The sequence below is a fragment of the Rhodococcus sp. DT1 genome (assembly GCF_049844875.1).
Classification (GTDB): Bacteria; Actinomycetota; Actinomycetes; order Mycobacteriales; family Mycobacteriaceae; genus Rhodococcus.
In genome coordinates this window covers 56596-280467 of sequence record NZ_JBNCLW010000006.1, presented here as the reverse complement: position 1 = coordinate 280467, position 223872 = coordinate 56596, and the positions used below count along the sequence as shown (strand labels likewise).

215 protein-coding genes, 3 pseudogenes and 1 riboswitch (1 of these 219 only partly in view) are annotated in these 223872 nt (G+C 68.0%); of the genes and pseudogenes, 129 read left to right on the top strand and 89 right to left on the bottom strand.

Translation table 11 applies throughout. From position 1 onward, the window contains the following. Nucleotides 1-6: 6 nt before the first annotated feature. The 3 genes from glmM (at nucleotide 7) to ACLQ3J_RS17310 (ending at nucleotide 3165) form a co-directional block, all read left to right on the top strand. Nucleotides 7-1293 (top strand): phosphoglucosamine mutase, encoded by a 1287-nt coding sequence (gene glmM, locus ACLQ3J_RS17320; protein ID WP_425904031.1) that lies wholly within the window; start codon nucleotides 7-9, stop codon nucleotides 1291-1293. A 139-nt stretch (nucleotides 1294-1432) separates the two neighbouring features. After that, nucleotides 1433-1792, top strand: coding sequence for a hypothetical protein (locus ACLQ3J_RS17315; RefSeq protein ID WP_425903996.1), 360 nt, complete (start codon nucleotides 1433-1435; stop codon nucleotides 1790-1792). Then, a complete protein-coding gene (locus tag ACLQ3J_RS17310; RefSeq protein WP_425903994.1) occupies nucleotides 1789-3165 on the top strand; it encodes a hypothetical protein in 1377 nt (458 codons plus the stop codon). The genes ACLQ3J_RS17315 and ACLQ3J_RS17310 overlap by 4 nt, the downstream gene beginning before the upstream one ends. A gap of 49 nt (nucleotides 3166-3214) precedes the next feature. Here the strand turns inward: ACLQ3J_RS17310 and ACLQ3J_RS17305 are convergent, their stop codons facing one another. Further along, complete coding sequence (locus ACLQ3J_RS17305; RefSeq protein WP_169619937.1) at nucleotides 3215-4060, bottom strand: dienelactone hydrolase family protein; 846 nt, start codon at nucleotides 4058-4060, stop codon at nucleotides 3215-3217. Nucleotides 4061-4221: 161 nt separating this feature from the next. On the opposite strand from ACLQ3J_RS17305, the gene glmS reads away from it, so the two are divergent. The 8 genes from glmS to tsaD are packed head-to-tail and all read left to right on the top strand — an operon-like array spanning nucleotide 4222 to nucleotide 12611. Beyond that, nucleotides 4222-6087: a glutamine--fructose-6-phosphate transaminase (isomerizing) gene (gene glmS, locus ACLQ3J_RS17300; RefSeq protein WP_169619936.1), complete on the top strand. Its 1866-nt coding sequence runs from the start codon at nucleotides 4222-4224 to the stop codon at nucleotides 6085-6087. A 44-nt stretch (nucleotides 6088-6131) separates the two neighbouring features. After that, the gene (locus tag ACLQ3J_RS17295) at nucleotides 6132-7601 is read left to right on the top strand and encodes a bifunctional ADP-dependent NAD(P)H-hydrate dehydratase/NAD(P)H-hydrate epimerase (RefSeq protein WP_169619935.1); all 1470 of its coding nucleotides are present in this window, start codon (nucleotides 6132-6134) and stop codon (nucleotides 7599-7601) included. 58 nt (nucleotides 7602-7659) lie between these two features. Beyond that, entirely contained in the window at nucleotides 7660-8841 is a 1182-nt protein-coding gene (alr, locus tag ACLQ3J_RS17290; protein WP_169619934.1) for an alanine racemase, read from the top strand. Next, a complete protein-coding gene (locus ACLQ3J_RS17285) occupies nucleotides 8838-9896 on the top strand; it encodes an alpha/beta fold hydrolase (RefSeq protein WP_422424849.1) in 1059 nt (352 codons plus the stop codon). The genes alr and ACLQ3J_RS17285 overlap by 4 nt, the downstream gene beginning before the upstream one ends. Then, nucleotides 9889-10371: a tRNA (adenosine(37)-N6)-threonylcarbamoyltransferase complex ATPase subunit type 1 TsaE gene (gene tsaE / locus ACLQ3J_RS17280; protein ID WP_169619932.1), complete on the top strand. Its 483-nt coding sequence runs from the start codon at nucleotides 9889-9891 to the stop codon at nucleotides 10369-10371. Before ACLQ3J_RS17285 ends, tsaE begins: the two co-directional genes overlap by 8 nt. Nucleotides 10372-10402: 31 nt before the next feature. Then, nucleotides 10403-11068 carry a tRNA (adenosine(37)-N6)-threonylcarbamoyltransferase complex dimerization subunit type 1 TsaB gene (tsaB, locus tag ACLQ3J_RS17275; protein ID WP_378529046.1) on the top strand — a complete coding sequence of 222 codons (666 nt, stop codon included), beginning with the start codon at nucleotides 10403-10405 and terminating at the stop codon, nucleotides 11066-11068. Beyond that, on the top strand, nucleotides 11065-11547 hold the full coding sequence (gene rimI, locus ACLQ3J_RS17270) for a ribosomal protein S18-alanine N-acetyltransferase (protein ID WP_169619930.1): 483 nt from the start codon (nucleotides 11065-11067) through the stop codon (nucleotides 11545-11547). The genes tsaB and rimI overlap by 4 nt, the downstream gene beginning before the upstream one ends. Before the next feature lie 35 nt (nucleotides 11548-11582). Next, entirely contained in the window at nucleotides 11583-12611 is a 1029-nt protein-coding gene (gene tsaD / locus ACLQ3J_RS17265) for a tRNA (adenosine(37)-N6)-threonylcarbamoyltransferase complex transferase subunit TsaD (protein WP_169620011.1), read from the top strand. A 16-nt stretch (nucleotides 12612-12627) separates the two neighbouring features. Here tsaD and ACLQ3J_RS17260 read toward each other — a convergent pair whose 3' ends face one another. Next, nucleotides 12628-14217, bottom strand: coding sequence for an Hsp70 family protein (locus ACLQ3J_RS17260; protein WP_425903992.1), 1590 nt, complete (start codon nucleotides 14215-14217; stop codon nucleotides 12628-12630). A 317-nt stretch (nucleotides 14218-14534) separates the two neighbouring features. Between ACLQ3J_RS17260 and groES the strand changes: the two genes are divergently transcribed. Further along, complete coding sequence (groES, locus tag ACLQ3J_RS17255) at nucleotides 14535-14837, top strand: co-chaperone GroES (protein WP_006550071.1); 303 nt, start codon at nucleotides 14535-14537, stop codon at nucleotides 14835-14837. An 87-nt stretch (nucleotides 14838-14924) separates the two neighbouring features. Continuing rightward, on the top strand, nucleotides 14925-16541 hold the full coding sequence (gene groL / locus ACLQ3J_RS17250; protein ID WP_169619928.1) for a chaperonin GroEL: 1617 nt from the start codon (nucleotides 14925-14927) through the stop codon (nucleotides 16539-16541). Between the two features lie 157 nt (nucleotides 16542-16698). On the opposite strand, the gene ACLQ3J_RS17245 is transcribed toward groL, so the two are convergent. Then, nucleotides 16699-16992: a WhiB family transcriptional regulator gene (locus tag ACLQ3J_RS17245; RefSeq protein ID WP_072699558.1), complete on the bottom strand. Its 294-nt coding sequence runs from the start codon at nucleotides 16990-16992 to the stop codon at nucleotides 16699-16701. Between the two features lie 534 nt (nucleotides 16993-17526). Here ACLQ3J_RS17245 and ACLQ3J_RS17240 point away from each other — a divergent pair. The 3 genes from ACLQ3J_RS17240 to ACLQ3J_RS17230 all read left to right on the top strand — a co-directional run bounded on the left by ACLQ3J_RS17240 (nucleotide 17527) and on the right by ACLQ3J_RS17230 (nucleotide 20146). Beyond that, nucleotides 17527-18444 carry a hypothetical protein gene (locus tag ACLQ3J_RS17240; RefSeq protein ID WP_378529048.1) on the top strand — a complete coding sequence of 306 codons (918 nt, stop codon included), beginning with the start codon at nucleotides 17527-17529 and terminating at the stop codon, nucleotides 18442-18444. Nucleotides 18445-18564: 120 nt separating this feature from the next. Further along, nucleotides 18565-19143, top strand: coding sequence for a sigma-70 family RNA polymerase sigma factor (locus tag ACLQ3J_RS17235; RefSeq protein ID WP_169651632.1), 579 nt, complete (start codon nucleotides 18565-18567; stop codon nucleotides 19141-19143). Continuing rightward, entirely contained in the window at nucleotides 19136-20146 is a 1011-nt protein-coding gene (locus ACLQ3J_RS17230) for an anti-sigma-D factor RsdA (RefSeq protein ID WP_169651633.1), read from the top strand. Before ACLQ3J_RS17235 ends, ACLQ3J_RS17230 begins: the two co-directional genes overlap by 8 nt. Nucleotides 20147-20228: 82 nt before the next feature. On the opposite strand, the gene ACLQ3J_RS17225 is transcribed toward ACLQ3J_RS17230, so the two are convergent. Next, nucleotides 20229-20639 carry a DUF5319 domain-containing protein gene (locus ACLQ3J_RS17225; RefSeq protein WP_169619925.1) on the bottom strand — a complete coding sequence of 137 codons (411 nt, stop codon included), beginning with the start codon at nucleotides 20637-20639 and terminating at the stop codon, nucleotides 20229-20231. A 297-nt stretch (nucleotides 20640-20936) separates the two neighbouring features. Here ACLQ3J_RS17225 and guaB point away from each other — a divergent pair, with 297 nt between their 5' ends. The 5 genes from guaB to ACLQ3J_RS17200 all read left to right on the top strand — a co-directional run bounded on the left by guaB (nucleotide 20937) and on the right by ACLQ3J_RS17200 (nucleotide 28723). Next, a complete protein-coding gene (gene guaB, locus ACLQ3J_RS17220) occupies nucleotides 20937-22460 on the top strand; it encodes an IMP dehydrogenase (protein ID WP_169619924.1) in 1524 nt (507 codons plus the stop codon). Between the two features lie 72 nt (nucleotides 22461-22532). Continuing rightward, on the top strand, nucleotides 22533-23672 hold the full coding sequence (locus tag ACLQ3J_RS17215) for a GuaB3 family IMP dehydrogenase-related protein (RefSeq protein WP_425903989.1): 1140 nt from the start codon (nucleotides 22533-22535) through the stop codon (nucleotides 23670-23672). 204 nt (nucleotides 23673-23876) lie between these two features. Further along, a complete protein-coding gene (locus tag ACLQ3J_RS17210; RefSeq protein ID WP_422423335.1) occupies nucleotides 23877-25604 on the top strand; it encodes a GMC oxidoreductase in 1728 nt (575 codons plus the stop codon). A 57-nt stretch (nucleotides 25605-25661) separates the two neighbouring features. Beyond that, on the top strand, nucleotides 25662-27233 hold the full coding sequence (guaA, locus tag ACLQ3J_RS17205; protein ID WP_169619921.1) for a glutamine-hydrolyzing GMP synthase: 1572 nt from the start codon (nucleotides 25662-25664) through the stop codon (nucleotides 27231-27233). A 161-nt stretch (nucleotides 27234-27394) separates the two neighbouring features. After that, complete coding sequence (locus tag ACLQ3J_RS17200) at nucleotides 27395-28723, top strand: hemolysin family protein (RefSeq protein WP_169651637.1); 1329 nt, start codon at nucleotides 27395-27397, stop codon at nucleotides 28721-28723. A 30-nt stretch (nucleotides 28724-28753) separates the two neighbouring features. Here the strand turns inward: ACLQ3J_RS17200 and ACLQ3J_RS17195 are convergent, their stop codons facing one another. After that, a complete protein-coding gene (locus ACLQ3J_RS17195; RefSeq protein WP_169619919.1) occupies nucleotides 28754-28993 on the bottom strand; it encodes a hypothetical protein in 240 nt (79 codons plus the stop codon). After that, nucleotides 28986-30407, bottom strand: a complete 1422-nt coding sequence (locus ACLQ3J_RS17190; RefSeq protein WP_169619918.1) for a PspC domain-containing protein — start codon at nucleotides 30405-30407, stop codon at nucleotides 28986-28988. The genes ACLQ3J_RS17195 and ACLQ3J_RS17190 overlap by 8 nt, the downstream gene beginning before the upstream one ends. Nucleotides 30408-30537: 130 nt before the next feature. Here ACLQ3J_RS17190 and ACLQ3J_RS17185 point away from each other — a divergent pair, with 130 nt between their 5' ends. Both ACLQ3J_RS17185 and ACLQ3J_RS17180 read left to right on the top strand, forming a co-directional pair. Further along, nucleotides 30538-31806: an ATP-binding protein gene (locus tag ACLQ3J_RS17185; RefSeq protein WP_296551772.1), complete on the top strand. Its 1269-nt coding sequence runs from the start codon at nucleotides 30538-30540 to the stop codon at nucleotides 31804-31806. After that, a complete protein-coding gene (locus ACLQ3J_RS17180; protein WP_169619916.1) occupies nucleotides 31803-32489 on the top strand; it encodes a response regulator in 687 nt (228 codons plus the stop codon). Before ACLQ3J_RS17185 ends, ACLQ3J_RS17180 begins: the two co-directional genes overlap by 4 nt. Before the next feature lie 7 nt (nucleotides 32490-32496). Here the strand turns inward: ACLQ3J_RS17180 and ACLQ3J_RS17175 are convergent, their stop codons facing one another. Next, nucleotides 32497-32985, bottom strand: a complete 489-nt coding sequence (locus ACLQ3J_RS17175; protein ID WP_296551773.1) for a hypothetical protein — start codon at nucleotides 32983-32985, stop codon at nucleotides 32497-32499. A 100-nt stretch (nucleotides 32986-33085) separates the two neighbouring features. Beyond that, on the bottom strand, nucleotides 33086-34291 hold the full coding sequence (locus ACLQ3J_RS17170) for a serine/threonine-protein kinase (RefSeq protein WP_169619915.1): 1206 nt from the start codon (nucleotides 34289-34291) through the stop codon (nucleotides 33086-33088). Between the two features lie 204 nt (nucleotides 34292-34495). Between ACLQ3J_RS17170 and ACLQ3J_RS17165 the strand changes: the two genes are divergently transcribed. The 5 genes from ACLQ3J_RS17165 to ACLQ3J_RS17145 all read left to right on the top strand — a co-directional run bounded on the left by ACLQ3J_RS17165 (nucleotide 34496) and on the right by ACLQ3J_RS17145 (nucleotide 39558). Beyond that, nucleotides 34496-35266 carry a hypothetical protein gene (locus tag ACLQ3J_RS17165; RefSeq protein ID WP_169651638.1) on the top strand — a complete coding sequence of 257 codons (771 nt, stop codon included), beginning with the start codon at nucleotides 34496-34498 and terminating at the stop codon, nucleotides 35264-35266. Continuing rightward, nucleotides 35263-36837, top strand: a complete 1575-nt coding sequence (locus ACLQ3J_RS17160; RefSeq protein WP_425903987.1) for a DNA polymerase Y family protein — start codon at nucleotides 35263-35265, stop codon at nucleotides 36835-36837. Before ACLQ3J_RS17165 ends, ACLQ3J_RS17160 begins: the two co-directional genes overlap by 4 nt. Before the next feature lie 15 nt (nucleotides 36838-36852). Continuing rightward, entirely contained in the window at nucleotides 36853-37614 is a 762-nt protein-coding gene (locus ACLQ3J_RS17155; protein WP_296551775.1) for an alpha/beta fold hydrolase, read from the top strand. Nucleotides 37615-37639: 25 nt separating this feature from the next. Beyond that, nucleotides 37640-38554 carry an exodeoxyribonuclease III gene (locus ACLQ3J_RS17150; RefSeq protein WP_422423329.1) on the top strand — a complete coding sequence of 305 codons (915 nt, stop codon included), beginning with the start codon at nucleotides 37640-37642 and terminating at the stop codon, nucleotides 38552-38554. 455 nt (nucleotides 38555-39009) lie between these two features. After that, nucleotides 39010-39558 carry an Imm21 family immunity protein gene (locus tag ACLQ3J_RS17145; RefSeq protein ID WP_169619910.1) on the top strand — a complete coding sequence of 183 codons (549 nt, stop codon included), beginning with the start codon at nucleotides 39010-39012 and terminating at the stop codon, nucleotides 39556-39558. 60 nt (nucleotides 39559-39618) lie between these two features. On the opposite strand, the gene ACLQ3J_RS17140 is transcribed toward ACLQ3J_RS17145, so the two are convergent. From ACLQ3J_RS17140 to ACLQ3J_RS17130, 3 genes are read right to left on the bottom strand one after another with little or no spacing between them, the layout of a single operon-like run. Then, nucleotides 39619-40359, bottom strand: a complete 741-nt coding sequence (locus tag ACLQ3J_RS17140) for a hypothetical protein (RefSeq protein ID WP_378527681.1) — start codon at nucleotides 40357-40359, stop codon at nucleotides 39619-39621. A 37-nt stretch (nucleotides 40360-40396) separates the two neighbouring features. Further along, nucleotides 40397-42841 carry a WXG100 family type VII secretion target gene (locus ACLQ3J_RS17135; protein WP_169619908.1) on the bottom strand — a complete coding sequence of 815 codons (2445 nt, stop codon included), beginning with the start codon at nucleotides 42839-42841 and terminating at the stop codon, nucleotides 40397-40399. Further along, nucleotides 42838-43101 (bottom strand): hypothetical protein, encoded by a 264-nt coding sequence (locus ACLQ3J_RS17130; RefSeq protein WP_425903985.1) that lies wholly within the window; start codon nucleotides 43099-43101, stop codon nucleotides 42838-42840. The genes ACLQ3J_RS17135 and ACLQ3J_RS17130 overlap by 4 nt, the downstream gene beginning before the upstream one ends. Nucleotides 43102-43223: 122 nt before the next feature. On the opposite strand from ACLQ3J_RS17130, the gene ACLQ3J_RS17125 reads away from it, so the two are divergent. The 4 genes from ACLQ3J_RS17125 to ACLQ3J_RS17110 all read left to right on the top strand — a co-directional run bounded on the left by ACLQ3J_RS17125 (nucleotide 43224) and on the right by ACLQ3J_RS17110 (nucleotide 45655). Then, entirely contained in the window at nucleotides 43224-43754 is a 531-nt protein-coding gene (locus ACLQ3J_RS17125) for a hypothetical protein (protein WP_422423324.1), read from the top strand. A 59-nt stretch (nucleotides 43755-43813) separates the two neighbouring features. Continuing rightward, nucleotides 43814-44710, top strand: coding sequence for a sucrase ferredoxin (locus tag ACLQ3J_RS17120; protein ID WP_425903983.1), 897 nt, complete (start codon nucleotides 43814-43816; stop codon nucleotides 44708-44710). An 88-nt stretch (nucleotides 44711-44798) separates the two neighbouring features. Next, nucleotides 44799-45161, top strand: a complete 363-nt coding sequence (locus ACLQ3J_RS17115; protein WP_296551385.1) for an ArsR/SmtB family transcription factor — start codon at nucleotides 44799-44801, stop codon at nucleotides 45159-45161. After that, nucleotides 45158-45655, top strand: coding sequence for an SRPBCC family protein (locus tag ACLQ3J_RS17110; protein ID WP_169619903.1), 498 nt, complete (start codon nucleotides 45158-45160; stop codon nucleotides 45653-45655). Before ACLQ3J_RS17115 ends, ACLQ3J_RS17110 begins: the two co-directional genes overlap by 4 nt. Nucleotides 45656-45709: 54 nt before the next feature. Here ACLQ3J_RS17110 and ACLQ3J_RS17105 read toward each other — a convergent pair whose 3' ends face one another. The 3 genes from ACLQ3J_RS17105 to ACLQ3J_RS17095 all read right to left on the bottom strand — a co-directional run bounded on the left by ACLQ3J_RS17105 (nucleotide 45710) and on the right by ACLQ3J_RS17095 (nucleotide 51739). Beyond that, nucleotides 45710-47698, bottom strand: coding sequence for an SDR family oxidoreductase (locus ACLQ3J_RS17105; protein ID WP_425903981.1), 1989 nt, complete (start codon nucleotides 47696-47698; stop codon nucleotides 45710-45712). 54 nt (nucleotides 47699-47752) lie between these two features. Then, nucleotides 47753-49876 carry an MMPL family transporter gene (locus ACLQ3J_RS17100; RefSeq protein ID WP_169619901.1) on the bottom strand — a complete coding sequence of 708 codons (2124 nt, stop codon included), beginning with the start codon at nucleotides 49874-49876 and terminating at the stop codon, nucleotides 47753-47755. Nucleotides 49877-50185: 309 nt separating this feature from the next. Then, nucleotides 50186-51739 carry a multicopper oxidase family protein gene (locus ACLQ3J_RS17095; RefSeq protein WP_425904029.1) on the bottom strand — a complete coding sequence of 518 codons (1554 nt, stop codon included), beginning with the start codon at nucleotides 51737-51739 and terminating at the stop codon, nucleotides 50186-50188. A 128-nt stretch (nucleotides 51740-51867) separates the two neighbouring features. Here ACLQ3J_RS17095 and ACLQ3J_RS17090 point away from each other — a divergent pair, with 128 nt between their 5' ends. Continuing rightward, nucleotides 51868-52773: a D-isomer specific 2-hydroxyacid dehydrogenase family protein gene (locus ACLQ3J_RS17090; protein ID WP_169619900.1), complete on the top strand. Its 906-nt coding sequence runs from the start codon at nucleotides 51868-51870 to the stop codon at nucleotides 52771-52773. Nucleotides 52774-52819: 46 nt separating this feature from the next. Here the strand turns inward: ACLQ3J_RS17090 and ACLQ3J_RS17085 are convergent, their stop codons facing one another. The 3 genes from ACLQ3J_RS17085 to ACLQ3J_RS17075 all read right to left on the bottom strand — a co-directional run bounded on the left by ACLQ3J_RS17085 (nucleotide 52820) and on the right by ACLQ3J_RS17075 (nucleotide 54266). Next, nucleotides 52820-53188 carry an ArsR/SmtB family transcription factor gene (locus ACLQ3J_RS17085; RefSeq protein ID WP_169651646.1) on the bottom strand — a complete coding sequence of 123 codons (369 nt, stop codon included), beginning with the start codon at nucleotides 53186-53188 and terminating at the stop codon, nucleotides 52820-52822. Beyond that, nucleotides 53175-53633 (bottom strand): ATPase, encoded by a 459-nt coding sequence (locus ACLQ3J_RS17080; protein ID WP_169619898.1) that lies wholly within the window; start codon nucleotides 53631-53633, stop codon nucleotides 53175-53177. The genes ACLQ3J_RS17085 and ACLQ3J_RS17080 overlap by 14 nt, the downstream gene beginning before the upstream one ends. Nucleotides 53634-53732: 99 nt before the next feature. Further along, the gene (locus ACLQ3J_RS17075; RefSeq protein ID WP_422423319.1) at nucleotides 53733-54266 is read right to left on the bottom strand and encodes a hypothetical protein; all 534 of its coding nucleotides are present in this window, start codon (nucleotides 54264-54266) and stop codon (nucleotides 53733-53735) included. 340 nt (nucleotides 54267-54606) lie between these two features. On the opposite strand from ACLQ3J_RS17075, the gene ACLQ3J_RS17070 reads away from it, so the two are divergent. From ACLQ3J_RS17070 to ACLQ3J_RS17055, 4 genes are all read left to right on the top strand, one after another. Next, nucleotides 54607-55074 carry a tetratricopeptide repeat protein gene (locus ACLQ3J_RS17070; RefSeq protein ID WP_425903979.1) on the top strand — a complete coding sequence of 156 codons (468 nt, stop codon included), beginning with the start codon at nucleotides 54607-54609 and terminating at the stop codon, nucleotides 55072-55074. A 121-nt stretch (nucleotides 55075-55195) separates the two neighbouring features. Next, a complete protein-coding gene (locus ACLQ3J_RS17065; RefSeq protein WP_425903978.1) occupies nucleotides 55196-55840 on the top strand; it encodes a hypothetical protein in 645 nt (214 codons plus the stop codon). Between the two features lie 163 nt (nucleotides 55841-56003). Continuing rightward, nucleotides 56004-59264, top strand: a complete 3261-nt coding sequence (locus tag ACLQ3J_RS17060; RefSeq protein WP_425903977.1) for an error-prone DNA polymerase — start codon at nucleotides 56004-56006, stop codon at nucleotides 59262-59264. Nucleotides 59265-59447: 183 nt separating this feature from the next. Next, the gene (locus ACLQ3J_RS17055; RefSeq protein ID WP_169619890.1) at nucleotides 59448-59756 is read left to right on the top strand and encodes a rhodanese-like domain-containing protein; all 309 of its coding nucleotides are present in this window, start codon (nucleotides 59448-59450) and stop codon (nucleotides 59754-59756) included. A gap of 27 nt (nucleotides 59757-59783) precedes the next feature. On the opposite strand, the gene ACLQ3J_RS17050 is transcribed toward ACLQ3J_RS17055, so the two are convergent. From ACLQ3J_RS17050 to ACLQ3J_RS17040, 3 genes are all read right to left on the bottom strand, one after another. Then, nucleotides 59784-59921 (bottom strand): hypothetical protein, encoded by a 138-nt coding sequence (locus ACLQ3J_RS17050; RefSeq protein ID WP_425903976.1) that lies wholly within the window; start codon nucleotides 59919-59921, stop codon nucleotides 59784-59786. A gap of 22 nt (nucleotides 59922-59943) precedes the next feature. Beyond that, on the bottom strand, nucleotides 59944-60408 hold the full coding sequence (locus tag ACLQ3J_RS17045; RefSeq protein WP_378527669.1) for a tRNA (cytidine(34)-2'-O)-methyltransferase: 465 nt from the start codon (nucleotides 60406-60408) through the stop codon (nucleotides 59944-59946). A 136-nt stretch (nucleotides 60409-60544) separates the two neighbouring features. Next, nucleotides 60545-60685: a hypothetical protein gene (locus ACLQ3J_RS17040; protein WP_169619887.1), complete on the bottom strand. Its 141-nt coding sequence runs from the start codon at nucleotides 60683-60685 to the stop codon at nucleotides 60545-60547. A 570-nt stretch (nucleotides 60686-61255) separates the two neighbouring features. On the opposite strand from ACLQ3J_RS17040, the gene ACLQ3J_RS17035 reads away from it, so the two are divergent. Beyond that, on the top strand, nucleotides 61256-62110 hold the full coding sequence (locus tag ACLQ3J_RS17035; RefSeq protein ID WP_169619886.1) for a bifunctional methylenetetrahydrofolate dehydrogenase/methenyltetrahydrofolate cyclohydrolase: 855 nt from the start codon (nucleotides 61256-61258) through the stop codon (nucleotides 62108-62110). 20 nt (nucleotides 62111-62130) lie between these two features. Further along, the gene (locus tag ACLQ3J_RS17030) at nucleotides 62131-62415 is read left to right on the top strand and encodes a DUF3017 domain-containing protein (RefSeq protein ID WP_169619885.1); all 285 of its coding nucleotides are present in this window, start codon (nucleotides 62131-62133) and stop codon (nucleotides 62413-62415) included. A gap of 45 nt (nucleotides 62416-62460) precedes the next feature. Here the strand turns inward: ACLQ3J_RS17030 and ACLQ3J_RS17025 are convergent, their stop codons facing one another. Next, nucleotides 62461-63786, bottom strand: a complete 1326-nt coding sequence (locus ACLQ3J_RS17025; RefSeq protein ID WP_169619884.1) for an MFS transporter — start codon at nucleotides 63784-63786, stop codon at nucleotides 62461-62463. 163 nt (nucleotides 63787-63949) lie between these two features. Between ACLQ3J_RS17025 and ACLQ3J_RS17020 the strand changes: the two genes are divergently transcribed. Next, nucleotides 63950-65119, top strand: a complete 1170-nt coding sequence (locus ACLQ3J_RS17020; protein ID WP_169651654.1) for an LLM class flavin-dependent oxidoreductase — start codon at nucleotides 63950-63952, stop codon at nucleotides 65117-65119. Nucleotides 65120-65127: 8 nt separating this feature from the next. On the opposite strand, the gene metX is transcribed toward ACLQ3J_RS17020, so the two are convergent. After that, nucleotides 65128-66261, bottom strand: a complete 1134-nt coding sequence (metX, locus tag ACLQ3J_RS17015; RefSeq protein ID WP_240951970.1) for a homoserine O-acetyltransferase MetX — start codon at nucleotides 66259-66261, stop codon at nucleotides 65128-65130. Continuing rightward, nucleotides 66258-66419, bottom strand: coding sequence for a hypothetical protein (locus ACLQ3J_RS17010; protein ID WP_169619882.1), 162 nt, complete (start codon nucleotides 66417-66419; stop codon nucleotides 66258-66260). The genes metX and ACLQ3J_RS17010 overlap by 4 nt, the downstream gene beginning before the upstream one ends. Nucleotides 66420-66430: 11 nt before the next feature. Beyond that, nucleotides 66431-66542: riboswitch (SAM riboswitch) on the bottom strand. Nucleotides 66543-66809: 267 nt separating this feature from the next. Between ACLQ3J_RS17010 and ACLQ3J_RS17005 the strand changes: the two genes are divergently transcribed. The 4 genes from ACLQ3J_RS17005 to yhjD all read left to right on the top strand — a co-directional run bounded on the left by ACLQ3J_RS17005 (nucleotide 66810) and on the right by yhjD (nucleotide 71212). Beyond that, nucleotides 66810-68027 (top strand): NADP-dependent isocitrate dehydrogenase, encoded by a 1218-nt coding sequence (locus ACLQ3J_RS17005; protein ID WP_169619881.1) that lies wholly within the window; start codon nucleotides 66810-66812, stop codon nucleotides 68025-68027. Between the two features lie 161 nt (nucleotides 68028-68188). Beyond that, nucleotides 68189-69010, top strand: coding sequence for an exodeoxyribonuclease III (locus ACLQ3J_RS17000; protein WP_378527666.1), 822 nt, complete (start codon nucleotides 68189-68191; stop codon nucleotides 69008-69010). A 110-nt stretch (nucleotides 69011-69120) separates the two neighbouring features. After that, a complete protein-coding gene (gene trpS / locus ACLQ3J_RS16995; protein WP_296548979.1) occupies nucleotides 69121-70161 on the top strand; it encodes a tryptophan--tRNA ligase in 1041 nt (346 codons plus the stop codon). Between the two features lie 16 nt (nucleotides 70162-70177). After that, a complete protein-coding gene (yhjD, locus tag ACLQ3J_RS16990; RefSeq protein WP_378527665.1) occupies nucleotides 70178-71212 on the top strand; it encodes an inner membrane protein YhjD in 1035 nt (344 codons plus the stop codon). Nucleotides 71213-71329: 117 nt separating this feature from the next. On the opposite strand, the gene ACLQ3J_RS16985 is transcribed toward yhjD, so the two are convergent. The 4 genes from ACLQ3J_RS16985 to sdhC are packed head-to-tail and all read right to left on the bottom strand — an operon-like array spanning nucleotide 71330 to nucleotide 74725. Further along, nucleotides 71330-72109 (bottom strand): succinate dehydrogenase iron-sulfur subunit, encoded by a 780-nt coding sequence (locus tag ACLQ3J_RS16985; RefSeq protein ID WP_169619877.1) that lies wholly within the window; start codon nucleotides 72107-72109, stop codon nucleotides 71330-71332. Further along, complete coding sequence (gene sdhA, locus ACLQ3J_RS16980; RefSeq protein WP_169619876.1) at nucleotides 72109-73860, bottom strand: succinate dehydrogenase flavoprotein subunit; 1752 nt, start codon at nucleotides 73858-73860, stop codon at nucleotides 72109-72111. Before sdhA ends, ACLQ3J_RS16985 begins: the two co-directional genes overlap by 1 nt. A gap of 15 nt (nucleotides 73861-73875) precedes the next feature. Beyond that, nucleotides 73876-74316 (bottom strand): succinate dehydrogenase hydrophobic membrane anchor subunit, encoded by a 441-nt coding sequence (locus tag ACLQ3J_RS16975; protein WP_169619875.1) that lies wholly within the window; start codon nucleotides 74314-74316, stop codon nucleotides 73876-73878. 1 nt (nucleotide 74317) lies between these two features. Continuing rightward, the gene (gene sdhC / locus ACLQ3J_RS16970) at nucleotides 74318-74725 is read right to left on the bottom strand and encodes a succinate dehydrogenase, cytochrome b556 subunit (RefSeq protein ID WP_169619874.1); all 408 of its coding nucleotides are present in this window, start codon (nucleotides 74723-74725) and stop codon (nucleotides 74318-74320) included. A 252-nt stretch (nucleotides 74726-74977) separates the two neighbouring features. On the opposite strand from sdhC, the gene ACLQ3J_RS16965 reads away from it, so the two are divergent. Genes ACLQ3J_RS16965 through ACLQ3J_RS16955 form a run of 3 tightly spaced genes read left to right on the top strand, consistent with a single transcriptional unit; the run spans nucleotide 74978 to nucleotide 77802 of the window. Further along, nucleotides 74978-75397 (top strand): cytidine deaminase, encoded by a 420-nt coding sequence (locus ACLQ3J_RS16965; RefSeq protein ID WP_425903969.1) that lies wholly within the window; start codon nucleotides 74978-74980, stop codon nucleotides 75395-75397. Continuing rightward, a complete protein-coding gene (locus tag ACLQ3J_RS16960; protein WP_296548985.1) occupies nucleotides 75390-76673 on the top strand; it encodes a thymidine phosphorylase in 1284 nt (427 codons plus the stop codon). Before ACLQ3J_RS16965 ends, ACLQ3J_RS16960 begins: the two co-directional genes overlap by 8 nt. 46 nt (nucleotides 76674-76719) lie before the next feature. After that, on the top strand, nucleotides 76720-77802 hold the full coding sequence (locus ACLQ3J_RS16955) for an adenosine deaminase (RefSeq protein WP_169620005.1): 1083 nt from the start codon (nucleotides 76720-76722) through the stop codon (nucleotides 77800-77802). Nucleotides 77803-77826: 24 nt separating this feature from the next. Here ACLQ3J_RS16955 and ACLQ3J_RS16950 read toward each other — a convergent pair whose 3' ends face one another. The 5 genes from ACLQ3J_RS16950 to ACLQ3J_RS16930 all read right to left on the bottom strand — a co-directional run bounded on the left by ACLQ3J_RS16950 (nucleotide 77827) and on the right by ACLQ3J_RS16930 (nucleotide 81188). Continuing rightward, nucleotides 77827-79053, bottom strand: a complete 1227-nt coding sequence (locus ACLQ3J_RS16950; protein WP_425903967.1) for a primosomal protein — start codon at nucleotides 79051-79053, stop codon at nucleotides 77827-77829. A gap of 57 nt (nucleotides 79054-79110) precedes the next feature. Continuing rightward, entirely contained in the window at nucleotides 79111-79410 is a 300-nt protein-coding gene (locus ACLQ3J_RS16945) for a YbaB/EbfC family nucleoid-associated protein (RefSeq protein WP_169619870.1), read from the bottom strand. A gap of 52 nt (nucleotides 79411-79462) precedes the next feature. Continuing rightward, the gene (locus tag ACLQ3J_RS16940) at nucleotides 79463-79768 is read right to left on the bottom strand and encodes a hypothetical protein (RefSeq protein WP_296548986.1); all 306 of its coding nucleotides are present in this window, start codon (nucleotides 79766-79768) and stop codon (nucleotides 79463-79465) included. A gap of 71 nt (nucleotides 79769-79839) precedes the next feature. Next, a complete protein-coding gene (locus ACLQ3J_RS16935) occupies nucleotides 79840-80817 on the bottom strand; it encodes a C40 family peptidase (protein WP_425903964.1) in 978 nt (325 codons plus the stop codon). Next, nucleotides 80814-81188, bottom strand: a complete 375-nt coding sequence (locus ACLQ3J_RS16930) for a type VII secretion target (protein WP_425903962.1) — start codon at nucleotides 81186-81188, stop codon at nucleotides 80814-80816. The genes ACLQ3J_RS16935 and ACLQ3J_RS16930 overlap by 4 nt, the downstream gene beginning before the upstream one ends. A gap of 144 nt (nucleotides 81189-81332) precedes the next feature. On the opposite strand from ACLQ3J_RS16930, the gene upp reads away from it, so the two are divergent. Continuing rightward, nucleotides 81333-81956 carry a uracil phosphoribosyltransferase gene (gene upp / locus ACLQ3J_RS16925; protein WP_169619867.1) on the top strand — a complete coding sequence of 208 codons (624 nt, stop codon included), beginning with the start codon at nucleotides 81333-81335 and terminating at the stop codon, nucleotides 81954-81956. A 30-nt stretch (nucleotides 81957-81986) separates the two neighbouring features. Here the strand turns inward: upp and ACLQ3J_RS16920 are convergent, their stop codons facing one another. Beyond that, nucleotides 81987-83465, bottom strand: coding sequence for a phospho-sugar mutase (locus tag ACLQ3J_RS16920; RefSeq protein ID WP_425903961.1), 1479 nt, complete (start codon nucleotides 83463-83465; stop codon nucleotides 81987-81989). Next, nucleotides 83462-84274 (bottom strand): purine-nucleoside phosphorylase, encoded by an 813-nt coding sequence (locus tag ACLQ3J_RS16915; protein WP_169619865.1) that lies wholly within the window; start codon nucleotides 84272-84274, stop codon nucleotides 83462-83464. Before ACLQ3J_RS16915 ends, ACLQ3J_RS16920 begins: the two co-directional genes overlap by 4 nt. 65 nt (nucleotides 84275-84339) lie before the next feature. Here ACLQ3J_RS16915 and ACLQ3J_RS16910 point away from each other — a divergent pair, with 65 nt between their 5' ends. From ACLQ3J_RS16910 to ACLQ3J_RS16900, 3 genes are read left to right on the top strand one after another with little or no spacing between them, the layout of a single operon-like run. Continuing rightward, nucleotides 84340-85038, top strand: coding sequence for an enoyl-CoA hydratase/isomerase family protein (locus ACLQ3J_RS16910; RefSeq protein ID WP_425903959.1), 699 nt, complete (start codon nucleotides 84340-84342; stop codon nucleotides 85036-85038). Between the two features lie 49 nt (nucleotides 85039-85087). Then, on the top strand, nucleotides 85088-86248 hold the full coding sequence (locus tag ACLQ3J_RS16905) for a M20 family metallopeptidase (RefSeq protein WP_296548990.1): 1161 nt from the start codon (nucleotides 85088-85090) through the stop codon (nucleotides 86246-86248). Continuing rightward, a complete protein-coding gene (locus ACLQ3J_RS16900) occupies nucleotides 86245-87402 on the top strand; it encodes a M20 family metallopeptidase (RefSeq protein ID WP_169651661.1) in 1158 nt (385 codons plus the stop codon). Before ACLQ3J_RS16905 ends, ACLQ3J_RS16900 begins: the two co-directional genes overlap by 4 nt. Nucleotides 87403-87420: 18 nt before the next feature. Here the strand turns inward: ACLQ3J_RS16900 and ACLQ3J_RS16895 are convergent, their stop codons facing one another. Further along, a complete protein-coding gene (locus tag ACLQ3J_RS16895; RefSeq protein ID WP_169619861.1) occupies nucleotides 87421-87891 on the bottom strand; it encodes a gamma-glutamylcyclotransferase in 471 nt (156 codons plus the stop codon). Between the two features lie 177 nt (nucleotides 87892-88068). On the opposite strand from ACLQ3J_RS16895, the gene ACLQ3J_RS16890 reads away from it, so the two are divergent. From ACLQ3J_RS16890 to ACLQ3J_RS16875, 4 genes are all read left to right on the top strand, one after another. Then, on the top strand, nucleotides 88069-89466 hold the full coding sequence (locus tag ACLQ3J_RS16890) for an NAD(P)H-quinone dehydrogenase (RefSeq protein WP_169619860.1): 1398 nt from the start codon (nucleotides 88069-88071) through the stop codon (nucleotides 89464-89466). A 76-nt stretch (nucleotides 89467-89542) separates the two neighbouring features. Beyond that, the gene (locus ACLQ3J_RS16885) at nucleotides 89543-89968 is read left to right on the top strand and encodes a VOC family protein (protein WP_425903956.1); all 426 of its coding nucleotides are present in this window, start codon (nucleotides 89543-89545) and stop codon (nucleotides 89966-89968) included. Then, entirely contained in the window at nucleotides 89965-90798 is an 834-nt protein-coding gene (locus tag ACLQ3J_RS16880) for a MerR family transcriptional regulator (protein ID WP_425903955.1), read from the top strand. The genes ACLQ3J_RS16885 and ACLQ3J_RS16880 overlap by 4 nt, the downstream gene beginning before the upstream one ends. 92 nt (nucleotides 90799-90890) lie before the next feature. Further along, a complete protein-coding gene (locus ACLQ3J_RS16875) occupies nucleotides 90891-91928 on the top strand; it encodes an alpha/beta fold hydrolase (RefSeq protein ID WP_425903953.1) in 1038 nt (345 codons plus the stop codon). A gap of 23 nt (nucleotides 91929-91951) precedes the next feature. On the opposite strand, the gene glpK is transcribed toward ACLQ3J_RS16875, so the two are convergent. Next, the gene (gene glpK, locus ACLQ3J_RS16870; protein ID WP_425903952.1) at nucleotides 91952-93466 is read right to left on the bottom strand and encodes a glycerol kinase GlpK; all 1515 of its coding nucleotides are present in this window, start codon (nucleotides 93464-93466) and stop codon (nucleotides 91952-91954) included. Nucleotides 93467-93595: 129 nt separating this feature from the next. On the opposite strand from glpK, the gene glpD reads away from it, so the two are divergent. Next, the gene (glpD, locus tag ACLQ3J_RS16865; protein WP_425904027.1) at nucleotides 93596-95311 is read left to right on the top strand and encodes a glycerol-3-phosphate dehydrogenase; all 1716 of its coding nucleotides are present in this window, start codon (nucleotides 93596-93598) and stop codon (nucleotides 95309-95311) included. 37 nt (nucleotides 95312-95348) lie between these two features. On the opposite strand, the gene ACLQ3J_RS16860 is transcribed toward glpD, so the two are convergent. Both ACLQ3J_RS16860 and ACLQ3J_RS16855 read right to left on the bottom strand, forming a co-directional pair. Then, nucleotides 95349-95888 (bottom strand): hypothetical protein, encoded by a 540-nt coding sequence (locus tag ACLQ3J_RS16860; RefSeq protein ID WP_296548998.1) that lies wholly within the window; start codon nucleotides 95886-95888, stop codon nucleotides 95349-95351. Between the two features lie 4 nt (nucleotides 95889-95892). Then, nucleotides 95893-96915: an oxygenase MpaB family protein gene (locus ACLQ3J_RS16855; RefSeq protein WP_425903951.1), complete on the bottom strand. Its 1023-nt coding sequence runs from the start codon at nucleotides 96913-96915 to the stop codon at nucleotides 95893-95895. Nucleotides 96916-96965: 50 nt separating this feature from the next. On the opposite strand from ACLQ3J_RS16855, the gene ACLQ3J_RS16850 reads away from it, so the two are divergent. After that, a complete protein-coding gene (locus tag ACLQ3J_RS16850; protein WP_422423741.1) occupies nucleotides 96966-97583 on the top strand; it encodes a TetR/AcrR family transcriptional regulator in 618 nt (205 codons plus the stop codon). On the opposite strand, the gene ACLQ3J_RS16845 is transcribed toward ACLQ3J_RS16850, so the two are convergent. From ACLQ3J_RS16845 to ACLQ3J_RS16815, 7 genes are all read right to left on the bottom strand, one after another. Continuing rightward, the gene (locus ACLQ3J_RS16845; RefSeq protein WP_425903950.1) at nucleotides 97559-98353 is read right to left on the bottom strand and encodes a DNA-formamidopyrimidine glycosylase family protein; all 795 of its coding nucleotides are present in this window, start codon (nucleotides 98351-98353) and stop codon (nucleotides 97559-97561) included. The genes ACLQ3J_RS16850 and ACLQ3J_RS16845 overlap by 25 nt on opposite strands. Before the next feature lie 2 nt (nucleotides 98354-98355). Continuing rightward, on the bottom strand, nucleotides 98356-102915 hold the full coding sequence (locus ACLQ3J_RS16840; RefSeq protein WP_425903949.1) for an ATP-dependent helicase: 4560 nt from the start codon (nucleotides 102913-102915) through the stop codon (nucleotides 98356-98358). 31 nt (nucleotides 102916-102946) lie between these two features. After that, nucleotides 102947-103504 carry a hypothetical protein gene (locus tag ACLQ3J_RS16835; RefSeq protein ID WP_206036604.1) on the bottom strand — a complete coding sequence of 186 codons (558 nt, stop codon included), beginning with the start codon at nucleotides 103502-103504 and terminating at the stop codon, nucleotides 102947-102949. A gap of 89 nt (nucleotides 103505-103593) precedes the next feature. Further along, the gene (locus ACLQ3J_RS16830) at nucleotides 103594-104985 is read right to left on the bottom strand and encodes an FAD-binding oxidoreductase (protein ID WP_425903948.1); all 1392 of its coding nucleotides are present in this window, start codon (nucleotides 104983-104985) and stop codon (nucleotides 103594-103596) included. 4 nt (nucleotides 104986-104989) lie between these two features. After that, the gene (locus ACLQ3J_RS16825) at nucleotides 104990-106534 is read right to left on the bottom strand and encodes an AMP-binding protein (protein ID WP_425903947.1); all 1545 of its coding nucleotides are present in this window, start codon (nucleotides 106532-106534) and stop codon (nucleotides 104990-104992) included. A 106-nt stretch (nucleotides 106535-106640) separates the two neighbouring features. Further along, nucleotides 106641-107309 carry an aspartate/glutamate racemase family protein gene (locus ACLQ3J_RS16820; RefSeq protein ID WP_425903946.1) on the bottom strand — a complete coding sequence of 223 codons (669 nt, stop codon included), beginning with the start codon at nucleotides 107307-107309 and terminating at the stop codon, nucleotides 106641-106643. A 1-nt stretch (nucleotide 107310) separates the two neighbouring features. Next, on the bottom strand, nucleotides 107311-108729 hold the full coding sequence (locus ACLQ3J_RS16815) for an MFS transporter (protein ID WP_169619847.1): 1419 nt from the start codon (nucleotides 108727-108729) through the stop codon (nucleotides 107311-107313). 238 nt (nucleotides 108730-108967) lie between these two features. Here ACLQ3J_RS16815 and ACLQ3J_RS16810 point away from each other — a divergent pair, with 238 nt between their 5' ends. The 3 genes from ACLQ3J_RS16810 (at nucleotide 108968) to ACLQ3J_RS16800 (ending at nucleotide 111020) form a co-directional block, all read left to right on the top strand. After that, nucleotides 108968-109642: a GntR family transcriptional regulator gene (locus tag ACLQ3J_RS16810; protein WP_169619846.1), complete on the top strand. Its 675-nt coding sequence runs from the start codon at nucleotides 108968-108970 to the stop codon at nucleotides 109640-109642. Between the two features lie 133 nt (nucleotides 109643-109775). Continuing rightward, nucleotides 109776-110033, top strand: a complete 258-nt coding sequence (locus ACLQ3J_RS16805) for a DUF7218 family protein (protein WP_169619845.1) — start codon at nucleotides 109776-109778, stop codon at nucleotides 110031-110033. Between the two features lie 54 nt (nucleotides 110034-110087). Continuing rightward, the gene (locus tag ACLQ3J_RS16800) at nucleotides 110088-111020 is read left to right on the top strand and encodes a hypothetical protein (RefSeq protein WP_169619844.1); all 933 of its coding nucleotides are present in this window, start codon (nucleotides 110088-110090) and stop codon (nucleotides 111018-111020) included. A 16-nt stretch (nucleotides 111021-111036) separates the two neighbouring features. Here ACLQ3J_RS16800 and ACLQ3J_RS16795 read toward each other — a convergent pair whose 3' ends face one another. Next, nucleotides 111037-112539 (bottom strand): aldehyde dehydrogenase family protein, encoded by a 1503-nt coding sequence (locus tag ACLQ3J_RS16795; protein WP_425903944.1) that lies wholly within the window; start codon nucleotides 112537-112539, stop codon nucleotides 111037-111039. A 36-nt stretch (nucleotides 112540-112575) separates the two neighbouring features. Between ACLQ3J_RS16795 and ACLQ3J_RS16790 the strand changes: the two genes are divergently transcribed. The 3 genes and pseudogenes from ACLQ3J_RS16790 to ACLQ3J_RS16780 all read left to right on the top strand — a co-directional run bounded on the left by ACLQ3J_RS16790 (nucleotide 112576) and on the right by ACLQ3J_RS16780 (nucleotide 115304). After that, nucleotides 112576-113025 carry an Lrp/AsnC family transcriptional regulator gene (locus tag ACLQ3J_RS16790; protein WP_169619842.1) on the top strand — a complete coding sequence of 150 codons (450 nt, stop codon included), beginning with the start codon at nucleotides 112576-112578 and terminating at the stop codon, nucleotides 113023-113025. Between the two features lie 68 nt (nucleotides 113026-113093). After that, a pseudogene (gene lat, locus ACLQ3J_RS16785) lies at nucleotides 113094-114431 on the top strand (L-lysine 6-transaminase). A gap of 48 nt (nucleotides 114432-114479) precedes the next feature. After that, nucleotides 114480-115304 carry a tyrosine-protein phosphatase gene (locus ACLQ3J_RS16780; RefSeq protein ID WP_425903943.1) on the top strand — a complete coding sequence of 275 codons (825 nt, stop codon included), beginning with the start codon at nucleotides 114480-114482 and terminating at the stop codon, nucleotides 115302-115304. 52 nt (nucleotides 115305-115356) lie between these two features. On the opposite strand, the gene ACLQ3J_RS16775 is transcribed toward ACLQ3J_RS16780, so the two are convergent. From ACLQ3J_RS16775 to ACLQ3J_RS16745, 7 genes are all read right to left on the bottom strand, one after another. After that, nucleotides 115357-115716: a VanZ family protein gene (locus tag ACLQ3J_RS16775; RefSeq protein ID WP_296549015.1), complete on the bottom strand. Its 360-nt coding sequence runs from the start codon at nucleotides 115714-115716 to the stop codon at nucleotides 115357-115359. 10 nt (nucleotides 115717-115726) lie between these two features. Then, nucleotides 115727-116128: a DUF1707 SHOCT-like domain-containing protein gene (locus ACLQ3J_RS16770; protein WP_169619838.1), complete on the bottom strand. Its 402-nt coding sequence runs from the start codon at nucleotides 116126-116128 to the stop codon at nucleotides 115727-115729. A 9-nt stretch (nucleotides 116129-116137) separates the two neighbouring features. Continuing rightward, complete coding sequence (locus ACLQ3J_RS16765; protein ID WP_169619837.1) at nucleotides 116138-116947, bottom strand: MHYT domain-containing protein; 810 nt, start codon at nucleotides 116945-116947, stop codon at nucleotides 116138-116140. 233 nt (nucleotides 116948-117180) lie between these two features. Beyond that, nucleotides 117181-118971: an acetyl/propionyl/methylcrotonyl-CoA carboxylase subunit alpha gene (locus ACLQ3J_RS16760; protein ID WP_169619836.1), complete on the bottom strand. Its 1791-nt coding sequence runs from the start codon at nucleotides 118969-118971 to the stop codon at nucleotides 117181-117183. A 120-nt stretch (nucleotides 118972-119091) separates the two neighbouring features. Then, nucleotides 119092-120543: a condensation domain-containing protein gene (locus tag ACLQ3J_RS16755; protein ID WP_425903940.1), complete on the bottom strand. Its 1452-nt coding sequence runs from the start codon at nucleotides 120541-120543 to the stop codon at nucleotides 119092-119094. A 22-nt stretch (nucleotides 120544-120565) separates the two neighbouring features. Further along, nucleotides 120566-120979: a SufE family protein gene (locus tag ACLQ3J_RS16750; protein ID WP_169619834.1), complete on the bottom strand. Its 414-nt coding sequence runs from the start codon at nucleotides 120977-120979 to the stop codon at nucleotides 120566-120568. Continuing rightward, the gene (locus ACLQ3J_RS16745) at nucleotides 120976-121869 is read right to left on the bottom strand and encodes a sulfurtransferase (RefSeq protein ID WP_169619833.1); all 894 of its coding nucleotides are present in this window, start codon (nucleotides 121867-121869) and stop codon (nucleotides 120976-120978) included. The genes ACLQ3J_RS16750 and ACLQ3J_RS16745 overlap by 4 nt, the downstream gene beginning before the upstream one ends. Before the next feature lie 63 nt (nucleotides 121870-121932). On the opposite strand from ACLQ3J_RS16745, the gene ACLQ3J_RS16740 reads away from it, so the two are divergent. Together ACLQ3J_RS16740 and ACLQ3J_RS16735 are read left to right on the top strand one after the other, a co-directional pair. Next, nucleotides 121933-122331 (top strand): group III truncated hemoglobin, encoded by a 399-nt coding sequence (locus ACLQ3J_RS16740; RefSeq protein ID WP_169619832.1) that lies wholly within the window; start codon nucleotides 121933-121935, stop codon nucleotides 122329-122331. Between the two features lie 113 nt (nucleotides 122332-122444). Beyond that, the gene (locus ACLQ3J_RS16735; RefSeq protein ID WP_169619831.1) at nucleotides 122445-122813 is read left to right on the top strand and encodes a PLD nuclease N-terminal domain-containing protein; all 369 of its coding nucleotides are present in this window, start codon (nucleotides 122445-122447) and stop codon (nucleotides 122811-122813) included. A gap of 7 nt (nucleotides 122814-122820) precedes the next feature. Here ACLQ3J_RS16735 and ACLQ3J_RS16730 read toward each other — a convergent pair whose 3' ends face one another. The 5 genes from ACLQ3J_RS16730 to ACLQ3J_RS16710 all read right to left on the bottom strand — a co-directional run bounded on the left by ACLQ3J_RS16730 (nucleotide 122821) and on the right by ACLQ3J_RS16710 (nucleotide 126916). Continuing rightward, nucleotides 122821-123462 carry a DUF6308 family protein gene (locus ACLQ3J_RS16730; protein ID WP_425903938.1) on the bottom strand — a complete coding sequence of 214 codons (642 nt, stop codon included), beginning with the start codon at nucleotides 123460-123462 and terminating at the stop codon, nucleotides 122821-122823. A gap of 1 nt (nucleotide 123463) precedes the next feature. Further along, nucleotides 123464-124048 carry a hypothetical protein gene (locus tag ACLQ3J_RS16725; protein ID WP_296549027.1) on the bottom strand — a complete coding sequence of 195 codons (585 nt, stop codon included), beginning with the start codon at nucleotides 124046-124048 and terminating at the stop codon, nucleotides 123464-123466. A 43-nt stretch (nucleotides 124049-124091) separates the two neighbouring features. Next, nucleotides 124092-124754, bottom strand: a complete 663-nt coding sequence (locus ACLQ3J_RS16720) for a Maf family protein (RefSeq protein WP_378527640.1) — start codon at nucleotides 124752-124754, stop codon at nucleotides 124092-124094. 1 nt (nucleotide 124755) lies between these two features. After that, a complete protein-coding gene (locus tag ACLQ3J_RS16715) occupies nucleotides 124756-125100 on the bottom strand; it encodes an acyl-CoA carboxylase epsilon subunit (protein ID WP_425903936.1) in 345 nt (114 codons plus the stop codon). 175 nt (nucleotides 125101-125275) lie between these two features. Beyond that, nucleotides 125276-126916, bottom strand: coding sequence for an acyl-CoA carboxylase subunit beta (locus tag ACLQ3J_RS16710; protein WP_296549032.1), 1641 nt, complete (start codon nucleotides 126914-126916; stop codon nucleotides 125276-125278). Between the two features lie 116 nt (nucleotides 126917-127032). On the opposite strand from ACLQ3J_RS16710, the gene ACLQ3J_RS16705 reads away from it, so the two are divergent. Genes ACLQ3J_RS16705 through ACLQ3J_RS16690 form a run of 4 tightly spaced genes read left to right on the top strand, consistent with a single transcriptional unit; the run spans nucleotide 127033 to nucleotide 130531 of the window. Continuing rightward, a complete protein-coding gene (locus ACLQ3J_RS16705) occupies nucleotides 127033-127878 on the top strand; it encodes a biotin--[acetyl-CoA-carboxylase] ligase (protein ID WP_296549034.1) in 846 nt (281 codons plus the stop codon). Nucleotides 127879-127929: 51 nt separating this feature from the next. Beyond that, nucleotides 127930-128493, top strand: coding sequence for a PH domain-containing protein (locus ACLQ3J_RS16700; protein ID WP_296549035.1), 564 nt, complete (start codon nucleotides 127930-127932; stop codon nucleotides 128491-128493). A gap of 37 nt (nucleotides 128494-128530) precedes the next feature. Continuing rightward, the gene (locus ACLQ3J_RS16695; protein ID WP_296549036.1) at nucleotides 128531-129214 is read left to right on the top strand and encodes a response regulator transcription factor; all 684 of its coding nucleotides are present in this window, start codon (nucleotides 128531-128533) and stop codon (nucleotides 129212-129214) included. A gap of 12 nt (nucleotides 129215-129226) precedes the next feature. Then, nucleotides 129227-130531, top strand: coding sequence for an ATP-binding protein (locus ACLQ3J_RS16690; protein ID WP_169619822.1), 1305 nt, complete (start codon nucleotides 129227-129229; stop codon nucleotides 130529-130531). A 30-nt stretch (nucleotides 130532-130561) separates the two neighbouring features. On the opposite strand, the gene ACLQ3J_RS16685 is transcribed toward ACLQ3J_RS16690, so the two are convergent. Further along, entirely contained in the window at nucleotides 130562-131092 is a 531-nt protein-coding gene (locus tag ACLQ3J_RS16685) for a GtrA family protein (RefSeq protein WP_169619821.1), read from the bottom strand. A 189-nt stretch (nucleotides 131093-131281) separates the two neighbouring features. On the opposite strand from ACLQ3J_RS16685, the gene ACLQ3J_RS16680 reads away from it, so the two are divergent. The 7 genes from ACLQ3J_RS16680 (at nucleotide 131282) to ACLQ3J_RS16650 (ending at nucleotide 138762) form a co-directional block, all read left to right on the top strand. Then, on the top strand, nucleotides 131282-132556 hold the full coding sequence (locus tag ACLQ3J_RS16680; protein ID WP_169619820.1) for a 5-(carboxyamino)imidazole ribonucleotide synthase: 1275 nt from the start codon (nucleotides 131282-131284) through the stop codon (nucleotides 132554-132556). Beyond that, nucleotides 132519-133061 carry a 5-(carboxyamino)imidazole ribonucleotide mutase gene (purE, locus tag ACLQ3J_RS16675; protein WP_072699464.1) on the top strand — a complete coding sequence of 181 codons (543 nt, stop codon included), beginning with the start codon at nucleotides 132519-132521 and terminating at the stop codon, nucleotides 133059-133061. The genes ACLQ3J_RS16680 and purE overlap by 38 nt, the downstream gene beginning before the upstream one ends. Nucleotides 133062-133073: 12 nt before the next feature. Next, entirely contained in the window at nucleotides 133074-134258 is a 1185-nt protein-coding gene (locus tag ACLQ3J_RS16670; protein WP_169619819.1) for a sensor histidine kinase, read from the top strand. 1 nt (nucleotide 134259) lies between these two features. Continuing rightward, entirely contained in the window at nucleotides 134260-134973 is a 714-nt protein-coding gene (locus ACLQ3J_RS16665; protein ID WP_378527693.1) for a response regulator, read from the top strand. 113 nt (nucleotides 134974-135086) lie between these two features. Continuing rightward, nucleotides 135087-135866 carry an ABC transporter ATP-binding protein gene (locus ACLQ3J_RS16660; protein WP_425903933.1) on the top strand — a complete coding sequence of 260 codons (780 nt, stop codon included), beginning with the start codon at nucleotides 135087-135089 and terminating at the stop codon, nucleotides 135864-135866. Continuing rightward, entirely contained in the window at nucleotides 135863-138295 is a 2433-nt protein-coding gene (locus ACLQ3J_RS16655) for an FtsX-like permease family protein (protein ID WP_425903932.1), read from the top strand. Before ACLQ3J_RS16660 ends, ACLQ3J_RS16655 begins: the two co-directional genes overlap by 4 nt. Nucleotides 138296-138357: 62 nt before the next feature. Then, nucleotides 138358-138762, top strand: a complete 405-nt coding sequence (locus ACLQ3J_RS16650; RefSeq protein ID WP_169619815.1) for a hypothetical protein — start codon at nucleotides 138358-138360, stop codon at nucleotides 138760-138762. Here the strand turns inward: ACLQ3J_RS16650 and ACLQ3J_RS16645 are convergent. After that, nucleotides 138740-139450: a TIGR03089 family protein gene (locus ACLQ3J_RS16645; protein ID WP_169619814.1), complete on the bottom strand. Its 711-nt coding sequence runs from the start codon at nucleotides 139448-139450 to the stop codon at nucleotides 138740-138742. The genes ACLQ3J_RS16650 and ACLQ3J_RS16645 overlap by 23 nt on opposite strands. A 70-nt stretch (nucleotides 139451-139520) precedes the next feature. Further along, nucleotides 139521-140996 (bottom strand): LCP family protein, encoded by a 1476-nt coding sequence (locus ACLQ3J_RS16640; protein WP_169651820.1) that lies wholly within the window; start codon nucleotides 140994-140996, stop codon nucleotides 139521-139523. A 386-nt stretch (nucleotides 140997-141382) separates the two neighbouring features. Between ACLQ3J_RS16640 and rfbD the strand changes: the two genes are divergently transcribed. Genes rfbD through ACLQ3J_RS16620 form a run of 4 tightly spaced genes read left to right on the top strand, consistent with a single transcriptional unit; the run spans nucleotide 141383 to nucleotide 145077 of the window. Further along, a complete protein-coding gene (rfbD, locus tag ACLQ3J_RS16635; protein ID WP_169619813.1) occupies nucleotides 141383-142240 on the top strand; it encodes a dTDP-4-dehydrorhamnose reductase in 858 nt (285 codons plus the stop codon). 59 nt (nucleotides 142241-142299) lie between these two features. Then, nucleotides 142300-143220 (top strand): glycosyltransferase family 2 protein, encoded by a 921-nt coding sequence (locus tag ACLQ3J_RS16630; RefSeq protein ID WP_169619812.1) that lies wholly within the window; start codon nucleotides 142300-142302, stop codon nucleotides 143218-143220. After that, the gene (locus ACLQ3J_RS16625) at nucleotides 143217-144302 is read left to right on the top strand and encodes a sugar phosphate nucleotidyltransferase (RefSeq protein ID WP_169619811.1); all 1086 of its coding nucleotides are present in this window, start codon (nucleotides 143217-143219) and stop codon (nucleotides 144300-144302) included. Before ACLQ3J_RS16630 ends, ACLQ3J_RS16625 begins: the two co-directional genes overlap by 4 nt. 10 nt (nucleotides 144303-144312) lie before the next feature. Further along, entirely contained in the window at nucleotides 144313-145077 is a 765-nt protein-coding gene (locus ACLQ3J_RS16620) for an SGNH/GDSL hydrolase family protein (RefSeq protein ID WP_296550432.1), read from the top strand. Between the two features lie 12 nt (nucleotides 145078-145089). On the opposite strand, the gene ACLQ3J_RS16615 is transcribed toward ACLQ3J_RS16620, so the two are convergent. From ACLQ3J_RS16615 to cofD, 3 genes are read right to left on the bottom strand one after another with little or no spacing between them, the layout of a single operon-like run. Then, nucleotides 145090-145641: an NUDIX hydrolase gene (locus ACLQ3J_RS16615; RefSeq protein ID WP_296550431.1), complete on the bottom strand. Its 552-nt coding sequence runs from the start codon at nucleotides 145639-145641 to the stop codon at nucleotides 145090-145092. A gap of 2 nt (nucleotides 145642-145643) precedes the next feature. Further along, nucleotides 145644-147014, bottom strand: coding sequence for a coenzyme F420-0:L-glutamate ligase (locus ACLQ3J_RS16610; protein ID WP_169651821.1), 1371 nt, complete (start codon nucleotides 147012-147014; stop codon nucleotides 145644-145646). Further along, nucleotides 147014-148003, bottom strand: coding sequence for a 2-phospho-L-lactate transferase (gene cofD, locus ACLQ3J_RS16605; RefSeq protein ID WP_169651679.1), 990 nt, complete (start codon nucleotides 148001-148003; stop codon nucleotides 147014-147016). Before cofD ends, ACLQ3J_RS16610 begins: the two co-directional genes overlap by 1 nt. Before the next feature lie 377 nt (nucleotides 148004-148380). Here cofD and ACLQ3J_RS16600 point away from each other — a divergent pair, with 377 nt between their 5' ends. Then, nucleotides 148381-148608: a WhiB family transcriptional regulator gene (locus ACLQ3J_RS16600; protein ID WP_169619998.1), complete on the top strand. Its 228-nt coding sequence runs from the start codon at nucleotides 148381-148383 to the stop codon at nucleotides 148606-148608. A gap of 173 nt (nucleotides 148609-148781) precedes the next feature. Here ACLQ3J_RS16600 and ACLQ3J_RS16595 read toward each other — a convergent pair whose 3' ends face one another. Further along, a complete protein-coding gene (locus tag ACLQ3J_RS16595) occupies nucleotides 148782-149279 on the bottom strand; it encodes a metallopeptidase family protein (RefSeq protein WP_169619807.1) in 498 nt (165 codons plus the stop codon). An 89-nt stretch (nucleotides 149280-149368) separates the two neighbouring features. Between ACLQ3J_RS16595 and ACLQ3J_RS16590 the strand changes: the two genes are divergently transcribed. The 16 genes and pseudogenes from ACLQ3J_RS16590 (at nucleotide 149369) to secA (ending at nucleotide 167214) form a co-directional block, all read left to right on the top strand. Then, entirely contained in the window at nucleotides 149369-149764 is a 396-nt protein-coding gene (locus ACLQ3J_RS16590) for a DUF3499 domain-containing protein (protein WP_169619806.1), read from the top strand. Between the two features lie 77 nt (nucleotides 149765-149841). Beyond that, entirely contained in the window at nucleotides 149842-151212 is a 1371-nt protein-coding gene (locus ACLQ3J_RS16585) for a phosphomannomutase/phosphoglucomutase (RefSeq protein ID WP_296550429.1), read from the top strand. An 84-nt stretch (nucleotides 151213-151296) separates the two neighbouring features. Beyond that, nucleotides 151297-152385: a tobH protein gene (locus ACLQ3J_RS16580; protein WP_425903929.1), complete on the top strand. Its 1089-nt coding sequence runs from the start codon at nucleotides 151297-151299 to the stop codon at nucleotides 152383-152385. Continuing rightward, nucleotides 152385-153626 (top strand): mannose-6-phosphate isomerase, class I, encoded by a 1242-nt coding sequence (gene manA / locus ACLQ3J_RS16575; protein ID WP_425903927.1) that lies wholly within the window; start codon nucleotides 152385-152387, stop codon nucleotides 153624-153626. Before ACLQ3J_RS16580 ends, manA begins: the two co-directional genes overlap by 1 nt. A gap of 219 nt (nucleotides 153627-153845) precedes the next feature. Next, a complete protein-coding gene (locus tag ACLQ3J_RS16570) occupies nucleotides 153846-155084 on the top strand; it encodes an alkane 1-monooxygenase (protein WP_169651681.1) in 1239 nt (412 codons plus the stop codon). Nucleotides 155085-155091: 7 nt separating this feature from the next. Then, complete coding sequence (locus tag ACLQ3J_RS16565; RefSeq protein WP_169619801.1) at nucleotides 155092-155259, top strand: rubredoxin; 168 nt, start codon at nucleotides 155092-155094, stop codon at nucleotides 155257-155259. Beyond that, entirely contained in the window at nucleotides 155256-155441 is a 186-nt protein-coding gene (locus ACLQ3J_RS16560) for a rubredoxin (RefSeq protein ID WP_169619800.1), read from the top strand. Before ACLQ3J_RS16565 ends, ACLQ3J_RS16560 begins: the two co-directional genes overlap by 4 nt. 66 nt (nucleotides 155442-155507) lie before the next feature. After that, nucleotides 155508-156209: a TetR family transcriptional regulator gene (locus ACLQ3J_RS16555; RefSeq protein WP_169619799.1), complete on the top strand. Its 702-nt coding sequence runs from the start codon at nucleotides 155508-155510 to the stop codon at nucleotides 156207-156209. Between the two features lie 110 nt (nucleotides 156210-156319). After that, nucleotides 156320-157789 (top strand): adenosylhomocysteinase, encoded by a 1470-nt coding sequence (gene ahcY / locus ACLQ3J_RS16550; protein ID WP_169619798.1) that lies wholly within the window; start codon nucleotides 156320-156322, stop codon nucleotides 157787-157789. Nucleotides 157790-157820: 31 nt separating this feature from the next. Then, nucleotides 157821-158486 (top strand): dTMP kinase, encoded by a 666-nt coding sequence (locus ACLQ3J_RS16545; RefSeq protein WP_169651682.1) that lies wholly within the window; start codon nucleotides 157821-157823, stop codon nucleotides 158484-158486. 5 nt (nucleotides 158487-158491) lie between these two features. Continuing rightward, a pseudogene (gene mtrA / locus ACLQ3J_RS16540) lies at nucleotides 158492-159168 on the top strand (MtrAB system response regulator MtrA). Between the two features lie 68 nt (nucleotides 159169-159236). Continuing rightward, nucleotides 159237-160910: an MtrAB system histidine kinase MtrB gene (mtrB, locus tag ACLQ3J_RS16535; RefSeq protein WP_240951962.1), complete on the top strand. Its 1674-nt coding sequence runs from the start codon at nucleotides 159237-159239 to the stop codon at nucleotides 160908-160910. Continuing rightward, nucleotides 160907-162688: an MtrAB system accessory lipoprotein LpqB gene (gene lpqB / locus ACLQ3J_RS16530; protein WP_169619795.1), complete on the top strand. Its 1782-nt coding sequence runs from the start codon at nucleotides 160907-160909 to the stop codon at nucleotides 162686-162688. The genes mtrB and lpqB overlap by 4 nt, the downstream gene beginning before the upstream one ends. 44 nt (nucleotides 162689-162732) lie before the next feature. Next, complete coding sequence (locus ACLQ3J_RS16525) at nucleotides 162733-163377, top strand: ComF family protein (RefSeq protein WP_425903924.1); 645 nt, start codon at nucleotides 162733-162735, stop codon at nucleotides 163375-163377. 207 nt (nucleotides 163378-163584) lie between these two features. Further along, a complete protein-coding gene (hpf, locus tag ACLQ3J_RS16520) occupies nucleotides 163585-164250 on the top strand; it encodes a ribosome hibernation-promoting factor, HPF/YfiA family (protein WP_169619793.1) in 666 nt (221 codons plus the stop codon). 141 nt (nucleotides 164251-164391) lie between these two features. After that, nucleotides 164392-167214: a preprotein translocase subunit SecA gene (gene secA / locus ACLQ3J_RS16515; protein WP_296551240.1), complete on the top strand. Its 2823-nt coding sequence runs from the start codon at nucleotides 164392-164394 to the stop codon at nucleotides 167212-167214. 31 nt (nucleotides 167215-167245) lie between these two features. On the opposite strand, the gene ACLQ3J_RS16510 is transcribed toward secA, so the two are convergent. Together ACLQ3J_RS16510 and ACLQ3J_RS16505 are read right to left on the bottom strand one after the other, a co-directional pair. After that, the gene (locus ACLQ3J_RS16510; protein ID WP_425903923.1) at nucleotides 167246-167776 is read right to left on the bottom strand and encodes an Rv3235 family protein; all 531 of its coding nucleotides are present in this window, start codon (nucleotides 167774-167776) and stop codon (nucleotides 167246-167248) included. 198 nt (nucleotides 167777-167974) lie between these two features. Continuing rightward, a complete protein-coding gene (locus ACLQ3J_RS16505) occupies nucleotides 167975-168814 on the bottom strand; it encodes an SDR family NAD(P)-dependent oxidoreductase (protein ID WP_425903921.1) in 840 nt (279 codons plus the stop codon). Between the two features lie 66 nt (nucleotides 168815-168880). Here ACLQ3J_RS16505 and ACLQ3J_RS16500 point away from each other — a divergent pair, with 66 nt between their 5' ends. The 7 genes and pseudogenes from ACLQ3J_RS16500 to ACLQ3J_RS16470 all read left to right on the top strand — a co-directional run bounded on the left by ACLQ3J_RS16500 (nucleotide 168881) and on the right by ACLQ3J_RS16470 (nucleotide 176008). Continuing rightward, nucleotides 168881-169681 (top strand): SDR family NAD(P)-dependent oxidoreductase, encoded by an 801-nt coding sequence (locus ACLQ3J_RS16500; protein ID WP_425903920.1) that lies wholly within the window; start codon nucleotides 168881-168883, stop codon nucleotides 169679-169681. Nucleotides 169682-169744: 63 nt separating this feature from the next. After that, a pseudogene (locus tag ACLQ3J_RS16495) lies at nucleotides 169745-170187 on the top strand (HAD-IA family hydrolase). Further along, the gene (locus ACLQ3J_RS16490) at nucleotides 170184-171593 is read left to right on the top strand and encodes a WS/DGAT/MGAT family O-acyltransferase (RefSeq protein ID WP_169619790.1); all 1410 of its coding nucleotides are present in this window, start codon (nucleotides 170184-170186) and stop codon (nucleotides 171591-171593) included. The pseudogene ACLQ3J_RS16495 and the gene ACLQ3J_RS16490 overlap by 4 nt, the downstream one beginning before the upstream one ends. 3 nt (nucleotides 171594-171596) lie before the next feature. Next, entirely contained in the window at nucleotides 171597-172106 is a 510-nt protein-coding gene (locus tag ACLQ3J_RS16485; protein ID WP_169619789.1) for a DUF6912 family protein, read from the top strand. Nucleotides 172107-172212: 106 nt separating this feature from the next. Next, a complete protein-coding gene (locus tag ACLQ3J_RS16480) occupies nucleotides 172213-173343 on the top strand; it encodes a ferredoxin reductase (RefSeq protein ID WP_169619788.1) in 1131 nt (376 codons plus the stop codon). 61 nt (nucleotides 173344-173404) lie between these two features. After that, nucleotides 173405-174685 carry a fatty acid desaturase family protein gene (locus tag ACLQ3J_RS16475; RefSeq protein ID WP_169619787.1) on the top strand — a complete coding sequence of 427 codons (1281 nt, stop codon included), beginning with the start codon at nucleotides 173405-173407 and terminating at the stop codon, nucleotides 174683-174685. A gap of 87 nt (nucleotides 174686-174772) precedes the next feature. Continuing rightward, on the top strand, nucleotides 174773-176008 hold the full coding sequence (locus tag ACLQ3J_RS16470; RefSeq protein WP_169651685.1) for a fatty acid desaturase family protein: 1236 nt from the start codon (nucleotides 174773-174775) through the stop codon (nucleotides 176006-176008). Between the two features lie 80 nt (nucleotides 176009-176088). Here ACLQ3J_RS16470 and rsgA read toward each other — a convergent pair whose 3' ends face one another. Further along, entirely contained in the window at nucleotides 176089-177108 is a 1020-nt protein-coding gene (gene rsgA / locus ACLQ3J_RS16465) for a ribosome small subunit-dependent GTPase A (RefSeq protein ID WP_296550020.1), read from the bottom strand. Continuing rightward, entirely contained in the window at nucleotides 177075-178361 is a 1287-nt protein-coding gene (gene aroA, locus ACLQ3J_RS16460) for a 3-phosphoshikimate 1-carboxyvinyltransferase (RefSeq protein ID WP_425904024.1), read from the bottom strand. The genes rsgA and aroA overlap by 34 nt, the downstream gene beginning before the upstream one ends. 79 nt (nucleotides 178362-178440) lie before the next feature. Here aroA and ACLQ3J_RS16455 point away from each other — a divergent pair, with 79 nt between their 5' ends. Beyond that, entirely contained in the window at nucleotides 178441-179187 is a 747-nt protein-coding gene (locus ACLQ3J_RS16455) for an SOS response-associated peptidase (protein ID WP_425903917.1), read from the top strand. 11 nt (nucleotides 179188-179198) lie between these two features. Here ACLQ3J_RS16455 and ybaK read toward each other — a convergent pair whose 3' ends face one another. Both ybaK and ACLQ3J_RS16445 read right to left on the bottom strand, forming a co-directional pair. Continuing rightward, a complete protein-coding gene (gene ybaK / locus ACLQ3J_RS16450) occupies nucleotides 179199-179696 on the bottom strand; it encodes a Cys-tRNA(Pro) deacylase (protein ID WP_169619783.1) in 498 nt (165 codons plus the stop codon). Between the two features lie 27 nt (nucleotides 179697-179723). Next, nucleotides 179724-180317 (bottom strand): CGNR zinc finger domain-containing protein, encoded by a 594-nt coding sequence (locus ACLQ3J_RS16445; RefSeq protein ID WP_425903916.1) that lies wholly within the window; start codon nucleotides 180315-180317, stop codon nucleotides 179724-179726. Between the two features lie 96 nt (nucleotides 180318-180413). On the opposite strand from ACLQ3J_RS16445, the gene ACLQ3J_RS16440 reads away from it, so the two are divergent. After that, nucleotides 180414-181481 carry an LLM class flavin-dependent oxidoreductase gene (locus ACLQ3J_RS16440; RefSeq protein ID WP_425903914.1) on the top strand — a complete coding sequence of 356 codons (1068 nt, stop codon included), beginning with the start codon at nucleotides 180414-180416 and terminating at the stop codon, nucleotides 181479-181481. A gap of 90 nt (nucleotides 181482-181571) precedes the next feature. Further along, nucleotides 181572-182204: an isochorismatase family protein gene (locus ACLQ3J_RS16435; protein ID WP_169651689.1), complete on the top strand. Its 633-nt coding sequence runs from the start codon at nucleotides 181572-181574 to the stop codon at nucleotides 182202-182204. Nucleotides 182205-182237: 33 nt separating this feature from the next. Here the strand turns inward: ACLQ3J_RS16435 and ACLQ3J_RS16430 are convergent, their stop codons facing one another. Beyond that, nucleotides 182238-182813 carry a GNAT family N-acetyltransferase gene (locus tag ACLQ3J_RS16430; protein WP_425903913.1) on the bottom strand — a complete coding sequence of 192 codons (576 nt, stop codon included), beginning with the start codon at nucleotides 182811-182813 and terminating at the stop codon, nucleotides 182238-182240. A gap of 294 nt (nucleotides 182814-183107) precedes the next feature. Here ACLQ3J_RS16430 and ACLQ3J_RS16425 point away from each other — a divergent pair, with 294 nt between their 5' ends. Next, on the top strand, nucleotides 183108-183776 hold the full coding sequence (locus tag ACLQ3J_RS16425; RefSeq protein WP_378527610.1) for a sigma-70 family RNA polymerase sigma factor: 669 nt from the start codon (nucleotides 183108-183110) through the stop codon (nucleotides 183774-183776). After that, nucleotides 183773-184057: a mycothiol system anti-sigma-R factor gene (gene rsrA / locus ACLQ3J_RS16420; RefSeq protein WP_169619759.1), complete on the top strand. Its 285-nt coding sequence runs from the start codon at nucleotides 183773-183775 to the stop codon at nucleotides 184055-184057. The genes ACLQ3J_RS16425 and rsrA overlap by 4 nt, the downstream gene beginning before the upstream one ends. Before the next feature lie 70 nt (nucleotides 184058-184127). Here rsrA and ACLQ3J_RS16415 read toward each other — a convergent pair whose 3' ends face one another. Further along, nucleotides 184128-184202, bottom strand: coding sequence for a 50S ribosomal protein bL37 (locus ACLQ3J_RS16415; protein ID WP_022597109.1), 75 nt, complete (start codon nucleotides 184200-184202; stop codon nucleotides 184128-184130). A 96-nt stretch (nucleotides 184203-184298) separates the two neighbouring features. On the opposite strand from ACLQ3J_RS16415, the gene ACLQ3J_RS16410 reads away from it, so the two are divergent. Further along, nucleotides 184299-184514 carry a biotin/lipoyl-binding carrier protein gene (locus ACLQ3J_RS16410; RefSeq protein ID WP_169651691.1) on the top strand — a complete coding sequence of 72 codons (216 nt, stop codon included), beginning with the start codon at nucleotides 184299-184301 and terminating at the stop codon, nucleotides 184512-184514. A gap of 17 nt (nucleotides 184515-184531) precedes the next feature. Beyond that, nucleotides 184532-186007, top strand: coding sequence for a sensor histidine kinase (locus ACLQ3J_RS16405; RefSeq protein ID WP_169619757.1), 1476 nt, complete (start codon nucleotides 184532-184534; stop codon nucleotides 186005-186007). Between the two features lie 80 nt (nucleotides 186008-186087). Here ACLQ3J_RS16405 and ACLQ3J_RS16400 read toward each other — a convergent pair whose 3' ends face one another. Both ACLQ3J_RS16400 and ACLQ3J_RS16395 read right to left on the bottom strand, forming a co-directional pair. After that, nucleotides 186088-186342 (bottom strand): WhiB family transcriptional regulator, encoded by a 255-nt coding sequence (locus ACLQ3J_RS16400; protein WP_072699424.1) that lies wholly within the window; start codon nucleotides 186340-186342, stop codon nucleotides 186088-186090. Nucleotides 186343-186585: 243 nt separating this feature from the next. Further along, nucleotides 186586-187527, bottom strand: coding sequence for a diacylglycerol kinase family protein (locus ACLQ3J_RS16395; protein WP_169651692.1), 942 nt, complete (start codon nucleotides 187525-187527; stop codon nucleotides 186586-186588). A 47-nt stretch (nucleotides 187528-187574) separates the two neighbouring features. Between ACLQ3J_RS16395 and ACLQ3J_RS16390 the strand changes: the two genes are divergently transcribed. Further along, nucleotides 187575-187997 (top strand): hypothetical protein, encoded by a 423-nt coding sequence (locus ACLQ3J_RS16390; protein ID WP_169619755.1) that lies wholly within the window; start codon nucleotides 187575-187577, stop codon nucleotides 187995-187997. Nucleotides 187998-188019: 22 nt separating this feature from the next. Here ACLQ3J_RS16390 and ACLQ3J_RS16385 read toward each other — a convergent pair whose 3' ends face one another. Then, nucleotides 188020-188490 carry a GNAT family N-acetyltransferase gene (locus ACLQ3J_RS16385; protein WP_169651693.1) on the bottom strand — a complete coding sequence of 157 codons (471 nt, stop codon included), beginning with the start codon at nucleotides 188488-188490 and terminating at the stop codon, nucleotides 188020-188022. A 104-nt stretch (nucleotides 188491-188594) separates the two neighbouring features. On the opposite strand from ACLQ3J_RS16385, the gene ACLQ3J_RS16380 reads away from it, so the two are divergent. After that, a complete protein-coding gene (locus tag ACLQ3J_RS16380) occupies nucleotides 188595-189380 on the top strand; it encodes an AAA family ATPase (protein ID WP_169651694.1) in 786 nt (261 codons plus the stop codon). An 11-nt stretch (nucleotides 189381-189391) separates the two neighbouring features. On the opposite strand, the gene ACLQ3J_RS16375 is transcribed toward ACLQ3J_RS16380, so the two are convergent. Both ACLQ3J_RS16375 and ACLQ3J_RS16370 read right to left on the bottom strand, forming a co-directional pair. Continuing rightward, a complete protein-coding gene (locus ACLQ3J_RS16375; protein WP_425903911.1) occupies nucleotides 189392-190603 on the bottom strand; it encodes a hypothetical protein in 1212 nt (403 codons plus the stop codon). Nucleotides 190604-190608: 5 nt separating this feature from the next. Then, on the bottom strand, nucleotides 190609-192294 hold the full coding sequence (locus tag ACLQ3J_RS16370) for a DEAD/DEAH box helicase (RefSeq protein ID WP_425903909.1): 1686 nt from the start codon (nucleotides 192292-192294) through the stop codon (nucleotides 190609-190611). A gap of 201 nt (nucleotides 192295-192495) precedes the next feature. Between ACLQ3J_RS16370 and ACLQ3J_RS16365 the strand changes: the two genes are divergently transcribed. Together ACLQ3J_RS16365 and ACLQ3J_RS16360 are read left to right on the top strand one after the other, a co-directional pair. Beyond that, nucleotides 192496-193188 carry a ferritin-like fold-containing protein gene (locus tag ACLQ3J_RS16365; protein WP_169651697.1) on the top strand — a complete coding sequence of 231 codons (693 nt, stop codon included), beginning with the start codon at nucleotides 192496-192498 and terminating at the stop codon, nucleotides 193186-193188. A gap of 45 nt (nucleotides 193189-193233) precedes the next feature. After that, the gene (locus ACLQ3J_RS16360; RefSeq protein ID WP_169619749.1) at nucleotides 193234-193464 is read left to right on the top strand and encodes a DUF3107 domain-containing protein; all 231 of its coding nucleotides are present in this window, start codon (nucleotides 193234-193236) and stop codon (nucleotides 193462-193464) included. Nucleotides 193465-193572: 108 nt separating this feature from the next. Here ACLQ3J_RS16360 and ACLQ3J_RS16355 read toward each other — a convergent pair whose 3' ends face one another. Further along, a complete protein-coding gene (locus ACLQ3J_RS16355) occupies nucleotides 193573-194232 on the bottom strand; it encodes a TetR/AcrR family transcriptional regulator (RefSeq protein ID WP_169619748.1) in 660 nt (219 codons plus the stop codon). A gap of 377 nt (nucleotides 194233-194609) precedes the next feature. On the opposite strand from ACLQ3J_RS16355, the gene ACLQ3J_RS16350 reads away from it, so the two are divergent. From ACLQ3J_RS16350 to ACLQ3J_RS16315, 8 genes are all read left to right on the top strand, one after another. Further along, a complete protein-coding gene (locus ACLQ3J_RS16350) occupies nucleotides 194610-195536 on the top strand; it encodes a DUF3152 domain-containing protein (protein WP_240951980.1) in 927 nt (308 codons plus the stop codon). A gap of 64 nt (nucleotides 195537-195600) precedes the next feature. Further along, entirely contained in the window at nucleotides 195601-196800 is a 1200-nt protein-coding gene (gene moeZ / locus ACLQ3J_RS16345) for an adenylyltransferase/sulfurtransferase MoeZ (RefSeq protein ID WP_425903908.1), read from the top strand. Nucleotides 196801-196912: 112 nt separating this feature from the next. After that, nucleotides 196913-197767, top strand: a complete 855-nt coding sequence (locus ACLQ3J_RS16340) for a TIGR02569 family protein (protein WP_169619746.1) — start codon at nucleotides 196913-196915, stop codon at nucleotides 197765-197767. A gap of 136 nt (nucleotides 197768-197903) precedes the next feature. Then, nucleotides 197904-199376, top strand: a complete 1473-nt coding sequence (locus tag ACLQ3J_RS16335) for an MFS transporter (protein ID WP_169651700.1) — start codon at nucleotides 197904-197906, stop codon at nucleotides 199374-199376. Between the two features lie 36 nt (nucleotides 199377-199412). Then, nucleotides 199413-201935 carry a nitrite reductase large subunit NirB gene (gene nirB, locus ACLQ3J_RS16330; protein WP_425903907.1) on the top strand — a complete coding sequence of 841 codons (2523 nt, stop codon included), beginning with the start codon at nucleotides 199413-199415 and terminating at the stop codon, nucleotides 201933-201935. A 95-nt stretch (nucleotides 201936-202030) separates the two neighbouring features. Further along, a complete protein-coding gene (gene nirD / locus ACLQ3J_RS16325; RefSeq protein WP_169619743.1) occupies nucleotides 202031-202471 on the top strand; it encodes a nitrite reductase small subunit NirD in 441 nt (146 codons plus the stop codon). Further along, nucleotides 202468-203601: a uroporphyrinogen-III synthase gene (locus ACLQ3J_RS16320; protein WP_169619742.1), complete on the top strand. Its 1134-nt coding sequence runs from the start codon at nucleotides 202468-202470 to the stop codon at nucleotides 203599-203601. The genes nirD and ACLQ3J_RS16320 overlap by 4 nt, the downstream gene beginning before the upstream one ends. Nucleotides 203602-203604: 3 nt before the next feature. Beyond that, a complete protein-coding gene (locus ACLQ3J_RS16315) occupies nucleotides 203605-204315 on the top strand; it encodes a sirohydrochlorin chelatase (protein ID WP_425903906.1) in 711 nt (236 codons plus the stop codon). A 21-nt stretch (nucleotides 204316-204336) separates the two neighbouring features. Here the strand turns inward: ACLQ3J_RS16315 and ACLQ3J_RS16310 are convergent, their stop codons facing one another. After that, nucleotides 204337-206076 (bottom strand): NTP transferase domain-containing protein, encoded by a 1740-nt coding sequence (locus tag ACLQ3J_RS16310; protein WP_169651703.1) that lies wholly within the window; start codon nucleotides 206074-206076, stop codon nucleotides 204337-204339. A 62-nt stretch (nucleotides 206077-206138) separates the two neighbouring features. Further along, nucleotides 206139-206597 carry a MarR family winged helix-turn-helix transcriptional regulator gene (locus tag ACLQ3J_RS16305; protein ID WP_169619739.1) on the bottom strand — a complete coding sequence of 153 codons (459 nt, stop codon included), beginning with the start codon at nucleotides 206595-206597 and terminating at the stop codon, nucleotides 206139-206141. A 64-nt stretch (nucleotides 206598-206661) separates the two neighbouring features. Between ACLQ3J_RS16305 and ACLQ3J_RS16300 the strand changes: the two genes are divergently transcribed. Continuing rightward, nucleotides 206662-207915 carry a multidrug effflux MFS transporter gene (locus tag ACLQ3J_RS16300; RefSeq protein ID WP_425903904.1) on the top strand — a complete coding sequence of 418 codons (1254 nt, stop codon included), beginning with the start codon at nucleotides 206662-206664 and terminating at the stop codon, nucleotides 207913-207915. Between the two features lie 64 nt (nucleotides 207916-207979). Here ACLQ3J_RS16300 and ACLQ3J_RS16295 read toward each other — a convergent pair whose 3' ends face one another. From ACLQ3J_RS16295 to ACLQ3J_RS16270, 6 genes are all read right to left on the bottom strand, one after another. Continuing rightward, a complete protein-coding gene (locus ACLQ3J_RS16295) occupies nucleotides 207980-208285 on the bottom strand; it encodes an MGMT family protein (protein ID WP_169619737.1) in 306 nt (101 codons plus the stop codon). Continuing rightward, nucleotides 208286-209071, bottom strand: a complete 786-nt coding sequence (locus ACLQ3J_RS16290) for an alpha/beta fold hydrolase (protein WP_169651705.1) — start codon at nucleotides 209069-209071, stop codon at nucleotides 208286-208288. Between the two features lie 20 nt (nucleotides 209072-209091). Further along, nucleotides 209092-209850 carry an ABC transporter ATP-binding protein gene (locus ACLQ3J_RS16285; protein WP_169619735.1) on the bottom strand — a complete coding sequence of 253 codons (759 nt, stop codon included), beginning with the start codon at nucleotides 209848-209850 and terminating at the stop codon, nucleotides 209092-209094. Beyond that, complete coding sequence (locus tag ACLQ3J_RS16280) at nucleotides 209847-210905, bottom strand: iron chelate uptake ABC transporter family permease subunit (protein ID WP_240951956.1); 1059 nt, start codon at nucleotides 210903-210905, stop codon at nucleotides 209847-209849. Before ACLQ3J_RS16280 ends, ACLQ3J_RS16285 begins: the two co-directional genes overlap by 4 nt. Beyond that, nucleotides 210898-211878, bottom strand: a complete 981-nt coding sequence (locus tag ACLQ3J_RS16275; RefSeq protein ID WP_169619734.1) for an ABC transporter permease — start codon at nucleotides 211876-211878, stop codon at nucleotides 210898-210900. Before ACLQ3J_RS16275 ends, ACLQ3J_RS16280 begins: the two co-directional genes overlap by 8 nt. Before the next feature lie 76 nt (nucleotides 211879-211954). Then, nucleotides 211955-212947: a siderophore ABC transporter substrate-binding protein gene (locus ACLQ3J_RS16270; protein ID WP_169619733.1), complete on the bottom strand. Its 993-nt coding sequence runs from the start codon at nucleotides 212945-212947 to the stop codon at nucleotides 211955-211957. Between the two features lie 168 nt (nucleotides 212948-213115). On the opposite strand from ACLQ3J_RS16270, the gene ACLQ3J_RS16265 reads away from it, so the two are divergent. Further along, entirely contained in the window at nucleotides 213116-216466 is a 3351-nt protein-coding gene (locus ACLQ3J_RS16265; RefSeq protein WP_425903901.1) for an ATP-dependent helicase, read from the top strand. Continuing rightward, complete coding sequence (locus tag ACLQ3J_RS16260) at nucleotides 216463-219861, top strand: ATP-dependent helicase (RefSeq protein ID WP_425903900.1); 3399 nt, start codon at nucleotides 216463-216465, stop codon at nucleotides 219859-219861. The genes ACLQ3J_RS16265 and ACLQ3J_RS16260 overlap by 4 nt, the downstream gene beginning before the upstream one ends. Here the strand turns inward: ACLQ3J_RS16260 and ACLQ3J_RS16255 are convergent. Then, entirely contained in the window at nucleotides 219858-220610 is a 753-nt protein-coding gene (locus ACLQ3J_RS16255; protein WP_169651708.1) for a MerR family transcriptional regulator, read from the bottom strand. The two genes, ACLQ3J_RS16260 and ACLQ3J_RS16255, sit on opposite strands and share 4 nt — an antisense overlap. A gap of 113 nt (nucleotides 220611-220723) precedes the next feature. Between ACLQ3J_RS16255 and ACLQ3J_RS16250 the strand changes: the two genes are divergently transcribed. Together ACLQ3J_RS16250 and ACLQ3J_RS16245 are read left to right on the top strand one after the other, a co-directional pair. Continuing rightward, nucleotides 220724-221941, top strand: coding sequence for an erythromycin esterase family protein (locus tag ACLQ3J_RS16250; RefSeq protein WP_425903898.1), 1218 nt, complete (start codon nucleotides 220724-220726; stop codon nucleotides 221939-221941). Nucleotides 221942-222103: 162 nt separating this feature from the next. Continuing rightward, the gene (locus ACLQ3J_RS16245; RefSeq protein WP_346765050.1) at nucleotides 222104-222784 is read left to right on the top strand and encodes an alpha/beta fold hydrolase; all 681 of its coding nucleotides are present in this window, start codon (nucleotides 222104-222106) and stop codon (nucleotides 222782-222784) included. A 10-nt stretch (nucleotides 222785-222794) separates the two neighbouring features. On the opposite strand, the gene ACLQ3J_RS16240 is transcribed toward ACLQ3J_RS16245, so the two are convergent. Then, nucleotides 222795-223196, bottom strand: a complete 402-nt coding sequence (locus tag ACLQ3J_RS16240; RefSeq protein WP_378528816.1) for a DoxX family protein — start codon at nucleotides 223194-223196, stop codon at nucleotides 222795-222797. A 116-nt stretch (nucleotides 223197-223312) separates the two neighbouring features. Here ACLQ3J_RS16240 and ACLQ3J_RS16235 point away from each other — a divergent pair, with 116 nt between their 5' ends. Then, on the top strand, nucleotides 223313-223872 hold the 5' portion of the coding sequence (locus tag ACLQ3J_RS16235; RefSeq protein ID WP_169619726.1) for a potassium channel family protein. The gene runs 529 nt beyond the window's last position; the window shows 560 of its 1089 coding nt (coding positions 1-560); its start codon is at nucleotides 223313-223315; its stop codon lies beyond the right edge, outside the window.

Genomic DNA, 223872 nt, shown 5'->3' with positions numbered 1-223872 from the left:
CGTCGGGTGTTGTGGCATTTGCGTCGGCGGGGTGTGGCGGCCGGGTTGGTGGCGCCGGTGTTTCCCGCCCCACGCGGGCCGGTGGCCGTCGTCGGCCGGGACCCACGCGCGAGCGGTGAGATGCTCGAGGCCGCCGTCACCGCCGGGCTCACCGCAGCCGGCGTCGATGTGCTGTCGGTGGGCGTGCAGCCTACTCCCGCAGTCGCGTACCTCACCGCCGCGTACGGCGCCGACCTCGGAGTGATGATCTCCGCGTCGCACAATCCCATGCCGGACAACGGCATCAAGATCTTCGCGGCGGGTGGGCACAAGCTCGAGGACTCGGTCGAAGACCGCATCGAAGCGGTACTCCAGGGCGAGAACGGATCACCGGCACGCCCCACCGGAGCAGGGATCGGACGCGTCCGGGTCGCCGAAGACGCTGTGGACCGTTATCTCGCGCACCTCGCGTCGACGATGCATCATCCCCTCACGGGTCTGACGGTTGTCGTCGACTGTGCGCACGGTGCGGCGTCACGCGTCGGCCCCGAAGCCTACGAGGCCGCCGGCGCGACGGTGATCGCAATCGGTGCGGAGCCCGACGGGCTCAACATCAATCTCGATTGCGGCTCGACACATCTCGAAGGCTTGCAGAAAGCTGTGCTGGAACACGGCGCGGATCTGGGTCTCGCTCACGACGGGGATGCCGACCGTTGCCTCGCGGTGGACGCGTCCGGTGCCGTCGTCGACGGCGACGCCATCATGGCGATCCTGGCGCTGAGCATGCACGAGTCGGGTGAACTGCGCGACGGCACGCTGGTCACGACGGTGATGAGCAACCTCGGCCTCCACCTCGCGATGAAGGACGCCGGAATTGCCGTCCGGACCGTCGGGGTCGGGGACCGCTACGTGCTCGAGGAACTGCGCCGCGGGGGATTCAGCCTCGGTGGCGAACAGTCCGGGCACATCGTTCTCCCTGCTCACGGCACGACCGGCGACGGCGTGCTGACGGGACTGCGGCTCATGGAACGGATCGCCGCGACCGGACGCTCGCTCACCGAACTGGCGTCGGTGATGACCATCCTCCCGCAGGTGCTCGTCAACGTCCGGGTGAGCGACAAGGCGGCGGTGGCGAACGATCCTGCTGTCGCGAGCGCCGTCGCCGAAGTGGAGCGTGAACTCGGCGAGACCGGACGCGTGCTGCTGCGGCCCTCCGGGACAGAGCAACTCGTCCGCGTCATGGTCGAGGCCGCCGACGACAGCCATGCCCGCGCTCTCGCCGACCGGCTGGCCGGAGTCGTGGCGGGCGTCTGACGCCAGGACAGCCCCTCATCCGGTCCCCGCTGGGACCGTATCGGCACCACGCCCCCTCCCGACCCCTCCACGATGAGGGAACCGGAGGGGGCGTCGCTGCGTCCAACCCTGCGAACGCAGTGCGGGGGAGGGGCGGGACATGGCAGCACCACGGGATCGTGTGCGATTCGACGAGCAGGGCGTCACGTCGGTAGCGGGTCGATTGGCGAGATCCGCGGACGACACCGATCACGAATGCCGTCATGTGCTGGGAAACCTCGAGTTCGGTCCACGCACGGCTGGCGAGCACTACCGCAATTGCGGCGCCGTCGTCGAAGACGGATACCGGCGAGTGCGCCGGGCCTGTGACGAGTGGGTGGCGACGGTGAACGCACACGTGGACGCGCTGCGCACCGCAGCCGACCATTACACCGAGCGCGATGCGGCGACAGCGGACGATCTGGCCCGTGTGCCGGGCCCGGATACCCTCCGGGGCGATCCCGGCCGCTGGTCACGATGACGCCGGCACCCGACCCGGCCCGCATCCTCGAGACGGGCGCCGGCGGTCTGACGTTCTTCGCCGACTACCTCCCCTGTGCGCATCAGCTGGGCATCGCGTCTTCCGTCACGGCCGAGTCGCTGCGGGAGAGGTACGACGAACAGCGCGGCCTCGATCTCGCCACGCTCGTCGCCGACGCCTCGGATCTTGCTCGGCTCGCCTGTCTGCTCGGCGGGCATGTCGAGGATCAGAGCGGTCACGTGCGTGGCCTGCCGCGAGTCTGGCAGGGACGTGCCGCCGACACCGCCCGGTCGCGCCTGGACGCCGTCGTCGGCCAGGGGTGGGCACTGCAGAGCGGGGTGGACGCGCTCTCGCGTGCTCTCGCCACCGCTGCGTCAGACATCGCTGCGATCGTCGGCGACAAGGCGCGCGTCGTCGGCGCGCTCGAGGGACGCCTCGTCGGCGGACGTACTGCCGACGAAGTCCGGGTGATTGTTGCCGGCGCGTCGGGCGGGTCCGGCGGTCCCACTCCGGATCAGGTGGCGGGCTGGTTTCCTCCCGTCGATCGCGTGTCAGGCGACCCGGCTGCCACGGCGGAGTCGTGCTCGCGATGGCTACGCGAGACGTTCACCCCGGAGTTCGGCGCTGCGATCGACGGTGTGCTGCGAGTCTGTGACGATACCGATCGAACGATCAGATCTGTATTCGACTCTCTGGCAGCATCATTCGCCAGTATCGAAGACCTCGGTGGGGTGGGAGCCGCGTTCGGCGGGTCGGTGCCGGGCAGTATCCGATCGGGCTTCGCTCCGAACGTGCCGCCGTCGGGGGATGACGGGAGCGACCCGGTACGAGCAGGAGTAGATCTCGTCGTCGCGGCAGCGGGTCTCGCCGGTGCCGTACTCGACCTGGCCGGATCGGGAGTGCGGGCCGCGACCGCGATGCTCGACGCCGCCACGGATGCCGCGATGTCGCCCGGCGCCACACCCCCCGCCGCGCCTCCCGATGCGGAGCCGTCCGCGCCAGGCTCAGCAACGCCGGCGACCCGATCCGACGGGGAAACAGAGCCGTCCGGCAAATCCGAGGAACCGTCGGCGTCGAACCTGGTGCCGGTGGAACCAGTGGTGGACAGGCCCCCCGATCGATTGCCGACCGAGAACCCGAGCGCGGTCGCCACACCTGTGGGCAGTTCGCCACCGGAGCCGGTGGGTGACGAGATCCATCCATCCGGGACGCCCGCAAGTGGCATCCCCCCGGTGGCCGTTCCGCGCGCGTCCGGCCGCCGCGACACCTCGACATCTCCCCCTGCGCCGGCCGTTGCCGAGACGGATCGGGCGAGCCGGCAACCCGGTGACCCCCACGGTGGGGTGGTACTTGCCGAAGCCGGGCCGCTCTGACACCCGGGGAAAGGCGCAGTCGCCGTGGGCGATCGCGCGTCGAGCAGGATCAGCGTCCGAGAAGAAGATTGATCTGGCTGCCGAGTTCGCGGTCGATGGAGTTGGGGTCGGTGAGCGCGATGGAGCCCGGAATCTCGGCGGTCGGGTCGGAGAAGGCCGCGTAGGTCTTGTCCCCGTTCAGCCGGTGGAGCAGGAAACCGGTGAGCAGCGAGCGGGTGTGCTGCTGTGTGCGTCGCTCGTTCCCACCGATGCCGAGAGCGGCGAGCATGCGACGGCCCTCGGCGAGACCGTTGTCGTCGGACTTCTCCACGACGCGCAGTTGCACGTCGCCGCCCCACGATGCGGCCACCGCTGCCGCGTCGCTGGTCATCGACCCGACGCTCTTCTCGCCGACGAGGACCAGACCGGGAGCGGTGACCTGCGCCGCGGCGTCCGACGCACGCGGTGAGGTCGGTGCCGGGTAGAGCGATGCGACCGCAGCCACCTCGCGGCGCGCGGCAGCCAGCACTGCGGCGCCCGCACCGAACCCGTGGCCGACGAACGCGAGACGGTCCGGATGGACGCTGATGCGTCCCGTGCCGAGTCGCACGCCGAGGCAGATGTCGAGTGTGGTGTGCAGGTCGGTGGCGAGCCCCACAGCCGACGGGACCGGGCCGCGTTCGGTGCTGGGAGCCCCGACGACGATGCCCCACGACGCGAGATGCTCGAACAGTGCTGTGTACTTGCCTACATTCGTGAGCCAGCCGTGCCCGAACGCCACTGCCGGAAGGTTGAACCCTTCGGCGGGGGTATAGACCACGCCGGGTTGTCCCGCGAGCGCCAGGTCGCCGCGCAGCACCGAGTGCGGACCGCGCTTGGACAGTTCCTTAGCCAGGGATTTCGGGTTCGCCGCCACGGCGTGAACGTTAGCGGATACGCCGCGGAGGCGGGTCCGGTGTGCCCGTGACGTGCGTGTCGCGCGAAGTCGGTGCGCGTCGTGCCCGGGTAGCTGCCCGCGGGCGGCCGAGTTCCCGATGAGTTGCGGTCGTCCAGCCCGCGACCAGTACCCTGCTAACCATGTGCGGAATCGTGGGGTATGTCGGGCACCGTCGTGCTCTCGACGTCGTAGTCGAAGCGCTGCGGCGGATGGAGTACCGGGGTTACGACTCGGCCGGAATCGCCATTCTCGACGGTCGAGGCGGATTGGCAGTGGAGAGAAAGGCCGGGCGTCTGGCCAACCTCGAGGCCGAACTCGCCGAGATCGGGGAGGACCACTTCGCAGGCACCGCCGGAATGGGCCACACCCGATGGGCGACACACGGCCGCCCCACCGACCGCAACGCGCACCCGCACCGGGACGTGACCGGCAAGGTCGCCGTCGTGCACAACGGCATCATCGAGAACTTCGCACCGCTGCGCGAAGAACTCGAGAAGGACGGCGTGGAGCTGGCCAGCGACACCGACACCGAGGTCACCGTGCACCTCGTGGCCCGTGCCTACGCCGAAGGCCCGACCGCCGGGGACTTCGTGGAAAGTGCGCGCAGCGTGCTGCGCCGCCTCGAAGGTGCGTTCACACTCGTCTTCACCCATGCCGACCATCCCGGCACGATCGTCGCCGCTCGACGCTCGACACCGCTGGTCGTCGGCGTCGGGGACGGCGAGATGTTCGTCGCCTCCGATGTCGCCGCGTTCATCGAGTTCACCCGCGACGCCGTCGAACTGGGCCAGGACCAGGTCGTCGTCATCACCGCGGACTCGTACGAGGTCACCGACTTCGACGGCAACACCGGTGTACGCACCCAGCCGTTCACCATCGACTGGGATCTCGCCGCCGCCGAGAAGGGTGGCCACGACTACTTCATGCTCAAGGAGATCGAGGAACAGCCCGGCGCGGTGGCCGACACCCTGCGCGGGCACTTCGTCGACAACCGCATCGTGCTCGACGAGCAGCGGCTCTCCGATCAGGAACTGCGCGACATCGACAAGGTGTTCGTCGTCGCGTGCGGCAGTTCCTACCATTCCGGTCTCGTCGCGAAGTATGCGATCGAGCACTGGACCCGCCTGCCCGTCGAGGTGGAACTGGCTTCCGAGTTCCGGTACCGCGACCCGGTGCTGGACCGTTCGACGCTGGTGGTCGCCATTTCGCAGTCCGGGGAGACCGCCGACACCCTCGAAGCGGTGCGGCACGCCAAGGACCAGAAGGCTCGTGTGCTCGCGGTGTGCAACACCAACGGCGCGCAGATCCCGCGTGAGGCCGACGCGGTGTTGTACACCCGTACCGGTCCGGAGATCGGGGTGGCGTCGACGAAGGCGTTCCTGGCGCAGATGGCCGCGAACTACCTGGTCGGCTTGGCTTTGGCGCAGGCCCGTGGGACGAAGTATCCCGACGAGGTGGCACGCGAGTACGAGGATCTGGCGGCGATGCCGGAGAAGATCGCACAGGTGCTCGAGGGTATGGATTCGGTCCGGCAACTCGCGCGGGACCTGTCGGCCTCGCCGGCGGTGCTGTTCCTGGGCCGGCACGTCGGGTATCCGGTGGCGCTCGAAGGCGCTCTCAAACTCAAGGAACTGGCGTACATGCACGCCGAGGGGTTCGCGGCCGGTGAACTCAAGCACGGTCCGATCGCGCTGATCGAGGACGGTCTGCCCGTGATCGTGGTGATGCCGTCGCCGAAGGGCCGCGCGGTGCTGCACAGCAAGTTGCTCAGCAACATCCGGGAGATCCAGGCGCGTGGCGCGGTGACCGTGGTGATCGCGGAGGAGGGCGACGAGACCGTGCGCCCGTTCGCCGACCATCTCGTCGAGATCCCGTCGGCGCCGTCGTTGCTGCAGCCGTTGTTGTCGACGGTGCCGTTGCAGGTGTTCGCGGCCGAGGTCGCGCAGGCACGCGGGTACGACGTCGACAAGCCCCGTAACCTCGCGAAATCCGTCACGGTCGAATAACCCGGACCACGCCGCCGGGCGGCACGAGGCTCCCAGGAGGGGCGATGCGCAGCTACTACCCGTGCGAGGCGGTGCGAGCCGCGGAGGCGCCGCTGCTGGCCTCGCTGCCGGAGGGCACGCTGATGCGCCGGGCGGCGCACGGTCTGGCGACCGTCGCCGCGGCGGAACTGCGTGCCGTCACCGGGGGAGTCGCCGGGAGACGGGTTGTTCTGCTCGTCGGGTCCGGCGACAACGGCGGGGACGCCCTGTGGGCCGGGTCGTTCCTCCGCCGGCGTGGCTGCGCGGTGACCGCACTGCTCCTCGATCCGGACCGTGCGCACCCCGCCGGTCTCGCCGCACTGAAGGCCGCCGGGGGTCGTGCCGTGCCGGCCCGGCCCGAGCATCTCGGTGACCCCGACCTGGTGCTCGACGGCATCGTCGGAATCTCCGGTCGCGGCCCACTGCGTCCCGCCGCCGCCGACATCGTCGACGCGATCACCGCGCCGATCGTCGCGGTGGACACGCCGAGCGGCGTCGACCCCGACACCGGCGCCGTGGACGGCCCGGCGGTGAGCGCAACCGTGACCGTCGCGTTCGGGGCCCTCAAACCGGTCCACGCACTCGCGTCACCCCGGTGCGGCCGGGTCGAACTCGTCGACATCGGACTCGAACTCCCCGAATCCCGCCTGATCGCTGCCGAGGCCGCCGAGGTGGGAGCCATCTGGCCGGTACCGGGCCCGGACGACGACAAGTACAGCCAGGGCGTAGTCGGTGTCTCCGCGGGCAGCGCGAAGTACCCCGGGGCAGCGGTCCTGTGTGCGGGGGCAGCCGTCGCCGCGACCTCCGGCATGGTCCGCTACGCCGGTTCCGCGTCGGCCGAAGTTCTTGCCCATCGCCCCGAAGTGGTGGCCGCACCCTCGGTCGCGGAGGCCGGTCGCGTGCAGGCCTGGGTCGTGGGCCCGGGCGGCGGCACGGGCACCGAGGCCGCCGAGACCCTCCGGGCAATTCTGGCCACCGATCTGCCGGTCCTGGTCGACGCCGATGGGCTGACCGTGCTCGCGCGCAACCCGGACCTGGTTCGGGGACGTGCCGCCCCGACCCTGCTCACTCCTCACGCGGGTGAGTTCGCACGGCTCACCGGGGCACGACCCGAACCGGACCGGGTCGCAGCGGTACGCACACTCGCCGCGGAGTGGGGCGTCCATGTCCTGCTCAAGGGGCACGTGACACTGATCGCACGGCCCGACGGCCTGGTGTTCGTCAACGACGCCGGAGGGTCCTGGGCCTCGACGGCGGGCGCCGGCGACGTGCTGTCCGGAACGATCGGCGCGCTGCTGTCGTCGGGGATGCCCGTCGATCTCGCCGCTGCCGCCGGTGCTCGGGCACATGCGTTGGCCGCCAACCTCGCTGCTTCCGGCGGCACGCCCGGGGAAGGCCTGCAAGCAGCGTCGGCGGCGCCGGTGTCGGCGAGTGCGATCCTCGCCTCGCTGCACGACGCCGTGCGGTTGCTCCGTACCTATATGCCCGAATCGTGACCGGACGCGCCGGACCACGGCGTCCGTACAAAAACGGGCAGTGGCAGGATCGAGAGACGTGACCACGACCCAGCACACCCTGCCTTCAGCCCGAAACGCCCGCCCTCAAGCCGAGGCGGTCATCGATCTGGACGCGGTCGCCGAGAACGTTCGGCGGCTCCGGGAGTTCGCCGGGGACGCTGCCGTCATGGCGGTGGTCAAGGCCGACGCCTACAACCACGGAGCCGTGCCCGTCGCGAAGGCTGCGCTCGCCGCCGGCGCCCGTGAACTCGGGGTCACCACACTCGGTGAAGCCATCGAACTGCGTGCCGCCGGAATCGAGGCGCCGGTGCTGTCCTGGCTCCACGCCTCCGACGCGGACTTCGCACCCGCCATCGTGGCGAACGTCGAACTCGGCGTCTCCTCGCCCCGCCACCTCGAGTCGATCGTCGCAGCGGCGCATTCCACCGGGACGACGGCGTCGATCGCGGTGAAGGTCGACACCGGACTCAACCGCAACGGCGTCGCCCCCGACGAGTGGGACGTGTTCGTCGACGATCTTGCGCGCGCCCAGGCCGAGGGGTCGGTGCGGCTGCGCGGTGTGTTCTCCCACCTCGCGCACGGGGACGAACCCGAGCACCGCGTCAACGACGAGCAGCGTGACCGTCTGAAGGAGGCGGTCGCAGATCTGCGACGCCGGTCGTTGTCTCCGGAGGTAGTGCACCTGGCGAACTCCGCTGCCACGCTCACCCGCCCTGACCTGCGATTCGATATGGTTCGGCCCGGAATTGCGATGTACGGTCTGACACCCATTCCGGAACGCGGCGACTTCGGGTTCCGTCCGGTGATGACAGTACGGACGAAGGTGATTCTGGTGAAGAAGGTTCGAGCAGGGACGGGCGTGTCGTACGGGCACAGCTGGATCGCTCCCACCGACACGACGGTGGCACTTCTGCCGATGGGATACGCCGACGGCATCCGCCGCAATCTCAGCGGGCGGATCGAGGTGCAGCTCGGCGGCCGGCGGCGGCCGCAGATCGGCCGGATCTGCATGGACCAGGTCGTCGTCGACCTCGGCCCGGACGGTGCCGGAGTAAACGAAGGCGACGAGGCGTTCTTCTTCGGTGACGGTCGTCACGGTGAGCCCGGAGCCCAGGATTGGGCCGAGAAGCTCGACACGATCAACTACGAGATCGTCACGGGCATCGGCGGGCGCACCGTGCGAACCTACGTCGGGGGCGAAGGGAGCGTGACGCCATGACGGTCTTGGGCCGAATGGGCATGCTCGGGTCCAGCCTGATCACACTCGCCTCCTCGGCCGGCCTCTACGCGGTCCGTACCGCGGGAATGCCCGCCCACGAACTCTACGAGGACGAAGATTTCGACGCGATCCTGCGGCTGCCGAAACGGGTGATCCACACCGAAGACGACGTCTCGCTCGTCGTCCGGGAGGCCGGATCGCCGTTCGCGCCGCTCACCGTGGTTTTTGTGCACGGCTACTGCCTGCGCATGCAGTCGTGGCACTTGCAGTACCGGCACATCGCCGAGCGCTGGGGCCGCGACGTGCGGATGGTCTTCGTCGACCAGCGGGGGCACGGTGAGTCGGGTGCCTCGGGGTCGAAGACGTGCACCATCGCCCAACTGGGCCGCGACCTCGGACGTGTCATCGACGCCACAGCCCCGGCCGGGCCGGTGGTCGTGGTGGGACATTCGATGGGTGGGATGACCACCATCGCGCTGGCGGCGCAGCGCCCCGAACTGTTCGGGCCGCGGGTCGTGGCAGTGGGATTGCTCGCCACCACCGCAGCCGGGCTCAGCAAGAGCGGGATCGGGCGCAACCTCGACAACCCGGTCATCGACGCCTTCCGGTACGCCGCACGCACGGCGCCGGGTTTCGTGCAGCAGGCGCGAGGCATGGCGCGGGCGATCGTGTCACCGATCCTGCGGGCCGCGTCGTACGGCACCGTGGTCAGCCCGCGTCTGGTCCGGTTCTCCGACCGGATGCTCGACGAGACGCCCGTCCTCACCATCGTGAACTTCCTGCGCACACTCGAGCTGCACGACGAGTCCGCAGCGCTGCCGGTGCTCGGCACCGTGCCGGTTCTGGTGCTGTCGGGGGACGCCGACATGGTGATTCCCTATGCGAGTTCCGAGGATCTCGCCGAGGCGCTGCCCGACGTCGAACTCAAGCGGGTGCGCGGTGCAGGCCACCTCGTGCAGCTCGAATTCCCCGAAGTTGTCAACCGGGCGGTGGACCGCCTGATCCAGCGCGGTTTCGCGCACGACGTATCGACCAGGCGGTCCGCAATTGTCTGACGACCAGACCCGGGACACCGGGTCACGAAGCATCGAACTCGAGACCGTCGAGGACACGGAAGCGTTCGGCAGGCGGCTCGCTGCCGACCTGCACGCCGGGGATCTCGTGGTCCTCGACGGCCCTCTCGGCGCGGGGAAGACCGCGCTCACCCGCGGAATCGCCGCCGGTCTCGGGGTTCAGGGACGCGTGACGTCGCCGACCTTCGTGATCGCCCGCGAGCACCGCCCCGGCAGCGCCGACGGCCGGCCGCCGGTCGGCCTGGTGCACGTCGACGCGTACCGGCTCGGCAACGGTCCAGGGGCACTGGACGAACTCGATGCGCTCGACCTGGACACCGATCTGGCGGATGCGGTGGTGGTCGTGGAATGGGGCGAGGGACTCGTCGAGAAGCTCACCGACCGGCATCTGCGTGTGCGTCTGCGCAGGGATCCCGACAGCGACGTCCGCCGGGCGGAGTGGGCCTGGGTGGGCTGACGGACTCGAACGGCGGGTACGCTGGTACATCGTGCTCGTGCTCGCCGTCGATACCGCAACCCCCGCCGTGACCTCCGGACTCGTCCGTCTCGGCGGCGGCGCCCGTCCCGAGACTCTGGCGTCGCGCGTCACGGACAACCCTCGCGCGCACGCGGAGGTACTCACTCCCCAGATTCTCGAATGCCTCGCCGACGCGGGACACACACCGGCAGAACTCGACGCGATCGTCGTCGGCGTCGGGCCCGGCCCGTTCACCGGGCTGCGCGTCGGCATGGTGACAGCCGCCGCGTTCGGCGACGCCCTGGGCATTCCCGTGTACGGAGTGTGCACACTCGACGCGATCGCCGCCGATGTCCGTCGTCTCGACGGTGACGTCGACGGCGGAGACCTGCTCGTCGTCACCGACGCCCGTCGCCGGGAGATCTATTGGGCGCGGTACAAGCAGGATCAGCGTGTCGAGGGCCCCGAAGTTCGTAAACCGGCCGAGGTCACCGCGGAGCCGTCGGTGCGAGTCGCGGGTTCGGCGCCGCACGCCGCGCTGTTCGACGTGCCCACCGTGGACGTGCAGACACCGTCCCCGGCCGGCCTGGTGGCAGTGGCCGCGGAGGCGATCGGCTCCGGCGCGACCCCCGATCCGCTGGTGCCGATGTATCTGCGCCGTCCCGACGCGGTGGAGACTGCGGACCGGCGAGCATGACTCGCACGACGATCGACGCATTGCGGCCCGAGGACGCCGACCGTTGTGCGGAACTCGAAACGATCTTGTTTCCCGGTGACGGTCCGTGGAGTGCGGCCGCGTTCCGGTCCGCACTGGCGTCGCCGAACAATCATTACGTCGCCGCTCGGGACGCCGACGGACGGGTCCTGGGGTATGCCGGACTCGCTCGCCTGGGTCCGGCCGTCTTCCCCGAATCCGAAGTCCACACCATCGGCGTGGATCCCGCTGCGCGCCGGCAGGGCATCGGCGGCGCACTGCTCGCGAACCTGCTCGCGGCCGCCGATCGGTGGGGCGGCCCGGTGTTCCTCGAAGTGCGTACCGACAACGACGCCGCGATCGCCCTGTACCGGCGTGAGGGCTTCGAGATCGTCGGAACCCGAAAGAACTACTACCAGCCGAGCGGCGCCGACGCGTACACCATGAAGCGTCCGGATCCGCGAGAGGAGCGACAACCGTGACCACGGTGAGCGCACTGCCGAAGAATCCCATCGTGATGGGTATCGAGAGTTCGTGCGACGAGACCGGTGTCGGAATCGTGCGGTGGACCGGTGACGGCACCCTCGAACTTCTCGCCGACGAAGTCGCCTCGAGCGTGGACGAGCATGCCCGGTTCGGGGGAGTGGTTCCGGAGATCGCGTCCAGGGCGCATCTCGAAGCGATGGTGCCGACGATGCGACGTGCGCTCGCCGCGGCCGGGATCGACAGGCCCGACGCGGTGTGCGTCACCATCGGACCTGGTCTCGCCGGTGCGCTGCTCGTCGGAGTGGCCGCCGCCAAGGCATACGCGGCAGCGTGGGACGTGCCCTTCTACGCGATCAACCATCTCGGTGGCCACGTCGCGGTGGACACCCTCGAGCACGGACCGATGCCGCCGTGCATTGCTCTGCTCGTCTCGGGCGGGCACACGCACCTGCTCCATGTCGAGGACATCGGCAAGCCCATCGTGGAACTCGGCACGACTGTAGACGACGCAGCAGGTGAAGCGTTCGACAAGGTGGCCCGGTTGCTCGGTCTCGGTTATCCCGGCGGACCCGAAGTGGATCGGCTCGCCAGAGAAGGCGATCGCACGGCGGTGGTGTTCCCCCGCGGGATGACCGGGTCACGCGACTCCCGCCACGACTTCTCGTTCTCCGGGCTGAAGACGGCCGTCGCGCGCTTCGTCGAGGCGAAACAGCGTGCGGGTGAACCTGTTCCGGTCGCCGACGTCGCCGCGGGTTTCCAGGAGGCGGTGGCCGATGTGCTCACCATGAAGGCCGTCCGGGCCGCGAAGGATCTCGGTGTCGACACCCTCGTGCTCGGTGGCGGGGCGACAGCGAACAGCCGACTGCGGGAACTGGCCGAAGAGCGTTGCGCGGCAGCAGGTATGACGCTGCGGGTGCCCCGGCCGAAACTCTGCACGGACAACGGTGTGATGATCGCAGCGCTCGGCGCGCACTTGATCGCCGGCGGTGCGGCACCGTCCTCGCTGGGTGCGGCCACCGATCCCGGCCTGCCGGTATCCGTGTCGCAGGTCTCCGCCTGACCGTCCCCGCGCGGCGTCAGCCGCCGGTGTCGGCGTTCTCCGGAGGGATGACAACGGTGCCGGTCTCGCCCGAGAGCGGCGTCCCGGGCGCGACGGCCGGTGCGCCCTCTGTCGTCGTAGGCGCCGGCGACGGAGCGATCCCCGGGTCGGACGGTTCCGTACCCGGTTGATCGCTCGGTTCCGGTGACACCGGAATCGGACTCGTGGTGTCCGGAAGTGTGGTGTCGTCGGGCCCCGGTGTGGTCGACGGGTCCGGTGTGGTGCTCGACGGCGGCGCAGTGGTGGTGTCGCGATCGGGGAAGGTCTCGTCGGGCGAGACCTCGGGGGTGGGCACCTGGTCGATCGGGGTGGGGGTCACCGTGGTTCCACCGGACCGGGGATTCGACGTGCTCGATCCGGGGATGTCCGTGTCCAGGATGCCGGGAGGGAGCATGTCGGGGGTCGGTACGGGCGGGAACTGTGCGTCCGAGGTGAGAGTCGAGATCGGCAGGGAATCCGGGTCCTGGGACGGGATCGCGGTCTCGGTGGGCGCCCGGGGTGCGTCCTCGTTCGCCGGGGGCACCGCTCCGCTCGTCATCAACGGCGAGACCGGCCCGCCGGCGGTGTCGCGGCCGGCGAAATGCTCGGTGGCGAAACCCGCGAGGATCGCGCTCAGCACGAGTACGCCGGCGAGCGTGCCCGAGAGCCGTCCGCTCGTTTTGCCGCGACGCGTCCTCGACGACCCGACCAAGGGATAGGCCGCTGCCTCGGCGGACTCGCCGATCAAGGCGGCGCCCTGAGCCGCAGCGGATGCAGGCTCGGCCACGCGCATGGTGTCGCCGTCGAACGCGCCCGCAATTGCGTCGGCCAGGGCGGGAACGCCGGCCGCGCCACCGACCAGTGCGAGTGTCCGTGGGTGCGGTGTCGATCCGGTGCAGATGCGCCGCGTGAATGCGGCAGCCGTGTCGGCGAGGTCGGCGCTCAGTTCGTGGAGGTCGGCGCGGGTGAGGGTGACGGACGCGTCGGGTCCCGCTTCCGCGATGTCGATCCGCGCGACGTCGGCGGTGGTGAGTACCTCCTGGGCGCCCTGGCACCGGGCGGCGAGCAACTCGGAGTCGATCCGGCGGCGGGTGCGCATCGTGCTCGTGGAGCGGAGGACCCGTTCGTAGATCCGTGTTCCGAGCGCGTTGCCGCTGACTTCTTCGGTGCGTGCAGAGCGTAGGACGGTGCCGGTGGATTGGTCCAGGACGGACACCGTGGTGCCCGTGGCACCGAGATCGGCGATCGCGACCGTTCCCGCTTCGGAGCGAAGGCCCACGGTGCGGAGGAATGCGAGCATCGCAGCGGTTTCGGGGACGAGTCGTACGTGTCGTCCCTCGCGTTCGGCAGCGAGACGTACGGTCTCGGCTTGTTCGTCGGTGCGGTAGGCGACGTTGACAACAGGACGATCCGCCAGGTGCGCGCACATCAGGGAGACGGCGTCGAACACAAGATCACCGAGTTCACGGCTTCGGTCGGAATCGGCAGCCAGTCGGCGGTACTCGGTGGTGGATCCGGTCTCCGTGTCGACCCGTAGGGCCGAACCGACACCTGACGTTCCCACGGAGATGCCTAGCGACGTGGGCATAAGTTCACCTCTCGTGCATGACCGGTGCTCGGGCGGGGTTCTTTTCCCTCTCTAGGGTCACCGTATGGTCACGCTCTCGATTTCGTTATGCAACCGTAACATAATTCTGTATGTGGTGACTCGGCTCGGCGCGTCGGCCCCGGCCCCTCTTGAGTGGCTGGCACTCTCATGTATAGAGTGCTAGTGACACCGAGCGTTGATCCGGCACCCGCGACGACGGGTCTGCGTACGGCGTCACCCGTGGTGACTGAACAACCCCGCGTCCGAGGACATCGAGAGCTTCGGACCCAAAAACCCCTGAAAGTGGAGGGCTCATCGTGGCGAGCGTGAACATCAAGCCGCTCGAGGACAAGATCCTCGTCCAGGCCAATGAGGCCGAGACGACGACTGCCTCCGGCCTCGTCATCCCGGATACGGCGAAGGAGAAGCCCCAGGAGGGCACCGTCGTCGCTGTAGGCCCCGGCCGCTGGGACGAAGATGGCGACAAGCGCATCCCGCTCGACGTCAAGGAAGGCGACGTCGTCATCTACAGCAAGTACGGCGGAACCGAGATCAAGTACGCCGGCGAGGAGTACCTGATCCTGTCTGCGCGCGACGTCCTGGCTGTCGTCGCCAAGTAGGCCGCACACATTCCGCCCCGGAGTTCCGTCATGGACCCGGGGCGGAATCCGTTGCGGATCACCCGAGTCCAGGAGTAGCCGGAGAACATGTCCAAACAAATCGAGTTCAACGAGACCGCGCGCCGAGCACTCGAACGCGGTGTCGACCAGCTCGCCGACGCCGTCAAGGTCACCCTCGGCCCGCGTGGGCGGCACGTCGTGCTCGCCAAGGCTTTCGGTGGCCCCACCGTCACCAATGACGGTGTCAGCATCGCCCGGGAGATCGAACTGGCAGACCCGTTCGAGAATCTCGGCGCTCAGCTCGTCAAGAGCGTTGCCACCAAGACCAACGACGTCGCGGGTGACGGCACCACCACCGCGACGGTTCTCGCGCAGGCGCTCGTCAAGGCCGGCCTGAGAAACATCGCCGCGGGAGCAAACCCGATGGCCATGGGTTCGGGCATCTCCAAGGGTGCCGACCGCGTCTGCGAAGCTCTGCTCGCGGCCGCCACCCCGGTCGAGGGCAAGAACGCCATCGCGCAGGTCGCCACGGTCTCGTGCCGTGACGCGGAAATCGGCGAGATGGTCGGCGAGGCCCTCACGCGGGTCGGCGAAAACGGTGTCGTCACGATCGAGGAATCCTCGACCATGCACACCGAACTCGTCGTCACCGAGGGTGTCCAGTTCGACAAGGGCTTCCTGTCCCCGTACTTCATCACCGACGTAGACACCCAGGAAGCCGTCCTCGAGGACGCGCTGATCCTGCTCTACCGCGAGAAGATCACCTCGCTTCCCGACTTCCTCCCGCTCCTCGAGAAGATCGCCGAATCGGGTAAGCCCGTTCTGCTCATCGCCGAGGACATCGAAGGCGAACCGCTGTCGACCCTCGTGGTCAACGCGATCCGCAAAACCCTCAAGGCTGTCGCGGTCAAGGCGCCGTACTTCGGCGATCGCCGCAAGGCGTTCCTCGACGACCTCGCGGTCGTCACCGCGGGTACGGTCATCAACTCCGATCTGGGCCTGTCCCTGAAGGAGGCCGGACTCGACCTGCTCGGCAAGGCACGTCGTGTCGTCGTCACGAAGGACAGCACCACGATCGTCGACGGCGCAGGCACGGCCGACGAGATCGAAGCACGCGCGGCGCAGTTGCGACGTGAGATCGAGGCGACCGAGTCCGACTGGGACCGCGAGAAGCTCGAAGAGCGTCTGGCGAAGCTCGCCGGCGGCGTGGCGGTCATCAAGGTCGGCGCGGCCACCGAAACCGATCTCAAGGAACGCAAGTTCCGGGTCGAGGACGCCGTGAACGCGGCCAAGGCCGCCGTCGAAGAGGGCATCGTCCCCGGTGGCGGTTCGGCTCTGGTCCAGGCGTCGCTCTCGCTGCGTGAACTCGAAGACTCGCTTTCGGGCGACGAGGCGCTCGGTGTCGCGGTCCTGCGTACCGCGCTGACCGCGCCGTTGTACTGGATCGCCTCCAACGCCGGCCTCGACGGAGCCGTCGTGGTGAACAAGGTGACCGAAGCGGAGAAGGGCCACGGCTTCAACGCCGCGACCCTCACCTACGGCGACCTGCTCGCCGACGGTGTCGTCGATCCGGTGAAGGTGACGCGCTCGGCGGTTGTCAACGCGGCGTCGGTCGCGCGGATGATCCTCACCACCGAGAGTGCCATCGTCGAGAAGCCCGAAGAGGCTGCGGACGACAACCACGGTCACGGGCACGCTCACTAGGAGCGAACCGAGACACGAAACACGAAGCCCCGCGCAGAGTTCCATGCGCGGGGCTTCGTCGTGTCGGAGGGCGGTGCCGGCTCGGGCCGTCGGGCGCTCGGCGGACGACGCTCGGACGTGCAGCCTGTAGGGCGGGGTCATCCGCACCGGGGCCGCATCACACGGCGACCTTGCGTCGGCGATGACGGGCGTACATCTCACGTTCGGTCTCCGACATTCCGCCCCAGATGCCGTACGGCTCGGCAACGGTGAGTGCGTGCTCGCGGCACTGCTCGAGCACGGGGCAACTGCGGCACAGATCCTTCGCACGGCTCTCGCGCTGGGCGCGCGCACGTCCCCGTTCCCCGTCCGGATGGAAGAACATCGAGGAGTCCACTCCGCGACACTTGCCGTCCATCTGCCAATCCCACAGGTCCGCGTTGGGCCCGGGCAGGTGATTCGGTGCAGGCATGTGGCACTCCTTCGCAGCGTTGCTCGCATCAAGGACGAGCGGACCGTAGTTCGGTGATGGGGTACCCCCCATGCAGCCGAGCGAATCTTTGTTTCGAGCGAACTCACCGTAAAAGCGTTATCGATTCACCGTCAAGGGTTTCGATCAGTGGCGAAGTCCATAACAACAACGTCAAGAATTAACCCCTGAAATATTTACATTGTGACCGGGTCATGATGCAACCCGGCAGCCGAATGTCTTTCGAAATCCGGCGTTGCGGACATGGCCGGGATCGCTCATCGCCCTAACCAGTGCAAAGGCAGCGATGTGCCCGGTGTACGGGGTTTCGCCCTCGTCGCGGAGCCTCTTGTGCGCCGCCTTCGTTGGGCATACAAATTGTATGTTCTTAACGCTACGTTAAAGGAAATGTTCGAATTCGGTTCACTGGACGTTCGTCCTATTCCACTCTTCAAGACTATTTGCGCGCGCGGTGCGTATTTCTTGAAACATTCGGCCCGGATGGGGCGGGCCGAACGTCGGTGCGATGATTGTCCGATGTTCGCCAAAGGCCCCATGAAGGATGACATCGAATCGGCGGGGCCGCAGCGTTCGTTGCCGCCGAGTTCGCCCGGCACGGCGGCCGTGCTGGCCGCTGCGGCATTCGGCGCCGCCCCGGGCATGCATCCGCTCCCGGCAGCGCACGATGTGGAACAGCGGTGGCACCGCGCCGTGGCCCTGGGTGGCCAGGGGCGCTATGCCGCGGCGCGAGCCGAACTCTCGCGGCTCCGCCGGGAGGTCGGACCGACAGGGGCCTGGGCATCACTCGTCGCGAGTACCGAGGCGTCGCTGCTCCGCCAACTCGGAGGGCATCGGGTGGCTGCGGCGTCGGACGGCCGGGCGCTGGCGGCAGTAGGGACGGAGGCTGCCTCGCACGGGGATCCGGAGAACCGCATCCGTTGTGTCCGAGCTCGATGCGACGCACTGACCGGTCTTGCCGCCGACTCGCTGGGGACCGGGGGGCTCGCGGCTTCCCGGGACCTGCTGACACGGTGCACCGCGGTGCTGGACGAGGCGGAGGACGCCGACGGCGACGCACCCTTTCTGCGCCAGCGGATACGCCTCGCATGGGTGAGTGCCGAAACGGCTCTGGCCGGAGGGGACTTCTCCACCGCTCGTGTGTTCGCGGATCGTGCTGCCGCCCTCGCGTCGCGGTACGGATCGGTGCGGCACACGATCAAATCCGACCTGATCAGGGCCGCGTCGCTGACCGGCGATGTCGATTCGGAGCCGGCGCGTGAGCTCGCGAGAGAAGTGTTCGACCGTTGCGCGGAACACGGCTTGATCCCGCTCCGGTGGGCGGCAGCGATGATGCTCGCGGGCGTCGGTGGCTCCCCCGAGGCGGTAGCAGCGGTGAACGCATGCGCCGCAACGATCGTCCGCCGCGGTGGGCGATTTGTCCCGATGGGCGTCTGACCGGTACTGCCGTACCCGAACTGTCGGCCACTATCGCTACGCTAGGTGGGTTCCACGTCTCCGTGGAAGCACGCCCGGGTGGGGGATCGTGTCTCTGTAACGCCAGGACTTGCGCAATCGATGACTGTTATGGGTGAGGAGTGGGACGCCGCCGTTGTTGCGGCTGCGCAGGGTGATCGTGCTGCTCTCTCCCGAGTTCTCGAAGGTGTTCGACCGCTCGTCGTGCGGTACTGCCGCGCACGAGTGGGATCCGCAGAGCGCGGCCAGCTCTCTGCAGACGACGTAGCGCAGGAGGTGTGCCTGGCTGTGATGACTGCGTTGCCGAGATATCAGGACCAGGGACGCCCCTTCATGGCGTTCGTCTACGGCATTGCGGCCCACAAGGTCGCCGACGCACACCGCAGCGCGGCGCGTAATCGCGCCGAACCCGTTGCGGATGTGCCGGAAGTGATGTCGCTCGACGACAGCCCGGAGGAATTTGCGCTCAACTCGGAAGCCGGCCGGGAGATGAAGAAGCTTTTGGAGATTCTTCCGGAGAAACAACGCGAGGTCTTGATCTTGCGTCTGGTGATGGGGTTGTCGGCCGAGGAAACGGCCGTGGCAGTCGGAAGCACAGCGGGAGCGATACGAGTGGCTCAGCACCGAGCCATCGCCAGACTCAAGAAAGAAGTCACGAGAGCAGGTGAAAGGAATGGGTAGGAGGCGCAACTCGGGCGGCAGCTTCTCCGAGGATCTGCCCGACGGCGACGCTACCGTGGACATCTCTGCAGTCCGGCGAGACGACGCCCTCATCGACGCGATCTCGGGAAACGGTCCCGTCGAGACGGAATCGACCGAGGAATACGAACTCGCCACTCTGCTGGCCGGCTGGCGAGCCGAGATCCTGTCCGACCCGGTACCCGCGGAGCCGGACCTCGATCAGGTCGTCGCCGCCGTCCACAGGGAACTCGGTGCTCGTGACGCCCTCGCCTCACGGCGTGCGCGGTCGAAGAGCCAACTTCGCGTGATCCGCCCGATTGCCGGGGCTGCCGCGCTGGTGATGATTGCTCTCGGCGGCGCCACTGCGGTGTCCTACAGCGCAGAGCCCGGCGACCCGCTGTGGAGCGTGAAGCAGGTCGTGTTCAGCGAGCAGGCGCAATCGACAGAAGCCCGCATCGATACCACGTCGACGCTCGAACGCGCCGAGCAATTGATCGCCGACGGAAAGACCGACGAAGCGGAGCAATTGTTGCAGTCCGCCGAAGCGCGGTCGGCGCGGGTCACCGACCAGGGCGACCGCGATGCCCTCGGAGACTGGCTACAAAGGTTGTCGGCCGAAATCGACAAACTGGCGCCCGCGCCGTCACCACTGCCACTGCCGCCGCCCTCGGACACTGCGGTGGTGCCCGCGCCCGACGTCGGGCAGATTCCGTCGGACACCCTCCTTCCCGTGGAGCCGGGGCCGCTTCCGACGACGCCCGGTCCCGTCGAGCCGTCGCAACCGGTACCGTCACCGTCCCCGCCGCCGATCGACCCCACCATTCTCGATGCGCCGCCGGCGTCCGACACTCCTTCGCCGACTCCGACGCCGTCACCGACCCAGCCCGGGACGACGGAACCGTCGAGCGGGACACCGGGGGATACGTCGCCGCTACCGCCCACCTCGCCTGCGTCTGCGTCGCATTCGCAGACGACGGCGAATTCGGAACCGGGTACTCCCTAGGGGGACGGTCTCGACCTGCTCACAGAAACGAGGGCCCAGCAGCGACGCTGCTGGGCCCTCGTTGTCGTCGAGTGTGGGGGAGTCAGGGCTCTCGTCCGTACGGGTCCACCGGCAACGCGTCGTTCATCGAGGCGTCGGCGTATCCGCGGCAGTAGTCCCACGTCACGTAGGCATCGGGCGCGGGATCGAACGCAGGCTCGTGCGGACGGACGGTGCCGTCGACAAGCAACTGCAGCAGGTTCGCCCGGAGCATGTCCCAGTCGTGGTAGTGGTCCTGGTGGCAATCCTCGCAGCACACAACGAGACCGCGGACTCCACGTGGAGCCAGCAATGCCTCGTAGACCGCGAGGTCGGCGAGGTCTTCTTCCACCGCGAGGCGTTCGGCAGGATCGAGTGGCTGACCCGGCTCGATCGCGTCCAAAGCTGCGGACGGATCGTCGGGATCTCCTGCGAACGGGTCCGGGGGAAGCCCGGGGGGCAACTGATCACGCACGACTCCACGGTACGCAGCCCGAGGGGTTCTGCGCCAGCGGAACGGCCCGGACACGCCGCAACCCGGCCGCATCCCGTGTCGAATCCGCACCGGAACGGCCACGGTGCCAGGGTTGAGCGAGGACAGTTCCGGCCAACGGATATCATGGACATGTGCGCGTAGTCCCGGCTCCGGCGGTGCCGGAACGGGAAGCGCAGGCGGCGGTTCTGCAGGTCGGCATCGCTGCACACCACAATTTTCCGATGCCGGACGGTTGCCGTCCGCACCCATCGATCGTCAACGGAGGGTCCGAACCGCATGAGTAGTACCGGAGGGCATGTGCACACCGGCGGTGACGACCCCGAGAAGGTCGCCATGTTGGGACTGACCTTCGACGACGTGCTGCTGCTGCCGGCGGCGTCCGACGTCGTCCCGAGCAAGGTCGACACCTCGAGTCAGCTGACCCGCGACATCCGCCTGCGTACACCGCTGGTGAGTTCCGCCATGGACACGGTCACCGAGTCGCGCATGGCCATCGCGATGGCCCGTGTCGGCGGTATGGGCGTGCTGCACCGCAATATGCCTGCGGACGTGCAGGCCGCTCAGGTCGAGACCGTGAAGCGGTCCGAGGCGGGCATGGTCACCGATCCCGTGACCTGCAAGCCGACCGACACGCTCGCCGAGGTCGACGCGAAGTGTGCGCGCTTCCGCATCTCGGGTCTTCCCGTCACCGACGACGAAGGCCAGCTCGTCGGCATCATCACGAACCGCGATATGCGGTTCGAGGTGGATCAGAACCGGCCGGTCTACGAGGTGATGACCAAGTCGCCTCTCGTCACCGCGCGCGAAGGCGTCACCGCCGAGGCCGCACTCGGGCTCCTGCGCCGTCACAAGATCGAGAAGCTGCCGATCGTCGACGGTCAGGGCAAGCTCACCGGGCTGATCACCGTCAAGGACTTCGTCAAGACCGAACAGCATCCCAACGCCACCAAGGACCGCGACGGCCGTCTGCTCGTCGGCGCGGCCGTCGGCGTCGGTGACGACGCGTGGACTCGTGCCATGACGCTGGCGGACGCCGGTGTCGACGTCTTCGTCGTGGACAGCGCGCACGGTCACTCGTCGAACGTGTTGTCGATGATCGCCAAGCTCAAGGCCGAGGTCGGCGAGCGCGTGCAGATCATCGGCGGCAACGTCGCGACCCGGCAGGGGACGGCGGCGCTCATCGAAGCGGGCGTCGACGCCGTCAAGGTCGGTATCGGTCCTGGCTCGATCTGCACGACGCGTGTCGTCGCCGGTGTGGGTGCGCCTCAGATCACCGCGATTCTCGAAGCGTCGACGGTGGCACGGGCACACGGTGTGCCGGTGATCGCCGACGGTGGCATGCAGTTCTCCGGAGACGTGGCGAAGGCCCTCGCGGCCGGCGCGTCCACTGCGATGCTCGGCTCGCTTCTCGCCGGCACGACCGAGTCGCCCGGCCAGCTGATCCTCGTCAACGGCAAGCAGTTCAAGAGCTACCGCGGGATGGGTTCGCTCGGCGCGATGCAGAGCCGGGGCGAAGCCAAGTCGTACTCGAAGGACCGCTACTTCCAGGACGACGTGCTGTCCGAGGACAAGCTCGTGCCGGAGGGAATCGAGGGACGTGTCCCGTTCCGCGGACCTCTGCAGCAGGTCACGCACCAGCTCATCGGTGGCCTTCGGGCGGCCATGGGCTACACGGGGGCGTCGACGATCGAGGAACTGCAGAACGCGCAGTTCGTCCAGATCACCGCGGCAGGCCTGAAAGAGAGCCATCCGCACGACATCACGATCACCGCGGAGGCACCGAACTACGCTGCCCGGTAGGGCCACGAGTCCGCAGCATGCCCCGTCTCAGGTGTGACGGGAGCACCGTCAATACAGGAGAAAGGGGCGCGCGTGCGCGACCTCGTTGAAATCGGCATGGGCCGCACGGCTCGCCGCACCTACGAACTGGACGACGTCGATATCGTTCCGTCCCGGCGGACGCGTTCGTCGAAGGAGGTGTCGACGGCGTGGCAGCTCGATGCGTACCGCTTCGACATTCCCGTCCTCGCGCACCCCACCGACGCCCTGGTGTCGCCGTCGTTCGCGGTGGAGCTGGGTAAGGCCGGAGGCCTCGGTGTCATCAACGGTGAGGGCCTGTGGGGTCGTCACGCCGACGTCGACGCGGTGATCACCCGGCTCGCCGAGATCGCCGACTCCGATCCGGACCCCAGTGCCGCGATCCGGTACCTGCAGGAGCTGCATGCGGCCCCGCTGAAGCCCGACCTGCTGGCCGCCGCGGTCGCACAGGTGCGTGACGAGGGCGTCACCACCGCGGTGCGCGTGAGTCCGCAGAACGCGCGCGCCCTCACTCCCGCGCTCGTGAAGGCCGGCATCGACCTGCTCGTCGTGCAGGGCACCATCATCTCCGCCGAGCACGTCGCGCACGGCGAGGACGAGCCGCTCAACCTGAAGACGTTCATCTCCGAGCTCGACGTGCCGGTGGTTGCCGGCGGCGTGAGCGACCATCGGACGGCCCTGCACCTGATGCGTACGGGTGCCGCGGGCGTCATCGTCGGTTTCGGATCGACGGCGGAAGCGACCACCACGAGTCCTTCGCTCGGGATCGGAATCCCGATGGCGACGGCGATCGCGGATGCGGCTGCCGCTCGCCGCGACTACCTCGACGAGACCGGTGGCCGGTACGTCCACGTGATCGCGGACGGAGATATCGAGACCGCCGGTGATCTGGCGAAGGCGATTGCCTGCGGCGCCGACGCCGCGGTGCTCGGCGCCCCGCTCGCGGTGGCGACAGAGGCCGCCGGACACGGCTGGTACTGGCCCTCGGTGGCCGCGCACCCGTCGATGCCTCGCGGTGCGGTGCTCCAGGTCGCGTACGACGAGCGGCCCAGTCTGGCGCGCGTCCTGAACGGGCCGTCCGACGATCCGTACGGTTCGCTCAACCTCGTCGGCGGTCTGCGCCGTTCGATGGCCAAGGCCGGGTACTCGGATCTCAAGGAATTCCAGAAGGTGGGCTTGTCGGTGCGCGCCTGACGCAGCACCGCACGAATCTGCTCGGCTGTGGCCGAATGCTCCCCGCGTCGCTTCGGCGGCGTGAAGGCGGCATTCGGCCACAGCCGTATTCGCTGTTCGGGGTCTTGGTGCAACTCCCGGTAACGGTTAGGGTTGCCTCGTGCCGGTAATCACATCTTCGGTGTGCATACTGACCGGTAACAAATGCCGTTCGGTGGAGGTGCCATGGGTCAGCAGCGGGTTACGGACTACGACGTTCTGATCGTCGGATCCGGGTTCGGTGGAAGCGTCACCGCGCTCCGCCTGGTGGAGAAGGGCTACAAGGTCGGAATCCTCGAAGCAGGACGTCGTTTTGCCGACGCCGACTTCGCGAAGACCAGCTGGGACCTCCGGCGTTTCCTGTGGGCACCCAAGCTCGGATGCTTCGGTATCCAGCGCGTCCACTTGCTGCGTGACTGCCTGATTCTCGCGGGCGCCGGGGTGGGCGGCGGATCGCTCAACTACGCGAACACCTTGTACAAGCCCCCGGCTCCGTTCTTCGAGGACGCACAGTGGGCCGGGATCACCGATTGGCACGACGAGCTGAGCCCGTTCTACGAGCAGGCGCAGCGGATGCTCGGTGTGGTGCAGTACAGCCGGATGACCGCGGCGGACAAGGTCGTCAAGGAGGTCGCGGACGAGATGGGCGTCGGTGAGACGTTCGTCAAGACTCCGGTGGGGGTGTACTTCGGTGAAGCGGGGCGCACCGTGCCCGACCCGTACTTCGGCGGTGCCGGACCCGATCGCGCCGGCTGCATCGAATGTGGCGAGTGCATGACGGGTTGCCGTCACGGCGCGAAGAACACCCTCGTCAAGAACTATCTCGGGCTCGCGGAAACCGCAGGAGCCGAGATCATTCCGCTGACCACCGTCACCGATCTCCGTGAGGCCGGCGACGGCACGTGGGACGTGATCACCGAGCGCACCGGCGCGTGGCTGCGCAAGGGCCGGCGTACCTACACGGCCTCGCACGTCGTGCTCGCCGCCGGTACGTGGGGCACCCAGCACCTGCTGCACCACCTCAAGGACACCGGTGCGCTGCCCGCGCTCTCCGATCGCGTGGGCGAACTGACCCGCACCAACTCCGAATCGATCGTCGGCGCGGGCATGTACGAGGTGCATCCCGATCTGGACATCACGCAGGGCGTTGCGATCACGTCGTCGTTCCATCCGACGCCCGACACCCACATCGAGCCCGTGCGTTACGGCAAGGGCTCGAACGCGATGGGGTTGCTGCAGACCCTGATGACCGACGGCGACGGGCCCACCCCGCGCTGGATCAAATTCCTGGGTCAGGTGGCGAAGAATCCGCGCAAGATGCTGCGGATGCTGTCGGTGCGGAACTGGAGCGAGCGGACGATCATCGCCCTCGTCATGCAGAACCTCGACAACTCGATCACGACCTACACGAAGAAGGGGCTCTTCGGCAGCCGGAAGGTCACCAGCAAGCAGGGCCACGGCCAGCCGAACCCCACGTGGATCCCCGCCGGAAACGAGGCGACCCGTCGCATCGCGGAGAAGATCGACGGAGTCGCCGGAGGTACGTGGGGTGAGATCTTCAACATTCCGCTCACCGCACACTTCCTCGGCGGCGCAGTCATCGGAACCGATCCCGAACACGGCGTGATCGACCCGTACCAGCGGGTGCACGGCTACCCCACCCTCAGTGTCGCGGACGGAGCGGCAGTATCGGCGAACCTCGGGGTGAACCCGTCGCTCACCATCGCAGCGCAGGCCGAACGTGCCGCGGCACTCTGGCCCAACAAGGGCGAGCAGGACCAGCGGCCGGCCCAGGGTGAGGCCTACCGCAGGCTGCAGCCGATCGCACCGAAGAACCCCGTGGTCCCCGAGGGTGCCCCCGGGGCGCTGCACCTGCCCATCGTCGGGATCACAGGCTCGACCGGGGCCGCCTGATCCTCCACCGGTCCGGCCGCGTCGGGGGCACCCGGCGCGGCCGCTTAGACTGTTCTGGTGTCGCAAACCCAGCAGTCCAGGCCGGTCCTCGTCGTCGACTTCGGAGCCCAGTACGCGCAGCTGATCGCACGGCGCGTCCGTGAGGCGAACGTGTACTCGGAGGTCGTGCCTCACACCACTGCCGTAGACGAGATCGCAGCGAAGGATCCGCTCGCAGTGGTGCTCTCCGGTGGTCCCTCCAGCGTCTACGAAGACGGCGCGCCCACACTCGACCCGAAGCTGTTCGATCTCGGCGTCCCGGTGTTCGGCATCTGCTACGGCTTCCAGGCGATGGCCCAGGCACTCGGCGGCACTGTCGGGCACACCGGTGCCCGTGAATACGGCCGCACCGAGCTCGAGGTCTCCGGCGGAGTTCTGCACGACGGTCTGCCCGCGACGCAGCCGGTATGGATGAGCCACGGGGACGGCGTCACCGCAGCTCCCGAGGGCTTCGAGGTCACCGCGACGAGCGCGGGTGCCCCGGTTGCCGCCTTCGAGGATCGCGCCCGGCGACTTGCGGGCGTCCAGTACCACCCCGAGGTCCTGCACTCACCGCACGGCCAGCAGGTCCTGAGCCGCTTCCTGCACGACATCGCGGGCATTCCCGGCAGCTGGACGGCAGCCAACATCGCCGAATCCCTCATCGAGCAGGTTCGGGCACAGGTCGGAGACGGACGCGCGATCTGCGGGCTGTCCGGCGGCGTGGACTCGGCAGTCGCGGCGGCGCTCGTGCAGCGCGCGATCGGTGACCGCCTCACCTGCGTTTTCGTCGACCACGGTCTGATGCGGGAGGGTGAGCGTCAGCAGGTGGAGAAGGACTTCGTCGCCGCCACCGGCGCCCGCCTCGTCACGGTGGACGCCTCGGACACCTTCCTCCGGGAGCTCTCCGGTGTCACCGACCCCGAGACCAAGCGCAAGATCATCGGCCGCGAATTCATCCGCAGTTTCGAAGGCGCGGTGTCCGAGGTGCTCGGCGAGGGCGCCGAGAAGGGCGAGACCGTCGAGTTCCTCGTGCAGGGCACGCTGTATCCCGATGTGGTCGAGTCGGGTGGCGGCTCCGGCACCGCCAACATCAAGAGCCACCACAACGTCGGTGGTCTCCCGGAAGATCTGCAGTTCGCACTCGTCGAACCGCTGCGCCTGCTGTTCAAGGACGAAGTGCGCGCCGTGGGACGTCAGCTCGGACTGCCCGAGGAGATCGTCGGCCGCCAGCCGTTCCCCGGCCCGGGCCTCGGTATCCGCATCATCGGCGAGGTCACCCGCGAGCGACTCGAGATTCTTCGTCGTGCCGACTCCATCGCGCGCGAGGAACTCACCTCTGCCGGGCTCGACGGCCAGATCTGGCAGTGCCCGGTCGTGCTGCTCGCCGACGTGCGGAGCGTGGGCGTGCAGGGTGACGGCCGCACCTACGGCCACCCCATCGTCCTGCGCCCGGTCTCGAGCGAAGATGCCATGACCGCGGACTGGACGCGACTGCCGTACGAGACGCTCGAGCGCATCTCCACGCGCATCACGAACGAGGTCGCCGAGGTGAACCGCGTCGTGCTCGACGTGACGAGCAAGCCGCCGGGAACCATCGAATGGGAGTGAGTTCCCCGAACTCGTAGGACGCCCCGGGCAGGTCGAGCACCCTCGACCTGCTCCGGGACGCCGCGCCCTCCGCCTAGACTGAGAGGTCACCGGCGAGGAGCGCGGAACATGGACCACGGCCTGAGCTCTCAGTCCCGCCGCACCGGCAGCAGGTTGCCGACGTGACCGGCGGCACGCTCGTCAACGTGGTGGCGGTCCTCGTTTTCGTTCTGGTGGGCGGGGTGTTCGCCGCTACCGAAATGGCTCTGGTGTCGTTGCGTGAGAGCCAGATTCGGGAGTTGGCGCGGCGTGGGGGCCGGGGTCGCCGCACTGCCGCACTCGCGCGTGACCCGAACCGGTTTCTGTCGGCCGTCCAGATCGGCGTCACGGTCGCCGGGTTCTTCTCTGCCGCCTTCGGAGCGTCGACCCTCGCGCCCGATCTGGCACCGGTACTGCGGGGATGGGGTCTCGGGCCTGCCGCAGCCGATGCTGTCGCCCTGATCGGCACCACCCTGGTGATCGCCTACCTGTCACTGGTTCTCGGCGAACTGGTACCCAAGCGCATCGCGTTGCAGCGGTCGACGGGGATGGCGCTGGCCACGGCACCGGCCCTCGACCGGTTCGCCACCGTCATGCGGCCGGTCATCCGGTTGCTCTCGGTCTCGACCGATGCGCTGGTGCGCCTTCTCGGTTCCGACCCGTCACTCAAGAACGAGCAGATCACGCACGAGGAACTGCGCGACATGCTCGTCGGTCTCGAGGCGCTGTCCGAGGACGAACGCAGCGTGTTCACCGAGGTGTTCGACGTAGGTTCCCGGCATTTGGGGGAGGTGATGCGGCCCCGCACGGAAGTCGATTTCCTGCGGGCCGACACCACGATTCCCGACGCTCGCGCCCTCGCTCTCGGGCTGGGTCATACGAGATATCCCGTCATCGCGGACACTGCCGACCATGTGATCGGGTTCGTGCACCTGCGCGACCTGTTGCTGATCGATCGGCCCGACGGCACGGTCGCGGACCTGTGCCGGCCGATCGTGGCGTTGCCGGGATCGAAGCCGGCTCTTGCCGCTCTGACGGTGATGCGACGGGGCAATGCGCAGATCGCGTTGGTCGTCGACGAATACGGCGGCACCGCAGGCATCGTCACGGTCGAGGACATCGTGGAGGAGATCGTCGGCGAGATCGGTGACGAGTTCGATCCCGTCGACGGTGCGCCCGGTCCGGACGCGTCGGGCACGGGACGCCCGGCGTTGCGCGAAGACATCGACGGATTACTGCACGTCGAGGACTTCGCTCGGCGGACCGGTATCGCGCTACCCGAGGGCCCGTACGACACGGTCGCCGGCTTTGTCCTCTACCGGCTGGAGCACCTGCCGCAGGTGGGCGAAAGCCTCGCTCTCGACGGAAACCGGTTGACCGTCACCGAACTCGACGGTCGCCGCATCGCGCGCCTGCGCCTGACTCGCCCCCGGCACTCCGACCCGGACGACGCATCCCGGTCTCGAGCCTGAGACCGGGATGCGTCGGTGTCGGTGCCGCGTCTACTTGGAGCGCCTGTTCGGCAGGAACACCAGCACGGCACCGATCACGACGGCTACCCCGACCAGAATCCATCCCCCGTCGAACGTGGTGAGGAAATCCACGGAGAACGGTCCGACGAGTGCCCACGCGCTGACCAGAAGCGCGACGACGCCGGAGAGCAGGAGCAGGATCGAGGGGCCGCGCCGGCACCGGCCTTCCTGCGCGGATCCGGTATCGAATGCGGTGTCGTACTCAGCCACGATGCACCTCCAGGTTTCCGAAGTCGACAGCCGCGTCCAAGGTCAGGACCGGCCCCTTTTCGCCGTCACGCCCTCCGTCGAGGCCGGGCTCGGGGCATTGCGTGATCTCGCCGGCGTCGACCGAACACGTCGTGCGGACATCGAGATTCTCGGGCAGCAGCACCTCGACGTTGCCGAAGCTGCCGTCGACGTCGACCGTGTAGTCCTCGGTGAGCTCGAGGTTTCGCAGATCGAGTGTCATCTCACCGAAATGGGACGCGTAGGCGGGCTGGAGTTCTGCCGCCGAGGTCGGCGCCCAGTGGCGATTCCCCCAATTCGAATGATCCATCGGACCGATGATCGAGGCCAGGACCACGAAGCCGAGCAGCGGTCCGGTGACGACCAGCAGTCCGTGCCCGCGATGCAGGAACGCACCCACGATCATGCCGGCGCCGATGACCGCGAGTGCGATCGCGCCGACCCGGGCCGGTGTCATCCACGCGACATCGCCGGCCACGGCGACCGCTCCTGCGGCTGCCGCAGCGAGCACCGCAAGTCCGAGAACGGTGGTGGTCAGGCGCGAGCGCCTCTTTCCGGTGGGAACGAGATCACGGGCAGGTGCCGGTGCGGGAAGATCCCACGCGAACGGCGCGACGCCGAGGGGATCCCATGCCGGCGGACCCGGCGCAGCCGGCGAGGAGTCCTTCGTCGGCGCTCCGGGGTCCGGTTCCTTACGAAGGTTCGGCGTGCCGGACGGCGTGCTCATCGGCGTGGTTCCCTCCTGCGTCGTGCCCGCCGTCGCCTCCGGCGTGCCTGTCAGATAGCCGGGGTCGCCGGGGGCCAATCCGCTGGGGGGCGGAGTCGAGGTGGTCGTCTGCCCGAACGCGTTCCGCGTGAACATCTGGTGCATGAACATTCCGTGCGAGAAGATGCCCTGCTGGAAGGGCTGCTCCGGAGATGCGGACGGGTCAGCGGTGAATCCTCCTTCCGGCGGGAGGAATCCCACCGGAGGTTCCGGCTGGCGCTGGTACAGCAACCACCAGCCGCCGAGCATCAGGAACGCACCGATGAATCCGGAACCTCCGAAGCCGGCTCCGACCGGGCCTACAGCGCTCGCCGCGATCGCGAGGGCCACCAGGATGACGATCACCTTGGTGGACGAATCCGAACTGTTCCCCCGTCCCATCAGGGATTCGAGTGGCGACACCTGATCGCCGCGGCGCGTGAACAACACCCACGCTGCCAGGTACAGCACGATTCCGGCGCCACCGAAGATCGCCGATACGGTGAAGGCGACGCGGATGAGCACCGGGTCGACGCCGTAGCGCATTCCGATCCCCGTGCACACACCGGCGACATGTCCCTGTTCCGGCAGGCGCACCGGGCGGGTGCGCCACATATCCGACAGTTGCTCGGGGAAGCTCCTCGTGGTCATGGCACCATCCTGTCGTGAAGCAGCATCGGGCACATCGGGGAGAAACCCTGATTTCCGGCGCCGCGGAACACCCTGACATCAGGGTCCGTCCCCGATGCCGTACTGGGTGCAACCGTGTCAGTATCGATACGTGCAGCCTGTAGCCGGATCACCCCTCCCCGTCCCGCGCCTCGAGCGACGGGTGGGCGGACGTGTCGTGGGCGGCGTCGCCGGTGGACTGGCGGATCACCTCGGAATCGACGTCACCAAGGTGCGGGTCGCGTTCACGATCCTGGCCGCCCTCGGCGGCGTCGGCATCGTCGCATACGGATTGTTGTGGATGTTCGTGCCGCCGGGATCGGACAGTACCCGCCCCGAGCCGGGGGAACGTCGACGCGCGGTGGGGCTGGCGGTCATGGGAATTGCCCTCGCTGTGGGCCTGTCGTGGCTTTTCAGCGGGGGAGCGGCCTCGGTCATCACGCCGGTTCTGGTGGTCGCGGTGGGCGCGGCCCTGGTGTGGCGAGAATTCGACGCGGAAGGACCGAGATCGGTCTTCGGTCTGCCGGCCAGGCCGACGGTGCTCACGTGGGCCCGCGTCCTCGGTGGTCTCACGCTCGTGGTCACGGGACTGGGAGTGATAGTCCTCGCCCAGGTCGACGTGGCGGCATTGCGGTCCTCGCTCCTGGCGGTGGTGGTGACCCTGATCGGTGCCGCGTTGCTGTCCGTACCGCTGTGGATCCGGATGTGGCGGGCGCTCGAATCCGAGCGTGCTGCGCGCGTCCGGAACGAGGAGCGCGAAGAAATTGCGTCCCACCTGCACGATTCCGTATTGCAGACCCTCGCCCTCATCCAGAAGCAGGCTGCCGATCAGCAAGAAGTCCTTCGGCTCGCGCGCAGCCAGGAACGCGAACTACGACGCTGGCTGTTCGGTGGAGACGAGTCGCCGCGGACTTCCCTCGCAGAAGCACTGCGGACGATCGCGGGCGAGGTCGAGGATCAGCACGGAGTGTCGGTCGTGCCCGTCATCGTCGGCGACGTGGCACCGGACGACGACATGTCGCCCGAAGCTGTCACCGCCGTTCTCGGCGCCACGCGCGAAGCACTCGTCAACGCTGCCAAGCACGCGCAGGTCGACAACGTCGATCTGTTCGCAGAAGTCGAACCGGACCAGATCAGTGTGTTCGTCCGCGACCGCGGCGTGGGATTCGATCCCGATGCGGTGCCCGGAGATCGCCAGGGACTTGCTCGTTCGATCCGCACCCGTATCGAACGCCGCGGCGGACGGACGGTGGTGAAGTCGAATCCGGGCAAAGGCACCGAAATTCGCATCCACATGCCGCGCGCCGGACGCGAGCAGAGCGAGGAGACGACCTTAGAGTGGGAGGTGACCGACCCCCACCCCGAGGAGCAGACGCAGTGATTTCGACCCCGGTGACAGCGTCCGAGGTTTCCGAGCACGTCCGCCGTTTCCGCGTCTTCCTGGTCGACGACCACGCGGTGTTCCGGTCGGGTGTCCGCACCGAGCTGGGGCGCGAACACGACATGGACATCGTGGGGGAGGCCGGCGGTGTCGGTGAGGCCGTCGCCGGTATCGAGACTTCGCGGCCCGACGTCGTGCTCCTCGACGTGCACATGCCCGACGGTGGCGGAGTGGCCGTGCTCAACCGCATCACCGACGGTCCGGTGTGTCTCGCGCTGAGCGTGTCGGACGCAGCCGAAGATGTCATCGCCGTCATCCGTGCCGGCGCGCGCGGATACGTCACCAAGACCATCTCGGGACCCGACCTTGCCGACGCGGTACGCCGGGTGGCAGGGGGAGACGCGGTATTCAGCCCGCGGCTTGCGGGTTTCGTGCTCGACTCGTTCACCGGCAGGTCTTCCGCGCCGGAACCCCCGCTCGATCCCGAGTTGGACTCCCTGACGCCGCGGGAACTCGAAGTACTGCGATTGCTCGCCCGCGGTTACACCTACCGCGAGATCGCCGAAGAACTGGTGATCTCGGTGAAGACGGTCGAAACCCACGCGTCGAACGTGCTTCGCAAGACCCAGCAGTCCAATCGCAATGCGCTGACGCGATGGGCACACCGGCGCCGCATCGATTGACCGGCCCTCAGTGTGTCGCCAGGCGCTCCGTAGTCCTCGCGGCGATCGCTGCGGCCACGTTGTCGATTCCGCCTAGGACACCCGCTCCGTAGCCGTCGTCGGCGAGGGCATCGGCGCAGTCCCGGGCGGCCGCGAGATGACCGGCGGCCGAGTCGAAGTCGCCGAGGCGCCGGTAGTCGTCGGCGAGGTTGAGGTGCAGCGACGGGTAGAAGCCGCGGATGCGGAGGGACTCGTGGTGTTCTCGGACGCGTCGGTCGTCCATATCGTCGGCGGCGGCCAGTGCCCTGATGTCCCATTCCAGTGAGGCTGCCGCGTCGTCGTACAGGTCGGCCAGATAGTGGGCGAGGGTGCAGCGATGGAGCGGGTCGCCTCCGGGGCCGATCCCGGCCCACAGTTCTTCGAGCGCAACACGAGCGTCGGAGGCGCGTCCCGCGCGAGCCAGAGTCACGGCGTCGGTGATCGCTGTCATGGTCGGATCCGCTGGTGGAGTGCTCACGGTCTGCTCCCTCTGCTGTGGGGTGGGAGCCGGATCGTCACATACCCGTCCGACATTGCCGGGCGGACCGCAGATTTCGCCTACGCGGAATCGGGAAAGGTCAGGTCACGAGAAAGCTGATGACGAGGGCGGCCACGAGCGCTGCGACCAGCAGCGCGACCATGGCTGCCATCGCCAGCGGTGCGTAGGCGACGACCTTGTCCTGCAGTGAGTCGGGTACCGGGCCGTTCGGAAGGAGGCGGTCCAGCAGCCCGGAAGGAGGCGAACTTCTCCTGCTCGGCGACGGTCCCTGCGTCTTGTGCCCGGGCGGTATCTCGCCGAGCGGCCGGTCGACGAACGACCCCCGACCGCGGAGAGGCTCCGCGAGAGGGGTCGCGCGCTGTGCCCAGGAGGGAACGGTCCCGTCCTCCGACACGATGGGTCGTCCGCGGAGTTGTGCGGCCGTGCCCCCGGGACCGAGCGTGACCGCGGCGAGCAGGTCGCGGGCCTGGGCCATCGTCGGCCGACGGGCAGGGTCCGGCTCGAGCATCGACAGGAGGATGTCGGTGAGGGGGCCCGTGTTCGTGGGCATGATGATCTCGGCGCGGGCAACCCGGTGCAGCAGAGCGATCGAGTCGGCCTCGAAACCGAACGGCGGCTGCCCCTCGATGGCGGTGTAGAGAGTCGCGCCGAGTGAGAAGACGTCGCTGGCCTCGGTCGGGTCGTTGCCGCGTGCGACCTCGGGGGCAAAATACGCGGGCGTTCCGATGATCACGCCTGCCGGGTCGTTGTCGCCCTTGACCCGCGCGATGCCGAAGTCGCTGATCTTCACGACGCCGGAGATCTCGCCCCGCTCGGCGATCAGGATGTTGCCGGGTTTGACGTCGCGGTGAACGATGCCGGCAGCATGTGCGGCGGTGAGAGCGTCGGCGACGTTCGCCCCGATCTGGGCCACGATGTACGGCGGCAGCGTGTCGACAGCGTTCATCACCTGCGCCAGGCTCCGAGAGGGCAGATGCTCCATGACGAGCCACGGCTCACCGTAATGCAGAGCGACGTCGTACATGGAGATGGCATGTTCGTGCGTGAGCTGGGCCGCGACCCGGCCTTCGCGTAGTGCCCGGCGGCGGATCTCCTCGGCTTCGGCGTGGTCGAGGTCGGCGGTGGAGATCACCTGCTTGACAGCTACGTTGCGGCCGAGTCTGGTGTCGCGGGCGAGCCAGACGGCTCCCATGCCGCCACCGCCGAGCTTGGAATCGAGTCGATACCGCCCGGCCACCAAGTGGTCCGGGCCGACGACTCGTCCTGCTCTGTCCTGATCGACCACCTTGCCAAGGGTAATCGATGGGGTCGGGGCCGCCGGAGGCGAGACTGCGAGGTGTGGCCGGTCGCTCACTTGACGGCGAGCGAGCGCATCGGGTCTACTGAAATGGTTCGAATGAATGTTCGAATACGAATTCGCGCTGGGCCACGTCTTCCCCGTGGTCGGCCGGTCGTGTGCAACGCGGCGGGCGGATGACAGGGGTGCAAGGTGGGCGAGGTAGCCGAATTTCCGATCGGTGACGAAGAAGCAGGCCTGGAGCGGGCGCAGCAGATAGAGGCGCTGCGACGACGGATCGCCGCTGTCCCCTCGCGCGGTGAGGTTTCCCGCCCGACACCGGTGGCGGAGCCTGCCGAGGTCCCGTCCCGTGGAGTGCTTCCGGTACCCGGGCCGCTCGCCGAGTTGCTGCCGCACGGTGGTCTCGTCCGCGGCACTGTCGTCTCGGTTTCCGGTGCGGCCTCCCTGTTGCTGGGGGTGCTGGCCTCCGTGACCTCCTCCGGGGGGCACGCCGCGGTGATCGGTCAGCGGCGGCTGGGATTGCTCGCTGCGGCGGAAATGGGAGCGCATCTGCAACGTCTCGCGATGGTTCCGGATCCCGGGCCCGATCCCGTCGAGGTTGCGGCGGTGCTTCTCGATGGGATGGATCTCGTCGTCCTCGGACTGGGCGGTGCCTCCGTCCCGCCGACCCGGGCACGTGCTGTCGCGGCCAGGGCCCGGAGCAAAGGGGCTGTCCTGATCGTCACCGACGGGAGATGGGAGGGGGCACAGGTCCGGCTCGAGGCGCAGGTCAGTGGTTATGACGGAGTGGACGGGCCCGGCCTCGGGAGGCTGTGCGGAACGCGACTGTCGGTACGGGCGCACGGGCGGGCTTTTCCTCCACGCACCACCCAGATCGATGTGTGTGCCGAGCGCAGCAGAGTGCTGTGGGAGCCCGGTGGACCCCGTCGCATCGGTGGCGGTGCCGGGCGGGTGGCGCAATGAACGTGCCCGCGCAAGCTCCGGCTCGGGTGGTCGCGGTGTGGTGCCCGGACTGGCCGGCGGTGGCGGCCGCGGCGTCCGCAGAACTGCCCGCGACCACCCCGATCGCGGTGGTCGCTGCCAATCGGGTGATTGCATGTTCTGCTACCGCACGCGCCGCGGGGGTACGACGCGGCCTGCGCCGTCGGGAAGCACAAGCACGATGCCCGGAACTGTATGTGGCACAGTCGGACCCCGACCGTGATGCAATCCGGTTCGAGTCGGTGGTGTCCGCGATCGATGCGGTCGCTCCGGGGGTGGAGGTGCTGCGCTCCGGTCTGGTGGTGCTGGCTGCTCGCGGTGTCGTCCGATGGTTCGGCTCGGAGGAGACGGCAGCGGAAAGCTTGGTCGACGCCGTTGCCGCAGTCGGAGTCGAGTGCCAGGTCGGCATCGCCGACGAGTTGTCCACCGCGGTGCTCGCGGCCCGGCGCGGCACCCTCGTTCCCGTCGGTGCCGGTGCCGGATTCCTGGCGCCCCTGCCCATTTCGGAACTGGCGGTGGAACCGGCACTGGCAGCTCCCGAGCGTACGGAAACGGTGGACCTGCTGCGTCGGCTGGGAATGCGCACGATCGGAACGTTCGCCGCACTGACCCCGGCCGAAGTGGCCTCCAGGTTCGGTTCCGATGCGGTCGCCGCGCACCGGAGTGCGCGAGGCTTGCCGGAACGCCCACCGTCGGGCCGGGCGATCCCTCCCGACCTGGTGGTGGAATATCCGTGCGATCCGCCGATCGATCGGGTGGACGCGGCCGCGTTCGCCGGTCGCACGCTGGCCGGGCTACTGCATGTCCGCCTTGCCGCGGCGGGGGTGGCATGCACGCGATTGCTTGTCGCCGCGCGCACCGGAAACGGCGAGGAGCACTCCCGGACCTGGCGCTGCGCCGAACCGTTGACTCCGGACGGGACCGCCGATCGGGTGCGCTGGCAACTCGACGGATGGCTCACCGGCCGCAGCGTTTCCCGCCCCACTGCGGGGATCGTGATGCTGCGTCTGGAACCGGTGGAAGTGGTGGCCTCGGGTGCGTTGCAATTGGGATTGTGGGGTGGGGTAGGAGACGAGGACGAACGGGCCAGACGAGCGCTGGTCCGCGTCCAAGGGCTTCTCGGCGGCGATGCGGTGCAGATGGGAGTGCTCAGCGGCGGTCGCGGACCGGGCGAACGCGTCGTCCTCGTGCCCGTGGGGGACGAAGCGGTGCCGGCGTCCGACCCGGACGCTCCCTGGCCCGGTCGGCTCCCCCCGCCCGCGCCCGCCATGGTCCTGCACGAACCGCCCGTCGTGGCACTGGACGACGAGTCCGGTGCGCCGGTGACCGTCACGGAACGGGGTGTGCTCGACGGGCGGCCGGCCCGGTTGCGATGGGGAAGTCGCAGCTGGACGGTGATCGGATGGGCGGGCCCGTGGCCGGTGGACGAGTACTGGTGGGATCCGGCGTCGGCTCGGCACGTCGCCCGGCTCCAGGTGCTGCTCGACGGCTCGCGTGCACTGCTCGTCATCTACGGCGCGGACGGCTGGCGGGTGGAGGGCGTCTACGACTGAGTAGGCTCGGCGGTCGTGGACAGTCTCGTGCGTACGGCCGAACCGAACGGTGTCGTGGTCTCGTACCGCGAGACCGCGCCGACCGGTCGCGCGCACCCGGTGCCGGTCGTGCTGGTGCACGGACTCGGCGGTGACGGTCGCACGTGGGCGCGTTTCTCCCGGATTCTGGCAAAGGCGGGGCGACGTGTCGTCGCTGTCGATCTGCGCGGCCACGGCCGAAGCGGTCGCGCGCAGTCGTATAGGTTCGACGATTTCGCCGCAGATGTCGCGGGTGTGTGTACCCACCTGGGATTCGACACGATCGATCTGGTCGGCCACTCACTCGGGGGACACACCGGCTCGTTGATCGCACAGCGGCACCCGGAGCTCATCCGGCGGCTGGTACTCGAGGAAGCCCCGTTGCCCTTGAGAGCGGGTGATCCGGTTCCGCAGATTCCCGCCGGCCGTCCGACGCCCGCCGAACTGTGGCATGCCACCAGCAGCATGATCCTCAATCCGCGCGCCCTCTTCACTTTCGATCGGTCGATGACCGAGACCGTGGTGAGCCAATTCCATACCCCGAATCCTTTGTGGTGGGAGCAACTTTCACACGTCCGATCGTCGACCCTGTTGCTGCGTGGCGTCCGCCGCGGCAGTATGGTCGACCCGACGCTGCTCGCTGCGGCGCTGTCGTCGCTACCGGACGGAACGGCGCGGGAGATCGGGTGCGGCCACAGCATCCACCGCGATCGCGCCGGAGATTTCGCGGCCGCGGTCCTGCCGTTCCTCATGGACTGACCTTCGGTCCCTACACTGGTACTCCGTGCGTATCGCGACCTTCAACATCAACGGAATCCGTGCGGCACAGCGCCGCGGATTCGAAGAGTGGCTACGTGAGCGCCAGCCCGACGTGGTTGCACTGCAAGAGGTGCGTGCTCCTGCCGCGGCGGTTCCGCCCGGAGTATTCGGCAAATACCACTTCAGTTACGAAGAGGGAGTACTCCCGGGCCGCAACGGTGTGGGGATCCTGACGATGCATCCTCCCGCGGCGGTGCGCACATGGAGCGGTAGGGCTTTGGTGCGGGCACCCGGTGAAGATCACAGCGAGCCGATCGAACTCGAGCGAGTGCCGTTGGCGCGCGGACTGAAAGAATTCGCAGACGAAGGCCGCTACATCGAAGTCGATCTCGCAGATGCGCCGATCACTGTCGCGTCGCTGTATCTGCCGAAAGGTGGCGTCCCGGCGCACCTGCAGAAGCCTGGCCGCATGCGGGACGAACCCGACGGCGGCGTCCGGTACGCGCGCAAGATGCGTTTTCTGGACGCATTCGCACGACAACTGGGGAGGTCGCGTCGCGCGGCACGCGCGCAGGGCAGAGAACTGCTGCTGATGGGCGACCTCAACATCGCACACACCCGCTACGACGTCCGGAACTGGCGGCGCAGCAATCAGGCCGAGGGGTTCCTCCCCGAGGAACGTGAATGGCTCGATTCACTACTCTCGCCGCGCACCCTCGTCGACGTCGTCCGCCGGCACTACCCGGGTGTCGACGGACCGTACTCGTGGTGGTCGTGGATCCCCGGATCGTTCACGCGCGACGTCGGGTGGCGGATCGACTACCACCTTGCGACCCCGGGCCTCGCCCGAACCGCCGTCGCTGCGGGCACCGATCGGGAACCCGCGGAGGATCGACGGATGAGTGATCACGCACCGGTCGTCGTGGATTACGACATCTGATCTATCAATCCGTTTCACGGACCATCGACGCGCTGAGGCCAGCCGGGAGCGGAAAGCTGGACAGCGGGAGGAGCGTCGAGAATATCGCCGTAGCGGAAATCGTCGTTGGTGGACGGATGGCGAGGAGATATGGCGCTGCCTCGGCGAAGGTGAATTCACGGAACAGTTGGGATTCTCCGAACGCCCGTACAACGAGAAGTTCTGGGCCTCCAGGCGATGCCAGGAACGTCGTCCACAGGACCGGAACGTCCTCGGTTGCCACCCATTCGTAGGGTGGGGTGGGGTGGCTCGACCACAGACGCGCTGTCGAAGTGTTTTGTCGGCGTGGTGCCGTACCCTGCCGAAAGTACTTGGGGTCGCGGCGATTGTCGCTGTTGTCCGCCGCATCGTCTCGGTTCGAAGAAGCAAATGAAGAGCAGTGATCACCGATAGGCAAACGAAGAAAGTGAGCCGTCATGCTTTACACATGGGTCAGGTCCGCTGGAGGCCCCTTTCTGGTCGCCCCCGAATCAGAACTTGGTCACTGGGGCGGCGTAGACGACGACATGGAGGGACCCGTAGAGACATGGGGCGACTACGGCCGAGCCTGCTCGGTTGAGCGATCCATCGGCCTGGTCACAATCGGCTCCCAGCAGGCATTGGTCCTTGCAGACGAACCGGCTCGCACGACGTATCTCCCCGCCGAGCGGACGTTCCTGCGATGCTTAGCCGCAGACTCCGAAGACGAACTCGTCGCCGCAGCGCGGCAAGCGTTACAAGAACACATCACATGGGAGCCAGACGAAGACCTCGTCTGGGAAATACGTGAGCCTGTTTTGCTATTCGACTCGGCCTGGGCGGGAACTGAGATAGAACTCGACAACAGGCTCCACATCGCCCTCGATCCAGGGCTTTACCGAGTCCGGGCAACCTACATCGAAACCGGGGGCAACTGGATGATCCTCGTTCAACTCCAGCCGACCGGCGACAAGCACCGAACGGCGGCGAGTATCGCTGTCGTCTGACCCATCGTCTCAGTCCGAAGAGTGAAATGACTGGTGGGGCCCCGTTGTGGGCTTTGCTTGTCAGGGACCATCGACGCGCTGTGGCCATCCGGGAACGGAAGGCTGGGCAACGGGAGGAGCGTCGAGAATATCGCCGTAGCGGAAGTTTCCGTTGCTGGGTGGGTACCCGCGATGACAGTAATCGAGAAGCGCGCGATCCTCGGGTCGACTAGCGGAGAAGAAGTCATTGTCCTTGCTCGTACTGAGACGTAACTCCCAGCCCTCGAAGACATTCCAGGGCGGGTGCACAGTGCGGACCGCGAGGTTCACCTGAGGAGCCGGAACATTCCAACCGGTGCGGGTAATGGCCAGAACGCGGGGACGGCTGCTCGTGTAGTTGCTCGTTTTCCAAGTGTCGCCGATGGGCACCGCCGTACCGGACTCGTCGGCGCAGTAGATGACCCGGTAGGACGGGCGGCCAAGTTTATCCGGGAGTGCGCGCGCCTCGATGACGTGGTTGTTCACCGTCCCTGTGCGGGGATAGGTTCGCCAATTATCGGCAATGGGATACGGCACTGCCTCGGCGAAGCCTTCGTAGGTTGATTCGAATCGGCCGGTGATTTCGTAGAACAGTTCGGATTCTCCGAACGCTCGAGCGACGAGGAGTTCGGGAGCGTCGAGGTCGATGCCAGGAACTGCGGTCCAACGGACGGACACGTCGTCGACTGCGACCCACTCGTGGGGTGGTGGCGTTTCGGTCACGGGCGTGTTATCGACGTGTTCTGTCTGCTGTGTGCCGCACCCTGCCGAGAGAACCAGCATGGTCGCGGCGAGTATTGCTAGTGCTGGGCGCATCTTCTCAGTTCGTCGAAGTGAAGTGAACGGTAGGGGCGACGTCGTGATAACTCCGTCGGTATTCGTCGGTGTAGCCATACAAACGGTCAGATCCGAACTCGGTCTTCACGGCATTCCTTACGAGTTCGTGCACGCTCTGAGGGCTTCGGTTCGACAGCGGATCGGGTTCGGGTGAGAGCGTACTGTTTTCTGCCAGCACGCCCGCCGCTGTCAGATCGTCTGTCGCGCTAGGACTCTGGGGCGTCCATCCCGTGCCGACCAGCAACCGTGCGATCCGAACATCGTTTTCTGCGGTTATCTGCGACTCGTTCATGGTGAACGCGAAATTTTCCGCCGGTGATTCCGGAATCGTGAAGGTGTCGCGAACACTCGGGTTGAGCATGTCCATGGTCATGCCGACCGTGAAGTTGGCGGGAACGAACGACGCGACCGCGTTGCGCATCATCGTGTAGCCGGTGTCGTAAGCCTGGTTGCGGCGTTCGGCAACCGTGTTCGCGATGTTCTCCTGGTCCCGCGACTGTTCGACGGCCGCGCCGTAGATGCCGGTATCGACCAGAGCCTGGATGTGGGCCGCATTTCCGGCGGCCGCCGTGTCGGGGGATATCTCACCCCACTTGTCGGGCTCGACGAGGCTGCGGACGAACGCGCGATCGTAGGTCTCGTGGAACGCGAGGGCACCTCCCATGAACGTGGTGTTCGCGTCGGTTCCCGTCGACATGAGGGCGAACACACGCTGAGCATGGGCGAAACGCTTGTCGCCGGCGTCACTGGATTCTGCTGCGCGGTAACCCCACTCGCGGCTATCGGTGTCGACGCCTGCGAGATGCGGGATGTACCCGACGAGGCCCTGGCTCGTCGCATGCAGCAGCGCAGGATTCACCTCGCCGAGGCTCGAGGTGTCGGGCCCGCTCATGTCCATGAAACGTGAGTAGTTCTCTCCGTGCGAAAGGTATTGCACGAGGCCGAGAGCCGCTCGATCCGCGCGGTCGCGGCGTTCGGTGTCGAGAGAGCCGGCATCACCGGGTCCCTGCACGGCGAGGCTCTCCTCCGTCATCCACGATGTCAACCGGCCGAGCGACGCGCCGTCGTCCTCCCACTCGTGCACGAACAACGGGGTGAGGACGGCGTCGCGTCGTGTCTCGGGACTGCCGTCGCCGTCGAGGTCGCCGGTGAGGATCCGCGCGTTGGTTTCGTTGTTCCGGGTGCCGACGTCGAGCATGGCTTCGCCGAGCCCGTTCGGGAACGCGTACGACGCGGAGGCGATTGCGGAACGGCCGGTGGAGTCGGAGAGGCCCACCTGTGTCGCTGCGGATTCGACGAGTTCGATTCCGAGTCGAGTGCCGGGGATACCGTCGGAGTCGGCTACGCGTCCCCAGAACTCGTTTTGGACGCCGAGGCGCTGGGCGTAGTGGCTGCCCGGATCCCGCAGCATCTCGGCGTGCGCGCGGGCGGCCGCGCCCGGATCGGTTTCCAGCCGGGATCGCTCGAACGGCGAGAGGGAGCGCAGGTAGTCGTCGAGAGTCGCCGGTGCGGAGTCGGCCGGATTCAACTGCACGAGGGCGCGCACGTCCGGCGGAAGTCTGTCCCAGCCGCCGCTGTGTCCGCCGTCGTCGACGATGCTCTCGTTCGACAGGGTGAGGATCCCGGCGCTCAGCGCCCGCCCCGCTGCAACAGCCTGCGGGCTGCCGTCCTCATCGAGCGCGTTCTGTAAGCGAAGGAATTGTCCGACTCCGCCCCGGTGATACAACTCTTCGAGGTATCGGATGGCCCCGGCGGGCAGGTGTGTGACCTGTCTGCCCGCCGCGAGATCGGCGAGGGAGTTGGTGTCGAGGCCGGCAGCGGTCAGGTTGGCCAGCAATCGCCCGACCTCGTCGCGGTCGAGTTTTCCGTCGTCGAGTATGGAACGGTCGCGGACCGCCTCGTCAGGGGAGAGCGGCGCAGGTTTCGGAGTGCTCGCTGCGAGATCCGCAACGATCTCCCGGAGGATGTGTGCGTAGTGATCGTCCAGTTCTCCGAGAGTGGCCAGTGCGCGTCGGATCGACTCGGCGTGCTCGGCGGCAGCGTCCTGGGTTGCAGCGGCCGAGTCGTCCGCGTGGCGGCGGGGTTTCACGCCGCTGTCGTCGACAGTGAAACCTGCCCGTTCGGCGTTCGCGATTGCATTGCGCACCGCCAGAACCGACCAGGTGAGCGCGGTATCGGCGCGGCGGAGTTGGTCCCCGACATGTCGCAGATGCTCGACGACCGCCACGACGGAGCGACGTTCCCTGTCCAGGTGTTTCTCCGCCGCGTCTGCTGCACGTCCATGCCAGGACTGCCACAGCGTGAGTGCGGTGTCCGTCAGAGCGCCGCGCTCGCTGTCGAGGTGTGCGGCAACCGTGTCGACGGCTTGTGCTCTGTCGTGGAGGACGGCGGGCTTCCAGTTGCGAACATCGGTGATCGTGGGGATCACTCGGGAACTGCCCGCGCCAATCCGGCGGCGAAGTACTCGTCGGTGTTCTCGTAGTCCGCGGCGACCAGGTCGATGGTGTCGGACGTCGACCAGGCACGGTCGGCGAGGAGTGAGACCGAGCGTCGCGACGCGGACTCGACTGCTGCAAGTGCCTCGACGATCGCAGCACCGCCGGAAAATCCCTCAACGGACCCCGCCGAGATCGCGCGGGTGTCGATACGGGCGATACGCCGTGCAATTCCTCGGAAAGCCGTTGACAAAGAGAATAATTCGTCGATATCGGCCCTGATCGTATCCGCCATCGTCCCCCCAGACGTTCGGTAGCGCGGAAACCATAACGCACAAATCCGACACCCGGGAAGTGGGCGCTACCATCATGGGCATGGCACTGACCGAATCGGATCGTCGGCTCATCGGATCGTCGCTGTTGTTCCTGGCGTCCCAGGCAAACATGGGCCGCGTCCTCGGCCCCACCGCGCTTACCGTCGGCACGATTCAGGCCACCTTTTCGGCGGACAAGTATCGGAAGATCCTCGACAACCTGGGTCCGGACGAGATCAGCCGGTACCGGCAGCACTACTACTGGGACATGGTGCATCCGTTGACGTTCGCCATCGCGCTCCGGGACGGTGCCCGTGCCCTCGACCACCACCGCCCGCTGGCACCCCGCACGCGCAGGCTTCTCGCTGCCGCACCTGTGATCGCTGCGGCCGGGGATTACGCAGAGAACATTACCGGGCTGTACCTGCTCGACCATCGCAGTCGCATCGACGACACGACCGTTCGTGCCGCGACGACGATCAGCCTCACCAAATGGGTGCTGGCCCTCGGTTGCTTGGGCTACCTGACGCAAGGTTTCCTACGGGTGTGGGGGAGAGCCGGACTGCGGCGGATACGAGGAAAACGGCGCTGACCGGCGAAACTCGCGAGGGCGCCGATTCCGTGAATGGGCCGAGCGGCGACAATGAACCGGTGACGATCGCTGCGACAACCTGCTCCGCGCTGTCCGCTCTCGACGAGCCGTTGCCCGGCACCGCCGCAACGGCGCCCGGGTACGTGTGCCTGGAGTTCCCCTCGGGCTGGGGGCGGGACGTTCTCGACGGCACGGCACTCGGCCCGGAACTCGCTGCCGAACTCTCGGCGCGCGCAGATGCGGCGGGGGTCCGGTTCATGTTCATCCGCCGCCCGGGGCGCGACGTGGTGCGTGCGACCCGGACGGTTCTGCTCGCACGCACCGAACCGGGCGCTACGTGGTGCGAGCGACTCGAGATCACACACCCGGCAGAACTGCTCGACATCGTGCCGCAGGTGGTGGCCGGGCCCGCCCTCGGTCTCGGCACCCCGGTCGACGCACCGGTCGTGCTCGTCTGCGCCCACGGCAAGCGGGACCAATGCTGCGCGGTGCTGGGCCGTCCGGTCGCTGCGGCGCTCGCCGCCGAATTCGGTGACGCGGTGTGGGAGTGCTCTCACACCGGAGGACATCGCTTCGCCCCGTCGATGATTCTCCTGCCGACCGGTTACACCTATGGGCGCCTCGATGCCGCACAGAGCGCAGACGCAGTGCGCGCCGCGACAGCCGGCCGGGTATATCTCCCGGGTCTTCGTGGACGCAGCACGTGGGATGCGTCGGGCCAGGTTGCAGAGATCGCGGTGCGCGCGCTCACCGGCGCCGACGAACTCGACGACTTCACCGTCGATGAGGCCGCTGTCCCGGTCGTGCGTCACCGCGACGGCCGGGCATGGCGAGTCGAGATGGACAAACGCGACCTACCGCCGCGGCCGGCGAGCTGCGGTGCCGCACCCAAACCGGTGTATCCGGTGGTGGCTACCCGGGTGACGCCGATCGGTGGAAGGTTCGACCGGAGCTGATCCCGGCCACGCGGGCGAGAATGTGCAGTCCGCGCCGGCATCTATCGAACTCACGCGAATGCGTAGCCAATCGGTTACGCTTTCCGGTGTGGAGGGAGCGCGAGCGATAGCGGACCCGGTACGCCGGGAGATTCTCGAGTTGCTTCGCGCTGCACCGCTGTCGGCCGGGGGGATCGCGCAGCGCTTTGCGATCAGCCGGCCCGCCGTCAGCAAACACCTCCGGGTCCTGATCGAGTGTGGCGTGGTCGAGGTGACCGTCGACGGTCGCCGGCGCATCTACACACTCCGTACGGAGCCGCTGGTGGAAGTTGCCGACTATCTCGACAGGCTCATCGGGCCTGCTCTGCCGCAACGGTTCGATGCCTTGGCCACCGAGGTTGCGAGAACCCGGCGTGAACGAAAGGCGGCATCGAACATGCCGAAGTTTGAGAACGGAAGGAAGAGAGCATGACGACTCCGAAACCGACCGGAAAGCTCGTGAACGGTTCCGAAGGGCTCGACCTCGTAGTGACGCGCACACTGCCCGGCTCTGTCTACGACGCCTGGGCAAGCATCACCGAACCCGAGCGCACCGCGCGGTGGGTCGGACGATGGGAAGGTACCGGCGCCGTCGGCGAAACGATCAGGGTGCAGATGGGTTTCGAGGAAGGTGCGCCCTGGGAGGACGTCGAGATCACCGAATGCGATGCCCCACATCGACTCGGCCTCCGGACGATCTCCGAGCAGGGCGCGTGGGACGTCTCGTTCGAACTGTCCGAAGACGGGGAGCGATCCGAGATCCGCTTCGTGCACCACCGCGTCGCGGCGGCAGAAGTCGGTGATGTCGGTCCCGGCTGGGAGTACTACCTGGACCAACTCGTGGCGTCGGTCTCCGGGGCACCGTTGCGGTCCTTCGACGACTACTTCCCCGCTCAGCGCGAGTACTTCGAAGAACAGACGCGATAACGCACCGAGGAGTATCGGGGCGGGAGGCGCGGTGGGCTCGTCGGCCGCTCGTCTCTACCAGTGCACGCCCGGCAGCAGTCGTCCGATCCGCCGCAAGGTTGCGCCCCCGGTCAGTGCCGGAAGCACGCCGAAAGGCGCGGGTGGAGTCGGTTTCCGTTCTTCGGTCTCACCAACGGGTGCACCGGAATCCGATGACGCGTGATGCAACCGGGATCGGACGAGATTCGCGATCGACGGGGCGAAGAGGCTACCGAACTCGGCGAGGGTCGAGACCGGGACGTCGATGCGCGTGGGTCTTTCGATCAGGGCGCGCACGATCATCGCCGCCGCAGCCTCCGGGCTCGCCGCCGGTGCGTCGGTGTACTCGTCGGTGGGCGCGATCATCGGTGTGCGCACGAGCGGCATCCGGACTGTGGTGAAGGTGATTCCGTCGCTCAGGGTTTCTCCCGCGGCGACCTCCGCAAATGCTTCGAGGGCTGATTTGGAGGCCAGGTAGGCCGCGAACCGAGGCGTGCGGGCGGGCACACCCGCGCTGGTGATGTTCACGATGTGCCCGAAGCGTCGCCGGCGCATCTGCGGAAGGAGCGCGAGCACCAGACGCACTGCGCCGAAATAGTTGACCGCCATGGTTCGTTCGAAATCGTGCATCCGGTCCGTCGAGTCGTACAGCCCGCGACGGATCGATCGACCGGCATTGTTGACGAGCATGTCCACGTGCCCGTGGTCCGTGAGGATAGCCGCGACGGTGTGTTCGACGGAGTCTGGGTCGGTGAGATCGCAGGGGTAGGCGTGGCCCCGCCCGCCTCCGGCACAGATCTGAGCGACTACGGCGGCGAGTTCCTCGTCGCGGCGAGCCAGGAGAATCACCCGCGCCCCCTCCTGTGCCACTGCGAGTGCGGCGGCTCGGCCGATCCCCGACGAGGCGCCGGTGATGACTACATTCCGGCCGGCAAGCGGTCCGGGCCCGTCCCCGCGTCGCGCGCGGTTCGGATCCAGATTCTCTTCCCAGTACCGCCAGAGCGACGGTGCGTACGTCGAGAGATCCGGAACCGTGATACCGCTGTCGCGCAACACTTCCCGGGTTCGCGCGTCGTCGAACACGGTCGGCAGGGCGAGATGGTCGAGCATCACCGGTGGGATGCCGAGACGGTGCAGTGCGAAACGGCGAACAGCGTCGAGCCCGGGCAAAGCTGTCGACGACAAGAGCGTGCGCACGAAACCGCCGGGAACGGTGGCGACCGGAAGCGGGGCTCCCGCCGCGGAAGCGAACGCGGCGAAGACTTCACGCAGCGGTTGGGGCCGGGGAGCGACGAGGTGGAAGGCCCGGCCGTCGAGGTGCGGGCGATGCACGAGTTCGACGATCGCAGCGGCGACATAGTCCACGGGCACCAGGTTGGTGTCGCCCAGATCGGGTACGACGAGGGGCAACCCGGAGGGCAGCGCTCCGAGTCGCGCCAGTGCGGGGAAGAAGAAGTACGGCCCGTCGATCTTGTCGATCGCACCGGTGACGGAATCGCCGACGATCGCGGACGGGCGGTAGGTGCGCCAGCGCATGTCACTTCCGCGCACCGCCTTCTCGGCCTCGAACTTGGTGCGGTGGTATGGCGTCGGGAAGTGCTGCCCGAGGTCGAAATCATTCTCGGTGAAGGTCCCGCGGTGGTCGCCGGCGACCGCGATCGACGAGACATGATGCAACGTCGCGTCGAGTTGCCGTGCCAGCGCGATCACGGCGTGGGTGCCGTCGACATTGGTGACGGTCTGCTCGTCACCGGCGGTCAGGTCGTAGATCGCGCCGAGGTGCAGAATGTGATCGGCCTGCGGGATCGTCCCCGGTTCGAGGCCGAGCTCGCTCGCCGTCAGGTCTCCGATCAGGGCGTGCAGCCGCGCGCCACCCGGCAGGGAGTCGGCGAGCGCCTCGAGCTTGGTGACGGAGCCCCGTCGCACCAGCACATGCACTTCGGCGTCGGGCCGGGTGGCGAGCAGTCGTGCGAGGACCTGCCGACCGAGAAATCCTGTTCCACCCGTGACCAGGTAGGTTGCCATGCCCGAGAACTTACTCTGAGGTAAGTATCGCGGGCCGGAAATCGGGGTCGCGCCCTAGTGGCCCAGCCCGACCTTCTCGTGAATTCGCTTCATCCATGCCGGCGCCCACCAGTTCGCCTCACCCATCAGCTTCACCAGCGACGGCACCAGAAGCATCCGGATGATCGTCGCGTCGATGATGAGCGCGATGATCATGCCGATGCCCAGGAACCGCATGATCGACAGACCGGAGATCGTGAACGCACCGGTCACCACGATCAGCAGCAGGGCAGCCGCAGTGACGACCCGGCCGGTCCGCGCGGTGCCGTATTCCACGGCTTCGACCGTGGTGGCGCCCGCTGCGCGGGCCTCGACCATCCGGGACATGAGGAACACCTCGTAGTCCGTGGAGAGGCCGAACACGACCGCCAGGATCAGGACGACGAATGTCGGCTCGAGCGCACTGGGTACGACACCGATCCACGATGCGCCGTGCCCGAGCTGGAACACCCAAGTCAGCACGCCGAACGTGGCTGCCAGGCTCAATCCGGCCATCAGGACCGCCTTGATCGGCAGCACCACGGAGCCGAACGCGAGGAACAACAGCACCAGCGTCGAGGCCACCATGATCGCGATCATCCACGGCAGAGCGTCGGCGATCGCAGCATTGGCGTCGTCGACGAGCGCGCGTCCGCCACCGACGAGCACCTCCGTTCCGGCGGGTTCGGGCACGGCACGCAGTTCGTCGGTGATGGCACTCGCCCGGGGTGTGCCGTCGACCCCCTGCCCGTACAGCGCTTGCAACACCGCGACGTCGCCCTGGGAGCCGACGGTGACGGTTTGCTCGATGCCGTCGAGGGCGGTCGCCGCGCGCGACACCTCACGAACTGCCTCGGCCGACGGGGTCTGTCCGTTGTCGCCGCGTACCACCAGGGTGGCGCCGTTCCCGCTGCTGGAGAAGTCGTCGAGGAGTTTCTGCGTTGCGGCGCGTGCGGGACTGTCTTCCGGAAGGGCCGTGTACTCGATCTCGCCGAAGCCGGCCTTGAAGACCGGTGTGGCAAGCACGAGCAACCCAGCGGTGATGACGATCGCGATGGTCGCGGGTCGCCGCATCACGTTCCGCACCACACGGCCCCAGAAGCGCACGGCGCGGGCCTCGCTGCGAGCGGACGCCTCCCTGTCCCAGGTCCAGGCGTTGATTCGGTGACCGAGCAGTGCGAGCACGGCCGGCACAGCGGTCAGGGACAGCAGGGCAGCGCTGAACACGGACGCCATCGCGCCCAGGCCGAGCGACCGCAGCACCGACTGCGGGAAGACGAGCATGCCCGCGAATGCGCAGATCAACAGGGCCGCGGAGAACATCACCGTGCGCCCCGCAGTGAACATGGTGCGTTTCGTGGCGGCGATGACCTCGGCTCCGGCGTTGAGTTCTTCGCGGAACCTACTGACGATGAACAGGCCGTAATCGATCGCCAGGCCGAGCCCGATCAACGAGGTGATGTTCAGCGCGTACGAGGACACGTCGGTGAACATCGTGAGGAATCGCAGCGTCGCGAGCGAGGAGAAGATCGCAAGGACACCGACGAACACCGGCACCGCTGCGGCGACCACCCCACCGAAGATGAACACCAGCAGGAGGAGTGTCACCGGAATCGCGATCGCCTCCGAGACGATCAGGTCGTGTTCGAGGGTTCCGGTGAATTCCACTCCGACGACGGTCCCGCCGGCGAACTGCGAATCGACTCCGGGAACCTCGAGCATCTCGAGGACCGCCGGGAAAGTAGCGTTCGTGACCCCCGATTCCTCTCCGAGGATGATCGAGGCCGCGACACTGCGCTGGTCTGTGGAGACCAGCAGCTGGTTCATCGGCGGCGGTGCCGTCCAGTAGGTCGAAATGGACGTGACCGTCACCTCGTCGGAGAACTTCCCGAGGGTTTGCTCGACGTCGTCTCGGATGTCGTCGATGGTCTGGCCTTCGGGAGCGGTGTACATCGCGATGATGTCTGCCGTCTGCGGACCGAAGGTGTCGTAGATGATCTTCTGGGCCTGCACGGATTCGCTGCCCGCCACGTAGTAGCCGGTGCCGGAGAGTTTTCCGAACACCCCCACTCCCCAGATTCCGGCAGCCAGGACCACCAACAGGACCGCGGCGAGAACCCACCGACTTCTGGTCACCACGATGTCGGCCCAGCGGTTCATGCACACTCCCGTTTCGGTTGCCTCGGTTACCGAACGGCAACTGTACTGGCGGGAGAATCGAGCGCCACAGCGATACCGGTCATAACGGAAACGGGAGCGCAATCCACCCGGCAGTCACAGCACGGGAGGGCGAAGAGAGAGGCGGACCGACGCGCCCGATGCCTCACGGCGTCTCGCGCAACGTGGCTCCAGCCGGACGGTATTCCACGAAGGCCGTTCATACTGGCTCCGGGGCGTACTGACGCGCCGATCCATGCGGTTCCAACACAGCCACCCCGGGATGTATTCCCCGGATATTTCCGCTGGTTATCAGCCGTGCGTGCCGTGCCCACCGGTGGATGAGTGATCGGTGACGCCGTCCACCCGGGCCGCATCGTCCGGACCCACGACGACGAACTGTCCCATCATCCCGCTGTCCTCGTGCCACAACAGGTGGCAGTGATACATGTAGGGCATCGCGGGGTTGCTGTGCTCACCGAACCGCACGAGAAGGCGCACCGTCGAGTTCGGGGGTACGAACACTGTGTCCTTGCGTCCGGCGAGGAGGGGACGGTCGTTTCGGGTGCCCGTCGCATCGACAACCGTGAATTGAACGTCGTGAATATGGAAGTTGTGGTGGGTGGACGCCGCGTTGCGGACCTCCCACATCTCGGTGGCGCCGGCGGGAACCACGTCGTCGATGCGGGTCATGTCCACGGTCCTGCCGTTGATCATGTTCGACCCGTTCAGATCGATGCGGCGGGTCGTGCTCGGCTCGCCGAACTCGTCGAATGTGGTGAGCCGGTCGGGCAGCGCCGTCGAAGGTGCGAGTTCCGGGGCCGCGCGCATCTCGAGGATGTCGAAGCTGTCGTCGCCGCCGGAGAAGCGGCTCTGGAAGAAATCGGAACCGAGCGCCGGCGGGGTGCTGCGCAGGACATCCCGAGACCCGGGCACAGGACGCACGACGATCTCGGCGCGCTCGCCGGGAGAGAGCTGAACGTTGCGTACGGGGGTGGGACGTTCGAGCAGGCCGCCGTCGGTGCCTACGAGAGCGAACTCCTGACCGGACTCGAACGAGAAGTCGAAAACCCGTGCGTTCGACGCATTGAGCAGTCGCAACCGCACTGCTTCGGTCGTGACATCGAGAAACGGCCCAGGCGTGCCGTTGACCAGGATCTCGTCTCCGACCGTCCCGGAGATCCCGAAAACGCCGGGGTTCTCGTCGAGCTGGTCACCGTCGAACTTCTTGTCCTGGACGATCAGCGGAATGTCGTCGACCCCATACGTCTGGGGCAGGGCCCGAGCGCCGGGGGTGGTCGGGTCGGCCGGATCATCCACCAGGAACATCCCCGCGAGGCCTCGGTACACGTGTTGCGCGGTGGCGCCGTGGAGGTGCGGGTGATACCAGAGCGAGGCAGCGGGCTGGTCGATGGTCCACGTCGGGGACCACGTGTCGCCGGCGTCCACAACCTGATGGGGGCCACCGTCCATCGCCGCGGGAAGACGCATGCCGTGCCAGTGCACGGTGCTGGTTTCGGCGAGCTGATTGGTGACATCGACGCGAACCTTGTCGCCGCGCGCGGCGCGGAGGGTCGGGCCGAGATAGGAGCCGTCGAAGCCCCACGTCCGAGTCGCCGGGCCGTGGCCGAGATCGCTCGTGCCACCCTGCAGCGTCAGATCGATTACGCGGGTGCCGTCGGCGGTCACGGTGCCGGTCTCCAGCGGAGGGATCTGCAGTGGCCGGTCGAAGTCGACCCGGCCGAGCGTGTCCACGTCGGCCGTCGTCCACGTGTAGGCCACCACGGAGGCGCCGGTCGCAGCCGCCACCAGGACGAGGGCGAGTGCCGCCACGACCAGCCGCACCAGAAGTTTCATACTCACCATGCTCGTCCGCGGCACGACGCGGCACCTCCGGTGTGATACCCGATCTTGCCCTCGGGGAGAACCCCGAAGATCACCCGCTGCGCAGGCGCAGCCGTCCGTTTTCCCGCGGCGGCACTAGGGTTTTCGTCATGCGAATTCATCTCGGCCCGGACCACGACGACTACCTCGCTGCGGCGATCACCGACGGTGGCGCCACGGTGTCGTCGCTCGAGGACGCCGACGCCGTCGTCTGGTACGGCAGTGCGGAGGACTTCCCCGCCCTGCCCGAACGGGTGCGCTGGGTGCAACTCGCCTACGCGGGCATCGAACCGTTCTTCCGTGCCGGCCTGGTAGACCGCACCAGGGTGTGGACGAACGCGTCCGGGGTCTATGCCGACAACGTGGCCGAGTACGCGGTCGGAGCCCTGCTGGTCGGCCTACGGCAATTCCACACCGCCGTCGCGGCGAACCGGTGGAGCAAAGATCGCATCGATCCCCTCGTCCGCCCGCTGCACGGATCGACCGTGGCGATCGTGGGATGCGGGGGAATCGGCCGGGCGATGATTCCGAGACTCCGTGCCTTCGGGGTGGAGGTCGTCGCGGTCACCCGTTCCGGACGTCCGGTCGACGGAGCGTCGGTGACGTTGCCGGCACACCGCACCTCCGAGGTGTGGACGATGGCCGACCACTTCGTCGTTGCGGCGCCCGCGACCGCCGACACCGACCGGATGGTCGGCGCTGCGGCGTTCGATGCCATGCCGGATACGGCGTGGCTGGTGAATGTGGCGCGCGGCAACCTGGTCGACACCGATGCGCTGGTCGATGCATTGCGCGCGGGCACGATCGCCGGGGCGGTGCTCGACGTGACCGAACCCGAACCGCTGCCGGACGGGCATCCGCTGTGGGCACTCGACAATTGCGTGATCACCCCGCACGTCGCGAACACTCGGAGCGGTTTGACCGCCACCTTTGCGCCGACGCTCCGTGAGAACGTGCGGAGGTTCATCGCCGGGGAGGACCTCGTCGCGCGCGTCGATCCGTCGGCAGGCTACTGAGTTCCCGTGTCGCGCAGGTCTTCGACGGTCTGACAGCATTCCGTTCTCACACGGAGCGTTCCGCAGCCTTCTTGATGGCGTCGAGCCGTCGGTCCCATCCCGAGCCCACCGCTTCCAGCGCCCTGCCCACCGCGCTCAGCCTGGAACCGGCTGCGGAGAAACGGAGTTCGCGGCCGACACGTTCGGACGTCACCAGACCGCAGTCTTCCAGTATCGACAAATGCTTGGCGATCGCTTGACGCGAGACCGTGAATTCCCCCGCCAGACCCGACGCGGACGCCGGGGATCGGGCGAGTCGTTGCAGCAGTTGCCACCTCGTGTCGTCCGCGAGTGCCGCGAATACGCGAGTCGGGTCGGTTACTGTGCCCGCGTCGGAGCCGCCGTCGTCGAACGTTCCCGTTTTACTGTGCGGCAACGATTTTCCTGCCCTCCAGGTGCTGTCGTGCGAGATCGAGTTCGATGGTCCACCCTTCGACGTTCCCCTCGTACTTCGCGCGACGCTCGGCGGCGTCTCCGGGAAGCGACTCGAAGCCGGTTTCCGTCACATGCAGGACGGTGGAGGAGTCGGAGACGGCATCGACCCGGAATTCGACGAGCGTGGACGGGCTGTCGGGGTCGGTGCTGTCGGCCAACCAGCGGAACGCTGCGTAGTGCGGTTTATCCAGCGCCACCGTGCGGAACAGGAAGGCGCCGTGGACGGGATCGTGGACGACGGTGAGGTCGCCGTCGCGTTCGAGTCGGTGTTCGGTGATCGTGTGGTCGTTGATGTACCACCCGGGTTCGGCTACGAGTTCCCAGACCCGTGCGGCCGGTGCTTCGATGGCGATCTGTCGTTCGATGCGGTCGAGTTCGTCGGTCATGACGTCTCCTCGTTCGATGCGATCGGGGTGCAACCCCATGGTTGCACCCCGATCGTCTATCGGCAACCCCTTGGTTGCAGTTGAGCCGACGCACCCAGTTCAGGACGGGGGAAGTACGTCGATGGTGCCCTGGCACACGGCGTTCTGTGGATTGACGAACCACCACCCCGCGCCGGTCTGGAGCGTGACAGTGAAGTTGATCGTTCCGGACCCGGTGAGGGTGCGGTTCACCGGGACGCTCGGCTTCTGTTTCCACGCTTCCTGATCGCTGACGCTCCGTCCGGACTGGCCGGTGCTGGTGTTGTGCCAGTCGACCAGCACCTGCGTGCCGTACCAGTTCGGTCCGATACTCGGGATGAGACCACCAGGAGGAGTGGGCAAGTCGTTGTTGCCGCTGAGCAGGAGAGACGGCAAGAACTCGCCCTCGCCACCGGGACGGGACGCCCCCGACGAGGCGGTGACGGTCCAGGTGAACGGCGGCGCCCAAAATAGCGGGTTGGCGCTTCCGCACGTCATGGTGGTGGAAGTCGGCGCGGCGTGTGCTGCTCCGACGCCTCCGACAGTCATCGCAACACCCACCCCCGCTGCCATGGCTGCCGCCGCACCCACGCGGCGAAATGTTCGTTCGGCCATGTACATACTCCGTTCGATCGCAGGAAACAGAACAGAACACGCCATTCCTATCGAATATGCGAGGCGCTCGGTCGCATTCTGTACAAATCGACCTGTGCTGAACCGTGCGCGCGGGATTGTCGACCGGAGCGGCGTGCAGGTTCAATGAGTCGCCAAGTTCACCGTAACTTGGTTATGTTGCGCTGGAATGCAAGTGCAGGCTTCGGTATGAGTCTGCGCCCGTTCGAGTGGACGCCGAGGCGCGGTCGCTGCAATAGTCGGGGTTGTGTCGAATTCTGAGAACTCCCCCGAGTTGGAGGCGGCCATCATTGCCGGATTCGAGGCACGAGACCGCGCGAACATGGGCCCGACGATCGAGTATTTCGCGGCACTTCTCGAAGCCAACCCCGGAAATGCGGCAGTACTGTACGAACTTGCCGGCGCGTACGACACTGCGGGACAAGAGGGTAAGGCCGAGAAGTACTATCTGGAGGCCTTCGATGCTGGGCTCTCCGGGGATCGACACCGAAGAGCGTTGCTCCAGTACGGCAGCACATTGCGAAACTTGGGACGGTTCGAGGAATCCCTGACCGTGTTCGCCGACGCTCGACAACAATACCCGGAATCCGACTCGCTGCGGGTGTTCGAAATGATGTCACTTCACGCAGCCGGTCGTCCGAATACTGCTTTGGCAGAGGCGCTATCGCTCATCGCGGACCGGGTGGACTCAGCCGAGATTAAACGTTACGAGGCGGCTGTGCGCGGAAACGCGGAATACCTGGCGTCACTCGACGAGCGACGACACCTCGGTAAGACGACACCTCGGTAATCGGACGGCGAGTGGCTCGGCGTTGTGTTCGCCCGGGTCGCCACCACAATGTTCCCCGAGGTTCGGGTCGGGGGAAGGTCGGGTGGGTGAGTTCGGACATCGACCGGCCGGTCGGTACTTGATGGGTTCACGGACCCTCGTCGATCTCAGCTCCGACACCCCGGAAAACACGGCCTCGGCGGCCGAATGGGTGGCCCGGCGCGGCGGCCGGTTTGTCGCCGGCGGAATCATGGTGCCGGCACCGATGCTGGGTACCGACGCAGCCTACGTCTACTACAGCGGTGACCCCGAGGCCTTCCACGGTGTGGAACCCGTGGTGCGGGCGCTCGGGACACCTCGGTACCTGGGCGGCGATATCCGGCTCGCCCAGCTCTTCTACCTGGCGAACCTGGACGTCTTCCTGACTGCACTCGCAGCGGTCCTGCATGCGGCGGCCCTCATCGAGTCGGTCGGCGGTCCGGTCGACCACGCGCTCGAGGACCTGTACGAACACCTCACGCTGATACCCGACATGATCGGACCGAGCGGCGACCTGGCCGCGGACCTGGCCACGGGCCGGCACCCGGGAGACCTGAGCACAGTCACCATGATGGGTGCCACCGCCGACCATCTGGTGCAGGCCAGTATCGATACCGGTGTTGCGCAAGAGTTGCCGGCAGCAGTCGAACACCTCTACGACGCCGCGATCGTCGCCGGGCACGGGAAAGACAACTGGACCAGCCTGTTCGAGGTGATCAAAGCCGGTCGTGAGACGCGCGGACGCTGATCCGGCCGCTCGGAGGGTTCGCACCGGCCATCCCGGTACCCGCGACGAGGCCGCCCGCTACCGACACGTAGGCACGAACAGCACCTGAATCACGCACGGGGTTGCACAACTATCGAACATACGTGCGATAATTGTGGTGAATACGTGCAGTTGGAGGTGCGGAATGGGATGGGGAAACGGCCCGCCGACCTGGTCGGAGATGGAGCGTGTCCTGTCCGGCAGGCCTCCGTCCGGCGCATCCCGCCGCGATCCCGTCCACCCCGGCGACGGCAACGACAGCCCGGCGTGGAGCCGCACCCGAGGCGAGTACGAAGGTCGGGCCCGGCCACCCGACGGCCCGGTGGTGCCGTATGCCGAGCTGCACACGCACTCGGCGTTCAGCTTCCTCGACGGTGCCTCGACCCCGGAGGAACTCGTCGAAGAAGCGGTGTGTCTCGGCCTCGAGGCTCTCGCGATCACCGACCACGACGGCCTGTACGGCGCCGTGCGTTTCGCCGAAGCCGCGCGGGAACTCGATATGCGGACGGTGTTCGGTGCGGAGTTGACGCTCGACGATGCACATCTGCTGGTGCTCGCCCGCGGACAGGAAGGGTACCGCCGGTTGTCTCGGCAGATCGCCGATGCACACCTGGTCGGAGGGGAGAAGAACGAACCTCGTTACGACTACGACGCGCTCACCGATGCGGCGGGCGGCCACTGGCAGATCCTCACCGGGTGCCGTAACGGACACGTGCGCCGTGCCCTCGACAACGGTGGTCCGGGAGCCGCCGAAGCGGCTCTGCTCGATCTCGTCGACCGGTTCGGGTCCGACCGCGTCACCGTCGAGCTCACCTGGCAGGGAACTCCCGACGATTACGAACGCAATGTCGCACTGTTCGGGCTCGCGGAGCGGCACGGAATTTCGTCTGTCGCCGGTACCGCCGCACACTTCGCCCGGCCGGAGCGCCGACGACTCGCCATGGCCATGGCGGCCATATCCGATCGACAGAGCCTCGACGACGCAGCGAGTCGCCTCCCTCCCGCCGGTGGCGGCCATCTCCGCTCCGGAGCCGAGATGGCCCGGCTGTTCACGGCCTTTCCCGGTGCCGTGCACACCGCGGCGGAACTCGGCCGCGAATGTGCTTTCGACCTGCGGCTCATCGCCCCGAAGCTACCTCCGTTCGACGTGCCCGACGGGCACACGGAGTTCACGTGGCTGCGCGCCCTCACCTACGCGGGCGCACTCCGACGGTACGGACCGGTCGAGCACAACCGGGATGCGTACCGGCAGATCGAACACGAACTCGGCATCATCGGCAGTCTCGGCTTTCCCGGTTACTTCCTGGTCGTCCACGACATCGTCGAGTTCTGCAGGAGCAACGACATCCTCTGCCAGGGAAGAGGTTCGGCTGCCAATTCTGCTGTTTGTTACGCCATCGGCATCACCAACGTCGACCCCGTGCGCAACCGGTTGCTGTTCGAACGGTTCCTGTCACCGGAGCGCGACGGACCTCCCGATATCGACCTCGACATCGAATCCGATCGGCGCGAAGAAGCAATCCAGCACGTCTATGCGAAATACGGCCGGACCCACGCCGCGCAGGTCGCCAACGTCATCACCTACCGCGGGAGGTCGGCGGTTCGCGACATGGCACGCGCGCTCGGTTACTCGCAGGGGCAGCAGGATGCGTGGAGCAAACAGATCAGCAGATGGGGAGGAGTGAGCGTCGAAACCGACGCAGACATCCCCACTGCGGTTCTCGATCTCGCCGAGCAGATCGAAGGCCTGCCACGACATCTCGGAATCCATTCGGGCGGCATGGTGATCTGCGACCGGCCCGTCTCCGATGTGTGCCCTGTCGAATGGGCGCGAATGCCGGGCCGCACCGTCCTGCAATGGGACAAGGACGATTGTGCCGCCGCGGGACTCGTGAAGTTCGACCTACTCGGACTGGGAATGCTCTCCGCGTTGCATTACATGATCGATCTCGTTGCCGAACATGAAGGTGTCCGGGTCGATCTCGCGCAACTCGACCTGACCGAGGACGGCGTGTACGAGATGCTGCGCCGCGCCGACTCGGTGGGTGTGTTCCAGGTGGAGTCGCGCGCGCAGATGGCAACCTTGCCGCGTCTGAAACCCCGGAACTTCTACGACCTCGTCATCGAAGTAGCGCTCATCCGGCCCGGACCCATCCAGGGCGGGTCCGTGCATCCGTACATCCGCCGTCGCAACGGACTCGAACCGGTCACCTACGACCATCCGTGTCTCGAGAAGTCGCTCGAACGCACCCTCGGTGTCCCGCTGTTCCAGGAACAGTTGATGCAGATGGCAGTCGATGCCGCCGGATTCAGCGCAGCCGAGGCCGATCAGCTGCGACGGGCGATGGGATCGAAGCGGTCGCCCGAGAAGATGGAGCGCCTGCGCGACCGCCTCTACGACGGGATGCGCGAGTTGCACGGCATCACCGGCGCCGTCGCCGACGGCATCTACGAGAAACTGCATGCGTTCGCGAATTTCGGTTTCCCCGAAAGCCATTCGCAGAGTTTCGCGTCGCTCGTCTTCTATTCCGCCTGGTTCAAACTGCATCATCCCGCCGCATTCTGCGCGGGTCTGCTCCGGGCGCAGCCGATGGGCTTCTACTCTCCGCAGTCGCTCGTCGCCGACGCACGCCGGCACGGAGTGATCGTGCACGGTCCCGACATCGGTGCGAGCCTCGCGCAGGCGACGGTGGAGAACGCGGGGAAGGAAGTGCGGCTCGGTCTTGCGTCGGTGCGGCACATCGGCGAAGACCTTGCCGAACGGATCGTCACCGAACGGCAGGAACACGGCCCGTACACCTCGTTCCTGGACCTCACCGCGCGGATCGAATTCACCACTGCGCAGGCCGAGGCACTCGCGACCGCCGGAGCGCTCGGCGGGTTCGGCGTCACCCGGCGTGAGGCGCTGTGGGCTGCTGCCCCCGCTGCCACTCAGCGCCCGGGGCGACTGCCCGGTGTGGGGGCGACCGCCGTGGCGCCGGCACTGCCGGGCATGAGCGCCCTCGAGCTGGCCGCCGCCGATGTCTGGGCCACGGGGGTGTCCCCGGACAGTTACCCGACGCAGTTCCTGCGTGCACGGCTCGACGCGCTCGGCGTGGTTCCGGCGTCGCGACTGCTCGACGTGCCGGACGGAACGAGGGTGCTCGTCGGAGGGGCGGTGACGCACCGGCAGCGACCCGCAACCGCGGCAGGCGTCACCTTCCTCAACCTGGAGGACGAAACCGGCATGGTGAACGTGGTGTGTTCGGTCGGGCTGTGGGCGCGGTACCGCACCCTCGCCCACACCGCCTCGGCGTTACTCGTCCGGGGGCGACTCCAGAACGCCGACGGCGTGGTGACGCTGCTCGCCGACCACCTGGAACCTTTGGACCTGCGGATGCCGGGCAAGTCGCGCGACTTCCAGTGATGCCCGCGACTGTCGGTGGCCTGTATCGGGTGCATGGAGGGTGGCCTGCGGGGCCGCGCTACCGTGGGGACGTTCCCGATCGTGTGCCCCCGGAATCGTCAACCTGGTCGCGTGGCTCGTCATGCGCCTGCGATGCTCGTCCGGAGTACCCGACGAAACCCTTGATCGAGAGGACCCACACCGATGCGTGAGGTCGACCTGGTTGCCTTCGAGACCGCACTCGCCGACGGAGCACCCGTCATCGATGTACGCGAACGCGACGAATACGCCCAGGTGCGCGTGCCCGGCGTCACCAATATCCCGCTCAGCGAGTTCGTCGCCCGGATCGACGAGATTCCCACGACCGGGACCGTGTACGTGATCTGCGCCGTCGGCGGACGCAGCCTCCAGGCCGCGAACTATCTCGCGGGCCGGGGAATCGACGCGGTGTCCGTCGCCGCGGGCACCGACGGGTGGGCGCGTTCGGGCAGGCCCACCGAGAGCGGCGAGTAAGCGGCAGCGGCCGCGGGGCTGCAGCACTCAGTGAGCGGCAGCGGTGCCGAGCAGTGCTGCGGCTCCCGCGACCAACCCGTCGCGCCAATGAACGTTGTCGTGACCGCCGCAGAATTCGCGGTAGTCGACGTCGAAATCCTTGTGCGTGCAGCAGGTACCGAACATCCCGATTCGAGAGGGAAGCGAATCAGACAGCGCCCTCGAAGCCGTTCTGGCGCCAGGCTTCGTAACTGACCACCGCGGCGGCGTTCGACAGGTTCAGCGAGCGCCGGCCCGGCAGCATCGGAATGCGGACCTGCGCGGTGATGTGCGGGTCGGACAGGACCTCTTCCGAGAGCCCCGTCGGCTCCGGTCCGAACAGCAGCACGTCGCCCGGCCGGTACTCGATCTCTGCGTAACCGGTGGTGCCGTGAGCGGTGAAGGCGTACACGCGCTCGGGGCGCAGAGCCTCCCACGCGGCAGCAAGGTCGGCGTGAACCGTGACCGACGCGAGGTCGTGGTAGTCGAGACCAGCCCGGCGCAGTTTCGGCTCCGAGAGGTCGAACCCGAGTGGTTCCACGAGGTGCAGTTCGGCACCCGTCGCGGCAACCATCCGAATGGCGTTGCCGGTGTTGGGCGGAATGCGTGGTTCGTGGAACATCACTCTGAACATAACCAGAGAAAGATAGCACCACGACGGTAAACGCCCTGGGCCTGGGAGGTCGCGCCCCGATGACGGCCGGGGCGCGACCCCTCCGAGTGCCCGCAGAAGACGGATGTCGCCGGACGGTGAGCACATGCGCTGCCGACTAGAAGGATCCCCCCAGCAGGAGGTGGATCACCGCGAACGGCATCCCGAGGAAAGCAATAGCGGTGAAGAGCGCGGACTGTATCGGCTCTCCTGCGACGTACCCGTCGCCGATCCATTGCAAGATTTCGACCGAGCCCATGGTGTGCCTCCTGTTTTCGGTTGTGTGTCAACGGGATTGTCGCGCGCACACGACAATCCGTTACTGATTGTGTATCGGGTGCGGCGAGGTTCGCGACGGCAGATGTGTCCCGGCGGTCTCGATGCCGCGGCAAGGTCGTGAAAGTTCTTCTACGTCAATGGGTTCGAAGACAGACTGTCGAGCTGTGTCGGGGAGTGGTGGGCAGGTCGTGTCCATTTCGCGCACGCTCCGTCATCGAATGTTGTTGTGCGAAAGCAACATCTTGCGGTTTCGTTCCGATCCGTGTCGGCCGCGCAACAACCCCTTGGCGCGCACGCTGACAAGTGACACCACGGTGGTGCCGGTGGATGTTCCGGAATGGAGTCGCCCGGGAGTATCCGGCCCGAGTTCTGCCGGGCCTGCTCACGCTGCAACAGCCCCGAGGCGGCAACAGTAGGTAAGCCGGGCACCGCTCATGACATGACCCCGCCCCGGGCTCTACACGGCGGACGGCAACCGGAATCGGCAGACCGCGACCCGCGCACGCGGGCTGACGATCCGCGACGCGCAGTCGCCTGGAACAATGGAACCGTGACTGCGACGATCCTGGACGGCAAAGCAACCCGCGACGAGATTTTCGAGGACCTGAAGGCACGAGTGGCCGTGCTGAGGGAGCAGGGCATCACGCCCGGCCTCGGCACCATCCTCGTGGGCGACGACCCGGGATCGGCAGCGTACGTGCGCGGCAAGCACAACGACTGCGCGAAGGTCGGCATCACGTCGATCCGCAAGGACCTGCCCGCCGACATCACCCAGGAACAGCTCGAGCAGGCGATCGACGAGCTCAATGCGGATCCGGCCTGCACCGGATACATCGTGCAGCTGCCGTTGCCCCGGCACCTCGACGAGAACGCTGCCCTCGAGCGGATCGACGCAGACAAGGACGCCGACGGGCTGCATCCGATCAATCTCGGTCGTCTGGTCCTCGGCAAAGAGGCGGCACTGCCCTGCACGCCGCGAGGAATCCTGCACCTCCTGCGACGCTACGACGTGCCGATCGCGGGATCGCACGTGACGGTCGTGGGCCGCGGTGTCACCGTCGGCCGCCCGATCGGGCTGCTGTTCACGCGCCGCAGCGAGAACGCCACCGTCACGCTGTGCCACACCGGCACCCGGGACCTCGCCGCGGAGGTGCGCCGGGCCGACATCGTGATTGCGGCGGCCGGCGTACCCGGACTCGTCACCGCCGACATGGTCAAGCCGGGCGCGGCAGTCCTGGATGTGGGCGTCTCGCGCACTCCGGACGGGCTGCGCGGTGACGTCGCCGACGATGTGCGCGAGGTCGCGGGTTTCGTCTCCCCGAACCCCGGCGGCGTCGGACCGCTCACCCGCGCCTTCCTGCTCACCAACGTGGTGGAGCGGGCAGAGCAACTCGCGGCGCGCTGACCGGGCACGGGCACACAGTCATGGGCCGGGCCTTGCGGTTCGCACGTCTGAATCTGCCGCTCATTGCCGTCACTCTGGTGATCGCGATCGCGGTGGCGCTCGTTCTCGCAGACCGGTGGCGGCGCGGCGCGTTCGTCTTCGGGGGTGCCACGATCCTTGCGGGGCTGCTGCGGTGGGTTCTCGACGACAGTCGGGTCGGTGTACTCGCGGTGCGCAGCAAGGGCTTCGACGTGGGGGCGCTCCTCGTCGTCGGAGGGGTCATCGTCGCGCTCGCGGCGTCCATCGATCCGCTCGGCACCGGATAGCCGGCTGCGGGTGGGCCGGGCGGTATCCCGCCCGCAGCCCCCGGTTCAGAGGTGCAGATCCTGCTTACGGATCAGGGCGGTCGCGATGACGCTGACCGCGGCTGTCCCGACGAGGTAGGCGCATGCGATCCAGGGGCTGCCGCCGCCGACGGCGATGAGCGCGGTCAGGATCATGGGGGTGACGCCCGACGCGTAGATGCCGGAGAACTGGTAGACCACCGACAATCCCGTGTACCGGATTTCCGCGGGGTACAGGCTCGCATACAGAGTTCCCTGCGCGCCGTAGAAGAGGGCGTGGACGATGCCGAAGACCACGACCATGGCGACCGCGAACCAGACGAGGCTGTTCGTTCCGAAAAGCCCGAACGCGGGGAACACGGCGACGCCGTAGGCCGCGATGCCGATGAGGTAGATCCGTTTCGCGCCGAACCTGTCCACCAGCAGGCCCGACAGCGGCAGCAGCGCAGCCATCACGAGCGCGGCCACGGTGACCACCAGCAGCACCGGCACCTTCTCGAAGTTCAGATCCTTGGTGGCGTAGGCGATCGCGAACACGCCCCACGTGTTGAAGGCGGCACCTTCGCCCCATCTCGAGAGCAGACCCAGAACCGTGCCGCGGCGGACCGCCGGCCGGAAGACGTCCAACAGTGGCGCCGCCGACCTCTTCGCGAGGTCTTGGACCTCACGGAACGCGGGGGTCTCGTCGACCTTGAGCCGGACGACGAACCCCACGACGACGAGAACAAGACTGAGAAGGAAGGCGATGCGCCATCCGTACGCCAGGAACTGCTCGTCGTCGAAGATGACCTGTAGTGCTGCGAAGACCCCGGTGCCCAGTGCGAGACCCAGGGCCAGACCGACCTGCGGAATGCTCCCGAACAGGCCCCGCTTCTTTTCCGGACTGTGCTCCACGGCGAGCAGCACCGCGCCGGCCCATTCGCCGCCCAGGGCGAAGCCCTGCAGGATGCGCAGCACCAGCAGCAGGACCGGTGCGAGAACTCCCACCTGCTCGTGGGTCGGCAGAATTCCCATCAGGGCCGTGGCGATGCCCATGATGAACATCGTGAGCGCGAGTGTCTTCTTGCGGCCGATGCGGTCGCCGATATGGCCGAAGACGACGCCGCCGATCGGTCGCACCAGGAAGCCCACCGCGAAGGTGGCGAACGCGAGCATCGTTCCGACGAAGGAACTCTGGTCGGGGAAGAAAAGCTGGTTGAACACCAGGCTCGCGGCGGTGGCGTAGAGGAAGAAGTCGTACCACTCCACGGTGGTGCCGAGCAGACTGGCCGCGACGACGGTGCGCAGGCGTTTGCGGCGCTCCGGATCCGATTCGATCCCGGGCGCGGGAGTGGGCTGGGACAGCGTGGTCATGGGCTCGATCCGTCTGTAGAGGTCTGCAACCCGGCGACGCTAACCACCACCGGGACTGCACCGCACCGGTTCTGCTCACGCTGATTCCAACTGTCGCTCCACACCGCGGAGCCCTGATGTACTGAGCTCCGTTTCATGCCTGCCGTCGACCCGAGGATGTCGCGTGTCTTTGCATCTGCACTGGTTTCTGCCCACCTACGGGGACTCCCGGAATCTCATGGCAGGAGGTCACGGAAGCTCGATGGCGGGAGATCGTCCCGCAACCCTGCGCTATCTGAACCAGATCGGAGCCGCTGCCGAGTCCAGCGGGTTCGAATCGGTGCTCACGCCGACCGGAGCGTGGTGCGAAGACGCGTGGCTGACCACGGCGATGATGATCGACACCACGGACACTCTCAAGTTCCTCGTCGCGTTACGTCCCGGGCTCATCTCCCCGACCCTCGCCGCCCAGATGGCCGCGACTTTCCAATGGCAATCACAGGGCCGGCTGCTCCTCAACGTGGTCACCGGCGGTGAAGATCACGAGCAGCGCACCTTCGGCGACTTTCTCGACAAGAACCAGCGCTATGCGCGGTGCGGCGAGTATCTCGACGTTCTCCGCCGGCTGTGGGCGGGCAATGGACCGGTCGACTTCGACGGCGACTACATCAAGGTCGAGAACGCACAGCTTCAGCGCATTCCCGACCCGGCACCGCCGTTGTTCTTCGGCGGGTCTTCTCCCGCCGCGGGAACCGTCGCGTCGAGGTACTGCGACACCTACCTCACCTGGGGTGAGCCGCCGAGCGCGGTCGCCGACAAGATCGCCTGGATCCGTGGGCTGGCCGACATCCAGGGACGCACCCTCGACTACGGCATCCGGCTGCACGTCATCAGCCGGGACACGTCGGAACAGGCGTGGGCGGAGGCCGACCGGCTGCTCTCGCAACTCGATCCCGCGACGATCGAGAAGGCGCAGCAGAGTCTGGCCCGCTCGGGATCGGAAGGGCAACGGCGGATGGTGGAACTGCACGGGGGAGGGGCCGCCTACTCCGCGGGCCGCGACGCGCGCAGTCTCGAGGTGTCGCCGAACCTGTGGACCGGTGTCGGCTTGGTTCGGGGTGGCGCGGGCACGGCGCTGGTCGGCTCACACGAGGAGGTCGCCGATCGGATCGCCGAGTACGCGGCGGTCGGGCTCGACCACTTCGTGTTCTCCGGGTATCCCCACCTCGAAGAGGCATATCGGTTCGGTGAGGGTGTGCGGCCGATCCTCGAGCGACGCGGCCTGGTGGCGCCGCGCGAGGATCGGCCGGGCGATCTGTCGGGTTCGACGGCGTTCCTGCCGTCCGCCCGGTAGGGCCGCGGTCAGCCCTGCGCCAGCACCATCAATTCGTCGAGGAGTTTCGCCACGGCTTCCGCTTCGGTAAGGAAGCCGTCGTGGCCGTTGCGGGAGACGAGGACGCGCAGTCGGTCGGCTCCCGGGAGCCCGTCCGCGATCTCCTGCTGTAACCGCAGCGGATACAGGCGGTCCGAGTCGACGCCGGCGACGATGGTCTTCACGGGAGTTGAAGCGAGCGCAGCGTCGACGCCACCGCGGCCGCGGCCTACGTCGTGCCGGTTCATCACTTCGGACAGCACGACGTAGGTGCCCGGATCGAACCGTGCCACGAGCTTGTCGGCCTGATGCTCGAGGTACCCCTCCACCGAATACCGCCCCCCGCGCCACGGGTCCTCGCCGTCCTGCGGGTGGTTCGCGAACCGGGCATCGAGTTCGAGTTCGGTGCGGTAGGTCAGGTGCGCGATGCGGCGGGCGATGCCGAGACCGGTCGCGGGGATGCGGCCGGTGCCGTAGTAGTCGCCTCCCTGCCAGTCCGGATCCGCGGTGATCGCGGCGATCTGCGTGCTCTGCATGCCGATCTGGTCGGCGGTCGCGCGTGCGCCGGTCGCGAGCACGAGGGCAGCGCGTACCCGGTCGGGGTGGGTGACGATCCACTCGAGTGTGCGCATACCGCCCATGGAGCCGCCGGTCACAGCGGCGAGGGTGTCGATGCCGAGCGCGTCGAGCAGTGCGGCTTCGGCGGCGACCTGATCGCGCACGGTGATCTGGGGGAACCGTGAACCCCAGGCCGTGCCGTCGGGTGCGAGGCTTCCCGGGCCGGTGGTGCCGCGGCAGCCGCCGAGCACGTTGGTGGAGATCACGCACCACCGATCGGTGTCGAGCGGGGCTCCGGGACCGACCATTCCCGACCACCAGCCCGGCGACGGATGATCCGGACCGGCCTGGCCGGTCACATGCGAATCACCTGTCAGGGCGTGCTCGATGAGGACGACGTTGTCGCGGGCAGCAGAGAGCGCACCCCATCGCTGAACCGCGATCGTGACGTCCGGAAGCGACTCGCCGCTCTCGAGCTTCAGGGAGCCGATGCGGATCTTTTGCAGGCGTCCGTCGGCGGGCGGCAGTTCGACGTGCGCCGGCTGCGTGTCCGTGTCTGTGGTCAAGGCGTGACCGCCTCGGCGTGGGGAGAGAACGAGGCGCCACGGGCAAGCGTGATCGACTCGACGGCCCGGCCGCTCGGGGGGAAGATGTACTGGGTGTCGCTCATCATGTCCTTCGAACCCTGGGGGAGGGCGCGGAGCAGGAGCTGTTCGCTCGTCATCTCACCCTCCCGAAACCGGCTTGCCGTCGGCCTTCCGACGACCGTGTCCTCACCCGGAGCACCCCACCCTGGCTGGAGGGTTGCCGGCCAGCAAGCCGGGGCTTCGCGCTGGCACTCATGACCTCGCCGAAAGTCTAGCGACTCTCGCGCGCGAAGGGGCATGGGGTCCCGCAGCGGCTGTGACCAGCGGCAAGGTTACCGGTCGGTAGTAGTCGAGGGCGGTATTGCCGCTTTGCGGACGCGTCGGATAGCAGTACGCTTGTCTTGTTTGGTCGCTGTCAGTACGCGGGACAGGGCCATGCTCGCTCGTACCGAGCCGATGGCGACTGCGCTCACAAAGCACAGTCGATTGGGGACCAAGTAAACGTCCTAGGAGGACAAGAAGCGCACATGTCCAAGATCAAAGTTGAGGGTAAAGTCGTCGAACTCGACGGCGACGAGATGACCCGCATTATCTGGCAGTTCATCAAAGACAAGCTGATCCATCCGTACCTGGACGTGGATCTCGAATATTACGACCTCGGTGTGGAGCACCGCGATGCCACCGACGATCAGGTGACCATCGACGCGGCCAACGCCATCAAGAAGCACAACGTCGGCGTCAAGTGCGCGACGATCACGCCGGACGAGGCGCGGGTCGAAGAATTCGGCCTGAAGAAGATGTGGCGTTCGCCCAACGGCACCATCCGTAACATCCTCGGCGGCACCATTTTCCGCGCGCCGATCATCATCTCGAACGTGCCGCGCCTGGTGCCGGGCTGGACCAAGCCCGTCATCGTCGGCCGCCACGCATTCGGTGATCAGTACCGCGCCACCGACTTCAAGGTCGACCGTCCGGGCACCGTGACGATCACCTTCACCCCGGAGGACGGCAGCGAGCCGATCCAGCACGAGGTGTGCCAGATCCCCGACGACGGCGGCGTCGTCATGGGTATGTACAACTACAAGAAGTCCATCCAGGACTTCGCGCGCGCATCACTGTCGTATGGTCTGCAGCGCAACTACCCCGTGTACCTGTCGACGAAGAACACGATCCTCAAGGCCTACGACGGCATGTTCAAGGACGAGTTCCAGCGCATCTACGAGGAAGAGTTCAAGGCAGAGTTCGACGCCGCGGGCCTGACCTACGAGCACCGCCTCATCGACGACATGGTCGCCTCCTCGCTCAAGTGGGAGGGTGGGTACGTCTGGGCCTGCAAGAACTACGACGGCGACGTCCAGTCCGACACCGTCGCGCAGGGCTACGGCTCGCTCGGCCTGATGACGTCGGTCCTGATGACCCCGGACGGCAAGACCGTCGAGGCGGAGGCCGCACACGGCACCGTGACCCGCCACTTCCGCCAGCATCAGCAGGGCAAGCCGACGTCGACGAACCCGATCGCGTCGATCTTCGCTTGGACCCGCGGTCTCGAGCACCGTGGCAAGCTCGACAACACCCCCGAGGTGATCGAGTTCGCGCAGCAGCTCGAGGACGTCGTCATCAAGACCGTCGAGAACGGCCAGATGACCAAGGACCTCGCTCTGCTGGTCGGCCCCGAGCAGGCCTGGCTCACCACCGAGGAGTTCCTCGGCGCGCTCGACGAGAACCTGCAGAAGGCTCGCGCCTGATCCTGCTCTCCGGTTAGGCAGCACAGACACGGGACGCCCTTCGGGGCGTCCCGTGTCGTGTCGGGCAGGCTGTTCCTGCCACCCGTGTGTTCTGGTCGCGGGGTTCGTCGGGGCGTGGCGGGAGCCACGAACGAGGACGCCGTGCGTCGGACTCGTCCGACATGTCGGATACGGTGACCGCCGTGTCGCTCATCATCACCACCGTGAATGTCAACGGCGTCCGCGCGGCCGCCGGCAAAGGCCTGCTGGACTGGTTGGCCGGGACGGCAGCCGACATCGTGTGCCTGCAGGAGGTGCGCGCCACCGAGCAGCAGTTCCACGCCGCGATCGCGCCCGCGCTGGAATCCGGCTGGCACTGTGTCGGAGCCGAATCGTCGGCCAAGGGACGTGCGGGTGTGGCGATTCTTTCCCGCATCCCGGCCGACGCGGTGCGTGTGGGGTTCGACGCCGAGGAGTTCTCGGCGGCGGGCAGGTACATCGAAGCGGATTTCGGTGCCGTGACCGTGGGCAGCCTCTACCTGCCCACCGGGGAGGCGCAGACGCCCAAGCAGGACGACAAGGAGCGCTTCATGAAGGGCTTCGGGGCCTACCTGGCGGAGCGGTCGGCGGCCGTGACGGCCCAGGGCAGGGACATGGTCGTGTGCGGGGACTGGAACATCGCCCCCACGGAGCGCGACATCAAGAACTGGAAGGGCAACGTCAAGAAATCGGGCTTCCTTCCGGGCGAGCGAGCCTGGGTGGCCGAGTTGCTCGATGCCGGGTGGCGGGATGTGGTCCGCGACGTGCACGGCGACGTGCCCGGGCCGTATTCGTGGTGGTCGTACCGTGGTAAAGCCTTCGACACCGACGCGGGGTGGCGGATCGACTATCACCTCGTGACCGCGGCCCTGGCCGCGCGCGTGACCGATGCCCGAGTGGAACGTGCCGCAACATACGCCGACCGCTGGTCGGATCACGCACCCGTGACGGTGACCTTCTCCTGACGCTCTCCGACGAACCCTCGACGCTCGGCTGACGCACCCCTGACGCATCGCAGGAGCGCAGGCGGACCTCGGTGGCATCACCGAAACCGATTCGTGAAATTATCGAGCACATGTCGAGCACCGCAGATTCGAACACCACGAAGCCGAAGGCACGCCCCCGCGTGCTGTCCGGCATCCAGCCCACCTCGGATTCGTTCCACCTCGGGAACTTTCTCGGTGCGCTGGCGCAGTGGGTTCCCGCGCAGGACGAGAACGACGCGTTCTACTTCATCCCGGATCTGCACGCGATCACCGTTCCCTACGAACCCAAGCTTCTCCGCAAGCGCGTTCTGGTCTCCGCCGCACAGTTGCTCGCCATCGGGATCGACCCGGAGAAGTCCGTGCTGTTCGTGCAGAGCCAGGTGCCCGAGCACGCCGAACTGTCGTGGGTTCTGAGCTGTATCACCGGGTTCGGTGAAGCCTCGAGAATGACGCAGTTCAAGGACAAGGCTGCCAAGCAGGGCACCGACCACGCGGGCGTCGGGTTGTTCACGTACCCGATCCTGATGGCCGCCGACATCCTGCTCTACCGCGCCAGCCACGTTCCGGTGGGCGAGGATCAGCGCCAGCACCTCGAACTCACCCGCGACCTCGCTCAGCGGTTCAACTCCCGTTTCGGCAAGACCTTCGTCGTACCCGAGCCGATGATCGTCAAGGAAACCGCCAAGATCTACGACCTGCAGGACCCGACCTCGAAGATGAGCAAGTCCGCCGCGACCGACGCCGGCCTGATCAATCTTCTCGACGATCCGAAGGTGTCCGCGAAGAAGATCCGCTCGGCGGTGACCGACAACGAGCGCGAAATCCGGTTCGACCGGGAGACCAAGCCGGGTGTCTCGAACCTGCTCACGATCCAATCGGCCCTGTCCGGGCGGAGCATCGACGACCTCGTCGCGGGTTACGAGGGCAAGGGTTACGGCGATCTCAAGGCCGACACCGCCGAGGTGCTCACCGAGTTCGTCACCCCCATTCGCGCGCGCGTGGACGAGTACCTGAGCGACGAGGCGGAACTGCTCCGCATCCTCGATCACGGCGCGGATCGTGCGCGAGAGGTTGCGTCCCGCACGCTGGCTCAGGTCTATGACAGGGTGGGATTCCTGCCCCGAAAGTAGATGAAGGAGTGCCTTGATGGCCGGCGAGCCGGACGGCGACAAGAAGCCGAGTTTTCTCGAGCGTCAGCGCGCCGCACATCCTTCGTTCGACCGGCTGATGCGGGCAGCCGACCGTTATCAGAGCCAGAAAGGTGACTACTACGCCGCCGGACTGACGTATTTCACGGTGCTCGCGATCGTCCCGATCATCATGGTCGGGTTCTCTCTCGTCGGTTTCGTGCTCGCCGGGCGTCCCGAGTTGCTCGACGACGTTCGCGACGTCATCGCTCAGAACATCCCGGGAGAACTCGGCGGCACAGTCCAGGACCTGATCGACTCCGCTATCAACGCGCGCAGCACGGTGGGTCTCATCGGCTCACTTACCGCGGTGTACGCCGGGCTCGCGTGGATGTCGAATCTCCGGGACGCCCTGACGGCGATGTGGGACTACGCCCGGGACAAACCGAACTTCGTGATCGTCAAGCTCAAGGACGGTGCGGCGCTTCTCGGTCTGGCCCTGGCGATGGTGGTGTCGCTGGGCTTGTCCGCGGTCAGCAGCGGCCCGATCATGCGCCGGGTGGTCGAGGTGCTCAACCTGCAGAACATCGTCGGTATCGGAGTGGCGCTGCGCATCGCGGCGCTGCTCTTCTCGATCGCCGCGACCGCGGCTGTGTTCACCTGGGTGATCGCGCGGCTGCCGCGCGAACCCGTTGCCTTCCGCAGCGCGATCTTCGCCGGAACGCTCGCCGGAATCGGATTCGAGCTTCTCAAGCAGGCCGGTTCGCTCTACCTCGAGAGGGTGCTGGTCGGGCCTGCCGGTGTCGCGTTCGGTCCGATCCTCGGCCTGCTCGTGTTCGCCAATCTCACCGCGCGCCTGATTCTGTTCTGCACCGCTCTCGCGGCATCGTCACGCGCGAATCTCGCGCTGGCACACCGTCCCCCACCCGAGTCCGCATTCATCTCGCCGCGACTCGAGGTCCACGAGGGGCTCGATGCGCGACGCGGTGTGGCGATCTTCGGGGCCGGCGTCCTCGGTGGTGTTCTCGCGGCGGCGCGCCTGCGCCGCAAGTGATCCCGGAGACGCGCCGACGTTGCACGTGAGGGTGCGGGCGCGTCTGCGACGCACGGACAGACGGCAGCGCGGGCCCGTCCCCGAGGGGCCGGACCCGCGCTGCGCGGTGTGTGCGTGTCAGCGAGCGAACATCAGCGCGCGCTTGACTTCCTGGATCGCCTTCGTCACCTGGATGCCACGAGGGCAGGCGTCGGTGCAGTTGAAGGTGGTGCGGCAACGCCACACACCTTCCTTGTCGTTGAGGATGTCCAGACGCTCGGCAGCACCTTCGTCACGCGAGTCGAAGATGAAGCGGTGAGCGTTGACGATGGCAGCGGGACCGAAGTAGCTGCCGTCGCTCCAGTACACCGGGCACGACGTGGTGCAGCAGGCGCAGAGGATGCACTTGGTGGTGTCGTCGAACCGCGCACGGTCGGCCTGCGACTGGATGCGCTCGCGGGTCGGCTCGTTGCCCGTCGTGATGAGGAACGGCTTCACGGCGCGGAACGCGTCGAAGAAGGGTTCCATGTCGACGATCAGATCCTTCTCGACCGGCAGGCCGCGGATGGGCTCGACGGTGATGGTGACCGGCTTGCCGTCCTTGGGGAGCATGTCCTTCATCAGGATCTTGCACGCCAGGCGGTTGACGCCGTTGATCCGCATCGCGTCGGAGCCGCAGACGCCGTGTGCGCAGCTACGACGGAACGTCAGGGTGCCGTCGAGGTAGCCCTTCACGTACAGCAGCAGGTTGAGCATCCGGTCCGTGGGGAGCGCAGGCACCTGGAACGAATCCCAGTGCTGGCCCTTGTCGTCCTCCGGGTTGAACCGTGCGATCTTGAGCGTGACCATCACGGCGCCCTCGGGAACGGGAGGCAGATCCGCGGCGGCGGTGTCGTTGATTCTTTCGACAGTTGTCATCAGTACTTCCGCTCCATCGGCTCGTACCGTGTCTGGACCACTGGCTTGTAGTCCAGGCGGATATCGGAGATAAGGTCCTCACCTACTTTGTACGCCATCGTGTGCTTCATGTAATTGGCGTCGTCGCGGTTCGGGTAGTCCTCGCGAGCGTGACCGCCGCGGGACTCCTTGCGGTTGAGAGCACCGACCACGGTGACCTCGGCCATTTCCAGAAGGAAGCCGAGTTCGACCGCCTCGAGCAGGTCGCTGTTGTAGCGCTTGCCCTTGTCGTGGACGGTGATTTCCTTGTAGCGCTTCTTCAGCTCGTGGATGTCGTCGAGCGCCCGGGTGAGGGTTTCCTCGGTGCGGAACACCGACGCGTTGTTGTCCATCGTCTGCTGCAGGTCGCTGCGGATGTCGACGACGCGTTCCTTGCCGCCGGCGTGCAGGATCCGGTCGAGCCACTCGTCGACGTACTTCGTCGGGGCCTCGGGCAGCTCGGCGAACTCGTGGCTGTTCGCGTACTCGGCAGCTGCGATACCGGCGCGACGGCCGAACACGTTGATGTCGAGCAGGGAGTTGGTGCCGAGACGGTTGGCGCCGTGGACGGACACGCAGGCGCATTCGCCGGCGGCGTAGAGGCCCTTGACGACGTCGGTGCTGTTGCGCAGAACCTCACCGTCGACGTTGGTGGGGATGCCGCCCATCACGTAGTGGCACGTCGGGTACACGGGGACCAGTTCGGTGACCGGGTCGACGCCGAGGTAGGTCCGCGCGAACTCGGTGATGTCGGGGAGCTTCTCCTCGAGAACGTCCTCACCGAGGTGGGTCACGTCGATGTAGACGTAATCCTTGTTCGGTCCGGCACCGCGACCCTCGAGCACCTCGAGGACCATCGACCGGGCGACGATGTCGCGGGGCGCGAGGTCCTTGATGGTGGGCGCGTAGCGCTCCATGAACCGCTCACCGTCGGCGTTGCGGAGGATGCCGCCCTCGCCTCGGACTGCTTCCGAGATAAGGATGCCCAGGCCCGCGAGGCCCGTCGGATGGAACTGGTGGAACTCCATGTCCTCGAGCGGCAGGCCCTTGCGGAAGATGATGCCCATGCCGTCACCGGTGAGGGTGTGCGCGTTGGAGGTCGTCTTGTACATCCGGCCCGAGCCGCCCGTGGCGAACACGATCGACTTGGCGTGGAAAACGTGGATCTCGCCGGTGGACATCTCGTACGCGATCACGCCGGTCGCGACGGGGCCGTCCGGTGTCTCCGTGAGGGCGATGTCGAGCGCGTAGAACTCGTTGTAGAACTCGACGTCGTGCTTGACGCAGTTCTGGTAGAGCGTCTGGAGGATCATGTGGCCGGTGCGGTCGGCGGCGTAGCAGGCGCGGCGAACCGGAGCCTTGCCGTGATCGCGCGTGTGGCCACCGAACCGGCGCTGGTCGATCTTGCCTTCGGGGGTGCGGTTGAAGGGCAGACCCATCTTTTCCAGGTCGAGCACCGCGTCGATGGCTTCCTTCGCCATGATCTCGACCGCGTCCTGGTCGGCGAGGTAGTCGCCGCCCTTGACGGTGTCGAAGGTGTGCCATTCCCAGTTGTCTTCCTCGACGTTCGCGAGGGCTGCGCACATGCCGCCCTGGGCTGCGCCGGTGTGGCTGCGCGTCGGGTAGAGCTTGGTGAGTACCGCGGTGCGGGCGCGGGGACCGGCTTCGATGGCCGCGCGCATGCCGGCGCCGCCGGCGCCGACGATGACTACGTCGTAACGATGTTCCTGCATGGAGTTCTAGCTCCCCTAGCTCGCGGTGATGTTGGGGTCGAAGGTGAAGATCACGTAGGTACCCAGGCCCATGATCAGGATCATCGACACGAGCAGAATCGTGTTGAGCCAGAAACGGGTGGAGTCCTTGCGTGCGTAGTCCGCGATGACGGTGCGCAGGCCGTTACCGCCGTGCAACTGCGCAAGCCAGAGCATCGACAGATCCCAGATCTGCCAGAACGGGCTGGACCAGCGACCCGCGACGAACGCGAAGTTGATGCGGTGCACGCCGTCGTCGAGCATCAGCATGATGAACAGGTGACCGAGCACCAGAATGATCAGGGCGAGGCCGGAGAGGCGCATGAACAGCCACGCGTAGAGCTCGAAGTTGTTGTTCGAGACGCGACGCGGCGAGCGCGGATTGTCCAGGCTCGCGGGGCGGTCGTGCGAGGTGCCCAGGGTCTTTGCTTCGGTCATGTCAGTGCCCCGCAAACATGTTGTAGAAGATGCGTCCGGCCGCGGGGATCATCACCACGAACCAGATCGCGAGAATGGTCCAGAGCATCACTCGCTGGTACTTCGGGCCCTTGGACCAGAAGTCGATGAGCATGACCCGCAGACCGTTCAGCGCGTGGTAGAGCACCATCGCGACGAGACCGAGTTCCATGAGACCGACGATGGGGTTCTTGTAGGTCTCGATGACGCTGTCATAGGTCTCGGGATTGACCCGGACGAGTGCCGTGTCCAGGACGTGGACGAATAGGAAGAAGAAGGTCGCCACGCCGGTGATCCGGTGTAGAACCCAGGACCACATGCCGGGGTCCCCCCGGTAAAGCGACCGTGTGCGCCCCGCCTGTGCGGGGGCGGCTTCAGTCGTGCTGCTCATCGAGTGCTGTGCCTCCAACGTCAATGGTGGACGCGTCGAGCCGTTCATTACTGTCGGGGAATACCGCAGCACGGGCTCGACGAACCGGAACCGACTTGGTTCGACTCTAAACCCAACGCAAACCCGGGAACTAATCTCATCCCCGATTCGTACGGCCCCCAAATAACAAGTTAGGTATGCCTTTCCAACTGTGACGGCGACCGGTGGGGGTACCGCAACGTTGCCTGTACCACCGTGACAGGATGATCAACCATGCCGGACATCGACTGGAAAATGTTGCGCGCCAAAGCACATGACGTTATGACCCGTGCCTATGCGCCCTATTCGAACTTTCCCGTCGGGGCGGCGGGCCTTACGGTCGATGGTCGCATGGTCACCGGGTGCAATGTGGAAAATGTCTCACATGGGCTGGGACTTTGTGCCGAAACTGTACTCGTCGGTAACTTGTTTTCCGAAGGTGGCGGGCGTCTTCTCGCCGTGACCGTGTGCGACGCGCGAGGCGAAATTCTGGCGCCCTGCGGACGCTGTCGCCAACTCCTCCTCGAACACGGCGGACCCGGTCTCGTCGTCGACTCCGCTCCGCATCCGCGGACCATGTCCGAATTGCTTCCCGATGCCTTCGGTCCCGAGCAACTCGCGGCCGTGCGGGTCGAGCGAGGCCGCGATGCCTGACATCATCGGCATCATCCACCGCAAGCGTGACGGACACGAGCTTTCCGGCACCGAGATCGACTGGGTGATCGAAGCGTTCACCCACGGCATCGTCGAGGACGCGCAGATGTCCGCGCTCGCGATGGCGATCTGGTTCCGGGGGATGACCCGCGCGGAGATCGCCCGGTGGACCACCGCGATGACCGACTCCGGACGTCGGCTCGACTTCACCGGACTCGGCCTGCGCACCGTCGACAAGCATTCGACCGGCGGGGTCGGCGACAAGATCACCTTGCCGCTCGCTCCGCTTGTCGCCGCGTGCGGCGTCGCCGTTCCGCAGCTGTCCGGCCGGGGTCTCGGCCACACCGGCGGCACCCTCGACAAGCTCGAGGCGATTCCGGGGTGGCGCGCCGATCTGAGCACCGTCGAGATGGCCGAGATACTGACCGACCCCGCCGTCGGAGCGGTCGTGTGCGCCGCGGGCGCCGACCTCGCTCCCGCCGACCGCAAGCTCTACGCGCTGCGCGACGTCACCGGGACGGTCGAATCGATCCCGCTCATCGCCAGTTCGATCATGAGCAAGAAGATCGCGGAAGGCGCCGGCGCCCTCGTGCTCGACGTCAAGGTCGGCACCGGTGCCTTCATGACCGAACTCGGCGAGGCACGCGAACTCGCACGGATCATGGTCGAGCTCGGTAGCGACGCCGATCTCCCGACCACCGCGTTGATCACCCGGATGGACACTCCGCTCGGACGTACCGCGGGCAACGCCCTCGAAGTGCGCGAGGCGGTCGAGGTGCTCGCCGGGGGAGGGCCCGGCGACGTCGTGGAACTCACCCTCGCCCTGGCTCGGGAGATGCTGGCAGCCGCAGGGATCGACGATGTGGACCCGGCCGAGCGGTTGCGCGACGGCAGCGCGATGGACCGGTGGCGGTCGATGATCGCGGCGCAAGGCGGCGATCCGGACGCACCCTTGCCGACCGCGACGCACGCCGAGACGCTGTATGCCGACGCAGACGGTGTGCTCGCCGAACTCGACGCTCTCGCCGTCGGGAAGGCGGCGTGGCGGCTCGGCGCCGGACGAGAACACCAGGGCCAGGCCGTGCAGCCGGGCGCGGGAGTCGAACTGCACGCCGTCGTCGGCGACACCGTCCGCAAGGGACAACCCGTCGCGACGCTCCACACCGACACGCCCGGGCGGTTTCCCGCCGCGCTGGGTGCGTTGCGTGGCGGGCTCAGCGTCTCCGAGACGGCGCCGCCGCCGCGCCCGCTGATCGTCGAGCGGATCACGCCGTAGCGGACTACCGTCCCGAAACATGAGTGACGAGTCGGTGGTTCCCGGAATGTTCGACGGCAGGGCCGAGTCGGTGAAGCTCGCGCCGAAAGTGCTCCTGCACGACCACCTGGACGGCGGGCTGCGTCCCGGGACGGTTCTCGAACTCGCCGACGCGTGCGGCTGGTCGCTTCCCGCCGACACCGAAGACGACCTTGCCCGCTGGTTCCGGGAGTCGGCCGACAGTGGCACCCTCGTCCGGTACCTCGAGACGTTCGAGCACACCGTCGCGGTGATGCAGACGCCGGAAGGTCTCGAGCGCGTGGCACGGGAATGCGTGATGGACCTGGCGGACGACGGGGTCGTGTACGCCGAGGTCAGGTTCGCGCCCGAACAACACCTCGAGCGCGGACTGACGCTCGACGAGGTGGTCGAGCATGTCCTCGAAGGCTTCCGCGCCGGCGAGTCGGAGGCGCGTGCCGCCGGGCGCCCCATCATCGTCGGGTGTCTGCTCACGGCGATGCGCCATGCCGCGCGATCCCGGGAGATCGCAGAACTCGCGGTCCGGTTCCGTGACCGGGGAGTGGTGGGTTTCGACATCGCCGGCGCGGAGGCCGGTAATCCGCCCAGCCGCCACCTCGATGCCTTCGAATACACGCGAGCAGCCAACGCGCACTTCACTATTCATGCGGGCGAGGCATTCGGTCTGCCGTCCATCCACGAGGCCGTAGCTTTCTGCGGTGCCGACCGGCTCGGTCACGGCGTCCGCATCCTCGACGACATCGTGCTGGGCGAGAACGGCGAGCCACGGCTCGGGCTGCTGGCGAGCTACGTCCGCGACAAGCGCATCCCGCTCGAGCTGTGCCCGAGTTCCAACGTGCAGACCGGGGCCGTGCTGACACTCGCGGAACATCCGTTCGACCTGCTCGCGCGGTTGCGTTTCCGCGTCACCGTCAACACCGACAATCGGTTGATGAGCGACACCACCATGACCAAGGAGATGGTGCAGCTCGCCGACACGTTCGGGTACGGCTGGGCCGACCTCGAGCGTTTCACGATCAACGCGATGAAGTCGGCGTTCCTGCCGTTCGATCAGCGGCTCGCCCTGATCGACGACGTCATCAAACCGGGTTACGCCGTCCTGATCGGCTGAGCGGGCCGAAGCGGTGCGAACGCGTCAGTTCTTGTTCAGCCGTGCTTCGAACTCGCGCTCGAGTTCACGCCACGCGAGAGCTTCGGCGTCGAACGGTGCGCTCGGAGCGAGGCGGCCCGGGTCGGGTTCGAGAACGTAGTTGACGAACCATCCCAGCTCCGTGGATGCCGCGAGGGCCGCTTCGGTGCTGTCGTCGTTCGCGTAACCGGCGGCGTCGGTGAACAACTCGACGGCGAGCTCGAGTTGTTCCGGGTCGACGGCGGCGATGCCCTCGGCGATGTCGTCGGCGATGCCCGTGAGCACGTAGACGTTGTCGTCGATGACAGCGACCTCGAGCGACCCGTCGACCGCAGCGATCCGGATCTCCTCGTACGTTTCGAGCTGGGACATGTCGTGGTCGTGGTTGTCGGCGAGATACCGCGCGAGAACACGCTCGGACGGGAAGACGAAGATCCGTCCCTCCTGCCCGAGGAACACCGCGTCGTCGTCGAGGTAGCAACGCAGGGTGAACCACGTACCGTCCGACGTGATGATCTTGACGGGGTCGATGCCGACGGAGGCCCAGAAGTCGTCTTCGTCGTCGTCGAGGAACTCGTACTCGTCGTTGTCGACCTCGTCCTGAACCGTGTCGTCGGCTTCCAGTTCGTTCTCGTCCGAGGCCACCAGTTCCGACTCGATCTCGGCCACGACCGCCTCGTCCACCGCGGGCGTGGTCACCACGGCGTCGAGCGCGTCGATCACCGCGTCCCAGTCTTCGGCGATCGCGGTGCCGATGCTGTTCCAGAGCTCGCGTCCCTCGCGGCCCGCGACGGCCGACGCGCCGTGGCGCAGCAGGGTATCGACTTCGGTCCGCTCGAAGAATTTGGTGACGACATCGAGTTCGCACACGTCGCCGAGGATGCTGACGATGTCGAACGTGTCCTGCAGTTCGGAGATCGACTCGGCGTCGGGATCGGCGGCCGCGAGTTCCGGTACGCCGATCAGGTCGTACGAGTGCGCGTCGTCGGGTTCGAACTCGACAGCGGCGAGCTTGGCGACCACGGGCCACGCGGGATGCTCCACGAGATCGTTGTCGCCACCGGAGCGGACGAACGCCACCATCGCGGCCACGCTCGGGAATCCGTACAGGTCGTCGCCGTGGCCGAGAAACGCCTCCCATTCGTCGTCGCCCTCACGCCAGCGCGGTGCCCACAGGGTCACGAGGTCGCCGTCGGTGAGACCGAGCTCTATCGGGACGATGTCTCCAGCCATGGCGCGAAGCCTAGCCATGTCGCCGCCGAGAATATAGCCGGGGTGGCAAGCAGCACGTCATCGAAGCGCACCCCGAAGGTCGTCGACGAGTGCGACCCGCTGTGCGGCGGCTGCCTCGGCCGCCGCATGGACTGTCGTGAGGATCGATGCCGCGAGCTCTCGCGCGTCCATGCGGCATGCTGCTTCCTCCAGCCGAAGATCCGCGAGGGCGCCCGTCCCGTCGACGCGCGCGGCGATCCGGCCGTCCGGACTCTGCGCGGTCGCCCGGATGCCGTGTATCCCTTCCAGGGTGCTTTCGAGAGCATCGAGTTTCGTGCGGACGCGATCGACGATCGCCGTCACCTGCTGTTCACTCATCGGGGGTCCCCCTCGGTTCTCGTCGGATTCGGGCGTGCGGCTTCCGGCTCGGTCACGACCGGTGGGCGGCCGGCGCGTCGCCGTACGAAAAATGCCGCATCCGGTCGAGCACTTCGCGTGGGACGCCCTGTTCGTGCAGTTCTCGGTGACGGAGAGTCGCGGCTTCCTGTGCGGCGACGCGATTCAGGGCGAGGATCTCGTCGGCGAGCGCACCCGCGCCGTAGCGAAGTTCGCGGGGATCGATGCGCAGCTCGACCGGGAGACCGTCGTCGGTGGTCCGCACCGAGATCGTGCCCGCGCGATTGTGGGCGATCGCGGTGATCGGGGCGGTCGGCGGAACGGGAGTCGTGAGATCCATATCCGGTTGGACGCAGGGACTGCCCGGGTGGTTCCCGGCCCGGACGATTCCGGTCGGCCGGCGTACACCGCTCACGCAGTCGTCGGCCGGTAGAACCCCTGGAACGCCATGCCGCCGTTGCCGGTGCGGATCGGGGTGACCGCGACGGGATCGCCTGCTTCCACCATCATTCCGTTGCCGACCACCATCGCGACGTGCCCGTCCCAGACCGCCAGGTCGCCCGGCAGGACCGATCCCGGATCGACGCGTTGCCCGACGTCCTGCTCCTGCGCCAGGCGTGGGATCTCCACGCCCGCTTCGGCGTAGGCGTACTGCGTCAAACCGCTGCAGTCCAGTCCGCTGCCGGGCGACGTGCCGCCCCACAGGTACGGCGTGCCCTGCTGCTCGAGCGCGCGGCGGACGGCCGTCGCCGCGGCGGCATTGGGGGCGGTGCTGACGCTGCCGTCGGGAAGGACCACCTCGGTTCCGGTGTCCCCGGATCGGCTTCCCACCATCGCGTGCGCGGCGGGGTCGGCCGCGGACGGCGCGTCCACCGGGGTGTGCTCGGGGAGCAGCGCGGTCAGCCGGTCGGTGAGATCCGCGAGGGTCGACAGGACCCGGGTGAGCACCCGCAGACCCTCGGCGATGTGCTCGACCGCGACGGTGAGCAGCATCAGCTGACCGTGCGGCAGACCCGCCACGGGTGCCGCCCGATTCGCGAACGCGAGGAACGAGTCGACGAGCCGTTGGAGTTCGGCGGTGCCGGTCGCGACGGTGGCCGTCGCCTCCAACGCGACGGCCGCGATGCCGAGTCCACGGTCGGCGGCCACCAGGACATCGGACACCACCCGTTCGGCGCCCGCGACGGCATTCTCCGCGGCCGGCCCTGCCCACGCCCACGCAAGCTCGGCGACGGCGTCCCGCCCGGCCGCATGAACCTCCTCCGCGAGTTGTGCTCCTACCCGTAGGAGGGCGCCCGGATCCGGTGCCGGGGGAGATGCGGAACCGAAGGCGTCGAGCAACTCCCTCAGGGGCGCGGTCAGCAGGTCGCCGCCGACGGCCGCGATCACGAGTCGTCCTGCACGGCCAGCAGACGCCGCGCCACCGCGTCGACCGAACGCTCGTATGCCGCCGCCGACGCCGTTGCTGCCGCACTCATCCCGGCGAGGGCGTCGCCGAGGCGATCGAGGTCGCGTCCGTGGGCGTCGTGCGTCGCAACGAGCGCGGCGAAGAACGTCGCACCCACGGGGCCGAGCACCGGACCGAGCAGGGCGGGGTCACCGTCCCGGGTGTGTGCTGCCGCACTGTGCATGCGTTCGGCCAGTGCGGCAGCCCGGTGCCCGAACGCCGCGATCGTCGCGGTGTCGGCGCGGACCGCCACCACGGTTCCTTCGTGCGGTCCGCCGCCGAATTGCCGGTCCCTGTCGAGTTCTTCCGACACTCGTCCCCCCGTGGTCGATTGCGGTGTCCACCGTCACGTCGAGCGCGGCGCGAGGTGGACATTCCTCATCGGGGTTCGACGCATAGCGGACGGGTCCGGTTCCCTCGTACCTGCACGTGTCGTGAGCGCTCTATCCTTTTCTGCATGGACATGCTCGTTGTCGACCACCCGCTCGCTGCTTCTCTCCTCACCATTCTTCGCGACGAACGCAGCGACAACGCTGCATTCCGAGACGCGTTGAGCCGGCTCACCCAGATGCTCGTCTACGAGGCGGTGCGCGACGCGCCGGTCGAGAAGTTCGAGGTCAAGTCGCCGGTGGCGGTCACCGAGGGCGTGCGGTTGCAACAGCCGCCGTTGCTCGTCCCCGTCCTGCGCGCCGGACTCGGCATGGTCGACCAGGCCCACGCCCTGATCCCTCAGGCTCGGGTGGGATTCGTGGGTCTTGCCCGCGACGAGAAAACCTTCGAGCCGGTGCCGTATCTCGAGTCGCTGCCCGAGAACCTGTCCGGGTTGCCCGTGTTCGTGCTTGATCCGATGCTCGCGACGGGAGGTTCGATGGTGCACACCCTCGACCTGCTCGTGGCGCGCGGCGCCACCGACATCACCGCGGTGTGTGTCGTCGCGGCACCGCAGGGTGTCGATGCGCTGGCAGCGTCCGGTCATCCGGTCCGCCTGGTGACCGCGTCGGTCGACGAGGGCCTCAACGACAACAAGTACATCGTGCCGGGTCTCGGCGATGCCGGAGATCGCCAGTACGGTCCCCGGTAGTCCGGGGAAGTCGCATCCCGAGCCGGTCGATCAGAGCACCGAGTCGCCGAGTGCGGAGGCCCACTCGCGGAGAGCTTCGAGAGTTGTCTCCGCGGTGGAGCGGTCGCCGTCGGTGACGACCTCGAGGTAGAACTTCAGCTTCGGTTCGGTGCCGGACGGCCGCACCACCACCCGCACGGTCGGGCCCTCGAACACGAGAGCGTCGGTGTTCAGCGGTCCGCCGGCCGCCGCCAGGTCGGTGGCCGTCACCGCCTCGCCTGCGAGCGTGCGCGGTGGCGACGACCTCAGATGCGCCATGATCTCGTCGATGCGGCCCAGATCGTCGACCCGCAGCGAGACCTGATCGCCCATGTGGATACCGAACTCGCGGTACAGGTCGTCGAGGGTATCGAGAAGCGTGCGCCCCGACGCTTTCAGAGCCGCAACGTAGTCCGCGACCACGACGGCGGTGCCGATGCCGTCCTTGTCGCGCACCGCGTCGGGGTCGACGCAGTGACCGATCGCCTCCTCGTATGCGTAGACCAATCCGTCTCCGGCGCGGGCGAGCCACTTGAAGCCGGTCAGGGTCTGGGCGAACCGGGCGCCGCGCGCCGCGGCGAGCTTGCCGAGCAGCGTCGAGGACACGATGGTCGTGGCGACGAGCGGGTCGGGCGGAGCCGATTCCAGGATGCGCTCGCCGAGCAGCACCCCGGTCTCGTCACCGCGCAGCATCCGCCACCCGTCCGCGGTGGGTACTCCGACCGCACAGCGGTCGGCGTCGGGATCGAGGGCGAGGGCCACGTCGGCACCGACGGCGGAGGCGAGTGCCAGCAGCGCGTCGGACGCACCGGGCTCCTCGGGGTTGGGGAAGGCGACCGTGGGAAAGGCGGGGTCGGGGGTGAACTGGGACGCGACGACATGCACGTCGTCGAACCCCGCGGCGCGCAGCGCAGCGACGGCGGTCTCCCCGCCGACACCGTGCAGCGGGGTCAGGGCGATCCGCACATCACGCCGGGATGAGCGCGGCAACGTCGCCACTCGTGCGAGATACCGCTCGAGAAGTTCTTCACCCGAGGTGACGACGGTGGTGCGCGGAATCTGTGCCGCGTCCGGTGCTGCATCGATCGCGGCTTCGATCTCGCGGTCGGCGGGTGCGGCCAACTGTGCGCCACCCGAGAGATACACCTTGTAGCCGTTGTCGCCGGCGGGGTTGTGCGACGCCGTGATCTGAACTCCCGCAACGGCTCCGAGGTCACGTACCGCGAACGCGGTGACGGGAGTGGGAAGCGGGCGGGGCAGTGCCACCACGTCGAACCCGGCCGCCGCGAGGACTTCCGCCGCGGCAGCGAAGAAGTCCGCCGAGCCGGTCCGGGCGTCGCGCCCGACGACGACGGTGCCGCCGCCGTGACCACGGTCGGTGAGCCAGCGTGCGAGGCCCGCCGTGGCACGGACGACCACGGGCACGTTCATCCGGTCGGGCCCGTCGCCCACCGGGCCGCGCAGCCCGGCGGTGCCGAAACGCAGCGTCACAGCCGCGCTGCCAGGTCGCGGAGCAGATCGCCCATCCGGGTGGCTGCGTCGCGACCCGCCGCGAGGACTTCCGCGTGGTCGAGGTGCGCGCCGGTGATGCCGGCGGCGGCGTTGGTGACGAGGGAGACGCCGAGCACCCGCGCACCGGCGGCGCGCGCGGCGATCGTCTCGTGCACGGTGGACATGCCCACGAGATCCGCGCCGAGGGTGCGCAGCATCCGGATCTCCGCGGGCGTCTCGTAGTGGGGGCCGGGCAGTCCCGCGTAGACGCCCTCGGCGAGGCTGGGGTCGATCTCGCGGGCCAGTGCACGTAGATCTGCGGAATACGCGTCGACGAGGTCCACGAACTGGGCACCTCGCAACGGCGACCGGCCGGTGAGATTGAGATGGTCGGAGATCAGCACCGGCTGACCTACCGCGAAATCGGGATCGATGCCGCCGGCGGCGTTGGTGAGGATCACGGTGTGCGCGCCCGCAGCGACGGCCGTGCGGACGGGATGGACCACACGGGTGAGGTCGTGACCTTCGTAGGCGTGGCTGCGGCCCGCCAGAACGAGAACCGCGTTGTCGCCTGCCCGCACCGAGTGCACGGTGCCGGGATGTCCGGCTGCGGTGGGCGGCGCAAAACCGGGGAGTTCGCTCATCGGCACGGTGGCGACGGGCGTGCCGAACCTCTCGACGGCCGCGCGCCACCCCGAGCCCAGGACGACGGCGACGCCGTGCGCAGGCACCGACGAACGTTCGGCGATGACGGCGGCGGCAGCGATCGCTTCGGCTGCGGGATCGAGAATGACGTCCGGGTGTCCCATGACACGGACCCTAACGTCCCGGCCGTGGTTACTTGCGAGTAACCACGGGCGTTATCCTGGCTCGCATGCCCTATCTCGAACGCGACGGCGACGTCTTCGTACTGCACCTCGGCGACCGCGACGCGGAAGCGACGGACAACCGTTTCCACCCGGATCGGCTCGCGGCGATCGGCGCGCTGCTCGACGAGGTCGAAGCGCACGACGGCCCCGCGGCCCTCGTCACCGCAGCGACGGGCAAGTTCTGGAGCAACGGACTCGACACCGACTGGGTGTTCGCGAACCTGACGGAACTGCCCGGGTACCTCGATACCGTGCACGACCTCTACGTGCGGATACTGACCTTCCCCGCCGCCACGGTCGCTGCCGTGCAGGGCCACGCGTTCGGTGCCGGAGCCATGCTTGCGCTGGCCCATGATTTCCGTGTCATGCGAGCGGACCGGGGATTCTGGTGCCTGCCCGAGGTGCAGCTGAACATGCCGTTCACGGTGGGGATGTCGGCGCTGGTCCGGTCCCGGCTGCCGATCCAGACCGCGGTGGAGGCCATCACGACCGGTCGCCGTTTCGGCGGCACCGACGCCGTGGCGTCCGGCATCGTCGAGCAGACCGTCGACGGTGACGCGGTACTCGCCGGGGCCGTCGAACGCGCCGCCGCGCTCACCGGCACCCGGGGCAAGAACCTCACGACCATCAAGCGTGGTCTGCACGCCCCTCTGATCGCTGCTCTCGAGATACGGACGGACGCGTCGAACTTCGTGCTCGGCTGACGCTGCCGCCCGATCCGTCGGGTCGGTCCGGCATGACAGACTGGACAGCGTGACGACACTTGCCGACAGCGCGATCGAGGCTGCTTCAGACACCTTGATCGCGCTGTCGCATTCGATTCACGCCGAACCGGAACTCGCCTTCGAGGAGTACCGCAGCGCCGCGAAGATCATCGACGTGCTGCGCGGCTGCGGTTTCGAGGTGCGCACCGGCATCGCCGACCTGCCGACCGCCTTCGATGCCCGGTTCGGCAGCGGTGACCTGGTGCTCGCGTTCTGCGCCGAGTACGACGCGCTGCCCGGCATCGGACACGCGTGCGGGCACAACATCATTGCTGCGGCTGCGGTCGGCGCGGGCATCGGTCTGGCTGCGCTCGCGGACGAACTCGGCGTCACGGTCCGCGTGATCGGTACGCCCGCCGAGGAAACGGGCGGCGGCAAGGTTCTCATGCTCGAACGCGGAGTATTCGACGACGTCGGCGCGGCGATGATGGTGCATCCCGGACCGATCGACATCACCGGTGCGACCTCGCTCGCACTCTCCGACATCGCCGTCGATTACCTGGGCCGCGAGGCCCACGCCTCCGCGGCCCCGGAACACGGGCGCAACGCCGCGGACGCCGCCACCGTCGCGCAGGTCGCCGTCGGCCTGCTGCGGCAGCACCTGCACCCGGGCCAGCAGATCCACGGCATCGTCGGCTACGGCGGCGCCGCCCCCAACATCGTGCCCGGCCACACCGAGCTTCTCTACTACCTGCGCGCGACCTCGGCCGAACTGCTCGACGACCTCGGCCGGCGTGCGGAGGGCTGTTTCGCAGCCGGCGCGCTCGCGACGGGCTGCACACACCGGATCAGGACGGTGTCGCCGCCCTACACGGAGCTCACACCCGACCCGTGGCTGGTGCAGGCATATCGTGAGGAGATCATCGGGCTCGGCCGCGCGCCGTTGCCCGCCGAAGAGGAAGGATCGCGCCCGCTGGGCAGCACCGACATGGGAAACGTGACGAACGTGGTGCCAGGAATTCATCCGGTCATCGGATTGGACTCCGGTGGTGCCGTGACGCATCAGGAAGCGTTCGCCGCGGCATGCGTCACCGACTCGGCCGACCGCGCAGTTCTCGACGGCGCGCGTGCTCTCGCAGCGACCGCTGCGCGCGCTGCCGCCGATCCCGTCCAGCGCGCCCGGTTGCTCGAGGGAGTCGAGCGCCGATGAATCCGTACGTGGAGAAGTGGCTCGGCGCGCACACCGAAGATCTCAGTGCCTGGCGCCGGCACCTGCATGCCAATCCGGAACTCGCACGTCAGGAGTACGCCACCACGGAGTTCGTCGCGCGGCACCTGACCGCCGCGGGACTCGCTCCGAAGGTGCTGCCTCGCGGAACAGGCCTCATCTGCGACCTGGGCCCCACCGGCGGTCCGCGTATCGCGCTACGTGCCGACATGGACGCGCTGCCGCTCCAGGAGATGACCGGTCTGCCGTTTTCATCGACTGTGCCGGGTGTCTCTCACGCCTGCGGCCACGACGCACACACCACGGTGCTGCTCGGTACGGGTCTCGCGCTCGCGTCGATGCCCGAGTTGCCGGTCGGTGTGCGGTTGGTGTTCCAGCCCGCCGAGGAAGTGATGCCGGGCGGCGCTCTCGACGTGGTCGCCGCCGGTGGCCTGGACGGGGTGTCGCGGATCTTCGCGCTGCACTGCGACCCGCGGCTCGAGGCGGGCAAGGTCGGGATGCGGACCGGCGCGATCACGTCCGCGGCAGATACCGTCGAACTGGTCCTGGACTCTCCGGGCGGTCACACCTCGCGCCCGCACCTCACCGGCGACCTCGTGTACGGACTGGGCGCGGTGATCACCGGCTTGCCGGGACTGCTGAGCCGGCGCATCGATCCCCGCACCGGAACCGTCATGGTGTGGGGCGCTGTCAGTGCGGGCAAGGCGCCCAACGCTATTCCCCGCACCGGCATGCTCGCCGGCACCGTACGCACCGGTGACCACGCGACCTGGCAACTGCTCGAGCCGATGGTGCGGGAAATCGTGCACGGACTCCTGGCACCGACGGGTGTGCGGTATCAACTGAACTATCTGCGTGGCGTGCCACCTGTCGTCAACGACACGGAGTCGGCCCGCATGTTCGAGGACGCGATCCGTCCGGTCGGACCGGACGCGTTGTCCGACACTCCGCAATCCGGTGGCGGAGAAGACTTCTCGTGGTATCTCGAGCATGTGCCGGGCGCGATGGGCCGCCTCGGCGTGTGGTCGGGCAGCGGGCCGCAGCTCGACATCCACCAGCCGGGCTTCGATCTCGACGAGAGAGCCCTTGCCGTCGGTGTCCGGGTGATGACGAATCTGGCGCTGGGCGTCGGGTAGTTCGCCCGGGGGCCGGGTCTAGAAGCTGTCGGGACGCCCCGGGCCCACGTTGCGGCTGTTACGAGTGCGCAGATCCCGCACGTACTCGGCGGGCGCTCCGGCGATCTCGGCGGCGTCGGCCATCACACCCAGGTAGCGCGCGGACGGGAGACCGCCCTCGTAGCCGTCGACCACATACAGCCACGCCAGCACGGGTCCGTCGGCGGTGTCGACGCGCACGCGGATCTTGCGATGGAACCCGAGTTCGGCACCTTCCCAGCTGTCGAGGCTGCGCTCGTCGTCTTCGGTGACGTCGTAGAGGACGATGAAGACCTTCGCCGCCGGATCCTCGACCACTGTGGCGAGAGCGCCTTCCCAGCCGATATCGGCGCCCGCGAATGTCAGCCGCCACCCGTGCAGCCAGCCCGTCCCCGCCATCGGGGAGTGCGGGCAGCGCTTCAGCATCTGCTCGGGATGCATGTTGGACCCGTAGGCGGCGTAGATCGGCACGGCATAAGGCTAACGGGTCGCCGCCCGCCGCAAGATCAGGGGCGCTCGTCGCCTGTGTTGCCAGGTCCGTATGCGAGTGGGCATGCCCGTGGCATAGCGTTGTCGGGGACGCCCGCACACCCCCGCGTGCGTTGCGCTCGTCCCCGGCACCCTTCGGAATCGATACAGAGGAGAACCATGACCCGGATTGTCATCATCGGCGGCGGCCCCGCGGGATACGAGGCCGCGCTGGTCGCATCACAATACGGCGCATCGGTGTCACTGATCGATTCGGACGGAATCGGCGGTGCGTGTGTCCTGTTCGACTGCGTCCCGTCCAAGACGTTCATCGCGTCCACCGGGGTACGTACGGACATGCGGCGTGCCGGGGACCTGGGCATCGAGCTCGAGGGCGCGACCGTCGCCCTGCCGCAGGTGCACTCCCGCGTCAAGAGTCTCGCCCGCGCGCAGTCGTCCGACATCCGCACCAAGCTCGAGGCGGCAGGGGTGAAGCTGTACTCCGGGCGCGGCGAACTTATCGACAGCCAGCCGGGTATGGCCGCGCACAAGGTCCGCGCCAACCTCCACACCGGCGAGGAGAAGGTGTTCGACGCCGACGTGGTCCTGATCGCCACCGGCGCGAGTCCCCGGATCCTGCCGGGAGCAGAGCCGGACGGCGAACGCATCCTCACGTGGCGCCAGCTGTACGACCTCGACACCCTGCCCGAGGAGCTGGTCGTCGTGGGTTCCGGTGTCACCGGCGCCGAGTTCGTCTCCGCGTACACCGAGGTCGGGGTGCACGTCACCCTCGTCTCGAGCCGCGACCGCGTGTTGCCGCACGAGGACGAGGACGCAGCGCTCGTACTCGAAGACGTCCTGGCCGAGCGGGGCGTGACCCTCGTCAAGCACGCCCGCGCCGATGCCGTCGAGCGCACCGAGAACGGTGTCCGGGTGCTGCTCGCCGACGGCAGGATCGTCGAGGGCAGCCACGCGCTCATGACCGTCGGTTCCGTCCCGAACACGCAGGGACTCGGGCTCGACAAGGTCGGGCTCGAACTCGACCGTGGTGGATTCCTGCCCGTCGACCGGGTCTCGCGCACCGCGGTTCCCGGGATCTACGCCGCAGGTGACTGCTCGGGGCTGCTGCCGCTGGCATCGGTCGCCGCGATGCAGGGCCGCATCGCGATGTACCACGCGCTCGGCGAGGGCGTGAGCCCGATCAAGCTCAAGACCGTTGCGGCGGCGGTGTTCACCCGTCCCGAGATCGCGGCGGTCGGCGTGAGCCAGGCGACCATCGATGCCGGTGAGGTTCCCGCCCGGACGGTCATGCTGCCGCTCAACACCAACCCCCGCGCCAAGATGTCGGGAGTGCGTCGCGGTTTCGTGAAGATCTTCTGCCGGCCCGCGACGGGCGTCGTGATCGGCGGCGTGGTCGTCGCACCCACCGCATCCGAGTTGATCCTGCCGATCGCACTCGCGGTGCAGAACAATCTCAGCGTGGCGGACCTGGCGCAGACGTTCGCGGTCTACCCGTCGCTCAGCGGCTCGGTGACCGAGGCAGCCCGCCAGCTGATGCGTCACGACGACCTGGACTGACCCCGCACGGCGCTGCGAAACCGCGTGGCGCGCCGGGGCTTGACTCTCCCCTCGGGGGAGGAACGAGGGTGGGTGCATGACAATCAACAGCATCTTTCCCGTGGTCCCGGCCGCCGACGTGGCCCGCAGCCGCGACTTCTACACCGGACTGCTCGACCTCGCCGTCGTCTTCGACAGTGGGTGGTACGTGCAATTGCAGGCCCCGGGTGGCGAGTCCGTGCAACTGGGACTCGTCGAACGAGGACACCACACCGTCCCCGAGGGATTCCGGGCGGCGCCGGCGGGTGTGCTCGTCTCGGTCGAGGTCGAGGACGTCGACCGGGTGCACGCCGCGGCGATCGCAGCGAAACTGCCGATCGTGTTGTCGCTCCGGGACGAGGATTTCGGGCAGCGGCACTTCATGACGACCGACCCCGACGGACTGCTCGTGGACGTGATCACCGTGATCCCCTACGCCGGCGACCTCGCCGAGAGCGCCGCGGTCTCCGGCGGGCCGCAATGACAGAGGCGCGCTGGATGAGCATCGGCGAGTTCGCGCGCGCCGCACGGCTGACGGTGAAGGCACTGCGGTATTACGACCGCGAGGGACTGCTCACCCCGGACCGCGTGGACCCCGGCACCGGCTACCGCTTCTACGCTCCGACACAACTGGCGGCGGCGCTGCGGATCGGATTGCTTCGCCGTGCGGATGTGTCGGTCGCGGCGATCCGGGCGTTCCTCAGCGATCCGGCGCAGGGGAGCGAGGTGCTCGCGGCCGAGCGCGCCCGCATCGAACGGGACGCGGCGCGCGCGGCCCGGTCCTTCGCTCTCGTCGATTCCCTGGGGAACGCGGTGGACGCGGATCTTCCCGTCGCCGTGCACCACATCGACGCGGCAACGGTGTTGTGGAGAGAATCCTGTGCCGTGGCGGAGACGCTCGACGAGGCCGCGTCGGAGGCGATCGGCACCCTGCTCGCGCAGGCCCGGCGGTGTGGTCTGGACGAGTCGGCGTCTGTCGTCGGCCGATACCCCGCCGCGCTCGACGGCGAGGTCTCGTTCGGGGTGGGTCTGGAAATCGGCGCCGGCGCCCGGCTGGATGAGGCCGTCGAGGCGCAGACCGTGACCCTGCCCGGCGGGGTCTTTGCGGGCGTGGACTTCACGGGCGCGCCGGCGCTGCTACCGGTCGCCTATCACGTGCTGTTCGCGCGTCTCGCCGACGACGGTGTACCCGTGGAAGGCCCGGTGCGTGAGTATTATCTCGCCGACCCAGCGGTGGTCGGGGAAGACGAGATGCGCACGCGCGTCGTGCATCCCGTGCCCGAGGACTATCGACCGGGGTGGGCTCGGTCGTAGGTGCGTTCGGCCGCCTCGGTCCGAAGAGTACCGATCACCGGATCAAGTGTTCTTATACTGTAAAACTCGAACCGTCGGCCTCGGGGTGCCTCATGAGCGAACGCGCGAACGGCGGGGACGTCCGGCCCCATGCTCCACGACTCGGCCGCAGCCCTCACCGGTGGCTGCGCCGCACCGGCACGTCGCTGACGGTCGTGCTGGCCGCAGTGGGCGTGGTGGGGATCCGACAGTTCTTCTTCGGCGCCCCGGGCATCGGCCACTTCCGTGACGCCGAGGGGCGCAGGATCTATGTCGAGGCCTACGGCCGCGCGATGTCTGATCTTCCGCCACCGACCACGACCCGCGACATCGTGACCCGATTCGGATCGGTACGCGTGTACGAATGGTTCTCGGGCGGGGCGGACGGTGCAGTTCCGGTCGTCCTGATCCCGGGCATGTCTTCGGGTGTGCCCATGTGGGCGGACAATCTCGGGACGTTCCTCCCTCGGCGTCGTGTGCTCGCGTTCGACGCGCTCGGTGATGCCGGTTTGTCGATCCAGAGTGTTCCGCTGTGCTCGTCCGCGCAGCAGGCATTGTGGATTTCCGAGGTGCTCGATGAACTTGCACCCGAGGGCACTCACGTCGTCGGTCATTCGTTCGGCGGCGCGAGCGCGGCGGCTTACGCTCACCGATTCCCCGAGCGCGTCCGCTCGTTGACGCTGCTCGAACCCGTGTTCACCTTTGCGTACCCGCCGGTGCGCATGCTCGCCTGGGCGATGGTCTCGACCGTCCCGTTCCTGCCCGGGAGCTGGCACAACACCGCACTGGGAAAGTTGGGAGGCGCCGAGTTCGACCCGAACGACGACATGGCAAAGATGATCGCCGCCGCTTCGGAACACTTCTCGGCGCAACTCCCGACCCCGTCACCGTTGAACGACGCCGCGCTGAATTCCTTGGTGATGCCCACGTACGTCGCTATCGCAGAACGAGATTCGCTCGCCGGAGGCAGGTCTGCCGCCGAGCGAGCCCACCGGCTCCCGAATGCGACGGTCGATATCGTGCCCGACACCACGCATTCGCTTCCTATGCAAGCGAAAGACTTTCTGGCCGTGACACTCCCTGAATTCTGGTGTGACGCCGAACGGGAGTGACCGCCCGCGAGGACGTGGTGTGGTCAGGCCCAGCCATAGGTGCGCTCGACCGCTTTGTTCCATCCGGCGAACAGGCGTTCGCGCTCCTCGCCGGGCATGGTCGGCTCCCACGTCTTCTGGGCTTCCCAGTTGTGCCGGATGTCGTCCTCACCGTCCCAGTAGCCCACGGCCAGTCCCGCTGCGTATGCCGCACCGAGAGCGGTGGTTTCGGCGACCACGGGCCGCACGACCGGCACGCCGAGGATGTCGGCCTGGAACTGCATGAGCAGGTCGTTCACGACCATTCCCCCGTCCACCTTCAACGTGTGGAGTTCGACGCCCGAATCGGCGTACATCGCCTCGATGACCTCCCGGGTCTGATACGCGGTGGCTTCGAGTGTCGCCCGCGCGAGGTGCCGTTTGTCGACGAACCTGGTCAGACCCGTGATCACGCCGCGCGCGTCGGGGCGCCAGCGCGGTGCGAACAAGCCCGAGAAGGCCGGCACGATGTATGCCCCGCCGTTGTCCGGCACGGATGCGGCGAGTTGCTCGATTTCGGCAGCGGACCGCAGGATCCCCAGGTTGTCGCGCAGCCATTGGACGAGCGACCCCGTGACGGCGACCGAGCCCTCGAGCGCGTAGACGGCGGGCCGGTCCCCGATGCGGTAACACACGGTGGTGAGCAGTCCGTGTTCGCTGCGGACCGGTGTGGTGCCCGTATTGAGGAGCAGGAAGTTCCCTGTGCCGTAGGTGTTCTTGGCTTCGCCGGGGGACAGGCAGGCCTGACCGAACGTCGCGGCCTGCTGGTCGCCGAGGATCCCGGCGATGGGGACGCCCGCGTAGGGTCCGCGTTCGCGGGCGTGCCCGTAGATTTCGGACGAACTCCGGATCTCGGGAAGCATCGAGACGGGTATCCCGAAATCCGCGCAGATCTCCGGATCCCACTGCAACGTGTCCAGATTCATCAGCATCGTGCGGGAGGCGTTGGTGACGTCGGTGATGTGGACTCCCGGTCCGTGCCCGTCTTCACCGGCACCGCCCGTCAGTTTCCATACGATCCAGCTGTCGATGGTGCCGAACACCAGTTCCCCGGCGTCTGCCCTCTCCTGGGCACCGTCGACGTTGTCGAGTATCCAGCGCACTTTCGGGCCCGCGAAGTAGGTCGAGAGCGGAAGGCCCGTGACATCGCGGTAGCGATCAGCGCCGGCGTCGCCCGCGAGTTCTTCGACGAGCCGGTCGGTTCGCGTGTCCTGCCAGACGATCGCGTTGTACACCGCCTTGCCTGTCGTGCGGTCCCAGACGACGGTCGTCTCGCGCTGATTCGTGATGCCGATCGCGGCGATGTCCTGCCTGCGCACGTCCGCCTTGGCCAGTGCCACGGCGGCGACTTCGCGCGTGTTGAGCCACAGCTCCTCGGGGTCGTGCTCCACCCAGCCGGCGCGCGGAAAGAACTGTCGGTGCTCCTTCTGCGCGACGGACACGATCCGGCCGTCGTGGTCGAAGATGATGCACCGGCTCGAGGTGGTGCCCTGGTCGATCGCGGCGATGTACTGGTTCACGGATGATCCTCGATAGGGCGGACGGGATGGCTCAGGGCAGCATCTACTGCGCGCTGCGCGGTCGAAACTACTAGCCTTGTCGGGGATACGTCGGCGACTCACGGGAGCGGTGCGGTGAATCAACCAGGTGTGCAACCCCTCGGACCGCAACAGCGCGCCGACGCATGGCGGCAACTCGCCACCGAACAATTCGACGTCATCGTCATCGGCGGGGGCGTCGTCGGAGCCGGTGCGGCGCTCGACGCGGCGACACGAGGACTGCGGGTCGCGCTCGTGGAGGCCCGCGACTACGCGTCGGGGACGTCGAGCCGGTCGTCGAAGATGTTCCACGGCGGTTTGCGATACCTGGAACAACTCGAGTTCGGTCTGGTGCGAGAAGCGCTGCGCGAACGCGAACTTGCGCTGACCACCCTCGCTCCGCACCTGGTCAAGCCGCTGAAATTCCTTTTTCCGCTTACCCATCGGGTATGGGAACGTCCGTACATCGGGGCGGGGATCTTCCTGTACGACCGGATGGGTGGCGCGAAGTCGGTGCCGGCGCAGAAGCACCTGACGCGGGCGGGCGCGCTGCGTATGGTCCCCGGTCTCAAGCGCTCTTCGCTCACCGGCGGAATCTCGTATTACGACACCGTGGTCGACGATGCGCGCCACACCATGACGGTCGCGAGGACGGCCGCGCACTACGGGGCGGTTGTCCGGACGTCCACCCAGGTCGTCGGATTCCTGCGGGAGGCCGACGGAGTCGCGGGGGTCCGTGTGCGCGACAGCGAGGACGGCTCTGTCATCGACGTGCGTGGCAGCGCCGTCATCAACGCGACGGGTGTGTGGACCGACGAGATCCAGGCGCTGTCCCGCCAGCGGGGCAGATTCCGGGTGCGGGCGTCGAAAGGCGTCCACATCGTCGTTCCGCGTGATCGCATCGTGAGCGACTCGGCGATCATCCTGCGCACCGAGAAGTCCGTGCTGTTCGTCATCCCGTGGGGCAATCACTGGATCATCGGCACCACCGACACCGACTGGAACCTCGATCTCGCCCACCCGGCGGCCACGAAAGCGGACATCGATTACATTCTCGATCACGTCAACCGTGTGCTCGTGGTGCCACTCACCCACGACGACATCGACGGGGTGTACGCCGGGCTACGGCCACTGCTGGCGGGGGAGAGCGACGAGACCTCGAAACTGTCGCGCGAACACGCGGTCGCGCGGGTTGCACCCGGCCTCATCGCCATCGCGGGCGGCAAATACACCACCTACCGCGTGATGGCGGAGGACGCGGTCGATCTCGCCGCCGAGGACATCCCGACACGGATCGCTTCCTCCATCACGCACAAGGTGCCTCTCGTGGGCGCCGACGGGTACTTTGCGTTGGTCAACCAGACCATGTCCCTCGCCGAGGAATACGGGTTGCATCCCTATCGGGTCAAGCACCTCCTCGACCGGTACGGCTCGATGATCGACCAGGTCCTCGAGCACGCGAAGAACAGGACCGAATTGCTCGAGCCGCTGACCGATGCGCCGCGTTACCTTCAGGTGGAAGCGGTGTACGCGGTCGCGGCGGAGGGCGCCCTGCATCTCGAGGACATCCTGGCGCGGCGCACCCGGATCGCGATCGAGTACTCCCACCGGGGGGTGCACTGCGCGGAGCAGGTGGCGCGGCTCGTCGCACCGCTGCTGGGCTGGGACGACGAGACGGTCGATCGCGAGGTCGACATCTACCGGGCCCGGGTGGAGGCCGAAATCCTGTCGCAGACCCAGCCGGACGACGAGTCGGCCGATGCCCTGCGGGTGGCGGCCCCCGAAGCACGCGGGGAGATCCTGGAGCCGGTACCGATCACCCGGTGACCCGGGCGTGGTCTCGCCACGCCGGACGCTTCTGATCTCAGTGCGTCAGCGCGATTTTGACGACCACGACCGCCGACGCGAGCAGGGCCAACCCCACCGCCGCGAAGACGGTTGTGGTTCCGGCGGGGCGGCCCTGCAGGCGTTGGACGACGAACACCGTCGAACCGATGCGAATCAGAATCGCCACCTCGGCGAGCACTTGTGCCGTACGAGGTTCGAGCCACCCGAGCCACGCCGTGAGAAGAATGAGGCACGGCAGCGACGCGGACGACAGGATCGGGACCGAGTTGCGGAGTTCCACCCAGCGCTCGGCGCCGGTGAGTGGGCGCGCCGACCGCACGCTCTGCGAGACCGACTCCGCGAACACGTGCGCGAGAAACGTCGAGAGCGCGGTGCCCAGCACGATCGCGATGCCGATGTATTGCCTGGTGGTGGTGATCGGAACCAGGGCTGCGAGGACGAGCACGTTGCCGTAGACGTACGCACTTATCCGGCTTGCCGCCGCGTTGCGTGACAGCGGAACACGGCGGGACGCAACCAACCGGCGTGGTGCGTCGCGAGCCGGGGTGGGGGACACCCCGTCAGCGTGTCACACCGGGCCGGTGCCGTGACGTGACTTTCGGGCTGTAATGCACGGGCGAGTCGCGGCGGTCCACGGGCGGCAGATTACGGCCCGGGGTGTGCAACACGGGGGCGTCCCGGGCGATGCGGCCGGCGGCGCGATCGAGGCCCGCTCGGGCGCGCGGGTGATAGCGGAAACGCTTCGGCACGACCTTGCCGCCCAGACCGATCGCGCGGCCCACGAGGGCGTGGATCTTCTCGTCGCGAGCACTCCAGCGATACCCGAGCAGGTCGCGTACCGGGGGGTCGTAGAGGCCGACGGTGAGCCAGGAGAACCCGGCGACGACCGGCGGACGCAGCGCTTTCCAGACCGGTTCGGGGAACCACCGCAGGAACGGCGGTCGATCGAGGTTCGACAGGTCGAGGACGTCGCGGGTCGCCTTGTTGTCTTCGAGCACGTTGCGGCACATGTGATCCCAGTACTCCAGGAACGCTTCCCACGACTCGGGGACCGAATGCATGGGCATGCCGTAGAGGCGATACCACTGCACGTGCTCGTCGAAGAGCCGGTGCTTTTCTTCGAGGGTGAGCGGGCCGTCGAACCACTCGATCGACACCATGAGGCTGTAGAAGAAGGTCGAGTGTGCCCAGTAGAACGTGCCCGGGTCCAGCGCGTTGTACTTGCGTCCCTTCTTGTCGACGCCCTTGATGGTGTTGTGGTACCCGCGTACCTGCGCGGCGGTCTCCGGTGCCCGCGGGCCGTCGAAGACGACTCCGTAGATCGGGTACAGCGACCGGTAGAGGCGCTCCCAGCGCTCGTCGAAGAACTCCGAGTGTTCCTCGACGCCGGCACCGAGGCCGGGATGCATGTTCTGCATGGACCCGGCCCACGGCCCGAACAGCATGCCGCGCCACCCGCCGAAGTACTTCCAGGTCAGCGAGTCGGGGCCGAGAGGCTCGGGCGGTGCCGCAGCCGGACGGGCCGTCGTCTCGTCCGGTGCCAACTCGTCGACGCCCTGACCGCCGGGATACTGACTACGCATGTTGTCAGAGTAGGATCTGTCCGGCACGTAGTCAACGACGGGAAACAGCAGTGGGCACCACGCGCCGCAGTTGGGCGGGGGTCGGCATCGAAGAACGCCGGCGGGTACGCAGGGAACGGCTCCTCACCGCCGGTACCGACCTGATCGGCGCGCCCGGCGGTGCGATCGCGAACGTCCGTGCCGTGTGCCGCGCGGCCGAACTCACCGAGCGGTACTTCTACGAGAGCTTCACCGACCGGGACACCTTCGTCCGCGAGGTGTACGCACACGTCGCGAAACAGGCGCGCGAGGCGCTCGCGTCCGCCGTCGCCTCGGCGCCGCCGACGGGTGTCGCGGAGGCTGCGGTGCGGGCCTTCATCGGTCTCGCCGTCGACGATCCGGCCAAGGGGCGCGTGCTGCTCCTGGCGCCGCTGCGGGAGCCCGCGCTCAGCAGCCGTGGTCTCGAACTCGCGCCGGCATTCGTCGCGCTCGTCGAGGGCCGGCTCACCGGCATCGAGGACCGGGCGTATCGGCACCTGGTGGCCGTGGGACTGGTCGGCGCGTTCACCAGCATGTTCATGGGGTACCTCGAAGGCGACGTCACGGTGTCCCGGGAAACGCTGGTGGCACATTGCGTTTCACTGCTCGAACATGCCGGAGAGACCTACGATCCGGTACCGCGCGGCTGACAGCGGGGGCACCGGTACACCACCCGCTCCGGTTCGGTGGCCGTGCCCAGGTTCCAGGATTCGATGGGTGTCCCGCAACGTCGGCAGGGATCGCCGCGTCGCCCGTACACCCAGAGGTTCCGGCCGCGACGGCAATCACCCGTCGTGACCCGCACCGCCCGCTCGCGGTTCGCGGTGAGGATGCGGCGTGCGAGGTCCACCCAGCCGCGAGGATCACCTGCCGTACCCACCGGCTCCCGCGGATCGACGCCGCGCAGGAAACACAATTCGGACCGGTACACATTTCCCACACCTGCCATGACCCGCTGATCGAGTACGGCGACCCCGATCGGGCGGTGCGGGTCGCGCGACAGATTCTCCGCGGCGCGCACGGCGTCCCAATCGGCTCCGAGCAGATCGGGCCCGAGGTGGCCTACTGCGTCGTCTTCCCGGTCACGAGGGAGAACTTCGAGGATTCCCAGTTCGAACCCGACGGCCTGCGATTGTTCCGTACCCAGTACCACGCGAGCCTTGAAACCGGGCTTGCGCCACCGCGCGCCGCGCTGGTAGATGTGCCACTCGCCCTCCATCTTCAGATGCGAATGGATCGTGTGGCCGGGTAACCGGATCAAGATGTGCTTGCCCCGCGACACCACCTCGTCGACAATGCAACCCGTGAAATCCGCTGTGGCGAAACGAGGTACACGGAAATCGGTTTCGGTGAGCGTTCTCCCCGCCAGAGCGGTGTTCAGTTGCTGCGCTGCGCGGTAGACCGTATCGCCCTCGGGCATCGTCAGAACCTCAGCCGGTATCCGCGCGGCGTCGCCGAGAAACCGGACTCGCCCAGGATGTCTGCGAACGCGTGCCCGTGGATGGAGGCACCGTCGACCTTCTCCACGACGATCTTGTCGACGCCCCCGCGCTTGACGGTCGCGGCGAGGGAAGCGCACGCACTGCGCAGCAGTCCCGGATCGTCGTCGAAGGTGAGCATCGTGCGGCCACCGCGTTCGATGAACAGCACGAGTGCGCCGTCGACGAGAACCACCAGGCCACCGGCCTTGCGTCCCGGCCGGTGGCGGGGTGCGTCGTCGGGGGCCGAGGACTTCGGCCACGGGAGTGCGGCGCCGTACGGGTTGGCCGGGTCGCACGCTGCGAGGGTGATCGCCGCGGTTTCGTCGTGGCGGCCTTCGATCGAATCGGCGAACGAGCGCAGGCGGTCGACGACCGCGGGTGTGGAGAACTGGGCCCCTCCCAGCGAGTCGACGAAATACCCACGCCGGCAACGACCACGCTCCTCGAACCGGCTGAGCACCTTGTACATCGTGGCGAACCCGCCGGGTACGCCCTCGCTCACCACGACCCCCCGGGTGACGACCCCGTACCGCTCGAGCAACAGTTCCGCGATGCTGTGTGCACGGATCGTCGCGTCGGTCTCACGTTCGGGGAGCAACGACCAGCGACCGGCGACGGTGGGCGGGCCGGTGCGCGACGGCATCGCCGGGCGGGCCCGGTACATCCGCGCCCGTGGGGCGCGCCGCGGGGTCCGGTGCGCGGGCGTCGCGCGGGAGGTATCGCCGATCAAGGCCCGCAGCGGCGCAAGCGTGTCTCCCGAGATGTATCCGCCCCAGACCAGGTCCCACAGTGCTGCAGCGACAGTCGTGTCGGTGGCGGTCGATTCCCGGGCGGACACGGCATCGGTGAGCTGACGGAAGAAGAACGCGCCACCACCGGCGAGCGAGTCGAGGATCGCGTGGTGGATCGGGGACATGTCGAGTTCTTCGGTGGGCGCTAGGGTCACCGGTGCCAGGTCGGCGGGGTGGAGCAGGACCCAGCCGTCCTTGCCGGAGATGGACCCGGCGCCCGACCACACCACCTCACCTGTCGAGGTGAGTTCGTCGAGCATCGTCGGTGAATAGTCTCGGACGCGGGGTGCGAGGACCAGTGGCTCGAGTGCGCTTGCAGGAAGCGGAACCCCGGCGAGTTGTTCCACGACCGTGAGAACGCCGTCGAGTCCGTAGAGAGCACTGCCACCCGCGCCCTTGCCGAGGTGGTGCCAGTCGGGAAGGAACCGGCCGAGCGTGGCCGTGCTGACCGGTTCGACATCCTGGCGGGCCGCTGCGAGCGACCGCCGTCGCAGCCGCCGCAGCACCTCGGAATCGCACCATTCGGACCCGGTGGCACCCGGACGGAATTCCCCCGACGTAACGCGCCTGTCCGCGGCCATCCGCCGCAACACGGAGTCGACGACGGCCGTGCCGAGCCCGAACCGCGCCGCGACCTCGGCCGCGGTGAACGGACCGTGGGTGCGGGCATACCGGCCCACGAGATCACCGAGCGGATCTGCGACCGGCTCGACGAACGCGGTGGGCACCCCGATGGGCAACGGCACGCCGAGCGCATCGCGCAACCGGGACGCGTCTTCGATGGCGGCCCACCATTGTTCACCCGCGTACGACACGCGGAGTGCGCGTCGCCGGCGGGCGAGGTCGGCGACCCACTCGGTCGGATCGTCGGTGGTGCGTTCGTGCAACTCGGCATCGGTGAGCGGCCCGACCAGTCGCAACAGGTCGGCGACACCCTCGGCATCGCGCGCGCGCCGCTCCGGTGTCAGTCGCTGCAGTTCGTGTTCGGCGTCGGCGATGACGTCGGCGTCGAGCAGTTCGCGCAATTCCACGCGACCGAGCAATTCGGCCAGCAAGGTCGAATCGAGCGACAACGCGGCCGCGCGGCGCTCGGCGAGCGGGCTGTCTCCCTCGTAGAGGAACTCGCCGACGTAGTTGAACAGCAGTGACGAGGCGAACGGGGAGGCGGTGGGCGTTTCCACCTCGACGAGGCGGATCTGCCGGCGGGCGACGCGACCGAGGAGGTCGTGCAGGGCGGGCAGGTCGTAGACGTCCTGCAGGCACTCGCGGACGGTCTCGAGCAGAATCGGAAAGGTAGGGTAGCGCCGCGCGACATCGAGCAATTGGGCCGAGCGTTGCCGCTGCTGCCACAACGGCGCCCGCTTGCCGGGGTTGCGGCGGGGCAGCAGCAGTGCGCGGGCCGCACACTCCCGGAACCGCGACGCGAACAGCGCCGATCCACCGACCTGCTCGGTGACGATCTCGTCGATGTCCTCGGGGTCGAAGACGAAGATCTCCGACCCCGGTGGCGCGTCGTCGGCGTCGGGCAGTCGCACGATGATGCCGTCGTCGGAGGCCGTCGGGTGGGATTCGACGCCGTACCGCTCGAGCAATCGGGCGCCCACCGCCAGTGCCCACGGTGCGTGTACCCGCAATCCGAACGGGGAGTGCAGCACCAGTCGCCAGTCGCCGAGTTCGTCGCGGAACCGTTCGACCACCAGGGTGCGGTCGGTGGGAAGCTGTCCTGTCGCGGTGCGCTGCTCGGTGAGCAGAGCGATCAGGTTGGTCGTCGCGTTCTCGTCGAGTCCGCCGTTGCGACAGCGTTTTTCGGCTTCCTCGGCGTCGGCGTGGCCCAGCTCGCGGATGAACGCGCCCAGAGCGGCTCCGAGTTCTGCGGGCCGGCCCTGGCTGTCTCCGTGCCAGAACGGCAAGCGGCCGGGACGACCGTAAGCGGGCGAGACCAGTACCCGGTCGAACGTGATCTCTTCGATCCTCCAACTGGTGGCACCGAGTGCGAACACATCGCCGACCCTCGATTCGTAGACCATCTCCTCGTCGAGTTCTCCGACACGGGTGTTCTTCTCGCCCACCATGAACACGGTGAACAATCCGCGATCGGGGATGGTGCCACCCGAGGTGACCGCGAGTCGCTGCGCGCCCGGGCGCCCGGTGAGCGTGCCCTCGGAGCGGTCCCACACCACACGCGGCCGTAGCTCGGCGAACTCGTCGGACGGATAGCGTCCCGCGATGAGGTCGAGCACCGACTCGAACACGGGTCGCGACAGGGACGCGAACGATCCGCTGCGCCGCACGGTGTCGAACCAGTCGTCGACGTCGAGCGGTTCGAGCGCGGTCGCCGCGACAGTCTGCTGGGCCAGCACGTCGAGGGGATTGGCGGGTACCTGCAACGCTTCGATCTGCCCGGCGACCATGCGCTCCACCGTGACGGCGCAATGGATGAGATCGGTGCGGTGCTTGGGGAAGAGCACACCGCGGGACGTCTCACCCACCTGGTGCCCGGCGCGGCCCACCCGTTGCAGGCCGCTCGCGACGGACGGCGGTGCCTCCACCTGGATGACCAGGTCGACCGCACCCATGTCGATGCCGAGTTCGAGGCTCGAGGTGGCCACCACGCACCGCAGGCGCCCGGTCTTGAGATCGTCCTCGATGAGGGCGCGCTGATCCTTGCTCACGGAGCCGTGGTGCGCGCGTGCGAGCACCGGTTCGGCGCCGTACGTGACTTCGGTGGGCGCCCCGATCTGGGCCGGGGGTCTGCCCACGCGGTCGACCTCGGTGCCGGTGCGTTCGGCGTAGATCTCGTTGAGCCGGGCGGTGAGCCGCTCGGAGAGTCGTCGCGAGTTCGCGAACACGATGGTCGACCTGTGTGCGGTGATGAGGTCGACAATCTGTTCCTCGACGTGCGGCCAGATCGACCCCGCCTGGGGAGTGGGCGACGCAGAGTCCTCGTCCGGCTCGGCGACACCGAGTTCCGTCATGTCCTCCACCGGGACCCGGACCGTGAGATCCCACGTCTTGGCCGCCGGGGGAGCGACGATCCGGATCGGCGCGCCACCGGCGAGGAACCGGCCGACCTCCTCGTGGGGCCGCACCGTCGCGGACAGTCCGATGCGCTGCGCGGGCGCGCGCAGCAGCAGGTCGAGCCGTTCGAGCGACAGCGCGAGATGGCTGCCCCGTTTGGTGCCGGCAACGGCGTGCACCTCGTCCACGATCACGGTCTCCACGCCGGCGAGGTTCTCCCGCGCCGACGAGGTGAGCATGAGGAACAGCGACTCGGGAGTGGTGATCAGGATGTCGGGTGGGGTGCGGGCGAGCTTGCGTCGGTCGGCCTGCGAGGTGTCGCCGGAGCGGACCCCGACGCTGATGTCCGGTGGGGTGAGGCCGAGCCGTTTGGCGGTTTGGGTGATACCGACCAGCGGCGATCGCAGGTTGCGCTCGACGTCGACCGCGAGCGCCTTCAGCGGCGAGACGTAGAGCACCCGCGTGCGCTGCTCGCGGGCGACCGTCTCGTCGGCCGGAGTGGAGGCGAGCCGGTCGAGCGACCACAGGAACGCGGAGAGCGTCTTGCCGGAACCGGTGGGTGCCACGACCAGGGTGTGCGCGCCGGACGAGATCGACTCCCACGCACCGAGCTGAGCGGGAGTCGGGGCGTCGAAAGCTCCGCCGAACCATTCACGGGTCGGTGCGGAGAATCGGTCGAGGACAGAGCTCACCTGTCTATCGTGCACCCGACCGCCGACAGGCTCAGTCCTCGAAGGCGAATTGAGCGATCTGAGGCGAGTGCAGATCGGCCCACCGGTTGCGCCCGGTGCGGACCAGTTCGGTGACGAGGGCACGGGCCGGCGCCCGCCACGGCAGGGCGTCGAACTGCTCCCGGCTCTCGGGTGTTTCCGTCCATGCGATCGTGGCCATCGCACCGCTGTGCGTCACATTCAGCGCAGGGAAGGTTGCAGCGATCCGGTCGAGGGACGCGCCGCAGGCCTCTTCCAGACCTTCTCGCGTCACCGTGATCCAGCCCTGGACATTCCGCAGACCCGGTCCCGGGGTGTCGAGGTGGAGGCCGGCCACCTCGAGATCACCGGCATACACGCTCACGAGTCGGCGGCCCGTCGGCGACACCGAATTGTCGGGCAGGCACGCGACCGACCAGTACTCCCGCTCGCTCATCCGTGCGTTGGGCACGCTCGACCGGATGTAATCGCGCAACCATGCTGTGACGATGCCGAATTCGGGGTAGTGCGCGAGCTCCCTGTACTTGGTGTCGCGTAGGGGGAGTTCGGAGACGGAGTCGGGCGAAGGCATGTTCACGCGACGATTATGGCCGTTCACGGGCCGATCCGGGTGCAAGGCCGGAATCGACGCGTTCCCACGCCCGGGGGGCTGCGTCCGGGTCACAGCACCACCCCCGGGTTCAGGATCGACCGAGGGTCCAGCGCATTCTTGATTTGCCTGGTCAGAGCCATGACGTCAGGGCCGACCTGGTCGGGAAGCCACGCCTTCTTCAAGCGGCCCACGCCGTGCTCCCCGGTGATCGTGCCGCCCAGTTCGATCGCGAGATCCATGATCTTTCCGAAAACCGCCTGTGCTCGCACGGCCATCTCGTCGTCGGCGGGGTCGTAGACGATCAGGGGATGGGTATTGCCGTCCCCGGCGTGAGCGATGACCGCGACCGTCACATCGTGCTTCGCCGCGAGCGCGGCGATCCCCTCCACAAGCGCGGGAAGAGCCGGCAGGGGAACCCCGACGTCCTCGAGCAGCAGGCTGCCGGTGCGCTCCACCGCGGGGATCGCCATCCGGCGGGCGGCCGCAAACGCTTCCCCCTCCGCGGCGTCGTCGGTGGTGAACACCTCGTCGGCACCGGCGTCGCGACATGCCTGCGCCATCAGCGTGATCTCCTCGGCCGCGGCCGCCCCCGGTACGTCGGAACGCGCGATGAGCATCGCTTCCGTGGAGCGGTCGAGACCCATCCGGAGCATGTCCTCCACCGCTCCGATCGTGGTCCGGTCCATGAATTCGAGCATCGCGGGCCGCAGCATCCCGGTGATCGCGACGACCGCGTCGGCGGCGGCCTGGACCGACCCGAACGTGGCAACCATCGTCGACGCCGGTGGTTGCGGCGGAAGCAGTCGCAACGTCACCTCCGTGATGACGCCGAGGGTGCCTTCGCTGCCGACGAACAGTTTCGTCAAGGACAGGCCGGCGACGTCCTTGAGTCTCGGGCCGCCCAATCGCACCGCGGTACCGTCCGCCAGCACGACCTCGAGACCGAGGACGTAATCGGACGTGACCCCGTACTTCACACAGCACAGGCCGCCGGCGTTGGTCGCGGCGTTGCCGCCGATCGTGCAGATCTCGAACGACGACGGGTCCGGCGGGTACCACAGACCGTGCTCGGCCGCTGCCCGCTTGACCTCGGAATTGAGGAGCCCCGGCTGCGCAACTGCGGTACGGGTGGTCGTGTCCACCGTGAGCGCACGCATCTTCTCGGTGCTCAGCACGATGCCCCCGGCGATGCCGCCGGACCCGCCCGACAGACTCGTGCCGGCTCCCCGGGGCACCACCGGGACGCGGTGGGTGTTCGCCCACCGCAGCGTGGCCTGCACGTCCGCGGTCGACGTGGCGCGCACCAGGGCGGCGGGCATAACCGCGTCCGGGTCCTGCGCACGGTCGTGGCGGTATCCGGCGAGGATGTCAGGGTCGGTGACCAGTGCGCCCTGCGGCAACGCGGCGGCCAGTTCGGTCAGCGGCATCGTGGACAATCCGGTTTCCTGTTCGGTGGACATCTCGTCACCCCGCCGCCGGGACGTAGCGGGCACGCAACTTGTGTTTGACCAGCTTGCCGGTGGGTGTGCGCGGCAGGTCGTCGGAGAAGTCCACACTGCGCGGTGCCTTGAAGTGCGACACGCGGTCGCGGACGTACTCGAGCAGTTCCTGCTCGAGTTCGGGACTCGGCGTGACCCCGTCTGCGAGTTGCACGACGGCCTTGACCTCTTCGCCCATCTCCGTGTTCGGCACGCCGATGACCGCCACGTCGTAGACCTTCGGGTGCAGGGTGAGGACGTTCTCCGACTCCTGCGGGTAGATGTTGACGCCGCCGGAGATGATCATGAAGGCGGCGCGGTCGGTCAGGTAGAGGAAGCGGTCGTCGTCGAGGTACCCGATATCCCCGCTCGTCGTCCAGGTCGGGTGGTCGGGATGTGTTGCCGCTGCGGTCTTCTCGGGGTCGTTGTGGTATCGGAAAGGGTGTTCGTCGCGTTCCCACCACACTGTCCCGATCGCGCCGGCGGGAAGTTCGTTTCCCTCGTCGTCGCAGATGTGGACGATGCCCATGACGCCGTCGCGCCCCACGGACCCGGGCCGCGCGAGGGCCTGCCCGGAGTCGATGAACGTCGCGCCCGCGCCCTCCGTGGACGCGTAGTACTCGTGGATAACCGGACCCCACCACTCGATCATCGCCCGCTTGATCTCCGGTGGGCACGGTGCGGCCGCGTGGATCGCGACCTTCATGCTCGAGACGTCGTATCTCGCCCGCGTCTCCTCCGGCAGTTTCAGCATCCGCACGAACATCGTCGGCACCCACTGGGAGGCCGTGACCGAGTACTTCTCGATCAGGGCGAGCGCTTCTTCGGCGTCGAAGCGGTCCATCAGGATCACGGTGCCGCCGACAGACTGAATGGTGCCGCAGAACCGCAGCGGCGCAGCGTGATACAGCGGGGCGGGGCACAGGTAGACCGTGGTGTCGTCGAAACCGTACATGGGCGCGAACACCGCGGTGTACGGGTCGGGGACGTCCTGCACCTGGCCCACGGACAGGGCCGGTTCGATTCCCTTCGGCCGCCCGGTGGTGCCGGAGGAATACAGCATGTCCCGGCCACGAGGCTGGTCGTCGAGCGGTGACGGATCGTGGCGGGCGAGCGCATCCTCGTAGTCGTCGAAGCCGGGAAGCGACCCGCCGAAGACGAGGCGGTGGGCCACTCCCGGGTACGCCCCGGGTGACGTATCGACCGCCGACAGGGCGTGTGCCGAGACGACCAGGGCTTGCGCGTCGCAGTCGTCGACGATGTAGGCCGCTTCGTCGGGAGTGAGGTGCCGATTGACCACGGTGATGTACAGGCCGGAACGCAGTGCTGCCCAGTACACCTCCATGACGCGCAGGTCGTTGTCGGATATCAACGCAAGATGGTCGCCGGGCGCCAGGCCGGCGGCGCGCAGATGCTTCGCCAGCCGGATCGAGCGTTCGTCGAGTTCCCGGTAGGTGAGCGATTCGCCCGTGGCGGGCCGGATGATGGCCGGCTTGTCGGGGGAGGTCGCGACGAAGTTCCCTGGGTACATGGTCCCCGGTCTACCACAGGGTGTGTCTTAGGACACATTTCCTGCCGAAACACGAGGCTCCATCCATGCGTATGAGGGGCTACCGATGTGCTGCGCCAGGGAGTTGTCAGGCCTGAGGTTCCGCGATCTTTCCGAGTACCCACTCGACCGCGCTGGGCACCGGTTCGATGATCACGACATCGGAGCGAGCAGGCAGAGCGCGGGCTGCGGCGCTCAGAGGCCCGCCGCCGATGATCACGGCTTCCGCTCCCGCCTGTGCGGCCTCGTCTACTGCTGCGGCCAGCTGAGCAACGCTCTCCTCGTGGGCACAGGCGAGCGCGAGCGGCCCCGTGCTGGTGAGCATCACCCCGGCGAAGTCGGCGTTCGGATCGACTCGCGCCACGAGCGAGCACAGGTTGCCGGCCAACTGACCGGTCGTGGTCGCAATGGCAAAGCGTCGGCCACCTTTTCCCGCCGCCAGCACCGCCGCCTCACCGATTCCCACTACGGGAAGGTCGGTCAGCGAGCGAAGTTCCGGCACTCCGGGGTCGCCGAAGGCGCCGACGATGATGGCGACGGGACGGTGAAGATCGATACCCTCCATCGCGGCATCGACCGTGTGTGTCGCGGCGCGGGCCAGAGCCGGCGCATCCGTGATCATGCGTGGGCCGGCCCGCGCGGTTATACCGACGGCATCGGTGTCGGCGTGGGCCAGCGAATCGGTCGCCACCTCGACCAGCATTTCGGTCGTCGCGTCGTTGGTGTTCGGGTTGACTACGAGGATGCGGTCGGCCACGTCAGATGTCCTCGGGCATGGGCTGTCCGACCGTTTCTCGGGGGAACTGCACCGCGATACCGCACACCAGGAAGAGGGCGGTAAGCAGTCCGAACATCGCGCCGACCCCCGAAGCGTCCAGGACGGCTCCGGCGATCAGCGGGAACAGGCCGCCGGACAGTGAGCCGATCGCGAGGATGACGGACGTAGCCAGTCCGCGGATGCGGGTCGGGTACTGCTCGGGCGCGAAGAGCCAGATGGTGGTGTTGAGGATGATGACGGCGAAGTTGAACAGCGCACCGAATATGAGGACGAGTCCGATGTTCGTTGCGAAGAACCCGAACCCGAGGGCCGCGACAAAACCGAGCAGAGCGCCGCAGGTCAGTGTCAGCTTTCGGGGGAGTCTGCGTGCGATCAGCGCCGCGGTGAGTGCACCCGCGAGCGAGCCCGACTGCATGACGAGCGTGTACCAAAGGGCTGTATTGATGGACAGGCCACGCTCGGTCAGGATCACGGGGATGAGCGTGAGCATGGAAATCTGTGCTGCGTACGACATGCAGACAGCCACGCCGAGTGCGAGTGTGGCACGGCGGTAACGCTTCCCGAACATCTCGGTCCAGCGGGACTTCGGCGCGGCCTTTTCGGTCGCGGCCAGGGAAGGGTCGAGATAGGTGACCGAGGTGTCGACCGGCCCGCGAAGTTTGCCCTGAGCGAGTCGTGCGATCACCAGGTTGGCCTCCGCGATCTTTCCGGTCGCGGCGAGGTATCGAGGAGTCTCGGGCAGAGCGCGCCGAAAGACGACCACTGCGAGTGCAGGGACGACGAGGAGTCCGAAGAGCCAACGCCACTGGTCCGGCCCCGAGAAGACGGCGAAGACGATGACGCCGAACAGAGGGGCCAGCATATTGCCCAGACCTGCTGCGGCGACGTTGATGAGACCGACCGCGGTTCCTCGGTGGCGCGCGGAGAAGAACTCGGAAAGCATGATGACGGCGACAGCGATTTCACCGCCGAGGCCGAGGCCGACCAGGAATCGGGCGCCCACGAGTACCTCATAGGTGGGGGCCAAGGCGCAGATGAGCGAGCCGATCGAGAACACGATCAGGTTGGCGCCCAGGAGGGTTCGCCGTCCCAACCTGTCCATCACTGCGCCGGCCAGGATCCGTCCGAGGGCGACAGCGGTGAAGGTTGCCGTATTCAACAGGCCGATCTGCGCTCCCCCGAGACCCCACTCGGATTTGAGTATGGGACCGGCGATACCGACGGTGTTCTGTTCGATTGCGTCGAAGAAGACGCCGAACAACACCATCGCGACGATCCCGAGGTGTGCGGACGTGACGCCGATCCGCGAGTACGCGGCTTCGATCTGGCCGCTCAGCGTGGCCTTTTCGGCCGGATCGCCGAGGGGCGCATCGGTGGAATGGGTAGCAGGAGTGCTCATCAAGCTTCCTCCGTTTGGTATACCAGCAGGTGACGAGAAAGCTATCGAGCGATACGGCAGTCTGGGTTGCCGTCGGGTTAAATAGCCGTTTCATCACGTGCGATTCCGCGTAACAAGACGGTCTCTGGTCCTTTGTGTGCAGCTCTCCCTGTCAAACAGGAGGCACGTTGGTATACCAACGCTCCGCAGAACTACGCTCGGAGGGCGCGCATGATTATCGATCGAGCGGAAGGCGTCCATGACTGCGATGAACGGGCACTCGAACCTGTCTCGATGGGTTTTCGAAGAGATTCGTGACCGCATCAACGACGGACGTTTGGCCGCCGGTGAGTCGCTCAGTGAGCGGGACCTGGGCGCAGAATTGCAGGTTTCACGGGTTCCGATACGCGAAGCGCTACCGATGCTCGAGGCGGCCGGTCTGGTGTCTCTGTCACCGCGCCGGCCCGCAGTCGTCACGAGGGTGAGTCGTAGTGGTGTGAATCAGTTGTACGACATCAGATCAGCTCTCGAGCCCTTGGCTGCCCGGCGCGCGGCCGCCGCCGTAGCGAGCGGCAAGTCCCCGGAGCGACTGTCAGCGGCGTTGCGCGCCGCCGCAGGTGCTCTGGCGAGTGGCGCTCTCGGTGATTTCCACACACAGAGTGGTGCCGTGCACGCAGAGATCGAACAGCTCTGCGGGAACGACTTGCTGGGTGTGCTCATGGATCCCCTTCGTGAGCGCAGCACTCGCCTGAACGTCGCCAACATCCATCAGGATCCGCAGGCACGCCACGCGGAACATGTCTCTCTCGTCGAAGCGATCGTTCAGGGCGATATCGAGCTGGCCTCTTCGCTTGCCCATGCACACGTCGAATGGGGCAGGCGCCGGACTTTCGAGACGCTGTCGTCCGTTCCCGGCTTCGACCCCGACAGTTAGCCTCTTCCGAGGCCGTTCGGTGTGTGCGTACCGCAAAGGGCTGCCGGGTGTCTGGGCGCAGGTGTTCGTCCTCGAGAACGTGTGTAGGTGGGAACGGACGGGTATACCCCGCACACATCGAAAGGAGAGCACGATGCCGAACTCGTCGATCAAGAACGAAAAGATGTACGAAGAGTTGCGGGACGACGGCGCGTCGAAGGAGAAGGCTGCCCGGATCTCCAACGCTGCCGCTGCCGAGGGCAAGTCGAAGGTCGGGAAGCGAGGCGGAAAGTCCGGGTCGTACGACGACTGGACTGTCGACGACCTGAAGAAGCGGGCGAAAGAACTCGGCTTGAGCGGTTACTCGAGCATGCGCAAGAACGAACTCGTGGACGCGTTGCGCAACCACTGACGGGAAGGCAACCTGGACTCGCGTGGCCACCCCCGGCCCGCGAGAGGGGCAGGCATGGCATTGAGCGTGGACGGCGACACCCTGTACTTCGAGTTCCCCGAAGTACACGGGGAAGCCGAACTGGCCGTCTCGTTCCACCGCACCGTCCGGGTGCCGGACGACGGGAAGCGCTACCCGCTGCCACCGAGCCTGGGCACCTTTCCTCTACGTGTTTTGGACGAGCACATCGTCCTGCCCGTATGGCAGTCCGAAGCCTGCTGGATCAAGTTCGACACTCGTTATCCGTTTCTCGTCAAGGTCGGAACCGGCGACGTCGACGCGGTGACGGGCGGGCCCTGGACGCCGGAACCCGATTTCGATGCCGAGGACTATTTCGAGGTCCCGGAACAACCCTGGCTCGACGGGTTCTGTGTGGACGGCGGACTGGTCCGCCAGTTCGTGGCGATGCCGCTGGGTGCGGGGTACACCGTCGAGGAACAACTCGGTCGCGGGCCGGCCACCGGGGGAATCCGGATCGCCGCGTCCCCGATGAGGGCCGACGTGTACGAGCGGCGGCGCGCGCGAACCGACGACCGGCAGCACATGATGACCTTCGCGCCGCCTCCGCCGCCCGGCATGGGACTCGGCGCGGGCGGTTCGATCACCCAGCGCGTCGCGACGCCGGTGGAAGAACGCGGCGTATGGGACACGGGCCGTCGCTCGGCTGCGCACGTTGCGCTGGTCAACAGCGTGCAGTGGGAAACCCTGACGGGAACAGCGCCGCCGACCGAGCCGATCACCGCGCGCGAGTACACCGAGCGCGGGTATCCGTGGTTCGAGGTGTACGACGAGTCGGTCGCGCGGGAAGCGGCCACGGCACTGTCGGGTGTCGAGACCGTCTCGCGCGTGCTCGCCCGCCGAGGGGACGACCCGCTGGCCGGAAACGAGACCGTCGACGTGCCCGAACTCCTGAGGATCCGTCCGCGGAAGGGCCGGGACCGCGGTTGAGATCCGCCGTTGGGGCTCAGCCGAATTCGACACCCTGGGCAAGCGGGAGTTCGTTCGAGTAGTTCACCGTGTTGGTGGCGCGGCGCATGTACGCCTTCCATGAATCCGAACCCGATTCGCGGCCGCCGCCGGTCTCCTTCTCACCGCCGAACGCACCACCGATCTCCGCCCCGGAGGTACCGATGTTGACGTTCGCGATACCGCAGTCCGAGCGGGAGAGGAACTGCTCGGCCTCCCGTTGGTCGAGGGTGAAGATCGACGACGACAGCCCCTGGGGGACTGCGTTGTTCAGCGTGATCGCCTCGTCGAGGTCGTCGTAGGTGAGGACGTACAGGATCGGTGCGAACGTCTCCTCCCGTACGACCTCGGTCTGGCCCGGCATGCGGACGAGTGCGGGGGAGACGTAGACCCCCTTCCCGGACACGTCGACACGGTCGCCGCCGGCGACGACAACGCCGCCGTCGGCAGCGGCGCGATCGAGAGCAGAGCGCATCGCCTCGTACGATTTCTCCGAGACGAGCGGACCCACGAGGACTCCCTCGTCGAACGGATTTCCCACGCGCAAGCCGGAATACGCGGTTGCGAGCCGCTCGACGAGCGTGTCGGCGATCGACCGGTGCACGATGAGCCGCCGGAGTGTCGTGCACCGCTGCCCGGCGGTACCCGCGGCGGCGAACACGACGCCGCGCACCGTGAGGTCGAGGTCGGCCGACGGAGTGACGATCGCTGCGTTGTTGCCTCCGAGTTCGAGCAGGCACCGGCCGAATCGAGCGGCGACGCGGGGAGCAACCGCCCGCCCCATCCGCACGGACCCGGTTGCGCTGACGAGCGCGATCCGCGGATCGTCGGAAAGGGTTTCTCCGACGCGGGCGTCGCCGAGAAGCACGTGGTGCAGGCCGTCGGGCGCGCCCACATCGGCGGCAGCGCGCCGCAGGAGTGCGTCACACGCGAGCGCGGTGAGCGGCGTGGTCTCGGACGGCTTCCACACCACCGGGTCGCCGCACACGAGCGCGATCGCGGTGTTCCACGACCACACCGCTACCGGGAAGTTGAACGCCGAGATGACACCGACCACACCGAGGGGATGCCATGTCTCCATCAGGCGGTGACCCGGACGTTCGGACGGCATGGTCCGCCCGTACAACTGGCGGGACAGCCCGACGGCGAAGTCGCAGACGTCGATCATCTCCTGAACCTCACCGGCCGCCTCGGACGGGATCTTCCCGACCTCGAGTGTGACGAGTGCTGCCAGGTCGCTCTTGTGCTCGACGAGGAGTTCGCCGAGACGTCGGACGAGTTGTCCGCGAACCGGGGCGGGCACGTGTCGCCATTGCTCGAACGCGCTTGCGGCGGTCGAAATGGCGAGATCGACGTCTTCGGCCGAGTGGAGGGGAAGTCGAGCGAGTTCGGTGCCGTCGACCGGGCTCGTGACGCCGAGGACACCGTCCTGCGGAAGTTCGACTCCGCAACGGCTCAGGGCCGCCTCTGCTCGGGTGCGGAGGTCGGAGGTCGCATTCATCGGTGTGGTCCCTTCGTGCTCGGATAATCTGCGCGGGTGCCGGAATCCCCTAAAGACGCGCTGGACGAGATCGATCGATTGCTGTTGCGCGAATTGGAAGCCGACGGGCGGGCCACCTTGGCCGCGCTTGCCGACAAGGCGGGCCTGTCGGTGTCCGCCGTCCAATCCCGGGTACGACGCCTCGAGTCGCGCGACATCATTCGCGGGTACAGCGCCAGAATCGATCCCGAGGCGATCGGACTCGCGCTCTCGGCGTTCGTCGCCATCACCCCTCTTGATCCGTCTCAGCCGGACGATGCACCGGCGCGATTGCGCCATATCGACGCCATCGAATCCTGTCACTCGGTCGCCGGGGACGAAAGCTACATCCTCCTCGTGCGTGTCGCCTCGCCGCGCGCGCTCGAACATCTGCTTCAGCAAATTCGTGCGACCGCGAACGTGGCAACCCGGAGCACCGTCATTCTCCAAACATTTTACGAGCGGTGACGGTAAACGCCGGTAAATTTCTTGTAATGAAGACCCTTTACTGAATGTTCGGACGTATCGTTCCCGGTATGAGTACTGCACTCCGGCGCCCGGACAGTGACGGATCCCTCCTTCCCGACCGCGTTCACGACGTACTGCGGCAGCACCTGCTCACGGACGGAGCAGACCTCGTCCTCGACCTCGAACGCTCACGCGGCCTATGACTGGTCGACCAGCGCGACGGCACTGTTTACCTCGACATGTTCGGGTTTTTCGCGTCCTCGGCGCTGGGCATGAACCATCCTGCGCTCGCGGACGACCCCGGTGCCGCAGAGGAGTTCTGCACTGTCGCACCGAACAAGCCCAGCAACTCCGACATCTATACGGTGCCGATGGCCCGGTTCGTCGACACCTTCGCCCGGGTCCTCGGGGACCCGGCCCTGCCGCACCTGTTCTTCGTCGACGGCGGTGCGCTCGCCGTCGAGAACGCTCTCAAGGCCGCGTTCGACTGGAAGAGCCGCCTCAACGAGTCCCGCGGACTCGACCCCGGCCTCGGAGGCTCGGTACTTCATCTGACCGAGGCGTTCCACGGGCGGAGCGGCTACACGATGTCGCTCACCAACACCGATCCGGTGAAGACCGCACGCTTCCCGAAGTTCGACTGGCCGCGAATCGACGCGCCCTATCTGTGCGACGGCCGCGACATCGCCGCGGCGGAGGACCGCGCGCTCGACCAGGCGCGCGCCGCATTCGCCGAGCGCCCCCACGACATCGCGTGCTTCATCGCCGAACCCGTCCAAGGGGAGGGCGGCGACCACCATTTCCGTCCGGAGTTCTTCCGGGCCATGGCGGATCTGTGCCGCGCCAACGACGCGCTGTTCGTGTTCGACGAGGTGCAGACCGGTGTCGGACTCACGGGCACCGCCTGGGCGTATCAGCAGTTCGGCGTGGCTCCCGACCTCGTGGCATTCGGAAAGAAGACGCAGGTGTGCGGGATCATGGCCGGCGGGCGGATCGACGAAGTGCCCGACAACGTCTTCACGGTGGGCTCGCGTCTCAACTCCACCTGGGGTGGCAATCTCACCGACATGGTGCGCGCCCGCCGCATCCTCGAGGTGATCGAGCGGGACGGACTGGTCGAGCGTGCCCGCATTCATGGGGCGCATCTGCTGGCCGGAGTGCAGCAACTCGCCGCACGCCATCCCGCGGTGACGGAGCCGCGCGGCCGCGGGCTGATGTGTGCGCTGACCCTGCCGTCACCGGACATGCGCGACGCGGTGCTGCGCGACCTGTACCGCGACGAGCGCGTTCTCATGATCGGCACCGGCACCCGCGGTATCCGATTCCGGCCCCCGCTGACGGTCACGACAGCCGAACTCGACGAGGCGCTCGCCGCCGTGGACCGTGTCCTCGGGCGCCACACCTGAGCCGCGCGGGGCTTCCCGGTTCCGAGCGCAACGCCGTAGGTTGTCGACATGACCGACGCACTGGGCAACGAGGCCGCCGCAGACACCGCCTTCGCGATCCCGTCACTGGCGAACTTCCGCGACATCGGCGGATGTGCGAGTTCCTACGGTGGCGTGGTTCGTACCGGGGTGGTGTACCGCTCGACCGACCTGAGCCGGGTCACCGAGACCGATCTCGACACACTCACGGCACTGCACATCGCGAACGTGTTCGACCTCCGCACCGCGGCCGAGCAGAAACTCCGTCCGGACAAGCTTCCGGCGCACGCCCGGCACGTCGCCCTCGACGTCCTCGCCGACCGAAACAACGGGTCCATCGCGGCAGCGCTCCCCGACATCGTCGCCGATCCCGCACTGGCCGCCCAGGCGTTCGGTGACGGCCGCGCCGTCGAATATCTGCGGGGGAGCTACCGGGACTTCGTGACGTTGCCGAGCGCTCTCGCGTCGTATCGCGCTGTCGCGGAAGGTATGGCGCAGGGCGACGTTCCCGCGCTGGTCCACTGCAGCGCGGGGAAGGACCGGACGGGGTGGGCCGCAGCGTCCCTGCTCCTGTTCGCCGGCGCCGACGAGGATGCGGTGTTCGCCGACTACCTGCGTACCAACGACATGCTGCTGCCCGCTTTCGACACGATGTTCGCCCGCTTCGCCGAACGCGGAGGTGACCCGGACATCCTCGTTCCGATTCTCGGTGTGCGGCGCGAGTACCTCGAAACCGCAATCGACGAGGCGCTGACCCGGTACGGCAGCATCGAAGGATATTTTGCGGCCGGCCTCGGTCTCGGCGACACCGCGCTGCAGGCGCTGCGCGACCGCCTCGTGGCCCCGCAGGAGTGAGCGTTCGCCGGGCAGGCGGTACCTGACGAATAGGCCGGTGCCGCAAACGGTTTCAGCGTGCGCGCGCTGCGCGGGTGCGGCGGCGGAGCGCCTCGGCGACGGCGAGGCCGACAAGGATGCCGAAGAGGTCGGCGCACCAGTCCCAGACCGATCCCGAACGCCGCACGGCGACGGTCGCCTGCAACACCTCGGTGAGAGCTCCGTACGCGGCCAGCCCCACCAGCGTGATCGCGGGGGAGAAGCGCGCGAAGCGGGAGCAGTACGCCAGCACCGCGAACATGAGCGCGTGGGTCACCTTGTCGGAATGCGGTGGCCCCGAGGGAGTGGTGTCGCCGGGCAGGAGGAGCATTACCGTGACCGCGATGACGGCAACCACGAGTGGCAGCACTCGCTGCCAGGCGAAAACGGGCATGGCGCCAACGTTAGTCGGCACCGCCGGGCGGCCGGTCCGAGGCTCGCCATTCCGTGACCAGGCGGTACGCCCTGCGCCCCAGCATCCAGAGGGCGACGAGCGCGAGGAGAATCGCGATCGGGTGCCGGATCGCGACGAGGATCAGCAGCGCGACGAGCACCAGCGGGACCAGCGTCACGAGGTTCAGATAGAGATTCTCGCGGGCTGGTGGGGGCACCAGGGCTGCCGGCGCCGACGGCAGGTCGCGGAACAGCGGAACCAGGTCGCCGCGGGTCCGGGCTTCCGTCGCGCGAGTCACACGCTCGTCGAACTCGTCGAGCGTGAGCCGGCCGGCCGCGAAGTGGTCACCGAGCAGCTGCACGGCTTCTTCGCGTTCGGCCGTTCCGATACGTACTTCGGGACGCTCGCCCATGGGTCCAGACTAGTGGAGATCGGACGTGCGGGGCGTGCCCGAATCCCAGGCTGCGATCTCGGCCTCGGCGCGCAGATCATCGTGGCTCGGTGACGCCAGCAGCAGCAGCACGATCGCGCCGAGGACGACGAAACCTGCGATGAACCCCGGGAACATCAGCGACATCACGGTCATCCCGGTGGGTTCGGGCGCGTCCGGCAGCACGTGCACTGCCACCCCGGCCATGCCGGTGTAGTGCAGCGCGACCACCGCGGAGGCCATGACGGCCGCCGCCACGACGCGCATCGCCGCACTCTCCGCCGCACCCGACAGCCACAGCGCGGTGAGAGAGGCGACCACCCCGATCAGCACCGATCCAGCGATGTACGGACTCTGTTGTTCGAGTTCTCCCTGAACCCGCACCGCCGACATTCCGGCGTAGTGCATGGCGGCGACCGCGAGGCCCATCACCACGCCTCCCACGGCCAGTCGTTCACCCGGCGACCAGGACCGCAACCGTCGCACATCCGCCTGCAGGATCCACAGTCCGAACCATGTCGCGCCGATCGCCAGAGCGACGGAGAGCAGGGTCGGTGCCAATGCGTACCTGACCGGCGATCCCGGAAGCGAGAAGCCCATCATTCCGATGAAGTGCATCAGCCAGATGCCGACGCCGCCGATCGCGACGCTCGCGAGGAAGGTCCAGCGTGCCCGGGACCGGGCGACCCGCGTGGCGTGGCGGGCGCAGGTCAAACCTGCGTAACACCCGACGGCTGAGGCGAACCAGCCGAGAGCGAAGAGCCACATTCCCATGGAGAAGTGGTGGAGTTCGTGCGACATACGTCCCCTTGACGGAGGGCGGCACGGGCCCCTCCACGGCATGCAGGGGCTGCGTGCCGCGCATGGATTGGACAGCGACAACGACCCCGACAGTCTCGAAGAGAATAGGTCACAATGCCCCACGCCGATAGGTCCGAAGTCCCACGACGAGGTGTGGAACCGGTCACGTGCGCATATGACGGAGGCCCCCGCACCGACGATGCGGTGTGGGGGCCCCTCGAGACGTGCTGGTGCTACTTGAGTTCGGCGAGGACCGTGCCCTGCGTGATGGCGGAGCCCGGCTCGACCGTGAGGCCGGTGACGACGCCGGCCTTGTGCGCCGTGACGGGGTTCTCCATCTTCATGGCCTCGAGGACGGCGATGAGGTCGCCCTCGGCGACTTCCTGTCCTTCGGTCACGGCAACCTTGACCACGGTGCCCTGCATCGGCGCGGTGACCGCGTCGCCGGATGCCTTGCCACCCTGGCCGCCGCCGCGCTTGCGGGCCTTCGGCTTCTTGCGGACGACGCCGGGGGCGCCACCGCCGCTGCCGAGAGAGAACTGGCCGGGAAGCGACACCTCGACGCGACGTCCGCCGACCTCGACGACGACGTTCTGACGCGGCAGGACCTCGTCCTCGTCCTCGACCGCACCACCCGGGGTGAACGGCTCGATGGTGTTGTCCCAGTCGTTCTCGATCCACTTGGTGTAGACGTCGAACTTCTCGCCGTCGCCGACGAACGCGGGGTTCTCGACGATGTGGCGGTGGAACGGGATGACGGTGGCCAGACCGTCGACCTCGAACTCGGCGAGCGCGCGTGCCGCGCGCTGCAGCGCCTGCTCGCGGTTCTCGCCGGTGACGATCAGCTTCGCGAGCATCGAGTCGAACTGGCCGCCGATGACGTCGCCCTGGACGACACCGGAGTCGACGCGCACGCCGGGGCCCGTCGGCTCGCGGTAGACGGTGATGGGGCCAGGGGCGGGCATGAAGCCACGGCCGGCGTCCTCGCCGTTGATGCGGAACTCGAAGGAGTGGCCGCGCGGAGTCGGATCTTCCTTGATCTCGAGTTCCTCACCGTTGGCGATGCGGAACTGCTGGCGCACCAGGTCGATGCCTGCGGTTTCCTCGGTGACGGGGTGCTCGACCTGCAGTCGGGTGTTGACCTCGAGGAAGGAGACGGTGTCGCCCTGCACCAGGTATTCGACCGTGCCGGCGCCGTAGTAACCGGCCTCCTTGCAGATCGCCTTGGCCGAAGCGTGGATGCGGGCACGCTGGTCGTCGGTGAGGAACGGCGCGGGGGCCTCCTCGACAAGCTTCTGGAAGCGACGCTGCAGCGAGCAGTCGCGGGTGCCGGCGACGATGACGTTGCCGTGCTGATCGGCGAGGACCTGGGCCTCGACGTGGCGGGCCTTGTCGAGGTACTGCTCGACGAAGCACTCACCGCGGCCGAAGGCTGCGATGGCCTCGCGGGTAGCCGACTCGAACAGTTCGGGGATTTCCTCGATGGTCTGCGCGACCTTCATGCCGCGACCGCCGCCGCCGAAGGCTGCCTTGATCGCAACGGGCACGCCGTACTGCTTCGCGAACTCGACGACCTCGTCGGCGTTCTTGACGGGGTCCTTGGTGCCGGCCGCCATCGGGGCCTTCGCGCGCTCGGCGATGTGCCGGGCGGTGACCTTGTCGCCGAGGTCGCGGATGGACTGCGGGGAGGGGCCGATCCAGATCAGGCCCGCGTCGATGACAGCCTGGGCGAAGTCGGCGTTCTCCGACAGGAAGCCGTAGCCGGGGTGGATCGCGTCGGCGCCGGACTTGGCCGCAGCGTCGAGGATCTTGTCGAACACCAGGTAGGACTCGGCCGAAGTGGTGCCACCGAGCGCGAACGCCTCGTCTGCGAGCTTCACGAACTGTGCATCGGCGTCCGGCTCAGCGTAGACAGCGACACTGCCGTACCCCGCATCCTTCGCCGCGCGGATGACCCGCACAGCGATTTCGCCGCGGTTCGCGACGAGCACCTTCGTGATCTGCGCGCTGGCATGACTGGGCACGGAGCCTCCTGCTATCGATCGTTAGGTTATTTCCGTCAAGCGGCAGTCTAAGCACCAATCCGCTAGACGATGTAACCGGATGGCTTCTACACATTACGGTGCCCACCTGAGCGTGCAACGCTACTCGCCGGTAGGTGGGACGTCCCGATCAGGGGCTCCGGAGCTCGGTGCAGAGGAAGCCACCACGTCGTGCATCAGTTCGCGTGTCCGGTGCAGGAAGCGGAGAACGTTGGCGGCCGCGACCGGATTGTCGGGGAAGCGAGCGGACATGTTCAGGCCCTCGGGGGTCCGGTTGATCCAGATGTAGACGTCGTGGGCGAAGCTCCGGCTGCGCAGCGCGCGAGCGTTCCACTCCGGCCACTGGGCGGCCATCGGAACGAAGCGCACATCCATGTAGGACACGACGAACCGCGGGCGGATGGGCACGCCGAGCAGTTCGCCGACACGGTCGAACGGCACGCGAGCGCTGGCGCGGGTGCGGCGCAATTCGCGCGCGGCGCGGGCGGTGAGCGTGTCGAAATCCGTTGTGCCCGTCAGGTCCAGGTCGATCGGGCTCACTCCGACGAACCAGCCGAGTGCGCCCGCCCACATCGGGCCCGTCCGGGTATGGGCGGGCGCGACGACACGGAAATTGTCGACGCCCGCCAATTCTCGGGTCGCCTGCCCGAGGCATGCGAGTACGCCCGCGAAGAAACCCGCGCCCGAGTCCTGACACCGCGCCGCGAACACGGACGCCTGCTTGTCGTCGAACCAGCGTTCCACCGCACCCTGCTGCGCGACGGTGTGCGGTGGGCGAGGGCCGATCGGGAGCGGGAACGACGGCGCGTGCCCGCCGCACACTTTCAGGGTGTGCTGCCAGATGCGTACGGCTTCGTGCTTGTCGTCGAGTCGCTCGGAACCGTCGCGTTCGGCGGCGCCGAAATCGATGTAGCTGCCGACGGGGAACAGTTCGGCGGGGCGGCCCGTCCGCTCCTCCTCGTACAGGGCGGTGATCTCGTGCGCCACCAACACGATCGAATACCCGTCGATGATGGAGTGGTCGGCTCCGAAGAAAACCGTGAAACACGGCGCAGTGCCGGAGAACCCGGCCGAGTCGCCCGGGAGCCGTTCGAGCGTCGCGAAGACGTACGCGGGCCACAGATGAGGCGTCGTGTAGTCGTCGAACAACCCGTGGAGGTGATCGCGGATGGTGTCGGGATCGCTGGGGTCGTGGCGGATGGAACGGAGGGAGATCCTGCCCGGGGGTGCGGTACGCCGGATGATCGGACTCTCCGCACGATCGGATCCGGTCAGGCGGGTATGGCTTCGCAACGGCTCGTGCCGGTCGATCCACCGTTCCAGCGCGCGGCGGAACTTCTCGGTGTCGATCTCACCGTCGATCTCGAAAGCGGTGCCCAGCCAGGATTCCCGGCCCCCGCCGTAACGGGCGCCACTCGAACGCCGCAGGTGCGCCTCGTGGATGTAGGAGGCCGGACGCGAGTCCTGCTGCCAGGCGTCGTCTTCTGCGCACGGCAGCCATTCGGTCAGGACCCCCGCCGAGATCGGGTAGTCGGCCAACTCGGTGAATTGCATCGAACTCGCGGTTCCGCAGGACTCAGGAGCGGAGGTGACGTTTGATGCGCGACAGCATGGCGCTCATGCCGCGCAACCTCAACGGGCTCACGACGGCGGCCAAGCCGAGCGCGGAGTAGAAGTCGTCCGGCACGTCGAGGATCTCTTTCGCGCTGAGGCCGTCCAGCCCCTGGTGCAGGATCGACGCGAATCCGCGCGTGGTCGGAGCCTCGGCGGGAGCACTGAAATGCAGTGTCACGCTGGAGGGGTCCGCGGCGTCGACGGAGAGGAACAGCGGCGACTGGCACTCGGGCACAGGCTCCATCGCCGCCTCTTCGAGCTCCGGTGGGAGCGGCGGCAGTTCCCGGCTGAACTCGAGCAGGAGCTGTAGCTTGTCCTGACCCTCGACGGCGGCGAAGTCGTCGACGATCTCGGCGAGAGGTGCGGGAATACTCATGCGACCGGCGCTGTTCCCGGCTCGTCGCCCTGGACGATCGGCACGCGCACCGCGTTGCCCCATTCCGTCCACGAACCGTCGTAGTTGCGTACATGCGGGTAACCGAGCAGGTGCGTGAGCACGAACCAGGTGTGGCTGGACCGCTCGCCGATCCGGCAGTACGCGATGACATCGGCGTCCTTGTCGACACCCGAGTAGATCTCGTCGAGTTCGGCGCGGGAGCGGAAACGTCCGTCCGGAGCAGCGGCCTTCGCCCACGGAATGGAGACCGCGGTGGGGATGTGACCGCCGCGCAGGGCGCCTTCCTCCGGGTAGTCGGGCATGTGGGTGCGCTCGCCGGTGTACTCCTGCGGCGACCGGACATCCACGAGCGGAACGCGTCCGAGGTGGGAGAGGACGTCGTCCTTGAATGCGCGGATCGGGGTGTCGTTGCGTTCGACGACGGGGTAGCCGCTCGTCGTGGCCGACGGGATTTCGAGGGTGGTGTCGCGGTTCTCGGAGATCCACGCGTCGCGGCCACCGTCGAGCAGGCGGACGTCCTCGTGACCGAAGAGCGTGAACACCCACAGTGCGTAGGCGGCCCACCAGTTCGACTTGTCGCCGTAGATCACGACGGTGTCGGTGCGGCGGATGCCCTTGCGATCCATCAGCGCCGCGAACTGCTCGCCGTCGATGTAGTCGCGCGTCACCGGATCGTTGAGGTCGAGATGCCAGTCGATCTTCACGGCGCCCGGAATGTGCCCGACGTCGTAGAGCAGCACGTCTTCGTCGGATTCGACGACCTTCATCTCGGGATGCCCGAGGTGCGCCGAGAGCCACTCGGTCGACACGAGACGAGCGGGATCCGCGTAGGCGGCGAACGACGAGTTGCTATCGGGTGCGACGGGCACTAAGAGCTCCTGGGGCAGTGGTGGCAGGTGCGCAGTCGATTCTAGGCGGTAGCGTTCGAGCACGTGACTCGCAGTCGATCCCGCCACGCCGATCTCGGCTGCCGTGCCGACATCGACGTACTGGTGCGGCGGTTCTACGAGCGTGCGACGGCCGATCCGCTGCTCGCGCCGGTATTCGACGTTCTCGCCGTCGTCGGGCTCGACGAACACCTCGTCGTCGTCGGCGACTTCTGGGAACAGATCCTGTTCCGCACCACGCGTTACGACGGAGCGTTCATCCCCGTCCACCGCGCGCTGCACGGCCACCACGGCCTGACATCCGCCCGGTTCGAGCGCTGGCTCGCGTTGTGGATCGAGAACGTCGACGCGCTGTTCGCGGGGACGAATGCCGACCGTGCCAAGATCAAAGCCGAGGCGATGGCACGGTCGCTCGCCCGCTCGCTGAAGGTCGATATGTCGTAATATCCGCGCGGACGCCGTGACGAGCAGACACGGCAGGGACCAGCAGACGCGGTAGTGCTGAACAGACGAACCGATCCGGGGCGGCCGGCGGCGACATACAGGGGTGTGCGGGAATGCCGTATTTCGGGTTGATCGTGATGATCGTGTGGGTGGCGTGCCTGATAGACCTGATCCGTGCCGACGAGCACGAGGTGCGGCACCTGCCCAAGCCGCTGTGGCTGATGGTCGTGATCCTTCTGCCACTGGTCGGCTCGGTGCTGTGGTTGCTCGTCGGACGGCCGGACGGGGTCGACCGGTCGCGGACGCAAAGGCCTGCGTCGACGTTCCCCGAATACAACCGGCCCGGGCGGCAGGCGGGGCAGCAGCCCGAAACCGACGAGGAGTTCCTCCGGCGCTGCCGCGAACGCGCAGAACAGCAACGCCGCGTGGCCAGGGAGCAGGAGAAGCGCCGGCTGGAACGCGAGGGCGGCGCCGGGGCATGAGCGCCGCTCAGTGGGAGACGGGCGCCTTCAGTTGCATCCACGCGAGCACATCGAGCACCCGCAGGGCCGGCACCGCGTCCGGCAATCCGGCCCGCTCCCGCAGCCCGACGAGGCGTGCCTGTAGCTCACCGTCGTTGTGCCGCAACGCTTGCCGGATCGGCTCGAGATGCGCCTGCTTGGTGTCGAGCACCTCGCCCACGACGCGATCGTAGATCGGGTAGAGCCGGGGCCGCTTCCGGGCGATCAGCTTCGACGCGACCGTGCGTCCGATGCTCGGCACCGTCCACAACGCCGTCTCCAGTTGCCACGCAGGGGAAGGGGGCGTCATCTCGTCTGCTTCCTCAGCGAGATCGCGGTCCGGACCGATCGCCGCCAGCAACTCGGCGAACTCGTCGCGGCGTTCCCGGAGCACGATGTCGGCGCCGTCGGGCGAGACCTCGACCGAGAGAAACGTGACGGCGACGAGGTCGTCGGCGGTGAAGACGTCGGCGTCGCGTTGCCGGGTGCCGGTCGAATCCCACTCGTCCCAGAGCGCGCCGCTCCGGAGCCTGCCGGTCTTCCGCAGCGGCACTCGGAAATAACGCTCCAGCACGTCGAGTGCCGGCGCGTCGTCCCGGCCGGCGAGCACCTTGGGCAGCCGGATCGGCACGTCAGGCTTCTTCGGTCATGACGCCGAGGACGTGCTGCGCGAACCACCGATTGTGATACTCCTCATACGGACCCGCGCCTTGGTCGGCCAGACGCTCGGCCAGAGGGCCGATGGTGGTCTCGTCGAGCGGAAGTGCGAAGAACTGTTCGTCGGCGCCGTCGTCGCTGAGAAACCAGTCGACGACCACCGCGTCGCCGTTCGCGGCGGCGTTGTCCGAGTCGTGGAACTTCAGCAGCGGATACCGCATCGACAACTGGTCCAGCGAGGAACCGGTCTGCTGGATCAACGCGGAAGTGGACGTCGTGAGCACCGTGCGGTAATCGACGGTCTCCCCGTCTTCCGTGTACCGCTCGACGTGCAGGACTTCCATCGGGCCGATCGCGAGCGTGAACAGCCGCTGGTGGTCTGCGGTTCTGCCCGCGGACGGAAGGCAGGTCAGCGTCCACCCGGACACTTCATGGTCCGCCGGATCGTCGAACGCGGAGGCCAGGTACCCGGCCACCAGGTCGACGACCACGTCGAAGAAGGGATCCTGGCTCAGCAGGACGAAGCTTTCTTGGGTCGCGGACCCCGCGATGTCGTTCATGACCGTCCTCGGATTCGGTGATGGGGATGGTCCGGAAATTCGCTCAGTTTTCGAGAGCTTCGATCGGGATGGCCGCGTTCTCGGTCCACAACTGCGCAACCGAGATGCCGACCCGGGCAAGAAGCGTGCGCACGAGGGGCAGTCCGATACCCACGACAGACGACGGATCGCCTTCGATGCTGTCGATGAACCAGCCGCCGAGACCGTCGAGGGTGAACGCTCCCGCCACCTCGAGCGGCTCTCCGCTCTCGAGGTAGGTCTCGAGTTCCTCTTCGGTCGGGGTGCCGAAATGGACAACGGTGCCGCTGTGGCCGGACGCCTCGGCAACGAGTTCACCGTCGTGGACCCGCAGCACGCTGTGTCCCGTGAGCAGTTCCGCGCTGCGACCCGCCATCATGTGCCAGCGTTCACGCGCCACATCGGTTGTACCGGGCTTGCCTTGCAGCACACCGTCGACGAGGAGCATCGAGTCGCAACCGATGACCACCGCGTCCTTGAGTCCGCTCTCCTCGAGCACCGGCAGGATCGCAGCGGCTTTCTCGCGAGCGAGTGCTGTGACGACGGCCGCCGGGACGGTACCGGGCTCGAGTGCCGCGACGACGGCGTCCTCGTCCACACCGGAGACGTGGACGAGCGGCTTGACTCCGGCCGCGTGCAGCACCGACAGGCGGGCCGGGGAAGCCGACGCCAGCACCAAGCGCGGCACGTCAGAGCCGGTTCGGGTACGAGTACGGGGAGAACGGAGCCCGCTGGCGGTGCATGCGCGTCGGGTCGCCCCATGTCTCGGCCGGCGTGGTGTCTCCTGCGGGAGCCACAGACGCCGCAGCCGCCGCGAGCACGGAGACCAGGGCCGCGACCTCCTCGTCGGAGGGGTTGCCCTTGACGATGCGCAGGGCGACGGCCGGCTCCGCGGCAGGCTCCGGCGTCTCCGCCGGCGACTGCCGGCCGGCCGGTTCGGGAGCCTGCCCGTCGGTGGCTTCGCCGAGCGCGGCGTCGGTCGCTTCGTCGAACTCCGTGTCGGTGATGATCTTGTCCTCTGCCGTCGCGGTCACTGCGCGCCACCCGCGTGCGCTGCCGCGAACTGGGTCGCTGTCATGTGGGTCCCTCTCGTTGAGGTCATCGCACGCCACCTGCGGCGTGCTACGCCGTTCGGGTCGTGGCGACGGGTGCGCGACCGCGTCCCGCCGGTGTCACCGGCGGGACGCGCACGCACTCCGTCGCGAACCGTCACAGGGGAATGTTTCCATGCTTCTTCGGCGGGAGCGAAACCATCTTCCGCTCGAGCAGTCGCAGCGCGGAGACGATCTGCCCGCGGGTGTGCGACGGCGGGATGACCGCGTCGACATATCCGCGCTCGGCCGCGATGTACGGGTTGACGAGGGTGTCCTCGTATTCGTTCTGCAACTGCAGGCGCAACGCATCGACGTCCTCGCCGGCTGCGGCGGCGTCCTTGAGCTGCTTGCGGTAGACGAATCCCACGGCTCCGGATGCGCCCATCACGGCGATCTGCGCGGTCGGCCACGCGAGGTTGACGTCGGCGCCCATGTGCTTGGAGCCCATGACGTCGTACGCGCCGCCGTACGCCTTGCGGGTGATGACGGTGATCTTGCCGACCGTCGCCTCGCCGTACGCGTACAGCAGTTTCGCGCCGCGGCGAATAATGCCGTTGAACTCCTGCTCGGTGCCGGGCAGGAAGCCGGGGACGTCCACGAGCGTGATGATCGGGACGTTGAAGGCGTCGCACGTGCGCACGAAGCGGGCGGCCTTCTCGGAGGCGTCGATGTCCAGGCAGCCTGCGAACTGGGTCGGCTGGTTGGCGACGATGCCGACGCTGCGGCCGTCGATGCGGCCGAAGCCGATGATGATGTTCCGGGCGCGCTCCGCCTGGACCTCGAGGAACTCGTCGTCGTCGAGGAGACGGCGGATGACCTCGTGCATGTCGTACGGCTGGTTCGCCGAGTCGGGAATGATCGTGTCGAGCTCGAGGTCCTCGTCGGTGAGCGAATCCTCGATCGCGCCGTCGATCGGATCGGTCGGGGCGGTACGCGGGGCAGCAGCCTGGTTGTTGCTCGGCAGGTACGACAGCAGGTCGCGGACGTAGTCGAGCGCGTCCTGCTCGCCCTCTGCGACGTAGTGCGCGACACCCGACTTGACCATGTGGGTGTGTGCGCCGCCGAGGTCCTCCATCGTGACGTCTTCGCCCGTGACGGTCTTGATGACGTCGGGGCCGGTGACGAACATCTGGCTGGTCTTGTCGACCATGACGACGAAGTCCGTCAGCGCGGGGGAGTACACGTGACCGCCCGCGGCGGGGCCCATGATGAGCGAGATCTGCGGGATGACGCCGGAGGCCTGAACGTTGCGGTGGAAGATCTCGCCGTACAGTCCGAGCGAGACGACACCTTCCTGGATGCGCGCGCCGGCACCTTCGTTGATACCGACCAGGGGCCGACCGGTGCGGACCGCGAGATCCATGACCTTGACGATCTTCTCGCCGTAGACCTCACCGAGGCTGCCACCGAAGACCGTGGCGTCCTGAGAGAAGACGCAGACGTCGCGGCCGTCGATCGTGCCGTAGCCGGTGACGACACCGTCGCCGACGGGGCGGTTCTCGGCCAGACCGAAGTTCGTGCTGCGATGGCGGGCGAGAGCGTCGAGTTCGACGAACGAACCTTCGTCGAGCAACGCGGTGATGCGCTCGCGGGCGGTCAGCTTGCCCTTGGCGTGCACCTTCTCGATGGCGGCCTCACCGACGGGAGCCTGAGCCTTGGCCTGACGATTGCGCAGGTCGGCGAGCTTGCCGGCGGTGGTGTGAATATCGGGCGTACTCGCCGCCTCGGACGCGGAGGGCTCCTGGACAGTGGTCATGGGCAGTCAGCTTAGCGAGCGTCACATGCCTGTGCCGCGCCGGTCCCGGTTGTGTTGAATTATTGAACTGGACCTACCGGCGGGTAGGGGATTTCGACCCACCCTAGGCTGGGCGCATGGCCGGAAACCGCGAAACGCCAGATCTCGCTTCCCTGCGCGCACCCCTCGACGTGGCTCGCCTGCGCAGCGCTCTCACCTCGGGTGGGAGCGGCGCGTTCTACACCCGGCTCGACGTGGTGGACGAGACCGGCTCGACCAACGCGGACCTGCTCGCCGTCGCAGGAACGGGCGCCGATCGCCGCGCGCTGCTGGCGGAGTTCCAGAGCGGTGGACGCGGCCGGCACTCGCGTACCTGGAACGGTGTGCCGGCGGCCCAGGTCATCGTCTCGGTGCTCGTGCGCCTGCCCGGGTGCCCCCTGCGCGACCTCGGGTGGCTGCCGCTGATCGCCGGGATCGCCACCGTCGACGCCGTGCGCTCGGTCGGCGGGGTCCCGGCACAGCTCAAATGGCCGAACGACGTGCTGGTCGGCGGACGGAAACTCGCGGGGATCCTCGTGGAGGTCGCGTCCACCTCACCGGAGCCGGCAGCCGTCGTCGGCGTCGGGGTCAACGTGACCCTCACGGCAGAGGAACTGCCCGTTCCGACCGCCACGTCGTTGTTGCTCGAGGACGCCGGCGATCTCGACCGGACGCTGCTCGCGGAGACGCTGCTGGCCGCGTTCGCCGACCGGATCCGTGCGTGGGCGCGCGCGGGCTGGAACACGGCGGGGCCCGCCGCCGCGTACCGCGAGCGCTGCGGCACGATCGGGCAGCAGGTGCGGGCGGTGCTGCCCGGCGACACCGAACTGCGTGGCCTCGCCGTGGACGTGGACGACCAGGGCCGTCTCGTGATCCGGCCGGACGGCGGCGGCGACACGGTGGCCGTGGCCGCGGGGGACATCACGCACCTGCGTCCCGCCTGACAACCACGCCGACGAGGCGGGCGGTCACCGGTATGTGCCATCGTGGGCGCCATGGGATATCCCGACGACGCGCTGGCACCAGGGGAAGAGCTGCTGCTCCACCGTCATCCGCACTGGAAGGCGTTGATCGTTCCGGCGGCAATTCTCCTCGTCGCGACGCCGCTCGCAGGCTTCCTGCTGGGGGTCGTTGCCGCTCGGCTCGACGGTGCCGCAGCGACCGTCCTGAGCGTGGCGGTCGTGCTGCTGTGGCTCGCGGTCGTGGTGTGGCGCTCCCTCGTTCCGCTCGTGAGCTGGCTCAGCACGCACTTCATCGTCACCGACCGGCGCGTGCTGGTTCGCACCGGTGTCCTCACGCACACGGGAATCGACATTCCCATGGGCCGGATCAGCAATGTCCAGTTCCGGCACGGGCTCGTCGACCGAATGCTCCGCACCGGAACCCTCGTGGTGGTCTCGGCTGCCGACGATCCGCTCGAGTTCGACGACATTCCCGAAGTGCGGCAGGTCCACGCCCTGCTCTACCAGCAGGCATTCGACGCGCAGGACCGCACCGCGGCGGAAACCCGCCCCGCGCGGCACCCGCACGAAGAGGACACCCGGCGCAAAGCGTGGTAATCCCGACAACCGGGCCATCGATCCGTACGCTGAATCCGTGACTGCCGTACTACTCGCCGAAGACGACGACGCCATCGCGGCACCGCTTTCGCGCGCGCTCGGCCGCGAGGGTTACGAGGTGACGGTCGAACACAGCGGCCCGGTGGCGCTCGAACGTGCGCTGTCCGGCGACTACGACCTCCTCATCCTCGACCTGGGCCTGCCCGGTATGGACGGTCTGGAAGTGTGCCGTCAGATCCGCGCGGATCGGTCCGAGCTGGCCGTCCTCATGCTCACCGCCCGGACAGACGAAGTCGACTTCGTCGTCGGGCTCGACGCGGGCGCCGACGACTACGTCGGCAAGCCGTTCCGGCTCGCCGAACTGATGGCGCGGGTCCGTGCCTTGCTGCGGCGCCGGGGCTCGGGCGAACAGGACGATATCGTCGACGTGTCGGGGATCCGGCTCGAACGAGCCGCCCGGCGGGTTCTCGTCGACGGGTCCGAGGTCGCACTCGCCAACAAGGAATACGAGTTGCTGCGGGTCCTGCTCGAACACGCGGGGCAGGTGGTCTCGCGCGACATCATCCTCGAAGAGGTCTGGGGTGACACCGATCTGCGGGGGTCCAAGACCCTCGACATGCATATGTCGTGGCTGCGTCGCAAGATCGGCGACGAGGGACCCGCGGGGGAACGACGCATCGCGACGGTGCGCGGCGTCGGTTTCCGTTTGAATACCGACTAGCGGCCCGCGCACGTGCGTAGTCGCATCCTCAATGCGGTGATGGCCACCGTTCTGCTCGTCGCCCTCCTGCTCGGTGTTCCGCTCGCCTATACGGCCTACCTCTTCGTGGAGGACACGGCACGGCGCGACCTACAGGACCGTCTCGGGCGGATGGCCGACGAGATCATCGCGCAGGAGGGCACCGGCGGCCTCGTGGTCGGCGGCCTCGACACCAGTTCCCTGCGCCTTCTCGTTCCCGCCGACGGCCGGGTCGTGGTGGTCTACCCCACCCCGGAGAACGTTGCGGCGCGCCTCGACATCGGGGCTCCCGTCGTGGAGTCCCCGATCGTGGAGTCGCTCTCGATGGGCACTTCGGGTTCGCTGCGGATCGAGGTTCCGTCGGAGAGCCTGCGCACTCTTCAGCAGCAGGTGCTCGCGGCCGTGACATTGCTCGTGCTGCTGTCCGTCGCCGTCGGCGCACTCGTAGCGGTGGCGACCGCCCGACGGCTCGCCGACCCCCTTCGGGACGCGGCACGTCGCGCGGCCCGGTTGGCCGAAGGTGATTTCCGGCCGGTCCCGCGGCGGCACGGAATTCCGGAACTCGATCGCGTGTCCGACGTGCTGGACGCCGCAGCCGTCGAGATCTCCAACCGCCTCCAGCGCGAGCACGGCCTGGTCGGCGACGTCTCCCACCAGTTGCGGTCGCGCATGACGGCGATCCGGCTGCGTCTCGACGAACTGTCCACCCACGACGACCCGGCGGTCGTCGAGGAGGCCGAGGCCGCGATGGCACAGGTGGACCGGCTGACCGCTGCGATCACCGATCTGGTCCGGCAGTCCCGCAACAGCGCCGCCGAACTCCGCACCGAGGTCTCGGTGGTGGGCGACCTCACCGGCGTGATCGCGGATTGGCGGGGCCCGTTCCAGGAGGCCGGCCGCGAACTGGTGCTGAGTGGCGACCCGTCGTTGCGCTCGTCGGTGACGGGATCGCGGTTGCGTGAAGCGGTCGCGGTGCTCGTCGACAACGCACTCGTCCACGGTGGCGGAACGTGCACGGTCTCGGTGCGCTACGTCGCCACGCGCGGTGATTCGACGGTGTGCGTCGAGGTCAGCGACGAAGGCGAGGGAGTGTCCGACGACCTGGTACCGCATATCTTCGACCGCGGCTTCTCCGGTGGCGGCTCGACCGGACTGGGTCTGGCACTGGCACGGGCGCTGGTCGAAGCGGACGGCGGGCGTCTCGAATTGCAACGTCGCAGACCCGCTCTGTTCGCGTTGTTCCTCGGTGCGAGCAAAGATCATGCGGTGCCGGAGAGCCGACTCCGGGAACCGAGATGATCCGGCCGGCCTGCCGCGCTCTGGATCGGATCAGCTCCGCGGCTCGTCGGTGAGTTCACCGGGCACGCTGTCGGGGGTCATCTCCTCGGGGAAGACGAACCGCCGGAAGCAGTAGAAACGGAACATCATCTGCAGCAGGTTGCCGATGATGTACGCGCTGACGAAGTCCGCGATGTTCTCGACCGTGAGGCTCACCTCGGGAACCCGCAGGTTGAACACGTAACTCGAGATGTACAGCGGGATGAAGGACAGGACCACCCCGATCCCGCTCACGAAGAAGAACAGGAATGCCTCGTGCGCACGCTCGCGGCCACCGCGATTCTTGAAGGACCATTCGCGGTTGAGGACGTAGGAGCAGAGCACCGCGATCACACCGGCGATGATCTTGGCCGTGACGGGCTTTTCCGACAGAACCGTGAGCTTGAGGGTGTAGAAGATCGTGGAGTCGATGACGAACGTGGTGCCGCCCACGATCGCGAACTTGATGAGCTCGCGATGACGAACCAACAAGTCCCGAAGGGGCTGCGGAACTCTGTTCAGGGTTTCATCAACGAATGACACTCGGAGAAGTCTACGAAACGTTTGCGTGAATTCACGAACCTTGCGAGAAACTATCAGCCACGCCACAGGTTCGTATCGTGCGCGACGGCCGGGCGGCGCACACCCTTCCACGAGCGCCGCACGATGCCCGCGACGTGCGGTGACACCGCTGCGAGGCACCCGCGACGGCCTGTGACAACATGGTTACCCGTGACCGGCAGATCCGATTCGTCTCCTCGATCCGACACCCCACGTGCACTCACCGGCGGTATGCCGGTCGTCACCATGATCGGTGGGGGCCAGCTCGCCCGGATGACCCACCAGGCCGCAATCGCGCTCGGCCAGACGCTGCGCGTCCTCTCCGGCAGCGCGGACGAGCCCGCGGCGCAGGTCAGCCCGGATGTCGTGCTGGGGAGCCACAACGATCTCGACGCGCTCCGCCGCGCCGCCACCGGCGCACACGCACTGACCTTCGATCACGAGGGCGTGCCCACCGAGCACCTCGAGGTGCTGCAGCGCGAAGGCGTGAACGTCCTGCCGCCGCCCCAGGCACTGATCTTCGCGCAGGACAAGATCGCGATGCGGAACCGGCTCGGCGCCCTCGGCGCACCCATGCCGAAGTTCGCCGAGATCACCTCCGTCGACGATGCGATCGCCGCACTCGACACCCTGGGCCGGCCCTACGTGCTCAAGGCGGCACGTGGCGGATACGACGGGCGCGGCGTGTGGATCCTCGACGACCGCGCCGAACTCGAGCGTGTCGTCGCCGAGCAACTCGCCGCCGGTGTGCCGCTCCTCGCGGAAGAGAAGATCGAGTGGACGCGCGAGCTGTCCGCGATGGTCGCCCGTTCCCCGTTCGGGCAGGGCGCATCGTGGCCCGTGGTGGAAACCGTCCAGCGCGACGGGCAGTGCGCCGTCGTCATCGCGCCCGCACCGGACCTCCCCGCCGACGTCGCGGCCGCAGCCGAACAGCTCGCCCTGCGCATCGCCGGTGAACTGGGCGTGGTGGGAGTCATGGCGGTCGAGCTCTTCGAGACCCGGTCCGGCGAGTTGATCGTCAACGAACTCGCGATGCGTCCGCACAACTCCGGCCACTGGGGTATGGACGGCGCACGCACCGGCCAATTCGAACAGCACCTGCGCGCGGTGCTCGACTACCCGCTCGGCGACACGACTCCGCTCGCCCCGGTGACGGTGATGGCGAACGTTCTCGGCGCTGCCGAAGCTCCCGAGATGAGCATGGACGAGCGCCTGCACCACCTGTTCGCCCGGATGCCCGACGCGCGGGTGCACCTGTACGGGAAGGGTGAGCGCAAGGACCGGAAGATCGGGCACGTCAATGTGCTCGGCGATCCGAGCGGGTCGATCGACGACCCCGCGTACGTCGCCGCGGTGCGGGAGCGCGCCGAACGCGCGGCGCACTGGCTCTCGCACGCGGTCTGGACCGATGGTTGGAACGAACACACGGGAGACAACGGTGAGTGACGTGTCGCAGGGTGCGCAGGTCGGCCTGATCATGGGCAGCGACTCCGACTGGCCGACGATGGAGGCCGCCGCCGAGGCGCTCGCCGAGTTCGGAATCCGCTTCGAGGTGGGCGTCATCTCCGCGCACCGCACACCGCAACGGATGCTCGACTATGCCGCGAACGCGGCGGGCCGGGGAATCAAGGTGATCATCGCCGGAGCCGGTGGCGCCGCGCACCTGCCGGGCATGGTCGCGTCGGCGACGCCGCTGCCGGTGATCGGTGTGCCGGTCCCGCTCAAGTATCTCGACGGCATGGACTCGCTGCTGTCCATCGTCCAGATGCCCGCCGGAGTGCCCGTGGCAACCGTGTCCATCGGTGGCGCGCGCAACGCGGGCCTGCTGGCGGCGCGGATCCTCGGCGCTTCCGATCCGGCGCTGCGCGAGCAGATGGAGCGGTTCCAAGCGGGTCTCGAGAAGATGGTGCTCGAGAAGGACGACGCGCTGCGGCGCACGCTCCTCGGCTGACAGACCGCCGCCGTGCAGACGACGTCGCTGGTGGAACGATGGAACCGGTGGTCCCGGGCGCACGTCGGAACGGTCGACGCCGTCCTCGCGGGACCGATCGTGTTGTTCGCGGTGGCCGCTGCGCTTGCCGTCGACGAGAGCTCACCGGCGGTCGTCGTCGTGGCTCTCGCTCTGTCCGTCCCGCTCGTCTGGCGGCGCATGTATCCGGTGGCCGCGGGCGGAATCGTCGCTGTCGCCTCGTACGCGCATCTCGCGTTCCTGCCGGAACTCGGGCCCGGGACCGCGATCGCGGTTCCCGTCGCGGTGTACTCGCTTGCGGCCTACGCCCCGCGCTGGGCCGCGAACGTCGCTCTCGTCGCCGCGGTGGCGGGAGGCGCGGGTGCCGGGGCGCGGTATCTGTCCCCGCCGGGCAGCCGACCGTTCGACGTCGCGGTCATGGCGGTGCTGGTCGCCGTGTTCCTCGGCGGGATCTGGGCGTTCGGGCGAGTTCGGGGCCTGCGGTTGCGGGAGGTGACGTCGCTGACCGAACGGAACCGGCTGCTCGAACTCGAACGGCTCAAGGAAGCGGAACTCGCCGCCACCCAGGAACGCACCCGGATCGCGCGGGAGATGCACGATATCGTCGCGCATTCGCTCACCGCGATCATCGCGCAGGCGGACGGCGGACGGTATGCCGCCGCGCAGCACCCGGAGACAGCCACGGAGGTGCTCGCCACCATTTCCGAGACGGGCCGCGGCGCACTGACGGATATGCGGTCGCTGCTGTCGGTGTTGCGCGAGGACTCGCCACGGGAGTTCACCACGACACCCGGCCTCGGCGATCTCGGCGCCCTGATCGACCGGATGGGCGACAGCGGTCTCGACGTGACGTTCACCGAGACCGGAACGCCCCGCGAGGTCTCCGACGGGCTCGGCCTGTCCGTGTACCGCATCGTGCAGGAGTCGCTGACGAACGTTCTCAAGCACGCCGGACCGAGCGCACACGCCGAGGTGACCCTGGACTGGCGCCCGGACCGCCTCGTCGTGGAGACCGTCGACGACGGGCGGGGTGCGGCCGCGCTGGTGGAGGCGCGGCCGGGAGGCCAGGGGCTCACCGGCATCGACGAGCGGGCACGGTTGCACGGCGGCACCGCCGTGTCGGGGCCGCGCGCGCGAGACGGCGGTGGGTACCGTGTTCGCGTCACGGTCCCTGCCTAGGCTGACGGACGTGTCCGATCCCGAAGTTCCGATCCGCGTCGCGCTCGTCGACGACCAGCAACTCGTCCGCGCGGGTTTCCGCATGGTCCTCGAATCGCAGCCCGACATCGACGTGGTGGCGGAGGCGTCCGACGGAGCAGCGGCCGTGGCCGAACTCGCGCGTGTGCACGCCGATGTCGTCCTGATGGACGTGCAGATGCCGCGGGTCGACGGGATATCCGCGACCCGGATGCTGCTGGCGGAACCGGACGCGCCCAAGGTCGTGGTGCTGACGACCTTCGACAACGACGAGTATGTCGTGCAGGCCATCGCCGCCGGAGCCAGCGGATTCCTCCTCAAGGATGCGCCGCCCGAGGATCTGCTCGACGCGGTACGGACGGTGTACCGGGGAGACGCGATCATGGCGCCGCGCGCGACGCGGCGACTGCTCCGGCACATTTCACCGATGCTCGGAGCGTCCGCGCATCCGCCTGCCGCGCAGGTGGACGTGCCCGCCGAGTTGACGCCGCGTGAACTCGAAGTCCTGGTCGCGATGGCGCACGGGCTGACCAACGGCGAGATCGCGCAGCGGTTCGTGTTGTCGGAGGCGACCGTGAAAACCCATGTGGGGCGGGTGCTGGCGAAGACCGGTTCCCGCGACCGGGTGCAGGCGGTGTTGTTCGCGTTCCGGTCCGGTCTGGTGCGCCCCGACGAACTGCTCGGCGCGGGCGAGTAGGCCCACGGTCGGACCGGGACACGGCGATGTGTCCTACCGTGGGATGACACGGCCCCACGAGGATCGCTCCGCGCTCCGATGTGCTGCGGCCGCCGGATTTCTACGGTCGAACCATGACAAAACCTGGTTCTTTCCTGCCGGCGTGTTCGGCGCACGACGTCGTGCGTGTCTACGGTCGCGGCGACGCCGAAGTGCGCGCCCTCGACGGGGTGACCGTCGCCTTCGAACGCGGCCGGTTCACCGCGATCATGGGGCCGTCCGGCTCCGGAAAATCCACGCTCATGCACGCACTCGCCGGCTTGGACGGAATCGACGCGGGCCGCGTGGTTCTGCACGGAGACGCGCGGCGGAGCGACATCGACATCAGCTCCGCGTCCGACGCGGTCCTGACCGGATTACGACGCGAGCGCATCGGGTTCGTGTTCCAGGCGTTCAATCTGCTGCCGGTGCTCACCGCCCGCGACAACGTGCTGCTGCCGATGCGTTTGGCCGGAACGCGTCCGGCCCCCGAGTGGTTCGACGAAGTGATCGGCCGGCTCGGTCTCACCGAGCGCCTGGACCACTTCCCGCACGAGATGTCGGGTGGGCAACAGCAGCGGGTCGCGGTCGCGCGCGCACTGCTGGCGCGACCGGACGTCATCTTCGCCGACGAACCCACCGGCAACCTCGACTCGCACTCCGGCGCCGAGGTGCTCTCGCTGCTGCGGTCCAGCGTGCGCGAAACCGGTCAGACCGTCGTCATGGTCACGCACGACCCGGTCGCCGCATCGTATTCCGACCGGGTCGTCCTGCTGTCGGATGGCCGGCTCGCCGGCGAAATCCGTGAGCCCACAGCAGATTCCGTGCTCGAAACGATGCGCGATCTGAGCGCGGGCCCGGTGTCGGTCGGATGAGACATCTCGTTCTCGCTCAGGCACGGGCACACCGCGGCCGATACGTCGCGTCGGCACTCGCAGTGGTCGTCGCGGTCGCCTTCGTCGTCGCGACGCTCGTTCTCGGCAGCACCGTCGACTCCGCGATCACCACGTCGACAGCGGCGCAGTACGACGGTGCCGCCGCCGTCATCACCGAGTCCGACTCCGACCTCGACCCCGACGGGGTCCTCACCGCGATCTCGGCTGTGCCGGGCGTGGAAGCCTCTGCCCTCGATGTGACGGGCCCGATAAAGGTCGCCGGAACCGATGGGTACAGCACCGCATCGACGGTGTCGGGCGACGTGTCGTTGCGGTGGCAGCGACTCGCCGACGGGCGCTGGCCGTCCGGCCCCGGCGAGGTGACGGTGGGCTCGTCGTCGCGCCACGCGATCGGTGATTCCCTGGCGATCACCGATATCGACGGGAAACCTGCGGCCGGCGACGTCACGGTGGTCGGTACGGTCGACCTTGCGGGGTCACCCCTCGCGCTGGATTCGCGCCTCGTGTTCGGCGACGTCGCGCAGGTCCGGGCCTGGGCGGGGGAGTACACCGAGTGGGAGATCAGGGTCGCGGGCCGGGGCGGGTCCGCGCTCACCGACGCACTCGCCGCCGCAGTTCCCGGCGCGCAGGTCACCACAGGTGCCGACCGGGCGACCGCGGTAGCGGGAAGCTATGTCGGCGACATCGGGGTACTCCGCAACGTGCTGCTGTGTTTCGCTGCCATCGCGGTCGTGGTCGCCGGATTGGTCATCTCCAACACCTTCGCGGTCCTGCTCGCGGCCCGGACGCGCGAGTTCGCGCTCATGCGCTGTGTGGGCGTCACATCCGCGCAGGTGCGACGCAGCGTACGTGCCGAATCCGTGATCGTCGGCTTCGTTTCGGCGGTCTTCGGCGTGCTCGCCGGATGTGGTCTCGCTGCCGCGGTCGTCGCGGTCGCCCGCGCCGCGGACGTGCCGATCCCGCTCACCTCGATCGCGGTGACCCCCGGCGCGATCGGCCTCGGCCTGCTCTTGGGCACCGTGGTCACCGTGATCGCCGCGAACGGCCCGGCCAGGGCTGCGACACGCGTGTCCGCACTGGCTGCGATGCATCCGCTCGAGACCCAGCCGGAACCGGTGCGGGACACGTGGGTGCGCAGGGTGTGCGCACTGCTGGCGATTGCCGGCGGTGCGGCACTGCTCGGGATCGGAGCGGCGGTGGGCAACGTCCTGATGGCGTGCCCCGGTGGGCTGATGCTGTTCGTCGGCGTCATCTTGGCCTCCCGCCGGATCGTGCCGGCCCTGGTGGGGGCGGTAGGGCAAGCGCTGGCCCGGTTCGGTGGCCCCGTGGCCGCGCTCGCCGCCGGTAATGCCCGCCGCAATCCCCGTCGTACCGCGTCGACCGCGACCGCGCTGTTCATCGGCGTGACCCTGACCTCCACGATCGTGGTGGGCATCGGCACGCTCAAGGCCGGCGCACCCGCCTTGATCGACGAGAACTTTCCCGTCGACGTCGCGGTGATGTCGGTTCCGGACGCATCCGACGGTGCCGTGGACCGGTTCACCGCACTCGACGGTCTCCGCGCGGGAACCGCGGTCGCGAATACGACCGTCGGGGTCGGGGAGACCGAATTCTTCGTCACCGGGGTGGATCCGGACTCTGCCGCACAGACACTGCGGGACGACGTTCGGTTGCCGCAGCCGGGAACGATCGCCCTCGAACCGGCGCTGGCCGAGACGCTGGGAGTCCGTGAGGGCGAGGCGATCACCGTGCGTGGCGACACCGGGTCGCGCGAACTCACGGTCGTGACGGCGGGCCCCGGTGCGCCCGACCTGATCGCGCTCGCCGACCTGCAGGCCATCGATTCCGAGACTGCCGACACCGTCTGGTTGCGGCTGGACGACGGTCTGACCGACGACCGGCTCGTCGCGGTCTCGGACGACATCGCGCGGGTGGCGGCCGACATCTCACCCGGCAGCGAGGTGGTGGGCGCGGTGGCGAACCGCCAGATGCTCGAGAAGGTGCTCGACACGATGTTGCTGGTCGTGGGGGGTCTGCTGTCGATCGCGATTCTCATCGCACTGATCGGCGTCGGAAACACGATGGCTCTGTCCGTGATCGAACGGTGTCGCGAGACCGGGATGCTGCGCGCGCTGGGCCTGTCCCGGTCCGGGGTGCGCAGTCTGCTGGTCCGGGAAGGCGTGATCATCGCCGGCGTCGCGTCGGTGCTCGGGGTCGCTCTGGGCCTGCTGCTCGGCACGGCCGGGACCGCGTCCGTGATCGGCGCGGGCTACGTCACGCCGGGCGCCGTCCCGTGGGCGCAGCTCGTCGCAATCGTCGTGGCCGGGAGCATCGCAGGTGTGGTGGCCTCACTGATCCCCGCGCACCGCGCCGGCCGGATCAGCCCCGTGGCGGCGCTGACCGGCTGACGGTCTCTGCGCGGCGCCGCCGTCGTCCGTGACGGCGGCACCGAATCGCTAGGCTCGGAACCGTGCCCCCCGAACGCAGGGTTCCGAGCCGAGCGGTCCGCGCATCGCGCGGTGTGCCGTCCGCGCGTGTCGCCACCGTGGCTGCATTGCTCTGGGCCAGGTTGTGGGGCGCCGCAGTGACCTTCGACGACGAGTGCGGCATCTACGTGTGCGCCGGTATGCGGGGCGGCTTCGCGCGCGGAGGGACGACAGTCGGCGGCGCGTTTCTCACCCGCGCGCAGCCGACCCGGCGGTTGCTGCGTCACGAGGCCGTCCACGCCGATCAGTGGGCACGATACGGTCTCGGGTTCGCCGTGCGGTATTGGTGGGAAGAGATCCGAAATCCAGGTTCTCGCAACCGGTTCGAGATCGAAGCAGGGCTGGAGGACGGCGGCTACCGGAAGATCACCCGTCCAGGCGCACGGTGACCTTCTCGCTCACGACGCGCCGTTCCTCGGCGGCCGGGTCGGGACGGGAGACCTGCACGAGCGACGCGCCTGCCGTCAGCACGGCGAGCAGGCCGCCGATCAGCGCGTCGGGCGTCTCCCAGGTCCGTGACGAGAGCACCCGGTCCGCGGCGGTGATCCCCGCGCTCTGTGCGGCGTCGCGCGCGGCGGCGAGTACGTCGCCGGCGGAGCGCCCGTCGAGCACCGAGCCACCGTCGCCCGCCGAGCGGAACTGGTCGCCGTGCACCCGGACGTTCGTCGCGTAGTCGGTGACACCGGGCGGCAGATCGGCGACGGGCGCACCGAAGGCGTCCAGCGAGAGCGCGGCCACCTCCGGAACCTGTTCGACGTCGGCGAGACGATCGGGCGTCACGAGAGCCACTTCCACGTCGTCGGAAGGCTCGAGGACGACTTCGGCGCCCGCCCACCACGTGCCGAGAAGCACAGCGGCAGTCTGCCAGTGCGCCGGAAGCAGGACCGCCACCTGCGCGCCGGGCAGCACACCGAACTCGTCACGCAGAAGGTTCGCCGTCTTCGCCGCCCAGTTGGCCAGCGTGACCGCCGACAGTTCGATCCGGGCTCCGGTCGCGTCGTCGTACCAGGTGATCCGCGGACCCGCCGGATCGGTGGTGAGGATCGGTTCGAGCAGGGTGTCGGTCAGTGTGGTCACATCTACCTCGTTGGTCGGGCGGTGGTTGGTTCGCGTGTCGATCGCGGGCGGTGCGGGGCCGGCGGTGCGGTCAGTTGACGCAGCGCGGGCCCTCCGACCCTGCGTCGATCGGAGGCGCGGCCGGGGCAGGTGTGGCGGTGCCGTCCGCGGGGGTCAGGCCGGACGAACTCGAGGTGGTGGTCGACTCCGAACCGGCGAAGGTCGAGGTGCCGGGACCGCTGTAGTCACCGGCGAGCACCACTCGCACCGTTCCCTCGGGCAGCGTCGGATCCGTCGCCGTGTCGAGCCCTCCGAGCGCAGCGGCCACCGCGCGCGTCTCGTCGGACTCCTCGTCGGCGCCGTACACGGTCGACGACGAGACCGCCGAGCCGGTGTAGTTGCCCACCTCGCCCTCGACGTACCCCTCGGACGAGAGCTCGGCCGAGACCACCGACGCGAGGCCGGCCACGTCGCCGGCGTTCGTGACGTCGACGGTCACTGTCGACGGCTCGATGTCCGGTGCCGGTGTGGCGGACGTGGTCCTGTCGTCGTCGGGCGCCCGATCGTCGGAGGTGCGTCCGACCAGACCCGCCACGAAGTCTCGTACCTCGTCGGGGTCGACCTGCACCACGGATTCGCCGTAGTCGGTCATCGCGTTGATGTCCTCCACGGGGATCGTCGAGAACGTCACGTCGCCTCCGGCGAGGCCTTGCAATTGGGTCGCCAGATCCATGATGTCCCAATCGGAGTCGAGCACGACCGACCGCTGCACAGCTGCCGTGAGCTGATTCACCTTCGACGGGTTGCTCAGGGTCTTGGCGCTGAGCACCTTCTGCGCGAGCGACGCCATGAACACCTGCTGGCGAACGATCCGATCGAGATCCCCGCGGGGCAGACCGTGTCGTTGCCGCACGAAGCTGAGCGCGTCGGGGCCTTCGAGCGTCTGTTGTCCGGCATCGAACCGTGCGCCGGAGAGAGGCTCGTCGACGGGAGCGTTGAGGCACACCTCCACACCGCCCACCGCGTCGGTCAACAGCACGAAGCCCAGCAAGCCGACTTCGGCGTAATGGTCGACGGTGACGCCGGTCAGGTCGCCCACGGACTCGATGAGCGCTTCCCGGCCCGCCTTCGTCGACTCGGTCTCTGCCTCGGCGGCGTCGGAGCCGGACTCCACCAGTTCCAGCCGTGTCGTTTCCTTCGTTGCGCCGTAGGCGGCGTTGATCTTCGACATGCCGATGCCGGGAACATCGACGTAGGTGTCGCGCGGGATGGACAGCGCGGTCGCGGAACGCCCGTCGTTCGGCACCCGGATCATGATGATGGTGTCGGTGTTGTTGGCGACCTCTTCGCCGGCGCGCAACGCGTCGAGTTCGCGCTGCGACAGCGGGTTGCCGTGCGCATCGGTGCGGCTGTCGGTGCCGACCAGCAGAATGTCGACCGCACCGTCCTCCCCGCCGCCGAGGCCGAGACCGCCGATCGATGCGAGCGACGACCGCAGCGAGTCGATGCGCTGCCAGGCGATGCCGGTGACCACGAGTGCGAGAGCCGCGGCGACCGCCGCGATCATCTGCAAGGGCCGTCCGGTGAAGACGCGGGGTGCCGCGGCGACCGCGGGGCGACCGGGATCGTCGCTCCGGCGGGGCCGGCGCGGTCGTCTGCCCGTGGCGGCGGCCGACCCGGGACCGTCGGCGATCGGTGTTCCTGCCGCGCGAGAGCGGCGGCCGCCCGTCGGGCGTCGCCCGCCGGTACGGCGGCGGGGCGGCTCTGGCGGCACCTGGTCCTCCTGTCGGGTGGATCGCTTCTGTCGTGTCGAGCACTGCTGTTGTATCGCGCACTGCTGTCGTGTCGAGCACTGCTGGGCAGGCTGATGTCGGGTGTCCGGACTTCCCCTGAAGGCTACTGGGGCGGGTGCTCCAGGGGCACGCACCACTCCGGCGTGCCAGACTTCACAGCGTGTCCACCCTCCTCGTCACCGGTTCCCACGGACAGCTGGGCCGTGCGCTCCTCGCCCGGGCTGCCGCATCCGGGATACCCGTTCGAGGCGTCGGTTCCACAGAGATGGACATCACCGATCCGGTAGCCACCGCCGCGACGATCGAGCCGGGTGCGGTGGTGATCAATTGCGCCGCGTACACCGCGGTCGACGCAGCGGAAAGCGACGAGGCCCGCGCGGCAGCCGTCAACGGAACGGGGCCCGGGGTGCTCGCCGCGACCTGTGCGGACAAAGGTGCCCACCTGATCCACGTTTCCACCGATTACGTGTTCGCGGGCGACGCGACCGAGCCGTACCGCACGGACGCCGCGACCGGCCCGCGCACCGCGTACGGACGGACGAAACTGGCCGGCGAGCGCGCGGTGCTGGGCACGTTGCCGTCGGCGCATGTCGTGCGCACCGCATGGGTGTACACGGGAGACGGCACGGATTTCGTGGCCACCATGCGGCGGCTCGAGCGTGAGCGGGACACCGTGCGGGTCGTCGACGACCAGCGTGGATCGCCGACCTATTCGCACGACCTCGCCGACGGACTGCTCGAGCTCGCCGCTCGGACGGATCTGCCCGGCGGCGTGCTGCATGCCACCAACGGCGGCGACGCCACCTGGTTCGACCTCGCGCAGGCCGTGTTCGCGGAGGTCGGCGCAGATCCGGTACGGGTGCAGCCGTGCGGGAGCGACGAGTTCGTGCGGCCCGCCCCGCGCCCGGCGTATTCGGTGCTCGACGGCGGGGGGTGGGCACGTGCCGGTCTCACGCCCTTGCGACCGTGGCGAGACGCGCTGCACGCGGCCATCGGATCGGTGGACACGCGCAGATGACCTGCGAGTGCGCAGCCTGTGTTTCACCGCACACCGAGAGGGTCGCTATGGTTGCCCGCGTGGATTCGACGCTGGCCGTGGTGACGGTGACGTACTCGCCCGGCGAGCACCTCGAGAACTTTCTGACTTCGCTCGCCGGAGCGACCGAGCGCCCGACGCGGGTGATCATGGCCGACAACGGGTCGACCGACGGTACGCCGGAGGCAGCTGCGGTCGCGCATCCGAACGTGGAGCTCCTGCGCACCGGCGGCAACATCGGTTACGGCGGCGCGGTCAACCGTGCCGTTGCCGAGATCGAGTCGTCGGTCGAGTTCGTGGTGGTCGCCAACCCGGACGTGCGATGGGAACCGGGGTCGCTCGACGCGCTGATCGAGGCGGCCGGCCGGTGGCCGCGAGCCGGCTCGCTCGGCCCGCTGATCCACGAGCCCGACGGAAGCATCTACCCGTCCGCTCGTTCGGTCCCGACCCTCGCATCCGGTGCCGGGCACGCGCTCCTCGGAACGGTGTGGCCCGCGAATCCGTGGACCCAGCGGTACCGCCAGGAGAACGAGGAGATCAGCGAACGGTCCGTCGGCTGGCTGTCCGGATCGTGCCTGCTGCTGCGCCGATCCGCATTCGACGCCATCGGCGGATTCGACTCGCGCTACTTCATGTACATGGAAGATGTCGACCTGGGCGACCGGCTGGGCCGCGCCGGGTGGCTCAACGTGTTCGTTCCGTCCGCGCACGTGACCCACGCCAAGGGCCACGCCGCCGGGCGACATCCCGAACTCATGCTTCCCGCACACCACGAGAGCGCGTACCGGTTCCAGGCCGACCGTCATCCGCACAGGTGGCAGGCGCCGCTGAGATGGGCACTGCGGGGCGGACTGCTCGTGCGATCGAAGCTTGCGGTCGCGGCCGCGGTGCGTGAGCGCGCCAGGGCAAGCGCCGAGCCGGACGTTCAATCCGGCAACGACACGAAACAGGGGAGACCATGACCAGTGCTGCAGCATCGCATACCGATGCGGTGATCCTGGTGGGCGGCAAGGGCACGCGGCTGCGACCGCTGACGTTGTCGGCACCGAAGCCCATGCTGCCGACCGCCGGGGTGCCGTTCCTGGTCCACCTTCTTGCACGGATCCGCGAGGCGGGGATCAAGCACGTGGTGCTCGGCACGTCGTTCAAGGCAGAGGTCTTCGAGGAGCACTTCGCCGACGGCTCGGACTTCGGCCTCGAGATCGAGTACGTGACCGAAACCGAGCCTCTCGGTACCGGCGGCGGTATCCGCAACGTGCTGCCCAAGCTGCGCGGCGACCACGTGATGGTGTTCAACGGCGACGTGCTCGGAGGCACCGATCTCGGCGCTGTGCTCGACACCCACGTGCGCAACGAAGCGGACGTGACGATGCATCTGGTGCGCGTCGGCGATCCGCGTGCCTTCGGGTGCGTGCCGACAGACGCCGACGGACGGGTGACGGCGTTCCTCGAGAAGACACAGGATCCGCCGACCGACCAGATCAACGCGGGCTGCTACGTCTTTCGCCGGGAGATCATCGAACAGATCCCGGAGGGCCGGCCGGTGTCGGTCGAGCGGGAGGTCTTCCCGACCTTGCTCACCGAGGGCAAACGCGTCTACGGCCACGTCGATGCCGCCTACTGGCGCGACATGGGGACGCCGGAGGACTTCGTGCGCGGTTCCGCCGACCTGGTCCGCGGAATTGCGCCGTCGCCCGCGCTGGACGGGCCCCGCGGCGAGTCGCTGGTGCACCCGAGTGCCTCGGTCGGTCCGGGCGCGCTGCTGATCGGCGGCACGGTCGTGGGGCGCGGAGCGGAGATCGGTGCCGGCGCGCGCCTCGACGGTGCGGTGATCTTCGACGGCGCCCGGATCGAGGCCGGGGCGGTGATCGAGCGGACCATCATCGGATTCGGTGTGCGCGTGGGTCCACGGGCGTTGATCCGGGACGGCGTGATCGGCGACGGCGCCGACATCGGAGCCCGGTGTGAATTGTTGCGCGGTGCGCGGGTGTGGCCGGGGGTGCAACTCCCGGACGGGGGCATCCGGTTCAGCACGGATGTGTGAGAGGTTTCACGTGGGATTCGAACGTTATGTGGCATTGGGTGATTCGTTCACCGAGGGTGTAGGCGACCCGGATCCGTCCCGGCCCAACGGGTTGCGCGGCTGGGCCGATCTCGTTGCGGAGCAGCTTGCGCTCGCGAGCGACGACTTCGCCTACGCCAATCTCGCGATCCGGGGGCGGTTGCTGCGTCCGATCATCGACGAGCAGGTCGACACCGCGGTGGCGATGAAGCCCGATCTGGTCACCATCTACGCCGGTGGTAACAACCTGATGCGGCCCAAGGTCCACTTCGACGATCTCGCCGCCGATTACGACGAAGCGATCGGCCGACTGGCCGCCACCGGCGCCCGGGTGCTGATGTGGACCGCGTACGACGGCAGCTGGGCGCCGGTGTTCGGCGCGCTGCGCGGACGCTGGGCCGTGTACAACGAATTGATCCGGGAGATCGCCGACCGGCACGACGCGACCATCGTCGACTTCTGGCGCTTCTCCGAATACCGCGATCTCCGGATGTGGGACCCCGACCGGTTGCATCTGTCGCCGGCGGGCCATCACAACATGGCGCTCCGGGTACTCGATATCCTCGGCGTCTCCCACAGCCTGCCGCTCGTCCGGCTCGACGCGCCGGTGCCTCTGACGCCGACGGCGCAGCGCGCCGACGATCGCCGGTGGATGCGAGAATTCCTGTTCCCCTGGGTGGGGCGCCGGCTGCGCGGACTCTCCTCCGGTGACGGAGTGACGCCGAAGTACCCGTCGCTCACCCCGATCGGGGTCTGACCCGCGAGCTCGTCAGCGTCGCGCGGACGCGAGCCGCACGAGGTGGTCGATCGTGTCGCGCTCGGCGCCGGGCGGAAGTGCGTCGACGGGCCACCACCGCAGATCGGTCGACTCGTGGCTGCGTACCGGTTCGGCGCCGGCGGGTGCCGTCACCAGGAACCGCAGGTCCAGGTGGCGGGTGGGAACGCCGAGCGAGCACGTGATCGGATGCGTGTGCGCCGAGAGCAGTTCGGGGTCGATCGTCAGACCTGCGATCCCGGATTCCTCGGTGGCTTCCCGCAGCGCTGCGTCGACCACGGTCTCGTCGGACTCCTCGCAGTGCCCCCCGAGCTGGATCCACCGGCCCACCCGCGGATGCAGTGTGAGGAGCACGTTCCGGTGGTCGGCGTCGAGTACCAGCGACGACGCGGTGATGTGCCCGGGCACGTGCGCACGCAGGCATCCGTCCGGTGCGGAGTCGAGAAACGCGAGCATCGTGTGCCGCAACGAATCCGCGTCGGCGGAGTCGGGATGCCACGCGGTGAGGCGATCGACCGCGGACCGGTGCAGGGAACGTGACGACATCGCTACAGCTCCACGAAGGCGGGTCCGGGATCGGCGGGCTCCCGGGGCGACGGGTCGTCGAGGGGATATCCCACGGCGACAGCCCCGAGCGGTGACCAATCGGCCGGCAGCCCGAGTTCGTCGCGGACGACCTGGGGCGCGAAGATCGTCGAACCGATCCAGCAACTGCCGAGCCCGCGGGTCGCGAGGGCGACGAGAAGGCCCTGCACCGCGGCGCCCGCAGCGACGGTGAACATCGTCGCCTCGGCGGCGGTGCGTTCCGCGTCGGGATAGTGGTGGGCGCCGTCCGGAACCCAGAAGGGGACGACGATTTCGGGGGCGTCGTAGAGGATCGAGCCCCGCGAGAGCCGGCGCTCGATCGCGACCGGATCGAGACCGTCGCGTTCGAGGTCGGCGGCCCACTGCTCACGCATGCTGTCGAGCAGGCGTTGCCGGACCTGCTCGGTGCGTACCCAGACGAATCGCACCGGGCGAGTGTGGTGAGGCGCGGGTGCGGTGAGCGCGTCCGCGACGGCTTCGCGAAGATCCTCGGGATCGACAGGTTCCGAGGCGAATTCGCGCACCGAGCGACGCAACAGCAATGCTTCGCGGCGTCCGCGTTCGAGGGCTTCGGCGGTGCCGAGCCAGAACAGGTCCTCGTCGCCGCTGCGGATGAGTGCGCGTGCGTCGGATCCGTCGTCGGGCAGATCGAGTCCGCGGACCACCGCGACGGGCACGCCGCCGAGCTTGCCCTTGACGAGATCGCCTGCCGCGGCGATCTCGTCGGCGACGGCCACCGCCGTCACGAGCAGTTCGTTGCCCTGGGCGTCGCGCGAGCCGGCGTATTCGTGCAGTACCGGCAGACCGGCGGAACCGATCGCGGCGTCGGTCTGGCCGTTGCGCCAGGCGCGGCCCATGGTGTCGGTGACAACGACCGCGACGGTGACGCCGAGCAACGCGGAGAGACGGTCGCGCAGCGCGGCCGCGCTCGCGTCGGGATCTTCGGGCAGGAGCGCGAGTTCGGCGCCGTCGACGTTGGAGCCGTCGATCCCCGACGCGGCCTGCACGATGCCCAGCCGGTTCTCGGTGATGAGGGTCCGGCCCTTGCGGGCGAGCACACGTACTGCCTCCTGGTCGACCAGGCGGCGCCGCAGGGCATCGCGGGCGTCGGGATCGGTGGGCGCGGAGACGATCCGGCCTTCGACCTTGGAGATCACCTTGCTCGTGACGACGACGACGTCGCCGGTCGTCAGCCAGGGCGCCGCGGCGGCGATCGCGGCGGCGAGGTCGTCGCCGGGGCGGAATTCGGGGAGCCCGGGCACGGGCAGGATTTCGAGGGGCCCGCCGGGGGCGTGGTCACGCACCGAGGCGTGGGGCGCGGCGTCGGGGGACATCACAGGGTTACTCCAGCGAGTTCCAGAGCGGCGCGGGCCATATCGGCGGTCGCGTCGGGGTCGGTCATGAGCAGGGGGACGGAGCGGACCTCCACGCCCGGAACGTCGGCGCTGTCCGTGTCGTGCACGAGCCAGCCGTCGAGGATGCCCGTACCGTTGCGGCCGCCGTAGTAGCGGCCGACCGCTTCGGCCGTGGTGTCGACGCCGATGACGTCGAGGCACGCGTCGGCCATGCCGCGCAGCGGTTTGCCGCCGACGACGGGGGAGAGGCCGACGACTTTCGCGTTCGTCGTGCGCAGCGCGCCGCGCACACCCGGGATCGCGAGGATCGCACCGATGCTCACCACGGGGTTGGACGGTGCCAGCACTACCGCGTCGGCGTTCTCGATGGCGTCGAGGACTCCGGGGGCGGGCTTCGCCTCGTCGGCGCCGATATGCGCGAAACTGTGCGTCGGGACCCGAGCGCGGTGGCGGACCCACCACTCTTCGAAGTGGATCGCGCGCTGGAGGCCGTCGGCGGGATCGGTGATGACCACGTGGGTTTCGCTGCGGTCGTCGGACACCGGCAGAAGTGTGACGCCGGGCTTCCACCGGGCGCACAGTGCCTCGGTGACCGCCGAGAGCGGGTATCCGGTGCGCAGCATCTGGGTGCGGATGAGGTGGGTCGCGATGTCGCGGTCGCCGAGACCGAACCAGTCGGGAACGGCACCGTACGCGGCGAGTTCTTCCTTCGCGTTCCAGGTTTCGTCCACACGGCCCCAGCCGCGCTCCTCGTCGATTCCGCCGCCGAGGGTGTACATGCAGGTGTCGAGATCGGGGCAGATCCTCAGCCCGTGCATCCACACGTCGTCACCGACGTTGACGATGGCGGTGATCCGGTGGGGTGCGTCCGGATTCGTGTCGGCGCCGGGCGAGATGCCGAGAAGTTGGCGCAGACCTGTGAGAAAACGCGCCCCACCGACACCCCCGACCAATACAGTCACATTCACGGGGCAAGCCTAGGCGGTGCGCGCCGTACCCGGTTCAGCGACGTCCGAAACCGGAAGTGGCAAAGTCGTCGATAGTAAGCGACGGTTATCCCACAGCTTGACCGCGACACGCCCGACGTGTCTAATCACATACGTGTCATTCCGAGTTTTCGGATCGAGATCGATTGCGGGGACCCGCTTTCGAACGAAGGTTCGAGGGGTGGCCGCGGGGGAGATCCCCGGTCCAAAGATCGGCGCTGCAGTTGAGGAGGCGACCTATGGCCGACGAGCGCGAGGGATTCGAGATCGTTCGGATCGGAACTGCAGTCGAGAGTGTCTGTGACGAGCCGGATAGTGGGGCACCGATCCTGAATCTCGTTTCGGGATTCGACGACCTCATGGAGGGCGACGAACAGTGGCAGGAGCGCGCACTCTGTGCGCAGACCGACCCGGAAGCATTCTTCCCCGAGAAGGGTGGTTCCACACGGGAGGCCAAGCGCATCTGCCTGGGGTGTGAAGTTCGGGGCGAATGCCTCGAGTACGCCCTCGCTCACGACGAGCGGTTCGGTATCTGGGGTGGACTGTCGGAAAGGGAACGGCGGCGCCTCAAGCGCGGCATCATCTGACGGGACGCAGGGTCCGGTACGGGGAGTTCGGGCCCGGGTCCGGTATTCCAGGGAAGCCGCGTGGCGAAGGCCGGGTTGATCGACGGGGGTCGAGCAACCCGGCTTTCGTCTGTCTGCGTCGGTCTTCCCGAGTCGCCGTCGTGTTCGTCGGCGCCGACGGGGTGGAACCGAGGTCACTCCTCCTCGTCGAATCCTCCGAGTCCGGGGTCGACGACCTCCGGTTCGATGCCGAGATAGGTGGCGACCTGGTGCACCAGCACGTCGTGGACCAGATCGGCAAGATCCTCCGGGTCTTTCGCGCGGAGTTCGAGCGGCCGGCGGAAGAGCACGATGCGAGCGCGGGTGGCGGCACCTCGGCGATCGATGCCGGCGGGCACGAGACGCGACAGCGGGACCGGTCCGTCCGCAACCACCTCGTCCGGCCAGTTGACCGTATCGGGATCGCGAGCACGGATCTTGGGCACTTCGTCGACTGCGATGTCGAGTTTGGTGAGGCGCGCGTGCCAGCGCGAGTCGATGGGGGCGAACGCCGTCAGCACCAGAAGGTCGAACTTCTCGGCTCTCGACTTCCACACGGGGAGTTCGTGCGGAAACACCGGCCCCCGAATTCCCCGGCCGCGCCGCGTCACGGATCGGGACGAGAGCGGGCGGGAACGACGTGCACGGGCCATGTAGTGGACACTACGACACGAAAAATCCGTGGGCTCGAAACGGTGTGTCCGAATAGTCCCGGGGGCTCCGGCGCGCTACGCTCCCTCCCGTGAGAACACTGCGTCGATGCTGCCGGCCTGGGTGCAAGAACCCAGCTGTTGCGACGCTGACCTACGTGTACTCGGATTCCACCGCTGTCGTCGGTCCACTGGCCACCGTTGCCGAACCTCACTCGTGGGACCTGTGCGAAACGCACGGTTCGCGAATCACCGCCCCCAAGGGGTGGGAACTGGTGCGGTACGAGGGTGCTTTCTCGTCGGGTACGCCGGACGAGGACGACCTGACAGCGCTGGCCGAGGCCGTGCGGGAAGCCGGACTCGGTGAGCGTGTCCGTGGTGAAACCGACGCTGCGCAACCGGAGAGTTCGCCGCGCGTCGCAGTCGCTCCCGCGGGGCGTACAGGACGCCGCGGTCATCTGCGGGTCCTTCCCGACCCCACGTCCTGACGGCTTCGCACTAGGCTGACCACGGGCCGTGTCACGAAGGATGGCGCGGCTCGAGTCGAGTAGCAGGAGCGGAACAAGTGGCGAGATCTGCCGAGTCGGTGTCAGCCGTGATCAAGGCGTACGACGTCCGAGGTGTCGTGGGGGAGCAGATCGACGAGGACTTCGTCCGCGAGGTCGGAGCCTCGTTCGCGCGTCTGATCCGGAGTGAAGGCGCCTCCGACCGTGTGGTCGTCGGGCACGACATGCGTGAGTCGTCGCCGAAGCTGTCGCAGGCATTCGCCGACGGGGTCACCGCGCAGGGCCTCGACGTCGTGCTGATCGGGCTGGCCTCCACCGACCAGTTGTATTTCGCATCCGGGTTGCTCGACGCGCCCGGTGCGATGTTCACCGCGAGCCACAATCCGGCGGCCTACAACGGCATCAAGCTGTGCCGCGCGGGCGCGAAGCCGGTCGGGCAGGAGACGGGACTCGCGATCATCTCCGCCGAACTCGTCGACGGCGTCCCCGAGTACGACGGAACGCCCGGTGTCGTGAGCGAGCGCGACGTGCTCGCCGACTACGCGTCGTTCCTCCGCGGGCTGGTGGATCTGTCGCAGATGCGGCCGCTCAAGGTTGCGGCCGACGCGGGCAACGGAATGGGCGGGCACACGGTGCCCGCGGTCTTCGGTCCGCTGCCCATCGATCTGGTGCCGCTGTACTTCGAACTCGACGGCACGTTCCCCAACCACGAGGCCAACCCCCTCGATCCCGCCAATCTCGTGGACCTGCAGCGGCTCGTCGTGGAGTCCGGCGCCGACGTGGGCCTTGCCTTCGACGGCGACGCGGACCGGTGCTTCGTCGTCGACGAGCGCGGCGAACCCGTCACCCCGTCGGCGGTCACCGCCCTCGTCGCAGACCGGGAACTCGCGAAGGAGCCGGGAGCGACGATCATCCACAACCTGATCACCTCCCGCGTCGTGCCCGAACTCGTCCTGGAGCAGGGCGGCGTTCCGCTACGCACCCGGGTGGGGCACTCGTTCATCAAGCAGCAGATGGCCGAGACCGACGCGGTGTTCGGCGGCGAGCACTCCGCGCACTACTACTTCCGCGACTTCTGGGGCGCCGACTCCGGCATGCTCGCAGCGCTGCACGTCCTCGCGGCTCTGGCAGCGCACGACGGCACGCTGTCCGACCTCATGTCGTCCTACGACCGGTACGCGGCATCGGGCGAGATCAATTCCACGGTCGCCGATGCGGCCGACCGCACCGAGGCCGTCATCGCCGCGTTCTCCGACCGCGCCACGTCCGTCGACCGCCTCGACGGCGTCACCGTGGACCTTCCGGATCATGCGTGGTTCAATCTGCGCGCCTCGAATACCGAACCGCTGCTCAGGCTCAACGTGGAGGCGCGGACCCAGGACGAGGTCGATGCCCTGGTCGAGGAGATTCTTGCTGTTGTGCGTGCGTGACGTAGGTAGTCGCGCGGGGAATAATCGAGGTGCTCGGCGTCGGGGTGGGGGCCCCAGGGCGGGCGGAAGGAAGGTGACGCGGTCGTGACGGCACCCTTGCCGCTGTTCGACTTCGACGACGTGGACGGAGTGATCGCAGCAGACGTCGACGGCGTCCTGCGCAGCGCCGCTCTCGGCGGAGCGCAGATCCGTGCGGTCGCCACCGCCGTCGACGAACGGCTTCTGGACGGCCTCGCCGATGTGCGGCCCCGCAGCGTGGTCTTCGTCGGCACCGACGCACGGTCGAGCCGCGCCGCCGAACTGGTCGTGTCGTTGTTCGCCGAGCACGCCGCTGCCCCGTTGGTGTACGCCCCGGAGACACCGCCGTGGGTGGGTGCGCTGGACGTCGTGGTGGTGGCCGGAAACGATCCCGGCGATCCGCAACTCGCACGATCGATCGATGCGGCCCTGAGGCGCAGCGCCGAAGTGATCGTCGACGCCCCCGAGGAAGGTCCCGTGCGGGCTGTCGCAGCCGGACGGGCGGTGCTCCTGGCTCCGCGCGTGCAGGTGCCGGCTCGGTATGCGCTGGCACGGCACGTCGCCGTGTTCTACGCCGTCCTCGCGGTCATGCGCGACGTGCTGCGGGGGGACGCCCTCCGGGTGGACCTCGCCCGGCTCGCGGACGCGGTCGATCAGGAGGCGCTCCGCGATCACCCCTCGAACGAGGTGTTCCACAATCCGGCGAAATCCCTCGCGGTACGCATGCAGTCGCGGCGGGTCATCGTCGCGGGGGACCGTCCGGTGACTGTCGCGCTGGCACGACACGCGTCGGAGTCGCTGCTCCAGGGTGCGGGTGTCGTCGCGTCCGCTGCGGCGCTGCCCGATGTGCTGGCCGCTCGTGAGCGACTGATCGAGGTCCTCACGGCCGCCGGTGAGCGATACGACCCCTTGTTCCACGACGAAGAACTGGACGGTCCGGCCCCGCTCGCGCCGGCACGCGTCTTCGTGTTCAGTACGGATTCCGACCGGCTCGCGGCGCAGCGCCGGGGTGCTGCGCTACCCGACGCCGAGCTGGTATCGGTGGTAGGGGAATTCGAATCCGACACGGTCCCTCCCGTGCTCGAGCAGATTGCGGTATTGATGGTGCGAATCGACATGGCGGCGGCCTATCTGAGACTGGCCGGGGGACGATAGTGCACTCACTCGAGGGGGCGGTGCGGTCGTACGCATGGGGCTCGCGCACCGCGATCGCGACGTTGTGCGGCCGCAGGGTGCCGTCCGATCACCCGGAAGCCGAACTGTGGCTCGGGGCGCATCCCGCGGACCCGGCGCGGGTGATTCTTCCCACCGACGAGAAGCTTTCGCTGCTCGAGGTCCTCGATGCCGACCCGCACGGGCATCTCGGTCCGTACACTGTCGAGCGATTCGGGACGCGGCTGCCGTTCCTGCTCAAGCTTCTCGCAGCGGAGGAACCGTTGTCGTTGCAGGCGCACCCGAGTGCGCGGCAGGCGGCCGAGGGTTTTGCCCGCGAGGACGCACTGGGATTGCCGATCGATTCGCCCATCCGCAACTACAAGGACGCCAGCCACAAACCCGAACTGGTGGTCGCGTTGACGCGGTTCGAGGCGCTCGCCGGATTCCGCGATGCGCATCGCACCGTTGCGCTGCTCGAGGCCCTGCACGTGCCCGAACTCGAACCGTATCTGGGGCTGCTTGCCGGGCAACCGGATTCCGACGGCTTACGGGCGCTGTTCACCACGTGGATCACTCTGCCTCCCACTGCGCTGCTGGCCTTGCTGCCTCGTGTGCTCGACGGGTGCGTCGGCTACCTCACGGGAACGGAGAACGGGCGGGAGTTCGTCGAGGAAGTACGGACCACGCTGCAACTCGCCGAGTTCTATCCCGGCGACGCCGGGGTCCTGGCGTCGCTGTTGCTCAACCGCATCACCCTCGAGCCCGGTGAGGGGCTCTACCTGGCAGCCGGCAATCTGCACGCCTACCTGCACGGCATGGGCGTCGAGATCATGGCGAACTCGGACAACGTCCTGCGCGGCGGTCTGACGCCCAAGCACGTGGACGTGCCGGAACTGCTGCGGGTGCTCGATTTCGGTTCTGCAGCGGTGCCGATTCTCGATGCCGAGCAGATCGGACCGTTCGAGTGGCGGTACCGGACCCCGGCACCGGAGTTCGCGCTCTCTCGCGTCGAACCCGGACCGGGCGACGAAGTCGTGATCGCTCCCGGCGGCCCGCAGATCCTCCTGTGCACCCATGGTGCGGTGAGCGTCGAGTGCGCCGGAACGACCGTGGACCTGGACTCGGGTGATTCGGTGTGGCTGTCGCATTCCGACCCGGAGACGGTCGTGCGGGGCCGCGCGGACGGCGCACAGGTGTTCCGTGCGCGCCTCGGTGAACTCCCGGCACTGTCTCGCGACTGACGGTTCTTCCGGTACGACCGTCGATCCGTCACCGTGCGGTGACGGGCATTCCCTGTACGGGGCTCCTCTGCCGCCCCGCTGCGCGTGTGGCAGTTTACAAATCCTCAAGAATGTCTAGACCTCGGACGCGATCCGTCCTATAGTCCAGATCACAGTGATGTGTGTCACGACGTCGGGATGTCCGGCCGGGTGACCCACACGGGTGACGAGGAGACAGACATGAGTACGGACTCGGCGGCGAGCCCGCTGGACATGCCGGATGTGCAATGGCGTGACCGCAAGAAGAAACTGTGGCTGCTCGGCCTCGTCCCGCCCACCGCGCTCTTCCTTGCCACCGCGCTCATCTGGGCCGGAAACGCACTGGGCTGGCAGGCGGTGACCCCGGCGCTGTGGTGGATCGGGCCGCTGCTCGTCTACGTGATGGTCCCGACGCTCGACCTGTTCGTCGGGCCCGACGGTGAGAACCCGCCGGACGAACTCGTCGAAGCGCTCGAGAACGACCGCTACTACCGGTACTGCACGTACATCTACCTGCCGTTCCAGTTCGCCAGCCTCGTGTTCGCCTGCTACCTCTGGTCGGCCGACAACCTGTCGTGGCTCGGCATCGACGGCGGCCTCGGTATCGCGTCGAAGATCGGCCTGGCGCTCTCCGTCGGTGTCGTCGCCGGTATCGGTATCAACACCGCGCACGAACTGGGCCACAAGAAGGTCGAGCTGGAACGGCGACTGTCCAGGATCGCCCTCGCACAATCGTTCTACGGCCACTTCTACATCGAGCACAACAGGGGACACCACGTCCGCGTCGCGACACCGGAGGACCCGGCATCCGCTCGCTTCGGCGAGAGCTTCTGGGCGTTCCTGCCGCGCACGGTCGTCGGCAGCGTGCGCTCCGCGTGGCGGCTCGAGCGGGCCCGCCTCGAGCGGCTCGGCAAGCCCGTGTGGAGCCTGCGCAACGACGTGCTCAGCGCGTGGGCACTCTCGGCTGTGCTCTTCGGCGGCCTCATCGCAGTCTTCGGGATCGGGATCGCGCCCTATCTGGTGATCCAGGCGGTCTTCGGCTTCGCGCTGCTCGAAGCGGTCAACTACCTCGAGCACTACGGTCTGCTCCGGCAGCGCACCGCCAACGGCCGGTACGAACGGTGCAGTCCCGCCCACAGCTGGAACAGCGATCACCTCGTGACCAACATCTTCCTCTACCACCTGCAGCGGCACAGCGACCATCACGCCAACCCCACCCGCCGCTACCAGACGCTGCGGAGCATGGAGATGTCGCCGAATCTGCCCGCCGGGTACGCCACGATGATCGGGCTCGCCTACATTCCGCCGCTGTGGCGCAAGGTCATGGACCCCCGGGTGCTCGATCACTACGACGGTGACATCACGCGGGTCAACATCCAGCCGAGCAAGCGCGAAGCGATCCTCGCCCGCTACGGCGCCGCTGCCCAGGAAGGGAACTGATCCCCAGATGACTGCGTACCGCTGCCCGGTGTGCGACTTCGTCTACGACGAAGCGCTCGGTGCCCCGCGCGAAGGATTTCCCGCCGGCACCGCCTGGGATGCCCTTCCCGACGACTGGTGCTGCCCCGACTGCGGGGTGCGGGAGAAGATCGATTTCGAGGAGTATGCGCGATGAGCACCGAATTCCGGCTGTTCCGCTGCCTGGTCTGCGGCTTCGAGTACGACGAGAAGCTCGGCTGGCCCGACGAGGGGATCGAGCCGGGGACGCGCTGGGAGGACATCGACGACGACTGGTCGTGCCCGGACTGCGGTGCGGCCAAGGCCGACTTCGAGATGATCGAGATCGTCCGGCGGTGAACAGCCGTCGACAGGACATCTCGTTCGGCTTTGACGCGCACGCGGAGCCGTGAGAGCGTCACGGCCATGGCGAGTGCGCAACCGGGTAGCGGCGGCAGCGACGGCAGGGGTGTGTCGCCGAACGGCAACGGTGTGACCACCTCGCCGGGTGACACCGCCGGTGCGTCGTCCGCGCGGGTGCTGTTCCACGAGGCGAGCCGGGTGCTCCTGCGCTCGACGATTCTCGACGCGATGCGGGACCTGCTCCTCGAGCGCGACTGGTCGGCCGTCACCATGAGCGACGTCGCGCGCGCCGCGGGAATCAGCCGGCAGACGTTGTACAAGGAGTTCTCGTCGCGGCAGGGGCTGGCCCAGGGTTACGCGCTGCGCCTGGTCGACGAATTCGTCGACGCCGTGGCCGACTCGGTATACGCGCACGTCGGCGACGCGCGTGCGGCCCTCGTCGGAGGATTCACGTCGTTCTTCACGGCGTCGGCGGCCGATCCGCTGGTGCGGTCGCTGCTCCACGGCGAGGCCAAACCCGATCTGCTGCGCCTGATCACCACCGATGTCGCGCCGATCCTCGAGCGGGGCTCGGTCCGGCTCGCCGACACCTTCGAGCACAGCTGGGTGTCGGCGTCCGGCACCGACGCCGGCATCCTGGCCCGCGCGATCGTGCGGGTCGCGCTGAGCTTCATCTCCATGCCGCCGGTCTCGGGCAACGACGTCGCCGCCGACCTCGCCGACCTGCTCGTTCCCTTCGTGGAGAAGGCTGCGGTGCCCGGCTGACCGCGACCCGCCCGTTCGTACCGGCCGTACCGTGACGCCGCAGGTTGTATAGCCTGGTTGCAACTGCTTTGTTCGAAGAATTGTCTGCCGACAGGAAGAGGCATTTGCACGTGTCTGACACCACGCTCGTCGCCGACCGGATCAACGGTCTCGATTTCAAGGTCGCCGATCTGTCCCTCGCCGAATTCGGGCGCAAGGAGATCCGCCTGGCCGAACACGAGATGCCGGGACTGATGTCGCTGCGTCGCGAATACGCCGAGGTGCAGCCGCTGAAGGGCGCACGGATCTCGGGCTCGCTGCATATGACCGTGCAGACCGCGGTACTGATCGAGACCCTCGTGTCGCTGGGCGCACAGGTCCGATGGGCCTCGTGCAACATCTTCTCCACCCAGGACCACGCTGCGGCCGCGATCGTCGTGGGCCCGCACGGCACGCCCGAAGAACCCAAGGGTGTGCCGGTGTTCGCATGGAAGGGCGAGTCCCTCGAGGAGTACTGGTGGGCGGCCGAGCAGATGCTCACCTGGCCCGGTGAACCCGCCAACATGATTCTCGACGACGGTGGCGATGCCACGATGCTCGTGCTCAAGGGCGCGCAGTTCGAGAAGGCCGGCGTGGTCCCGCCCGTCGACGAAGAGCACGATTCCGCCGAGTACAAGGTGTTCCTGCAGTTGCTGCGCAACTCGCTCGAGGCCGACGCCGGCAAGTGGTCGGCGATCGCCGCGTCGGTGCAGGGCGTCACCGAGGAGACCACCACCGGTGTGCTGCGCCTCTACCAGCTCGCGGCCGCCGGCGAACTGACGTTCCCGGCGATCAACGTCAACGACTCGGTCACCAAGAGCAAGTTCGACAACAAGTACGGCACCCGGCACTCGCTGCTCGACGGCATCAACCGCGGCACCGACGTGCTCATCGGCGGCAAGACAGCTCTGGTGTGCGGTTACGGCGACGTGGGCAAGGGCTGCGCCGAGGCGCTGCGCGGCCAGGGCGCACGTGTGTCGATCACCGAGATCGATCCGATCAACGCGCTGCAGGCCCTCATGGACGGCTACGACGTCGTGACGGTCGAAGACTTCATCGGCCAGGCCGACATCGTCATCACCTCGACGGGCAACAAGGACATCATCACCTTCGAGCACATGAAGGCGATGAAGCACCAGGCGATCCTCGGCAACATCGGTCACTTCGACAACGAGATCGACATGGCCGGCCTCGAGCGGTCCGCCGACGTCACGCGGATCAACATCAAGCCGCAGGTCGACGAGTTCACCTTCGCCGACGGACATTCGATCATCGTGCTGTCCGAGGGACGTCTGCTCAATCTCGGCAATGCGACCGGTCACCCGTCGTTCGTGATGAGCAACTCGTTCGCGAACCAGGTCATCGCGCAGATCGAACTGTGGACGAAGCCGGACGAGTACGACAACGAGGTCTACCGCCTGCCCAAGCACCTCGACGAGAAGGTCGCCAAGATCCACGTCGAGGCGCTCGGCGGCAAGCTGACGAAGCTGACCAAGGAGCAGGCCGAGTACATCGGCGTGGACGTCGAGGGCCCGTACAAGCCCGAGCACTACCGCTACTGATTCCGAGATCGGCGGCGAGAAGCGCAGCGTTATGGGTGGTCTGATTGTCGTCGAAGGTCTCGACGGGGCCGGAAAGCGGACATTGTCCGCCGGCCTCGTCGAGGCGTGGCGCGCCGCGGGGGCGCGCGTGGCCACACTGGCGTTTCCCCGCTACGGCCGATCGATCCACGCCGATCTGGGCGCCGAGGCGCTGCGGGGACAGCACGGCGACACCGCGTCGAGTGTCGAAGCGATGGCGTTGCTGTGGGCACTCGATCGGCGCGACGCCGCCGACGAACTGCGGAAACTCCTCGCTGCCAACGACATCGTGCTTCTCGACCGCTATGTCGCGTCCAACGCGGCGTACACCGCGGCCCGGCGCCACGAGGATGCCGCAGGGCCGTCGGTCGAGTGGATCCGGAACCTCGAATACGAACGCTTCGCGCTTCCCGTGCCCGATCTGCAAGTGCTGCTGCGTGTCCCTGTCGCGCTCGCCGCAGAACGGGCCAGGAGTCGCGCGGAGTCGGACGCCGCGCGGGAACGCGACGCGTACGAACGCGACGGCGACCTCCAGTACCGGACCGGAGAGGTGTACGACGGCTTGGCGCAGCGGCACTGGATGTCACGGTGGATCGTGGCGGGCGCCGAGACCGATACGCAACAACTCGCCGTTCGCATCTCAAATCTGCTTCACGAAGGTGAAGGGGTGACACGATAGAGCTTATGAAGCCGAGGATTCTGGTAGTCGACGACGATGCAGCACTCGCCGAAATGCTCACAATCGTGCTGCGCGGCGAAGGATTCGAGCCGTTCGTGGTGGGCGACGGGACGCAGGCGCTCGGTGCCGTGCGCGAAATCCGCCCGGACCTCGTCCTGCTCGATCTCATGCTTCCGGGCATGAACGGCATCGACGTCTGCCGCGTGCTCCGCGCCGATTCCGGCGTGCCCATCGTGATGCTCACTGCCAAGTCCGACACCGTCGATGTGGTTCTCGGACTCGAGTCGGGCGCCGACGACTACATGGTCAAGCCCTTCAAGCCGAAGGAACTGGTGGCGCGCGTGCGCGCCCGGTTGCGCCGCACCGAGCAGGAACCCGCCGAAGTACTCTCCATCGGCGATATCACCATCGATGTTCCGGCACACAAGGTCACCCGCGGCGACGAACTGATCTCGCTCACCCCGCTGGAGTTCGACCTGCTGGTGGCGCTCGCGCGCAAGCCGCGTCAGGTGTTCACCCGTGAGGTGCTCCTGGAACAGGTCTGGGGTTACCGGCACGCAGCCGACACCCGTCTGGTGAACGTTCACGTCCAGCGCCTGCGGGCGAAGGTCGAGAAGGATCCCGAGAACCCGGAAGCGGTGCTCACGGTGCGGGGGTCGGCTACAAGGCCGGACCGCCGTGATCCGTGGTCAACCTCTGCGGCGGCGGATCGCACGGAGAACGCTGCCGCTCGTAAGGTGGTCGCGGGCCATGAGCAGCAGGCTCGCGCACACCTGGCGACGATCGCTCCAGCTACGTGTGGTCGTCTCGACCCTCACGCTGTCGCTGATCGTGATGCTCGTGCTCGGCGTGGTGCTCATCAGCCAGATCACCGACCGGCTTCTGGAAGTCAAGATCGACGCCGCGACCGAGGAGATGGACCGCTCCCGCGCGCTGGTCGAAGGACAGCTCGCCGGAGCCGACGACTCCGGCTCGCTGGCGGTCCGGCTCGACGGCGCCGCCGCGACCCTGACCAGCCGCGGTAGCGACGGCGGTCAGGACACCGGCGTCGCCGGCACGTTCGACCCGGTTCTCATCGTTCCGGGCGACGGTCCGCGCGCGCCCACCGCGAGCGGGCCGGCCGAGCAGATCCCGCAGAATCTGCGCGCCTTCGTCCAGAACGGGCAGGTCGCATACCAATTCGCCACAGTCTCGAACCCCAACGGCTATACCGGCCCGGTACTGATCATCGGCAGCCCCACCGACTCGGCCATCTCGACGCTCGAGCTGTATCTGGTGTTCCCCCTCGGCGGTGAGGAACGCACCCTCGCGCTCGTTCGGGGCACGCTGGTGGTCGGCGCGGGTGTCCTGCTCGTGCTGCTCGCCGCGATCTCGATGATCGTCGCCCGCCAGGTGGTGCTGCCCATCCGCTCCGCCTCCCGCATCGCGGTGCGGTTCGCCGACGGCCGCCTCAAGGAACGCATGCCGGTGCGGGGCGAGGACGACATGGCGCGACTCGCCATGTCGTTCAACGAGATGGCCGAGAGCCTGTCGCGGCAGATCACCCAGCTCGAGGAGTACGGCAACCTGCAGAAGCGGTTCACGTCCGATGTGAGCCACGAGCTTCGTACCCCGCTCACCACGGTGCGGATGGCCGCCGATCTGATCCACGACGGCAGCGACGAGCTGGATCCCTCGCTCAAACGCGCGTCCGAACTCCTCGTCGCCGAACTCGACCGGTTCGAGGGCTTGCTGGGCGACCTCCTCGAGATCAGCCGCCACGACGCGGGTGTCGCCGAGCTCGCCTCCGAACGGCTCGACGTCCGCATGTGCGCCCGGGCCGCGGTGTCCACGGTGCGCCACCTCGCCCGCGAAACGTCGACGGAGTTGATCGTCGACATGCCTTCCGAACCCGTCGAGGCCGACGTCGATCCACGTCGAGTCGAACGGATCCTGCGGAATCTTCTCGCCAACGCGATCGACCACGGTGAAGGAAAACCGATTCTGCTCCGCCTGCGGGCCGACGACAACGCGGTGGCGTTCGTCGTCCGCGACCAGGGCATCGGCCTGCGTCCGGGTGAGGAGAAGCTGGTGTTCAACCGCTTCTGGCGATCCGACCCGTCGCGGGTGCGCCGTTCCGGTGGTACCGGTCTCGGCCTCGCGATCAGCGTCGAAGACGCCAACCTGCACAACGGAAAACTCGAGGCGTGGGGCGAACCGGGCCGGGGCGCGAGCTTCCGGCTGACGTTGCCGCGCGAACGCGGCCGGAAGGTCGGACGCAGCCCCGTCCCCCTGGTGCCGGGCGCCGTCCACGCGGTGCAGGGCAAACCGCCGCAGTCTCCCGGACACGAACCGGCCGGTGGTTCCTCCGCGGAGGTCTCGGCCGACGGTGCCGGTGGGGTGGACAACTCGACGCCGTCACCCTCGGAAGGAGCGCCGACATGACCCGCGCCGCACGGATCCGTACCGCGCTCACCGTGGTGATGTGCGTGGCGGCGCTGGTCGTCTCCGGGTGCGCGACCCTGCCCGACTCGTCGTCTCCGCAGGCCATCGGCACCATCGATCCCGCACCCGCGACCACCGAGGTCAGCGCACCCGTCCCCGGCCGCGAACCGGATCTGTTGCTCCGCGATTTCCTGCAGGCCAGCACCGAACCCACGAACCGGCACGTCGCGGCCCGGCAATTCCTCACCCCGGAGATGTCCGGACGCTGGGACGACGCGGCGAGTGCGACGATCGTGGACAAGGTCGACGTTCTCGTCGAGAACCGCAACAGTGACCGGGCGACGTACGTCGTCCGCGCGAACATCGTCGGCTACCTGGAAGAAGGCGGTGTCTACCGGGCGGCCGGCGGCGAATTCGAAGCGAAGTTCACGCTCGTGCGGACCGACGGTGAGTGGCGGATCGACGCGATGCCCGACGGGGTCATCATGGATCGGCCACGCTTCCTCAACAGCTATCAGCGACGTTCGCTGTACTTCGTCGAACCGGCGGGCGAGACGGTCGTTCCCGACCCGCGGTGGATCACCGGCAGTCCGGAACAGACCGCCTCCCAGCTGATCGGCCTGCTCGTCGAGGGGCCGAAGGCATCGTTGGAACCTGCCGTGCGGAACCTGCTCGAGGACGTCACTGTGGTCGGTGCCGTCACCAAGGCCGACGGGCGCACCGGGCAGGTCGGTGTCGGGCTCGGTGGCATCCGCGTCGACTTCCAGGGCATCGGGGCGATGAGCAAGGAAGACCGGGAACTGCTCGCCGCGCAGGTGGTCTGGACGCTCGCCAACGCCGACATCTCGGGTCCGTACGTGTTGCTGGCGGATCACCAGCCACTCGACGAACGGTTCCCCAACGGGTGGACGACCGCCGATGTCGCGTCCATGAACCCCCTGGCCACCTCGAGTGCCACCATCGGTCTGCACGCGCTCCTGCGCGGTGGCCTGGTGGGGGTGGCCGAGACAGGTGTCACCCCGGTTCCCGGGTTCTTCGGCTCCGCCGCCAACCTGGAATCGATTGCGCTCTCGCGCGACGGCGAACTCGTGGCAGCGGTCGCGGAGACCGGGGGCGTCGCACCCGAGCCCGCCACGCAGCTGATCGTCGGCGCGTACGGCGACGACGTCGCCGAACCGGCGGTCGACGGTAATTCGATCACGCGCCCGACCTGGTCGCCGGACGACACCTCCGTCTGGGCGGTGGTCAACGGAATGGCGGTGGTGAGAGCCGTGCGGGAGCCGGGCACCGGCCGCGTCACCGTCGTGGGCGTCGAGGCGGGCGCCCTCCGGGCGGTAGGCGGACGGATCACCGAACTCCGGCTGTCGCGGGACGGGGTACGAGCCGCGCTCATCATCGACGGACGCGTATATGTCGCGACGGTCGTGCAGACGCCGAACGGCGAATTCTCCCTCACCAACCCCCGCGAGATCGGGTTCGGCCTCGGAGGGCCGGCGCTCTCGCTCGACTGGAGTACCCCCGATACCGTCGTGGTCTCGCGGGCGGCGTCCGACATGCCGGTCGTGCAGATCGCGGTCGACGGGTCCCGGACGGACGCGCTGCCCAGCCGGAACCTGACGCCGCCCGTCATCGCCGTCGAGGCGTCCACCACCGCCGAATTCGTCGCGGACTCGCGTGCGGTGTTCCAGCTCAACAACCGCGATCCCGCCGACGACCGCTATTGGCGCGAGGTCCCGGGGCTTGCCGGGCTGACTGCGATCCCGGTGTTGCCGGGCTGACACAGCCCCTCGAACCTGTCGGTGGTGGACGTCACACTGCCGGAATGCTGTCGTCCCTCTTCGACCTCGTGCTGCCCCTTGCGTGCGGTGGGTGCGGTGCGAGCGGGACCGCATGGTGTCGCGCGTGTGCGCGGGTGCTGAACGATCCACCGGCGCTGGTCCGGCTTCGGGGCGACCCGGGAGTACCGGTGTGGAGTCTGGGCCCGTACGCCGGTCCTCGGAGGCGCGCGGTGGTCGCCGCGAAAGAGCGCGGCCGCCGGGATCTCGCCGACCCCCTCGGACTCGCCTGGGCGGTGGCGGTGTCACGCCTGCGCCGGTGGGGTGAACTGCCCCCGGGGCCGACGACCGTCGTACCGGCTCCCACTCGTGCGCGGTCCGCCCGAGCGCGCGGGGGCGACCCTGTCTCGCGCGCGGCGCAGGTTGCGGCGAGCCACGACCCGCATCTGTTCGTGCATCCGCTCCTCGTCTCGGCCCGGGGCGTACGGGACTCGGTGGGTTTGTCCGCCGCCGAGCGCCGCCGCAACCTCGCCGGCCGGATCCGGCTTGAGGAGGGAGGTGTTCCGCGGACGCGGCAGGTGCTCGTGGTGGACGACATCGTCACCACGGGAGCCACCGCTGCGGAGTCCGTGCGGGTGTTGCGCCGGGGCGGTTTCGACCCCGTCGGAATGCTCGTTACAGCACACGCATGAGGCCGCTGTGGTAACGGCGGGTGTCCAAAAAGTGAATTGGACCGCAACGATGGCATGCGTCCGGCAGACCGACTACCGTTGCCCTCAGACCCGGAAACGAACAGGTAGAAGGGTGTAACGCCCATTCTTCCGGTTCCGGGCGGGCGCTATCGCGCTCATCGAACATGCCGGTGCGCAGTTGGCACCGGCCGTACTCGGGAGGTACTTGTGACGACCCCTTCGAAGACCCAGGCTTCCGTTGCCGAGGCAGACGCCACCACGGAAGGCCCCCAGGCCGAGATCGTCGTGAAAGGCCGCAACGTAGAGGTGCCGGATCACTTCCGGATCTACGTGTCCGAGAAAATTGCTCGAATCGAACGATTCGATCCGACGATTTTCCACTTCGATGTCGAGTTGCAGCACGAGCGCAACCGCCGACAGAGGAAGAGCGCCCAGCGAGTCGAGATCACGGCGCGAGGCAAGGGACCGGTCGTTCGCGCGGAAGCTTCCGGCGACAGTTTCTACGCGGCATTCGAATCGGTGATCGCCAAGCTCGAATCCCGGCTGAGGCGGACGAAGGAACGCCGGAAGGTGTCGTACGGCGAGAAGACCCCCGTCTCCGTCGCGGAAGCCACCGCGGCGCTGGCGCAGGACGACGAACTCGCGATCTCGCCGGATCTGCCGCTCGACGGCCAGGAGCAGGAACCCGAAGGTCCCGGCAGGATCGTCCGCGTCAAGGAGCACAAGGCCGAGCCGATGACGGTCGACGACGCCCTCTACGAGATGGAACTCGTCGGTCACGACTTCTATCTGTTCCACGACAAGGAGACCGACAAGCCGTCCGTGGTGTATCGGCGCCACGCTTTCGACTACGGTCTCATCAAGCTCGTCTGAGCAGTGCCCGGAGCAACTGCGGCGTGACGCCGTCGCAGTAACTCCGGGAGAACGCCTACCATGGAATCCGGCCGGGGTCCGCAAGGCCTCGGCCGGATTTCTTGTCCGTGCAGGTACCCGAGATTGAGGACGAACACACCAGTGCTGTCGCTGACGAAGCTGCTCCGGATCGGTGAAGGTCGCATGGTCAAGCGGCTCAAGCAGATCGCCGAGCATGTCGAATCCCTCTCCCCGGAGTTCGAAGCCCTGACCGACGCCGAACTGCGGGCCAAGACGGACGAGTTCCGTCACCGCTACCAGGATGGGGAATCGCTCGACGAGTTGCTTCCCGAGGCCTTCGCGACCGCCCGGGAGGCGTCGTTCCGCGTCCTCGGTCAGAAGCACTACGGCGTTCAGATCATGGGTGGCGCCGCCCTGCACTTCGGCAACATCGCCGAGATGAAGACCGGTGAGGGCAAGACCCTGACCTGCGTGTTGCCGGCATACCTCAACGCCATCTCGGGAGACGGCGTCCATGTCGTCACCGTCAACGACTACCTCGCCAAGCGCGACTCCGAGTGGATGGGCCGTGTGCACCGGTTCCTCGGACTCGAAACCGACGTGATCCTGTCCGGCATGACTCCGGCGCAGCGCCGTGCGGCCTACAACGCCGACATCACGTACGGCACGAACAACGAGTTCGGCTTCGACTACCTGCGCGACAACATGACGCACTCGCTCGACGACCTCGTCCAGCGCGGCCACAACTACGCGATCGTCGACGAGGTCGACTCGATCCTCATCGACGAAGCGCGCACCCCGCTCATCATCTCGGGCCCCGCCGACGCGTCGAGCAAGTGGTACGCCGAGTTCGCGCGCATCGCGCCGCTGCTCAAGAAAGACGTCCACTACGAGGTCGACATCCGTAAGCGCACGGTCGGTGTGCACGAGGCCGGTGTCGAATTCGTCGAGGATCAGCTCGGTATCGACAACCTGTACGAAGCGGCGAATTCGCCGCTCGTGAGCTACCTGAACAACGCCATCAAGGCCAAGGAGCTCTACGCCAAGGACAAGGACTACATCGTCCGCAACGGCGAGGTCGTCATCGTCGACGAGTTCACGGGCCGCGTGCTGTCGGGACGCCGCTACAACGAGGGCATGCACCAGTCGATCGAGGCCAAGGAACACGTCGAGATCAAGGCCGAGAACCAGACGCTCGCCACGATCACGCTGCAGAACTACTTCCGGCTCTACGACAAGCTTTCGGGCATGACCGGTACCGCCGAGACCGAGGCTGCCGAGCTGCACCAGATCTACGACCTGGGCGTCATCCCGATCCCGACGAACCGTCCGATGGTCCGGGTGGACCAGGGCGACCTGATCTACAAGACGGAAGAAGCGAAGTTCGCCGCCGTCGTCGACGACGTGGTCGAGCGCCACGAGAAGGGCCAGCCGGTCCTGATCGGTACCACGAGCGTCGAACGTTCGGAGTACCTGTCGAAGCAGTTCACCAAGCGCGGCGTTCCCCACAACGTCCTCAATGCGAAGTTCCACGAGCAGGAAGCGCAGATCATCGCGGAGGCCGGGCGGACCGGCGCGGTCACCGTCGCGACGAACATGGCCGGTCGTGGTACCGACGTCGTGCTCGGCGGCAACCCCGACATCATCACCGACACCCTGCTGCGCAAGCGGGGACTCGATCCGGTCGAGACCTCGGAGGAATACGAGGCCGCGTGGGACGAGACCCTTCCCGCGGTGCAGCGGCAGGTCAAGGAAGACGCGGACCGGGTGCGCGAGGCCGGCGGCCTGTATGTGCTCGGCACCGAGCGTCACGAGTCGCGCCGTATCGACAATCAGCTGCGTGGCCGCTCCGGCCGTCAGGGCGACCCGGGGGAGTCGCGCTTCTACCTCTCGCTCGGCGACGAGCTGATGCGACGCTTCAACGGCGCTGCGCTGGAGTCGATCATGACCCGGCTCAACCTGCCCGACGACGTCCCGATCGAGGCGAAGATGGTCTCCAAGGCCATCAAGAGCGCGCAGACCCAGGTCGAGCAGCAGAACTACGAGATCCGCAAGAACGTCCTCAAGTACGACGAGGTGATGAACCAGCAGCGCACCGTCATCTACGAGGAGCGTCGCCGCATCCTTCGTGGCGAGGATCTCGAGGGCCAGGTGCAGCACATGCTCACCGACGTGGTCTCGGCCTACGTCGACGGCGCCACCGCCGACGGTTACGTCGAGGACTGGGATCTCGAGCAGTTGTGGACCGCGCTCAAGACTCTCTACCCCGTCGGCATCGACTACAAGACGCTGCTCGCGGAGAACGAGGATCTCGACCGCAACGACCTGCGTGAGGCGCTTCTCGACGACGCCCGTGCCGCGTACGCGCGCCGGGAGGCGGAACTCCAGGCGCTGGCCGGGGAGAACGCGATGCGCGAACTCGAGCGGCGGGTCCTGCTCTCGGTCCTGGACCGCAAGTGGCGTGAGCACCTCTACGAGATGGACTACCTGAAGGAAGGCATCGGCCTGCGCGCGATGGCGCAGCGCGACCCGCTCGTCGAGTACCAGCGCGAGGGCTTCGACATGTTCACCGCCATGCTCGAGGGCCTCAAGGAAGAGTCGGTCGGCTTCCTGTTCAACCTCAAGGTCGAAGCGGCGCAGCCGCAGGCTGCCGCGGGCAACGGGGTGTCGGTGACACCGGCGTCCGCTGCCGCTGCGTCCCGGACGGCACCCCCGGTCGGGCAGCCCGTTCCGTCTCGGGCACCCGCCCAGCCGGCGCCCGCGCCCGCTCCCGCCGTGCTGCGCGCACAGGGTCTGGACGAGGGCGAACGTCGTCTCACCTACAGTGGCCCCGCCGAGGACGGTCGTGCGCACGTCGCACGTCGCAGTGGTGGCGACGGCGCCGCACCGGCCGCGCATGCCGGCACCCGCAAGGAACGTCGTGCGGCTGCGCGACGCGACGCGAAGTCCGGCCGCCGGCACTGACCGTCGGTGAACTCCTTCACGACCCTGTGGCTCATCCGAGCCACAGGGTCGTGATCGTCCAGGGGTGAGGCGACTTCGGCTTCGGCGTCCGGCGCGCGATCCGTCCCGCCACCGCGTACACGCGGTCGCCCCGGGCGTAGGTGCCGAACACCTCCGCGGTGTCCGCGTCGACCGCGTGCACCCGGGTCCGGAGCAGCACCGCGGCTCCCGCAACCCCGGTCGGGGAGGTGCGCGACGCCGTGACCGCCTCGACGAGCGTCGGTTCGAGTACCGCCGCGAGCTGGGTGACGGCGCGTCGCCCGTCGACGACCTCGAGGATAAGCCGCAGGGCCACCTCCGCGAACCTGTGCGCGGTGGCATCGACCCGAGGTACTGCGTCGGCGTGCGCGACCGGGGTGCGAGCCGAACCGGCGGGACGGCCGGATCGCCCGTCGTGCGGCGTGGCGCGCGGCGCGGCGTGGGGCCGGCACCGGACGCACTGCCCGGGAGGCTGCGATTCCTGTGGTGGCGGCTCGAAGCGAGGGATGCGGCGTACGTAGCGGCCGGTGTGCAGATCCGTCATGTCATGTCTCCCGGGCGTGGACGGCGCCGGCTCGGCGGCCGGTGCAGGGATCGCGCCTGTGCGGCGCGATGAGGTCCGGGAGAGGACGGACCGCCGATATCGTGACATATCCGGCGGGTCCGCGCTCGCCGTACATCTCGCGGCCGGCCCGGGTGATGTCGCCACCGCGACGCGGCCGGGTGCGATGTGCACTCTGCGTCAGCCGTCCACGAATACGCTCTGCTGGTTGTCGTGGACGCCGGTGAACATTTCGGTCGGGGTGAGGGGCCGTGACGCCACCGTAGGCATGATCCCTTCGCGATGAGCGAGGTGAACCATGCTCTCGAGCCGCCCGGAGTACTCGGCGGGTTGGTCGACCATCCAGGTGATGCCCTCGGCGGCCACGGAACTCGGTTCGAAGGTGCTGTGGTCCACGCCCGGCAGGTTGGCGAGAGTGCCCTCCGATGCGACCGGAGCGTCGATGCGGAAGCAGTTGACGGCGATGCTGTCCGGTGCGAGTTGCCGAGCGAGGTCGATCGTCATCCTTTCGAGCCCGACCTTGGCGATGCCGTAGGACATCAGGCCCGGCACAGGTTTCAGCGCGGCCAGGGAGGACACGTTGAGGATGCGACCCCCACCGGCGGCACGGAGGTGCGGGACGGCAGTACGGATGGCGATCAGCGGGGCATCGAGGTCGATCGCCATCACCAGATCGTGGCGACGCAGCGGGACGTCGATGTCGCCGACGAAGGTGACGCCCGCGTTGTTGACCAGCACATCGAGACGCCCGAGTTCGGCGACGGTCTGTTCGACCATCGCCGCGACCTGTTCGCGGTCCGACAGGTCCACCGGCACGGCGATCGCGGTGCCTCCACGGGCACGGATAGCGTCGACGACGTCGTCGAGCGTTCCGGGCGTGCGGCGAGGGTCGGCTCGCGTCGAGCGGGCGGCGCAGGCCACCGCGTATCCGGCGTCGGCGAGAGCGAGAGCCGTCGCCGCCCCCACCCCTCGGCTGGCGCCGGTGACGAGCGCGACTTTGGCAAGAATGCTATTCTCCATTTCCGGAACTATATTTGCCCGTGGGTTGCGGTACAAGAGGTTGTCCCTTCGAACACCGGAGAACGCATGACCGAAGACAGTGCCGTCGCCGGGGACTTCGTGTTCAGATACGGCCCCTCGGCTCTGGTGACCGGTGCGTCGTCCGGTATCGGCCGGTCGTTCGCCCGCCATCTGGCAGAAGCCGGTCTGGACCTGATACTCGTCGCGCGCCGACTCGACCGGCTCGAGGAGCTCGCGGCCGAACTCCGCTGCCGGCACGGCGTCGAGGTGACTGTGCACGAAGTGGATCTCTCGGATCCCGCCGCCGTCGACCGACTGCTCGAGCAAGAGGCGACCACCGACATCGGTTTGCTCGTCAGCAATGCCGGGTTCGGGGTGAAGGGCCCGTTCGAGGACGGTGACACGGCCGCGCTCGCCGCCATGCTCGCGGTCAACTGCCAGGCACCGACACGGTTGGCGCATGCCCTCGTTCCGCGGTTGAGGCGACGTGGCCGTGGCGGTGTCGTGTTCACCAGTTCGGTGGAAGGACTCCTCGGTTGCCCGTACTCTGCCGCGTACTCGGCGACGAAGGCCTACGTGAATGCGCTCGGCGAAGGCCTCTGGGGAGAGCTGACTCCCGCGGGGATCGATGTGCTGACACTCTGTCCGGGAGCGACCGACACCGAGGCACCGCGGCTTCAGGGTATCGATCCGGCAACCTTGCGACACCTGATGGACCCGGACGACGTCGCCCGGGGCGCACTCGAGAATCTGAACAACGGACCGACCTACGTACCGAGCGAGCACTATCGCGCACAATTCGACACCCTCGTGACGATGCCCCGCCGGCAGGCGCTCGCGGCAATGGCGGCGAGCCTGCGGGTCTGACGCCGCGGCTCACCCGCAGGTCCGTCTATGCGCGGACGGCGAAACATCTAGGGTGAGGCCGTGCTGCGTGGACTGGTGCTCGACTTCGGTGGCGTGCTCGCCGGCCCGGATACGGACCCCGAGGCACTCGCGGCGGTGGTCGCCGAGTTGCGCCGCCGCGGGGTGCGCACCGCGATCCTGAGCAACGATCCCGGTGGCCCGCACGCGCAATGGTTGCGGGATCTCGCCGGGACCTTCGTCGACGAGGTGGTGCTGTCGGGGGATGTGGGGTCGCCAAGCCCGATGCCGAGAGCTTCCGGCTCGTCGCCGAACGCCTCGGGCTCGCACCTTCCGAATGCGTCTTCGTCGACGACCTGGCGGGCAACGTGCGGGGCGCCGTGGCTGCGGGGATGGTCGGCGTCCACCATGATGGTCCCCACACCGTGATGGCCGAATTGGCTGTTCTCTTCGGCATCGCCGCAGGACGATCCGGGCAACCCGGAAGTGAGGGGGACGTTCGGCAATGACGAGTCGGATGACGGCGCAGGACGCGTCGTACTACTACCTGGAGACGAGCAACACGCCGATGCACATCGGCTCGCTGGCGATTCTCGAGCCGCCCGACGGGGGAGTTCACTACGACCGGGTGCTCGAGTTGGTCGAGCAGCGGCTCGCGGAGGTTCCGCGTTACCGCCAGAAAGTGCGTGAGGTGGCCTTCGGGCTCTCCCGGCCGGTGTGGATCGACGACCGGGACTTCGACATCACGTACCACGTCCGCAGATCCGCGGTCCCGCGTCCGGGCACCGACGATCAGTTGCACGACCTCGTCGCCCGGCTGATCTCGAGACCCCTCGACCGGACCCGCCCGCTGTGGGAGATGTACGTCGTCGAGGGGCTTGCCGGCGACCGCTGCGCAGTGTTCACCAAGTCTCATTCGGCGCTGGTCGACGCCGAGCAGTCGCTCGAGATCGGCCAGGTGCTGTTCGACCGGGACGCGATTCCGCGCGAGGTGCCGGAAGAGTTGTGGATGCCGGAGCAGGAACCGTCGGAATCGGCGTTGCTCGTCGGAGCACTCGCCGAACTGGTCGCGCGGCCCGGTGAAGGCGTGGCCGCGGTGCGGTCGGCGGTGGGCAACCTTGCGTCCACGCTCACCGAAACCGTGGACGCGGTGAGCCGTATCGCCCGCACCGCGGCGCAGTCCGCCCCCGAATCGCCGCTGAACGCGTCGATTTCCCGCAGCAGGCGTTTCGCTGTCGTGGAGTCCGACCTCGAGCCGTACCGGAAGATTCGTTCCCGATACGGCTGCACGGTCAACGACGTGGTGCTCGCCGTCATCGCCGGGGCACTGCGGTACTGGCTGCTTTCCCGCGGCGAGCCGCTGACCGAGGCCACCGTCGTCCGCTCGATGGTTCCCATGTCGGTCTACGTGCGTGACGCCGGCGGCGAGGGTACGGACGGGACGACCACGGTGCATCCTCAGGGCGAGGTGTCGTCGTTCCTCGTCGACCTCCCGGTCGGGGAGCCGAACGCCGTCGTGCGGCTGTCGCACATCGCCCACGCCGGGGAGGCGTACGCGCGGGAGCGCAGGCGGGTCGCGGCGCAGTCCATGATCCGGCTGTCCGGGTTCGCGCCGGCGACCATGCACGCGGTCGGAGTGCGCGTCGCGTCGGGTTTCTCGCAGCGCGTGTTCAATCTCATGATCACCAACGCTCCGGGGCCGCAGTATCCGCTGTATCTGGGAGGGGCACGACTGCTCGGGATGTATCCGGTCTCGCCGTTGCTCAAGAATCAGGCCCTGAGTGTCGCGCTGACGTCGTACGACGGAAAGATCTACTACGGTTTGAATGCGGACCGCGATGCCATGCCCGACGTGCATGTGCTGACGTCGCTGCTGCACGAATCGCTCGAGGAGTTGTCGGATGCCAGTAGGTGAGAAGTGACGCGTGTCTATGTACCGGCGACGCTCGGGATGCTGCAGCGTCTCGTGGCCGAGAACGAGCTCGACGCGGTGGGGCGTACAGCGTTCGCGGTGACGCCCACCTTGCGTGAGGCCTACACCTCCGGCGACGACGACGAGCTCGCGGAGGTGGCCATGTCCGAGGCGGCGCGTGCCTCGGTGCGGCTGCTGGCCGCCGAGGACACCGGGGCGACCCCTGAGTTCGGGACGCGGCGTGTCGTGATCGCCGCGGACGTGGAGGGCGCAACCCCGCGCCCCGATCTCGACGACGCCGTGGTGCGCCTCGCCGGGCCGATCCCGATGAGCGCCGTCGCGTCCGTGCACGTGGATCTGAAGGCCGCGGAAGCGGACGTCGCGCGTGCGATGGAGGTTGTCGACGCGGCCGATCTGGGCGACGAGGAGGCCGAGTTCGTGCTCGGCGACGCCGAGGATCACGAACTGGCGTGGTACGCGGCGCAGGAGTTGCAGTTCCTGCTGGAATTGCTCTGACCGCTCGGAACGAGGATGCTTGTGAGTGGAGTCTCCACGTAACCTACGGAACCGTAACCTCTGATAACCTTCGCGGTCGTAGTTCCAGCGTGAGGAGAATCGGTCGATGGGTTTCAAGGAATGGATCGAAAGGCCCGCGGCCCATGTGGCACCGGGTGAGCGATCTCTGTCCAACGTGGTGCGAGGCGCGGTCGCGCGACTCACGACCCCACTGTTGCCCGATGATTATCTGCACTTGATCAACCCGTTGTGGTCGGCGCGTGAGCTTCGTGGGCGCATCGTCGAGGTCCGTTCCGAGACCCCCGACTCCGCAACCATCGTCATCAGGCCCGGCTGGGGCTTCGACTTCGGGTACTCGCCCGGTCAGTACATCGGCATCGGCCTGCACATCGACGGCAAGTGGCATTGGCGGTCGTACTCGCTGACCTCCACCCCGATCCGCACCGACAAGGTCATCTCGATCGCGGTGAAGGCGATGCCCGAGGGGTTCCTGTCGAGCCATCTCGTCGGTGGTGTGCCGGAAGGCACAATCGTGCGCCTCGCGGCTCCGCAGGGCGACTTCGTTCTTCCTGATCCGCCGCCCGAGAAGATCCTGTTCCTGACGGCCGGCAGCGGCGTCACACCGATCATGTCGATGCTCCGCACCCTCGATCGGCGTGCGGCCGACCGTGGCGTCGACATTGCCGACGTCGTGCATGTGCACTCGGCGCCCACCGCCGAGGACGTGATGTTCCGGTCCGAACTCGAGCAGTTCGACGCCAACCACGACCGCTACCGCTGCCACCTGCAATACACGCGTGAACAGGGCAAATTCGCCCTGTCGCAGCTCGACGAGGTATGTCCGGACTGGCGGGAGCGTCAGACCTGGGCGTGCGGACCGCAGCAGATGCTCGCCGATATCAGCGCTCACTGGGAGAAGGCGGGCCTCGAAGATCGCGTGCATCTCGAGCGCTTCGCGGTCACACGGGCCGATACCTCCGGAGCCGGGGGAACGATCACGTTCGCGAAATCCGGCAAGACGGTGACCGCCGACGGTGCCACCACCGTTCTCGAGGCGGGGGAGAGCGCAGGAGCGCTCATGCCCTTCGGTTGCCGGATGGGTATCTGTCAGACTTGTGTGGTGCCGCTCCAGAAGGGGTATGTGGTAGATCTCCGGTCGGGCGAGGAGCATGGAGAGGGCGAGCGAGTCCAGACCTGCATCTCCGTTGCTGCCGGCGACTGCACCATCGACGCCTGAGGCCTCGACCGCACAATCGATGCCCCCGAGGGCACAACCATGAACGACGAGAGGGACCCGCTTGGCCATCACCGACATCCGCGAGTTCGCGCATCTGACCGACGCCGACATCGACGCTTTGGCAACAGAGTTCGATGCCATCCGGCGCGATGTCGAGAATTCGCGTGGGCCGCGTGACGCGCGGTACATCCACAACACGATTCGGCTGCAGCGAACGCTCGAGATCGTCGGCCGGATCGTGCTGCTCGGCTCGCGGCGGCGCTCACGCTGGCTGCTCGGCACGACCGCGTTGTCGCTCGCGAAGATCATCGAGAACATGGAGCTCGGGCACAACGTGATGCACGGGCAGTGGGACTGGATGAACGATCCGGAAATCCACTCCACGTCGTGGGAATGGGACCAGACCGGCCCGTCCGCTCATTGGAAGCGCGCCCACAACTACGAGCACCACACGTACACGAACATCGTGGGGATGGACGAGGACGTCGGATTCGGCATCCTGCGCATGACCCGCGACGAGAAGTGGCGCCCGATCAACCTGCTGCAGCCGGTCGCGAACGTGGTCCTCGCGCTGACGTTCGAGTGGGGTATCGCGCTGCACGACCTGACGGCGCAGCGGATCGCGTGGGAGAAACAACTCGGTGACGGTCCGCGGCCCAGGATGTCCGGGCCCGACCGCGAGTTCGTGGCGAAGGCCGGCCGCCAGGTGTTCAAGGACCTGGTGCTGTTCCCCGCCGCGACCGGACCGGCATGGCGCAGCACGCTCACGGCGAACCTGACGGCCAATGTCGTGCGCAACATCTGGGCGTACCTGGTGATTTTCTGCGGACACTTCCCGGACGGCGCCGAAAAGTTCACGGTCGAGCAGTTCGAGGACGAGTCGCGCGGTCAGTGGTACCTGCGGCAGTTGCTCGGTAGCGCGAACATCACCGGTGGCCGGGTCATGGACTTCATGACCGGCAACCTCAGCTACCAGATCGAGCACCACCTCTTTCCGGACCTGCCGAGCAATCGCTACCGGGAGATCGCGGCCCGGGTCCGTGCGCTGTGCGGCAAGTACGACCTGCCGTACACGACCGGACCGATCGGACGGCAGTACATGCTGGCACTGCGCACCATCCACAAACTGGCGTTGCCGGACACCCTTCTGCGGGCGACGTCCGACGATGCGCCGGAGACGTCGTCGGAGCGTAAGTTCGAGCGACTCCGTGCTGCCGCAGCACTGCCGGCTCTCACCGAGGACCCCGTCACGGGACGTCGCCGTGGGTTGCTCACCGCGCTGCGCTCGCATGCCGAGCACACGGTGGCGATGCGACGTGCGCGTCGCCGGAATCGGCAGTAATCGACGCCGCCCGCCCGTAAGTGATTCCGATCACACGTCCGAAATCGCCTAACCTACGGAGCCGTAACCTACGGTAGAGTAGCCGCCATGGCGATATCGGACATCAAGGAATACGCGCACCTTACGGAGGCGGACGTCGAGGCCATCGGCCGCGAGCTCGATGCCATCCGGCGCGATATCGAGGAGTCGCGCGGTGAGCGCGACGCCCGATACGTCCGCAACACGATCCGGTTGCAGCGCGGCCTCGAGGTCGGTGGACGTCTGGTCCTGTTCGGTTCCAAGAAGCGCTCGCTGTGGTGGCTGGGCACCGGAATGCTCTCGTTGTCGAAGATCATCGAGAACATGGAGCTCGGGCACAACGTGATGCACGGGCAGTGGGACTGGATGAACGACCCAGAGGTCCACTCCGCCAACTGGGAGTGGGACAACGTCGATCCGTCGGCGCACTGGAAGATCACCCACAACCACCTGCACCACAAGTTCACGAACATCCTGGGCATGGACGACGATGTGGGCTACGGGTTGCTCCGCGTCACCCGCGACCAGCGTTGGAAGCCGTTCTACCTCGGCAACATCGCCTACAACGCGATCCTGGCGTCGCTGTTCCAGTACGGCATCGCGATCCAGTTGCTCGAACTCGGCAAGGTCATCCAGGGTCGCGACGACCGCGAGATCACCAAGAAGCACGGCGCCGAGGTGCTCGCGAAGATCGCGAAGCAGGACCTGCGCGACTACGTCGTCTATCCGGCGCTCACGGGCAAGTCGTGGAAGACCACGATCACCGCGAACGCCACGGCGAACTTCGTCCGCAACGTGTGGACCAACGCCGTGATCTTCTGCGGGCACTTCCCGGACGGTGCGGAGAAGTTCACGAAGCAGGACGTCGAGAACGAGACGCACGCCGAGTGGTACCTCCGGCAGATGCTCGGGTCCGCCAACATCTCCGGCGGCAAGATCATGGACTTCATGACCGGCAACCTGAGCTACCAGATCGAGCACCACATCTACCCGGACCTGCCGTCCAACCGGTACGCGGAGATCGCCGTGCGCGTGCGGCAGTTGTGCGACAAGTACGACCTGCCGTACACCACCGGTCCGCTGGCCGTGCAGTACTGGAAGTCCTGGCGCACCATCGCGAAGCTCTCGCTACCCGACAAGTTTCTCAAGGACGACCGCGACGCCGCCCCCGAGACCGCATCGGAGCGGGGCTTCGGTGGCCCGGCGGAGATCGATCCGGTCACCGGACGCCGGCGCGGTCTGGCCACCACGATCGAGACGACCCGCAAGCGCGGTCTCGTCCGCAGGATTCTCGGCATGCGCTGAGTTCGCGAGCGTGTGCTGCACGCCCCGAACGATGATCGAACCCCGGCACCGGAACTGGTGCCGGGGTTCGATGCATTCGATCACCAGGAGTCGTTGGACGCCAGCGAGGTGAGCAGTTCGCGCACGGCCTGCGCCCGGCGCAGCGACTTGCCCTCGAGGCGGTCGAGCGCGCACTCGGGGTCGGCGGGCGGCCCGAGATGCGTACAGCCGCGGGGGCAGTCGGCGACCGCCGCGGCGAGATCGGTGAAGGCCGCGACGACGTCGTCGGGCTGGATATGCGCGAGCCCGAACGACCGGATGCCCGGAGTGTCGACCACCCAGCCACCGGACGGAAGCGGAAGCGCGACGGACTGGGTCGACGTGTGCCGGCCCTTCCCGACACCGGAGACCACACCCGTGGCGCGGTCGGCGTCGGGGACGAGGCGATTGACAAGGGTCGATTTGCCGACGCCGGAGTGGCCGATCAATGCGGTGACCCGGCCGGTGAGACGCTCGGTGAGATCGGAAAGATCGTTGTCCTGGCCGACGGCCAGCACGGGGATGTCCAGATCGGCGAACTGCGACGCGAATTCCTCCGGGTCGGCGAGATCGCTCTTGGTCAGCCCCAGCATCGGGGCGAGCCCGCCCGCGTACGCGGCGACCAGCGCGCGCTCCACGAGCCCGGTGCGGGGCGGCGGATCGGCGAGCGCGACGACGATGAGCAGTTGCGACGCGTTCGCCACCACGATCCGTTCGAACGGGTCCGTGTCGTCGGCTGTCCTGCGGAGCACGGTGGTGCGTTCCTCGACCCGCACGATGCGCGACAGGCTGTCGGGACGGCCGGAAAGGTCGCCGACCACCCCCACCCTGTCTCCGACGACGATCGGTGTACGGCCCAGTTCGCGTGCGCGCATCGCCACCACGGGTCGCTGCGGATCGCCACCCAGGACGACCCCCCAGCGCCCACGGTCCACCGAGAACACCATGCCCTCCACCGCATCGAGGTGGGCGGGCCGATCCTTGGTACGCGGTCGCGAACTCTTGCCCGGACGGACCCGGACGTCGGACTCGTCGTACTGCCGCCGGCTCAGGAGCGTGCTCCCGTCAACATCGCCGCCCACAGACCTTCGAATCCGGGGAGGGTCTTGGCGGTCGTGCCGATGTCCTCGACCTCGACGCCGTCGACGACGAGACCGAGAATTGCGCCGGCAGTCGCCATCCGGTGGTCGGCGTAGGAGTGCCAGACACCGCCCGTCAGGGTGGCCGGTTCGATCCGGAGGCCGTCCTCGGTTTCCGTGGCGATGCCGCCGAGCCGGCCGATCTCGGCTGCCAGCGCGGCGAGCCGGTCGGTCTCGTGGCCCCGCAGGTGCGCGATACCGCGAAGACGCGAGGGGGTCGAGGCCAGCGCGGCCACCGCGGCCACCGTGGGCGTCAGTTCACCGACGTCGTGCAGGTCGATGTCGATGCCGGTGAGCGTGGCCGGTCCCCGCACCGTGAGCGTCCCGTCCGACAGCGACACAGCCGCTCCCATGCGCTCGAGGATGTCCCGGATGGCGTCGCCCGCCTGCGTGGTCTTCTCCGGCCAGCACGGGACCGACACCGTGCCTCCGGTGACCGCGGCGGCGGCGAGAAACGGGGTGGCATTCGAGAGGTCGGGTTCGACGACCACGTCGTGGGCGGCGATCGGGCCGGGCAGCACCCGCCACGTGTTCGCCTCCGAGGTGTCGACTTGCACGCCCGCGTCGCGGAGCATGTCGACCGTCATGTCGATGTGCGGGGTGGACGGGACGGGCTTGCCGTCGTGGTGCACGGTCACACCGTCGTCGAACCTCGCGGCGGAGAGCAGCAGACCGGACACGAACTGCGACGACCCGGACGCATCGATCGTGACGGACCCGCCGCGCACGCCGGCGCGACCGTGGACCGTGAAGGGCAGCGTGTCGCCGTCGATGTCCGAGCCGAGTGCCCGGAGTGCGTCGAGCACCGTGCCCATCGGCCGGGATCGTGCCTGCTCGTCCCCGTCGAAGCGGACGTCCCCGTCGGCGAGCGCAGCCACCGGCGGAACGAAGCGCATCACGGTCCCCGCGAGGCCGCAGTCCACCGCGCCGGCTCGCAGGGGTCCCGGAGTCACGTCCAGGGTGGTGCCGCCGTCGCGCTCGGTGATCGCCGCGCCGAGGGACCGCAGCGCGGCGATCATGAGGTCGGTGTCGCGGCTGCGCAGCGCTCCGGTCACCGTCGAGGGACCGGCCGCCAGGGCCGCCAGGACGAGGGCACGGTTGGTGATGGACTTGGATCCAGGCAGCGTCACGGACGCGTCGACGGGGGACACGGCTCGGGGTGCTTTCCACAGGCTCACCCGTCCATCTTCGCCCATGGTCCGCCCGGGCATCGACTCCCACCCGTCCGCGCGACCGGTGTGTGCCGTGTCGGCGGTCGCTGCCACACTCGTGGGCATGTGCGGCAGGTATGCATCGACGGCCGATCCGGCCACTCTCGCGATGGAACTCGACGCGATCGACGAGACGGGCGACGAGGAACTGCGGTCCGACTACAACGTTGCGCCCACCACGCAGGTGCTCACCGTGGTGGCGCGGCACGACCGCGACGATGCGGACGGCCCGGCGCGGCGCCGTATCCGGCGGATGCGCTGGGGACTGGTGCCTCCGTTCGCGAAGGAGGTGTCTTCGGGCGCTCCGCTGTTCAATGCGCGGTCCGAGTCGGTGGCAACCAAACCGGCGTTCGCGCACTCGCTGCGTTACCGACGGTGTCTCGTTCCGATGGACGGCTGGTACGAGTGGCAGGTGGAACCGGCGCCGGACGGCAAGACCCGCAAGGTGCCGTATTTCATGGCGCCCGCCGACGGTGCACGCGTCTACATGGCGGGTCTGTGGGCGGTGTGGCGCGATCCGCGTACCCCCGACGCGCCACCGCTGATGAGCACCACGATCCTCACCGCGGATTCCGTTGCGCAACTGGGCAATATGCACCACCGGATGCCCCTGATGCTCCCGCCCGAGCGGTGGGATGCCTGGCTCGATCCCGACAGCCTCGGACACCCCGACCTCATCGTGCCGAGCGAAGACGCCGTGGCGCGGATTCGGATCCGCAGGGTGTCGGACAAGGTCAACAGCGTGCGCAACAACGGCCCGGAACTGCTCGTGCCCGACGACGGCGCCGGCGACCAGATGGCGTTGCTGTAGCGGCTGCGCCGTCAGTGACCTGCTGCGACCGGGGCGACCACGGCTCCGGTCAGGCGGATCAGGTCCGCGGGGGCGAGTTCGATTTCGAGGCCGCGCCGCCCCGCGCTGCACAACACCTTGTCCCAGTGGCCCGCCGACGCGTCGATCACCGTCGGGAGGCGTTTGCGCTGACCGAGCGGGGAGATGCCACCGAGTACGTAGCCGGTCGCGCGTTCCGCGGCGGCGCGCTCGGCCATCGTGGCCTTGCCACCACCGAGCGCCGCCGACGCGGCCTTGAGCGACAGCGTCTCCGGGACGGGGACGACGGCGACGCCCAGCTTGCCGGACGGCAGGGCGATCACGAGTGTCTTGAAGATCTGGGCGGGCACCACGCCGAGGCGGTCGGCGAGCGCCTCGACCGCTTCGGATCCGAAAGAGCCGGACCGAGGGTCGTGGGGGTATTCGTGGACCACGTGGGGCACCTTCTCGCGGGTGAGAAGCGTGGTGGCGGGGGTCGACGTGGATGCCATGTGCTCACCTTAGGCAACAGCGTTCCCTCATTCTGTGGCAACGCGCTGCGGCGACCGGCGCGCATAGGCTCGCGCGGCCCGCACCCGGTCGCCGCACCGAGTGCAGCACCAGTACCGGCGGGCGTGAGTGCGCAGCAGGAAGCGATCGCACGGGGTCGCACCGCAGCGGGATATGAGCGTTGCGCTCTCGCCGGTCAGCAACGCGGCGGCGTCCTCGGCGATCTGCATCATCGCGTGCTCGACGATCCGAGTCGTCGGATGGATCGAGGTCCGGCGTAATCCGGTCTTCTCCTCGTACCTGAGGACGACCGCGCTGGGCACGGTGGTGAGTGCTCGGTTGATGCCCTCCAGTGCCGCCGGATCGGGAGCGTTGCCGTTCACATGGGCGGCGAACACCGTGCGCAGGTCCGTCCGCAATCCGACGAGTTGGCTCCGGCAGTAGGCCAGAAGTTCGGTGTCGCGAGGCGCGAGACCGTGACCGATCAGCCACCCGGTGGCCTCCGCCGGCGTGCTCAATTCGTCTGCCTCGAGTCCGCCGGGGAGGCTCACGGTGCTGTTCACCAGCGCCAGACTCCAGTGAGTCTCGGCGCCGGGCGCCGGCGGGAGCGGAATCGTCACCATGCCTCTCATGGTAACCGTTGTGGTTTTCCGTGATATGCCCGTACAGTGAACCTCACGTTGAATGGCAACTGTTTCCGTGAGAGTTGAGATCGCTTCATGCTCGAGCCGCGCACGTCCGGCACCGCCCCTTTTTCCCTTTCCGTGCTCGACAACGCACATACCGGCGTCGGGAGCACCGTCCAGGAGACCTTCCAGGAGATCATCGCGCTGGCGAAGCTGGCCGACCGGCAGGGATACCGACGTTTCTGGATGTCCGAACACCACGCGATGCCGGGCGCTGCCACGTCGTCACCCCAATTGATGGTGGCGCGATTGACCGGCGAAACCGAACGGATCCGGCTCGGTGCGGGCGGGGTCATGCTGCCCAACCATGCGCCCCTGGTGATTGCCGAACAGTTCGGCATGCTCGACACCCTGGCCCCCGGGCGGATCGATCTCGGCGTCGGCCGGGCACCCGGCACGGACGGCGCGACCGCGGCAGCGCTGCGGCGGCATCGTGGCGCCGGCGACGACTTTCCTCAGCAGGTTCTGGAACTGCTCGGGTTTCTCGACGACGAGTTTCCGCAGGGACATCCTTACCGCGACGTTCACGCGGTACCCGGTCCGTGGCAGGCCGAGCAGAACGAAGTACCCCGAGCCACGACCCGCCCCGGCGTGTGGATCCTGGGTTCCTCGCCGTACTCCGCGCAGTTGGCAGGGCGGCTAGGGCTGCCCTATGCCTTCGCCTTGCAATTCGGCAGCGCCGACGTCGTCACCGCTATGGCGCTGTACCGCAAGCATTTCCGGCCGTCCGCCGTGCTCGCGGAGCCGTACGGTCTGGTCAGCGTCGGAGTCGTTGCCGACGACGACCCCGTGGAGGCCCGGCGTCAATCCGCGTCCACCGCGATGGGCATGTTGCGGATGTTCCGGCGCGAGCCGTACTCCCTGCTTCGTCCGGAAGACGTCGAGGCATATCCCGCCACCGCCCAGGAGCGGCAGATCCTGGACGAATGGACGGACCGCACGCTGCACGGCACAGCGCCGACCGTGGCCCACCGCCTCGAGCAACTCCACGAGCACACCGGCGTCGACGAGGTGATGCTGGTTCTGGTGGGCCACTCCCGGCAGGCCCAGGCCAGAACAGTGGAACTCATGGCCGATCACTACGGTCTGCCCGGACTCTGACAAGCACAATCCCGGTACGACACGGACGCATCGAACAACTCGGCGCATCCGCACACTCGACCACTCGGTCGTCTCGAGAAGGAGAACACCATGACGTCCCCCCGCCGCGCGCTGCTCGTCGTCGACGTGCAGAACGAGTACTTCGACGGTCCCATGCAGATTCAATATCCTCCGCGCGAGGCGACCCTTGCGAACATCACGCGGGTCCTCGACCACGCCGACGCCGCCGGGCTTCCCGTCGCCGTCGTCCAGCACACACTCCCGGCCGAGGCTCCTGTCTACGCGGAAGGGTCGCACGGCTGGCAGCTGCATCCGGACGTGGCCGCCCGGGTCAAGCCGCACTGGAAGCAGGTCACCAAGAACTACGGGTCGGTGTTCGGCAACACCGACGTGGCGCAGTGGCTGCGTGAGCAGAACGTCGACACCATCACGATCGTCGGGTACATGACCAACAACTGCGATCTGGCCACTGCCGCAGAAGCCGAAGTGCACGGCCTCGTCGCGGAGATCATCTCCGACGCCACCGGCGCGATCCACCTCGCCAACGCAGCGGGCAAGGTTTCCGCCGAGCAGGTTCACACCACACTGATGACGCTGTTCCACTCCAACTTCGCCGCGGTCGCGAGCACCGAGATGTGGACCGACGCCGTGTCGTCGGGCACCGCCCTTCCCAAGGACAATCTCGTCGCGTCGGCACTCGAGGGACGAAACTCCTTCAGCTGACGCCGGGTCTTCCGCACGGAGGAGACCGAGACATCAGGACGGACGTTCAGGACGGACGTTCAGGACGGATGAGAGCGGGCGCCGCACCCTTCGGGGTTCGGCGCCCGCTTCGCAAGCAAAGGACGCGTACTCGGCGCCACCGGCCGAAGCGGCAGTCAACGTCATATAGACGCTGTGGGGATCGTCCCGGTAATCACCGAAGGGCCCACAGACGACGAAGCCCGCACCGGCATACAGTGCCCGCGCCGGAGCGAAGAACTCCGTGCTTCCCGTCTCCAGCGAGAGTTGCCGGACACCCCGCGAGGCGGCATCGCCGAGCAGATGGCGCAGCATCGCCCGGCCCACCCCGCTTCCTCGCCGGCGAGGGTCCGTGCGCATGGACTTGACCTCTTCGTGCTCCTGCCCGAGTGCGGCGAGGGCACCTGTCGCTGCGATTCCGTCGTCCCACTCGCCGACCCAGAGCCGTACACCCGGCTGCCGGAGACCGGACAGGTCCAGGGCGTGCCTGCTCTCCGGGGGCGCAGTCGGGGCGAGCTCGTCCAGATGAGCCTGGAGGAATGCGGCCAGTCGGGGGTCGGAGAAGTCGGCGCGATGGATGCGGAGGGTCACGGCGCAAGGGTAGTCAGGGGGACGCCGACGGCCGAATGCCGAGATCCGGTCCTCGCCGGCGTCATCTATCCCCCTTGGCGCGGAGACACCGCCGCCGACCAGCCGACCCGCGCGCCGACTCGCCGCCCGTCGGGAACAAGTCCGGTATGCGGTGTGTTGACCCCTTCGGACGTGCCCGCCGGCGCGACCGCTGTTGCTCGAGGATCGGAGACCCTGTTGGCAATCCTTTGCCCGCCCCGTCCGGCTACGGCAGGACCGGTAGCCTTCACGGAGAACGTCGGTGAAGGGATCGGTGTGGTCGAGGAGTCTGTCGAACAATTGGCCGAACGGTTCGAGCGTGAGGCACTGCCGCTGCTCGACCAGCTCTACGGTGCTGCGTTGCGGATGACCCGCAACCCGGCCGACGCCGAAGATCTCGTCCAGGAGACGTATATCAAGGCGTTTTCCGCGTTCGCGTCCTTCCGTGAAGGCACGAACATCAAAGCCTGGCTGTACCGCATCCTCACGAACACCTACATCAACTCCTACCGGAAGCGGCAGCGGCAGCCCGCGCAGTATCCGACGGACGAGATCACCGACTGGCAGCTCGCGGCGACCGCGGAGCACTCGTCGACGGGGCTCCGTTCGGCGGAGGTCGAGGCGCTCGACGCGCTGCCCGACGACGACATCAAGGCGGCGTTGCAGGAACTCCCCGAAGACTTCCGCATGGCGGTGTATTACGCCGACGTCGAGGGATTTCCGTACAAGGACATCGCCGAGATCATGGGAACCCCGATCGGGACGGTGATGTCGCGCCTGCACCGCGGCCGCAAGCAACTGCGTGGCCTGCTCGGCGACGTGGCTCGCGAACGCGGCTTCAATCGCGGCGGTGGAGTCGATGCGGCAGTGGATGTGGAACCGGGCGCGGGTGAACCGTCCGGGAACAGCGAGAACAGCAAGAACAGGAAGGGAGTCTCGCAGTGAGCGAGCCGACAGACTTCGAGCGGGTGGACTGCTCTGCGGTCATTGCGGACGTGTATCTGTTGCTGGATTCCGAGTGTGACGAAGATGCGCGAGCGAGACTCCAGGGGCACCTCGACGACTGTGGTGCCTGCCTCGAGGCCTACGGCATCGAGGAGAAGATCAAGTCCCTGCTGAGCCGCAAGTGTGGCGGAGAGCATGCGCCCGCGGGACTGCGGGAACGCCTGGTACTGGAGATCCGCCGGAATGTGGTGGTGCACCACCACCGCGACGCCCAGAACTGACCGACTCGGCCCCCCGAGCAAGAAGGACCGGAAAGCAACGCTTTCCGGTCCTTCCGTGTTTCCGAACGCCTCAGGCGTTGGGACGCTTGCCGTGGTTGGCGGCGTTCCCCTTGCGGCTACGCTTCTTGCGGCCTCGCTTACCCATGGTTGGATCTCCTTTCTCTTTCATTACAGTGTTTCACGTGCGGTCGAGTGGTCCTGTCGGCAGGTCCACCGTCCGGTTCGCGGAATGAGGTGTTCGATGGCAGAGGACGTACGGGCCGAGATGGTATCCACGGTCTTCGAGGTGGTGGTGAACGAGGGACAGGTCGTCGCGGAAGGCGACACCCTGGTCATCCTCGAGTCGATGAAGATGGAGATCCCGGTGCTCGCGGAGACCTCGGGCACGGTGACGTCGGTCGGCGTCGCCGTGGGAGATGTGATCCAGCAGGGCGATCTCATCGCGGTCATCTCCTGAACAAGAAGGCGGCCTCCGTGTCCACCCTCAGTGCCCTTCTCGCCACCCACACCGATCTTCCCGGTGCCGCTGTCGACCACCTGCAGCGCGTCGTCGGGGAGTGGCAACTGCTCGCCGACCTGTCGTTCGCGGACGTGTTGCTGTGGGTGGATGCCGCGCCCGACGGGATCGTGTGTGTGGCGCAGTGCCGTCCCACCACCGCCTCGACCGTCATCCCGGAGGATGCGGTGGGGACCGTCGTGTCCGACGACGAACATCCTTATGTCCGTAAGGCTTTCAAATCGGGCGAGATCGTCACGGTCCGTCGCGGATCCAGCGACTCGATCCATTTGCGTCAGGCCGTGCCGGTGCGGTGGGCCGGGCAGGTGGTCGCGGTACTGAGCCGGGACGCCGCGCGGGTGTCACGGCGCTCGGCGAGTGCGCTCGAGACGGCATATCTCGAATGTGCCGATGCGCTCTACAGCATGATCAGCGAGGGAACGTTTCCCACTCCGGAAGCACGGTCCGACACGAAGTCCAGCCCGCGCGCCGGTGACGGTTTCATCCGTCTCGACCGTGAGGGTCGCGTCGTCTACGCCAGCCCGAATGCGTTGTCCGCGTACCACCGCATGGGATTCAATTCCGATCTGCTGGGCCAGGACCTCGTCGAGACGACCCGCTCGCTCGTGACGGATCCGTTCGAAAGTGCGGACGTCTCCGAATATCTCAGCGGGGCCGTGCACGGACGGCTGGGGCAGCGCATGGAGGTGGAGGCGCGCGGAGCGACGGTGCTCATCCGTGCTCTCGTCCTGTCGCCCGGCGGCCGCATCGAGGGCGCCGCTGTGGTCATCCGCGACGTCACCGAGGTCAAGCGCCGTGACCGTGCCCTACTCAGCAAGGACGCCACGATCCGGGAAATCCACCACCGGGTGAAGAACAACCTGCAGACGGTCGCGGCGCTGCTGCGGCTGCAAGCGAGGCGCACCGGCAATGTCGAGGCCAAAGAGGCGCTCGGCGAAGCGGTACGCCGGGTCACGTCGATTGCACTGGTGCACGAAGCCCTGTCGATGTCGGTCGACGAAGAGGTCGACCTCGACGGTGTTTTCGACCAGTTGATCCCGATCGTGGTGGATGTCTCGGCGGTGGGCAGCCAGATCCGGGTGCGCCGTGAGGGAAACCTCGGTGTGTTCCCCGCGGATCGCGCCACCCCGCTCGTGATGGTGCTCACCGAACTCGTGCAGAACGCCGTCGAGCACGCATTCGACCCCGGTGTTCACGGCACGGTGACGGTCCGGGCGAACCGGTCGGCCCGGTGGCTCGATGTCGTCGTGCGGGACGAGGGTAAAGGCCTGCCGGAGGGGTTCCGTCTCGAAGATTCCGACCGTCTCGGGCTGCAGATCGTGCGGACGCTGGTCGCTGCCGAACTCGGCGGCACGCTCGACCTGGCCGCGAACGAAACCGGCGGAACCGACGCGCGCCTGCGACTGGCGCTCGGCAAGGTTGCCGGAACCTGATCCACGTTGTCGGCGAGACACCTACGACGTACGAAGGCCCGGTCCCCTCGGGGGCCGGGCCTTCGTACAGGTCGCGATCGTCAGACCGTGGTGCGAGCCCGGGTGCGGGCGTTGCGGCGCTTGAGTGCGCGTCGCTCGTCTTCGCTCATGCCGCCCCATACGCCGGCGTCCTGACCCGATTCGAGGGCCCACGAGAGGCACTCGGCGGTGACGGGGCAGCGGTTGCACACGAGCTTGGCATCGGCAATCTGCGCGAGAGCCGGTCCACTGTTGCCCACAGGGAAGAACAGTTCCGGATCCTCGTCGCGGCAGATGGCTTCGTGGCGCCAGTCCATGCTTCTACTCTCCTTCGATGGTGCTGTGCACCGGATGATTGTCTGTGCGTGTTCACGCTTGCGGCGCGAAGTATTTCCGCGCGGTTACTTGTGAATGCTTTCACGAACTTGCGTGAAGTCAAGAGAATCGACCGCGACCGTGTGGAAGCTCACGCCGACGAAGGGGCGAAGCATTCGTCAATCCTTCTTTCTACACCTGTTCGGCCGAAAAGTAAGCAGAATCACAACATTCGAGCACTCTGCTCACTGTGCAGGAGCGACGACTTCGAGTATCGAAGGCACGGACACGAACTCCACATCGGTGCGAAGCCCCAGGTAGTCGCCGTCCACCTGCAGGCCGATCGGTCGCGTCGACCGTGCGCGCACGTGCGTGACGTCGTCCGCGCGCAACAGATACGGAGACGACGGATCTCCCTGCTTCGCGAGCAACTGCCGCACGACGCGCAGGCTCGGCACGACCCGCATCGTCGCCATCGCGAAGACCCCGAGGCCCGTGCCGAACGACGTACCCGGGTTCGTGTGCACCGGGCGCCTGTCGAGAAAGGTCCACGGGCTCGAGTTGGACACGAAGGCGTAATACACCCCAGCGACCGGATCCTGCCCCGGCACTTCGAGCGTGAGTGCCGGTTCGATCCGCTTCGACGCGAAGAACTGTGTGATCGCATGTCGCACATACCGCGAACTCGTCGCCTTCTTGCCGCTGAGACGACTCAGATCGACCGCTTCGCACACCTGCGCGTCGAGACCGAGCCCCGCGTTGAATACGAACCACCGCCCGTCGCAGTGGCCGAGCCCGATGCGGCGGGCCGTGCGATCGGCGAGCAGGGCGAGCAGTTGTTCCGTCGCCTCCATCGGGTCCGGTGCGATCCCGAGGGAGCGAGCGAACACGTTCGCCGATCCGCCCGGCACCACGGCGAGGCGAGGCAGCGTCGGATCGGGACCACGGTCGGGGGAAGGCCCCAGCAGGCCGTTGACGATCTCGTTCACGGTGCCGTCGCCACCGTGAGCGATGACGACATCCATCCCGTCCGCGTGTGCGGAACGTGCCAGGTCCGCGGCATGCCCCCGGTGCGTCGTATGCGCCACGGTGAGCTGCGTTCTGCCCGACAGCGCGTGAGCCAGCCGGTCACGACCGGCCGGAGTGGTGGTCGTCGCGTTCGGGTTCACGATCAGCAGGGCACGCACGGAGCATCAGCCTAAGTGCTATCGCGCCGGTCCACTACGCTGGTCGGGTGCCCACTGAAACACCTCGTACCCGTACCCCGTCGACCGTCAAGGTTGCCGGGTCGCTCGTCGTGCTCGAAGGCGTCATCGCCATCGGGTTCGCGGTGTACTCGGTCATCCGGGCATGGTCGGGTAACTACGACCAGTCGGTGAGTAACGGCTACGGCCTCGCGCTGTGGCTGTCGATCCTCTTCGGCGGCGTCCTGGCCGCGGGCATCGCGCTCCTGCGCGGCGCGCACTGGGGACGTTCGATCGCTGTCGTCGCGCAGCTTCTGCTGTTGCCCGTGGTGTGGTCGCTCCTCACCGATTCCCATCAGGTGTTCCTCGGTGCGCTCATGGGGCTGATCGTGGTGCCGGCGCTCGTGCTCCTCTTCAGCCCCGCCACCACCCGGTGGCTCGCCCGCGACTACGTGCCCGAGGACGAGCACTGAACCGGGCCGCGTCGGAGGCCGGTCAGGCGCCGAGCTCGCGCAACGCGTCACCGCTGAGACGGAACGTCGTCCACTCGTCCTGAGGGACCGCACCCAGCGACCGGTAGAAACCGATGGACGGCTCGTTCCAGTTCAGCACAGACCAGCTCAGCCGGGTGTAACCGCGCTCCACACATTCGTGGGCCAGTGCGGCGAGCAGCGCGCGCCCGTGTCCCGCGCCGCGATGCTCCGGCCGGACGTAGAGGTCCTCCAGGTACACGCCGTGGACCCCGTCCCACGTGGAGAAGTTCCGGAACCACAGCGCGACCCCGACGACGGTGCCGTCCGCCTCTTCCGCCACATGGCCGAACACCGACGGTTCCGGACCGAACAGCGCGGCCCGGATCTGTTCCGTCGTCACGGTGCACTCGTGCCGGGCCTTCTCGTACTCCGCAAGGTCGTAGATCAGGCCGGTGACGGCGTCGACATCGTCGGGACGGACTCTGCGGATCACGGGCGGTACGCCTTTCGGGAGCGTCGGAGGGGTCTGCACGATGTGCCGGGAAGATGCCGCGTCGTTACCGCACACCGGAGCGCCGAATACGCGAGGATCGACCCGTGACAACCGTACTTGCAGTGGCAAACCAGAAGGGTGGCGTCGCCAAGACCACCACCGTCGCGTCGCTGGGGGCCGCCCTGTCCGCGCTGGGACAGCGGGTGCTCCTCGTCGACCTCGATCCCCAGGGATGTCTCACCTTCTCCCTGGGCCACAACCCGGACCGGCTCGACAAGTCGGTGCACGACGTCCTCGTGGGGGAGACCAAGGTGCAGGAGGTGCTGGTCGAGGCGGGAGAAGGCATCACGCTCATGCCCGCGACCATCGACCTGGCCGGTGCCGAGGCGATGCTGCTCATGAAACCGGGCCGGGAATACACCCTCAAACGCGCACTGGCGACGGTCGCGGACGACTTCGACGTGGTGATCGTCGACTGTCCTCCGTCCCTCGGGGTGCTCACCCTCAACGGGCTCACCGCGGCAGACTCCGTCCTCGTCCCGCTGCAGTGCGAAACGCTCGCACACCGCGGCGTCGGTCAGCTTCTGCGGACGGTCCAGGAGATCAAGCAGATCACCAACCCCGAACTCGAACTCCTCGGCGCACTTCCCACGCTGTACGACTCGCGGACCACACACAGTCGTGACGTGCTCGCCGACGTGTCGGACCGGTACGACCTGCCGGTGCTCTCGCCACCCATCCCGCGAACCGTGCGGTTCGCCGAGGCGTCTGCATCGGGTTCGACCGTGCTCGCCGGTCGGAAGAACAAGGGCGCGGACGCCTACCGGGAACTGGCCGAGAACCTGCTCGCGTCGTGGACGAAGGACACCGCACTGCCCACGCTGGACTGACCCCGGCGTCGTCAGCGCAGCGCGACGACCCGGTCTCCGCGTTGCTCGAGCACGAGTTCACCGGTGACCGCGACGTCCACGTCCGGTGCGTCGCCTCGTTCGACGGGAATCCGCCGCCGGACGTTGCCGGACGCGGGATCGACCGCCGCGACCGCGTCGTCGACCGGCAGGAGCAGTGAGCCGGCCATCGCCGCTCCGGTCCCGAGGGTGTCCTCGACGGTCCATGCCGGTGCGAAATCCTCGGGGGAGAGGGCGACCGTGTCGAGACCCGTCCACCAGACCAGGACCCCCTCCTGTTCGGTGGCGGGTGCGGTGCCGTTGCCGGCGACACGTCCGAGGTCGTGGGTGTCGACGAGTGCGCCCGAGCCGTCGTACACCGCGATGCGTGGGCCGCCGCCGGGTCCCGGCGGCATGTACACAGCGGTGCGTTCACCGAGCACGGCGACGATGCGGGCGCCTGCTCCGGTCTGCGCTTCCGGCAGCACCGACGACGCGTATTGCTCGGGTTTCTGACTGTCGTCGGGAGTGGGGTCCAGCAACGTGAGCCGATTGGCCGGCTCGTTGGGGCACTGCTCGAGTACCGCGAGACGGCTCGTCCCGGCGTCGGCGGAAAGTAGTTCGCAGCCGGACCGGGGCTGGGCGCGCGGGTTGACGGGGGCGTCGACGTACCCGTATTCGACGGTGCGCACGAGGTCGGACCGCCACATCTCGAGCCGGGTGTCGCCGAGTGCGATGACGTGGGAGCCGGCGTCGATGAGCCGGATCTCCTCGTCTGCGTCACCGGTCCGCTGTGCCCCGCGCGCTCCGCTGTCCGAGTCGAGCGCGGTGACCTGCCCGCAGCCGCGTGCGTCGCGGTAGACCGAGATCACCGAACCCCACGCACCCGTTGCGGCGCACAGCGGGCGGTTGCGCTCATACCGCCATCGTTCGTCGCCGGTGACCGGATCCCGGCCCACCACCGTGTTCGCGTCGGCCGTCGCGACGGTGCCTCCGAGCGCGACGGGCGCCGACGTGGCCCCGCTGGGCGCCTGCCACACCTCGGTGAGGGTGTCGGGCAGCGTACCGGCGAGAGGGGGAGCGGACACCGGCTCGTCCCACGTGATCGAGGTGGTGCCGCGCGCATCGGACCGTAGCCAGACGACACTCGCCGCCACCAGGACGGTGACGACGAGTGTGGCGGCGACGAGCAGATCCGTGCGTGTGCGGCGCTCCGGCGCGAGCACGGGTCCTACTGAGCGGACGATGCCGCGACGGTGTCCGCGCTCGAGGCGTCCTGTGAGGCCGTGTCGTGGCCCGCGGCGCCGTTGCCGCGACGACGGCGACGACGCCGTGCCGGGGAAGCGGGTGCGTCGGAACCGGCGCGCTCGGATGCGCCCTCGGCCTGCGGGTCCTTCTGTTGGCCGTTCGACGCCTTCGGCTCCGTAGCGTCGGCGCCCGAGGCGGCAGCGGTGTCACCGTCGGACGCCTTGCCGCGGACGGTGCGGCGGCGCACGCGGTTGCGCTTGGGCCGGGACGCCGTCTCCTCGCGATCCTCACGCGGGCGACGTTCGGCGGGCTCGCTCTCGGCGGACCGCGCCGGAGCCTGCTTGTGCACGCGCCCCGTGGTGCCGGCAGGAATGCCGAGTTCCTCGAAGAGGTGCGGCGAACTGGAGTAGGTCTCGACCGGATCGGGCATGTTGAGGCCGAGCGCCTTGTCGATCAGTTGCCAGCGGGGAATGTCGTCCCAGTCGACGAGGGTGATCGCGATGCCGGTGCGGCCCGCGCGACCCGTACGGCCGATGCGGTGCACGTACGTCTTCTCGTCTTCGGGGCACTGGTAGTTGATGACGTGGGTGACGTCGTCGATGTCGATGCCGCGTGCCGCGACATCGGTGGCGACCAGCACGTCGATCTTGCCGGCGCGGAACTTGTCGAGTGCCTTTTCGCGTGCGATCTGGCCCAGGTCGCCGTGCACGGCGCCGCAGGCGAAGCCACGCTCGACGAGATCGTCGGCGACCTTCTGTGCGGTGCGCTTGGTACGGGTGAAGATCATGGTCGCGCCGCGGCCCTCGGCCTGCAGCACGCGCGCGACGAGTTCGGCCTTGTCGAGCGCGTGCGCACGGTAGACGTGCTGCTGGGTGCGCTCGTGCACCGCCGACGACTCGGCTTCCTCCGCGCGGATGTGCGTCGGGCGGTTCAGGAAGGTGCGGGCGAGCGTGATGATCGGGCCCGGCATGGTGGCCGAGAACAGCATCGTCTGACGCTTGTCGGGCACCATCGTCAAAATGCGTTCGATGTCGGGCAGGAAGCCCAGGTCGAGCATCTCGTCGGCCTCGTCCATGACGAGCACGCCGATCTTGCCGAGGATCAGGTGACCCTGGTTGGCGAGGTCGAGAAGCCGGCCCGGGGTGCCGACGACGACGTCGACGCCCTTCTGCAGCTGGGAGATCTGCTGCTCGTACGGGCGTCCGCCGTAGATCGAGAGGACTTCGAGGCCCTTCTTGCCGCTGCCGGGCAGGTACTTCGCGGCGCTCACCAGGTCGCCGGTCACCTGGACGCACAGTTCGCGCGTCGGGACGATGACGAGCGCACGCGGGGTGCCGTCGAGGGTCGTGGTGCCCGAACCGTCGGTGGTGATGCGGTTGAGCAGCGGAACCCCGAACCCGAAGGTCTTGCCCATGCCCGTGCGGGCCTGGCCGATGAGGTCGTCGCCTGCGAGGGCGAGGGGGAGCGTGAGCTCCTGGATTGCGAACGTACGTTCGATGCCGACCTCGGAGAGTGCCCGGACGATTTCGTCACGGACGCCGAGCTCTCCGAAGGTGGGGGGAACGTGGGTGGAGTCGAGCTGTGCGGAGACGGTCGTTTCGGTCGCGTCGTCTTCGTGGTCGATTGTGATCTTGCTCAGGGGTCCGGCCTTCCTGGTCTCGGCACGCACGCACGAGGTCGGGCAGGGGACCGGCCTGCGCCTCAGCACGAGCGTTGTCAGAAGCTCGGCGAAGCGCGGCGATCCGCGGTCGGGTGCGCGCACATTATCGGTGAAGCTCGCGGGCTGCGTTCAGCGGCTCGAAGCGCGAACTTCAAGGACCATTGTACCGGTTCCGGCGGATTCGCCGAGGTAGTACTACGCTTTGTCGTCATGGGAGCCGAATCGTCGCCGTCCACAGCATCATCCAGCCCGACCCTCGTCCCCGCCGACCATCCCGGCGTCGCCGAGTTGTTCGCGGTGATCGCCTACGGCGAGATCGCCGCGTTCTACCGTCTCGCGGACGATGCCAAGTTCTCCCCGTCGGTGCGGGGGCGTGTGGCCCTTGCGAGCATGGCAGCGGCGGAGATGAGTCACTTCGAGACGCTGCACGCGGCGCTCGCCGACCGCGGTGTGGAGATCTATGCCGCGATGGAGCCGTACCGGCAGGCTCTCGACGCCTATCACGCGTCCACCACCCCGTCGACGTGGCTCGAATCCCTCGTCAAGGCGTACGTGGGGGACGGGATCGCCGCCGACTTCTACTGTGAGATCGCCGACCGGCTCGCCCCGGAGGTCGCCGCGGTGGTGCGCGACGTGCTCGCCGCGACCGGGCACTCCGAGTTCGTGGTGCGCGAAGTCCGTGAAGTCGTGGAACGAAGCCCACTCCAGAAGGACCGCCTGATGTTGTGGGGGCGCCGGTTGCTGGGCGAAGCGATCACGCAGGCCCAGTACGTGCTCGCCCAGAACGAGGAGCTTGCCGAACTGGTGATTCTCACCTCGGGCGACCTCGCCGGCATTGCCGCCCTGTTCGACCGGATGCAGGTCGAGCACACCAAGCGGATGGCAGTGCTCGGACTGCATTAGCCTGGCGGTGACAAGCAGTACAGCCTGAGATTTCGGAGGTCCCCAGTGGAGGTCAAGATCGGCGTTGCGGACAGCCCGCGTGAACTCGTCCTCGTCAGCGACCAGACGCACGACGAGGTGGAAAAGCTTGTGACCGACGCACTGAGCGGCAACGGCAGCGGCGTGCTCGCTCTCATCGACGAGAAGGGCCGCAAGGTTCTGGTGCAGGCGGCGAAGATCGCGTACGTGGAGATCGGCCCCTCCACCATCGGGAAGGTCGGCTTCGCAGCCATCTGACCACGGGACCGATACGGCGAGAGGCCGGGGCGACATCGCCCCGGCCTCTCGCCGTATCGCTGTTCTCCCGGCTGCGTCCGCGACGTGCGGCCGGCCGGGACGGCCTCCTCAGCGCAGCCGTAGTTCGGGCTGGAGCGGGACGTGCTTGAGTCCGCCCCATGCGAGCGCGACCGTCGTATCGACGGCATCGTCCTTCGGGATGGGCCGCGCGGCGTCGAGCCAGTAACGCGCCGTGAACTGGCTGGTGCCCACCAGCCCGACGGCGAGGATCCGCGCACGGTAGGGGTCGAGACCGGAATCGTGACTGACCAGGTCGAACACGGCGTCCACACACGCTTCCGTGGCCTGTTCCACGCGGCGGGACACTTCCGGCTCACCCATCAGGTCCGATTCGAAGACCAGCCGGAAACCTTGGCTGTCGTTGTCCACGAAGTCGAAGAACGCCTGGACGGCGGCGCGGACGCGCTGGCGGTTGTCGGTGGTGGACCGAAGCGCCTGCCGGACCCCGTTGATGAGGACGTCCACATAGTTCTGGAGGACGGCGCAATACAGCTCGAGCTTCCCGGGGAAATGCTGGTAGAGCACCGGCTTGCTCACACCCGCGCACTCGGCGATCTCGTCCATGCCGGCGGAGTGGTAACCGCGGGTGACGAACACTTCACTCGCAGCCTCGAGCAGCTGGGCACGCCGTTCGTCCCTCGGCATCCGGGCACCACGCTTGTTGCCGTTGTTGCCGCGGCCGGATGCCCGGTCGGCCAGTTCGGTCATGCTTGCTCCAGTCTGCGCACTTTCGCCGACAGTGAGCAGCGCCACTTCGGCTTCGATCGTCCTTGCAGGTTACAGGCCGCCGCGCTTTTCTCCTGGTCGGCCCCACGCCCAGTATCCGCTTTTCCCCGCCCGCTCCGCAGGACTGCCGGGACCGCCCGTCGGATTCTCGTGGATGTGACATTCTGTCAACCGTGATCGACCGAGGAGGAGTGCGACCGAACGGGTCCGCGGAGGACTCCACCCGGACCCCGCCATCCGGTTCCCCGGCACAGCGACCGCCGTCCGGCTCCCGGCAACCTCCCGAACCGCGACACCCGTCCGAACCGCGCCGCACTTCCGGTGCGTCGCGGGTATCCAGGCGCGATGCGTACCAGCCGCTGCGAGCCCAGTGGGACCCTGTGGGTGGAGACGACCCGGCGCGGGAACCGCGCAGGCCCCGGCCCGTCCGAGAGGTCCGGAAGCAGAGCCGGCTCGGCAAGTTCGTCGCAACATACGGATGGCGCGCGTACGTGGTGCCCGTGCTCGTCGTGGTGACCGTCGTGGTGCTGTGGGATGCGTTCAGAGGAACCGGCGACGACGGCGCAGCCGAAGAACAGAGCATGGTGGACGCGGGCGAGATCGTCGCGGAAGCGCCGCGGGCGGACGGGCTGTTCCCGGCGGATCTCGCGTCCGGCACCCTTCCCGACGGCGGACCGTTCACCGAGCGGGGTGCGCAGAGGTGGCGAGTGCTGCCCGGCACGACCGCACGAGTGGGCTCGGAGGCGGCACGCACCTTCACCTACACGGTCGAGGTCGAGGACGGGATCGACACCGCGGGCTACGGCGGTGACGACGCCTTCGGACTCCTGGTCGACCAGACGCTCGCCGACCCTCGGAGCTGGGTCGGTGATCCCCAGTTCGCTTTCCGCCGGATCGACGTCGGCACCCCCGACTTCCGTATCTCGCTCACCTCGCAGATGACCATCCGGGAGGGATGCGGGTACGACATCCGGCTCGAAGGGTCGTGCTTCAATCCGTCGCTCGGGCGGGTCCTGCTCAACGAAGCGCGCTGGGTTCGAGGAGCGGTCGCCTTCCAGGGCGACCTCGGCTCCTACCGCCAGTACCTGGTCAATCATGAGGTCGGGCACGCCATCGGCTTCGCTCAGCACGAGCGGTGCGGGGTGCAGGACGGTCTCGCGCCGATCATGATGCAGCAGACCTTCGGCACGAACAACGACGACATCGCCCGGCTCGATCCCGGCGGGGTGGTGCCGGCCGACGGGCTGCGGTGCCGCTTCAACCCGTGGCCGTACCCGAGGGCGTGACGCCGCCGCGACTGTGAGCGGTGGAACAATGGACCACGACCGTCCCGCCGGCCGAGGAGTATCCGTGACCGTATCGACGCCCTCGGTGGATCCGAGCGCCTTGCAACCGCTGGTGGAACCGGCTGCCGACCTCGATCGTGACGAGGTCGCCCGATACAGCCGGCACCTGATCGTTCCGGACGTCGGTGTGACCGGACAGAAGCGGCTCAAGAACGCGAAGGTGCTGTGCATCGGTGCGGGCGGCCTCGGTTCACCGGTGTTGCTGTACCTGGCCGCGGCGGGTGTCGGCACCCTGGGCATCGTCGAGTTCGACGAAGTCGACATGTCGAATCTGCAGCGGCAGGTGATCCACGGCCGCTCCGATGTGGGCAGGGCGAAGGGCGAGAGTGCCCGCGACAGCATCAACGCCATCAACGAGCACGTCGACGTGCGGTTGCATCCGACCCGCCTCGATTCCGGCAACGCGGTGGCTCTGTTCGAGCAGTACGACCTGATCGTGGACGGCACCGACAATTTCGCGACCCGCTACCTCGTGAACGACGCCGCGGTGCTCGCCGGCAAGCCGTACGTGTGGGGATCGATCTTCCGTTTCGAAGGCCAGGTGTCCGTGTTCTGGGAGAACGCTCCCGGCGGGCGCGGCCTGAACTACCGCGATCTGTATCCCGAGGCGCCGCCGCCGGGCATGGTGCCGTCCTGCGCCGAAGGCGGTGTCCTCGGTGTCCTGCCCGGCACCGTCGGCACGATCATGGCGACCGAGGCCATCAAGCTGATCACCGGGATCGGTGAGCCGCTGCTGGGACGGCTGATGATCTACGACGCACTCGCGATGTCGTTCCGCACCGTGACGTTGCGCCGGGATCCCGGCCGCGTACCGGTCACCGAACTGATCGATTACGACGTGTTCTGCGGCGTCGTCCCGGACAACGCGGCGGCAGCCGCCGATGCGACGATCACGCCGGGCGAGTTGCGCAGGATGCTCGACGAGGGCCGCGACGTCGAAGTGATCGACGTCCGCGAACCGGTGGAGTGGGACATCGTCCGCATCGACGGTGCCCGGCTGGTTCCCAAGGGCCGCATCCTGTCGGGCGAGGCCCTGGCCGAACTGCCGCAGAACCGGCCGATCGTCCTCTACTGCAAGACGGGCGTGCGGTCGGCGGAGGCGCTCGCCGTGCTCACGCGCGCGGGGTTCTCCGATGCCACCCACCTTCGCGGCGGTGTACTCGCCTGGGCGCAGCAGATCGATCCCTCCCTGCCCGTCTACTGACCGCCGGCGCCGGGCCGTTGCCGCATCCTCCGGCCCGTTGTCGCCGAGCTGTGACCGGAAAACAGCGGAGTGCCTCCCGGGACCCGGCAGGGTACGCCGGTACCGTGTGGGCGTGAGCTCACTCGAACCACCGCAGCACGTGTGCTCTACGTTCGGCCTTCGCGACGTCGAGCCGGTCGCCCTCGGCGCCGACTGGGACGGCGGTTTCCGGTGTGGAGACGTGGTGCTGTCCCGGGTCGCCGACCACGCCCGCGCGGCGTGGTCCGCGAAGATCAGGGAGACGCTGACCGTCGACGGAGTACGGCTCGCCCGGCCCGTCCGCTCGACCGACGGGCGTTACGTGGTGTCCGGATGGCGCGCCGACACGTACATCGTCGGAACTTCCGAACCCCGGCACGACGAGGTGGTCTCGCTGTCGCTGCGGCTGCACGTCGCGACCTCACAACTCGAGCGCCCGCGCTTCCTCATGCAGCCACCGGTGGCACCGTGGCAGGACGTCGACGTGTTCGTCGCGGCCGACCGCGCGGCGTGGGAAACGGTGCCGCTGCGGACCGCGCGCGCTGCGGGTGCCCCCGAGACGGTCACCCCCGACGGACTCAAGAGCCTCGACCTCATCGGGCAGCTCGCCACGTTCCGGAAGCCGGTGCACCTGCCCGACCAACTCGTACACGGCGATCTCTTCGGCACCGTCTTGTTCGCGGGACGAGCCGCGCCGGGCCTCACCGACATCACGCCCTACTGGCGTCCCGCGTCGTGGGCGGCCGCGGTGACCGTCGTCGACGCGTTGTCGTGGGGCGGCGCCGACGACGGTCTCATCGCACGGTGGGAAGACCTTCCGGAGTGGCCGCAGATGCTGTTGCGCGCCGTGATGTTCAGGCTCGCGGTCCATGCGCTGCACCCCCGATCCACCGAAGAAGCGTTCCCCGGGCTGGCGCACACCGCCGACCTGGTCCGATTCCTTCTCTGATATCGGTTACCGCCACCTCACACCGTCGCCCGTCACCGGGTGAGCATCTCTTGACGCGACGGTCATCGCGGGCAGCACCGCGGCAACACCCGTTGCCTACCTTGGGTTCATCACACACCTGAGAAGGGCGGCCGGCATGGCGGATTCGGTCCGGAACGAGACTCTCCGAGAGAGATTCGCGCGCAAGCACTACATCGAGAGCTGGGACGCCGAAGACGTCGAGGCGTGGGAGTCCGGCGGCAAGCAGATCGCCAAGAGAAACCTGATCTGGTCGGTCATCGCCGAACACGTCGGATTCTCGGTGTGGTCCGTGTGGTCGGTCATGGTGCTGTTCATGCCCACCGACATCTACGGCATCGACGCCGCGGGCAAGTTCTTCCTCGTCGCGGTGCCCACGCTCGTCGGTGCCGTGCTCCGCATTCCCTACACCGTGGCGACCGCACGATTCGGTGGCCGTAACTGGACCGTCTTCAGTGCGCTCGTGCTGTTCGTCCCGCTCATGGGCGCGCTGTATCTGATGCTGAACCCGGGGCACTCGTACAGCACGTTCATGCTGGTCGCGGCGCTTGCCGGCGTCGGCGGCGGTAACTTCGCCTCGTCGATGACGAACATCAACGCGTTCTACCCCCAGCGACTCAAGGGCTGGGCACTCGGGCTCAACGCGGGTGGCGGCAACATCGGGGTGCCGGCGATTCAGCTTATCGGCCTGCTGGTCATCGCGACCGTCGGCAATACCGAACCGTGGATCGTCTGCGCCGTCTACCTGGTGCTGTGCGGTGCGGCCGCGATCGGTGCGGCCCTGTTCATGGACAACCTCGGCGACCAGAAAGCGGACCTGCGCGCCATGGGCCGCGCGCTGAAGTTCAGCGACTCGTGGGTTATCTCCTTCCTGTACATCGGCACGTTCGGTTCCTTCATCGGCTTCAGTTTCGCGTTCGGCCAGGTGCTTCAGATCAACTTCCTCGCCGGCGGCGACACACCCGCCCAGGCTGCTCTGCACGCCGCCCAGATCGCCTTCATCGGCCCGTTGCTCGGCTCGCTCTCGCGTCCGATCGGCGGGAAACTGGCCGACCGTATCGGCGGCGGCCGCATCACGATGTACACATTCGTCGGTATGGCGCTCGCCGCCGCGGTACTGATCGTGGCGGGAACCCTCGACGACGCGAGCGCCGGCGCAGCGTCCGGCGGCGTCCTGACGGCCATGGTGCTCGGGTTCATCGCACTGTTCCTGTTGTCCGGCTTGGGCAACGGCTCGGTGTACAAGATGATCCCCTCGATCTTCGAAGCGAAGGCCCAGGGCCTTGCCGGTGCCGATCGTGCCGAGAAGGCGGCGTGGTCGCGCAGCATGTCCGGCGCCCTCATCGGATTCGCCGGTGCCATCGGCGGACTCGGCGGCGTCGGTATCAACCTCGTCTTCCGCGGTTCGTACGGCGGCGAGGCACAGTCCGCCACCATGGCGTTCTGGGTCTTCGCGATCTTCTACCTCGTCTGCATCGCGGTGACGTGGGTCGTCTTCCTTCGCCGCCCGCAGCAACCCGTCGAGTCGTCCGCACCCACATCGACCGCACCGGTGACCCCGGCGACGCGACTGTCCGACGCCACCGTCTGACACCGATCCGCCTGCACGAACAGAGAGAGACTTCCCATGAGCCGCAAGAACGTCGTCGTCGTCGGACACGGAATGGTCGGGCACCGCTTCGTGGAGGCATTGCGTTCCCGCGACGAGCACGACGCGTGGAAGATCACGGTCCTCTGCGAGGAACCGGACCCCGCCTACGATCGCGTCGGATTGTCCTCGTACGTCGGAACCTGGGATCGCAGAGAACTCGCGCTCGCCGGAAACGACTATGCGGCAGACCCTCTCGTCGATCTTCGGGTTTCTTCCCACGTCGTGTCGGTCGATCGGGCGGCGCGTACGGTGACCACCGATGCCGGTGACGTGCTGGCCTACGACGCGCTCGTCCTCGCGACCGGTTCCTACCCGTTCGTGCCGCCGATCCCCGGCAACGCACTGCCGGGGTGTTTCGTCTACCGCACGCTCGACGATCTCGACGGCATCCGGGCGGCGGCCGACGCCGCGTCCGTGCACGGTGACGCCCCGGTCGGTGTGGTGGTCGGCGGCGGCCTGCTCGGGCTCGAGGCCGCGAACGCTCTCCGCCGGCTGGGAATGTCTCCGCACGTGGTGGAGTTCGCGCCGCGTCTGATGCCGCTGCAGGTCGACGAGGGCGGCGGACGGGTCCTCGAACGGCTCGTGACCGAGCTCGGGCTCACGGTGCACACCGGGGTGGGCACGGCCGGAATCACCGAGGGGCCTTCCGGTCTCGTCGTCGAACTGTCCGACGGATCGACGATCGACGCCGCGGTGCTGGTGTTCTCCGCCGGAGTGCGCCCGCAGGACGCGCTCGCTCGCGACGCCGGTCTCGACCTGGGCGCGCGCGGCGGTGTTCTCACCGACCTCGGGTGCCGCAGCACCACGGACGACGCGATCTATGCCATCGGAGAGTGCGCGGCCGTCGAGGGCACCTGCTACGGGCTCGTGGCTCCCGGGTACAGCACCGCAGAGGTGGTCGCCGACCGACTGCTCGGCGGCGCCGCCGAATTCCCCGGCGCGGATCTGTCGACCAAACTCAAGTTGCTCGGTGTGGACGTCGCCAGCTTCGGCGACGCGCACGGGGTCACGCCCGGTGCGCTCGAGGTGGTGCTGTCCGACTCGGCGAAGGGAACCTACGCGAAGCTGGTCGTGTCGGACGACGCGAAGACGCTGCTCGGCGGAATTCTCGTCGGCGACGCGTCGGCGTACGGCACCTTGCGTCCGCTCGTCGGCCGCGAGCTTCCGGGCGATCCGGCGGCGCTCATCTCCCCGGCAGGTGAAAAGCCCGGCGCCGGAGCGCTTCCCGACGATGCCGAGGTGTGTTCGTGCAACGGCGTCACCAAGGGCGCGATCTGCGGGGCGATTGCGGACGGGGCGTGCGACATCGCGCAGGTCAAAGCGTGCACCAACGCCGGCACCACGTGCGGCGGGTGCCTCCCGACCGTCAAACAACTTCTCAGCAGTTCCGGTGTGCCGATGTCGAAGGCACTGTGCGAGCACTTCGAGCAGTCGCGCGCCGAGCTGTTCGAGATCGTGCGAGCCACGCAGATCCGCACCTTCTCGGCACTGATCTCGCGCTACGGCACCGGCCGGGGCTGCGACATCTGCAAGCCCGTCGTCGCGTCGATCCTCGCGTCCACCGACTCCGACCACATCCTGCATCGTCAGCAGGCAGGGCTCCAGGACACCAACGACCACTTCCTCGCCAACATTCAGAAGAACGGTACCTACTCGGTGGTGCCGCGGATGCCCGGTGGCGAGTGCACCCCCGAACAGCTCATCGTCATCGGGGAGGTCGCGCGCGATTTCGGGCTGTACGTCAAGATGACCGGCGGCCAGCGTATCGACATGTTCGGTGCCCGGGTGGAGCAACTGCCGGCGATCTGGAAACGGCTCGTCGACGCCGGGATGGAGTCCGGGCAGGCCTACGGTAAATCGCTGCGCACGGTGAAGAGCTGTGTCGGCTCGACCTGGTGCCGGTACGGCGTGCAGGATTCGGTCGGGATGGCGGTGGATCTCGAAATGCGGTATCGCGGTTTGCGAGCGCCGCACAAGTTCAAGTTCGGCGTCTCCGGTTGCGCGCGCGAATGCGCCGAAGCGCGCGGCAAGGACGTCGGGGTGATCGCCACGGAAAACGGCTGGAACCTCTACGTGTGCGGTAACGGCGGGCAGTCCCCGAAGCACGCGCAGTTGCTCGCCGGTGGGCTCGACGACGAGACCCTGGTCCGGTACATCGACCGGTTCCTGATGTTCTACATCCGCACCGCCGACCGGTTGCAGCGCACGGCGCCCTGGCTCGACGCGCTCGACGGCGGGCTCGAGCACCTGAAGGACGTCGTGTGCGGCGACAGCCTCGGCATCGCCGCCGAACTCGAAGCCGCGATGGCAAAGCATGTCGCCGGGTACAAGGACGAATGGGCGGGAGTGCTCGAGGATCCCGAACTGCTGGCGCGTTTCGTCTCCTTCGTCAATGCCCCGGACCAGCCGGACCCGACCATCCGATTCGACGACTCCGGCAAGCGGAAGGTACCCGTCCTGGTCGGCATGCCGAAGATCGGGCGGGATGCGTCCGCGTGACGTGCCTGCTTACGTGGAGGGAATCGGTGGGTAACGCGCGTGAAACACCGGGGCCACAGAATGCCAGGACGGAAGTTTCGAGGAGGGACCATCCCATGACCGTCATCGAGTCGCATACCGCTGGGGGTTCGACGCGTGAGAGCGTGTTCGACGGGCGCCTGGAATGGACGTCGGCCTGTCCGCTCAGCCACCTCATTCCCGGCCGCGGAGTGGCCGTCCTGCTGCGCGGGGGCGAACAGGTCGCGGTGTTCCTGCTCGACGACGGCACGCTGCGCGCGGTCGGGAACTTCGATCCGTTCGGCCGCGCCGCCGTGATGTCCCGCGGCATCGTCGGGGACCGCGCGGGCGAACCCACCCTTGCCTCACCCCTTCTCAAGCAGGTGTTCTCGCTCGACGACGGTCGCTGCCTCGACGACCCGTCGGTGCGGTTGCCGGTCTACGACGTGCGAGTGTGGGCGGGTGTCGTGCAGGTCCACAGCCACCTCACCAGCGCGCGCTCCGACGACGGTCCGGCGACCGGCGCCGAGCTTTCGTGAACCAGGACAACACGCCGCTGCGCGGTTTCACCGTCGGAGTCACGGCGGCGCGACGTGCGGACGAGTTCGCGACGTTGCTCACGCGGCGCGGCGCCGACGTGGTGCACGCACCGGCGATCCGCATCATCCCGCTCTCGGACGACACCGAACTCGAGCGGGTGACCCGCAGCATCGTCGCCGGCCCACCGGACATCACGGTCGCGACGACCGCGATCGGATTCCGCGGCTGGATGGGAGCAGCGGACGGGTGGGGGCTTTCCGACGATCTGGCGCGCTCCCTTGCGGGCAGCCGCATCCTGGCCCGGGGACCGAAAGTCACCGGGGCGATCCGCGCCGCGGAATTGCGCGAGGAGTGGTCACCGGCGTCGGAGTCGTCCGCCGAGGTGCTCGAACACCTGCTCGCCGAAGGTGTCCGGGGCCGCCGGATCGCGGTCCAGCTGCACGGTGAGCGCACCGAGTGGGAGCCGGGAACGGATGTGTGCGAAGCACTTCGGGCCGCGGGTGCGGATGTCGTCGCGGTCCCCGTCTACCGGTGGACTCCGCCCGACGATCCCGCGACGCTGGACCGCATGATCGAGCAGGTCGCCGATTACGGACTCGACGCGGTGAGCTTCACGAGTGCACCGGCGGTGGCCTCGATGCTCATGCGCGCCAAGGACACCGGAATGCTCGAACTGATGTTGCGAGGGTTTCGCACCGGTGTCGCCGCGGTGTGCGTCGGCCCGGTCACCGCGGCGCCGTTCGTCGCTCTCGAGGTGCCGGTGACGATGCCCTCGCGTGCACGGCTCGGCTCGCTGGCGCGGCACCTCGCCGAGGAACTTCCGCGCCGCGCCGTGCGGATCGAAGCCGGAGGGCATGTCCTCGGAATGCGCGGGCGGTGCGTGATGGTCGACGACACCACCCGGTGTCTGGCCCCTGCGGGGATGGCGCTGATCCGGACGCTCGCGTCGCGGCCCGGACGCGTCGTCTCCCGCGAAGAACTGCTCGCCGCGCTCCCCGGGGGCGGCGGAGACACCCATGCGGTGGAGACGGCGGTCGCGAGGTTGCGGTCGGCCCTCGGAGCGCCGTCGATCGTCCAAACCGTGGTCAAGCGCGGCTACCGCTTGGCGGTCGATCCGGAAGGACCCTGAGCCATGACCGATCCCGCCCTGCTGCTCGTCGCCCACGGCACCCGCAACCCGCGCGGAGTCGAGATGATCGCCCGCCTCGCCGACGCGGTATCCGGCCGGGTCGGCGCGACCCGGGTGGCGTTCGTCGACGTACTCGGTCCCTCGCCGTCCGAGGTGCTGCGCGAGATCGCGGGGCCGGTGGTGCTGGTGCCGGCATTCCTCGCCTCCGGATATCACGTGCACGCCGACGTGCCACGGGAGGTCGCCGACAGCGGTCACGGCAGAGTGCTGGTCACTCCGGCTCTCGGCCCCGACCCGGTCCTGGCGCGTGTGCTCGTCCAGCGGTTGCGCGAGGCCGGGTGGCGTCCCGGGGATGCCGTGGTGCTCGCGGCGGCCGGGTCCTCCGACCCGAGGGCACTGCACGACGTGCACCGGGCAGCCGACATGCTGTCGGCTCTGACGCACCGGACCGTGTCCATCGGCTACGTCGCGACCGGAGAACCGCGCGTGCCGCAGGTGGTCGAGGGGCTGCGCGAGCGAGGAGCCCGGCGGGTGTTCGTCGCGTCGTATCTGTTGGCCGAAGGACTGTTCCACTCCCGTCTGTCCGGCGCCGGCGCCGACGGGGTCACCGCCCCGCTCGGCGTGACGGCGCCTGTGGTCGATCTGGTCGCCCGCCGGTACTACGCCGCCGTTCCTGCGCTGAGGGCAAGCGCGGGGGTGCGCCCGGCGCGGTGATACGGCCGTACGCCGGACGCGTCAGCGGGGGAGCGGCAGCAACTCCACGACATCTCCGTCGGAGCACCGGGGCGGCACCAGCGCTATCGCGGTGCGGCCGATCAGGCCGGCGAGGTGGGCGGTGCGGATCGCGTTGTCGCACAACCACTGTCCATCCTCACGCTGGCGAGCGGGTAACAGGCGTGTGCGATCGCCCTCCACCTCCGACGCGTTCGCCAGAGGGCCGACCAGGCGTGACGGCGGCGTGCGGCCGGTACGGCCGTCGACGACGGCCGGAAGCATCACCAGCAGCGTCGACAACGCCGCAACCGGGTTTCCCGGCAGGCCCAGCACCGCGCGGCCGTCGGGCAGCACGGCGGCGACCTGGGAACCGCCGGGCTTGCACCGCACACGTTCGACGACGATGTGCGCACCTGCCCGGTCCAGAGCGCCGCGCAGCTGATCCGCGGCGCCGCCGCCCGTAGCCCCCACGATCACGAGCACGTCGACGTCCTGTGTGCCTGCGAAGAGGGCCTCGAACCCGCCGGGGCTGTCGTGCAACAGCGTCTCACCGACCGGTTCGGCGCCACACCACCGGACGAAACGGGGGAGCACAGGGCCCAGAGAATCCCGGGTCCGGCCCTCGAGCAGCGGACCGTGGCGCACGATCTCGTCGCCACTGATGACGAGGTGCACCCGGAGCGGGCCCCGGACGTCGATCTCGGCGACCTCGCCGCTCAGTGCCGCGGACAGGACGGCGGGGGTGACGGTCTCGCCGCTTTCGGCGAGCACGAACCCGGGGTCCCAGTCTTCGCCCCGTCGGCGGGTGTCGTCACGCACCGGGCACTCCGGAAGCCGGTGCACCACACCGTTGTCCACGCGGACGAACTCGTCGCGGACGGCCGCGGTGGCACCGGCCGGGAGATGGGCGCCGGTCGCGATGCGGGCAGCCTCGCCGTCGGCGAGCGTGAACACCACGGGATCACCCGCGCGGCGGACCTCGGGCCGCAGTGCCCACGGTCCGTCACCTGCAACGGCGTAGCCGTCCATCGCGGACGTCGGCAGGGGAGGCAGGGCCGCTTCGGCGACGAGTGGGGCGGCGAGTGTCGCGCCCTCCGCCGCGGCGACGGGTATCCGCCGAGCGTCCAGCGGGAGCAAGGCCTGACGCACCAGCGATCGTGCGTCGTCCGGGCCGGATGCGACGCGTCCCGGGGCGTGGGCGACGCGCGCACGGTGCAGATCTGCCGGAGTGTCGCAGTCGGCGGTGCCCGTCACGGTGACCGAGGCGTACCGGTCGGGGAGCAGAGCCTTCATCGGCCGGTCGGCCACCTCCTCGCCGAGATGCGCGAGGCGTGCAGAGAGCGCGGGGCCTCGCCACACCGCGAGCAGGTACTGCGTCCTGCCCTCGTCGTCCACCGCAAAGGCGGCATCCGCGGACAGATCGGCGTCGAGGGCCGCGATCAGTGTTGCCACGGTGGCGGCGGTGACGAAGGGCAGGTCCGCCGCCAGCGTCACCACGACGTCGGCCACAGGGCTTGCGGCGGCGAGCGCCGCGACGGGCCCGGCGCCGGCCGGGTGTTCCTGGACCTGGATGATCGCGGGGTCGAGGTCGTCGCGCCGGGGGCCCACCACCGTGATCCGCGCACACCCGGTGACGGAGGCGAGGGCGGTGTCGAGGAGGCGCCGCCCCCCGACCGCCAGGGCGGGTTTGTCGACGCCTCCCATCCGGGTCGCGCGGCCGCCCGCGACGATCACTGCCTCCACGTCGGTCAGTGCACTCATATCCTCATGCTGCCCCATGACGCCGCAGTTTTCGCAGGGGCCGGTGTCCTGCCGAATGTCGATCAGTAGTTCTTGGGCATCGAGCCGAGCCGGGCGAGCAGAGGCGCGGCCTCGATCAGGGTGTGCGCTTCTTCGGGGCTCAGCGTGGTGAGCAGATCGCGTATGCCCCGTGCCCACATGGCGTCGATCAGCGCGTTGTTGCGCCGGGCCAGGTCGGTCTGGTGAATCCGGTGCGATCGCCCGTCGTTCGGATCGGCGCGTCGCTCGAGCAGTCCCCGATCGACGAGGCGGCTGACGGTGGTGCTGACGTTGCTGTTCTGCAGGTCGAGCGCGCGCGCGATCTCCGAAATCGAACTGCCCGGGCGCTCGGCAACCGCGCGCAGGACCTCGATCTCGGAGTTCGGCATGGCCGACAGGCCCGCCTCGCGCTCGCCGAATCTCCGGAGCGCCCACACCAGCGAACGAGAGGTCCGGGCGAGGCTGTCGACGTCGCTGTCGCTTACGTCCCGTGGATTCACCATGCTACGATACTAGCTCTTAAATGTATATATACATTTAAATATACATCGGCAATGAAAGGCACGTATGCCCCAGCATGACTCCGCGACCACCCAGGCGCCGGATCTCCCCGGGAGCACCGAGACCGGTGACGACACCGGCGGCACGCCGTTCTCGGCGAAGTTGATCGCGGTCCTGGCTCTCCTCGCGGCAGTGGCGCCGCTGGCGATCGACATGTACCTCCCGGCCTTTCCGGAAATGGCCGAGGAATTCGACACGAGCGCGTCGGCGATTCAGCTGACCCTCACGACATTCCTGCTCGGAATGGCCATCGGCCAGCTCGTCTTCGGCCCCTTGTCCGACCGGTTCGGCCGCCGCCCGCTCCTGCTCGTCGGCACCCTCGCGTGCGCGGTGTTCAGTGCCGCGAGTGCGCTCGCGCCCACCATCGAATTGCTCGCGGGCGCGCGGTTCGTGCAGGGCTTCGCCGGTGCGGCGGGCATCGTGCTCGGCCGCGCCGTCATCGCCGACCGGGCCGAGGGCGTCGCGGCTGCCAAGCTGTTCAGCCTGCTCGTCGTCATCAACGCGGTAGCTCCGATCATCGCGCCTCTCGTCGGCGGTGTGATCGTCACGAACGTCGGCTGGCGTGCCGTCTACTGGGTGCTCGCCGGCTTGTCCGTCCTCATGTTCCTGGCCGTGCTGCTTCTGGTGGCCGAGACCCATCCCGTCGAGCGCCGCACCCAAGGCGGCGCCACCGCGATGCTGCGGGATGCCCGGGAAGTACTCCGGAACCGCCGGTACGTCGGATACACACTCGCGTACGCCTTCGCCTTCGGTGTGATGTTCGCGTACATCTCCGCGTCGCCGTTCGTGCTGCAGAACGTCCACGGCATGTCCACCGGCTGGTACACGGTGGCGTTCACCGCCAACGCGATAGGTCTCGTGATCGGCAGTATCGCGAACGACAACATCGTCCGCCGGATCGGCTCCGGCCGAACGTTGCGGATCGGCCTCACGATCCTGGCGTCCATGTCTGTCCTGATGCTCATCAACAGCCTTGCCGGACCGGCGATGTGGGTGACGCTGATCCTGCTGTGGTGCACGATGAGCAGCCTCGGACTCATCATCGCGAACGCCACCACCTTGGCCCTGGGCCAGGCGCAGCGCGCGGCGGGCACCGGCTCGGCGTTGCTCGGTGCGCTCCAGTTCCTGCTCGCGGCAGCGATCGCCCCGCTCGTCGGAATCGGCGGAGAGGACACCGCGGTGCCCATGGCGGTGGCGATGGTCGTCAGCGGCGTCATCGCGTTGGGTGCGATGGCGTTGGCCAGGCCCGAACGCGCCTGAGCACCAGCGAATCACGCACCTCGCCGGTGGGTCCGGATGGCCGGACCGACCGGCGAGGTCGTTGTCACGGGGCGGGGAAGAGGTGGCGTGCCTGCGCCAGATCCACTCGGTCTCCGCGGATCGGTGTGCCTTCGAGCGCCAGCCGGGCCAGTTGCCGGTAGGCGAGGTGCGCGGCAGGTCTGCCGGACGCCGGCACCACGCGATGCCACGGCAGGTCGGCGGTATCGGTACGCATGATCCAGCCGACCGTACGCGGGCTGGAAAGCTCTGCGGCATCGGCGATGTCGCCGTAGGTGGCCACGCGCCCCTCCGGGATGGACGCGACGAGCGCGCGCACCTTTTCGATCTGGTCGTCGGTGGTCGCGGCCATCTACAGCACCCGGGAGATGAGGTCGGCGGTCTCGGCGGGGCGGGCCTGCTCGATCATGTGATCGCAGTCCACCTCCACCTCCGTCAGGTTCGATCCCAGCCGGTCGGCGAGTGCGGCGCGGAACTCGGGCGAGGTGTATCCGGGCTGGACCTTTCCGGCCCGCGCGAACACGGTCCGGATGTGAGCGGGGGGCAACACGTAGTCCCGGGCGAGTTCGCTCCACGACGTCACCGTCGCGGCCACGCACACGCGCCAGGCGACGCGCCCCGAATCGAGCGCCACCAGATGCTCTTCGACCTCCGCGTCGAGCAGTTCCGGATCGACTTCGGCCCAGTCGGCGCCGACTTTCTCGGCACGCGCCTCCGCCTCGTCGGTGTAGTCCGGGTAGCGGGCCGTCGAGTCGGCGACCTCGAGCATCCGCTCCGGTGGCAACGCGATCGCCGGATCGAGCAGGACGAGCGCTCGCACGCGTTCCGGTGCCGCGGCGGCGAGATGCAGCGCCAAAGCGCCCCCGAAGGAATGACCCACCACCGTCACCGGACCGGAGGCATGCGTGTCCAGCACGCGGAGCAGGTCGTCGACGTGGCGCTCGAACGTCCAGGGCGGTGTCCACGGCGATCGGCCGTGGCCGCGAAGGTCGGGTGCGAGGAACCGGGCGTGGGGGAGATGAGTCTCCGCGAGGTGCCGCCAGCGCCGGCCGTGACCCGTGAGCCCGTGCAGAGCAAGGATCTGCGGCCCGTCGGCGGGGCCGAACAGGTGGGTGCGGAGGGTCTCGGCAGCGTTCACGCGACCACTATCGCAGCCGGCTACCGGTAGTAGACGGCCAGCGGGCCGTTGGGGCCGTCCACGCAGGTCACCGGGGTGTCGAACACGCGGGTGAGCGTGTCGTCGACCACGATCTCCTGCGGGGTCCCGAACTCGACGACGCGCCCGTTCTTCACCGCGCAGATCCGGTCCGCGTAGTGCGCGGCAAAGTTGATGTCGTGCAGGACGATGACCACCGTCCTCCCGAGTTCGTCGGCGGCACGGCGCAGGTGCTGCATCATCAGGACCGAATGCCGCATGTCGAGATTGTTGAGCGGCTCGTCGAGAAGGACGTAGTCGGTGTCCTGGCACAGCACCATCGCGACGTAGGCGCGCTGGCGCTGCCCGCCGGAGAGCTGATCGAGATAGCGGTTCTCGAGCGGGCCGAGGTCGAAGAACTCGATCGCGCGGCTGATGATCTCCTGATCCTGCCGGGTGATGCGGCCCTTCGAATGCGGGAACCGGCCGAAGCCCACGAGCTGACGCACCGTCAGCCGGGTGACGAAGTGGTTCTCCTGACGCAGGATCGAGACGATCTTCGCGAGGTCTTTCGACGGGGTGCGGGCGATGTCGTATCCGGCGATCTCGATCGAACCGGAATCGGCACCGAGCAGCCGGCCGATGATCGTCAGCAGCGTCGACTTGCCGGCTCCGTTGGGCCCGACCAGTGCGGTGATACCGCCCGCCGGAATCTGGAGATCGACGGGGCCGATCGACACCCCGTCACCGTAGTCCTTGCGGACGCCCTTGAGCTCGATCACAGTCTGCCCTTTCGGAGGAGGACGTAGAGGAACACCGATCCGCCGACGGCTTCGATGATGATCGACACCGCGCCCTCGGCGTAGAAGATGTTCTTGAGAACGAAGTAGGCCCCCGTGAGGACGACGAACCCGGTCAGCACCGCGACGGGAAACACGTATCGGTGGTCGTAGGTGTTCGCGAACTGGTACGCGAGGGTGGCCACGAGAAAGCCCAGGAAGGTCATCGGTCCGATGAGGGCGGTGGAGACGGCCATCAGGACCGACACGAGGAACAGCACGATCATGATCTCGCGGCGGTGATTCAGGCCGAGGTTGGTGGTGATGTCGCGTCCCAGCGCCACCAGGTTGAGTTTCCGTGCACGCCACCACAGTGCGGCGGCAGCGGCTAGACACAGGGGAATCGCGACGGGGAGGTAGGAGGCGTCCGCGTTGGACACGGACCCGAACAACCGCGCGGTGAGGATGTCGAATTCGCTCGGGGTGAGCAGTCGCTGCATGAAGGTCGAGACGGAGCCGAGCCCACCGCCGAGGATGATCCCGACGAGCAGCATCACCTGCAGGTTGCCGTACTTACCCGACAGCAACCACCCGTAGAGGACGAGCGAGAAGAAGACCATCAGCGCGATCTGCAGGAGGAACTGCGGAGTTCCTTGCAGTGCAACGACTCCGACGGCACCCAGAAAGTACACCGCGGCGGTGGAGATCGCGACGTACAGTGCCTCGAATCCCATGATCGACGGTGTGATGATCCGATTGTTCGTGGCCGTCTGGAACGCGACGGTGGCGGTGGCCTGGCACACCACGACGATTGCGATGACGACAAGGCTGGTCGCCCGCATCTCCGTGATCCGCCAGAAGCCGGAACTCCCGAACGGCATCGGGTTGTTCCATACCAGCGTTCCCACCGCGAAGAAGCACGCGAGCAGCGACAGGCCGGCGAGCAGAATCCAGTAGCGCCGGCGCGCCTTCGGGTTCGGAAAGACGTCCGACGCGGGAAGTTCCGCCGGCGGTGCCGCGACCGCCGGTTCCGCGCTGACGGGCATGGTTTCAGGCATGACGACGGCTCCGCAGCAGTAGAGCGATGAACACGACGGCGCCGACCACGCCGAGGATGAGCGAGACGGGGACCTCGAACGGGGCGATGATCGTCCGCCCGATGAGGTCGCACACCGTCACGATCGCGATGCCCAGCAAGCAGACCCAGGGCAGATTGCTGCGCAGGTCGTCGCCGCGGAACATGGAGACGATGTTCGGGACGATGAGGCCGATGAACGGCAGATTTCCCACGACGACGGTCACGACGCCGGTGGCCACAGCGATGAGGCCGGTGCCCAGGAAGATGATCCGGGTGTAGTTGAGCCCGACGTTCGTCGCCACGTCTTCGCCCAGGCCGGCCACCGTGAGGCGGTCCGCGACCAGGAACACCGCGACCGCAACCGCGGCGACGATCCAGAGCACCTCGTACTGTCCCCGCAGGACGGAGGTGAAGCTTCCGGCGAACCACACGCCCAAGCTCTGGAGCATGTCGGTGGCCAGGGCGAGGTACGTCGTGATCGAGCCGACGACGGCGCCGAGCATGATGCCGACGATCGGCACGATGAGGGACGAGGACAGCGAGACGCGGCGGAGGAACAGGAAGAAGATCATCGTGCCGACGAAGGCGGCGGCGATCGCCCCGATCATCCGCGGTACGAGTCCGGATCCGGGCAGGAGGATCATCATCAGGATGAGGCCGAGGCCCGCCCACTCCGTCGTGCCGGCGGTGGTCGGCTCGACGAACCGGTTCTGGGTGAGCAACTGCATCACCAGCCCCGACATCGCCATTGCCGCGCCCGCCAGAACCAGCGCGATCGTCCGGGGGATGCGGGTGATCTCGAACATCTCCCAGCCCTGTTCGCCGCCGAAGATGTCGTACACCCCGGTGAACAGCGACATGGTCAGCAGGACACAGACTCCGAGGATTCCCAGGAGGAGTTTCCAGTCGAACAACCGGCCCTTGCGGGTCGGGGAAACCGTCGTTGTGCTCATCGATGCTGCTGTCTTCCGTGAGGCATTCATGCCTGGGCCCGCGGGACGAACCCGCGGGCGCCAGGAGTGACGAAGATCAGGACTTCTGCTGCTCGAGCAGGTCCGCGAGGGAGTTGAAGAACTCCGTGTACGTCTGGATGCTCTCGTTGGTGTAGGTATCGGTCGGCAGGAAGATCACCTTGCCGTCCTTGACGGCGGTGACGGACTTCAGCGCTTCGGTGTTCTCGATGATGTTCGCCGCGGGGACGAATCCCTCGCCGCCACCGTTGGCGGTTCCCGCGTCACGGTCCATCACGATGATCAGGTCGGGGTTGGAGGCTGCGACGGCCTCGACCGAGATGTCGTCGCCCTGGTGGTTGTCCGAGCTCTCGGGCACCTCGAGCGACGGGGTGAAACCGAAGATGTCGAACATGGGGCCGATCGTGCGGCCGGTGCTCGGCGCGACGTAGCCGATTTCGCCGCCGGAGGTGATCAAGCCCATCACGGACGTGTCGGGGGAGTAGGCGGCTTTCACGCGCGCGATCGAGGCGTCGAATGCGTCGTTGAGGGCCTGGGCTTCGGCCTGCTTGCCGAAGATCTCGCCGAGAACGGTGGTGCCGCGCTTGAGCTCGGCGTCGAACGGCTGGTCGTCGCGCGGAGTGACCTCGACGATGGCGGCGTCGGGCGCGAGGCGCTCGAAGTCCCCGCGGAACTGCGCGAACCGGCCGCCGTTGATGATGAGGTCGGGCTCGGCCGCGACAACCGCCTCGAGGTTCGGCTCGCGGTGGGTGCCGAGGTCGACGACGTCGCTGTCCTGCTTGTACCCGATCGTGCTCGGCATCAGGCTCACGGCGCCGGCCGACAGGTCCACGCCCCACGAGTCGAGCGTCTCGAACGTGCTGTTGTCCGTCGCCACCACGGACTTCGGCGGAGTCGTCACGGTCTGCTCGCCGAAGTTGTCCTCGATCGCGACCGTCTGGGCTGCCGCGGTGGTGTCGGCGTCGTCGGTCGTGGAAGTGGAGCACCCGGCCAGGGCGATGACGGCCAGGGCGCCGATTGCGGCGCGCCGGTAGTTACGGATGGCGTTCATAGCTGTGATCCTCGTTCTGCGTCGACAGTCGGCGGCGTGGTGCCGCAGCCGAGGCAGAGCTTAACCTAGCCTTACCTACCCGTTGCTTCCGGGCGTTAACGATTCTCCGGGCAGGGAGACGGCAGATGCCACCGGCCGGTTGTCGGGGGGTTCTGGTGGGATGTCGATATGCCCGACCTCGACCTCCGTGCGCCCGACCGCTCGCGACGACCTGCCGCGCGACTGGTCCGGCGACCGGATGTCGCACCGGCCGCCAGGACGTGGCCCGACGATGTGCGGGCAGTGTTCGCCGACGCACCGCCCGCCCCGCGATGGCGCCCCTGGCAGGTGCTCGGCGGGCCCGGTACCGGCAAAACGTCGCTGCTGGTCGACCTGGTGGTACATCGCATCTCCTCCGGGGTCGATCCCGAGTCCGTCCTCGTACTCACCCACTCCCGCCGCGCCGCGACAGCGCTGCGCGAGGCGATCACCGCCGGGCTGCTGGGTGCCGGTGCACGCGCCACCCGGGAGCCGCTGGTCCGCACCGTCCACTCGTACGCGTTCGCGGTATTGCGCTTACAGGCAACTGCGCACGGCAACCCGCCGCCGCGACTGATCACCGGCGCCGAACAGGACGCGGTCCTACGCGAACTGCTCCGTGGCGACATCGACGACGGTGCCACCGGGTGGCCCGAGCGACTCCGCCCCGCCCTCGGTATGACCGGATTCGCCGTCGAACTCCGCGATCTGATGCTGCGTGCCAGCGAGCGCGGGCTCGGTCCCGAAGACCTCGTCGCACTGGGCGAGCGGCGTGATCGCCCCGAGTGGGTCGCGGCCGGGCGATTCGCGCAGCGGTACGAGCAGGTCATGCTGCTGCGCGGCGCCGTCGGTCTCGAAGCACCCGAAGCGACCGCGCCCGCGCTCGACGCGGCAGAACTCGTCGGGGCGGCGCTTGCCGCCTTCGCGACCGACCCCGACCTGCTCGCGTCCGAGCGCAACCGGATCCGTCACCTGCTCGTCGACGATGCGCAGCACCTCGACCCGCAGGCGGCTCACCTCGTGCGGGTGATCGGCACCGGTACCCGGACGAGCACCGTCGCGGGCGACCCCGACCAGAGCGTGTTCGGTTTCCGTGGCGCCGATCCCACCTTTCTCGAACGGTTGGCCGACGACGATCCGTCCCGCCGCATCGTGCTCGGTACCAATTACCGGGCCGCGCCCGCGGTAGCGGCGGTGACCCACCGCATCGCGCGCAGAGTGCCCGGGCTGCCTCCGCATCGCGGCGCCGCCTCACCCGATGGCACCTCGCCCGATGGCATCTCACCCGAGGCCGCAACCGAACCCGGCTCGGTGCGGGTGGTGGTGCAGCCGTCGCAGGCGAAGGAAGCCGCGCTCGTCGCCGACACCCTGCGCCGCGCCCACCTCGTCGACGGAGTGCCCTGGTCCCGCATGGCGATCGTCGTCCGATCGGTGCCGCGAGTCCTCGCACCGCTGCGACGCGCGCTGCTCGCCGCCGGCGTCCCCATGACCACCGCGGCCTCCGAGTTGCCTCTCGCCCGGCAGCACAGCGTGGCAGGTCTGCTGCTCGTGCTGCGGGCAGTGTCCGGTCGCCGGTTCGGCGGCGAGGAGGCGCTGGCGCTGCTGTCGGGTCCGGTCGGCGGTGCCGAACCCGTCGCCCTGCGTCGTCTGCGGCGAGGTCTGCGCCGCGTCGAATTGGCGTCCGGGCGCGACCGCGACTCTGCGGAACTGCTGCGTCTGCTGCTCACCGACGGCGACGGCGGTGACCACGGTGACAAGGGCGGCGAGACCGCTCACCTCGTCCGCGGCCTGACCGAGGTGGAGTCCGCGCCGCTGCGAAAGGTTCTCGGCGTGCTGCGCAAAGCCCGCTCCGCGGCCCTGCGGGGCGGCGGACTCGAGGACGTGCTGTGGGAGGCCTGGCAAGCCACCGGTCTCGAACGACGCTGGGCCGCCGCGTCGGCCCGCGGCGGACCGGTCGGTGCGCAGGCCGACCGCGACCTCGACGCTGTCGTGGCACTGTTCGACGCCGCCGCCGACTATGTCGACCGCCTACCCCGCGCGCAGATCGCAGGATTCGTGGATTACCTGACCGAGCAGGAGATTCCCGGCACCGTGCGCACGCGGTTGGTCGCCGAGACCGAAGCGGTGACGGTGGTCAGCGCGCATTCTGCCGCCGGGCGCGAATGGGATGTCGTCGTGGTCGCCGGTGTGCAGGAAGGCTTGTGGCCGAGCCTGCGGGCGCGCGGCACACTGCTCGGCATCGAATCGCTCATCGATGCGGTGTCGGGTGCCGACGGTGGCGAGCATGCGTCGGTGCGGTTGTCACGCATGGCACCACTGCTCGCCGACGAGCGCAGGCTGTTCCTCGTCGCCTGCAGCCGAGCCCGCACACACCTGCTGGTCACCGCGGTCGATTCGGTGAGCGGCGATACCGAACTCGTACGTTCGCGGTTCGTCGACGAACTGCTCGGCGGCGACGATCCCGATGCCGTGCCCGACTCCGAGATGCCCGAAGAGGTGCGCATCCGGGTGCTCGCGTTGCCCGCGCTCGTCGCCGAACTGCGCAGCGTGGTGTGCGATCCGCTGGTTGCCGAACACGAACCGGAGCGGCAGCGCACGGCGGCCGCGCAACTGGCCCGGCTCGCCCGCGCGGGCGTGCGCGGTGCCCACCCCGACGAGTGGTACGGCACTTCCGATCCCAGCACCGCGGCGCCGCTGTGGGATCCCGACGACGACGCGGTGCGGTTGTCGCCGTCCACCGTCGAACAACTCGTCACCTGCCCGCTGCGATGGATGTTCGAGCGGCACGGAGGTGCCGACGGCGAGAACAGTCACGCCGTCACCGGCACGCTCGTCCACACGCTCGTGCAGGCCCTCGCCGGCCGTATCCCGCCCGAGCGCATCGATCAGGCTCTCGAAAAGGCGTGGGATTCAGTCGATTTGGGGTCCGAGTGGTATGCGAAACGTGAACTCGAGCGCACCCGCCGCATGCTCGACACGTTCTCGACCTGGCTGCAGGGCACGCGCAACGACCTCACCGAGATCGGCGTCGAGGTCAGTGTCGACGGAATACTCGAACCCCCCTCAGACGACCTGCCGCGCGTGCGGCTGAAAGGTCGCATCGACCGGCTCGAACGCGACCCCGATGGGCGGCCCGTCGTCGTCGACGTCAAGACCGCGAAGAATCCCGTGTCCAAGGACGCCGCGCGCGACCACGCACAGCTCGCCGCGTACCAGGTGGCGGCTGCTGCCGGAGCGATCGAAGGGGAACCGGCGTCGTCGCCGGGTGGTGCCCGGCTGGTGTTCGTGGCCAAACCTCACAACAAGGAAGGCGCGACCCAGCGTTTACAGCCGCCCCTCGACGAAGAGGGCCTCGCCCACTGGCGCGAGGTGATCCACGAGGCGGCCGCGGCGACGCAGGGACCGCAGTTCCTCGCGCAGGTCAACGACGGCTGCCGGCATTGCCCGGTGCTGTCCAGTTGCCCTGCCCACGACGAAGGAAGGCAGGTGACGGACGGATGACCACCCCCTCAGTGAGTGCCGCCCGGCTGGCCGAGGCGCTCGGACAACATCCACCGACCGACGAGCAGGCCGCCGTCATCGAAGCGCCCATGGGGCCCGTGCTCGTCGTGGCGGGTGCCGGAGCAGGCAAGACGGAGACGATGGCCGCACGGGTGGTGTGGCTCGTCGCCAACGGGCTTGTCGAACCGGAACAGGTGCTGGGACTGACCTTCACGCGCAAGGCCGCCCAACAGCTCACCGCCCGCATCCGAACCCGTCTCGCGAAACTCGCAGGCTCGGCCCTGATCCGGGATCTGGACCCGGAGGGAGGCCTGCGCGCCCGCATCCTCGCCGGTGAGCCCGAGGTGGGTACCTACCACGCGTACGCCGGCCGGTTGCTCGGCGAGCACGGCTTGCTGCTGCCGATCGAACCGACGGCAACGCTCCTGTCGGAAACGGAATTGTGGCAGGTCGCCCACCGGGTCGTCAGCGCGTGGGACGGCGAACTCGATACCGACCGCAGCCCGGCGTCGGTGACGGAGGCGGTGCTCGCGCTGTCCGGCCAGCTCGCCGAACATCTCGTCGAGCCGGAAGACCTTCGCGAGGCGCACACCGAACTCGACAAGCTGATCCATACGCTGCCGGCAGGGCCGGGCCAGCGCGGCGGACCGTCGAAAACGCTTCTCGGATACCTGGAGACACAGCACGACCGGTTGCAGTTGCTCCCGCTCGTCCAGCGACTGTCCGACACCCTCCGCAGGGAAGGCGCCCTGGACTTCGGCAGTCAGATGTCGCTCGCCGCGCGGGTCGCCCGCGATCATTACGAAGTGGGCGCCGGGGAACGCGAACGGTTCCGGGCCGTGCTGCTCGACGAATACCAGGACACCGGTCACTCGCAGCGCGTGCTGCTCGGATCGCTGTTCGGAGGTGCTCAGGACCCGAATCTCGCGGTCACCGCCGTGGGCGACCCGATGCAGTCGATCTACGGCTGGCGCGGCGCCTCGGCGGCGAACCTCCCGCGATTCGCCACCGACTTCGCGTTGCCGGGCGGGCGTCCCGCGCCCACCCTCGAACTGCTGACCAGCTGGCGCAATCCTCCCGAAGCCCTGGACCTCGCGAACGTCTCGTCCGAACCCCTGCGCGATCGTGGCGTGGCGGTCAGCCGCCTGCGGCCCCGGCCCGACGCCGTGCCCGGCGACGTGCGGTTGGCGCTGCACACCGACATCGACGCCGAGCGCAACTGGGTCGCCGACCGCATCGCCGCGGAGTACGCAGCCGCGCGCGAGGCCGGAAAACCACCGCCGAGTGCGGCGGTGCTGGTGCGGCGCAACGCCGACGCCGCCCCGATCGCCGAAGCCCTGCGTGCCCGCGACCTGCCGGTGGAGGTCGTCGGCATCGGGGGCTTGTTGCACACGCCCGAGGTCGCCGACCTGCTCGCCATGTTGCGGCTCGCGGCCGACCCGCTGGCCGGCAGTGCGGCCGTGCGTGTGCTGACCGGTGCCCGGTGGCAGATCGGCGCGGCCGATCTGAAGGCACTGTGGCGACGCGCCCAGACACTCGCCATCGCCGGTCGCTACGGAGTGGCCGGTGCCGTCACCGACCCCGATGCGCTCGACGAGGCACTCGATTCCTCGCTGCCCGGCGAATACGCCGACCAGGCGGGCCTGGCAGACGCCATCTCCGATCCGGGTGATCCGGGCCAGTACTCGGAATTCGGGTTCGCGCGCATCACCGCGCTGGCCCGCGAACTCGCCTCGCTGCGTGAGCGTCTCGGCCAGCCGCTCACCGAACTCGTTGCCGAGGTCGAACGGGTCCTCGGAATCGGTATCGAAGCGGAAGCGCGAGTCGGTGGTCGCGGCGGTATCGCCGGCCGTGAGCACCTCGACGCGTTCGCCGATGTGGTGGCGTCGTATGCGGCGCGCACACACGCGACCCTCGGTGGACTGCTCGGCTACCTCGCGGCCGCGGAGGAGATCGAAAAGGGGCTCGCGCCGGGTGAGGTCGAAGTCGACCCCGAACGGGTGCAGATACTCACCGTCCATTCGGCGAAGGGGCTCGAATGGGAGGTCGTGGCGGTTCCGCACGTCACCGCGGGCGTCTTTCCGTCCTCGTCTGCCGCCGCGACGTGGCTGGGGTCCGTCACCGAATTGCCCCCGCAGCTGCGTGGCGACCGCGCGATGCCGGGCGACGATCCGGGGTCGAGCACCGACGGGGTGCCGGTGCTCGAACTCGACGACATCTTCGATCGCAAGATGCTCGAGAACGCCATCGACCGCCACAAGGGTGCCCTCAAGAGTCGCAAGCTCGACGAGGATCGCCGGTTGTTCTATGTCGCGCTCACGCGCACCGAGCGTGCCCTGTTCGTGTCGGGTCACCACTGGGGCGATACGGGGGCCGAACCGAAGGGCCCGTCCGAGTTCCTCGAGGAGATGCACGAATTGGTCTCGGCGCGAAGCGAACTGGGGACGATCGAGGTGTGGGAGCCGGCACCGGAACCCGGTGCTCGCAACCCCATGACGGAGTCACCCCGCAGTGCCACCTGGCCTCGCGACCCGCTCGGTTCGCGTCGTGCCGACGTCCAGCGGGGAGCTGCGCTCGTGCTCTCGGCACTCGACGCCGGCGAACCGAATCCGCCCGGCAGCAGCGAGGACGATCCGGACGACTGGGCAGCCGACGTCGATGCGTTGCTCGCCGAACGGGAACAGCGGTTCGAACGGGCCGCCGAGGTGATGCTCCCGGCCCAGCTGTCGGTCAGCCAACTGGTCGACCTCGCGACCGACCCGGAGGCGCTGGCAGCACGTCTGCGTCGTCCGCTGCCGTTCCGGCCGAACCCACTGGCGCGCCGGGGTACCGCCTTCCACGCGTGGCTCGAACGCCGTTTCGGCGCAACGCGTCTGCTCGACCTCGACGAACTTCCCGGCGCCGACGACGAAGGCGGCGACGAATCCCACTTCGAGCGGCTGCAGGAGGCGTTCCTGCGGTCGCCGTGGGCTGCCCGCAACCCGGTCGAGGTGGAAGTCCCGTTCGAGACGTCGCTGGGCGGCACCGTCATCCGTGGTCGCATCGATGCGGTGTTCGAGGATCCCGACGGAGGCTGGACGGTCATCGACTGGAAGACCGGTGCCGAGCCCGACGCGGACGCACTGGCGTCGGTCGGTCTGCAGCTGGCCGCATATCGGCTGGCGTGGGCGCAGCTCATGGCGGCCCGCATCACACGCATCACCGGGCGACCGGCCGAGCCTCCATTGAACAAGGTGCGTGCGGCATTCCATTACGTCCGTACGGGCCGCACCGTCGCACCCGGAGATCTCCCCGGCGCGGCCGCGATGGAACAGCTCGTGCGGGGTGCCGGGGACGACTCTGCCCGGGACGATTCTGCCGGGGATGCCGGACAGCCGGGGGAGCCCGCCTCCTAGCCGGTGTGGGGCGGCGGCGCGCTGTCGGAAGGTGCAGCAGCGCCGGAGGAGGCCGCGGCGTGGTCGAGGAGGGACAGGTAGGCGTCGAGTGTCCCCGCGCCGGCAAGGAGGTCCCGGCTGCGCACAGCCAGCCGCGCCTGCCAGGAGCCGAGGAACCGGCTCAGTGCGTCCGCACCGCCCGCGTCGCGCAGCGATGCGAGGAACCGGGCGACCTGGCGCAGCGGGTAGCCGCCCCGGCGCAACTGTCGTGCGATCTCGGCGTCGTGCACGGACTCGGCACCGAACATGCGGTAACCGGTCGCGCGATCACGTTCGGGCCGGAGGATTCCCTGGGACTCCCACGCCCGCAGCGTCGCCGCGTGAACTCCGAGCCTTCGTGCCAGTTCGCCCACCGTGAGGGGCCGGCCCGGGACGGAAGCAGGTGCCGTCGCGGTGAGACCACCGAGAACCGTCGCGACCTCTGTTCGGGTGTCGCGTTCGGCGAGCACCTCGACGTGTGTCGCGTCGATCAGCCGGTAGGCGGACTCGGTGTCGTGCCGATTGACCGCACGCATGATGTCCGTCGCTCGCCGGTGCCCGTGTCCGCGCCGCAACGTGAGGAAGGTCCGCAGAGCCTGCGCGTGAAGAGGGGTGTAATACCGGTAGCCGGCCTCGGTGCGCCCGGTCGGCGGGAAGATGCCCGCATCGTCGTAATTGCGGATCGCCTGTGCGGACAACCCGTGTTCGCGGGCGAGGTCGACGGGCCGCATCGTATTTCCTTTGTTTGAGGCTTGGATCTCCCTGTCGTGGGCCGATAGGAGACAACCTTCACCCGATTCTTCAACGATAGCGTCGAAGGCAGGTTTTCCCGGAAGGAGAATTCATGTCTACGACCACGTCGCCGACCGAGATCTGCCGGCAATTGGACACGCCCGGAGATCTGGGAAGCGCGTTCGACGAGTTGCTTGCCACGCGGCAGGAACCCCCGAGCCTGCTCGCCCTCGGCGAGCCGACCCACGGAATCGCTGCATTCCCGTTGCTGCGCAACGAACTTCTCTGTCACCTCGTCGAACGCGGATACCGCTCGATCGTGCTGGAGACCGATGTCCTCGCCGCTTCTGTCGTCGACAACTATGTCGGGGGCGGGGCAACGGAGATCGACGATGTCCTCGAGCGCGGTTTCAGTCATGGTTTCGGCCGCGTCCCCGGCAACCGCGAACTCGTCGAATGGCTCCGCGGTTACAACACCGGTCGTCCCGCGCGGGATCGGGTGCGCTTCTACGGATTCGACGCCCCGGTGGAATTCTCCGGCGCACCCAGTCCACGACACGCACTGTCCGTCGTTCTGGAGTACCTGCCCGCTGCGCTGCATCCGGACTCGGCCGGGGACATCGACGGACTGCTCGGCGACGACACGGCCTGGACGAACCCGGACGCGATGCGCGACCCGGCCGCGTCCATCGGGGACTCCGAGCGTGCTCGCGCCCTGCGCCTGGTCGCGGACGACCTCGTCAGCGTGCTGCGCCGTGCAGCGCCCGTCCTCGCTCCCGCCGATCCGGTGGCGTACGACGATGCCCTCGCGTACGCGCACACCGCGCGAGGTCTGCTTCGCTACCACGCGGCCATGGCCCACACCGCATCGGACCGCATCGCCACCCTGCTCGGCCTGCGCGCCGCCATGATGGCCGAGAACCTTCTCGCGATCGTGTCCAAGGAGAAGGGCCGTGGGCCGAGCCTGGTGTTTGCGCACAACGCCCACCTCCAGCAGATGCAGTCGTCTATGCCGGACGGCGACGAGGGAGCGATATGGCCAAGTGCCGGTGCGCTCGTCGGCTTTGCTCTCGGAGAGCGCTACATGTTCGTTGCCGCGGACGCCGGGCCGCACCCCCGTCCAGGCACCCTTCAGGGCACACTCGCCGAGGCGACCGCACGGCGCGCTCTGTTCCCTGCGAAGCCGTTGCACGCTGCCCTTCCGCGCTCGCTCGGCACGGGCGAACCCATTGTCCGAGGACATATTCCGCTGAGTCCGGCCGACGTGGAGCGCGCCGACGCGATCGTCTTCGTTGCCGACACCGACGGGCACCAGCACCAGTACTGGTAACGCGCCACATCGATGACGCGCAGACCAGAGGCACATCCGCGGTCTGCATCAGGTGGACACGAGGCTCAGGCCCGTGAAAACCCGCCGGCCTGTGAAACCCGCTGTGCGGGGCCCCCGCGCGCCGTTACGCTCGTAGGCACCGTTCGACGGAAAGGGGCGGCCGTGTCGACCTTTGTGCTGTTGCCGGGAGCAGGGTCGGACTCCTGGTACTGGCACCGGGTGGTGCCGATGCTCGAGGGACGCGGGCACGACGCGCTCGCCGTCGATCTCCCGTACGCCGACGACAACGAGAACCAGGACTCGTACGCAGACTTCGTGGTTGCGGCGCTCGGCGATGCTCCCGGACCCCTCGTGGTGGTGGCCCAATCGATGTCGGCGTTCACCGCCGTTCGTATCGCAGAGCGGTGTGCTGTGGACGAACTCGTGCTGGTGGCACCGATGATCCCTGCGCCCGGCGAATCACCGGCGCAGTGGTGGGGCGACGTCGGGCACGAGGATGCTCAGCGGGAGCAGGCCGTCGCGGACGGACGGGACCCCGATGCACCGCTCGACATACGGGAGTTGTTCTTCCACGACATCCCGGACGCCGTCACCGAGGAAGCGTTCGCCCACGAGGAGACGCGCCTGTCGGACGCGGCGTTCGAACCCGCCTGGGATGCCGAGCGCTGGCCCGACGTTCCGGTGCGGGTTGTCGCAGGCCGGCGCGACCGGTTGTTCCCGCTCCCGTTCCTGACGGCACTGTCCCGTGCGCGCGTCGGTGTCGAGCCGGTGGTCGTCGACTCGGGACACCTTGTGGCACTTGCGCGCCCGTCCGAACTCGTCGACATTCTCCTCGGTGCGTAGACGCACGGGGTCAGCGGCGGTGCGCCCCCGGGGCGAGGCGACGCACCTCGAGGGCCGCGGTGACGAGAGGGATCTGCAGCGGCAGCCGTGCCACCGCGACGGCCTTTGCCACCGGTGAGATCCGGTCGCTGCGCAGCCACGTGACGGCCATCTGCGCGTTCGCAGGGAACACCGCGAGAAACAGCGCAGCAGCCAGCGCGCCACCCGTCCGGCGGGTACGCGGCACCACGAGCGCGAGCCCGACCCCGAGCTCGGCGACTCCCGAGACGTAGGTGTAGGTGCGGGCGGAACCGGGCAGCGCGCGGGGGACGATGCCGTCGAAGGGTTGCGGTCGGACGAAGTGCATCGTGCCTGCGCCGAGGAGCAATGCGGCGAGCCGCAACGCCGGTCGTCGGGACGGTTGGGTGGACATGGGCGCCACAGTAGCGGGCGGCGCGTAGGCTGCGATCCGGAATCGATGGCCGTCCGGCATCGCTACGGTGTAAGTGAGGTCCCCCCTGGGGACCGAGACGAGGTGGAGTAGGCACGATGCCCGGTAGATTGCGTGCGAGGTTCAGTCGCTCCGATCAGCTCACCGAGCGTCCGGACTTCGCTTTGGTGGGCGTCCTCCGGGTGCCGGAAGAGCAGACGAGTCCCGGAATCGCGATTGCGCGTCGCATCGGTTACGCCTTCGCGGCGCTGCTGTTCGCGGTGGTGGTCGTCTACCTCGACCGCGACGGGTACCGCGACGCCCAAGGCAACGCGTTGTCGTTGCTGGACTGCCTCTATTACGCGACCGTGTCGCTGTCGACCACCGGGTACGGCGACATCACTCCCTTCACACCCGAAGCGCGCCTGATCAACGTTCTCGTGATCACCCCGCTGCGGGTGTTCTTCCTGATCGTGCTGGTCGGAACGACGTTGTCGGCTCTGACCGCGAGTTCACGACAAGCATTCAAGATCCAACGATGGAGGCGCCGCGTGCGTAATCACACCGTCGTCATCGGCTACGGCACCAAGGGCCGTACCGCCGTCGACGCCATGCTGGGCGACGGTGTCGCCCCATCCGACATCGTGGTGGTGGACACCGATCCCGTCGTCCTGGAATC

What these genes read in the sequence shown, in the direction of transcription:
- ACLQ3J_RS17315 (WP_425903996.1), top strand. Translation starts at nt 1,433, where the DNA reads ATGGCAGCACCACGGGATCGTGTGCGATTCGACGAGCAGGGCGTCACG.
- ACLQ3J_RS17310 (WP_425903994.1), top strand. Translation starts at nt 1,789, where the DNA reads ATGACGCCGGCACCCGACCCGGCCCGCATCCTCGAGACGGGCGCCGGC.
- glmS (WP_169619936.1), top strand. Translation starts at nt 4,222, where the DNA reads ATGTGCGGAATCGTGGGGTATGTCGGGCACCGTCGTGCTCTCGACGTC.
- ACLQ3J_RS17295 (WP_169619935.1), top strand. Translation starts at nt 6,132, where the DNA reads ATGCGCAGCTACTACCCGTGCGAGGCGGTGCGAGCCGCGGAGGCGCCG.
- ACLQ3J_RS17285 (WP_422424849.1), top strand. Translation starts at nt 8,838, where the DNA reads ATGACGGTCTTGGGCCGAATGGGCATGCTCGGGTCCAGCCTGATCACA.
- rimI (WP_169619930.1), top strand. Translation starts at nt 11,065, where the DNA reads ATGACTCGCACGACGATCGACGCATTGCGGCCCGAGGACGCCGACCGT.
- tsaD (WP_169620011.1), top strand. Translation starts at nt 11,583, where the DNA reads ATGGGTATCGAGAGTTCGTGCGACGAGACCGGTGTCGGAATCGTGCGG.
- ACLQ3J_RS17260 (WP_425903992.1), bottom strand. Translation starts at nt 14,217, where the DNA reads ATGCCCACGTCGCTAGGCATCTCCGTGGGAACGTCAGGTGTCGGTTCG.
- groL (WP_169619928.1), top strand. Translation starts at nt 14,925, where the DNA reads ATGTCCAAACAAATCGAGTTCAACGAGACCGCGCGCCGAGCACTCGAA.
- ACLQ3J_RS17245 (WP_072699558.1), bottom strand. Translation starts at nt 16,992, where the DNA reads ATGCCTGCACCGAATCACCTGCCCGGGCCCAACGCGGACCTGTGGGAT.
- ACLQ3J_RS17240 (WP_378529048.1), top strand. Translation starts at nt 17,527, where the DNA reads ATGTTCGCCAAAGGCCCCATGAAGGATGACATCGAATCGGCGGGGCCG.
- ACLQ3J_RS17235 (WP_169651632.1), top strand. Translation starts at nt 18,565, where the DNA reads ATGACTGTTATGGGTGAGGAGTGGGACGCCGCCGTTGTTGCGGCTGCG.
- ACLQ3J_RS17230 (WP_169651633.1), top strand. Translation starts at nt 19,136, where the DNA reads ATGGGTAGGAGGCGCAACTCGGGCGGCAGCTTCTCCGAGGATCTGCCC.
- guaB (WP_169619924.1), top strand. Translation starts at nt 20,937, where the DNA reads ATGAGTAGTACCGGAGGGCATGTGCACACCGGCGGTGACGACCCCGAG.
- ACLQ3J_RS17210 (WP_422423335.1), top strand. Translation starts at nt 23,877, where the DNA reads ATGGGTCAGCAGCGGGTTACGGACTACGACGTTCTGATCGTCGGATCC.
- ACLQ3J_RS17190 (WP_169619918.1), bottom strand. Translation starts at nt 30,407, where the DNA reads ATGACCACGAGGAGCTTCCCCGAGCAACTGTCGGATATGTGGCGCACC.
- ACLQ3J_RS17160 (WP_425903987.1), top strand. Translation starts at nt 35,263, where the DNA reads ATGAACGTGCCCGCGCAAGCTCCGGCTCGGGTGGTCGCGGTGTGGTGC.
- ACLQ3J_RS17145 (WP_169619910.1), top strand. Translation starts at nt 39,010, where the DNA reads ATGCTTTACACATGGGTCAGGTCCGCTGGAGGCCCCTTTCTGGTCGCC.
- ACLQ3J_RS17140 (WP_378527681.1), bottom strand. Translation starts at nt 40,359, where the DNA reads ATGCTGGTTCTCTCGGCAGGGTGCGGCACACAGCAGACAGAACACGTC.
- ACLQ3J_RS17125 (WP_422423324.1), top strand. Translation starts at nt 43,224, where the DNA reads ATGGCACTGACCGAATCGGATCGTCGGCTCATCGGATCGTCGCTGTTG.
- ACLQ3J_RS17110 (WP_169619903.1), top strand. Translation starts at nt 45,158, where the DNA reads ATGACGACTCCGAAACCGACCGGAAAGCTCGTGAACGGTTCCGAAGGG.
- ACLQ3J_RS17105 (WP_425903981.1), bottom strand. Translation starts at nt 47,698, where the DNA reads ATGGCAACCTACCTGGTCACGGGTGGAACAGGATTTCTCGGTCGGCAG.
- ACLQ3J_RS17100 (WP_169619901.1), bottom strand. Translation starts at nt 49,876, where the DNA reads ATGAACCGCTGGGCCGACATCGTGGTGACCAGAAGTCGGTGGGTTCTC.
- ACLQ3J_RS17095 (WP_425904029.1), bottom strand. Translation starts at nt 51,739, where the DNA reads ATGGTGAGTATGAAACTTCTGGTGCGGCTGGTCGTGGCGGCACTCGCC.
- ACLQ3J_RS17090 (WP_169619900.1), top strand. Translation starts at nt 51,868, where the DNA reads ATGCGAATTCATCTCGGCCCGGACCACGACGACTACCTCGCTGCGGCG.
- ACLQ3J_RS17080 (WP_169619898.1), bottom strand. Translation starts at nt 53,633, where the DNA reads ATGACCGACGAACTCGACCGCATCGAACGACAGATCGCCATCGAAGCA.
- ACLQ3J_RS17075 (WP_422423319.1), bottom strand. Translation starts at nt 54,266, where the DNA reads ATGGCCGAACGAACATTTCGCCGCGTGGGTGCGGCGGCAGCCATGGCA.
- ACLQ3J_RS17070 (WP_425903979.1), top strand. Translation starts at nt 54,607, where the DNA reads ATGGGCCCGACGATCGAGTATTTCGCGGCACTTCTCGAAGCCAACCCC.
- ACLQ3J_RS17065 (WP_425903978.1), top strand. Translation starts at nt 55,196, where the DNA reads ATGGGTTCACGGACCCTCGTCGATCTCAGCTCCGACACCCCGGAAAAC.
- ACLQ3J_RS17060 (WP_425903977.1), top strand. Translation starts at nt 56,004, where the DNA reads ATGGGATGGGGAAACGGCCCGCCGACCTGGTCGGAGATGGAGCGTGTC.
- ACLQ3J_RS17055 (WP_169619890.1), top strand. Translation starts at nt 59,448, where the DNA reads ATGCGTGAGGTCGACCTGGTTGCCTTCGAGACCGCACTCGCCGACGGA.
- ACLQ3J_RS17050 (WP_425903976.1), bottom strand. Translation starts at nt 59,921, where the DNA reads ATGTTCGGTACCTGCTGCACGCACAAGGATTTCGACGTCGACTACCGC.
- ACLQ3J_RS17045 (WP_378527669.1), bottom strand. Translation starts at nt 60,408, where the DNA reads ATGTTCAGAGTGATGTTCCACGAACCACGCATTCCGCCCAACACCGGC.
- ACLQ3J_RS17040 (WP_169619887.1), bottom strand. Translation starts at nt 60,685, where the DNA reads ATGGGCTCGGTCGAAATCTTGCAATGGATCGGCGACGGGTACGTCGCA.
- ACLQ3J_RS17030 (WP_169619885.1), top strand. Translation starts at nt 62,131, where the DNA reads ATGGGCCGGGCCTTGCGGTTCGCACGTCTGAATCTGCCGCTCATTGCC.
- ACLQ3J_RS17025 (WP_169619884.1), bottom strand. Translation starts at nt 63,786, where the DNA reads ATGACCACGCTGTCCCAGCCCACTCCCGCGCCCGGGATCGAATCGGAT.
- ACLQ3J_RS17010 (WP_169619882.1), bottom strand. Translation starts at nt 66,419, where the DNA reads ATGACGAGCGAACAGCTCCTGCTCCGCGCCCTCCCCCAGGGTTCGAAG.
- ACLQ3J_RS17005 (WP_169619881.1), top strand. Translation starts at nt 66,810, where the DNA reads ATGTCCAAGATCAAAGTTGAGGGTAAAGTCGTCGAACTCGACGGCGAC.
- ACLQ3J_RS17000 (WP_378527666.1), top strand. Translation starts at nt 68,189, where the DNA reads ATGTCGGATACGGTGACCGCCGTGTCGCTCATCATCACCACCGTGAAT.
- trpS (WP_296548979.1), top strand. Translation starts at nt 69,121, where the DNA reads ATGTCGAGCACCGCAGATTCGAACACCACGAAGCCGAAGGCACGCCCC.
- yhjD (WP_378527665.1), top strand. Translation starts at nt 70,178, where the DNA reads ATGGCCGGCGAGCCGGACGGCGACAAGAAGCCGAGTTTTCTCGAGCGT.
- ACLQ3J_RS16985 (WP_169619877.1), bottom strand. Translation starts at nt 72,109, where the DNA reads ATGACAACTGTCGAAAGAATCAACGACACCGCCGCCGCGGATCTGCCT.
- sdhA (WP_169619876.1), bottom strand. Translation starts at nt 73,860, where the DNA reads ATGCAGGAACATCGTTACGACGTAGTCATCGTCGGCGCCGGCGGCGCC.
- ACLQ3J_RS16975 (WP_169619875.1), bottom strand. Translation starts at nt 74,316, where the DNA reads ATGACCGAAGCAAAGACCCTGGGCACCTCGCACGACCGCCCCGCGAGC.
- sdhC (WP_169619874.1), bottom strand. Translation starts at nt 74,725, where the DNA reads ATGAGCAGCACGACTGAAGCCGCCCCCGCACAGGCGGGGCGCACACGG.
- ACLQ3J_RS16965 (WP_425903969.1), top strand. Translation starts at nt 74,978, where the DNA reads ATGCCGGACATCGACTGGAAAATGTTGCGCGCCAAAGCACATGACGTT.
- ACLQ3J_RS16960 (WP_296548985.1), top strand. Translation starts at nt 75,390, where the DNA reads ATGCCTGACATCATCGGCATCATCCACCGCAAGCGTGACGGACACGAG.
- ACLQ3J_RS16955 (WP_169620005.1), top strand. Translation starts at nt 76,720, where the DNA reads ATGTTCGACGGCAGGGCCGAGTCGGTGAAGCTCGCGCCGAAAGTGCTC.
- ACLQ3J_RS16950 (WP_425903967.1), bottom strand. Translation starts at nt 79,053, where the DNA reads ATGGCTGGAGACATCGTCCCGATAGAGCTCGGTCTCACCGACGGCGAC.
- ACLQ3J_RS16945 (WP_169619870.1), bottom strand. Translation starts at nt 79,410, where the DNA reads ATGAGTGAACAGCAGGTGACGGCGATCGTCGATCGCGTCCGCACGAAA.
- ACLQ3J_RS16940 (WP_296548986.1), bottom strand. Translation starts at nt 79,768, where the DNA reads ATGGATCTCACGACTCCCGTTCCGCCGACCGCCCCGATCACCGCGATC.
- upp (WP_169619867.1), top strand. Translation starts at nt 81,333, where the DNA reads ATGGACATGCTCGTTGTCGACCACCCGCTCGCTGCTTCTCTCCTCACC.
- ACLQ3J_RS16915 (WP_169619865.1), bottom strand. Translation starts at nt 84,274, where the DNA reads ATGGGACACCCGGACGTCATTCTCGATCCCGCAGCCGAAGCGATCGCT.
- ACLQ3J_RS16910 (WP_425903959.1), top strand. Translation starts at nt 84,340, where the DNA reads ATGCCCTATCTCGAACGCGACGGCGACGTCTTCGTACTGCACCTCGGC.
- ACLQ3J_RS16900 (WP_169651661.1), top strand. Translation starts at nt 86,245, where the DNA reads ATGAATCCGTACGTGGAGAAGTGGCTCGGCGCGCACACCGAAGATCTC.
- ACLQ3J_RS16890 (WP_169619860.1), top strand. Translation starts at nt 88,069, where the DNA reads ATGACCCGGATTGTCATCATCGGCGGCGGCCCCGCGGGATACGAGGCC.
- ACLQ3J_RS16885 (WP_425903956.1), top strand. Translation starts at nt 89,543, where the DNA reads ATGACAATCAACAGCATCTTTCCCGTGGTCCCGGCCGCCGACGTGGCC.
- ACLQ3J_RS16880 (WP_425903955.1), top strand. Translation starts at nt 89,965, where the DNA reads ATGACAGAGGCGCGCTGGATGAGCATCGGCGAGTTCGCGCGCGCCGCA.
- ACLQ3J_RS16875 (WP_425903953.1), top strand. Translation starts at nt 90,891, where the DNA reads ATGAGCGAACGCGCGAACGGCGGGGACGTCCGGCCCCATGCTCCACGA.
- ACLQ3J_RS16855 (WP_425903951.1), bottom strand. Translation starts at nt 96,915, where the DNA reads ATGCGTAGTCAGTATCCCGGCGGTCAGGGCGTCGACGAGTTGGCACCG.
- ACLQ3J_RS16845 (WP_425903950.1), bottom strand. Translation starts at nt 98,353, where the DNA reads ATGCCCGAGGGCGATACGGTCTACCGCGCAGCGCAGCAACTGAACACC.
- ACLQ3J_RS16835 (WP_206036604.1), bottom strand. Translation starts at nt 103,504, where the DNA reads ATGCCTTCGCCCGACTCCGTCTCCGAACTCCCCCTACGCGACACCAAG.
- ACLQ3J_RS16830 (WP_425903948.1), bottom strand. Translation starts at nt 104,985, where the DNA reads ATGTCCACCGAACAGGAAACCGGATTGTCCACGATGCCGCTGACCGAA.
- ACLQ3J_RS16825 (WP_425903947.1), bottom strand. Translation starts at nt 106,534, where the DNA reads ATGTACCCAGGGAACTTCGTCGCGACCTCCCCCGACAAGCCGGCCATC.
- ACLQ3J_RS16815 (WP_169619847.1), bottom strand. Translation starts at nt 108,729, where the DNA reads ATGAGCACTCCTGCTACCCATTCCACCGATGCGCCCCTCGGCGATCCG.
- ACLQ3J_RS16810 (WP_169619846.1), top strand. Translation starts at nt 108,968, where the DNA reads ATGACTGCGATGAACGGGCACTCGAACCTGTCTCGATGGGTTTTCGAA.
- ACLQ3J_RS16805 (WP_169619845.1), top strand. Translation starts at nt 109,776, where the DNA reads ATGCCGAACTCGTCGATCAAGAACGAAAAGATGTACGAAGAGTTGCGG.
- ACLQ3J_RS16800 (WP_169619844.1), top strand. Translation starts at nt 110,088, where the DNA reads ATGGCATTGAGCGTGGACGGCGACACCCTGTACTTCGAGTTCCCCGAA.
- ACLQ3J_RS16795 (WP_425903944.1), bottom strand. Translation starts at nt 112,539, where the DNA reads ATGAATGCGACCTCCGACCTCCGCACCCGAGCAGAGGCGGCCCTGAGC.
- ACLQ3J_RS16780 (WP_425903943.1), top strand. Translation starts at nt 114,480, where the DNA reads ATGACCGACGCACTGGGCAACGAGGCCGCCGCAGACACCGCCTTCGCG.
- ACLQ3J_RS16775 (WP_296549015.1), bottom strand. Translation starts at nt 115,716, where the DNA reads ATGCCCGTTTTCGCCTGGCAGCGAGTGCTGCCACTCGTGGTTGCCGTC.
- ACLQ3J_RS16770 (WP_169619838.1), bottom strand. Translation starts at nt 116,128, where the DNA reads ATGGGCGAGCGTCCCGAAGTACGTATCGGAACGGCCGAACGCGAAGAA.
- ACLQ3J_RS16765 (WP_169619837.1), bottom strand. Translation starts at nt 116,947, where the DNA reads ATGTCGCACGAACTCCACCACTTCTCCATGGGAATGTGGCTCTTCGCT.
- ACLQ3J_RS16755 (WP_425903940.1), bottom strand. Translation starts at nt 120,543, where the DNA reads ATGCAATTCACCGAGTTGGCCGACTACCCGATCTCGGCGGGGGTCCTG.
- ACLQ3J_RS16750 (WP_169619834.1), bottom strand. Translation starts at nt 120,979, where the DNA reads ATGAGTATTCCCGCACCTCTCGCCGAGATCGTCGACGACTTCGCCGCC.
- ACLQ3J_RS16735 (WP_169619831.1), top strand. Translation starts at nt 122,445, where the DNA reads ATGCCGTATTTCGGGTTGATCGTGATGATCGTGTGGGTGGCGTGCCTG.
- ACLQ3J_RS16725 (WP_296549027.1), bottom strand. Translation starts at nt 124,048, where the DNA reads ATGAACGACATCGCGGGGTCCGCGACCCAAGAAAGCTTCGTCCTGCTG.
- ACLQ3J_RS16710 (WP_296549032.1), bottom strand. Translation starts at nt 126,916, where the DNA reads ATGACCACTGTCCAGGAGCCCTCCGCGTCCGAGGCGGCGAGTACGCCC.
- ACLQ3J_RS16705 (WP_296549034.1), top strand. Translation starts at nt 127,033, where the DNA reads ATGGCCGGAAACCGCGAAACGCCAGATCTCGCTTCCCTGCGCGCACCC.
- ACLQ3J_RS16700 (WP_296549035.1), top strand. Translation starts at nt 127,930, where the DNA reads ATGGGATATCCCGACGACGCGCTGGCACCAGGGGAAGAGCTGCTGCTC.
- purE (WP_072699464.1), top strand. Translation starts at nt 132,519, where the DNA reads ATGGTTGGAACGAACACACGGGAGACAACGGTGAGTGACGTGTCGCAG.
- ACLQ3J_RS16660 (WP_425903933.1), top strand. Translation starts at nt 135,087, where the DNA reads ATGACAAAACCTGGTTCTTTCCTGCCGGCGTGTTCGGCGCACGACGTC.
- ACLQ3J_RS16655 (WP_425903932.1), top strand. Translation starts at nt 135,863, where the DNA reads ATGAGACATCTCGTTCTCGCTCAGGCACGGGCACACCGCGGCCGATAC.
- ACLQ3J_RS16640 (WP_169651820.1), bottom strand. Translation starts at nt 140,996, where the DNA reads ATGATCGCGGCGGTCGCCGCGGCTCTCGCACTCGTGGTCACCGGCATC.
- ACLQ3J_RS16625 (WP_169619811.1), top strand. Translation starts at nt 143,217, where the DNA reads ATGACCAGTGCTGCAGCATCGCATACCGATGCGGTGATCCTGGTGGGC.
- ACLQ3J_RS16615 (WP_296550431.1), bottom strand. Translation starts at nt 145,641, where the DNA reads ATGTCGTCACGTTCCCTGCACCGGTCCGCGGTCGATCGCCTCACCGCG.
- ACLQ3J_RS16610 (WP_169651821.1), bottom strand. Translation starts at nt 147,014, where the DNA reads ATGTCCCCCGACGCCGCGCCCCACGCCTCGGTGCGTGACCACGCCCCC.
- ACLQ3J_RS16600 (WP_169619998.1), top strand. Translation starts at nt 148,381, where the DNA reads ATGGAGGGCGACGAACAGTGGCAGGAGCGCGCACTCTGTGCGCAGACC.
- ACLQ3J_RS16595 (WP_169619807.1), bottom strand. Translation starts at nt 149,279, where the DNA reads ATGGCCCGTGCACGTCGTTCCCGCCCGCTCTCGTCCCGATCCGTGACG.
- ACLQ3J_RS16570 (WP_169651681.1), top strand. Translation starts at nt 153,846, where the DNA reads ATGAGTACGGACTCGGCGGCGAGCCCGCTGGACATGCCGGATGTGCAA.
- ACLQ3J_RS16565 (WP_169619801.1), top strand. Translation starts at nt 155,092, where the DNA reads ATGACTGCGTACCGCTGCCCGGTGTGCGACTTCGTCTACGACGAAGCG.
- ACLQ3J_RS16560 (WP_169619800.1), top strand. Translation starts at nt 155,256, where the DNA reads ATGAGCACCGAATTCCGGCTGTTCCGCTGCCTGGTCTGCGGCTTCGAG.
- ACLQ3J_RS16555 (WP_169619799.1), top strand. Translation starts at nt 155,508, where the DNA reads ATGGCGAGTGCGCAACCGGGTAGCGGCGGCAGCGACGGCAGGGGTGTG.
- ACLQ3J_RS16545 (WP_169651682.1), top strand. Translation starts at nt 157,821, where the DNA reads ATGGGTGGTCTGATTGTCGTCGAAGGTCTCGACGGGGCCGGAAAGCGG.
- mtrB (WP_240951962.1), top strand. Translation starts at nt 159,237, where the DNA reads ATGAGCAGCAGGCTCGCGCACACCTGGCGACGATCGCTCCAGCTACGT.
- lpqB (WP_169619795.1), top strand. Translation starts at nt 160,907, where the DNA reads ATGACCCGCGCCGCACGGATCCGTACCGCGCTCACCGTGGTGATGTGC.
- ACLQ3J_RS16525 (WP_425903924.1), top strand. Translation starts at nt 162,733, where the DNA reads ATGCTGTCGTCCCTCTTCGACCTCGTGCTGCCCCTTGCGTGCGGTGGG.
- ACLQ3J_RS16510 (WP_425903923.1), bottom strand. Translation starts at nt 167,776, where the DNA reads ATGACGGATCTGCACACCGGCCGCTACGTACGCCGCATCCCTCGCTTC.
- ACLQ3J_RS16505 (WP_425903921.1), bottom strand. Translation starts at nt 168,814, where the DNA reads ATGGAGAATAGCATTCTTGCCAAAGTCGCGCTCGTCACCGGCGCCAGC.
- ACLQ3J_RS16500 (WP_425903920.1), top strand. Translation starts at nt 168,881, where the DNA reads ATGACCGAAGACAGTGCCGTCGCCGGGGACTTCGTGTTCAGATACGGC.
- ACLQ3J_RS16490 (WP_169619790.1), top strand. Translation starts at nt 170,184, where the DNA reads ATGACGAGTCGGATGACGGCGCAGGACGCGTCGTACTACTACCTGGAG.
- ACLQ3J_RS16480 (WP_169619788.1), top strand. Translation starts at nt 172,213, where the DNA reads ATGGGTTTCAAGGAATGGATCGAAAGGCCCGCGGCCCATGTGGCACCG.
- ACLQ3J_RS16470 (WP_169651685.1), top strand. Translation starts at nt 174,773, where the DNA reads ATGGCGATATCGGACATCAAGGAATACGCGCACCTTACGGAGGCGGAC.
- aroA (WP_425904024.1), bottom strand. Translation starts at nt 178,361, where the DNA reads ATGGGCGAAGATGGACGGGTGAGCCTGTGGAAAGCACCCCGAGCCGTG.
- ACLQ3J_RS16455 (WP_425903917.1), top strand. Translation starts at nt 178,441, where the DNA reads ATGTGCGGCAGGTATGCATCGACGGCCGATCCGGCCACTCTCGCGATG.
- ybaK (WP_169619783.1), bottom strand. Translation starts at nt 179,696, where the DNA reads ATGGCATCCACGTCGACCCCCGCCACCACGCTTCTCACCCGCGAGAAG.
- ACLQ3J_RS16445 (WP_425903916.1), bottom strand. Translation starts at nt 180,317, where the DNA reads ATGGTGACGATTCCGCTCCCGCCGGCGCCCGGCGCCGAGACTCACTGG.
- ACLQ3J_RS16440 (WP_425903914.1), top strand. Translation starts at nt 180,414, where the DNA reads ATGCTCGAGCCGCGCACGTCCGGCACCGCCCCTTTTTCCCTTTCCGTG.
- ACLQ3J_RS16435 (WP_169651689.1), top strand. Translation starts at nt 181,572, where the DNA reads ATGACGTCCCCCCGCCGCGCGCTGCTCGTCGTCGACGTGCAGAACGAG.
- ACLQ3J_RS16410 (WP_169651691.1), top strand. Translation starts at nt 184,299, where the DNA reads ATGGCAGAGGACGTACGGGCCGAGATGGTATCCACGGTCTTCGAGGTG.
- ACLQ3J_RS16400 (WP_072699424.1), bottom strand. Translation starts at nt 186,342, where the DNA reads ATGGACTGGCGCCACGAAGCCATCTGCCGCGACGAGGATCCGGAACTG.
- ACLQ3J_RS16365 (WP_169651697.1), top strand. Translation starts at nt 192,496, where the DNA reads ATGGGAGCCGAATCGTCGCCGTCCACAGCATCATCCAGCCCGACCCTC.
- ACLQ3J_RS16355 (WP_169619748.1), bottom strand. Translation starts at nt 194,232, where the DNA reads ATGACCGAACTGGCCGACCGGGCATCCGGCCGCGGCAACAACGGCAAC.
- ACLQ3J_RS16335 (WP_169651700.1), top strand. Translation starts at nt 197,904, where the DNA reads ATGGCGGATTCGGTCCGGAACGAGACTCTCCGAGAGAGATTCGCGCGC.
- nirB (WP_425903907.1), top strand. Translation starts at nt 199,413, where the DNA reads ATGAGCCGCAAGAACGTCGTCGTCGTCGGACACGGAATGGTCGGGCAC.
- nirD (WP_169619743.1), top strand. Translation starts at nt 202,031, where the DNA reads ATGACCGTCATCGAGTCGCATACCGCTGGGGGTTCGACGCGTGAGAGC.
- ACLQ3J_RS16315 (WP_425903906.1), top strand. Translation starts at nt 203,605, where the DNA reads ATGACCGATCCCGCCCTGCTGCTCGTCGCCCACGGCACCCGCAACCCG.
- ACLQ3J_RS16310 (WP_169651703.1), bottom strand. Translation starts at nt 206,076, where the DNA reads ATGAGTGCACTGACCGACGTGGAGGCAGTGATCGTCGCGGGCGGCCGC.
- ACLQ3J_RS16305 (WP_169619739.1), bottom strand. Translation starts at nt 206,597, where the DNA reads ATGGTGAATCCACGGGACGTAAGCGACAGCGACGTCGACAGCCTCGCC.
- ACLQ3J_RS16300 (WP_425903904.1), top strand. Translation starts at nt 206,662, where the DNA reads ATGCCCCAGCATGACTCCGCGACCACCCAGGCGCCGGATCTCCCCGGG.
- ACLQ3J_RS16295 (WP_169619737.1), bottom strand. Translation starts at nt 208,285, where the DNA reads ATGGCCGCGACCACCGACGACCAGATCGAAAAGGTGCGCGCGCTCGTC.
- ACLQ3J_RS16280 (WP_240951956.1), bottom strand. Translation starts at nt 210,905, where the DNA reads ATGCCTGAAACCATGCCCGTCAGCGCGGAACCGGCGGTCGCGGCACCG.
- ACLQ3J_RS16275 (WP_169619734.1), bottom strand. Translation starts at nt 211,878, where the DNA reads ATGAGCACAACGACGGTTTCCCCGACCCGCAAGGGCCGGTTGTTCGAC.
- ACLQ3J_RS16270 (WP_169619733.1), bottom strand. Translation starts at nt 212,947, where the DNA reads ATGAACGCCATCCGTAACTACCGGCGCGCCGCAATCGGCGCCCTGGCC.
- ACLQ3J_RS16265 (WP_425903901.1), top strand. Translation starts at nt 213,116, where the DNA reads ATGCCCGACCTCGACCTCCGTGCGCCCGACCGCTCGCGACGACCTGCC.
- ACLQ3J_RS16260 (WP_425903900.1), top strand. Translation starts at nt 216,463, where the DNA reads ATGACCACCCCCTCAGTGAGTGCCGCCCGGCTGGCCGAGGCGCTCGGA.
- ACLQ3J_RS16255 (WP_169651708.1), bottom strand. Translation starts at nt 220,610, where the DNA reads ATGCGGCCCGTCGACCTCGCCCGCGAACACGGGTTGTCCGCACAGGCG.
- ACLQ3J_RS16250 (WP_425903898.1), top strand. Translation starts at nt 220,724, where the DNA reads ATGTCTACGACCACGTCGCCGACCGAGATCTGCCGGCAATTGGACACG.
- ACLQ3J_RS16240 (WP_378528816.1), bottom strand. Translation starts at nt 223,196, where the DNA reads ATGTCCACCCAACCGTCCCGACGACCGGCGTTGCGGCTCGCCGCATTG.